The sequence below is a fragment of the Neorhizobium sp. R1-B genome, assembly GCF_004368875.1.
In the GTDB taxonomy this organism is placed as follows: domain Bacteria; phylum Pseudomonadota; class Alphaproteobacteria; order Rhizobiales; family Rhizobiaceae; genus Neorhizobium; species Neorhizobium huautlense.
The window spans coordinates 57672-283885 of record NZ_SOEM01000001.1 but is presented as its reverse complement, the minus strand read 5'-3'; the positions used below and the strand labels follow the sequence as shown (position 1 = coordinate 283885).

The 226214-nt window shown below is 59.7% G+C and carries 211 protein-coding genes, 2 tRNA genes, 2 pseudogenes and 1 riboswitch (2 of these 216 cut by a window edge); of the genes and pseudogenes, 138 read left to right on the top strand and 77 right to left on the bottom strand.

Annotated features, from left to right (window positions below; all coding sequences use genetic code 11):
* Both EDE05_RS01300 and EDE05_RS01295 read left to right on the top strand, forming a co-directional pair.
* Positions 1-583, top strand: the 3' portion of a protein-coding gene (locus EDE05_RS01300; protein WP_245519850.1) for a helix-turn-helix transcriptional regulator. The gene continues 137 nt to the left of window position 1, outside the view; only the last 583 of its 720 coding nucleotides appear in the window; its start codon lies off the left edge, out of view; the stop codon is at positions 581-583.
* Positions 584-596: 13 nt separating this feature from the next.
* Positions 597-1343: a LuxR C-terminal-related transcriptional regulator gene (locus tag EDE05_RS01295; protein WP_105370633.1), complete on the top strand. Its 747-nt coding sequence runs from the start codon at positions 597-599 to the stop codon at positions 1341-1343.
* Between the two features lie 34 nt (positions 1344-1377).
* Here the strand turns inward: EDE05_RS01295 and EDE05_RS01290 are convergent, their stop codons facing one another.
* From EDE05_RS01290 to motA, 6 genes are all read right to left on the bottom strand, one after another.
* Positions 1378-1809 carry a hypothetical protein gene (locus EDE05_RS01290; protein ID WP_105370634.1) on the bottom strand — a complete coding sequence of 144 codons (432 nt, stop codon included), beginning with the start codon at positions 1807-1809 and terminating at the stop codon, positions 1378-1380.
* A gap of 5 nt (positions 1810-1814) precedes the next feature.
* On the bottom strand, positions 1815-2894 hold the full coding sequence (flhB, locus tag EDE05_RS01285; RefSeq protein ID WP_105370635.1) for a flagellar biosynthesis protein FlhB: 1080 nt from the start codon (positions 2892-2894) through the stop codon (positions 1815-1817).
* A 198-nt stretch (positions 2895-3092) separates the two neighbouring features.
* Complete coding sequence (gene fliG / locus EDE05_RS01280; RefSeq protein WP_105370636.1) at positions 3093-4145, bottom strand: flagellar motor switch protein FliG; 1053 nt, start codon at positions 4143-4145, stop codon at positions 3093-3095.
* Between the two features lie 28 nt (positions 4146-4173).
* On the bottom strand, positions 4174-4770 hold the full coding sequence (gene fliN, locus EDE05_RS01275) for a flagellar motor switch protein FliN (RefSeq protein WP_134099554.1): 597 nt from the start codon (positions 4768-4770) through the stop codon (positions 4174-4176).
* Between the two features lie 66 nt (positions 4771-4836).
* The gene (locus EDE05_RS01270) at positions 4837-5790 is read right to left on the bottom strand and encodes a FliM/FliN family flagellar motor switch protein (protein WP_166675412.1); all 954 of its coding nucleotides are present in this window, start codon (positions 5788-5790) and stop codon (positions 4837-4839) included.
* Positions 5790-6659, bottom strand: coding sequence for a flagellar motor stator protein MotA (gene motA, locus EDE05_RS01265; RefSeq protein WP_105370638.1), 870 nt, complete (start codon positions 6657-6659; stop codon positions 5790-5792). The genes EDE05_RS01270 and motA overlap by 1 nt, the downstream gene beginning before the upstream one ends.
* Before the next feature lie 176 nt (positions 6660-6835).
* Here motA and EDE05_RS01260 point away from each other — a divergent pair, with 176 nt between their 5' ends.
* Genes EDE05_RS01260 through EDE05_RS01200 form a run of 13 tightly spaced genes read left to right on the top strand, consistent with a single transcriptional unit; the run spans position 6836 to position 15792 of the window.
* Positions 6836-7612 carry a DUF1217 domain-containing protein gene (locus EDE05_RS01260; protein WP_166675411.1) on the top strand — a complete coding sequence of 259 codons (777 nt, stop codon included), beginning with the start codon at positions 6836-6838 and terminating at the stop codon, positions 7610-7612.
* Position 7613: 1 nt separating this feature from the next.
* Complete coding sequence (gene flgF / locus EDE05_RS01255) at positions 7614-8351, top strand: flagellar basal-body rod protein FlgF (RefSeq protein ID WP_132408557.1); 738 nt, start codon at positions 7614-7616, stop codon at positions 8349-8351.
* A gap of 18 nt (positions 8352-8369) precedes the next feature.
* Positions 8370-9767 carry a flagellar protein export ATPase FliI gene (gene fliI / locus EDE05_RS01250; protein WP_105370640.1) on the top strand — a complete coding sequence of 466 codons (1398 nt, stop codon included), beginning with the start codon at positions 8370-8372 and terminating at the stop codon, positions 9765-9767.
* A 7-nt stretch (positions 9768-9774) separates the two neighbouring features.
* Positions 9775-10347, top strand: coding sequence for a flagellar protein (locus tag EDE05_RS01245; RefSeq protein ID WP_105370641.1), 573 nt, complete (start codon positions 9775-9777; stop codon positions 10345-10347).
* Between the two features lie 53 nt (positions 10348-10400).
* Positions 10401-10787, top strand: coding sequence for a flagellar basal body rod protein FlgB (gene flgB, locus EDE05_RS01240; RefSeq protein ID WP_112797268.1), 387 nt, complete (start codon positions 10401-10403; stop codon positions 10785-10787).
* Between the two features lie 4 nt (positions 10788-10791).
* Entirely contained in the window at positions 10792-11211 is a 420-nt protein-coding gene (flgC, locus tag EDE05_RS01235; protein WP_105370643.1) for a flagellar basal body rod protein FlgC, read from the top strand.
* A complete protein-coding gene (locus tag EDE05_RS01230) occupies positions 11208-11543 on the top strand; it encodes a flagellar hook-basal body complex protein FliE (RefSeq protein ID WP_105370644.1) in 336 nt (111 codons plus the stop codon). The genes flgC and EDE05_RS01230 overlap by 4 nt, the downstream gene beginning before the upstream one ends.
* Positions 11544-11561: 18 nt before the next feature.
* On the top strand, positions 11562-12350 hold the full coding sequence (gene flgG, locus EDE05_RS01225; protein WP_105370645.1) for a flagellar basal-body rod protein FlgG: 789 nt from the start codon (positions 11562-11564) through the stop codon (positions 12348-12350).
* Positions 12351-12410: 60 nt separating this feature from the next.
* Positions 12411-12851 carry a flagellar basal body P-ring formation chaperone FlgA gene (gene flgA / locus EDE05_RS01220; RefSeq protein WP_245505065.1) on the top strand — a complete coding sequence of 147 codons (441 nt, stop codon included), beginning with the start codon at positions 12411-12413 and terminating at the stop codon, positions 12849-12851.
* A 32-nt stretch (positions 12852-12883) separates the two neighbouring features.
* Positions 12884-13963 carry a flagellar basal body P-ring protein FlgI gene (locus EDE05_RS01215; RefSeq protein ID WP_245422753.1) on the top strand — a complete coding sequence of 360 codons (1080 nt, stop codon included), beginning with the start codon at positions 12884-12886 and terminating at the stop codon, positions 13961-13963.
* A complete protein-coding gene (locus EDE05_RS01210) occupies positions 13960-14517 on the top strand; it encodes a MotE family protein (protein ID WP_105370648.1) in 558 nt (185 codons plus the stop codon). Before EDE05_RS01215 ends, EDE05_RS01210 begins: the two co-directional genes overlap by 4 nt.
* The gene (flgH, locus tag EDE05_RS01205; protein WP_105370649.1) at positions 14514-15233 is read left to right on the top strand and encodes a flagellar basal body L-ring protein FlgH; all 720 of its coding nucleotides are present in this window, start codon (positions 14514-14516) and stop codon (positions 15231-15233) included. The genes EDE05_RS01210 and flgH overlap by 4 nt, the downstream gene beginning before the upstream one ends.
* A gap of 40 nt (positions 15234-15273) precedes the next feature.
* Positions 15274-15792 (top strand): flagellar basal body-associated FliL family protein, encoded by a 519-nt coding sequence (locus EDE05_RS01200; RefSeq protein WP_105370650.1) that lies wholly within the window; start codon positions 15274-15276, stop codon positions 15790-15792.
* Between the two features lie 105 nt (positions 15793-15897).
* Here EDE05_RS01200 and EDE05_RS01195 read toward each other — a convergent pair whose 3' ends face one another.
* The 8 genes from EDE05_RS01195 to EDE05_RS01160 all read right to left on the bottom strand — a co-directional run bounded on the left by EDE05_RS01195 (position 15898) and on the right by EDE05_RS01160 (position 23005).
* Positions 15898-16677 carry a cephalosporin hydroxylase family protein gene (locus EDE05_RS01195; RefSeq protein ID WP_105370651.1) on the bottom strand — a complete coding sequence of 260 codons (780 nt, stop codon included), beginning with the start codon at positions 16675-16677 and terminating at the stop codon, positions 15898-15900.
* Positions 16678-16716: 39 nt separating this feature from the next.
* Positions 16717-17520, bottom strand: a complete 804-nt coding sequence (locus EDE05_RS01190; protein ID WP_134099548.1) for an SDR family oxidoreductase — start codon at positions 17518-17520, stop codon at positions 16717-16719.
* A complete protein-coding gene (locus EDE05_RS01185; RefSeq protein ID WP_105370653.1) occupies positions 17517-18005 on the bottom strand; it encodes an acyltransferase in 489 nt (162 codons plus the stop codon). The genes EDE05_RS01190 and EDE05_RS01185 overlap by 4 nt, the downstream gene beginning before the upstream one ends.
* Before the next feature lie 55 nt (positions 18006-18060).
* On the bottom strand, positions 18061-19284 hold the full coding sequence (locus EDE05_RS01180; protein WP_208325198.1) for a class I SAM-dependent methyltransferase: 1224 nt from the start codon (positions 19282-19284) through the stop codon (positions 18061-18063).
* Positions 19281-19841 (bottom strand): dTDP-4-dehydrorhamnose 3,5-epimerase family protein, encoded by a 561-nt coding sequence (locus EDE05_RS01175; protein WP_132408569.1) that lies wholly within the window; start codon positions 19839-19841, stop codon positions 19281-19283. Before EDE05_RS01175 ends, EDE05_RS01180 begins: the two co-directional genes overlap by 4 nt.
* Positions 19838-20920: a CDP-glucose 4,6-dehydratase gene (gene rfbG / locus EDE05_RS01170; protein ID WP_134099543.1), complete on the bottom strand. Its 1083-nt coding sequence runs from the start codon at positions 20918-20920 to the stop codon at positions 19838-19840. Before rfbG ends, EDE05_RS01175 begins: the two co-directional genes overlap by 4 nt.
* Positions 20902-21675 carry a glucose-1-phosphate cytidylyltransferase gene (gene rfbF / locus EDE05_RS01165; protein ID WP_105370657.1) on the bottom strand — a complete coding sequence of 258 codons (774 nt, stop codon included), beginning with the start codon at positions 21673-21675 and terminating at the stop codon, positions 20902-20904. Before rfbF ends, rfbG begins: the two co-directional genes overlap by 19 nt.
* An 88-nt stretch (positions 21676-21763) precedes the next feature.
* Entirely contained in the window at positions 21764-23005 is a 1242-nt protein-coding gene (locus EDE05_RS01160) for a glycosyltransferase family 2 protein (RefSeq protein ID WP_134099540.1), read from the bottom strand.
* 363 nt (positions 23006-23368) lie between these two features.
* Here EDE05_RS01160 and fliP point away from each other — a divergent pair, with 363 nt between their 5' ends.
* On the top strand, positions 23369-24106 hold the full coding sequence (gene fliP, locus EDE05_RS01155) for a flagellar type III secretion system pore protein FliP (RefSeq protein ID WP_105370659.1): 738 nt from the start codon (positions 23369-23371) through the stop codon (positions 24104-24106).
* A gap of 34 nt (positions 24107-24140) precedes the next feature.
* Here fliP and EDE05_RS01150 read toward each other — a convergent pair whose 3' ends face one another.
* Positions 24141-26078, bottom strand: a complete 1938-nt coding sequence (locus EDE05_RS01150; protein WP_162712257.1) for a glycosyl transferase — start codon at positions 26076-26078, stop codon at positions 24141-24143.
* 330 nt (positions 26079-26408) lie between these two features.
* Between EDE05_RS01150 and EDE05_RS27380 the strand changes: the two genes are divergently transcribed.
* The 32 genes from EDE05_RS27380 (at position 26409) to EDE05_RS00990 (ending at position 60278) form a co-directional block, all read left to right on the top strand.
* Positions 26409-27680 (top strand): flagellin, encoded by a 1272-nt coding sequence (locus tag EDE05_RS27380; protein WP_134099537.1) that lies wholly within the window; start codon positions 26409-26411, stop codon positions 27678-27680.
* Between the two features lie 256 nt (positions 27681-27936).
* Entirely contained in the window at positions 27937-29208 is a 1272-nt protein-coding gene (locus EDE05_RS01140; RefSeq protein WP_105370662.1) for a flagellin, read from the top strand.
* Between the two features lie 253 nt (positions 29209-29461).
* A complete protein-coding gene (locus EDE05_RS01135) occupies positions 29462-30730 on the top strand; it encodes a flagellin (RefSeq protein ID WP_105370663.1) in 1269 nt (422 codons plus the stop codon).
* A 329-nt stretch (positions 30731-31059) separates the two neighbouring features.
* On the top strand, positions 31060-32343 hold the full coding sequence (locus EDE05_RS01130) for a flagellin (RefSeq protein WP_105370664.1): 1284 nt from the start codon (positions 31060-31062) through the stop codon (positions 32341-32343).
* A 258-nt stretch (positions 32344-32601) separates the two neighbouring features.
* A complete protein-coding gene (locus EDE05_RS01125) occupies positions 32602-33243 on the top strand; it encodes a hypothetical protein (protein WP_112797249.1) in 642 nt (213 codons plus the stop codon).
* The gene (locus tag EDE05_RS01120) at positions 33240-34508 is read left to right on the top strand and encodes a MotB family protein (protein WP_112797247.1); all 1269 of its coding nucleotides are present in this window, start codon (positions 33240-33242) and stop codon (positions 34506-34508) included. The genes EDE05_RS01125 and EDE05_RS01120 overlap by 4 nt, the downstream gene beginning before the upstream one ends.
* A 1-nt stretch (position 34509) precedes the next feature.
* On the top strand, positions 34510-35784 hold the full coding sequence (gene motC, locus EDE05_RS01115; RefSeq protein ID WP_134099534.1) for a chemotaxis protein MotC: 1275 nt from the start codon (positions 34510-34512) through the stop codon (positions 35782-35784).
* Positions 35781-37241, top strand: coding sequence for a flagellar hook-length control protein FliK (locus EDE05_RS01110; RefSeq protein WP_134099531.1), 1461 nt, complete (start codon positions 35781-35783; stop codon positions 37239-37241). Before motC ends, EDE05_RS01110 begins: the two co-directional genes overlap by 4 nt.
* Entirely contained in the window at positions 37171-37839 is a 669-nt protein-coding gene (locus tag EDE05_RS01105) for a transglycosylase SLT domain-containing protein (protein WP_245519838.1), read from the top strand. The genes EDE05_RS01110 and EDE05_RS01105 overlap by 71 nt, the downstream gene beginning before the upstream one ends.
* A gap of 270 nt (positions 37840-38109) precedes the next feature.
* The gene (locus EDE05_RS01100) at positions 38110-38781 is read left to right on the top strand and encodes a winged helix-turn-helix domain-containing protein (protein WP_105370669.1); all 672 of its coding nucleotides are present in this window, start codon (positions 38110-38112) and stop codon (positions 38779-38781) included.
* A 106-nt stretch (positions 38782-38887) separates the two neighbouring features.
* Positions 38888-40204 carry a flagellar hook protein FlgE gene (locus EDE05_RS01095; RefSeq protein WP_134099528.1) on the top strand — a complete coding sequence of 439 codons (1317 nt, stop codon included), beginning with the start codon at positions 38888-38890 and terminating at the stop codon, positions 40202-40204.
* A 46-nt stretch (positions 40205-40250) separates the two neighbouring features.
* Positions 40251-41720 (top strand): flagellar hook-associated protein FlgK, encoded by a 1470-nt coding sequence (flgK, locus tag EDE05_RS01090; protein ID WP_134099524.1) that lies wholly within the window; start codon positions 40251-40253, stop codon positions 41718-41720.
* A gap of 2 nt (positions 41721-41722) precedes the next feature.
* Entirely contained in the window at positions 41723-42826 is a 1104-nt protein-coding gene (locus EDE05_RS01085) for a flagellar hook-associated family protein (protein ID WP_134099521.1), read from the top strand.
* Positions 42827-42861: 35 nt separating this feature from the next.
* On the top strand, positions 42862-43209 hold the full coding sequence (gene flaF, locus EDE05_RS01080) for a flagellar biosynthesis regulator FlaF (protein WP_105370673.1): 348 nt from the start codon (positions 42862-42864) through the stop codon (positions 43207-43209).
* A complete protein-coding gene (gene flbT / locus EDE05_RS01075; protein ID WP_105370674.1) occupies positions 43206-43655 on the top strand; it encodes a flagellar biosynthesis repressor FlbT in 450 nt (149 codons plus the stop codon). The genes flaF and flbT overlap by 4 nt, the downstream gene beginning before the upstream one ends.
* The gene (gene flgD / locus EDE05_RS01070) at positions 43646-44131 is read left to right on the top strand and encodes a flagellar hook assembly protein FlgD (protein WP_112797239.1); all 486 of its coding nucleotides are present in this window, start codon (positions 43646-43648) and stop codon (positions 44129-44131) included. Before flbT ends, flgD begins: the two co-directional genes overlap by 10 nt.
* A 29-nt stretch (positions 44132-44160) precedes the next feature.
* Entirely contained in the window at positions 44161-44427 is a 267-nt protein-coding gene (gene fliQ, locus EDE05_RS01065; protein ID WP_105370676.1) for a flagellar biosynthesis protein FliQ, read from the top strand.
* A 118-nt stretch (positions 44428-44545) separates the two neighbouring features.
* Positions 44546-46633: a flagellar biosynthesis protein FlhA gene (flhA, locus tag EDE05_RS01060; protein ID WP_105370677.1), complete on the top strand. Its 2088-nt coding sequence runs from the start codon at positions 44546-44548 to the stop codon at positions 46631-46633.
* A gap of 73 nt (positions 46634-46706) precedes the next feature.
* Entirely contained in the window at positions 46707-47459 is a 753-nt protein-coding gene (gene fliR, locus EDE05_RS01055; protein ID WP_112797237.1) for a flagellar biosynthetic protein FliR, read from the top strand.
* 9 nt (positions 47460-47468) lie between these two features.
* The gene (locus tag EDE05_RS01050; protein ID WP_134099518.1) at positions 47469-47870 is read left to right on the top strand and encodes a hypothetical protein; all 402 of its coding nucleotides are present in this window, start codon (positions 47469-47471) and stop codon (positions 47868-47870) included.
* 158 nt (positions 47871-48028) lie between these two features.
* Positions 48029-48580, top strand: coding sequence for a rod-binding protein (locus EDE05_RS01045; RefSeq protein ID WP_105370680.1), 552 nt, complete (start codon positions 48029-48031; stop codon positions 48578-48580).
* Positions 48581-48606: 26 nt separating this feature from the next.
* Positions 48607-48972: a hypothetical protein gene (locus EDE05_RS01040; protein WP_105370736.1), complete on the top strand. Its 366-nt coding sequence runs from the start codon at positions 48607-48609 to the stop codon at positions 48970-48972.
* Positions 48972-49511: a hypothetical protein gene (locus tag EDE05_RS01035; RefSeq protein ID WP_105370681.1), complete on the top strand. Its 540-nt coding sequence runs from the start codon at positions 48972-48974 to the stop codon at positions 49509-49511. Before EDE05_RS01040 ends, EDE05_RS01035 begins: the two co-directional genes overlap by 1 nt.
* 172 nt (positions 49512-49683) lie before the next feature.
* On the top strand, positions 49684-50337 hold the full coding sequence (locus EDE05_RS01030) for a hypothetical protein (RefSeq protein WP_134099515.1): 654 nt from the start codon (positions 49684-49686) through the stop codon (positions 50335-50337).
* An 84-nt stretch (positions 50338-50421) separates the two neighbouring features.
* On the top strand, positions 50422-52161 hold the full coding sequence (locus EDE05_RS01025; RefSeq protein WP_134099512.1) for a hypothetical protein: 1740 nt from the start codon (positions 50422-50424) through the stop codon (positions 52159-52161).
* A gap of 127 nt (positions 52162-52288) precedes the next feature.
* Entirely contained in the window at positions 52289-53188 is a 900-nt protein-coding gene (folD, locus tag EDE05_RS01020; protein WP_134099509.1) for a bifunctional methylenetetrahydrofolate dehydrogenase/methenyltetrahydrofolate cyclohydrolase FolD, read from the top strand.
* A 127-nt stretch (positions 53189-53315) separates the two neighbouring features.
* Entirely contained in the window at positions 53316-54677 is a 1362-nt protein-coding gene (locus tag EDE05_RS01015) for an ABC transporter substrate-binding protein (RefSeq protein WP_134099507.1), read from the top strand.
* A 92-nt stretch (positions 54678-54769) separates the two neighbouring features.
* A complete protein-coding gene (locus EDE05_RS01010; protein WP_134099504.1) occupies positions 54770-55783 on the top strand; it encodes a sugar ABC transporter permease in 1014 nt (337 codons plus the stop codon).
* A 1-nt stretch (position 55784) separates the two neighbouring features.
* Positions 55785-56945 (top strand): carbohydrate ABC transporter permease, encoded by a 1161-nt coding sequence (locus EDE05_RS01005; RefSeq protein ID WP_132408589.1) that lies wholly within the window; start codon positions 55785-55787, stop codon positions 56943-56945.
* 35 nt (positions 56946-56980) lie between these two features.
* A complete protein-coding gene (locus tag EDE05_RS01000; protein WP_134099501.1) occupies positions 56981-58636 on the top strand; it encodes an alpha-glucosidase family protein in 1656 nt (551 codons plus the stop codon).
* Positions 58637-58654: 18 nt separating this feature from the next.
* Complete coding sequence (gene ugpC, locus EDE05_RS00995) at positions 58655-59743, top strand: sn-glycerol-3-phosphate ABC transporter ATP-binding protein UgpC (RefSeq protein WP_112797220.1); 1089 nt, start codon at positions 58655-58657, stop codon at positions 59741-59743.
* A 178-nt stretch (positions 59744-59921) separates the two neighbouring features.
* Positions 59922-60278 carry a hypothetical protein gene (locus EDE05_RS00990; RefSeq protein ID WP_105370690.1) on the top strand — a complete coding sequence of 119 codons (357 nt, stop codon included), beginning with the start codon at positions 59922-59924 and terminating at the stop codon, positions 60276-60278.
* A 41-nt stretch (positions 60279-60319) separates the two neighbouring features.
* Here the strand turns inward: EDE05_RS00990 and edd are convergent, their stop codons facing one another.
* From edd to EDE05_RS00965, 5 genes are all read right to left on the bottom strand, one after another.
* Positions 60320-62137, bottom strand: a complete 1818-nt coding sequence (gene edd / locus EDE05_RS00985) for a phosphogluconate dehydratase (protein ID WP_132408593.1) — start codon at positions 62135-62137, stop codon at positions 60320-60322.
* Positions 62138-62218: 81 nt separating this feature from the next.
* Complete coding sequence (gene pgl / locus EDE05_RS00980) at positions 62219-62917, bottom strand: 6-phosphogluconolactonase (RefSeq protein WP_134099498.1); 699 nt, start codon at positions 62915-62917, stop codon at positions 62219-62221.
* Positions 62918-62941: 24 nt separating this feature from the next.
* Positions 62942-64414 carry a glucose-6-phosphate dehydrogenase gene (gene zwf / locus EDE05_RS00975; RefSeq protein WP_134099495.1) on the bottom strand — a complete coding sequence of 491 codons (1473 nt, stop codon included), beginning with the start codon at positions 64412-64414 and terminating at the stop codon, positions 62942-62944.
* A 102-nt stretch (positions 64415-64516) separates the two neighbouring features.
* Positions 64517-65806: an FAD-binding oxidoreductase gene (locus tag EDE05_RS00970; protein ID WP_134099491.1), complete on the bottom strand. Its 1290-nt coding sequence runs from the start codon at positions 65804-65806 to the stop codon at positions 64517-64519.
* Between the two features lie 11 nt (positions 65807-65817).
* Entirely contained in the window at positions 65818-67257 is a 1440-nt protein-coding gene (locus EDE05_RS00965; RefSeq protein ID WP_105370695.1) for a glutamine synthetase family protein, read from the bottom strand.
* A gap of 125 nt (positions 67258-67382) precedes the next feature.
* Between EDE05_RS00965 and EDE05_RS00960 the strand changes: the two genes are divergently transcribed.
* The 4 genes from EDE05_RS00960 to EDE05_RS00950 all read left to right on the top strand — a co-directional run bounded on the left by EDE05_RS00960 (position 67383) and on the right by EDE05_RS00950 (position 72004).
* Positions 67383-68567 carry an NAD(P)/FAD-dependent oxidoreductase gene (locus EDE05_RS00960; protein ID WP_245505053.1) on the top strand — a complete coding sequence of 395 codons (1185 nt, stop codon included), beginning with the start codon at positions 67383-67385 and terminating at the stop codon, positions 68565-68567.
* Positions 68568-68706: 139 nt separating this feature from the next.
* Complete coding sequence (locus EDE05_RS26665) at positions 68707-68844, top strand: hypothetical protein (protein ID WP_165924093.1); 138 nt, start codon at positions 68707-68709, stop codon at positions 68842-68844.
* 158 nt (positions 68845-69002) lie between these two features.
* Complete coding sequence (locus tag EDE05_RS00955) at positions 69003-70844, top strand: methyl-accepting chemotaxis protein (RefSeq protein WP_134099488.1); 1842 nt, start codon at positions 69003-69005, stop codon at positions 70842-70844.
* 296 nt (positions 70845-71140) lie between these two features.
* Entirely contained in the window at positions 71141-72004 is an 864-nt protein-coding gene (locus EDE05_RS00950; RefSeq protein WP_134099485.1) for a LysR family transcriptional regulator, read from the top strand.
* Here the strand turns inward: EDE05_RS00950 and EDE05_RS00945 are convergent, their stop codons facing one another.
* A complete protein-coding gene (locus tag EDE05_RS00945; protein ID WP_105374639.1) occupies positions 72005-72256 on the bottom strand; it encodes a hypothetical protein in 252 nt (83 codons plus the stop codon).
* Between the two features lie 72 nt (positions 72257-72328).
* Positions 72329-73618: an isocitrate lyase gene (gene aceA, locus EDE05_RS00940; protein ID WP_105374638.1), complete on the bottom strand. Its 1290-nt coding sequence runs from the start codon at positions 73616-73618 to the stop codon at positions 72329-72331.
* A 205-nt stretch (positions 73619-73823) separates the two neighbouring features.
* On the opposite strand from aceA, the gene EDE05_RS00935 reads away from it, so the two are divergent.
* The 5 genes from EDE05_RS00935 (at position 73824) to EDE05_RS00915 (ending at position 79448) form a co-directional block, all read left to right on the top strand.
* The gene (locus EDE05_RS00935) at positions 73824-75242 is read left to right on the top strand and encodes an XRE family transcriptional regulator (RefSeq protein WP_134099482.1); all 1419 of its coding nucleotides are present in this window, start codon (positions 73824-73826) and stop codon (positions 75240-75242) included.
* Between the two features lie 121 nt (positions 75243-75363).
* Positions 75364-76461 (top strand): polyamine ABC transporter substrate-binding protein, encoded by a 1098-nt coding sequence (locus tag EDE05_RS00930; RefSeq protein ID WP_112797208.1) that lies wholly within the window; start codon positions 75364-75366, stop codon positions 76459-76461.
* A gap of 74 nt (positions 76462-76535) precedes the next feature.
* Positions 76536-77693 carry an ABC transporter ATP-binding protein gene (locus EDE05_RS00925; RefSeq protein ID WP_112797206.1) on the top strand — a complete coding sequence of 386 codons (1158 nt, stop codon included), beginning with the start codon at positions 76536-76538 and terminating at the stop codon, positions 77691-77693.
* Positions 77694-77710: 17 nt separating this feature from the next.
* On the top strand, positions 77711-78628 hold the full coding sequence (locus EDE05_RS00920) for an ABC transporter permease subunit (protein WP_132408601.1): 918 nt from the start codon (positions 77711-77713) through the stop codon (positions 78626-78628).
* Position 78629: 1 nt separating this feature from the next.
* The gene (locus tag EDE05_RS00915) at positions 78630-79448 is read left to right on the top strand and encodes an ABC transporter permease (protein WP_105374633.1); all 819 of its coding nucleotides are present in this window, start codon (positions 78630-78632) and stop codon (positions 79446-79448) included.
* Positions 79449-79476: 28 nt separating this feature from the next.
* Here EDE05_RS00915 and EDE05_RS00910 read toward each other — a convergent pair whose 3' ends face one another.
* Complete coding sequence (locus tag EDE05_RS00910) at positions 79477-81354, bottom strand: AsmA-like C-terminal region-containing protein (RefSeq protein ID WP_134099480.1); 1878 nt, start codon at positions 81352-81354, stop codon at positions 79477-79479.
* Between the two features lie 155 nt (positions 81355-81509).
* Here EDE05_RS00910 and EDE05_RS00905 point away from each other — a divergent pair, with 155 nt between their 5' ends.
* Complete coding sequence (locus EDE05_RS00905) at positions 81510-83462, top strand: acetoacetate--CoA ligase (RefSeq protein ID WP_134099477.1); 1953 nt, start codon at positions 81510-81512, stop codon at positions 83460-83462.
* 266 nt (positions 83463-83728) lie between these two features.
* Here EDE05_RS00905 and EDE05_RS00900 read toward each other — a convergent pair whose 3' ends face one another.
* Positions 83729-85378, bottom strand: a complete 1650-nt coding sequence (locus EDE05_RS00900) for an iron ABC transporter permease (protein ID WP_105374630.1) — start codon at positions 85376-85378, stop codon at positions 83729-83731.
* A 66-nt stretch (positions 85379-85444) separates the two neighbouring features.
* On the bottom strand, positions 85445-89221 hold the full coding sequence (locus EDE05_RS00895; RefSeq protein ID WP_134099474.1) for an ATP-binding protein: 3777 nt from the start codon (positions 89219-89221) through the stop codon (positions 85445-85447).
* Positions 89222-89453: 232 nt separating this feature from the next.
* On the opposite strand from EDE05_RS00895, the gene EDE05_RS00890 reads away from it, so the two are divergent.
* The 3 genes from EDE05_RS00890 to EDE05_RS00880 all read left to right on the top strand — a co-directional run bounded on the left by EDE05_RS00890 (position 89454) and on the right by EDE05_RS00880 (position 90666).
* Positions 89454-89900: a phasin gene (locus EDE05_RS00890; protein ID WP_105374628.1), complete on the top strand. Its 447-nt coding sequence runs from the start codon at positions 89454-89456 to the stop codon at positions 89898-89900.
* A gap of 127 nt (positions 89901-90027) precedes the next feature.
* Positions 90028-90104: transfer RNA gene (locus EDE05_RS00885), tRNA-His, on the top strand.
* Positions 90105-90420: 316 nt separating this feature from the next.
* Positions 90421-90666, top strand: a complete 246-nt coding sequence (locus EDE05_RS00880) for a helix-turn-helix transcriptional regulator (RefSeq protein WP_105374627.1) — start codon at positions 90421-90423, stop codon at positions 90664-90666.
* A gap of 68 nt (positions 90667-90734) precedes the next feature.
* Here the strand turns inward: EDE05_RS00880 and EDE05_RS00875 are convergent, their stop codons facing one another.
* Positions 90735-91616, bottom strand: coding sequence for a LysR family transcriptional regulator (locus tag EDE05_RS00875; RefSeq protein WP_134099471.1), 882 nt, complete (start codon positions 91614-91616; stop codon positions 90735-90737).
* A gap of 123 nt (positions 91617-91739) precedes the next feature.
* Between EDE05_RS00875 and EDE05_RS00870 the strand changes: the two genes are divergently transcribed.
* The 3 genes from EDE05_RS00870 to EDE05_RS00860 all read left to right on the top strand — a co-directional run bounded on the left by EDE05_RS00870 (position 91740) and on the right by EDE05_RS00860 (position 95538).
* On the top strand, positions 91740-93236 hold the full coding sequence (locus EDE05_RS00870; protein WP_134099470.1) for a CoA-acylating methylmalonate-semialdehyde dehydrogenase: 1497 nt from the start codon (positions 91740-91742) through the stop codon (positions 93234-93236).
* A 162-nt stretch (positions 93237-93398) separates the two neighbouring features.
* Positions 93399-94484, top strand: a complete 1086-nt coding sequence (locus EDE05_RS00865) for a YjgN family protein (RefSeq protein ID WP_134099468.1) — start codon at positions 93399-93401, stop codon at positions 94482-94484.
* Positions 94474-95538, top strand: a complete 1065-nt coding sequence (locus tag EDE05_RS00860; RefSeq protein WP_134099465.1) for a M48 family metallopeptidase — start codon at positions 94474-94476, stop codon at positions 95536-95538. Before EDE05_RS00865 ends, EDE05_RS00860 begins: the two co-directional genes overlap by 11 nt.
* Before the next feature lie 213 nt (positions 95539-95751).
* Here the strand turns inward: EDE05_RS00860 and EDE05_RS00855 are convergent, their stop codons facing one another.
* Together EDE05_RS00855 and EDE05_RS00850 are read right to left on the bottom strand one after the other, a co-directional pair.
* Positions 95752-96045 (bottom strand): hypothetical protein, encoded by a 294-nt coding sequence (locus EDE05_RS00855; RefSeq protein WP_105374622.1) that lies wholly within the window; start codon positions 96043-96045, stop codon positions 95752-95754.
* Positions 96046-96161: 116 nt separating this feature from the next.
* The gene (locus tag EDE05_RS00850) at positions 96162-97160 is read right to left on the bottom strand and encodes a Fe(3+) ABC transporter substrate-binding protein (protein ID WP_245423013.1); all 999 of its coding nucleotides are present in this window, start codon (positions 97158-97160) and stop codon (positions 96162-96164) included.
* A 217-nt stretch (positions 97161-97377) separates the two neighbouring features.
* Here EDE05_RS00850 and rirA point away from each other — a divergent pair, with 217 nt between their 5' ends.
* The 4 genes from rirA to EDE05_RS00830 all read left to right on the top strand — a co-directional run bounded on the left by rirA (position 97378) and on the right by EDE05_RS00830 (position 100489).
* Entirely contained in the window at positions 97378-97845 is a 468-nt protein-coding gene (gene rirA, locus EDE05_RS00845; RefSeq protein ID WP_105374620.1) for an iron-responsive transcriptional regulator RirA, read from the top strand.
* 159 nt (positions 97846-98004) lie between these two features.
* Positions 98005-99036 (top strand): AbrB family transcriptional regulator, encoded by a 1032-nt coding sequence (locus EDE05_RS00840; protein ID WP_105374619.1) that lies wholly within the window; start codon positions 98005-98007, stop codon positions 99034-99036.
* 77 nt (positions 99037-99113) lie between these two features.
* A complete protein-coding gene (locus EDE05_RS00835) occupies positions 99114-99638 on the top strand; it encodes a gluconokinase (RefSeq protein WP_134099878.1) in 525 nt (174 codons plus the stop codon).
* 197 nt (positions 99639-99835) lie between these two features.
* On the top strand, positions 99836-100489 hold the full coding sequence (locus EDE05_RS00830) for a TetR/AcrR family transcriptional regulator (protein ID WP_105374617.1): 654 nt from the start codon (positions 99836-99838) through the stop codon (positions 100487-100489).
* Positions 100490-100499: 10 nt separating this feature from the next.
* Here EDE05_RS00830 and EDE05_RS00825 read toward each other — a convergent pair whose 3' ends face one another.
* The 3 genes from EDE05_RS00825 to EDE05_RS00815 are packed head-to-tail and all read right to left on the bottom strand — an operon-like array spanning position 100500 to position 104439.
* The gene (locus tag EDE05_RS00825; RefSeq protein WP_166675410.1) at positions 100500-101798 is read right to left on the bottom strand and encodes an FAD-binding oxidoreductase; all 1299 of its coding nucleotides are present in this window, start codon (positions 101796-101798) and stop codon (positions 100500-100502) included.
* Between the two features lies 1 nt (position 101799).
* On the bottom strand, positions 101800-103158 hold the full coding sequence (locus tag EDE05_RS00820) for a glutamine synthetase family protein (protein WP_132408615.1): 1359 nt from the start codon (positions 103156-103158) through the stop codon (positions 101800-101802).
* A gap of 33 nt (positions 103159-103191) precedes the next feature.
* A complete protein-coding gene (locus EDE05_RS00815; protein WP_134099459.1) occupies positions 103192-104439 on the bottom strand; it encodes an FAD-binding oxidoreductase in 1248 nt (415 codons plus the stop codon).
* A gap of 213 nt (positions 104440-104652) precedes the next feature.
* Between EDE05_RS00815 and EDE05_RS00810 the strand changes: the two genes are divergently transcribed.
* Positions 104653-105120, top strand: a complete 468-nt coding sequence (locus tag EDE05_RS00810) for a carboxymuconolactone decarboxylase family protein (protein ID WP_132408619.1) — start codon at positions 104653-104655, stop codon at positions 105118-105120.
* Positions 105120-105977, top strand: coding sequence for a sigma-70 family RNA polymerase sigma factor (locus tag EDE05_RS00805; RefSeq protein WP_134099876.1), 858 nt, complete (start codon positions 105120-105122; stop codon positions 105975-105977). The genes EDE05_RS00810 and EDE05_RS00805 overlap by 1 nt, the downstream gene beginning before the upstream one ends.
* Before the next feature lie 47 nt (positions 105978-106024).
* On the opposite strand, the gene EDE05_RS00800 is transcribed toward EDE05_RS00805, so the two are convergent.
* The 4 genes from EDE05_RS00800 to EDE05_RS00785 form a co-directional block, all read right to left on the bottom strand.
* Positions 106025-106978 (bottom strand): sugar-binding transcriptional regulator, encoded by a 954-nt coding sequence (locus tag EDE05_RS00800; RefSeq protein WP_134099456.1) that lies wholly within the window; start codon positions 106976-106978, stop codon positions 106025-106027.
* A 21-nt stretch (positions 106979-106999) separates the two neighbouring features.
* A complete protein-coding gene (locus EDE05_RS00795) occupies positions 107000-108466 on the bottom strand; it encodes an FGGY-family carbohydrate kinase (protein ID WP_134099453.1) in 1467 nt (488 codons plus the stop codon).
* Positions 108467-108529: 63 nt separating this feature from the next.
* Positions 108530-109486 (bottom strand): transketolase family protein, encoded by a 957-nt coding sequence (locus tag EDE05_RS00790; RefSeq protein WP_134099450.1) that lies wholly within the window; start codon positions 109484-109486, stop codon positions 108530-108532.
* Positions 109486-110295 (bottom strand): transketolase, encoded by an 810-nt coding sequence (locus tag EDE05_RS00785; RefSeq protein WP_134099447.1) that lies wholly within the window; start codon positions 110293-110295, stop codon positions 109486-109488. The genes EDE05_RS00790 and EDE05_RS00785 overlap by 1 nt, the downstream gene beginning before the upstream one ends.
* Positions 110296-110497: 202 nt before the next feature.
* Here EDE05_RS00785 and EDE05_RS00780 point away from each other — a divergent pair, with 202 nt between their 5' ends.
* From EDE05_RS00780 to EDE05_RS00750, 7 genes are all read left to right on the top strand, one after another.
* Positions 110498-111478: an ABC transporter permease gene (locus tag EDE05_RS00780; RefSeq protein ID WP_105374608.1), complete on the top strand. Its 981-nt coding sequence runs from the start codon at positions 110498-110500 to the stop codon at positions 111476-111478.
* A gap of 119 nt (positions 111479-111597) precedes the next feature.
* A complete protein-coding gene (locus EDE05_RS00775; protein ID WP_105374607.1) occupies positions 111598-112527 on the top strand; it encodes a sugar ABC transporter substrate-binding protein in 930 nt (309 codons plus the stop codon).
* A gap of 29 nt (positions 112528-112556) precedes the next feature.
* The gene (locus tag EDE05_RS00770) at positions 112557-114035 is read left to right on the top strand and encodes a sugar ABC transporter ATP-binding protein (protein WP_105374641.1); all 1479 of its coding nucleotides are present in this window, start codon (positions 112557-112559) and stop codon (positions 114033-114035) included.
* Between the two features lie 22 nt (positions 114036-114057).
* A complete protein-coding gene (locus EDE05_RS00765) occupies positions 114058-114846 on the top strand; it encodes an SDR family oxidoreductase (RefSeq protein WP_105374606.1) in 789 nt (262 codons plus the stop codon).
* 213 nt (positions 114847-115059) lie between these two features.
* The gene (locus EDE05_RS00760) at positions 115060-115842 is read left to right on the top strand and encodes a glucose 1-dehydrogenase (protein WP_105374605.1); all 783 of its coding nucleotides are present in this window, start codon (positions 115060-115062) and stop codon (positions 115840-115842) included.
* An 85-nt stretch (positions 115843-115927) separates the two neighbouring features.
* Positions 115928-116074: riboswitch (FMN riboswitch) on the top strand.
* Positions 116075-116186: 112 nt separating this feature from the next.
* Positions 116187-116822 (top strand): 3,4-dihydroxy-2-butanone-4-phosphate synthase, encoded by a 636-nt coding sequence (ribB, locus tag EDE05_RS00755; RefSeq protein WP_132408627.1) that lies wholly within the window; start codon positions 116187-116189, stop codon positions 116820-116822.
* 1126 nt (positions 116823-117948) lie between these two features.
* Positions 117949-118215 (top strand): DUF982 domain-containing protein, encoded by a 267-nt coding sequence (locus EDE05_RS00750; protein WP_132408629.1) that lies wholly within the window; start codon positions 117949-117951, stop codon positions 118213-118215.
* A 230-nt stretch (positions 118216-118445) separates the two neighbouring features.
* Here EDE05_RS00750 and EDE05_RS00745 read toward each other — a convergent pair whose 3' ends face one another.
* Together EDE05_RS00745 and EDE05_RS00740 are read right to left on the bottom strand one after the other, a co-directional pair.
* Positions 118446-120632, bottom strand: coding sequence for an amylo-alpha-1,6-glucosidase (locus EDE05_RS00745; RefSeq protein WP_134099444.1), 2187 nt, complete (start codon positions 120630-120632; stop codon positions 118446-118448).
* Positions 120629-121780: a glycosyltransferase family 4 protein gene (locus EDE05_RS00740; protein ID WP_134099441.1), complete on the bottom strand. Its 1152-nt coding sequence runs from the start codon at positions 121778-121780 to the stop codon at positions 120629-120631. The genes EDE05_RS00745 and EDE05_RS00740 overlap by 4 nt, the downstream gene beginning before the upstream one ends.
* 320 nt (positions 121781-122100) lie before the next feature.
* Here EDE05_RS00740 and EDE05_RS00735 point away from each other — a divergent pair, with 320 nt between their 5' ends.
* From EDE05_RS00735 to EDE05_RS27090, 4 genes and pseudogenes are all read left to right on the top strand, one after another.
* Positions 122101-122388: a hypothetical protein gene (locus EDE05_RS00735; RefSeq protein ID WP_112797138.1), complete on the top strand. Its 288-nt coding sequence runs from the start codon at positions 122101-122103 to the stop codon at positions 122386-122388.
* Positions 122388-122489, top strand: a pseudogene (locus tag EDE05_RS27095) (DUF1488 family protein); the annotation flags it as partial. The gene EDE05_RS00735 and the pseudogene EDE05_RS27095, both read left to right, overlap by 1 nt.
* A 318-nt stretch (positions 122490-122807) precedes the next feature.
* Positions 122808-123865, top strand: a pseudogene (locus EDE05_RS00725) (ISNCY family transposase); the annotation flags it as partial.
* A gap of 79 nt (positions 123866-123944) precedes the next feature.
* Positions 123945-124799: a hypothetical protein gene (locus EDE05_RS27090; protein ID WP_245505054.1), complete on the top strand. Its 855-nt coding sequence runs from the start codon at positions 123945-123947 to the stop codon at positions 124797-124799.
* Between the two features lie 473 nt (positions 124800-125272).
* Here EDE05_RS27090 and EDE05_RS00715 read toward each other — a convergent pair whose 3' ends face one another.
* The 7 genes from EDE05_RS00715 to EDE05_RS27085 form a co-directional block, all read right to left on the bottom strand.
* A complete protein-coding gene (locus EDE05_RS00715; protein WP_132408638.1) occupies positions 125273-125491 on the bottom strand; it encodes a hypothetical protein in 219 nt (72 codons plus the stop codon).
* A gap of 416 nt (positions 125492-125907) precedes the next feature.
* On the bottom strand, positions 125908-126111 hold the full coding sequence (locus EDE05_RS00710; protein ID WP_132408640.1) for a hypothetical protein: 204 nt from the start codon (positions 126109-126111) through the stop codon (positions 125908-125910).
* A 667-nt stretch (positions 126112-126778) separates the two neighbouring features.
* On the bottom strand, positions 126779-127087 hold the full coding sequence (locus EDE05_RS00705) for a hypothetical protein (protein WP_132408642.1): 309 nt from the start codon (positions 127085-127087) through the stop codon (positions 126779-126781).
* A 30-nt stretch (positions 127088-127117) separates the two neighbouring features.
* Complete coding sequence (locus EDE05_RS00700; RefSeq protein ID WP_132408644.1) at positions 127118-127375, bottom strand: hypothetical protein; 258 nt, start codon at positions 127373-127375, stop codon at positions 127118-127120.
* 49 nt (positions 127376-127424) lie between these two features.
* A complete protein-coding gene (locus EDE05_RS00695; protein WP_112801352.1) occupies positions 127425-127691 on the bottom strand; it encodes a hypothetical protein in 267 nt (88 codons plus the stop codon).
* A gap of 29 nt (positions 127692-127720) precedes the next feature.
* Positions 127721-127975, bottom strand: a complete 255-nt coding sequence (locus EDE05_RS00690; protein WP_112801354.1) for a DUF1488 domain-containing protein — start codon at positions 127973-127975, stop codon at positions 127721-127723.
* Between the two features lie 373 nt (positions 127976-128348).
* Complete coding sequence (locus EDE05_RS27085) at positions 128349-128915, bottom strand: hypothetical protein (protein WP_245505055.1); 567 nt, start codon at positions 128913-128915, stop codon at positions 128349-128351.
* A 118-nt stretch (positions 128916-129033) separates the two neighbouring features.
* Here EDE05_RS27085 and EDE05_RS00675 point away from each other — a divergent pair, with 118 nt between their 5' ends.
* Complete coding sequence (locus EDE05_RS00675) at positions 129034-129543, top strand: hypothetical protein (protein ID WP_132408646.1); 510 nt, start codon at positions 129034-129036, stop codon at positions 129541-129543.
* Between the two features lie 474 nt (positions 129544-130017).
* Here EDE05_RS00675 and EDE05_RS00670 read toward each other — a convergent pair whose 3' ends face one another.
* The 3 genes from EDE05_RS00670 to EDE05_RS00660 form a co-directional block, all read right to left on the bottom strand.
* Positions 130018-131280 (bottom strand): type II toxin-antitoxin system HipA family toxin, encoded by a 1263-nt coding sequence (locus EDE05_RS00670; protein ID WP_134099438.1) that lies wholly within the window; start codon positions 131278-131280, stop codon positions 130018-130020.
* The gene (locus tag EDE05_RS00665; protein ID WP_165924096.1) at positions 131277-131501 is read right to left on the bottom strand and encodes a helix-turn-helix domain-containing protein; all 225 of its coding nucleotides are present in this window, start codon (positions 131499-131501) and stop codon (positions 131277-131279) included. The genes EDE05_RS00670 and EDE05_RS00665 overlap by 4 nt, the downstream gene beginning before the upstream one ends.
* Before the next feature lie 276 nt (positions 131502-131777).
* A tRNA-Gln gene (locus EDE05_RS00660) sits at positions 131778-131851 on the bottom strand.
* A gap of 238 nt (positions 131852-132089) precedes the next feature.
* Here EDE05_RS00660 and EDE05_RS00655 point away from each other — a divergent pair.
* Positions 132090-133625, top strand: a complete 1536-nt coding sequence (locus EDE05_RS00655; protein WP_112801364.1) for a Ppx/GppA phosphatase family protein — start codon at positions 132090-132092, stop codon at positions 133623-133625.
* 17 nt (positions 133626-133642) lie between these two features.
* On the top strand, positions 133643-134380 hold the full coding sequence (locus EDE05_RS00650; protein WP_105374074.1) for an RlmE family RNA methyltransferase: 738 nt from the start codon (positions 133643-133645) through the stop codon (positions 134378-134380).
* Here EDE05_RS00650 and EDE05_RS00645 read toward each other — a convergent pair whose 3' ends face one another.
* Positions 134381-135784, bottom strand: a complete 1404-nt coding sequence (locus tag EDE05_RS00645; protein WP_112801676.1) for an MFS transporter — start codon at positions 135782-135784, stop codon at positions 134381-134383. It abuts the gene before it with no gap.
* Positions 135785-135975: 191 nt separating this feature from the next.
* Here EDE05_RS00645 and EDE05_RS00640 point away from each other — a divergent pair, with 191 nt between their 5' ends.
* From EDE05_RS00640 to EDE05_RS00625, 4 genes are all read left to right on the top strand, one after another.
* On the top strand, positions 135976-136965 hold the full coding sequence (locus tag EDE05_RS00640; protein ID WP_132408650.1) for an MBL fold metallo-hydrolase: 990 nt from the start codon (positions 135976-135978) through the stop codon (positions 136963-136965).
* Positions 136966-137141: 176 nt separating this feature from the next.
* Positions 137142-138647 carry an IMP dehydrogenase gene (gene guaB / locus EDE05_RS00635; protein WP_105374145.1) on the top strand — a complete coding sequence of 502 codons (1506 nt, stop codon included), beginning with the start codon at positions 137142-137144 and terminating at the stop codon, positions 138645-138647.
* Between the two features lie 120 nt (positions 138648-138767).
* Complete coding sequence (locus tag EDE05_RS00630) at positions 138768-139184, top strand: MAPEG family protein (RefSeq protein WP_112801368.1); 417 nt, start codon at positions 138768-138770, stop codon at positions 139182-139184.
* Positions 139185-139314: 130 nt separating this feature from the next.
* Positions 139315-140199, top strand: coding sequence for a dienelactone hydrolase family protein (locus tag EDE05_RS00625; RefSeq protein ID WP_134099435.1), 885 nt, complete (start codon positions 139315-139317; stop codon positions 140197-140199).
* On the opposite strand, the gene EDE05_RS00620 is transcribed toward EDE05_RS00625, so the two are convergent.
* Complete coding sequence (locus tag EDE05_RS00620) at positions 140196-141095, bottom strand: hydrogen peroxide-inducible genes activator (RefSeq protein ID WP_112801372.1); 900 nt, start codon at positions 141093-141095, stop codon at positions 140196-140198. The two genes, EDE05_RS00625 and EDE05_RS00620, sit on opposite strands and share 4 nt — an antisense overlap.
* Positions 141096-141212: 117 nt before the next feature.
* Here EDE05_RS00620 and katA point away from each other — a divergent pair, with 117 nt between their 5' ends.
* A complete protein-coding gene (gene katA / locus EDE05_RS00615) occupies positions 141213-142706 on the top strand; it encodes a catalase KatA (protein ID WP_112801374.1) in 1494 nt (497 codons plus the stop codon).
* 61 nt (positions 142707-142767) lie between these two features.
* On the opposite strand, the gene EDE05_RS00610 is transcribed toward katA, so the two are convergent.
* On the bottom strand, positions 142768-143718 hold the full coding sequence (locus EDE05_RS00610) for a LysR substrate-binding domain-containing protein (RefSeq protein ID WP_105374079.1): 951 nt from the start codon (positions 143716-143718) through the stop codon (positions 142768-142770).
* A gap of 194 nt (positions 143719-143912) precedes the next feature.
* Here EDE05_RS00610 and EDE05_RS00605 point away from each other — a divergent pair, with 194 nt between their 5' ends.
* Positions 143913-144212 carry a DUF1127 domain-containing protein gene (locus EDE05_RS00605; protein WP_134099432.1) on the top strand — a complete coding sequence of 100 codons (300 nt, stop codon included), beginning with the start codon at positions 143913-143915 and terminating at the stop codon, positions 144210-144212.
* A 76-nt stretch (positions 144213-144288) separates the two neighbouring features.
* On the opposite strand, the gene EDE05_RS00600 is transcribed toward EDE05_RS00605, so the two are convergent.
* From EDE05_RS00600 to EDE05_RS00580, 5 genes are all read right to left on the bottom strand, one after another.
* Positions 144289-145185 (bottom strand): DUF937 domain-containing protein, encoded by an 897-nt coding sequence (locus tag EDE05_RS00600; RefSeq protein ID WP_132408656.1) that lies wholly within the window; start codon positions 145183-145185, stop codon positions 144289-144291.
* 86 nt (positions 145186-145271) lie between these two features.
* Positions 145272-146645: a glutamate--cysteine ligase gene (locus EDE05_RS00595; protein WP_112801378.1), complete on the bottom strand. Its 1374-nt coding sequence runs from the start codon at positions 146643-146645 to the stop codon at positions 145272-145274.
* Positions 146646-146781: 136 nt separating this feature from the next.
* Positions 146782-147519 carry a 16S rRNA (uracil(1498)-N(3))-methyltransferase gene (locus tag EDE05_RS00590; protein WP_134099429.1) on the bottom strand — a complete coding sequence of 246 codons (738 nt, stop codon included), beginning with the start codon at positions 147517-147519 and terminating at the stop codon, positions 146782-146784.
* Between the two features lie 12 nt (positions 147520-147531).
* Positions 147532-149037 (bottom strand): inorganic phosphate transporter, encoded by a 1506-nt coding sequence (locus EDE05_RS00585; protein ID WP_112801382.1) that lies wholly within the window; start codon positions 149035-149037, stop codon positions 147532-147534.
* Between the two features lie 128 nt (positions 149038-149165).
* On the bottom strand, positions 149166-149672 hold the full coding sequence (locus EDE05_RS00580; RefSeq protein WP_112801384.1) for an NUDIX hydrolase: 507 nt from the start codon (positions 149670-149672) through the stop codon (positions 149166-149168).
* 290 nt (positions 149673-149962) lie between these two features.
* Here EDE05_RS00580 and EDE05_RS00575 point away from each other — a divergent pair, with 290 nt between their 5' ends.
* The 3 genes from EDE05_RS00575 to glcF are packed head-to-tail and all read left to right on the top strand — an operon-like array spanning position 149963 to position 153908.
* Positions 149963-151402, top strand: coding sequence for an FAD-linked oxidase C-terminal domain-containing protein (locus EDE05_RS00575; RefSeq protein ID WP_132408662.1), 1440 nt, complete (start codon positions 149963-149965; stop codon positions 151400-151402).
* Complete coding sequence (gene glcE / locus EDE05_RS00570; protein WP_134099427.1) at positions 151399-152604, top strand: glycolate oxidase subunit GlcE; 1206 nt, start codon at positions 151399-151401, stop codon at positions 152602-152604. Before EDE05_RS00575 ends, glcE begins: the two co-directional genes overlap by 4 nt.
* The gene (glcF, locus tag EDE05_RS00565; RefSeq protein WP_134099424.1) at positions 152604-153908 is read left to right on the top strand and encodes a glycolate oxidase subunit GlcF; all 1305 of its coding nucleotides are present in this window, start codon (positions 152604-152606) and stop codon (positions 153906-153908) included. Before glcE ends, glcF begins: the two co-directional genes overlap by 1 nt.
* Positions 153909-153963: 55 nt before the next feature.
* Here glcF and EDE05_RS00560 read toward each other — a convergent pair whose 3' ends face one another.
* From EDE05_RS00560 to EDE05_RS00550, 3 genes are all read right to left on the bottom strand, one after another.
* Positions 153964-154677 (bottom strand): outer membrane beta-barrel protein, encoded by a 714-nt coding sequence (locus EDE05_RS00560; RefSeq protein WP_112801678.1) that lies wholly within the window; start codon positions 154675-154677, stop codon positions 153964-153966.
* 181 nt (positions 154678-154858) lie between these two features.
* Positions 154859-155551: a L,D-transpeptidase gene (locus tag EDE05_RS00555; protein WP_105374089.1), complete on the bottom strand. Its 693-nt coding sequence runs from the start codon at positions 155549-155551 to the stop codon at positions 154859-154861.
* 145 nt (positions 155552-155696) lie between these two features.
* Positions 155697-156461, bottom strand: coding sequence for a L,D-transpeptidase (locus EDE05_RS00550; protein ID WP_134099421.1), 765 nt, complete (start codon positions 156459-156461; stop codon positions 155697-155699).
* A gap of 223 nt (positions 156462-156684) precedes the next feature.
* Between EDE05_RS00550 and EDE05_RS00545 the strand changes: the two genes are divergently transcribed.
* Positions 156685-157314, top strand: a complete 630-nt coding sequence (locus tag EDE05_RS00545; protein ID WP_134099419.1) for a DNA-3-methyladenine glycosylase I — start codon at positions 156685-156687, stop codon at positions 157312-157314.
* Here the strand turns inward: EDE05_RS00545 and EDE05_RS00540 are convergent.
* On the bottom strand, positions 157301-158005 hold the full coding sequence (locus tag EDE05_RS00540) for an HAD family hydrolase (protein WP_105374091.1): 705 nt from the start codon (positions 158003-158005) through the stop codon (positions 157301-157303). The genes EDE05_RS00545 and EDE05_RS00540 overlap by 14 nt on opposite strands.
* A 192-nt stretch (positions 158006-158197) precedes the next feature.
* On the opposite strand from EDE05_RS00540, the gene hisS reads away from it, so the two are divergent.
* From hisS to EDE05_RS00520, 4 genes are all read left to right on the top strand, one after another.
* Positions 158198-159724, top strand: a complete 1527-nt coding sequence (gene hisS / locus EDE05_RS00535) for a histidine--tRNA ligase (protein ID WP_134099416.1) — start codon at positions 158198-158200, stop codon at positions 159722-159724.
* Positions 159725-159928: 204 nt separating this feature from the next.
* Positions 159929-161047 (top strand): ATP phosphoribosyltransferase regulatory subunit, encoded by a 1119-nt coding sequence (locus tag EDE05_RS00530; RefSeq protein WP_134099413.1) that lies wholly within the window; start codon positions 159929-159931, stop codon positions 161045-161047.
* Positions 161047-161745 (top strand): ATP phosphoribosyltransferase, encoded by a 699-nt coding sequence (gene hisG / locus EDE05_RS00525; protein ID WP_134099410.1) that lies wholly within the window; start codon positions 161047-161049, stop codon positions 161743-161745. The genes EDE05_RS00530 and hisG overlap by 1 nt, the downstream gene beginning before the upstream one ends.
* Before the next feature lie 19 nt (positions 161746-161764).
* Positions 161765-162169 carry a GFA family protein gene (locus EDE05_RS00520; protein ID WP_112801401.1) on the top strand — a complete coding sequence of 135 codons (405 nt, stop codon included), beginning with the start codon at positions 161765-161767 and terminating at the stop codon, positions 162167-162169.
* A gap of 64 nt (positions 162170-162233) precedes the next feature.
* On the opposite strand, the gene EDE05_RS00515 is transcribed toward EDE05_RS00520, so the two are convergent.
* Together EDE05_RS00515 and EDE05_RS00510 are read right to left on the bottom strand one after the other, a co-directional pair.
* Positions 162234-162683, bottom strand: a complete 450-nt coding sequence (locus EDE05_RS00515; RefSeq protein WP_105374095.1) for a DoxX family protein — start codon at positions 162681-162683, stop codon at positions 162234-162236.
* 156 nt (positions 162684-162839) lie between these two features.
* Positions 162840-163934 (bottom strand): methyltransferase domain-containing protein, encoded by a 1095-nt coding sequence (locus EDE05_RS00510; RefSeq protein ID WP_134099409.1) that lies wholly within the window; start codon positions 163932-163934, stop codon positions 162840-162842.
* A gap of 128 nt (positions 163935-164062) precedes the next feature.
* On the opposite strand from EDE05_RS00510, the gene EDE05_RS00505 reads away from it, so the two are divergent.
* Complete coding sequence (locus EDE05_RS00505; protein WP_207914803.1) at positions 164063-165109, top strand: helix-turn-helix domain-containing protein; 1047 nt, start codon at positions 164063-164065, stop codon at positions 165107-165109.
* A 131-nt stretch (positions 165110-165240) separates the two neighbouring features.
* A complete protein-coding gene (locus tag EDE05_RS00500; RefSeq protein ID WP_105374098.1) occupies positions 165241-165555 on the top strand; it encodes a hypothetical protein in 315 nt (104 codons plus the stop codon).
* A gap of 43 nt (positions 165556-165598) precedes the next feature.
* Here the strand turns inward: EDE05_RS00500 and EDE05_RS00495 are convergent, their stop codons facing one another.
* From EDE05_RS00495 to groES, 3 genes are all read right to left on the bottom strand, one after another.
* A complete protein-coding gene (locus tag EDE05_RS00495) occupies positions 165599-167140 on the bottom strand; it encodes a cation:proton antiporter (RefSeq protein ID WP_132408682.1) in 1542 nt (513 codons plus the stop codon).
* A 137-nt stretch (positions 167141-167277) separates the two neighbouring features.
* Entirely contained in the window at positions 167278-168918 is a 1641-nt protein-coding gene (groL, locus tag EDE05_RS00490; protein WP_105374100.1) for a chaperonin GroEL, read from the bottom strand.
* 55 nt (positions 168919-168973) lie between these two features.
* A complete protein-coding gene (groES, locus tag EDE05_RS00485; RefSeq protein ID WP_113364390.1) occupies positions 168974-169270 on the bottom strand; it encodes a co-chaperone GroES in 297 nt (98 codons plus the stop codon).
* A gap of 296 nt (positions 169271-169566) precedes the next feature.
* Between groES and EDE05_RS00480 the strand changes: the two genes are divergently transcribed.
* The 6 genes from EDE05_RS00480 (at position 169567) to EDE05_RS00455 (ending at position 177607) form a co-directional block, all read left to right on the top strand.
* A complete protein-coding gene (locus EDE05_RS00480; protein ID WP_134099405.1) occupies positions 169567-170385 on the top strand; it encodes a sulfurtransferase/chromate resistance protein in 819 nt (272 codons plus the stop codon).
* A 7-nt stretch (positions 170386-170392) separates the two neighbouring features.
* Positions 170393-171730, top strand: a complete 1338-nt coding sequence (gene chrA / locus EDE05_RS00475) for a chromate efflux transporter (RefSeq protein ID WP_134099873.1) — start codon at positions 170393-170395, stop codon at positions 171728-171730.
* 100 nt (positions 171731-171830) lie between these two features.
* On the top strand, positions 171831-172679 hold the full coding sequence (locus tag EDE05_RS00470; protein WP_105374103.1) for a TIGR01459 family HAD-type hydrolase: 849 nt from the start codon (positions 171831-171833) through the stop codon (positions 172677-172679).
* A gap of 15 nt (positions 172680-172694) precedes the next feature.
* A complete protein-coding gene (locus EDE05_RS00465; RefSeq protein ID WP_134099402.1) occupies positions 172695-173675 on the top strand; it encodes a bifunctional riboflavin kinase/FAD synthetase in 981 nt (326 codons plus the stop codon).
* A 238-nt stretch (positions 173676-173913) separates the two neighbouring features.
* On the top strand, positions 173914-176847 hold the full coding sequence (gene ileS / locus EDE05_RS00460; RefSeq protein WP_134099399.1) for an isoleucine--tRNA ligase: 2934 nt from the start codon (positions 173914-173916) through the stop codon (positions 176845-176847).
* Between the two features lie 160 nt (positions 176848-177007).
* Positions 177008-177607 carry a hypothetical protein gene (locus tag EDE05_RS00455; RefSeq protein WP_245422994.1) on the top strand — a complete coding sequence of 200 codons (600 nt, stop codon included), beginning with the start codon at positions 177008-177010 and terminating at the stop codon, positions 177605-177607.
* Here EDE05_RS00455 and EDE05_RS00450 read toward each other — a convergent pair whose 3' ends face one another.
* Complete coding sequence (locus EDE05_RS00450) at positions 177608-178090, bottom strand: nucleoside deaminase (protein ID WP_134099396.1); 483 nt, start codon at positions 178088-178090, stop codon at positions 177608-177610. It abuts the gene before it with no gap.
* 148 nt (positions 178091-178238) lie between these two features.
* Here EDE05_RS00450 and EDE05_RS00445 point away from each other — a divergent pair, with 148 nt between their 5' ends.
* From EDE05_RS00445 to EDE05_RS00435, 3 genes are read left to right on the top strand one after another with little or no spacing between them, the layout of a single operon-like run.
* The gene (locus tag EDE05_RS00445) at positions 178239-180188 is read left to right on the top strand and encodes a pseudouridine synthase (RefSeq protein WP_134099394.1); all 1950 of its coding nucleotides are present in this window, start codon (positions 178239-178241) and stop codon (positions 180186-180188) included.
* 6 nt (positions 180189-180194) lie between these two features.
* A complete protein-coding gene (gene rsmD / locus EDE05_RS00440; RefSeq protein WP_105374109.1) occupies positions 180195-180755 on the top strand; it encodes a 16S rRNA (guanine(966)-N(2))-methyltransferase RsmD in 561 nt (186 codons plus the stop codon).
* 11 nt (positions 180756-180766) lie between these two features.
* Positions 180767-181648 (top strand): patatin-like phospholipase family protein, encoded by an 882-nt coding sequence (locus EDE05_RS00435; RefSeq protein WP_132408696.1) that lies wholly within the window; start codon positions 180767-180769, stop codon positions 181646-181648.
* Here the strand turns inward: EDE05_RS00435 and EDE05_RS00430 are convergent, their stop codons facing one another.
* The gene (locus EDE05_RS00430) at positions 181649-183454 is read right to left on the bottom strand and encodes a monovalent cation:proton antiporter-2 (CPA2) family protein (RefSeq protein WP_132408698.1); all 1806 of its coding nucleotides are present in this window, start codon (positions 183452-183454) and stop codon (positions 181649-181651) included. It lies immediately after the preceding gene.
* A 110-nt stretch (positions 183455-183564) separates the two neighbouring features.
* On the opposite strand from EDE05_RS00430, the gene EDE05_RS00425 reads away from it, so the two are divergent.
* The 6 genes from EDE05_RS00425 to lpxK all read left to right on the top strand — a co-directional run bounded on the left by EDE05_RS00425 (position 183565) and on the right by lpxK (position 189349).
* Positions 183565-184911 (top strand): TldD/PmbA family protein, encoded by a 1347-nt coding sequence (locus EDE05_RS00425; RefSeq protein ID WP_132408700.1) that lies wholly within the window; start codon positions 183565-183567, stop codon positions 184909-184911.
* Positions 184912-184917: 6 nt separating this feature from the next.
* Positions 184918-185718, top strand: a complete 801-nt coding sequence (locus tag EDE05_RS00420; RefSeq protein WP_112801429.1) for a 3'(2'),5'-bisphosphate nucleotidase CysQ — start codon at positions 184918-184920, stop codon at positions 185716-185718.
* Between the two features lie 51 nt (positions 185719-185769).
* Complete coding sequence (locus EDE05_RS00415; RefSeq protein WP_105374115.1) at positions 185770-186012, top strand: DUF4170 domain-containing protein; 243 nt, start codon at positions 185770-185772, stop codon at positions 186010-186012.
* Between the two features lie 171 nt (positions 186013-186183).
* Positions 186184-187503 carry a lipid IV(A) 3-deoxy-D-manno-octulosonic acid transferase gene (gene waaA, locus EDE05_RS00410; RefSeq protein ID WP_105374116.1) on the top strand — a complete coding sequence of 440 codons (1320 nt, stop codon included), beginning with the start codon at positions 186184-186186 and terminating at the stop codon, positions 187501-187503.
* Positions 187500-188231 carry an HAD family hydrolase gene (locus EDE05_RS00405; RefSeq protein ID WP_134099391.1) on the top strand — a complete coding sequence of 244 codons (732 nt, stop codon included), beginning with the start codon at positions 187500-187502 and terminating at the stop codon, positions 188229-188231. The genes waaA and EDE05_RS00405 overlap by 4 nt, the downstream gene beginning before the upstream one ends.
* A 71-nt stretch (positions 188232-188302) precedes the next feature.
* Positions 188303-189349: a tetraacyldisaccharide 4'-kinase gene (gene lpxK, locus EDE05_RS00400; protein WP_134099389.1), complete on the top strand. Its 1047-nt coding sequence runs from the start codon at positions 188303-188305 to the stop codon at positions 189347-189349.
* On the opposite strand, the gene EDE05_RS00395 is transcribed toward lpxK, so the two are convergent.
* Both EDE05_RS00395 and mutL read right to left on the bottom strand, forming a co-directional pair.
* A complete protein-coding gene (locus EDE05_RS00395; protein ID WP_105374119.1) occupies positions 189346-189579 on the bottom strand; it encodes a DUF2093 domain-containing protein in 234 nt (77 codons plus the stop codon). The two genes, lpxK and EDE05_RS00395, sit on opposite strands and share 4 nt — an antisense overlap.
* Before the next feature lie 65 nt (positions 189580-189644).
* Positions 189645-191459, bottom strand: a complete 1815-nt coding sequence (gene mutL / locus EDE05_RS00390) for a DNA mismatch repair endonuclease MutL (RefSeq protein WP_134099386.1) — start codon at positions 191457-191459, stop codon at positions 189645-189647.
* A 360-nt stretch (positions 191460-191819) separates the two neighbouring features.
* Between mutL and EDE05_RS00385 the strand changes: the two genes are divergently transcribed.
* Together EDE05_RS00385 and EDE05_RS00380 are read left to right on the top strand one after the other, a co-directional pair.
* Positions 191820-193487: a response regulator gene (locus EDE05_RS00385; protein ID WP_134099383.1), complete on the top strand. Its 1668-nt coding sequence runs from the start codon at positions 191820-191822 to the stop codon at positions 193485-193487.
* Between the two features lie 100 nt (positions 193488-193587).
* A complete protein-coding gene (locus EDE05_RS00380) occupies positions 193588-194943 on the top strand; it encodes an EAL domain-containing protein (protein WP_134099380.1) in 1356 nt (451 codons plus the stop codon).
* Between the two features lie 82 nt (positions 194944-195025).
* On the opposite strand, the gene EDE05_RS00375 is transcribed toward EDE05_RS00380, so the two are convergent.
* Both EDE05_RS00375 and EDE05_RS00370 read right to left on the bottom strand, forming a co-directional pair.
* The gene (locus tag EDE05_RS00375) at positions 195026-195634 is read right to left on the bottom strand and encodes a PRC-barrel domain-containing protein (protein WP_134099377.1); all 609 of its coding nucleotides are present in this window, start codon (positions 195632-195634) and stop codon (positions 195026-195028) included.
* A 198-nt stretch (positions 195635-195832) separates the two neighbouring features.
* Positions 195833-196714, bottom strand: coding sequence for an SMP-30/gluconolactonase/LRE family protein (locus tag EDE05_RS00370; protein WP_134099374.1), 882 nt, complete (start codon positions 196712-196714; stop codon positions 195833-195835).
* A 379-nt stretch (positions 196715-197093) separates the two neighbouring features.
* On the opposite strand from EDE05_RS00370, the gene EDE05_RS00365 reads away from it, so the two are divergent.
* The 11 genes from EDE05_RS00365 to EDE05_RS00315 all read left to right on the top strand — a co-directional run bounded on the left by EDE05_RS00365 (position 197094) and on the right by EDE05_RS00315 (position 207543).
* A complete protein-coding gene (locus EDE05_RS00365; protein WP_134099372.1) occupies positions 197094-197822 on the top strand; it encodes a LuxR family transcriptional regulator in 729 nt (242 codons plus the stop codon).
* Between the two features lie 378 nt (positions 197823-198200).
* Complete coding sequence (apbC, locus tag EDE05_RS00360; protein WP_134099369.1) at positions 198201-199361, top strand: iron-sulfur cluster carrier protein ApbC; 1161 nt, start codon at positions 198201-198203, stop codon at positions 199359-199361.
* A 319-nt stretch (positions 199362-199680) separates the two neighbouring features.
* Entirely contained in the window at positions 199681-200622 is a 942-nt protein-coding gene (locus tag EDE05_RS00355; RefSeq protein WP_134099870.1) for a magnesium transporter CorA family protein, read from the top strand.
* Positions 200623-200637: 15 nt separating this feature from the next.
* Positions 200638-202539 carry a potassium transporter Kup gene (locus tag EDE05_RS00350; protein WP_105374126.1) on the top strand — a complete coding sequence of 634 codons (1902 nt, stop codon included), beginning with the start codon at positions 200638-200640 and terminating at the stop codon, positions 202537-202539.
* Positions 202540-202675: 136 nt separating this feature from the next.
* Positions 202676-203848, top strand: coding sequence for a cell wall hydrolase (locus EDE05_RS00345; protein WP_105374127.1), 1173 nt, complete (start codon positions 202676-202678; stop codon positions 203846-203848).
* A gap of 267 nt (positions 203849-204115) precedes the next feature.
* Entirely contained in the window at positions 204116-204478 is a 363-nt protein-coding gene (locus tag EDE05_RS00340; protein WP_105374128.1) for an AtpZ/AtpI family protein, read from the top strand.
* 52 nt (positions 204479-204530) lie between these two features.
* Entirely contained in the window at positions 204531-205283 is a 753-nt protein-coding gene (locus EDE05_RS00335; protein WP_105374129.1) for a F0F1 ATP synthase subunit A, read from the top strand.
* A gap of 66 nt (positions 205284-205349) precedes the next feature.
* The gene (locus EDE05_RS00330) at positions 205350-205577 is read left to right on the top strand and encodes a F0F1 ATP synthase subunit C (RefSeq protein ID WP_037158317.1); all 228 of its coding nucleotides are present in this window, start codon (positions 205350-205352) and stop codon (positions 205575-205577) included.
* 81 nt (positions 205578-205658) lie between these two features.
* On the top strand, positions 205659-206309 hold the full coding sequence (locus tag EDE05_RS00325) for a F0F1 ATP synthase subunit B (RefSeq protein WP_166675409.1): 651 nt from the start codon (positions 205659-205661) through the stop codon (positions 206307-206309).
* Between the two features lie 4 nt (positions 206310-206313).
* Positions 206314-206799: a F0F1 ATP synthase subunit B gene (locus EDE05_RS00320; RefSeq protein WP_134099366.1), complete on the top strand. Its 486-nt coding sequence runs from the start codon at positions 206314-206316 to the stop codon at positions 206797-206799.
* Between the two features lie 105 nt (positions 206800-206904).
* The gene (locus EDE05_RS00315; protein ID WP_132408720.1) at positions 206905-207543 is read left to right on the top strand and encodes a glutathione S-transferase family protein; all 639 of its coding nucleotides are present in this window, start codon (positions 206905-206907) and stop codon (positions 207541-207543) included.
* A gap of 30 nt (positions 207544-207573) precedes the next feature.
* Here the strand turns inward: EDE05_RS00315 and EDE05_RS00310 are convergent, their stop codons facing one another.
* A complete protein-coding gene (locus tag EDE05_RS00310) occupies positions 207574-208242 on the bottom strand; it encodes a ribonuclease HII (RefSeq protein ID WP_105374133.1) in 669 nt (222 codons plus the stop codon).
* Positions 208243-208471: 229 nt separating this feature from the next.
* On the bottom strand, positions 208472-209629 hold the full coding sequence (locus EDE05_RS00305; protein ID WP_105374134.1) for a PA0069 family radical SAM protein: 1158 nt from the start codon (positions 209627-209629) through the stop codon (positions 208472-208474).
* Between the two features lie 131 nt (positions 209630-209760).
* Between EDE05_RS00305 and EDE05_RS00300 the strand changes: the two genes are divergently transcribed.
* Positions 209761-210279, top strand: coding sequence for a glycosyl transferase (locus EDE05_RS00300; RefSeq protein WP_105374135.1), 519 nt, complete (start codon positions 209761-209763; stop codon positions 210277-210279).
* A gap of 20 nt (positions 210280-210299) precedes the next feature.
* Here EDE05_RS00300 and moaB read toward each other — a convergent pair whose 3' ends face one another.
* The 4 genes from moaB to EDE05_RS00280 all read right to left on the bottom strand — a co-directional run bounded on the left by moaB (position 210300) and on the right by EDE05_RS00280 (position 214802).
* On the bottom strand, positions 210300-210857 hold the full coding sequence (gene moaB, locus EDE05_RS00295; RefSeq protein ID WP_134099363.1) for a molybdenum cofactor biosynthesis protein B: 558 nt from the start codon (positions 210855-210857) through the stop codon (positions 210300-210302).
* Entirely contained in the window at positions 210854-211768 is a 915-nt protein-coding gene (locus tag EDE05_RS00290) for a 4-(cytidine 5'-diphospho)-2-C-methyl-D-erythritol kinase (RefSeq protein WP_134099867.1), read from the bottom strand. Before EDE05_RS00290 ends, moaB begins: the two co-directional genes overlap by 4 nt.
* A 21-nt stretch (positions 211769-211789) precedes the next feature.
* Positions 211790-213625 carry a tetratricopeptide repeat protein gene (locus tag EDE05_RS00285; protein ID WP_134099864.1) on the bottom strand — a complete coding sequence of 612 codons (1836 nt, stop codon included), beginning with the start codon at positions 213623-213625 and terminating at the stop codon, positions 211790-211792.
* A gap of 160 nt (positions 213626-213785) precedes the next feature.
* Complete coding sequence (locus tag EDE05_RS00280) at positions 213786-214802, bottom strand: polyprenyl synthetase family protein (RefSeq protein WP_132408724.1); 1017 nt, start codon at positions 214800-214802, stop codon at positions 213786-213788.
* A 107-nt stretch (positions 214803-214909) separates the two neighbouring features.
* Here EDE05_RS00280 and EDE05_RS00275 point away from each other — a divergent pair, with 107 nt between their 5' ends.
* From EDE05_RS00275 to glyS, 9 genes are all read left to right on the top strand, one after another.
* On the top strand, positions 214910-215131 hold the full coding sequence (locus EDE05_RS00275; protein ID WP_105374138.1) for a DUF2007 domain-containing protein: 222 nt from the start codon (positions 214910-214912) through the stop codon (positions 215129-215131).
* A complete protein-coding gene (locus EDE05_RS00270; RefSeq protein ID WP_134099360.1) occupies positions 215131-215931 on the top strand; it encodes a methyltransferase in 801 nt (266 codons plus the stop codon). Before EDE05_RS00275 ends, EDE05_RS00270 begins: the two co-directional genes overlap by 1 nt.
* A 119-nt stretch (positions 215932-216050) precedes the next feature.
* On the top strand, positions 216051-216917 hold the full coding sequence (locus EDE05_RS00265) for a S49 family peptidase (protein ID WP_105374140.1): 867 nt from the start codon (positions 216051-216053) through the stop codon (positions 216915-216917).
* Between the two features lie 22 nt (positions 216918-216939).
* Positions 216940-217131 carry a hypothetical protein gene (locus EDE05_RS00260; RefSeq protein WP_105374141.1) on the top strand — a complete coding sequence of 64 codons (192 nt, stop codon included), beginning with the start codon at positions 216940-216942 and terminating at the stop codon, positions 217129-217131.
* A gap of 96 nt (positions 217132-217227) precedes the next feature.
* A complete protein-coding gene (locus EDE05_RS00255) occupies positions 217228-218184 on the top strand; it encodes a glycine--tRNA ligase subunit alpha (protein ID WP_105374142.1) in 957 nt (318 codons plus the stop codon).
* A 99-nt stretch (positions 218185-218283) separates the two neighbouring features.
* Complete coding sequence (locus tag EDE05_RS00250) at positions 218284-218835, top strand: LemA family protein (RefSeq protein WP_105374156.1); 552 nt, start codon at positions 218284-218286, stop codon at positions 218833-218835.
* Between the two features lie 140 nt (positions 218836-218975).
* The gene (aroA, locus tag EDE05_RS00245) at positions 218976-220235 is read left to right on the top strand and encodes a 3-phosphoshikimate 1-carboxyvinyltransferase (RefSeq protein ID WP_134099357.1); all 1260 of its coding nucleotides are present in this window, start codon (positions 218976-218978) and stop codon (positions 220233-220235) included.
* Between the two features lie 39 nt (positions 220236-220274).
* Positions 220275-222197, top strand: coding sequence for a DUF2207 domain-containing protein (locus tag EDE05_RS00240; RefSeq protein ID WP_134099861.1), 1923 nt, complete (start codon positions 220275-220277; stop codon positions 222195-222197).
* 89 nt (positions 222198-222286) lie between these two features.
* On the top strand, positions 222287-224590 hold the full coding sequence (gene glyS, locus EDE05_RS00235; RefSeq protein WP_134099354.1) for a glycine--tRNA ligase subunit beta: 2304 nt from the start codon (positions 222287-222289) through the stop codon (positions 224588-224590).
* 55 nt (positions 224591-224645) lie between these two features.
* On the opposite strand, the gene EDE05_RS00230 is transcribed toward glyS, so the two are convergent.
* Positions 224646-226214: the 3' portion of a methyl-accepting chemotaxis protein gene (locus tag EDE05_RS00230; protein ID WP_134099351.1), read on the bottom strand. It continues 267 nt past the right edge of the window; only the last 1569 of its 1836 coding nucleotides appear in the window; the start codon falls outside the window, past its right edge — the gene reads right to left on this strand; the stop codon is at positions 224646-224648.

Genomic DNA, 226214 nt, shown 5'->3' with positions numbered 1-226214 from the left:
CGTTGGCGCTTCCCACTTTCTTCTTGCCCGATATGACCTGATCCAGGAGCAGGGCCTCGATTTCATCGTGACTTCCAACTGGCCTTTCGATCTTGTCCGTCGCCTGGGGTCGGAACTTGCCAGCGGCTACGCTCGCTCCACCGAGCTGGAGAAGTGTCTTTCGCTCCTGACGCCCAGTTTCTCGCTCCTGCCGGATGACGTGATGCCGCCCGATGATATCAGCCGGCAATATTGCTCGCTGACCTTCTGCGTGGGCAGAACGCGTTTTTCACTGATGCTTCTCTTTCTGGAGGGGATCATCCTTTCGCAAGAACGGCTGAAGGAGGTGGGACTGCTGGCAGCCTATGGCGCCAGTTTCGCCGAAAACGCCGACGCCCGGACAGAGCGCGACTTCGAGCTGACCGAACGCGAGCTTGAATGTCTTTTCTGGATTGCCGAGGGCAAGACCAGCGATGAAATTGCGGTGATCCTCGGCATATCGCGCAACACCATCAACAACTACATCACAAGCGTGATGCGCAAGACGGCAACGAAAACCCGCTCCGAAGCGATTGCCTATGCGGTGCGGAACAACCTGGTATAGGGATCGAATTTCGATGAGTTATACGCGCAGCGGCATGGCGGACGGACCTGGAAGCATCCAGTATCTGCGCCTTCAGCGCGCCTCAAGCCGATCGGATATCTTTCCAAAGCTCGTTGCCATGCAGAAGAACCTGAAGGCGCGCAACTTCGCGGTTTTTCGCATTGCCGGCGCGGGTCTGCCAAACAAGCGGAAGCTCGTCTCCGAACTCGACAACTGGGGCGTCGGTACGACCGAAGGCAGCAGCCAGTTCATCGACGGCTATGGCGATGTCCTGCTCGAACACATAGAAGTATCGCTCCTTCCTCTGATTTGGGACGGCTCCGAGAATGCCAGTTTTTCCGACGCGGGGGATTTTTCGCCCCTGACCCGCCGATTGGAACCCTCTGTCGTTCCTTTTTCAGGGATCGCATTTCCGGTGCGGCTGGGGGCGCTCGGAAACGGCTACGTCGCCTTTGTCTCCACGTCCATCGACGTCTCGAGCGACATGGTCATCGACCAGCACGTCAGAAGCTGCCAAGTGATGATGGATCTGCTGGCGCTGGATGAGCGGCGAAGCGTACCGGCCGAATCGCTGAGCGAGCGGGAAATTGCCTGCCTGCAATTGGCCGGAGATGGGCGGATCAGCGAAGAGATTGCTGAAAACCTAGGCCTCTCCGTCCACACGGTAAATGCCTATCTGGGTTCTGCCACGATCAAGCTCGATTCGGTCAATCGCATCCAGGCGATCGCCAAAGCGATCCGGCTCGGTTACATTCACTGATGGCGGGACGAACATGGGATCGCTCGCTCGGCGATCACTGTGACGTGCTCATTCTCACGAACTTCGCTTCCTGCAGGCTCCTTGCCAGGAACGCGGTATTATCGTCCGGGTCGTCCGAGGGCTCCTGGAAGGAAATGTGATCGATTTCCAGGCCGGCCTTCTGGTCGGCAATCGTCAGACGCGCGTAGACGGACACGCCCCGCGGCTTGATTTCGAGGTCGAGGACAACCTCGGGCTGACCGCTCCATTCCAGTTTATAGTCGCCTCCCGCGCCGAAACTCACCGTTCCCGGATGGAAATACAGCTCGGCTGCGGACGAGACGAGATCGGCGAGGCTGCTGTAGCACTCCAACCGGAGAAGCGAGATAAGGTCACCAGCGTCGAGAAGACGCAGCTCGGTGGCCACCGGGCTGATTGCTTGAGCGACGATTTCTTCCCGTTCGGTGGAATAGGTGCATTTTTTCATGGCGCTCAGCGTGTCCGTTTCTTGAGCGACCGGGACGCGTAGACCCGGTGCACGAGTTCTGCCACCGCCTTGTAGAAGGCAGGTGGGATAACACTATCCACCGAGACTTGCGCAAACATGGAGCGAGCCAGAGGCGGATCTTCGAAAACGGGGATGCCGTTCGACTCCGCGATTTCGCGAATCTTGAGAGCAATCAGGTCCTGACCCTTGGCCACCACCACCGGAGCATCGTTTTCCTCGCGCACATAACGCAGCGCAACGGCATAATGGGTCGGGTTGGCGATCACCAATGTGGCGCGCGGCACATTGTTGATCATGCGCCGGCGGGCCCGGTCGCGCGCAACCGATCTCTGACGCGACTTGACGATCGGGTCACCCTGAGCCTGCTTGTATTCGTCCTTGACCTCCTGCTTGGTCATCTTGAGCTGCTGGTACCAGTGATAGCGTGTCCAGATCACGTCGACCGCAGCCAGCACGCCCGTGGAAAGCATGACGACGATCACCATCTTGCTAACGATCGAGCTCAGCTTGACGAAAATCACCTGGGGATCGGAGAACATCGCGTCGAGCGAGGCGAAATATTCTCCCCGGAGGGTGAAATACATGATGAGCGAGACGATCAGGATCTTGAAGATCGATTTGCCGAACTCCACAAATCCCGGAACGCTGTAGATACGGGTGAAACCCTTCACCGGCGAGATACGAGACATCTGCGGCCGTACCCTCTCGAGCACCATCGACGGCATATTCTGGGCGAAGGAAGAGGCCAGTCCGAAGATGATGAAGAGCAGCATGGCCGGCACCAGGAAGGCCGCCACAGCCCAGCCGAGATGGGCGCTCAGCGAGACGACGTCGGGAGAGTTTTCAAGCCGCCACTGATCCGGTTGCTCGAAGAGGTCCTTCAGCGTTTCGCCGATCCTCGCGACACTCGAAGGAAGAAAAAAGACAAGAAAGACATAGAAGGCGAGGATCGACGCAAACAGCGGCACCTCGCGCGAGACGGGCAGATTGCCTTTCTCGGCCGCCTCCGTCATTCGCTTGGCGGTCGGGTTTTCTGTTTTACTGTCTTTATCTTCGTCCGACACGGTTCAGGACCAATCGACCAATTGCGGGGACGCGGCTCAAACGAATCGTCCGCCGCCACCGACTATCTTAATCGATCGCCAGCTAGCCGCGAATCGAGTCAACAAAAAGACTGTGGGCGAGCGGGGTCGGATTGCATACGTGCAAACGAAAACGGAGCGGTCGCCCGCTCCGGTCTCTTCCTCGTGCACTGCTCGTGATCAGGCCGCTTCCGCAGGCTTCTCGTCGTCCTTCTTCTCTTCCTTGAGAAGGATTTGTCCGGAATTGGCGAGCCGGATCGCTTCCTGCGCCACCGCGCGGCGGGCGATTGCCACTTCCCGAGGGTTGAGGCTGGCGGGCTGAACCTGAAGATCGCTTTCGATCATGCGGCGTTGGCGGGGGCTGATGGCAGAGAGCACGCATTCCTTGATCTCGTTGCTCGCACCGCGAAGCGCCATGGTCAGGATGTCCGATGCGACGTCGTTCAAAAGCAGGACACGGCTGCGCTGCGGCATGTACAGCAGGTCTTCGAAGAGGAAGATCTTCGGGCGGACCTTGTTGACCGATTCCTTGCTGATCGTTTCGAGCGAGTTGAGCAGCGTGTCGACCTGGCTCTTCTCGAGTTCGTTCATAAGTTCGGCAACCTTGTTGGAGCCGTTGGAGTTGCGCTCTGCGTCGACGGCGGCAATCAGTTCGACCACGCGGTTTTCGATGATCTGCGCTGCCTTCGGGCTGACTTCCTTCATGTTGACCGCGCGATTCATGACATCGGCGCGGCGGCTGTCGGGAAGCTGCAGCAGTACTTTCGCACCGAAACTCGACGGCATCTGAGAGAGAATGTAAGCGATTGTCTGCGGATGTTCGCGTGACAGGAACTTGCCGATGAATGCCGGCTCGGCATCCTGCAACCGGTCCCAGATGTTGGCTTCGTAACCCTGGAATGCGGCGCGGCGCCCAAGCAGCCCGTCCACTTCTTCCGGGGTCAAGCCGGCTTCGAGAATGCCCTCGATTGCCGCGGCATTGTCCATGAGGCCGGTGCCTTCGGTGAACAGGTCCTCGAATTCGTTCACGAGCTGAAGAAGTTCATCCGGGGGAATCGTCCGCAATGTCTGCGCCGATGCGATGATGTTCTGCAGCTCACTCTGGGTAAAATACTTGAGAAGTTTGCCGGCGATGCCCTTGCCCATGGCAAGCAGAACCGCCGCAGCCTTTTCGGCCTGGGACAACGGTTTTGTAGAGAGCGCGCTACCGCCGAAATCCTCAAAGTCCATCATGGTCTTCCCTCTCTGTCCCGAACAGGGATCAGGTTCTTCTCGTGCTCAGTACTTCCGTCAGTTTGACACCGAAGCGCGTGTCGTCATTTTCAAGGACGGTGATCTCGCCCTTGCCGATGCGGCGGCCGTTGACCATGATTTCCACCGGTTCGCCAATTCTTTTGTCGAGCGCGATCGTGGCGCCCTCTTCAAGGCTCATCAGGCCGGAAACCTGCATACGGCTGGTGCCCAGCACGATCTCGACGTCGATCGGGATATCCATGATCAGATCGAGATTTGCGTTCAGGGCGCTGCCCGGCTCTTGATAACCCGTACTTGCAGAAGAGCTGCCGAAATCGCTGCCGCCGAAACTGCTGTCGCCGCCGAAGGTAGTACCGCCGGCAAAATCAGCACCGCCGCCGAAGCTATCGGTCTGTGCTTCGAAGCCGCCGCCAAAGGCAGGAGCGTCTGCTGAAAAATCGCTGGTCCCCGACGCGCCAAAATCGGCGTCGAAGCCCGGCACACCGCCGTCGGCGTCAGCCTTCAAGACGCCGCGCAGATCGTCGATGGCCTGGTCCAGTTCGACTCCATTGTCGAGAGGCATCAGCGCGTCGTCTTCGGTGAGAGGTGTCTTCTTCGTAGCCATGCGGTCATTATTCCTGTTGAAACTTGCGTCAGCCTGCCCTGCCGAAGTGTACAGGCCGGTGCGGGTCTAACCTATCAGATGCCTGAGAATCTCGTCGTCCGTGCTGATATTATCCTTTACGCGGACTGTATAACGTTCGCCCGATCGCCCAAATTCGCACGAGTACATGTCTTTGCCATTGGCACTGACCTGGACGCGGACATCCCGCTTGTCCTGGAAGGCGATCACGTCGCCGGCCGCCAGCCGGGAGATCGTGCCCAGAGTAAGTTTCTGCAGGCGAATACGGGCTTCCAGCGTTACATTCGAGCGGCGCACCTGGTCATTCATGCGGTCGGTCCATTCTGGTTTCGCCTTCGGAGCCTGGTTTTTCGCCTTGGGAGTCGTCACCTTGGTTTTGAGAAAGGCGCGCTGCGGAATGACGAGAGCGAATTCCGAGGTGGTCGAACCGAGTTCGAACGCCATTCGGATTGCTACGCCAAATTCAGGGCGGGTAACGTCTTCCGGCTTCGGTCGGTCCTCAGCGTTGTGAGGACGCTCGAGGCTTGCCTCAAAACCGCCCGGCGCGTTGACGCCGGAGCGGAGTACGTTGGCAATCCGTTCGAAGACCATCACGGCGAGATCCAGTTCGATCTCGGACAGCGGACGATCGATCGGCTGGGTAATCGTTTCGGGTGCAGCTCCCAGCATCAACTCCATGAGAGCGATGACGAAGCTGTTGCCGCAGGCAAGCACGAAGTTCGGACACCAGTTGCGAAGGCTGCCATCGGTCAGCGCGAATCCGTCGCCGAGATCGGCGACAAGGTCGTTCATCAGGCCGGAGGTGCAGCTGACATAGGACACGCCGATGCGGATGCCGGTTTCGCTGTGAAAGACATCCGGCAGGAACTCCATGTAGAGTTGGGCAAATTCGCTGCTGATCTTTTCGACGGTCCTCTTGTCGCCAAGTCCGCCGGTCAGTTTCGCGAGAAGCGCCAGATCCATTCCCGGCGCGAGGGTTGGGGTCGTTTCACTAGTCGTCATCATGCCGCCTTTTCACCGCCAGGATTCATCATTTCCTGCTCGACCGAATCGATCGAAGGGCGTTCTTTGTTGGAGATTGTCTTGCGTCCGTATTCCAGCGCGACCTGCGGCACGGAACCGTTCATGTAGGCAAGCAGGGTCTGCTTGACGATGATGTAGAGGCGCTGCTGCTTGCCGCGCACGATCTTGATCTGCGAGCAGATGGGATTGCAGACGCAGTACGACAGGAAGATGCCGAGCATGGTGCCGACGAGTGCCGCGCCGATCAGGCCGCCGAGAACCTCGGGGGACTCGTTGATCTTGCTCATCGCCTTGATGACCCCGAGAACGGCCGCGATGATACCGATGGCAGGAAAGGAATCCCCGACCGCGGTAATCGCGTGATAGGGCTTCATCTTGTCCTGGAACATCGTGTCCAGCTCTTCGTCCATCAGCGCCTCGATCTCATGTGAACGGGCATTGCCGATGATGATCAGGCGGACATAGTCGCAGATGAACGCGGTCAGTTCCTTGTTCTTCAGCACCGTCGGGGCGGTCTGGAAGATCGACGATTCGTCTGGATTGTCGATATGCGCTTCGATTTCGTTGCGCGACTTGGTTCGCAGGTCCCGCATCAGAGAATAAAGCACGCCGAGGACGTCGAGATAATTGCGTTCTTTCGGCACTGCATTCTTCAAGGCTTCACCAAGCGCCTTGCCCGAATCCTTCACGACCTTCATCGGGTTGCCCATAATGAACGCGCCGACGCCTGCACCGCCGATGATCATGAGCTCGAAGGGCTGAACGAGAACGTCAACGTGGCCGCCCATGGCCATGAAGCCACCGAGGATACAGCCAACCGAGATGATAAAGCCGATAATAATATTCATCGTGAACCTGTGCCGATCGTTTTCGTTCGGTTTTGGGATACGGTCTCTGGCTTGCGTGAGGCTGGCTCTCGGCGCTTTGAACGAAGGGGAGCCGGACAGCTTCGCGCAAGTCTTTGCGCATAGTTCTCGCCAGGATCGGACCGGATTGCCCGCTCCACAGACTTTGGTGAGCCATCGTGATCACGACCTATACCAGCTATGCCATGATCAGCCGCGACCTGCCGAAATCGCTGGCGCGGGTCGCAGAAAAGCCGGATGTTGCGCGCGAGACGGAATATTACCTTTCCAAGATCGGCAGCATCAAAACCCTCGACGATTTCATGGCCGATACGCGCGTCTATAACTACGCGCTGAAAGCCCACGGCCTGGAGGATATGGCTTATGCCAAGGCCTTCATCCGCAAGGTCCTGGCTGAAGGTACCGATGCAGATACCGATTTTGCCAACAAGCTCTCCGATAGCCGCTACGCTTCGCTGGTGGAATCTCTGAACTTCGCAGCCCATGGCGCGGCTGCGACATCCTTCGAAAAGGCCCAGAAGGGCGTCGTCGACAAATTTCAGCGTCAGACGCTGGAAGAAGAGGCAGGCGCGGAAAACATGGGCGTGCGTCTTGCGCTCTATTTCGAGCGTATGGCGCCGACCATCAAATCCGGCATGGAAATCCTGGCGGACGATGCTCTCTCGGAAGTAATGCGGACCACTCTGCAGTTGCCCGATGAGATCGTTGGCACGGACCTCGACCGACAGGCAAAATATATCGAAGAGGTCGTCGATATCGAGGATTTCCAAGATCCGGCCAAGGTCGGCAAATTTCTCGAACGGTTCACCGCCATGTGGGAGCTGGAAAACCCTTCCGAAAGCTACGACCCGGCAAGCCTGTTCACCTCTTCCTCGAGCGGGATTTCCACCGATCTCCTGATCTCGATCAATAATTTGAAACTCGGAGGCAAATGATATGCAGTCCGGACTTTACGTCGGCATTTCTTCGCAAATCGCGCTCGAGCGCCGCTTGAACACGATCGCCGACAACATGGCCAACATGAACACCGTCGGGTTTCGCTCGACGGAGGTCAAATTTGACGAAGTTCTGAGCAAGACCCAGAACGACCTTAACGCAAAGGTGGCCTTCGTTACGCAGGGTAACGACTATCTGTCGACGCGCACAGGAGAGCTGCAGCGCACCGGCAATCCTCTGGACTTTGCGATCAAGGGCGATGCCTGGTTTGCCATCGACACGCCGGCGGGTCAAGTTCTCACCCGGGACGGCCGTCTCACCATGGATGAAGCCGGCCAACTTCGATCCAGCCGGGGTTATCCGGTCCTGGATGCAGGCGGGGCACCGATCCAGCTCAACCGTGACGGTGGACCGCCGACAGTCGGGGCTGACGGCATCATCATGCAGAACAACCAGCCAGTCGCCACTCTCGGTCTTTTCACCGCCGACATTTCCAAGGGCTTCGTTCGCTATGAGAACGAAGGGGTTATTCCGACCGACAATCCGCAGCCCGTTCTGGAAGGCATGCAGAATTCCGTGGTGCAGGGTTACGTCGAACAGTCCAACGTCAACGGCATCAGTGAGATGACCCAGCTTATCCAGGTCAATCGTGCCTTCGAAAGCATTTCGGCTCTGATGCGCGACAGCGAAAACTCGATGAGCTCCGCCATCAAGACGCTCGGCGGATCCAACAGCTAATAGGAAAGACAGCCCACCATGATGGAAGCGGCTATCCTCGATGCAGTCAACGGCGGCAAGCTTGCGCAACTTGCAGGGCTTGTAGGGCGCTATGCCAACCCTGCCTTTTCTGTCGCGCATGGTGGTCATGTCAGGACCATCGCCGCAGGACACTATACCGTTGCCGGCCTTTCGAAGCATGTGCGGCTTGGCGAATTCGTCGCTCACCGCAGTGCGACCGGTATTCATCTGGGCGAGGTCGTTCGTGTCGAGCCGGATATCGTCTATGTCAGCCCGATCGAGCCGGGCGAACCGATCGGCATCGGAGACACCGTCATCCGCAAAGGCGCTTTTCGGGTCGCTCCGGACGATAGCTGGTGCGGCCGGACGATCAGCTCGCTTTGTGAGCCGATCGACGGCAAGGGGCCGATCTCCAAAGGTCACAATCCCCGTTCTATCGCCAACACCGCGCCACCCTCGATGACGCGCAGCCGCGTCGAGACCGGTTTCAAGACCGGCGTCAGGGCAATCGATATCTTCTCGCCGCTCTGCCTCGGTCAGCGTCTCGGCATCTTTGCCGGTTCCGGTGTCGGTAAATCGACTTTGCTGTCCATGCTTGCTCGGGCCGATGCCTTCGACAAGGTGGTGATCGCGCTGGTCGGCGAACGTGGCCGCGAAGTGCGTGAATTCATTGAGGATACGCTTGGCGACAACATGGCGAAATCGATCGCTGTCGTCGCGACCAGCGATGAAAGCCCGATGCTGAGGAAAATGGCGCCGCTGGTTGCCATTACGATTGCGGAGCACTTCCGGGATCAGGGCGACAACGTGCTGTTCATCGCCGACAGCGTGACGCGTTTTGCCCATGCCATTCGGGAAGTCGCCGTCGCGTCGGGCGAACCGCCGATCGCCCGTGGCTATCCGGCGTCGGTGTTTACGGAATTGCCGCGCCTGCTGGAGCGCGCGGGTCCGGGCGTCGAGGGAACGGGCACGATCACCGCAATCATCTCGATCCTCGTCGACGGCGATAACCACAATGACCCGATTGCGGACTCTACCCGCGGTATTCTGGACGGGCATATCGTGCTCGACCGTTCGCTTGCAGAGGAAGGGCGCTATCCGCCGATCAATCCGCTTGCCTCAATCTCACGTCTGGCCCGAAAGGCGTGGACGGATGACCAGGAAAAGCTGGTCGCACGTCTGAAATCGCTCGTGCATCGCTACGAGGAAACGCGCGACCTGCGCCTGATCGGGGGTTATCGCGCCGGCAGCGATCCGGACCTCGACATGGCGATCAAGCAGGTGCCGGTCATCTATGAGGTCCTGAAACAGACGCCGGGGGAAAAGCCGGCTCTCGACGCCTATGCGGACCTGGCGAACGCACTGCGGGCTGCTGCGGGGCAGGGCACTCCGCCATCCGCCATAGCAAGAAGGTGATTGTGGGATGAGCGACTTACACCACGAAGACGAGGCCGCACCTCCGCACAGAACGCCAAAGGCCGCCTCGCGGCTTGGCGACAAGATCCTGATTGCCGTTGGTGTGGCGCTTGCAGCGGCCTCCGCTTCTTTCCCCTGGTATGTCTTCTTCAACGAGGAGAAGTTCGGCATCCGCACCACGGAGCTCGGACGCACTCGTGACCTGCCTCCTGGCGCGGGACGTCCGGTCGTCAATGTCTCGCCGCTCGCCATGACGGACAGCTCCAAGGAGGACTGGCCGGCTCCACCCGAACCTACCGATGCTCTGACGACCGCCACCACCTCATCGGTGGGCGAAGCGCGTGACAGGGGTGCTTTTCGCGAAGAGCAGCCGTTTCCGGGAAAGAGCGGCTTCAAGCTGCTGCATGTCGCCAACGGCCGTGCTTTGATCGAGGACGGCGCGGGCATGTACATGGTCCGCGTCGGTTCGATCCTGCCCGATAACAGCAAGCTCGCCACGCTCGAGCAGCGTGACGGCAAATGGGTGATCATCACATCCACGGGACAAGTCTATCAGGACACGCAAACGTCGCGACCGTAAGTCCGACGCAAGGTTACCAGCCTAGGCTTCAGGCAAATAATGGAGAGAAGCCTATGCAACCGATTCAGCTCTTTGAAATGGCATCACGTCAGGCCGAGTGGCTTTCCGTGCGCCAGGAGGTGGTTGCAGGCAATATCGCGAACGCCAATACGCCGAAATATAAGGCGAAGGACGTATCGCCCTTCGATGCCGTCCTCGAGCAGACATATGTTCCGATGGCTCGCACCCATGCCTCCCACTTCGCTGCAAACAACATCAGCGACGAGGTCGAAATCAAGGAATCGGAACTGAACGAAGAGATCGGCGTCCAGGAATCCGGCAATACCGTCTCGCTGTCCGAAGAGCTGTCGAAGACGGGTGAAATCAAGCGCCAATACGAACTGAGCACAGGTCTGGTGAAGTCGTTTCACAGCATGATGCTGATGATAGTTAAGAGGTAAGCAAATGGATCCGCTTTCAGCCTCGCTGAAGATCGCTGGATCGGGAATGGAAGCACAGGCGACCCGCCTGCGCATCGTTTCCGAAAACATCGCCAACGCCCGCTCGACCGGAGATACGCCCGGTGCGGACCCCTACCGTCGCAAGACGATCACCTTCGGTGCCGAACTCGACAAGGCAAGTGGCGTCGACGTGGTGGAGGTCGAGAAGCTCGGCGTCGACAATTCGAAATTCGCTCTGGAATACGACCCGGGCAACCCGGCTGCAGACGAGAAGGGCATGGTCAAGATGCCCAACGTCAACATGCTGATCGAGATGGCGGACATGCGCGAAGCCAATCGCTCCTACGAAGCCAACATCCAGACCATCAAGCAGACGCGCGAATTGATCGCTGCGACGATTGACCTTCTGAAGGCCGGACAATGATCGAAAAAATTCAAAACGTTAGCTCTCTTTCGCTCGGCAACGGCATCGATGAGATCGGCTCCACGACGGGATCGGCGCTCGGCACGACATCGCTGACGCCCGGCGAGAATACCGGCATGAACTTCGCCCAGGTTCTGGGCGACATGGCGACCGACACCATGAATAGTCTGAAGGGCGCCGAAGCAATGTCCTTCAAGGGGATACAGGGCAAGGCTAACACCCGTGAAGTCGTCGATGCGGTGCTGGAAGCACAGCAATCGCTTCAGACGGCCATGTCGCTCCGCGACAAGATCGTCTCGGCCTATCTCGAAATCACGAAAATGCAGATCTAAAGTTTTGAGGACGAAGACATGAGAGCGCTTTCCGTCGCAGCAACGGGCATGGATGCCCAGCAGACCAATCTCGAAGTCATCGCGAACAACATCGCCAACATCAACACCACGGGCTATAAACGCGCGCGTGCCGAGTTTTCCGATCTGCTTTATCAAAGCGAGCGGGCTCAGGGCGTTCCGAACCGTGCCAACCAGGCGATCGTGCCGGAAGGCGCCAATATCGGTCTTGGCGTGCAAACCTCCGCCGTTCGTAACATCCACACCCAGGGTGAACTGTCGCATACGGAAAACGACCTCGACGTCGCGATAGTCGGCCGCGGCTGGTATCAGGTCCAGTCTCCGGACGGCACGACGCTCTACAGCCGCGCCGGCGCCTTCAACAAGAATGCGCAAGGGCAGCTCGTCACGATCGACGGTTATGCGATCGTGCCGAACATCACCTTTCCGGCGGATGTGAGTGAAACCCAGATCACCCGTACCGGCCAGGTCATGGTCCGCGTCGGTAGTTCCAGCGATTTCACCGAAATCGGTCAGTTGACGGTTGCCAACTTCGTGAACGAGGCCGGCCTCCAGCCGCTCGGCGACAACCTGTTTGCACAGACCGCGGCATCCGGCGAGCCGATCGTTGCCGCGCCGGAAGATCCAGGCTTCGGTTATCTGAAGCAAGGTTATCTGGAATCGTCGAACGTCGATGCCGTCAAGGAAATCACCGACCTGATTTCAGCCCAGCGTGCTTACGAGATGAATTCCAAGGTCATTACCACCGCGGATGAGATGGCGCAGATCGTCAGTAAGAACCTGAAATAATAACAGGAGACGGGAGACATGAGGTTTCGCCGGAAGAATGCGATCGGGGCCAGGCTGGCTATGCCTTTGCTGGCTGCTCTCCTTGCCGGAGCGGGTTCGCCCGCTCTTGCCGGAATGGGAACGGCGGTCGTGCCGACCTCGACCATCTATCCGGGCGAGGAAATTTCCGCCGGCAAGGTCGAAGAGGTCGAGGTCACCAATCCGAATCTCTCGGGCGATTACGCCCGCTCCTCCCAGGAAGTTGTCGGCATGGTAGCCAAGCGTACCCTGCTGCCGGGGCGAACCATTTCGGTCTCTGCGTTGCGCGAGGCATTTGCCGTGACGCGGGGTTCCTCTGTCCGCCTGACCTTCTCAATCGGCAACATGACCATCTCGGCCTCGGGTTCGCCGCTTGAGAATGCCGCGGTCGGCGATGTCATCCGCGTGCGCAACACCGATTCGGGCGTCACGGTCAGCGGCACCGTCATGGCTGACGGCACGGTACAGGTGATGGCGAAATGAAAAAGAACTGGCTATTCCCCGCTCTTGTCCTGATGGGATCGCTTCTATGGGCGGTGCCGGCATCCGCCGATAACGCGCGCATCAAGGATATCGCCTCACTGCAGTCCGGCCGCGACAACCAGCTTATCGGTTACGGCCTCGTCGTCGGTCTTCAAGGGTCCGGCGACAGTCTGCGCTCCTCTCCATTTACCGATCAGTCGATGCGCGCGATGCTGCAGAACCTCGGCATCTCAATGCAGGGCAGCCAGGCGAACGCCAAAAACGTCGCCGCTGTAATGGTGACGGCGAACCTGCCCCCCTTCGCAAGCCCGGGCAGCCGCATCGACGTCAATGTCAGCTCCCTCGGCGACGCCACCTCTCTGCGCGGCGGCACCCTGGTCATGACTTCGCTTTCCGGCGCTGACGGCCAGATTTACGCGGTCGCCCAGGGCGCCTTGATCGTTTCCGGCTTTTCCGCCCAGGGTCAGGCCGCGACGCTGACCGAAGGCGTTACGACTGCCGGCCGCGTTCCAAACGGTGCCATCATCGAGCGTGAACTGCCGTCCAAGTTCAAGGACTCGGTCAATCTTGTCCTGCAGCTGCGCAATCCCGATTTTTCGACAGCGGTACGAATTGCCGATAGCGTCAACGCCTTTGCGTCCCGCCGCTACGGCGGTCCGGTTGCGGAACCGCGCGACAGCCAGGAAGTCATTGTCCAGAAGCCGAAATCTGCGGACCTGACCCGTCTGATGGCCGAGATCGAAAATCTGGTGGTCGAGACCGATACCCCGGCAAAAGTTGTCGTCAACGAGCGCACCGGCACGATCGTCATCGGGGCGGATGTCAAAGTATCCCGCGTGGCGGTGAGCTACGGCACCCTGACCGTGCAGGTCACAGAAACACCGCAGATCGTTCAACCTGAGCCTTTCTCCCGCGGCGAGACCGCAGTTCAGGAGCAGACGGACATCATGGCTATGAAGGATGGCGGGCAGGTCGCGATCTTGAACGGCCCTGATCTGCGGACCCTTGTGGCCGGCCTCAACAGCATCGGCGTCAAGCCGGATGGTATTATCGCCATCCTGCAGGGCATCAAGTCTGCCGGTGCCCTTCAAGCGGAGCTCGTCCTGCAATGACCGAGACCCTGTTCACCATATCCGTATCCAAGACGCTTGCACGACGTGTCCTGACGGCAGCGGCGGTCCTTACGTTGGTCTCCCAGGTGGGTGCGCAACAGCCGGCGACGATTTCTGAAGCGTCCACCAACGACGAGATCCAGAAGTTCTGCACCAACATCGCCGATGCGGCGCGGGACCAGCGTTATCTGCTGCAGAAGCAGGAGCTCGAAAAGCTGCAGGCGGACGTGGACGCCCGGATAGAGGCGCTCGAGCAGCGCACCGCCGAATACCAGGACTGGCTGAAGCGCCGCAACGACTTCCTTGCGCGCGCCCAGGCCGGCCTCGTTGATATGTTCAAGACCATGAAACCCGACGCCGCGGCTCCGCAGCTCCAGGAGATGCGAATGGAGATTGCCGCGGCGATCATCATGCAGCTCCCGGCGCGTCAGTCCGCTCTTTTCCTGAGTGAAATGGATCCGGAAAAAGCCGGCATGATCTCCACGATCATTTCCAGCGCAACCGATCCGAATACCTCGAAAGCACGTCCCAATACTCCGAAAGCGCCCTCATGACGAAACGCATTCAAGCCATCATGGCCGTTCTCCTTCTGGCCGGCTGCCAAAGCCAGACGATCAGGGAGATCGGCAATGCGCCGTCGATGAGTCCGATCGGCAGCGGCCTGCAATATGCGCAGACGCCGCAGATGTCCTCCTATCCGAAGCAGCCGCGGCAGCTTGCAAGCGGCTATTCGCTCTGGAGCGATAGCCAGGCGGCGCTGTTCAAGGATGCACGTGCGCTGAACGTCGGTGACATCCTTACGGTCGACATCAAGATCAACGACAAGGCGACCTTCGACAACGAGACCGAACGCAGCCGCACCAACTCGACCGGGCTGAAATGGGAGCTCGGCGTGAGCAACCTCTTCGGCTGGACGCCGGAAGCGGAAGCGACCGGCGACCTTGGGTCGAATTCGAGCACGGATTCGGAAGGAAAGGGCAAGACGAAGCGGTCCGAATCCCTCAAGCTGCTGGTCGCGGCAGTGGTCACCGGCATTCTCGAGAACGGCAATCTCCTGATCAGCGGTTCTCAGGAAGTCCGCGTCAACCACGAGATCCGCATCCTGAACGTCGCAGGCATCGTGCGGCCCCAAGATGTCGATTCGCAGAACACGATCTCCTACGACAAAATCGCCGAAGCCCGCATCTCCTACGGCGGCCGCGGCCGTCTGATGGAAGTTCAGCAGCCTCCGGTCGGCCAGCAGGTGGTCGACCTGTTCTCGCCCTTCTGACGGTATCGTATAGAGATCTCTTTTTGAGGGTTTGAAGACCATGGCGGAAGAAGCACAGGCAGGCGAAGCCGGTGGCAAGAAGAAGGGTGGCTCCGTAATGCTGATCGCGGGCCTTTCCGTCCTCACGCTTGTCGGCGCCGGCGGCGGCTGGTTCGTCGGCAAAATGATCGCGCCCAAGGATCCGGCGGCCGAAGCGCAGCATGAAGAAGCCGCCGCTGGCGGCGAACATGGCGAAGGCAAGAAGGAGGAGGGGCTGCCTCATATCTCCACGGAAGCTGCGGGCGTCGTTCTCCTTGAGCCGATCACCACCAATCTCGCCTATCCGTCCGAGAACTGGATCCGCCTCGAGGTGGCGCTCGCCTTCAAGGGCGCGCCGGAACTGCCCCTCGCTGAAGATATCCATCAGGATATTCTCGCCTACATGCGGACCGTCTCATTGCAGCAGATCGAGGGGCCGCGCGGCTTCCAATACCTGAAGGACGACCTCCAGGAACGCGTCGATCTTCGCTCGCAAGGCAAGGTCAGCAAGATCATGCTCAGATCTTTCGTGGTGGAATAACGCCATTCCACTATCGACGACAAAACCGGCCTGACATCGTCAGGCCGGTTTTGTTTTGTCCAAGGATACCCTTCCGGATGTTCCGGAAGGGCTGTGAAGAGCGGACTATCGCACCCGCTTCAGGAAACCGTCGGGAGCGACGGTGACGAGCAGCTTGTTTTCGACGGATTTGTCGATCTCGAATTCCGGATGGCTTTTCAGATACTCGAAAACGGCGGTCTTCGGATTGTCGCCGGGGTTCCAGGGGCGATCCTTGAAGAAATCGCGCGGCAGGTCTTCGACAAAGGTATCGAACACCGCGCAATAGCAGCCGGGCGTCACGAGTGGTGCATAGGCTTCGAGCTCGGCAAGCACGTGTTCGTGAGTATGCATCGAATCAAGGCAGACCATCACCCGCTTGTAGGGAGCCGCGGCTTCGCGCACCGCATCGACGATCTCCTTTGCGACCGACGATCCTTCGAACATCTGGATGCGGCTTGCCATCGGATGGGTCTCGATCGCCTCGCGATTATGGGTGCGGATGTCGATATCGATGCCGATCACCTTGCGATCTGATTTCTTGGGATCGATCGTCGTGCCCGCTTCAATGGCATCGCACATATCGAGCAGCGCAAGCATCGACGCGCTAAGGATCAGCGAGCCGCCATGGGCAATGCCCGTTTCGATCACAAGGTCGGGGCGGGTCGCCCAGATGAGCTCCTGGATCGCCTGCATGTCCTGCGGATACTGAATGATCGGGCGCCCGAGCCAATCGAAGTTATAGACATACCGCTTGGCCATGGACATCTCGCGCCAGGCAGAGCTTAGCCCAAGAAATTCCTGATCATTGGCATAGCCTTCCGCGGTCGCCCTGCGCTCCTGCTGAAATTGTTCGATCGGGTTCATGTGTGTCTACCTTCTCTATCGTGCGCCTTGCAGCAACTATTACGCTGCTTCGCGGTTGAGGACCAATGGCAAGAAATCGAGGACGGGCGAGGGCGTAAAACCGAATTCGTCTTTGATCCTGGCCGTGGAGATCGGTGGGAAACTGGTGGTCGGGGCATTCTCGTCGACGGCGAAGGAACAACCCGTCGCATTGGCGATGGCAGAAACCCACGCCCGATGGCTGAGATCGGTGCCGCTCGCCACATTATATATTGCCTGCCTGCCTGCGATGGCGATCTCGGCCAGCAGGCGGGACACGTCATCGATCCAGATATAGTCTTTCGCAGAATCGAGCGCGGTGCGGAGCTGAATATGGCCTTGCTGTGCTTCCCGGCAAAGCTCGCCGACAAATGTGTCAGAACCCGCTTCGTTCGGGCCTACGACATTGGAAAGCCGCGCGATGCGTACGCCCGGCCGCCCTGACGACAGGCAGATCGATTCCCCGGTCATCTTGGAAAGATTGTAGAGGTCGGAAGGGTTGGAAGGGTGTGCGGAAAGCAGGCCGTCTTCTAGCGTATCGCTGCTGTTTGCGTAGATCCGGGTCGAGGAGAGATAGAGGAACGATTGGAAATCGACATCGCGCAGGAGGTTTGCTGCAAGCGTCACATGCGCTTCGATCGTATCGAAAGGACGGGTACGGAAATCTGCCGTTAGCCCGATTGCGTAGATGCAGTGCCCCAGATCTCCACGCGCTTCGCCAAAATTGTCCCGCGAAACGGGCATTACCTCGTAACCGGCCGCGCGCAGAAACCGTACGACGTGCCGTCCGACAAATCCCGATGCGCCGAGAACGGTGAATCTCATTCGCGATGCCCCAGAACCTTGAGCGGATTGCCGCCGACGATCGTATAGGGTGCGACTTCCCCCCGAACGATCGAGCCTGCCGCGATCACGCAGCCCTTGCGCAGGTGTGCACCATCCAGAATCACCACATTGGCACCGATCCAGACATCGTCCTCGATGCGGATGCCGCCCCGGGTCGGTTGAAAGCCTTGTTCGCGAATCAGGCGATCCTTGTCCTTGAAGGCATGGTTTACGGGCGCGAAGGTGCAGTTGGCCGCAACGAGCACATGATCGCCGAATTCGATGCCATTGCCGGTATAGAAGACGCAGCCGCTATTGATATAGCAGAACCGGCCGAACGTGAGATCGCCATTGCCGCCGGCGGGCTTGATCTTGACGAAACTGTCGATCACGCTGTTCTCGCCGACAACGATCTTCGTGCCGCGCGTCGAATCCTCGATATCCGCAAGTGAGCTTACTCGTGCTGACGGGTGGATTTCGATCACGGTTCTTACCTTCGTGATTTTCCGTTATCCCTGCTGAGGGAGACGGAAAGCGGCGTTACTGAATTTTCAGATCCGGCACGGCGGTGACGAATTTGGTGCCCTGCTCGGCAAGAGTAGCCAGCTGCTGACGAACCTCCGTCGCGATGTTCCAGGGCATGATCAAGACATAGTCGGGCCGCCGCTCGGAGATTACGTCCGGATGGAGGATCGGGATATGGCTGCCCGGCATGAACTTGTTCTGCTTGGCCGCCGCTGCATCGCAGACGAAGGGCACCAGGTCCGGCTTGACGCCCGCGAAGTTGAGGAGCGTGTTTCCCTTGGCGGCAGCGCCATAGGCCGCCACCGTCTTCCCGGCGCGTTTGGCTTCGATGAGGAAGGCGAGGGCGTCGTTCTTGACCTTCTCGGCCTTCACCTGGAAGTCCGCGTAGACTGCGGAACTGCGTAGGCCTCGTGTTTCTTCCTCGGCAAGCAGTGTCGTGACGGCGTCGGTCGTCTGACGCGGATCGTCCGCATGGCATCCATAGACGCGCAGACTTCCGCCATGGGTCGGCAACTCCTCGACATCGAACACCCGCAGACCGGCGCTTTCGAAGATCTTTCCGACGGTGAACAGGGAAAGGTAGGAGAAATGTTCGTGATAGACGGTGTCGAACTGGTTCTGCTCGATCAGCCGCATGACATGCGGAAATTCGAGCGTGACCGTGCCGCCGGCCTTGAGCGCCGCCTTGATCCCCTTGGTGAAATCGTTGATGTCGGGCACATGCGCGTAGACGTTGTTTCCAAGGATAAGGTCCGCGCCTTTGCTTTCATCGGCGAGCCGCTTGCCGAGTGCTTCCCCGAAGAATTCCCGGAGCACCGGTATCCCGAGCTTTTCGGCAGCATCCGCCGTGCTGTCGGTCGGCTCGACGCCGAGGCAGGGAATGCCGGCCGCCACGAAGTTCTTGAGCAGGTATCCATCGTTCGAAGCGACCTCGATGACCATGCTCTGCTGTCCAAGGCCGAGACGCCTGGTGATCATCTCGACATAGCGCGCCGCGTGGACGAGCCAGCTCGAGGAGGCACTCGAGAAATAGGCGTATTCGGGGCTGAACAGCGATTCGGCAGAGGCGTAATCCTCCGTCTGCACAAGCCAGCACTCCTCACAGACCTTGAGCCGCAACGGGAAATAGACTTCCGGCTTGGAAAGGTCCTCTGCCGCCAAATAGGCATTGGACGGCGGCGCGAAGCCAAGATCGAGGAAGTCGCAGCGAAGCGCGCTACCGCAGTGGCGGCATTTCATGAGATCAGTCCTGTAAATTGCTCTGTCAGATATGGATGGTTTCGGTCCCGCTCCGACATCTCGGTAACAGCGAGCGGCCAATTGATATGGAGCGTTGGGTCTTGTGAATTCAGTGCGCCTTCCGAGCCGGGAGCATAGGGCACCGAATGAAGATAGAGAAGCTCGCAATCATCGGTCAGCGCCTGGAAGCCGTGCGCGAAACCCTCGGGGATCAGAAGAGAGCGACGGTTGCCCTCCGACAGTTCTTCGGCGTGCCATTTCAGGAAGGTAGGTGATCCCGCCCGCAGGTCGACGGCCACGTCAAACACCGCGCCGCGGATGCAGTTGACCAGCTTCATTTCCGAATGCGGCGGTTGCTGGAAATGCATGCCGCGCAAGGTGCCTTTGCGTGCCGTCATAGTGAGATTGATCTGGGCAATCGGTTTGATCCAACCGGCAGTCGCCAGCTCCTCCGCGCAGAACATGCGCGACAGGAAGCCTCGCGAATCACCGAGGTTCTGCCGCTGGACGAGCTTCAAGCCGGCGAATGGCAGATCGGTGACTGTAAAGCGGCTCAAGGGCGTGCCTCGTATTCGGCGATTTCGGTTTCGCAGAGCACGCGCGCATCGGCGCCATCCCGCTGCGCGCGATACCACTTCATGGTCCGGTCGACGGCCTCTGTCAGCGACCAGCGCGGCTCGATATCCAAGATATGCCGCGCCTTGGCTGTTTCCAGTGCAAGCCAACCGGCCTCGTGCGGGCCTTCCGTGCCGTCGCCATAATGCACATCGCCGCGGCCGTAGGAGGCGCGGGCAATCTCGATGATTTCACGGACTGCCGCAGCTTCGTGGCTGACCGGGCCGAAGTTGAATGCGTCACCCAACGAAGGATCGCGCCAGAGCCGTTCGGCCAATATGAGGTAGGCTGACAGCGGTTCAAGGACGTGCTGCCAGGGGCGTTTTGCCTCCGGCCGCCGCACTTGCAATACACTGCCCGACTGCCAGGCACGGACTGCATCCGGTAATAGCCTATCCGCCGACCAGTCGCCGCCGCCGATGACATTGCCGGCCCGAGCACTGGCGACTGCTACGCCTTTTTCCCGCAAAAACGAATCCCGATAGCTCGAAATCACGATCTCGCAGGCGGCCTTGCTGGCGCTATAGGGGTCGTGTCCGCCGAGATGGTCGGTTTCCCGATAGGGGAAGGCGTGCTCAAGATTGCGATAGACCTTGTCGGTGGTGATCGCCACGACGACGCGTGCCGTTTCCACGAAGCGAATTGCCTCGAGCACGTTTGCTGTCCCCAGCACGTTGGTTGCGAATGTGCCGATCGGATCCTGATAGCTCGGACGAACCAGGGCTTGGGCTCCGAGATGCAGAATGATCTCAGGTGAAGCCGCTCTAACCAGTTCGGCGAGCTTCCCGGCGTCCCGGATATCCTGGAAATGACTTGCAGCAAGATCGGGACGGGCAAGGGTGAACAGGTTCGGCTGGGTTTCCGGAGGCAAGGAAATGCCGGTCACCTCCGCACCGAGCCGCTTCAGCCAGATGGAAAGCCAGGCGCCTTTGAAGCCCGTATGTCCTGTGAGAAGGACCCGCTTGCCTGCCCAGAAGCCGGGGTTCGGGAGTGCGCCTCCGGTCACGGCCAGATCTTCCACGGTGCATCTCCAGATGCCCAGAGCTCTTCGAGAAGATTCTTTTCGCGCAACGTATCCATCGGCTGCCAAAAACCTTCATGCTCATAGGCCATCATTTCGCCCATCGCTGCCAATGTGGACATAGGCGCCGATTCCCACGGCACGTTGTCCCCTTCGATGAGTTCGATGCATTTCGGCGAAAGTACGAAGAAGCCGCCATTGATCAGGCCGCCATCGCCCCGCGGCTTTTCCACAAAGCCCGTCACCTGATTGCCGGAACGCTCCAGGGCGCCGTAGCGGCCCGGAGGATGAACCGCGGTGACCGTTGCCATCTTCCCGTGGGTGCGATGGAACTTCACCACCTCCGTGATATTCACGTCGCTTAAACCGTCACCGTATGTGAAGCAGAAGCTCTCTTCGTTGCGGAGATATTCCTCGACGCGTTTCAGGCGGCCGCCGGTCATAGTGGCTTCGCCGGTGTCGATCAGCGTCACTTTCCATGGATCGGCACTGCGGCGGTGAACCTGCATTTCGTTGTAGGCCATGTCGAATGTCACGTCCGACATGTGCAGGAAGTAGTTCGCGAAATACTCCTTGATGACATATCCCTTGTATCCGCAGCAGATGATGAACTCGTTCACACCATGGGCGGAATAGAGTTTCATGATGTGCCACAGGATTGGGCGGCCGCCGATTTCGATCATCGGCTTGGGCCGGAGATGTGTCTCTTCCGAAATGCGGGTCCCTAACCCACCGGCCAAAATAACAGCTTTCATTCTTTCTCTCCCTGCCTGCAGGGGGCGGGATCCGCTCCCTCGATCGAGATCCCGCGATATCCTGTCAGCCTTTTTCGGGCCGGCTATCTTACAAGAGGATGGTCTGTATCAAGTCTTCCTGGGCAAATACAAGGTTGGGCTCGTATCCCTGCTCCAGATAACGGTCGCGCTGTTCGGGCAAAAACACCAGGACGGCCGTCTTGCTGATGAAATCCTTGGTCGGTTCCACGGGATCATCGATGATCTCTATCCGCGCTGGGAAGTTCACCTTGCGGATTCTTTCCTTGAGGATGATCGTGTCGAGGAAGCCGTGCAATATCAGGTTTTCGATGCCGCCGGCAGCGTTGACCTGCCAGGCAAGCGTTTCGAGGGCGGCCGCGAGCATGAGCCCGTCGCGCGCCGCAACCACTTCGGGATGCTTGTCCAGTCCACCGAAGACGATGCGGGTGTAGATTTCATAGGCCTTGACGAATTGCCGCGACGCGACCAGCAGCCGGAGCGCCACGGTCATGCGGATCAGCGTGAACATCCGGCACATATATTCCTGGGTGAACTTGTCGTTGTCGTCCCGGGAGATCTGCCCGCGCTTGATGCCGAAGTAGAGGAAATACTCCAGGCCGCCGCGATACTGGTCCCAGCCGGACATTGCGATTTCGTGGCCGCCCTGGGGGCGGTCGCGGCCGATCTCGGAACGAATCACCTGCCGGTAGAATGGCTGCTTCAGGAATGCGATGTCGCCCTGATCCAGGAAATGCGCCAGAAGCGGGAAGGCATAGAAGCAGATGTCGCGTGGCACCCAGGTCGTCCTGAGCGCGCTGGTGCGGAATACGGCGATTTCCGGGAATATGTGCTTGTTGTAGATGAAGTTGAATACCTCACCGAAACTGCGCTGGCGGAAAATGGTATCTTCCTCGAGCTGATAGAAGATATCCATGTCCTTTTCGAGGATACCGTCATAGGTCCACCACGGGGCGTGGCACACGTTGACGGTGGGATTCTCGTCCATGAACTTCAGCGCGTTGAGGAGACCTTCGAAGATCAGGCGGTCGTCATCTGCCACGTACACGGAATATTCGCCGTGGGCGCGTCTATACGTCCCGTTCACGTTGACGAACGGGCCGTTGTTTTCCGCCCGCAGATAATAGCGGATCGGCAATTCGGCCGAGAGCTCCTGCACCACCTCGCCGGTGTTGTCGGTGGATGCATTGTCCGAAATGATGATCTCATAGGGAAAGTCGAACTGAAATTCCTTGATGCGCCCCAGGCATGCGCGCAGATGAGCAGCGCGATTGTAGGTTGGGATGCAGATGCTGAGCTTGATGGAATTCACTTAGATTTCCTCGATCGGGGGTTTCAAGCCGCCTGGTCTGTCGCTGACCGGAAGCGGCTTGGCGATGTTGATATGATGCAGGACTGCGGCAAGTTCTCGCTGCGTCGCGATTTACAGCGGCAGTATTTCCACAACTGATTCGTGTTCAGGCTCCCGCCATCATGAGATTTCTGAGCAGACGCTAACGGTCGAGACTTGTGCAAAACTGAAGCCTCACGGGATCTCGAAACAGAGACGAACCGGGGTCGATCGGCCAAATACGGCCATCTTCCTGTTCACGACCGCAGGTACGGGCCGGTAATCTGTTGACCGCGGTTGGCGAGGGTGACTATCGAAGGGAGTGTAAAGGACCCTCATGATCGCATGATTCGGCTGATCTATCTGCTCGTCGCGCTGATCGCGACACCCGGGCTTGCGCTCGCCCAACAATCACCTGCGGATCTTCTCAATCTGCCGGTGGATGGTTCCGCTGCTGCTTGGATCATCCGTACCTTCGGGCTTTTGACGGTCCTGTCGGTCGCGCCCGGCATCCTGATCATGGTCACAAGCTTTCCGCGCTTCGTGATCGCGTTTTCGATTCTCCGATCAGGTATGGGGCTTGCTACGGCACCCTCCAACATGGTGCTGATCTCGATGGCGCTGTTCATGACCTTCTATGTCATGTCGCCCACATTTGATCGCGCCTGGAACGAAGGTGTCCAGCCGCTTCTTCAGAACCAGGTAACGGAAGCGGAGGCGGTGCAGCGAATTGCCGAGCCTTTTCGGGTTTTCATGTCCGCCAATACCAGAGACAAGGACCTGGAGCTTTTTGTCGAGATCGCTCGCGAGCGGGGCCAGTCGGTCGGCACTCCTGAGGCGATCGACTATCGCGTCCTGATCCCCGCTTTCATGCTGTCGGAAATCCGACGCGGCTTCGAAATCGGTTTTTTGATCATCCTGCCCTTCCTGGTGATCGACATGATCGTTGCTGCCATCACCATGGCGATGGGCATGATGATGTTGCCGCCGACATCGATCTCACTCCCTTTCAAGATTCTCTTTTTCGTCTTGATCGACGGCTGGAACCTGCTCGTGGGAAGCCTTATCCGGTCCTTCGGGTGATAGAGAAATGGCGGGGACGGCCCCGCCATTTTGTTTACGCGGTGCGTGTGCTGAAAGGCGCCTCACGCGGAGGTAGGGCCGGAACCGCAAAATGGTCCGGCTTCAGCTTGGCCTTTGCCCGGTCGACCATCATTTCATAGCCCGTTTCCAGATGACGGCAGAAGCGCTCCGCATCGAAGAGCGGTTTGATGAAGCGGTTCTCCTCAAGCCGTGTGCGGATTTCTTGAAGCTCTTCCCGGTTCTTGAAATAGTGCACGGCGCGGTTCACGTAGTCGTCGGTCGTGTCGCAGACCATTTCCGGAAGGCCGACGGCGTTGAGCAGGCTCTCGCTAACGCGCGAGGCGAAGTTCACGCCCTTGAAGGTCAGCATCGGCAGACCGCACCAGAGTTTTTCGGACGTGGTGGTATGTCCGTTGTAGGGATAGGTATCCAATCCGAGATCTGTAAGCGCGATGCGGTCGAGATATGCGGAATAATCCAGCACACGGTCACCGAAAAGGATGCGCTCGCTGGCGATGCCGGCGTCAGTGAAGCCCTTGAGCAGGTTCTTGCGCGATCCGAAGGTTTCCTTGCAGATCAGGAAGAGGTAGCTGCCGGGGGTCGCCTTGAGAATGCGGATCCAGAGATCGAGCGTTGTCCGGCTGATCTTCCAGTGGGTATGGAAGCACGAGAAGATGAAGGCGTTCTGCGGCATCCGGCACATGCTGCGATCGATCTTCCTGGGCAGCGACCGGTGGATCGCATCATTCGGGAAGAACGTCTCCGGCATCCAGCAGATCTTTTCATAGTAATTCGGGAAAGATGTCTCAGGCACGACGGTGCGGTCGGCAATCAGGTAGTCGATGTCGACGTTGACCACGGTGCCGGGATATCCAAGCCAGGTCACATGAACGGGCGCTGTCAGCTGGTTCATGATCGGGACGCGGGTTTCGGCGGTATGGCCCTGGAGATCGACCAGGATGTCAATGTTCGCGGCCTTGACGGCCTCCACCGCTTCGTCGTCCGTCATGTTGCGGATGGAAACGATGCGCCCCCAGTTTTCGCGCACGGCGGCATTGCTGTCCTTAAGGGTCTTCTCGCTGGCATTGCAGAAGAGCGTGATGTCGAACTTGCTGCGGTCATGTGCTTCGAGAACGCCGCGGAAGGCCTTCATCACCGCATGGTCGGTCCATAGGTCGGCCGAAAGGTAGCCGACGCGGATCTTGTCGCCCCAGTTATGCGGCATCGCATGGCGTCTGGCGGTGATGCCCGCAGGCTTCCTGACCCGCGCAGCGCCTGCGATTGCGTTGACCTTTTCATTGGTGCACCAGCGGATATTGTAAAGCGAGATTTCGTCGAGGAAGGGCTCGATCCGGCCTGCCGCGATTTCCTCTTCGAGGATCGGGTCGTATTTGTCGATGACCTCGTAGTTGTTCACATCGCGCATGATCGTGAGGTAGTAGTTGCGCAGGATTTTGTCTTCCGGCTCGCGCTCGAAGGTATCGACGATGAGCTTGTGTTCGGCTTCCGTCCTGGTCGCAAGACGGATCGAACGGATCGAGAAGCGGCGGTGCTCGGCATTGTCGCTTTCGGCGAGCGTTTTCTGGAACGCCTCGATGCCGTCCATCTCCTGGCGCATCAGTGCGCCGGACATCAACATCGCCATGTCCGGGTCGGCAAGGGCCTCGTTGAGGATCTTAGCGCCGATGCGCAAGAGGCTGATGTCGTCGTTATTGGCGAAGTGAAGCCGCATCGCCTCGCGAAGATATTTCAGCCGATGACGGGATTCCTGTTCGCCTGCGAGCTGGAACGCCTGTGCGGCCTCCGTCTTCATGCGCAGCTTGACCAGCGTCGCGCCCAGCAATGCGTAGTGCCTCGGATCCTTGTCGACGTCCAGCAATCGGTTCAGGATGCCCAGCACGTGATAATATTCGGCCTTGTCGAAGCTCTTTTGGGCGGCCACATATTCCCGTTGTGTCTTCAGGCTTTTCAAGTCTTCGCACTCCAAATCATAGCCGCACAGCCGCAAGGGCGGAGCGGCCTCCTTGCTCATGATGACCGGCGAAGCTTGCTTGAAGCCGTCCTGTTGACGGAGGGGAAGGGCGATAACCGCCCGTTAACCATGGGAACAGAGGGCCTGACGCTGGAACCCGAATTAAAGAACTTGGCAAGGATTGGCTGCCAGATTTCTCCTCACACGACGGGTTTGGTATCTCTTCGCTGAAGGAACCGAGTTGGCATGATGCCGGACCGAAGTGACCGGTATATTTTTTAGCCCGGTATGTCCCCCCACAGTATTTCGTTCAAAGGGACAACTTGAATCATGGCAAGCATTCTTACCAACGTTAACGCAATGGCCGCTCTCCAGACGCTGCGGTCCATCAGCTCCGACATGGAATCCACGCAGAGCCGTATCTCCACCGGCCAGCGCGTCGGTTCGGCTTCGGACAACGCAGCCTACTGGTCGATCGCAACCACCATGCGTTCGGACAATGCCGCTCTTTCGTCCGTCCAGGACGCTCTCGGCCTCGGCGCCGCCAAGGTCGACACCGCATATTCCGGTATGGAAGCTGCGATCGAGGTTGTTCAGGAAATCAAGAACAAGCTCGTAACCGCCGGCGAATCCAGCGCCGACAAGTCGAAGATCCAGGAAGAAATCACCCAGCTGCAGCAGCAGCTGAAGAGCATCACCTCTTCGGCTTCCTTCTCCGGTGAAAACTGGCTGCAGGCCGACATCAGCGGCAAGACCAACGCTGTAACCGGCGTCGTCTACGCTTCTGACGACATCGCCAAGCAGATCGTCGGCTCCTTTACCCGCGACGCTGAAGGCAACGTTTCGGTCAAGACCGTCAACGTCACGCTCAACGAATCGAACGTTCTGTTCGACCTTTCGGGTGGCGATGCCGGCATCCTCGACGCAAACTTCCTGAAGGGCATGCGCACGGTTACCGACTCTCTCGGTGCCGATCGTTACGCCAAGGTCAACACCGCGGCCATGAACGACACCTCTGCTGTCTGGAGAGATATCGGCGGCGACGTATGGCAGAAGGGCAATACGCTCGGCGCTTACACCGACGGTTCGAACGGCACCTACCTGATGAAGGTCGGCGGCGGCTTCGTCGATGCGGTCTTCAGCGCAACGGCCAACGAATATCAGGTCAACACCAACGCCTTGATCGCCACCAACGCTTCGATCACGCTCACCTCGGGCCTCTCGGTCGCCGAACTCGATATCACCAAGCTTGACGACTACCGCAAGGCTGGTGATTCCAAGAACCTCGGCATGGGCGACGGCACCAACGTCTCCGACGATGACTTGATCGCTGCTCTGACCTCGTTCGTCGACAACCAGCTCGAAAAGATGACGAGCGCCGCTGCAAAGCTCGGTGCAGTCTCCAAGCGCATCGAGATGCAGGGAGACTTCGTCTCCAAGCTCTCCGACTCGCTCGATAGCGGTGTAGGTCGCCTGGTCGACGCCGACATGAACGAAGAGTCCACCAAGCTCAAGGCCCTGCAGACCCAGCAGCAGCTGGCGATCCAGTCGCTTTCGATTGCCAACTCGGACTCGCAGAACATCCTGTCGCTCTTCCGTTAATCGAAACAGGCGAAATGGCGCGGAGGCTGACCGCGCCATGGACCCGGAAAAGGGCCGCGTCCGAATTCGGACGCGGCTTTTTTATTTTTCTAAATCGGCTTCAATCTTCATTAACTATATTGAGGTTACCTAGAGCCATCGAAACGGTGAGTTAACCAAACAAATTAACTGGTTAGCAAGCATGATGCTGCCCTCCGTTCCCCGGTGTTTCCGGAATGTCCCTTTTCGTAATCAGCCACTCAAGGGGCACTCATAAATGACTAGCATTCTCACCAACATTGCAGCCATGTCTGCACTCCAGACCCTGCGCTCGCTCAGCTCCGACATGGAGAAGACGCAGGCTCACGTTTCCTCCGGTCTGCGCGTCGGTTCTGCTTCCGACAACGCTGCTTACTGGTCGATCGCAACCACCATGCGTTCGGACAACGGCGCTCTCTCTGCCGTCCAGGACGCTCTCGGCCTCGGCGCCGCTAAGGTCGACACCGCTTATGCCGCCATGGAATCGGCGATCGACGTCGTCCAGGAAATCAAGAACAAGCTCGTTGCCGCTTCCGAACCGGGCGTCGACAAGTCCAAGGTCCAGGAAGAAATCACGCAGCTGCAGCAGCAGCTGAAGAGCATCACCTCTTCGGCTTCCTTCTCCGGTGAAAACTGGCTGCAGGCCGACATCAGCGGCAAGACCAACGCTGTTACCGGCATTGTCTACGCTTCCGACGACATCAACAAGCAGATCGTCGGTTCCTTCACCCGCGATGCCGAAGGCAACGTTTCGGTCAAGACCGTCAATGTTGTGCTCAACGAAACGAACATTCTGTTCGACCTTTCCGGTGGTGACGCCGGCATCCTCGACGCCAACGCTCTGAAGGGCATGCGTCAGGTTCAGGACTCCCTCGGTGCCGATCGTTACGCCAAGGTCAACACTGCGGCCTTGAACGACACCTCTGCTGTCTGGAGAGACATCGGCGGCGACGTATGGCAGAAGGGCAATACGCTCGGCGTCTACAGCGACGGTTCGAACGGCACCTACCTGATGAAGGTCGGCGGCGGCTTCGTCGATGCAGTCTTCAGCGCAACGGCCAACGAATATCAGGTCAACACCAACGCCCTGATCGCCACCAACGCTTCGATCACGCTCACCTCGGGTCTATCGGTTTCCGAACTCGACATCACCAAGCTTGACGACTACCGCAAGGCCGGTGACACCAAGAACCTCGGCATGGGCGACGGCACCAACGTCTCCGACGAGCAGCTCATGGACTACCTGATCTCCTTCACGGACGGTCAGCTCGAGAAGATGACGAGCGCTGCTGCAAAGCTCGGCTCCATCTCCATGCGTATCGGCATGCAGGAAGACTTCGTCTCCAAGCTCTCCGACTCGATCGACAGCGGTGTCGGCCGCCTCGTCGACGCCGAAATGAACGAAGAGTCCACCAAGCTCAAGGCCCTGCAGACCCAGCAGCAGCTGGCGATCCAGTCGCTTTCGATTGCCAACTCGGACTCGCAGAACATCCTGTCGCTCTTCCGTTAATCGGAAAAGCAACAGAAGCTTATCGCTTGAAAGGCCGCGCCCTCCGGGGCGCGGTTTTTTTTATATGTTCTCCATTTTTTATTAACTTCGGTAAAGACGGTTTAACCTTTGTTAACCATTTGCCCCTTAACTGGGCTCATCGAAACGAAGGGTTAACCAAGACGAAAAAGAGGTTAACAGGCATCAGGCCGAGCCTTCGTTCACCGGTGAAATCCGGAATGTCCCTTTCTTCTAGCCAATCAAGGGGCACAAGATGACCAGCATTCTTACGAATACCGCAGCTATGGCTGCACTCCAGACCCTCCGCTCGCTCGGCGTCGACATGGAAGATACGCAGAAGCGCGTTTCCACCGGCCTGCGCGTCGGAACCGCTTCCGACAACGCCGCCTACTGGTCGATTGCGACCACCATGCGTTCGGACAACGGTGCACTTTCTGCCGTCCAGGACGCTCTCGGTCTCGGCGCTGCCAAGGTCGACACCGCTTACGCCGCCATGGAAACCGTCGTCGACGTCGTCACCGAGATCAAGAGCAAGCTCGTTGCCGCCTCCGAAGCCGGTGTCGACAAGTCGAAGATCCAGTCGGAAATTTCTCAGCTGCAGGACCAGCTCCGGAGCATTGCTTCTTCCGCTTCCTTCTCCGGTGAGAACTGGCTGCAGGCGGATATCGGTGGCCGCACCAATGCCACGACCGGCGAGATCTATGCGAGCGATCCGGTTCTCAAGCAGGTGATCGGTTCGTTCACTCGCGACGCCAACGGTAATGTTGCCGTGCAGCCTATCCCGATCAAGCTCGACGAAACCACGGTTCTCTTCGACCTTTCCGGCGGTGACGCAGGCCTACTCGACGCCAACATGCTCAAGGGTTTCCGCGATGTTCAGGATACTCTCGGCAACGATCGCTACGCCAGGATCAACACAAATGCGATGAGCGACACCACTGCCAAGTGGGTGGAAATCGGCGGCAATGTCTGGGCGAAGGCCGATACCAGCGGAAACCTGCTGAGCGGCACCAATGCAGACTACCTGATCAAGATTGGCGGCGGCTTCGTCGACGCTGTCTACAACGGCACGGCCGGCGGCTACGACATCGACACGAACGCCCTCGTCGCCACCAATGCGTCGATCACCTACACCAAGGGGGTTTCGGTCTCCGAACTGGACATCACCACGCTCGACGACTATCGCAACAGCGCGTCTGCGACCTACCTCGGCATGGGCACGGACGTCGATGACGCCTTCATCATGGATGCCCTGATTTCCTTCGTCGACGCCCAGCTTGAAGCGCTCACCAGCACGACGGCAAAGCTCGGCTCGATCTCGATGCGCATCGAAATGCAGGAGGACTTCGTCTCCAAGCTCACCGACTCCATCGATAGCGGCATCGGCCGTCTCGTGGATGCGGACATGAACGAGGAATCGACCAGGCTCAAGGCCCTGCAGACCCAGCAGCAGCTTGCGATCCAGTCGCTCTCGATCGCCAACACCAATTCCGAGAATATTCTGTCGCTCTTCCGTCAGTAAGCGGCGCTCTTGGCTAGGAGCGGTTCGTCCCGCTCTGACACGGCAGCAGCAATATTCAGGAAAGAAAACCGCGTCTCGAAGGAGGCGCGGTTTTTCCCATTTCGCCGTGTGGCTTGCGCGAAACCTGCACGACCGTCGGGCGAAGGCCTCGACGGCGCTTTAACAGCTTGCCAATTCAGGATTGCCTTTGATAACTGTCGCGTTAACGATTTGTTAAGAACGACAGGCCGCCCCCATCACTGATGTGGAGAGGCGGTAAGCATGATGCCTCTCGTCGTTTCCGGTGAACTACTCCGGATCCCTCAGAATATCTGACCGAGGCACGGCCAATGACGAGTATCCTGACCAATACTGCCGCGATGGCGGCACTGCAGACCCTGCGCGGAATCGACCGCAACATGGAAATCACCCAGGCAAGGGTGTCTTCCGGCATGCGGGTTCAGACGGCTGCAGACAATGCCGCCTATTGGTCTATTGCCACGACGATGCGTTCCGACAACCACGCACTGTCGACGATTCAAGACGCGCTTGGACTCGGTGCGGCAAAGGTGGATACCGCCTACGCCGCAATGGAAAGCGCCATCGATACGGTCATGGAAATCAAATCCAAGATCGTCGCTGCCTATGGCGTCGGCGCCAACCGCAACAAGATCCAGGAAGAAATCACCCAGCTTCAGGAGCAGTTGAAGAGTATTGCCGATTCCGCCACCTTCTCCGGCGAGAACTGGCTCCAGGACTATGTCAGCGATGGCGGCACCAACGCCCAGGAAAAGCCAGTCGTAAAACAGGTGGTTGCGTCGTTTACCCGAACCGCATCGGGTGAAGTCGCCGTCAAGACCGTCGATTATACGTTGGATTCGAGCACCGTTCTATTCGATCTGAACGGCGGAAAGATTGGTATTCTTGATTCCTCCGTCCGCTTTGTGGCCGAAACCGAGACGGCCGTCACCGTCGTCACCACGAATGCCGGTGTCTCGACCGAAGCAGACTACGCCGTTCCATTCTTCACCGAAAGCCAGTTGACCGCATTGGGTGCCGACACCAACGTTGCCGACGCGCGCATCTATACGGTGGGTGGCAACTCCTACATGAAAGTTGCCGAGGGCCAGTGGGCCCGGGTCACGACGACAGACCCTGCCACGGCACCGGCAGTCACAACTCCTGTTCACCAGAATGGGGGTACGAGTTACTACTTCGTTGTTTTACCCGCCAATAACCTCGACAATCGTAAGCTCGATATTTCGGTCGTATCCGTAAATCTGGACAAGTTGGCCGATGTTGCGTCACAGATGAACACGATGGTGCCGGGTTCTGCTCCCGATAATGAAGCTGTGCTCGACATGCTGGAACGGTTCCTGGACAAGCAGCTCCTGGCGATGACCAGCGCGGCGTCCAGTCTCGGTTCGATCCAGAAGCGTATCGACCTGCAGGAAGGTTTCGTCGCCTCCCTGACGGACGTGATCGACAAGGGTGTCGGCCGTCTGGTGGATGCGGACATGAACGAGGAATCGACCCGCCTCAAGGCGCTCCAGACCCAGCAGCAACTCGGCATACAGTCGCTCCAGATCGCCAATACCAACGCCGAAAACATTCTCCAGCTGTTCCGGCAGTAATACGTCGCGATCGATCCGTTTGATGTCTCGCCGAGCCGGTCGTTTGAGGTTGACGCGATGCGCCATCTTCATCCTCGCGCAAGTTTGATTGCCTACGGTTTCGCTACGATCCGGAGGATTTTGCGAGATCCTGCTGCGGATGAATGAACAGCAACTTTATCGGGATGATACGATGATTGCAGCGGCGACATTTGGCTTCTTCCGCCCGCTCATGACGAGCGGCGCGCGAAGGAGCGTGGCAGTGGGGGGAGTGTCCCGATGAGCGCTTCTCTCGCACGCTACCTGAAGGACTTCAGTGAACCGCAGTCCCTTCCCTTGCCGTTGATGGCGGATGGTTTTGCTGGCAGCCTCGACGAAGATCTGGCGCTTCCCGCTGTGGTTGAAGCCCCCGTAGATATCGAGGCCGAACGCGCGGAAGCCTATTCAAGGGGTCACGAGGCGGCGTCTGAGGAATTGCAGCAGCGTTTCGAGGAGGAGCGTCAGGCGCTTATCGCAGCGCATGCCGAAGAGATTGCGGCACTTCGCGAAAGATATGAGGCTGAAGCCGCGGCCTCGATCGCTGCCGGACTTCAGGAAATCGCCGCGGCTACAGCCCAGGCGGTCAGCGACCAGACGGCGGGAATTCTGGCGCCGCTTCTCGACGAAGCGTTGGTCGCCAAAGCGGTTTCGGATATGGCCGACCTCATCAGAGATGCCGTGCTCGAAGGTGATGTCGGAACGGTCAACGTTCGTGGACCGCTGCATCTGTTCGAAAAGCTCAAGGCCGCACTGGGCGCATCCGCGCCTCTTCTGCGCCATGTTGAAGCGCCCGATCTGGATATCTCGGTTGATATCGGTGAGTCGGCGCTTGTGACCCGCATGTCGGCGTGGTCCGCAAGTCTGAAGAAAGTACTGGCATGAGCGAAGCCGAGAACCACCATCACGGCAAGAACGAAGTCGTCATCGTCAAGAGACATGGCGGCGGGCACGACGACGGCCATCATGGCGGTGCCTGGAAGATCGCCTATGCCGACTTCATGACCGCGATGATGGCATTTTTCCTCGTGATGTGGCTGGTCAATGCCGCCAACGAGGAAACGAAGGCCTCGATGGCGAGCTATTTCAACCCCATAAAGCTCTCGGACGAGACGCCGGCCGAGAAAGGGCTCGAGAAGCCCGTCGATGCGGCAGAGGGACAGGAGAGCGGCGAGCGTTCGCGGGTCAAGGCGGATGCGGACGTGCAGGGGTCGGCGGCCGCGACCGGCGAAGATATGACGTCGACTTCCGGCGACGAACCAAACTATTCCGAAGCAGACTTCTTTGAAAATCCCTATTCGGTTCTCGCCGAGATCGCCCAGGAAGTAGGCCAGCAGGCCAATGTCAGCGCGAAAGGTGAGGGTGGCGCAAGCGAGTCCGGCCCTGCGACCGGAGCCGACGGCGGTGAAGCCTATCGCGACCCGTTCGATCCGGATTTCTGGACGCGGCAAATCGAGGTTGCGCGTGCTGACAGTTCCGACAAGTCTGTGAAGGGAAGCCCGGTCGAAGGTCCGACCGCGGAAGCTGTTCAAACTGCAACTCAACAGGATGCGGGCGTGCCGCCGACAGAAATGGCTGTTGCACTACCCACGCCACGGCCAGATCCGACGCAACTCGACAAGACCCAGGCCGATAAATCCGAGAAAGCCGAGCCCGGAGAACCCCTCAAGAGCTCCAAGGCGGAAGAACAGGCCGCCGAGAAGCTTCGCGAGGAAATCCAAAAACAGATTTCCGGCGTCGCAGGTAAGCTTGCCGAGGGGCTGGTCGTGACCCCGGCAGAGGGTGGCCTGCTCGTCACCATTTCTGATCAGGCCGATGATCCGATGTTCAACGTCGGCTCTGCCGTGCCTCGTCGGGAAATGGTTCTGGCGATGGAAAAGCTCGGGCAGATCCTCAAGGATCGCAAAGGCAGCGTCATCGTTCGCGGCCATACCGACGGCCGCCAGTTCAAAGGTGGCCAGAACGACAACTGGCGCCTTTCGATGGCCCGCGCCCATAGCGCTTATTACATGCTGGTGCACGGCGGGCTGACTGAAGACCGCGTCAAGCAGGTCTCGGGTTTTGCCGACAGGCGGCTTCAGGTGGCCGATGATCCCCTTGCCGCCGCGAACCGCCGCATTGAAATCCTGCTCCAGGCGGACGAGGGATAATATGGCGCTTGCGGGCATACGGTCCCTGTTGACGGCTGCTCTGGTCCTGGGCTCAGCTCTTACGCATCCGGCGTTTGCGCAGGACCGTACCGAGCTGCCGCCCTACGCCATGCTTCGTTCGCTCCAGTTCGTGCAGGATTCCGTTGTCCTCGGCGATCACTCCGCTGCGGAGATGCAGCGATTCATGCTTGCCACGATCGACCAGCGCTTGAGAACCGCCGACCCCTCGGTCTTCGAGGATCCGCGCAATGTCGATGCCGCCTTGATCTATGCCATGAGCGGCGGCAATCCCGAAACGCTCGAATATCTCGCCTCGCGCGACATCGCCGGCAATTTCGACAATCGCGTGGCGGAGGCTCTCCGAAAATATCTCAGCGGCAAGGGCACTCTGGTCGCGAAGAGCCTGGGAGAGATGACCAAGGAATACCGCGACGAGAAGCTCGGCCCCTACCTCGCTTTGGTCAGCGGCAATGTGGCGGTTGTGAATGATCCGAAGGCAGCACTCGGATTTTACGACTGGGCACGGTTGACGGCGCCCGGTACCATCATAGAGGAAGCTGCTCTTCGCCGTTCGGTGGCCATTACGGTCGACGCCAACATGGTCAAGGAAGCGCTTTCCTATTCGCGCCGATACGCCCGTCGTTTCGTTCATTCCCCCTATGCCAGTCAGTTCGCCGATTTCTTCGTGCAGCTTGTCGTTTCCCATTTCGGTGCGATCACGGAAAATGACGTAGACGGGGCGATCGAGTTCATGGATGCAGACCGTCGCCGGGAGGTCTTCCTCAGGATTGCCCGCGCAGCCGCCATCGCCGGCAATAACGATCTTGCTCGCCTCGCCTCCACAAAAGTCGAAGCACTGGCGGGAAATCCCGTGCCCGAGGCACTCGCGCGGCTTTACGGCGGGCTTGCCGGCATTCCGACGAATGACATTCATGCAGCCATGAAGGCCATAAGCGAGGTTCCCGAAGAGACGCTTTCGGTCCGTGACAAGGCCCTGCGCCGGGCGGCAAAAACGATTGCCGAACAGGTCGTTAGCAAGCCGGAAGAGGAAAGCTTCGCACAAGACGAAGCAATCAAAGTGACCACCACAGAAGACGCGAAATCCCCAGTCGCGTTGCCCAGAAATGAGATCGCTGGGCCTGCCTCCGCCTCGGAAGATCCGACGGCCGGCACCGCTGTCAAATTCGATCCGGCCTTCCAGACATACGTCGATAGTGGTCGTTCGAAATTGAATGCTATCGATGAAATGCTGATGGAGGAGAGTCCGTCCAAATGATTACCGACATTCTGGGTGGCAAGACCGGCGCAGCCGATGCGGCTTCGTCGGCAAAACAAGCTGTCGCCGGCCGAAAGGGCGCCGATGCATCACCGAACGGCTTCTCCGACGCCCTTTCGGGTTTGGATCAGGACGTGCCTTCTCAGCGCCATGGCGACATGTCGGATGACGGGGAGCCCGCTGAGGGCGATCGCGTGACCGTTGGTGAAAAGCCCGCAACGCGCAAACCCATCATCGACCTCCGCCCCGAAAGCCTTCGGCGCACGCTGGAGAGAAGCGAAAGCGTGCTCGATGCGGTGAGCAAGGTTGCTACGGCAAATGATGAAAAGCAGCTGACGCCGGCGGAGAAGAAGCTTCGCGATGCGCTCGTCACCGCCAAGGCCATTGTCCGAAAATCGGATGAACTGGCCGCCGCCCGCAAACCCGACGGCAAGAGCGAACAGGCTGAGCCTGAAGAGGCAGACCCAGGTCTCGATCTCTCCATTCTGGATGCCGACGACAGCAAGATTGCCGACGTCTTGTCGTTGTTGGGCGGCGAGGTAGCCGCGAGTGAACTTCAGGCCGCGATGCCGAAGAACACGGCGGGGTCTCAGGGCAAGCGGCAGAAGGGTGCGGAAGATCGTGCCGAGGCTGCCGGGATTAGCGGCGTTGACGAAACCAGACGCTTCAGTTTGGCGGCCAGCGCGTCCTCGGATCCGCTTTCGATGCCGACCGATGGCGAGACGAGCGTTCCCGGGACCGGCCAGTTCCGCTTCACCAATGCCCGCGGTGAGGGCCAGAGCCTCAATATGACCGTTGACGAGCGTAGCGGCGAGCGTCCGACCGTGGAATTCAAGGCTTCATCGAATGGAGCTGCCGAGAACGTCACCGTACTCGAGTCGCGACGGTTCCTGGGCCTCGCACAAAATTCGAACAGTGCCAATCTCACGGCGATGCTTTCAGGCAATTCCGAATGGGCGGCGGCGATGCATCCGAGCTCCGAGCTCTCCAACATCGCGGCGCAGACCAGCACCGGTACGGTGGTCAATACGCTCAAGCTGCAGATGAACCCGCATGATCTGGGATCGGTGACGGCCATGCTGAGGCTTCATGGGGAAGCGCTGAACGTGCACCTCACCGTCGAGACGCGAGCCGCCTACATGCAGCTCAGCGAAGACAGCAGCGGTATCCTCGACGCACTTCGCGCCCAGGGCTTTGCCGTCGAACAGGTAACCATCAGCATTGCTCCAACGGCGGATTCGGAAGCCGCCGGCGGCCAACAGGGGCAGCAAGGTCAGGCAGGTCCGCAGGCTCAGGCTGACGGCGGTCGGCAGGGCTCTGCCGCCGGACGCGGCCAGGAACAGACGGGAAACCGCCAATCGGTTGAGCCAGGAGCGAGGAATACGAATGATGCGGCTTTGGACAGCACGGCAGGTGCGCCTTCTGGCAGCGCTCGCCCTGGCGATCTCTACCTCTGAGGCGCCCGCCGGATCTCTTTTCAGCGCATCCACGCAGGTTGCTCCTCGCGCTCCGACAGCAGCCAGCGCGCCGGTCTTTCCGCGGGCTCCGGTTAACCCCGGAGCTTGCGAGCGCGAGATTCAAGCTGCGGCGGCCAAGTATGGGATCCCGGAAGGCATTCTCTACTCGGTCGGACTGACCGAGACGGGACGCAAAGGGAGCCTCAGCCCGTTCGCTATGAACGTGGAAGGCAAAGCCTATTTTTCTGCCTCCCAGCAGGAGGCTATCACCGCCTTTTATGCGGCAAAGCGACAGGGGATGAGGTTGATCGACATCGGTTGCATGCAGATCAATCATCATTTCCACGGCGAAAACTTCTCGTCTCCAGAAGAGATGTTCGATCCGAGGCGCAATGTGGAGTATGCGGCAAAGTTCCTGCGCAACCTGCACGACCGTCATGAGACATGGACAATGGCGGTAGCAAGATACCACGCCGGACCTAACAATGATCCTGCTCAGAAGAGATATGTCTGCCGTGTGATCAGCAATCTGGTCGCCACAGGGTACGGAAACTGGACGACCAACGCCTCTCGCTTCTGCAATAACCCCGCAACCTGAGGGCGAGCGCCTCGCCAAAAGAATCGCAAAATTGTGCGGTTGACGAAATATGGCGAAAATGGCAGCGCAAGCACTTCTTGAAGAGGTGTTAATTTTTCCACTAAAAATTTGTGCCGCAAAAGTGCCTACCCACTATATCTAGTGCAAATCGCACGCCAATGGTTAATCAACTATTAATTTGTTTGGTTAATTTCACACAGCTTGTCTCCGATTCCCGCGATTCGTACCCATAGGTCAATCGAGGTACCACAACTGATTCGGAGGCGGCGAATGATCGTAGTGGTTGATGAGCGTGAGCTCGTGAAAGACGGATACACTTCTCTTTTTGGACGCGAAGGAATTCCGTCCACGGGGTTCGATCCAAAAGAATTCGGCGAATGGGTCAATACGGCAGCTGATGCGGACATCGCGGCGGTCGAGGCCTTTCTGATCGGTCAGGGCGAGCGGACGCTTGAACTGCCGCGGGCAATCCGGGACCGGTCCATGGCGCCGGTGATCGCAGTCAGCGACGCTCCGTCCCTGGAAGCAACCCTTGCCTTCTTCGATAGCGGCGTCGATGACGTGGTGCGTAAGCCGGTCCATCCCCGCGAAATCCTGGCACGTGCGGCAGCAATCCGCCGTCGTCTGAAGGCAATCGCGAACTTCACCGATATCGGTCCCATCCGTGTATTCTCCGATGGTCGTGACCCGGAAATCGAAGGCGAAGTTTTCGCACTTCCGCGCCGCGAGCGGCGCATTCTGGAATACCTGGTCTCCAACCGTGGCCGGCGTGTTTCCAAGACGCAGATTTTCAATGCCATCTACGGCATCTTCGACGAGGAAGTCGAAGAGAACGTCGTCGAAAGCCATATCAGCAAGCTGCGCAAGAAACTGCGTAAGAAGCTCGGCTTCGATCCGGTCGATTCCAAGCGTTTCCTTGGCTATTGCATCGACTGGAACTGATATTTCAGAAGGGCCTTGCCGCTTATTTTCGGCGGACACGGAAAGCAGACAGCTTCACGCAAGGCCCGCATCCTACTCTCTCCATCAGATAAAGCGGAGATTTCCTATGAGCATTTTCGGCACGATGAAAACGGCCGTCTCTGGTATGAATGCCCAGGCCAATCGCCTCGGCACAGTGGGCGATAACATCGCCAATTCGAGCACAGCCGGTTACAAGCGTGCATCAACGGCATTTTCTTCGTTGGTTCTGCCCTCCACCCAGGGTTCCTATTCGTCGGGCGGTGTGGAAACCAATGTCCGCTACAGCATCGCCGAACAGGGCGGTATCCAGTACACCACGTCGAACACCGATCTTGCCATCCAGGGCGAAGGCTTCTTCATCGTCAGCGACCAGAATGGCTCTCCCTATCTGACCCGCGCCGGCGCCTTCCAGAAGGATGCCAATGGCTACCTCGTCAACACTGCCGGTTACCAGCTGATGGGATATCCCTACGGCTCGAACCCGCCGGCTGCGGTCGTCAACGGCTTCAACGGGCTTGAAGCGATCAACATCAACGACTTCGGCCTCGTATCCTCTCCGTCCACGCAAGGCAGCTTCCCGGCCAACCTGGACAAGGAAGCGGCTATCGTGCCCCCCGGCACACGTCCGAGCGACAACGTCGCCACCAGCGTGATCACCAACAAGAGCTCGCTGACGGCTTACGATCATGCCGGCGCCAAGGTTCTTTATGACTTCTACTACACCAAGACTGCCAATAACGAGTGGGAAGTTATGGTCTATCGCCAGGATCAATCGACTAACGGCGGCTTCCCATATACGGTGACTGCGCCAGAGGTGCTCGTACAACAGAAGGCCATTCTACGGTTCGATCCCAATACCAACAAGTTGCTGGCCGCTCCTTATGTTGTCGGCCCTCCGTCGACTGGATCGATGAAGGAAATAGTCATCACAGATCCTAACGATGGCGCGACTCCAGCTCAGACGATTACTATTGACCTTTCGGACATGACGCAGTTTGCCAGCGACTTCACGCCGGGCAAGGGCATCATCGACGGCAATGCGCCGAGCCCGATTACGGACGTCGAAATCGGCGGCGACGGTCTCGTCACGGCAGTCTATCAGGATGGCGGTCGCCGTCCGATCTACCAGGTAGCGCTTGCCACGGTTCCGGCGATCGACAAGATGCTGCCGCAGAACGGCAACGTTTATCTGCCGACCAATGACTCCGGTGTTGTCACCATCGGCTTCCCGCAAAGTGGCTCTTTCGGCCAGGTTTATTCGGGCGCGCTGGAAAGCTCCAACGTCGATATCGCCAGCGAGCTCACCGAGATGATCGAATCGCAGCGCGTCTACACGGCGAACTCCAAAGTATTTCAGACCGGCTCAGACTTGATGGACGTCCTCATCAACCTGAAGAGATAACCGGACGGGACGATCGAGAGAATAAGTCTCAAGAGGTTAGTAAAAAATGTCGCTTGCATCAGCATTGTCCACGGCGCAGTCCATCTTCACCAACTCCGGCACGCAGTCCGGTGTGGTGTCGAAGAACATTGCCAATGCACAGAACCCGGATTATGTCCGCCGCTCGGCGGTGGTCGTTACCGGCGGCAACGGGGCGGTGATCGACGACATCGTTCGCGCCCAGAACTCTCCGCTCCTGCGCCAGACGATCGAAAGCTCCTCTGTTGCAAGCGGTCAGGCGACACTCCTCGCCGGCCTTACCGAGATCAAGAATCTGATGGGGGGGAACGACAGCGAAATCTCCCCCGCCAAGCTCATTACCGCCTTCCGTAACAACCTGGACGCTTTTACTTCCAAGGCTAACGATACGGGCCTTGGCGGCGCGGTTATCTCAACCGCGCAGGATCTGGCATCCGGCCTGAATACGGCTGCAGACAAGCTTCAGAAGATCCGCAAGGACGCTGACGACCAGATCAAGCAGGACGTCGACACGCTGAATGCGTTGCTTGCCAAGTTCGAAGCGGTCAACAACCAGGTCAAGAACGCCACCGCGAGCGGCGCTGACGCAAACGACGCACTCGATGAGCGTGATGGCCTCCTCAAGAAAATCTCCGAGATCGTCGGCGTAACGTCCTACGTCCGGGGCGACAACGATATGGTGCTCTACACTTCGGATGGCGTGACGCTGTTCGAGGCCGTGCCCCGTAAGGTTACGTTCCAGGCGACCGCAGCTTTCGATGCTTCCACGGTTGGAAACGGCGTCTATATCGACGGAGTGGCGTTGAAGCCGGGCGTATCCGGCAATACCACCGCCAAGGGATCGCTTCAGGCGCTGATGCAGGTCCGCGATACGGTCGCCCCCATCTTCCAAAGCCAGCTCGACGAAATCGCAAGGGGACTGATCACGGTTTTTGCAGAGACCGGGCCAACCGGCCTGCTCGTTCCCCAGACCGGCCTTTTCACCTACAAGGACGCCGCTGGCGTGCAGCAGACTGCTATCCCGGCCGCCGGCGCCGTCGTTCCGGGGATCGCATCGCGGATTTTCGTCAATCCGGTTGTTGTTCCTCCCACAGGCACGCCCGACAAACTGCGCGACGGCGGTATCAACGGCGCTGCTTACGTCGTTAACACCGGCGGCAGCAGCTATCGTGACCTGCTGGACAAGTACAATGAAAGCCTCGAAGGCCCGATGACCTTTGATACCAACACCCAAATTGCGGACGCTCCGGACCTTCTTTCCTTCGCTGCAGATTCCATGGGTTGGTTGGAGCAGCTTCGCAGTACGGCAACGGCCTCCGATGAGACCAAGACGGCGCTTTTGACCCGCACGTTGGAAGCCTATTCCAGCAGCACGGGCGTCAGTCTCGACGAGGAACTGTCGCTGCTGCTGGATATCGAACAGTCTTACAAGGCCGGCACCAAATTGATGGCGACGGTTGATGAGATGATGCAGGCCCTGCTGGATATTGCGAGCTGATCATGAAGACCTCTTTCATTTCCACTTTGTCCATTCAGACGACCATGCGAAACGCCATTTCAGGCGTTCAGCGCGAGATGGTGAAAGCGAACCAGGAGGCCGTTACGCAGAAGCACGCGGACCTTGGCGTCGCACTCGGAGCCAATACGTCACGCGCCATCGACCTGTCTCGCGATATCACTCGCATCGAATCGCTCTACAATACGGCGGCGCTCGCCACGCAGCGGCTGGAAAGCGCCGAACTGGCCCTGTCGAAGATGAACGAGCTGGGGCTCGATATCCAGGGCGCAATTCTGACCCTTGGCAACTCCACGGACGCGACGAGCCTTGCCACGGCCCGCACGACCATGCAGTCCGCCCTCGACGCCTTCACCAATTTTGCGAATACCTCGGTCCAGGGTGAGTATATCTTTGCCGGCATCAACACCGACGTGAAGCCGATGGAGGATTATTTCGCAGCAGGATCGCCCGCCAAGGCGGCATTCGATACCGAGCTGAACCACTACATGACGACAAACGGCATCGCGAGCCTATCGGTCATGACAGAGACCGAGATGAATACCTTCCTCGACGACCTCGGGAAGAAGTTCGATGGCACCGCTCCACTCACCAGCCCGCCTCATCCGCTGGCTCTTGCCGGCCAGGATTTCTGGACGACCTTCTTCTCGGACGCCAGCGACGAAAACATGAAGAGCCGCATCAGCCAGAGCGAAGTGGTGGAAAGCTCCACCAACGCCAATAAGGCAGGCATGCGCAAGTTCGCCTTCGCCTCCATCGTGTCGCTGGAGTTGCTGCAGCCGAACATGGACGACAAGGCCCGCCAGGCGGTTGGCGCGCGGACACGGTCTGTCATCAGCGAAGCGATGAACGGTGTAGATAGTATTAACCAGCAGCGGACTACAATCGGTATTTATACCGAACGCGTCTCCAAGGCTGAGGAAAGGTTGCAGGCGCAGAAAGATATTCTGACGAAAGGCCTGATCGGCCTCGAGAATGTCGATCCGGAGGAAGCTGCAACTCGTCTCAACGCACTGAAGACGCTTCTGGAAACCGCATATACGGTAACGGCAAAGATACAGCAGTTGAGCCTTGCCAACTTCCTTTGATGACTAAAGGAAGGCTCATGAAGAAGGATACATGAATGTACCAGTTTTCATATGCCGAGATCATGGAGGATGGCGTTGCAAACGCCAAGGATCGTGAACGGCAGGCCCTCGATCGTTCGATCGAATTGTTGGCGGCGGCCCGCGACGACGGGCATTATACGCGCACGACGGTCGAGGCTCTCTTTTATACCCGGCGTGTGTGGATCAGGTTCATTGAGGACCTGAAACAACCGGACAACGAATTGGCGACGGAACTGCGCGCCGACCTGATCTCTATCGCTATCTGGATATTGAAGGAATGCGAAAAGATCCGGAAACGCGAGTCGACGAATTTCCAGGGCATTATAGACGTGACCACCATCATCAGGGATGGACTTAAATGAAAAGTACGCTTCGCATCTCTCTGAAGTCCGGCGAAAGGATCTTCATCAACGGCGCCGTGCTGCGCGTTGATCGAAAGGTCGCGCTGGAATTCCTCAACGACGTCACGTTCCTGCTGGAAAACCACGTTCTTCAGCCGGAGGATGCGACCACGCCGCTCAGGCAGCTCTACTTCATCGCTCAGATGATGCTGATCAACCCCGAAGGCAAGGAGCAGTCGATGACGCTGTTCCGCAAATCGGTGGCCATGCTGCTGACCTGCTTCCATGACGATGAGGTGTTGGCGGAGCTGAAGCGGATTGACGGCATGGTCGCGTCAGGCCGCGCCTTCGATGCACTCAAAGCGATCCGCGCCCTCTATCCGGTGGAAGACCGCATTCTGAACAATCAGGAAATCGCGCCGGCAACCGTCGAACGCATCCGCAAGGAGATTGCCCCATGGCGGTGACCCCGATCACCTCGGCAACCGCCAATCCCTGGGCGAATGCGGGTTCATCGACAAATGCCTCCGATAAGGCCAGCCTCAACTACAACAACTTCCTGCAGCTCCTAATTGCGCAGATGAAGTATCAGGATCCGACCGACCCCATGGATGCGAGCGAACAGATCGCCCAGCTCGCAACGTTCTCGCAGGTCGAACAGTCGATCCAGACGAATACCCACCTGAAGAGCATGCTTCAGGCGGAAGCCCTGACCCGCGCCACCGACCTCATCGGCAAATATGTCAAGAGCGCCGACGACACGATGACTGGCAAGGTCAAAGAAGTCGAAGTCTACGCAGATGGCGTCGTTGCCATCACCGACAAGAACGAAAAGATCCTGCTCCAGGCCGGCGTCGTGTTTTCCGACACGCCATTGACAACCGGCACCAAGGATACGACCGACGGCTCGACGGATAACGACGATACCGATAAAAGTAGCTGATCGAGTCACACGCGAATCGGACGAGCGCGATGAATGAGGCGGATGCCCTTGATATCATGCAGGCGGCTATCTGGACGGTCCTGATCGCCTCCGGTCCGGCCGTGCTGGTAGCCATGGTCGTGGGTGTGGCGATCGCCTTTCTCCAGGCACTGACGCAGATCCAGGAAATGACGCTGACATTCGTACCGAAGATCGTTGCCATCCTGGTAACGATCGGCATCACCGCGCCATTCATCGGCAGCCAGATCAATCTTTTTGCCAATCTGGTTTTTTCGAGGGTCCAGTCCGGTTTCTGACCGGCTGCATCCGCTTTCGGTTTGCCGCCCCACCTTCGCGCAAGCTTCGCCGTTTAGTCATGACGTGAAACTGGCAGGAGCATGTCCTGCCGCCATCTCATGAAGAGACGGGACCTCCATGGCGCAACCACCTGCTTTATCCATTCCGAAGGTAACCCCGAGCGGCCGCGATGTCGGCTTTGCTCTCGGCATCGTCGCCATCCTCTGTATCCTGTTCCTGCCGATACCGCCGTTCCTGATCGACGTGGGGCTGGCATTTTCGATCGCCTTCTCGGTGCTGATCCTGATGGTCTCGCTGTGGATCCAGCGACCGTTGGATTTCTCCTCCTTCCCGACCATCTTGCTGATCGCCACCATGGTGCGTTTGTCGCTGAATATCGCGACGACGCGCGTGATCCTGTCACATGGGCATGAAGGCCACGGGGCGGCAGGCAATGTCATCCAGGGGTTCTCCAGCCTCGTCATGTCGGGCGATTTCGTCATCGGCGTGATCGTCTTCATGATCCTGGTGACGGTGAACTTCATCGTCATCACCAAGGGTGCGACCCGTATCGCGGAAGTCGGCGCGCGCTTCACCCTCGACGCCATTCCCGGCAAGCAGATGTCGATCGACGCTGACCTGTCGGCGGGCATCATCGATGAAAAAGAGGCACAGCGCCGCCGCTCGGAGCTCGAGGAAGAAAGCTCCTTCTTCGGGGCCATGGACGGTGCGTCCAAATTTGTGCGCGGCGATGCGATCGCCGGTCTCATCATCACCGCGATCAATATTTTCGGCGGCGTCATCATCGGCTACTTCCGCCACGGGATGGAAATCGGCGAGGCGGCGGACGTTTTCGTCAAGCTGTCGGTTGGCGACGGTATCGTATCCCAGATCCCGGCACTCATCGTTTCGCTTGCAGCAGGCCTTCTGGTCACCCGCGGCGGTACGGCAGGATCGACCGACAAGGCCGTCGTCGATCAGCTGGCTGGTTATCCGCGCGCTCTTTCAGTGTCTGCCGGCCTTATGGCGCTTCTCGCCATTGTTCCCGGCCTGCCGCTTTTGCCTTTCATGACGCTCGGTGCTCTTATGGGCTTCGGCGCCTGGCTCGTGCCGCGGCGCATCGAGGCGGAAAACAAGGCTCGTCGGGAAGACGAGGAGAAGAAGGTTGTCCAGACCAAGGAAGCGGAGAAGGATTCCGTCAAGTCGGTCCTCAAGACTGCGGAAATCGAGCTCGCCCTCGGCAAGCAGGTTTCCACGCGTCTCCTCGGTGCCCATCAGGAACTCGCCTTCCGCGTCGGCAAGATGCGCAAGAAGTTCGCCACCCAGTATGGTTTCGTGGTCCCGGAGATCAAGGTTACCGACGATATCGCCATACCGGAAAAGTCCTATGGCATCCGCATTCACGGCACGACGATCGCGTCGAACACCCTGCGTGTGGGTGATGTCCTGGTCGTTACCGGATCGGGCCGCAAGCCGAGCATTCCCGGGGACGAAATTCGCGAGCCGGCCTTCGGCATGCCGGCGGTTTCGATCCTGGAAACTTTTGCAGAAGACCTGAAACGCGAAGGCTTCCACCCGATCGACAATGTCTCGGTCGTGCTGACGCATCTGTCGGAGGTCATCCGCAACAATCTGCCGCAGCTTCTGTCCTATAAGGACGTCAAGATCCTGATCGAGCGTCTCGATCCGGAATACAAGAAGCTCGCCGACGAGATCTGTTCGTCGCATATGTCCTATTCGGGCCTCCAGGCGGTGCTCAAACTGTTGCTGGCCGAACGCGTGTCGATCCGCAACCTTCATCTCATTCTCGAAGCCGTGGCGGAACTTGCACCGCACGTCCGAAAGACCGAGCAGATCGTGGAGCACGTACGCGTGCGCATGGCGCAGCAACTGTGCGGCGATCTTGCAGACAATGGCGTGTTGCGCGTGCTCCGGCTCGGCAACAAGTGGGACATGCTCTTCCATCAGGCGCTCAAGCGCGACAACAAGGGCGAGGTTATCGAATTCGATATCGATCCGCGAACGCTCGAAGAGTTCAGCGAGCAGGCCACGAAGGTCATCCGCGAATTCATGGACCGCGGCCTGCCGTTTGTCCTCGTCACCTCGCCGGAGACCCGTTCCTATGTGCGCATGATCATCGAGCGGCTGTTCGCCACCTTGCCGGTCCTCTCCCATGTGGAGCTCGCCAAGGGGCTCGAGATCAAGATCCTGGGCGCCATTTCGTGAGGAAGCGTTTCGAGGCGGAACGTTTTATTCCGTCTTGAAAACCCTTAGACTGTCCGCAAAGGACGATTCTCAGATGATAACCGACCCGCAAGGGACCATACTCGCACTTTTCCTGGCATTCTGCCGAATGGGTGGGTGCGTCATGGTACTTCCGGGCTTTGGAAGCGCACGCGTGCCGCCTCAGGTGCGACTGTTTGCAGCCGTCGCCCTGTCCATGGCGATGTTGCCGGTCCTGTGGGATACGATCTATCCGAAAGCCTCATCCCCCAGTGCAACTTTCATCGGGCTGATCTTCACGGAGGCGATGGTCGGCATCGTTTACGGGTTGATTGCCCGGCTCTATACGCTCGGCATGCAGTTCACGGGCTCGATCCTGACCATGGCGATCGGCTTTACGGCACCAGGGGGGCATGATGTCCTGGAAGACACGAACGAAAACCAGCTCACGAACCTGCTGACGCTGAGCGGTCTCCTCTTGCTGTTCATGATGGACTTCCACCACGTGGTGTTCCGCGCGCTGATCGATTCCTATACGGCTACGCCCGTCGGCGCGGTCATTGATTCGCAAAAGATGCTGATCACGCTGACCGACACCCTGCGCGCCTCGACCATGATCATGCTGAGGCTGGCAAGCCCATTTCTGATCTATGGCCTGATGTTCAACGTGGCGGTCGGTCTCGTCAACAAGCTTGCGCCGCAGATCCCGGTGTATTTCATCTCGACGCCCTTCCTTCTCATGGGCGGGCTTTTCCTTCTCTATCTGTCGATCGCGGCTCTCATCCGGCAATATGCGGATGGGTTTGCGCCGATCTTCCTGTCTTTCTAGGAGAGCGGCATGGCCGGTCCAGTGAAGCGTTCCGAAAAGCTCAAGCGCCTTGTAGCGGTCCAGCGGCATATCGAGAAGATGGCGGAACATGAACTCGCTGCGACCACTCGGCATCGCGCGGAGATCAATCAGTCCATGGAAGAAGTGATTGACGCGATCGGTTCCATGCATCCGATCCATCGTCAGTTCTCGCAGCAATATGCCGAGCGCTTTGGGCGCCTGACAACCAAGGAGCGCCAGCTTGCTGGCGTCCAGCAACTCCAGGAAATGAAGGTGCTGAAGGAGCGGACCAAGGCGGACCGCCTGCAGGACAATATGAAGGATGCGCGCGATCACGAGGATCGCGAAGCCGCTGACAATTCCATTTATGAACTCATAGAGATCACCCTCGGCTCGCAGATGATCAAATAGGCGCCAGCCTCCAGCAAGCTTCGAGAGCCATAGTCTCCTCATGACGCAGATGGCCCGGCGCGAATTTGGTTCGGACGGGATACTGCACCGTTTCAAATTGCAGCCGTCGATGAGCGCATTCCTGAAATGCGTCTCGTGGCGTTACGAAAGGAGCTCGCGTGGCGATTTCACCTCCGACCGACCTGGTCCTGGACGTCGTACGTGCCGCGGACCCGACTGCCGTGCAAGAAGCCCAGGCCAAACTGAAGGCGAACAAGGCGGCTTTCGCCGCGACCAGCCTGGCGGAAGTTGGCAAGGGTTTCGGCGCGGCCATGAAGATGATCGATACGCCGGCCACTGAAGCCGGTCTCGGGAATGCCGAAGCGCCGAAGCGTGCGGCCGAGATGCCCGACGAATATCGCAAGTTCGAAGCCTCCATTCTGCAGAACTTCGTAAATTCCATGCTGCCGAAGGAAACCGAAGAGGTTTACGGCAAGGGCTCTGCCGGTGAATTCTGGAAGAGCATGATGGCGGAAAAGATCGCCGACGAGATGTCCCAGAAGGGCGGCATCGGCATTGCCGAACAGATGTATTCGCAGGCGCTCGACCGGGCTGAGCGGCAGGGCGCGGTAAACGCGACCACCGACGAAAATGACCGGAGCCGCGCAATGAGCATGATTACGGATTTCGAACGTGAGGTTCTCGGCGTCGGCAAGACGAACGAGGCCTGACAATGAATCAGACTGGGGCAGAAGATATGGAAGTCGTTTCGAATGATTATCGCATCAAGACCGTGCTTGGCCGGTTGGAAATGATAATCGACAACGAGAATCAGCGGATCGGTCGTGATCCCGAATTCGACCTCAAGGTGTCGAATGCTCACAAGAGCCGCTGCCTTTACGAGCTGACGATGCTGTTCCGCGGCACGGATCCGAGAGAACTTGCGATCGGCTACATCGACCAGATGCATGGATTGAAAGCCAAGCTGGCGCTGAACGCGCGGCGGGTCGAGGCGCATCTGCATGCGGTGCGGACGGTTGCTGATCTCCTGAAGAATGCGGCGCGCGATGCGGATGGCGACGGCACCTACACTCAGGAACAGTTCACCTACGGCGAAGTCTGATGGTCAAACTCCTTCTTACCGGTCTATGGGTCTGCATCGTCACGCTCGGGGCGGTGTATTTCTCTGTGCAGATGTCGGCTGCGCCTGCGCCGGTCGACGAGGAAGCCAGGAAGAAGGAACTTCTCGAACTGGTCCGGGGCGAATCGATCACCATTCCGGTCATTTCGGAGGGAGCGATAAGCGGCTACTTCCTCAGCCGTGTCTCGTTCATGATGGACAAGGAGAAGATCAAGGGCGTTAAGCTTCCAATGACGGAGCTGACCACCGACGAGCTTTTTACGCTGCTGATCGGCAACAAGATGGTCGATCTCAGCAAACCGGGCGCCTTCGAACTCGAAAAATTTCGTTCGACGATCAAGGACGACCTGAACAAGAGACTGGGTGATGGCCTTGTGGCGGAAGTGCTGGTCGAGCAACTCGACTACCTTTCTAAAGAAGACATCCGCAACAACGCCTCCCGTGGCAACAAGAACCCAAATCCCGGCAAGAAGATTGTCGAAGGGGTGAAGGTCGAGGAGCCGAAATCTGCGGGCCATTAGCCAATTCGGTTAAAATTATTGAAGAAGAAGCCGGCCGACATGCCGGCTTTTTTGTTCCACGATTCCCGAAAACGCACGGATCTCTCGCATTTTAGCGATCAATTTAAAGGTGGGTTCAGAGCGCTCTGTTTAACGTTGGAAGAGATTGGCCTTCCCATTGTTGAGCGCAGTAATGAACGCATCCGGAGAATTCCAGATATCGCCTCGGCCCGGGAACCTGCTCGGGCTGCAGGTGTGTGACCTTGGCTGGGACGCAGCGCTCAGCCTTGTCGAAGGGATAGTCTCGTTGCGAGGCAACCGGACTGCACTTGCCTTTCTCGATGGTCGCAGCTTCTTGCGCCAGCTCATCGATCCGGCCTACCGAAGCGAGCTCGGCCATCGTCTGATGTTACCGAGTGGCGGCCGTGTTTTCGGGATGTTGGTGAGCGGAATATGCGAGAGGTCTGCGCCTGAACGGTTTTCGGCAACCACCTTCCTTCCGGCGCTCCTGACTTTCCTCGAAAAGAGTTACCGAATCGGTATTGCCGGCGAGGACATTGCCCGCCTGAGGGTATTGCGAGAGCACTTTGCCCGCCATGCGCCATGGCATGAGATCATTGTGGTTGGTCCGGGACAGGAAGTACTTCCGGCTCTGGACTTCATTATCGTGGATGCAGCGACCGCGGCGCAGGAAATTCGGATCGCGCGCTGGCTTGCAGCGGGCCATGCTGGACTGACGATATTCGCAGGAGCCGGTCTCACCGATTTTCTCAAGAACAAACCAGTTCGGCACAGGCGAAGGAGCAGCGGGCTGCTGCCTCAGTCCCTCATCGGCATCAGAAGTTAACTCTTTATTTGCCATAAAAATTTAGACTGCCTTAATCAACGGCAACCTCGGGGATGCCGAGAGCACGGTTATTGCGGTCGCCCCATGTACCAGTCGGCGAAAATCGTTGAAGAGCAGGATTCCAGGCCGGGCGCTTTGCGGTCCGGTCTTGGCTCTGTCTTTTCCCGCATGCGGTGGACGCTGTGGAAAACGGGTGCCGCGATGCTGGTTGGCGGAGCTCTGCCATTGCTGCTCGGCGATGGCCTCCCGCAAACTTATGAAGCAACCACCCGGCTGAAAGTCGAAGCAGCCAGCGAAGACGCGGTTGAGGGAGCCTTGCAAGCGCTCCGCTCCAAACAGGTTCTCGACAATCTTATCGGCGCACTCAACCTTCGGGATGACAGCGAATTCGGGATGGATCGCCCAAGTGTCGTTCGGGTCGTGTCGGATATCGTTTCCGGTAGCGAAATGACGGTCTCGCAGGCCGAAAACCGGCTGCGTGAACGGCTCTCGCAGGCGCTTACGGTTGGTTATAACCAAGGGACGAATGAGGTTGTGATCTCGGCCTCCGCTGCGGATGCTGGCGAGGCGGCAAAAATCGCCAACATGCTGGGAGACACATTCCGCGGCGAACTTGCAGTCGCAGGCGCCGCCACGTCGGAGCCCGTGGTCGAAAAGCTCCGTCAGACACTCGAACGCGCGGAGGCGGCGCTTGCCGGCTTCGCAGAGGAGACCGGCGGACAGAAGCTGGCCGAATTGCGTCGCAGCCAAAATGAACAAAAGCAGCTGGTCGCAGAAGTCGCCGAGGTGCAGGCGGAACTCGCGCACCTCAAGATCAGAGCTGCACGAGCGTCCGCCATGACGCTGGAAGATGTGCTCAACAAGCCGCTGCCGGATAATCTGGATTATACCGGCCTTGAATACCAGCGCCAAAGGCATGTCGAGGCAAAGCTCGCCGTCGATCAGCTCTCGGGCAATCTCGGTCCGCGCCACCCGCGCCTTCTCGCCGCGCAGGCTGCGCTGCAAGAGGTTCGGCTGGATATCCAGAAGGCCCTGAAACAACTCTCCTCGACGCTTCGCCAACAGGAGACGGCCGTTGCCCGGCGCCTGGCCGAACTGAAGAACAAGCAATCCCGAAAACCGGATGACAAGGAAATAGCCGAGTCTGCAACGAGGCTCGCAGCGCTTGAAGACGCGGCGAAAGAGGCGCGTCAGAACTATCTCGACGCCCTTCACCGGTCGGAAGGCCAGGCGGCGCCGCCGGCCGCCAAGGTCGAAATCCTAAGCCCGGCGACGGCAGAGACCGCGCAGCCGGCGGGCCTGTCGATGATGCAGGCATCAGCCGCCGGTGCCGTAGCTGGCCTTTGCTTTGGCCTTGCTCTCTCTGGCCTCACGCGTCGCAGCTCCGGGTCGGACGGGATGGACGAGGAGCCCGCTTTCGATTTTGCCGTAGAGCCCGAGCCAGCCCACAGGGAGCTCGAGGCTGTCGACCCGGTCGAGACGCTCGAGGATGAGGACGATGCCGACTATTACGAACCTCAGCGGGATCTTCCGGCATTTCGCCGAAAAACGCGCTACGCGGCGCCTGCCAATGACGTGCCGCTTGCCGAGCAGATCCGCGAGATGCTGATCGCCAACCGCAGACCGTCGCGCGAGATTGACCTGCCGCCGCTGGTCGCGGCCGTTATGTCGGGCGGGAGTGCCTATCCGCCGTCTTATAGCGCGGCGCGATCCTCCCCTGAGGATATTCGAAAAGCTGAAGAGGTTCGCGAATTGCGCCGTAACATGACGGAGCTTCGGGAGAGGGTTCAGTCCTATTCCGCCCGCCGCGGGTCGACGCGGTAATAACGGACATCCGCGACATCGAATCAGCTTGCATTTGCCGCCTGCGACCAGCATAGGGCGTTGGCGGGCAAATCCGACCGATACCCGCTTTGTAGATTGGCGGCGGTTTCAAGCGGGAGGGTGACGCGTGGCTGTAGTGATCGATGGCAAAGAGGCGGCAGCATCCGTGATTGCAGCCGTAACCGCGGCGACCGCTTCTCTTGAAAGAGAAACGGGCGTCAAGCCGGGGCTCGCGGTCGTCATCGTCGGCAACGATCCGGCGAGCCACGCCTATGTGAGCTCCAAGAGCAAGATGGCCAAGCAGTGCGGATTCAATTCGATCCAGCATAGCTTTGCTGAAGAGACGACGCAGGAAGAGCTTGAAGAGCTCGTCGCCGGATTGAATGCCGATCCGGCAATCCACGGTATTCTCGTGCAGCTTCCCCTGCCGAAACATCTGAAGGCGGAACCGGTGATTCTCTCGATTTCGCCAGAAAAGGACGTTGACGGCCTGCATGTCGTCAATGCGGGCAAGATCGCCACCGGAGACCTGGAAACTGGCCTTATTTCCTGCACGCCGGCCGGCGCAATGCTGCTCGTCAACCGCATCCACGGCCGAGATCTTTCCGGCCTCAACGCCGTCGTCATCGGCCGCTCCAACCTGTTCGGCAAGCCGATGGGCCTGTTGCTGCTGGCCGCCAATGCGACCGTGACCATGGCGCATTCCAGGACAAAGGATCTCGCCTCGGTCTGCCGCAATGCCGATATCCTGGTTGCTGCTGTGGGACGGCCGCAGATGGTCAAGGCGGATTGGGTGAAGCCGGGAGCTACAGTGATAGATGTCGGCATCAACCGCGTGCCGGCCCCGGACAAGGGTGAGGGAAAGAGCCGTCTTGTTGGTGACGTCTCTTATGTGGATGCGGCAGAAATCGCTGGAGCCATCACGCCCGTACCAGGCGGTGTCGGCCCAATGACCATCGCCATGCTGATGGCCAATACGGTAATCGCCGCCTATCGCGCCGCCGGAAAAACCGCTCCCAGATTTTAATCGATTTAAAATATTCTGAATGCCGCTGCCGGAGGGGGTTGACTCCTCCGCAAGAGCGTTAAATCTCTTTCCATGTTTTGGAACTCCCGGTTGGGTAGAAAAGCCGGGACAATGGGAGGGTAGTTTCATGAAGACACTATTTTGGATCGGTACGGCGCTCGCGGTCGTTCTCGCAGGAAGCGCAGCCGCCCAGGAGCTCAAGTTTGCGCCGGGTCAGGACGCGCGCTTCAACTGGAAGAGCTACGAGGATTTCAAAGCCGCCAATGCCAACCTCAAGGGGCAAAATCTGACGCTTTTCGGCCCCTGGCGTGGCGAGGACGAGGTGCTGTTCAACAGCGTTCTGGCCTACTTCAATGCGGCGACCGGTATCAACGGCAAATATTCCTCCTCGGAAAACTACGAGCAGCAGATCGTCATCGATACGCAAGCGGGCTCGCCCCCGAATATCGCGATCATTCCGCAGCCGGGCCTTTTGGCCGATCTGGCTACCAAGGGCTTCCTGACGCCGCTCGGCCAGGAGAACGCCGATTGGGTGAAGCAGAATTACGGTGCAGGCGAGGGCTGGATCCGGTACGGCACCTATAAGGGCAAGGATGGACAAGAGGCCTATTTCGGCTTCCCGTTCAAGGCCGATTTCAAGTCCATGGTCTGGTATGTACCTGAAAATTTCGAAGAGGCGGGCTACGAGGTTCCCAAGACCATGGAGGAACTGATCAAGCTCAGCGACCAGATCGTTGAGGATGGCGGCGTTCCCTGGTGCATCGGCCTCGGTTCCGGGGGCGCCACAGGCTGGCCCGCAACGGACTGGGTCGAAGACATGATGCTGCGCACCCAGACCCCCGAAACCTACGACAAGTGGGTAAGTAACGAAATCAAGTTTGACGATCCGGCCGTAGTGGGCGCGATCGAGGAGTTCGGCAAGTTCGCCAAGAACGAGAAATATGTGAGCGGTGGCGTGGCTGCGGTTGCCTCGACCGACTTCCGCGACAGCCCGAAAGGCCTCTTCGGCATTCCGCCGAAATGCTACCTGCATCACCAGGCATCCTTCGTACCGTCCTTCTTCCCGCCGGGTACGAAGCTCGGCGCCGATGCTGACTTCTTCTATCTGCCGACCTACGCCTCCAAGCCCGAGCTCGGCACACCCGTTCTAGGCGCCGGTACGATGTTTGCCATCACCAAGGATTCACCCGCAGCCAAGGCCTTTATCGAATTCCTGAAGACGCCGATTGCCCACGAGGTGTGGATGGCGCAGTCATCGTTCCTGACGCCGTTCAAGGGCGCCAACCCGGATGCGTATGCCAATGACGTCATGAAGAAGCAGGGCGAACTTCTGACCACCGCAACGACCTTCCGTTTCGATGCATCCGACCTGATGCCGGGCAAGATCGGCGCCGGCGCCTTCTGGACCGGCATGGTCAATTATGTCGGCGGCAAGGATGCCAAGACGGTTGCGACCGACATACAGAAGGCTTGGGACGGCCTGAAATAAAACGCCGAACATAAACCTACATTTCGCCGCGCCGGCTTTCCGGCGCGGTGCCTTCAGAATAATCCGGAAAAATCGGTGAAAAGGGGAGAGGCATGATATCGCAGGTCGTTTCAGCCGTCGGCGTTGTGATCGCCGGCGTTTTCATCTGTGCCTTGTATTACTGGCTCTCCGACAAGATTCTGCAACTCGTGTTTCCGGTCCCGGTGGACAATGTCCACGCGGCGTCGGTAAACCTCAACCGGCGGGCTATGGTTCGCCCTTGGCTGTTTCTGGGGCCGGCCCTTATCCTGCTGGTCGTCTATTTGGTCTATCCGGTGGTGGCGACGTTCATCCTGTCCTTTTACGATCGGTCGGGCGGAAATTTCGTGGGTCTTTCGAACTACCGCTGGGCCATACAGGACGACCAGTTTCGCCAATCGATCTTCAACAATATCCTCTGGCTTGCGGTGGTACCGGCGGCCTGCACCTTCTTCGGCCTCGTTATCGCCGTGCTGACTGATCGGATCTGGTGGGGCAATCTTGCCAAGAGCCTGATCTTCATGCCGATGGCGATCTCTTTCGTCGGCGCCTCCGTCATATGGAAATTCATCTACGAATATCGCGGCGGCAGCGAGACTCAGATCGGCCTCCTGAATGCTGTCGTGCAGTTCTTCGGCGGCAATCCGCAGGTGTGGATATCGCTTCCCTTCTGGAACAACTTCTTCCTGATGGCGATCCTGATCTGGATACAGACCGGTTTTGCTATGGTCATCCTGTCGGCAGCGCTTCGCGGCATCCCGGAGGAGACGATTGAGGCCGCCGTCATCGACGGCGCCAGCGGCTGGCAGATTTTCTGGAAAATCATGGTGCCGCAGATCTGGGGCACGATTGCCGTCGTCTGGACGACCATCACGATTCTCGTTCTGAAAGTCTTCGACATCGTGCTGACCATGACGAACGGCCAGTGGAACACCATGGTCCTGGCGAACCTGATGTTCGACTGGATGTTCCGTGGCGGGGGGGACAGCGGACGAAGCGCGGTCATCGCGCTCATCATCATGGCCGCCGTAACGCCGATCATGATCTGGAATATCCGCCAGGCGAACAAGGAAATGGGAGGCCATTGAGATGAACCCTGCCGTCAGCCTCCGCCGTATCGGGCTCCCGCGCCTCATCGTCCATTTGTCGGTCCTGGTGATCTGCATTATCTGGCTTATCCCGACCATCGGCATCCTCGTCACCTCATTCCGCGATGCAGGCCAGATCGCCGCGTCGGGCTGGTGGACGGCATTCACCGGCGCTGCCGAGACAAGTGCTGCCCGCCTTGGCGAGCCGTCCACCGCCAGACAGGAGGGGGCGAACTACGTCATTTCCGGCTCGGTCTTCGAGCAAGGCCAGAGCGGGGCGGTTCGCGCCTTCGGCACGCGCGTCGCGGCGCCGACGGAATTCGAAGCCGGGCAGGCGGCCGACCTCGGCGACGGCGAGATGCTGACGATCAACGAGGACGGCAGCTACGTCTATACGAAGAATGCTCCCTTCGACGGCGAGCGTGGAAAGCGCGTCTATCTCTCCATCGCGGCGCCGCCCTCATTTACCCTCGACAACTACCGGACCGTGCTCACCTCTCAAGGTATCGGACAATCCTTCGTCAATTCCCTGACGGTCGCGATTCCTGCGACCATCATCCCGATCCTGATCTCCGCTTTTGCCGCCTACGCGCTGTCCTGGATGGAGTTTCCCGGGCGTGCGCTGATCATTGCCATGGTGGTCGGGCTGATCGTCGTGCCCTTGCAGATGTCCCTCATTCCACTTCTCAGGATGTATAACGAGATCGGCAACTTGTTCGGAGTGCCGTCACGCAGCTATGCGGGCATCTGGCTTGCCCACTCGGCCTTCGGAATGCCGCTCGCGATCTACCTTCTGCGCAACTACATCGCAGGCCTGCCGAGGGAGATTATCGAATCCGCCCGGGTTGACGGCGCGAGCGATTTCGAGATCTTCGTGAAGATCATCCTGCCGCTGTCGTTTCCGGCTTTGGCATCCTTCTCCATCTTTCAGTTCCTGTGGACATGGAACGACCTTCTGGTCGCCATGGTCTTTCTCGGTACAGGCAAGGATCAGCTTGTCCTGACCGGCGCGCTCAATGCGCTTTTGGGCTCCATGGGCGGAAAGTGGGAAATTCTCACCGCCTCCGCCTTCATCACGATTGTGGTGCCGATTATCGTCTTTTTTGCACTTCAGCGGTATCTCGTCCGCGGATTGCTTGCCGGCTCGGTCAAGGGCGGCTGAGCCGCAGGCTTATTGTGTCAACTACAGGATATTGAATGATCATTTCGCACGAAAAACCCGCGGAGCTGGACAAGGATTGGTGGCGTGGGGCGGTCATCTATCAGATTTATCCGCGGTCCTTCCAGGATTCGAACGGCGACGGCATCGGTGACCTGAAGGGTATCACTGCGCGCCTACCGCATGTCGCCGCGCTCGGGGCCGATGCGATCTGGATATCGCCGTTCTTCCCCTCACCCATGAGGGACTTTGGCTACGATGTCTCGAACTACACCGATGTCGATCCGATGTTCGGGTCGCTCTCCGACTTTGACGGTCTGATCTCGGAAGCCCATCGGCTTGGCATCAAGGTGATGATCGATATTGTGATGTCCCACAGCTCCGACCAGCATCCATGGTTCATCGAGAGCCGGTCCAGCCGCTTCAATCCCAAGGCCGACTGGTATGTCTGGGCCGATGCAAGACCGGATGGAACGCCGCCGAACAACTGGTTGTCGATATTCGGTGGATCCGCCTGGGCCTGGGATCCGACGCGCATGCAGTATTACATGCACAACTTCCTGACATCGCAGCCGGACCTCAATCTTCACAATCCGGAAGTGCAGGATGCGCTCCTGGACATGACCCGTTTCTGGCTGTTGCGCGGCGTCGATGGTTTCCGTTTGGATACGATCAACTTCTATTTCCACGACAAGGAACTGCGCGACAACCCGGCGCTTGATCCCTCGCGGCGCAATGCATCCACCGCACCGGCAGTAAACCCCTATAACTTCCAGGAACATGTCTACGACAAGAACCGGCCTGAAAACCTGGAATTCCTGAGACGCTTCCGGGCCGTGCTTGACGAGTTTCCGGCGATCGCCGCTGTCGGTGAGGTCGGCGACAGCCAGCGGGGCCTTGAGATCGTTGGCGAATATACCTCCGGCACCGACAAGATGCAGATGTGCTACGCGTTCGAGTTCCTGGCGCCCGATCCGCTGACGCCTGCGCGTGTCGCAGAAGTGCAGAACGCCTTCTCGGTCGCCGCGCCGGACGGCTGGGCCTGCTGGGCCTTCTCGAACCACGACGTCGTGCGCCACGTCAGTCGCTGGGGCCACGACCTTCTCGACCGCGATGGCTATGCAAAAATGTCGGCTGCGATCCTCATGACCCAACGCGGTTCGGTCTGCATCTATCAGGGCGAGGAATTGGGCCTCACCGAGGCAGATATCGCCTATGCCGATCTGCAGGATCCATACGGCATTCAGTTCTGGCCGGAATTCAAGGGGCGGGATGGTTGCCGCACCCCCATGGTGTGGGACGCACAGGCGTTGCAGGCCGGTTTTTCGACAGCCGAGCGAACCTGGTTGCCCATCCCCGTCGAACATCAGCTCCGCGCCGTCGGCGCCCAATATGGCGACCCCGCTTCCGTGCTGGAGCAGTACCGTCGCTTTCTGGCGTTCCGCAAGCAGCACCCGGCCTTTGCAAAGGGCGATATCGCCTTCCTGCCGGAAGATGGGCCGGTGCTCGGCTACAAGCGGCAGTACGGTAACGAGACCGTGCTTTGCCTGTTCAATATGAGCCCAAGCGAGACCTCGACGGAATTGCCTATCGGCGATTGGGAGATTTTAACGGGGCATGGATTTGAAAGCGGCCTCGAAGGCCGACGCATCGAACTACCGGCCTGGGGGGCGTTCTTCGCCCGCCACGCCTAACGAAAACGGGAGGGAAACATGGCTGGTGTCGTGCTTAAGGATATCCGCAAGGCCTATGGTCAGGTGAAGGTGCTGCATGGCATCGACCTGGACATCAAGCAGGGCGAGTTCGTGGTCTTCGTCGGTCCTTCGGGCTGCGGAAAATCCACGCTGTTGCGGATGATCTCCGGTCTCGAGAGCATCACAGGCGGGGAAATGTTTATCGACAATCAGTTGGTGAACGAGGTTCCGCCTTCGCGCCGCGGCATCGCCATGGTTTTCCAATCCTACGCGCTTTATCCGCACATGACGGTTTACGACAACATGGCCTTCGGCATGCGGATCGCCAAGGAAAGCAAGCAGGAGATCGACCGTCGCGTCCGCTCGGCTGCCGACATCCTGCAGCTCACGCCCTATCTCGACCGGTTGCCGAAGGCGCTCTCGGGCGGGCAGCGGCAGCGCGTGGCGATCGGCCGGGCCATCTGCCGCAATCCGAAGGTCTTCCTGTTCGACGAGCCGCTCTCCAACCTCGACGCCGCGCTTCGGGTGGCGACCCGCATCGAGATCGCCAAACTCAACGAGGCGATGCCCGATACCACGATGATCTACGTCACCCACGACCAGGTGGAGGCGATGACGCTTGCGGACCGTATCGTTGTACTCTCGGCCGGGCGTATCGAACAGGTGGGGGCACCGCTCGAGCTTTACGAGCGTCCCCACAACCTCTTCGTCGCACGCTTCATCGGTTCGCCGGCGATGAACATCATTCCTGCAACGATAACCGAGACTGGCGAGACCACCACCGTATCACTGAGGGGCGGCAAGTCGGTGCGTCTCCCGATCGCGACTGCCGCTACTGAAAAAGGCAAGGCTGCAAGCTTCGGCGTGCGCCCGGAGGATCTTTCGATCGCGACTGGCGAGGAATATCTTTTCGAAGGGCAGGTCTCGATCGTCGAAGCCCTCGGAGAAGTAACGTTGCTTTACATTGAGGGGCTTGCCGACCAGGAACCGATTATCGCCAAGATTCCCGGAATTCTGAACGCGAAGAAGGGGAACGCTATGCGCTTTGCCGCCGACCCTGCGAAGCTGCACCTTTTTGATGCAGAAGGTAAGAGCTATCGGAAATAAGGGATAAGCCGCCGTTTACTATAAACCACCGAGCGTTGTTGGGAATTGTTCTGGATTGAGACTTCAAAACGCTCTGTTAAATTTCACCGGCTAGCCTTCTTCTCATAAACGAAGGAGGGACGTCGTGAGTGCGGCTCCAAAAAACAAAAATCACTTTTTGAGTAAGGAAGAGTCTTTCATGTACGACCGGGAAGCCCGGTTCAAGATGGAAGACACGATGAATGCGGCGCGCATCGAATATACGGAAAAAGGCGTGATGAACATGGCGCAGCGCCGCTGCGACGTGCTGCGCATTTCCCAGAGCAGCGCCGTTATCGGTATCCTGACCCAGTACAATCTGCCTCAGCAGTTTTACCTCGATATTCCGGATGCGCGGATCACCAAGGTCGGCTGCCTGTTGATGCGCACCAATGCCAACAACACGATCGAAGTCCGTTTCCTGCGCCTTCTCACGCAGAAGGAGATGGACCGGATTTTCGTGTTTTCGACCCATCCCAACCATCGCGACCGGACGCTCGACATCCGATCCTGGTGAAGTCGGAAATTTTCGATGGGCGACTCTGGCCGCCCATTCATTTATGCAAACACGCTTGCACCCTGGTCCGCGTGACCGACATTGCGGCGGAATGCGGCGAAGAGCTCTCGGCCCATGCCGAACTCGTTGCCCGAAAGGTCGGCGACAACAGGCGTCCGCGCTTCAAACTCGCCCGCATCCACCAGTACCTCCAGCGTACCTGCGACGGCGTCAAGCCGGACCATGTCTCCGTCCTTGATCTTGGCGATGGGTCCGCCGTCGGAAGCTTCCGGGGTAATATGGATCGCCGCCGGCACCTTGCCCGAGGCACCTGACATGCGCCCGTCAGTCACCAGCGCGACCTTGAAGCCGCGGTCCTGCAGCACGCCCAGCGGAGGCGTAAGACGATGGAGTTCGGGCATGCCGTTTGCTTTCGGCCCCTGAAAGCGGACGACTGCGACAAAATCCTTGTTGAGTTCGCCGCGCTTGAAAGCGTCCTGCAGCCCCTGTTGATCATGGAAAACAATGGCCGGCGCTTCGACGATGTGGCGCTCCGGCTTTACCGCGGAAATCTTGATGACGGCCTTGCCGAGATTGCCGGTCAGCATCTTCAGCCCGCCGGTGGACTGGAAAGGTGTCTCTATGGTCGACAGAACTTTCTTGTCTCCACTTTCGGCCGGTGCCGGCTCCCGCACCACCTGGCCTTGAGCATCGAGTTTCGCTTCGACGGTATAGGCATCGAGGCCGTGGCCGAAGACGGTGCGAACGTCGTCATGCAAGAAGCCTTGCTTCAGGAGCTGCTTGATGAGGAAGCCCATGCCTCCGGCGGCGTGGAAATGGTTCACGTCCGCCAGACCGTTCGGATAGACGCGGGCGAGCAGGGGGACGACATCCGAAAGGTCGGAGATGTCCTGCCATGTCAGGTGAATGCCGGCCGCGCGCGCCATGGCGACGAGGTGGAGCGTGTGGTTTGTCGAGCCGCCGGTGGCGTGCAGGCCAACGACGCCATTGACCACCGAACGTTCGTCGATCATCTCGCCGGCTGGTGTGAATTCATTGCCGAGGGCGGTGATGGCGAGCGCCCGCTTGGCGGCTTCTCGAGTCAATGCTTCGCGCAGCGGCGTACCCGGATTGACAAAGGAAGCGCCGGGCATGTGGAAGCCCATGATTTCCATCAGCATCTGGTTGGAGTTTGCGGTGCCGTAGAAGGTACAGGTGCCGGGGCCGTGATAGGACTTCGACTCGGCGTCGAGAAGTTCTGCGCGGCCGACCTTGCCTTCCGCATAGAGCTGCCGGATGCGCGACTTCTCGTCGTTCGGTAGACCCGAAGTCATCGGGCCTGCCGGGATGAAGACGGAGGGCAGGTGGCCGAAGCTCAGCGCGGCGATCACCAGGCCGGGTACGATCTTGTCGCAGATGCCGAGGAAGACTGCTGCGTCGAACATGTTGTGGGAAAGGCCGATGCCGGCCGCCATGGCGATCGCATCCCGCGAGAACAGCGATAGTTCCATGCCCGGCTGCCCTTGGGTGACACCGTCGCACATAGCCGGCACGCCGCCCGCAACCTGCGCGATCCCGCCTGCCTCCCGGGCGGCTTCCCGGATGATCGGCGGGAAGATCTCGTAGGGCTGGTGGGCGGAGAGCATGTCGTTATAGGCTGTGATGATGCCGAGGTTCGGAACGACGTCGCCCGCGAGCGCATCCTTTTCGGCGGGGGAACAGACCGCAAAACCGTGTGCGAGATTGCCGCAGGAGAGTGTCGACCGGTGCGGGCCTCGCGATGCCGCTCGCCGGACGCGGTCGAGATAGGCCTCACGGTGCGGCTTTGATCGTTCTACGATGCGGGCGGTGATAGCCTCGATGCTGGAATGGGCGGCCATGGGTCTTGTCCTCATCCGTCAAGCCCGGCTTGGGAATGGCGAAAGCCGACCGGGATTGCTCCTGTTGAAAATCCTGCGCCTTTACGGCGCCCAGTAGATCTCTAGCGGCGACGCAGCGTGATTGAGCACGGCGCGGATCGGCATCTCCGCTTCGTCGGAACCAGCCTTCGCCTTTTCCAGCACGTCCCGCTTGCCCTGACCTTCGATATGAAGGACCAGGAAACGCGCGTCCGAAAGGCTTGCAAAGGAGAAGGTCAACCGCTCCTCGCCAGCACCTTCCGCCTCCATGGTCAGAACGCCGCGAGGGCCAGAAAGATCGAGCGCTTTCGTGAGATTATTGCCGCGCGGGAAGAACGAGGCCGTATGGCCATCGGTTCCCATGCCGAGGATGGCGACATCGAAAGGATTTCCAATGCCCGCCGTCTTATCTGTTGCCGCGACCGCAGCTTCGTCGATTGAGGGTCGATCATAATAAAGCGGGATGAACTTCGCCGTCGCAGCCTTGTCCTTCAGGAGATGCGTCGCGACCAGAAGATGGTTGGAGCGCGGATTGTCGGCCGGTACGAAACGCTCGTCGACCAGAGTGACCGTGACCTTGCTCCAATCGATATCGCGTGCCGACAGGGTCTCGAAGAACTTTTTCGGTGTGGAACCGCCAGAGACTGCGATGGACGCGATCCCCCGTTCGCGGATCGCGGCGGCCAGGCGTGCCGCAACCTCGTCCGCCAGGGCGGCAGCAAGTGTTGCGGCATCGGGAAAGTCATGCAGGTTCGCGGTCATTGCCCGGTCTCGCCCTTCCTATCGTCAGCCTTCGTGCCAGGTGCGGTGATCCCGTTCTATCAACGCGATCGCTTGGCTGGGTCCCCAGGTTCCGGCGGTATAGCCCTGCACCTGCTGGCCGGTTGCTTCCCAACCCTTGAGGATCGGGTCGACCCAGCGCCACGCGGCTTCCACCTCGTCACGGCGCATGAAAAGGGTCTGGTTGGAGCGGATCGTGTCCATCAGGAGCCGCTCATAGGCGTCGGGATTGCGAACCGCGAACGCTTCCGCAAAGCTCATGTCGAGCGAAACCTCGCGAAGCCGCATTCCGCCGGGACCTGGGTCCTTAATCATCAATGATTGCTTCACACCCTCGTCCGGCTGCAAGCGGATGATCAGCTGGTTCGCGGCAATTCGGCCCGCGGCATTGTCGAAGATATTGTGCGGGATCGGCTTGAAGGTGATGACGATCTCGGAAACCCGATTGGCGAGGCGCTTGCCTGTGCGGATATAGAAGGGCACGCCGGCCCAGCGCCAGTTGCCGATCTCGGCCTTTATGGCCACGAATGTCTCGGTATTGGAGACGCCGCCTTCCAGCTCGTCGAGATAGCCCTTAACGGGGCCGCCGGCTGAAGCGCCCGCGCGGTACTGGCCTCGCACCGTGAATTGTTCGACATTGGCTTCGGTGATCGGCTTCAGCGCCCGTAGCACCTTGAGCTTTTCGTCGCGCACCGATTCCGAATTCATCGAGGAAGGGACTTCCATGGCGACAAGGCAGAGAAGCTGCAGGATATGGTTCTGAACCATGTCGCGCAGCGCGCCGGCCGTATCGTAATAACCGGCGCGGCCTTCGAGCCCGACAGCCTCCGCAACCGTGATCTGCACGTGATCGATATGCTCGGCATTCCACAACGGCTCGTAGAGCGCGTTGGCGAATCGCAGCGCCATCAGGTTCTGCACCGTCTCCTTGCCGAGATAGTGGTCGATGCGGAAGATCTGCTCTTCGCGGAAAACCTTGCCGATCGTATCGTTGAGTTCGAGCGCTGAGGCGAGATCGCGGCCAATCGGCTTTTCCACGACGATCCGGGTTGCTTTCGTGATCAGCTTGTGGTCGCGGATTTTCTCGGAAATTGCTCCGAAGATGCCGGGCGCAACGGCGAGATAGAAAACGCGCACCCGTTCTTTTCCATCATCGATGAGCTTCTTGAGCGCATCCCAGCCCTGATCGGACTTGGCATCGATCGAGACGTAGTAGAGCCGCTGGCAGAACTCTTGAACTTCAGCCTCGTCGTATTCGCCCTTCTTCAGGTGCTCCTTCAATGCGTCCTGGGCAAATTTTCGATAATCTTCATGTGAGAGATTGCTGCGGGAAGCGCCGATGATACGGGTTGGTTCCGTAAACTGACCCTCCACCTGACGGTGGTAAAGGGCCGGCAGGAGCTTGCGCTCTGCGAGGTCGCCGGTTCCGCCGAACACGACGCAATCAAAGGCTTCGACTGGGATGATCTGGCTGCTCATCTCTGTTCTTTCGTCCTGGATGGTTGGGGGCATACTTAATCTAATCGATTTAAAAAGGCTAGCCCGAATTGATGTTGAGGACCTCGTAGGGTCGCTTGCTTGTCAGAGCCTGTCGCGCAGCGCAAACCACGTGAGGGCCAGAAAAAGCAACGGCGTTCTCATATGACGCCCGCCTGGAAAGGCGGGAACATCCAGTGCGGCAAGGTGATCCAGTTCGGTCGCATTGCCGGAAATCATGTCAGCATAGAGCTTGCCACAATAGTTTGACAGCATGACGCCGTGACCGGAATAACCGCCGATCGAGGTCACACCCGGCATGACTTCGCGCACGAAAGGCTGGCGCGGCATCGTGATTCCCACATTGCCGCCCCATGCATGCGTGATCGCAATGTTTTTCAGGCTCGGATAGGTGGCGATGATTTGCTGGCGGATGGCCTGCGCAGTATCTTTCGGGTCGCGAGAGGAATAGACCTCGCGCCCTCCGAACAGGAGACGGTTGTCGCGCGACTTGCGGAAATATCTCACGACGAATCGCGAATCGGCCACCGCCTCGCCGCCCGGAATGACCGTTGGAAAATCATCGAGCGGTTCCGTGGCTGCGATGAAGGAGCCGATCGGCATGATATGTGCGGACGTGACAGGTTCCAGTTCGCCGACATAGGCGTTTGTGGCGATCAGCACCCGGCCGGCCGTCAACGTCCCGGACGGTGTATCTACCTTGATCTTTCCGCCGCTCTGCCGGATGGCCGTTGCCTTCGTCATTTCGTGGATCTGAGCGCCGGCCGACCTGGCAACGCTCGCAAGACCGATCAGCAGCTTCAGGGGATGAATGTGGCCTGTGCCCGTATCCCGGACGCCGCAGTGATAATCCCCGGTGCCGAGCCGTTCTGCGGTTTCCCTGGCGTCCATGAACGAGATATGGGGATAGGCGTAACGTTCCGCGGCAATCTCGGCATTCGCACGATATTCCCTCTCGTGTCCCGGCTTGTGGGCGACATTCATCTGCCCCGGCATGTAATCCATGTCGATGCCGTGAACATCGGCAAAATCGAGAAGATGGCGCTTGGCATGCTCCGCCATATCGAAGAGCGCCTTCGAGCGTTCATAGCCCAACTCCTTCTCGAATTCTTCCGGCCACCAGCGCTGGCCGGTGCCCATCTGCCCCCCATTGCGTCCCGAAGCGCCGTCGCCGAGGCGATATGCCTCGATCAGGGTGGTGGAAATACCGCTCCTGGCGAGGTTGTAGGCGGCCTGAAGCCCGGTATAGCCGCCGCCGACGATCGCGACATCGACCGTCTTCGATTCGTCGAGGGCGGGATAGGTCGGTCGTTCGCCAACGGTTGCCTGATACCAGGAAACCCCCGGCGCTATCGGGCTCTGCCACTTGTCCAAAACACCAGCCCTCACACGTTGAGAAGCAGGAATTCCCGCTCCCACGGGCTGATGACCTGCATGAAGGTCTCAAATTCCCCACGCTTGACGCCCGCATAGAGGCCTATGAACTCGGGGCTGAAGACCTGCGCCAGGGCTGGTTCTGATTCCAGCAACGATACGGCTTCGAGCAGGCCACGAGGCAGATCGATCGAGCCTTCGTTGGCCGTATCTTCCGTGGGCGGCGCCGGCTCAATCCCGTTCATGATGCCGAGCAGGCCGCAGCCGAGCGACGCCGCGAGCGCCAGATAAGGATTGGCGTCCGAGCTCGGCAGTCGGTTTTCGACGCGGCGGGCGTTCGCGTCCGAAACTGGCACACGGAAGGCGGTGGTACGATTATCGTAGCCCCAGGCATTGTTGACCGGTGCCGACATGTCGGGCGTCAGGCGGCGGTAGGAGTTCACATAGGGAGCCATCATGGCGAGCGTCTTGGGCACATAAGTCTGCATGCCGCCGATGAAGTGGAAAAATTCCTTCGAGGCGGAGCCGTCCGGGTTCGAGAAGACGTTCTTGCCGGTTTTGATGTCGACCACCGACTGGTGGATGTGCATCGCCGAACCCGCCTGGCCCTGCATCGGTTTGGCCATGAAGGTGGCGTAAATCCCGTGCTTCAGGGCTGCTTCGCGGATCGTCCGCTTGAACATGAAAACCTGGTCGGCGAGTTCGATCGGATCGCCATGGCGCAGGTTGATCTCGAGTTGCGCCGGACCTTCCTCATGAATGAGGGTGTCGATCTCCAACCCCTGCTTTTCGGAAAAGTGATAGATGTCGTCGATCAGCTCGTCGAATTCATTGATGCCGGCAATCGAATAACCCTGGCCACCGAGGATCGAACGGCCCGACCGGCCTTTCGGCGGGTGCAGGGGATAGTCAGGGTCGTCGTTTTTGGCGACAAGGTAAAATTCGATTTCCGGGGCTACGACAGGTTTCCATCCGCGTTCTTCGTAAAGCCTAACAATGTTCTTCAACACATTGCGCGGCGTGTAGGCCACAGCCTTGCCATCCGTATCGACGATATCGCAGATCACCTGCGCCGTCGGGTCCGTCTCCCACGGAACGACCGCGAGAGTGGACAGATCAGGCATCAGCTTCAGGTCGCTGTCCCGCGGCTCGTAACGGAAAGTGCCGGTTTCTTCGGGATATTCACCTGAGATTGTGTGGCGGTAAAGGGCGGAGGGCAGCGCAAGCGAAGTATTCGACGTGAATTTCGAAGATGGCATCATCTTGCCGCGCGGAACGCCGGCCAGATCGGGTGTGATGCATTCGACATCCTCGATCCCCCGCGCTCTCAGCCACGCGGTGGCCTCCCGCCAGTCCGCCACGCCTCGAAGGGAGGTGAGCGTCGGTTGGGCAGCGGCTGCTTTGAGCACGGTGCCGGTTGCGGGGGCGGGATTGGCTTTTTTGCGCGGCATGACACACCGGAGTGAGGTTGATCGAAGTTCCCATCATAGCCACGGATTGGCGCTTGGCGAGGGGGCGTCATTGACTTTGGCGCCGGGGATGGCGAAGAGCCAACGGGGAAACGATGGAGCGCCGGGTGACGCGAAAATTCGACGTGGTGATTTTGGGCGCAGGCGCCGCAGGGATGATGTGCGCGATCCGTGCCGGAGCCCGCGGACGTTCGGTCCTGTTGCTCGACCATGCGAAGGCGCCGGGGGAGAAGATCCGCATCTCCGGCGGCGGGCGATGCAACTTCACCAACATCCATGCCAGCGCCAGGAATTATCTGTCCTCCAATCCGCATTTCGCCAAGTCGGCGTTTGCCCGCTACACGCCGCGCGATTTCCTCGACATGGTCGAGGCGCACAAGATCGGCTGGCATGAGAAGACGCTCGGGCAGCTCTTCTGCGACGAAAGCGCCAAAGATATCATTCGCATGCTGCTCATCGAAATGCAGGCGGCAGGAGTGGTCCTCGAACTGCAGAAGCAGGTCACTTCGATCGAAAAGACTCCGGATGGCTTTCGCATCGCAACGTCTGAAGGTGCCGTGGAAGCAGCAGCACTCGTCGTTGCGACGGGCGGCAAATCGATTCCGAAGATGGGGGCAACCGGCTTTGCCTACGAGATTGCGAAACAGTTCCGCCTGAAGGTCATCGAAACACGTCCGGCGCTCGTGCCGCTGACGCTCGACCCGAACCTGTTGGAGAGACTGTCGCCGCTATCCGGCGTCTCGGTGGCGGCGGAGGTACGACACGGCAAGACGGCTTTCCGGGAAGCGCTGCTGTTTACTCATCGCGGCCTGAGTGGCCCTTCCATCCTGCAGATATCCTCCTTCTGGCGGGAAGGAGACGACATCACCCTGGTGATCGAACCGGACCTGGATGTTGCGTCCATGCTTAAAGCAGCGCGCAAGGTCAACGGCAGGCAGGCTGCGCAGACGGTGCTTGCAGAAGCTTTGCCCAAACGGCTGGCGCAATTTTTTGTCGAGACGAGAGGCGTGACGGGACATCTGGCGGATCTTTCGGACAAGGCGATCGCAGGGCTTGCCGCTGCAATACAGAATTGGACGATCCGGCCTGCCGGTTCGGAAGGTTACAGGACGGCGGAGGTGACCCTTGGCGGCGTCGATACATCCGAACTGGATTCCAGGACCATGCAGGCGAAGGCGGTGCCCGGTCTCTATTTTATCGGCGAATGCGTTGATGTGACCGGCTGGCTCGGCGGTTATAATTTCCAGTGGGCCTGGGCATCAGGCCATGTTTGCGGGGAAGCATTGTCGTAGTGCGTGATTCAGCACTTCTTAATATACCTCCCTCATCCTGCCTTAATGCCAGCAAAATCCTGTGGTTAAGAGCTGGTATACGCAGCCTGTCGGGTCGCGGCAGGACGTCGAGAGCAACCGTTTTTGGGGTTCAGGATTCATGCAGAAAACCCGCCGTGCCCGCGCAATTGCAATCGCACTCGTCAAGGACGACGCCAGGCAGAAGCGGTTGCGGCTTCTGGTGATCTCGATCGGGGCTATGGCAGCTCTTCTCTCCCTTCCGGCGTTTTTTCACTAATCGCTTGAAAGCAATTTAAAGAAGCTGGCTCTCCGCAGCCATTGCTCTGCATGACTCACTGAAGCGGTGTCGCATCTTGAATTCCACTGGTTCAGTAAAATTTTAAAGATTGCTCATAATAATCCGACTGTCTTTATCCCACAGGGAAGGCTTGGGGCATGTCGAGATTTTTTCCATCGTCCGTCGTATCGCGGATCGCCTTCTTCTGTCTGTTCATGATCTTCGTCGCGATTGCCGCGGTTGGCGGTCTCGCCTACGTGCATCTGCGCGGCGATATCATGGAAACGGCGAAAGCAGATGCCCATAAGGCGGTTCGCACCATGAGCCTGCTCTACGAGCTTGAGCTGCCCGGCGCCAAGAGCGAAATCCGCGACGGTTTCGTTTCCCGCGTGCTTCAGGGGGATGGAGTTCTGAGTGACCATGACCTGGTGGACCGTACGGCCGGAGCTATCGGTGGCGTTGCTACCCTCTTCGAAAAGCGCGGCAGCGATTATGTTCGCGTCTCCACCAACGTGAAAACGGAGAAGGGCGAACGTGCTATCGGCACCAAGCTTGCCGCGGAACACCCGGCGCAGCCGTTCCTTGCCCGCGGTGAAGCCTATTTCGGCCCGGCCGTCTTGTTCGGCCGCGATTTCATGACCGGCTATTTTCCGATTACCAACGCCTCCAATGCCGTTACAGGCCTCCTGTTCATTGGCATCCCCATGGAGGTCTACTTCGATCACATCGCCTCCTCGGCTTATGTCATTGTCGGCAGTTCGGTTGCTGCACTCGTCCTGATCGGCTTTGTGAGCTTCTTCACGCTGAGGAGCCTGCTCCGCCCGCTCGGTGTACTGACCAGCACGGTCCGCACGCTCTCCGGCGGAAATGATGCGGTCGAGATCCCTTATACCGCGCGCCGCAACGAGTTCGGCAACATCGCCCGTGCGCTGGAAGTGTTCCGCGACGCAGCCCGCGAAAAACGGCTCATCGAAAGTCGAAGCGTGGAGGAGCGCAGCGAAGCAGAGGCGGAACGTCGCCGGAGCGATGAGGAAAAGCAACGTGTCGATCAGCAGATCGATATTGCGGTCAGCGAGCTGGCGGCGGCTCTATCCCGCTTGGCGCAGGGCGATCTCTCGACCACGATCGAGACTGTTTTCTCAGGCAGGCTTGAACAACTGCGCAACGACTTCAACGGCTCTATCGTCCGGCTACGCGATACTCTTTCCGATATCCGCGAAAGCACGCTCTCCATCCAAAAGAGCAGTGCCGGTCTGAGCCATTCATCGACCGAACTCTCGCGCCGAACCGAAACCCAGGCAGCCTCGCTGGAAGAGACCGCTGCCGCAGTGGACCAAATCACGGTAACGGTGCGGTCTTCGGCCGAGCGTGCCCGCGAAGCCAATCACGCCGTTTCGGAGACCAAGAAGAGCGCCGACAATTCCGGCACCGTGGTCAACAACGCAGTCGCCGCCATGGGGCGTATCGAGGAGGCCTCGCGGAAAATCGAACAGATCATCGAGGTGATCGACGATATCGCCTTCCAGACCAACCTCCTTGCGCTGAATGCCGGGATCGAGGCAGCGCGCGCAGGCGAGGCCGGCAAGGGCTTTGCCGTCGTGGCTCAGGAGGTCCGCGAGCTTGCCCAACGATCCGCCGGAGCGGCGAGCGAGATCAAGGATCTGATCACGCAGTCAAGCCAGGAAGTAAGCTCCGGGGCCGGTCTGGTACAACAGGCGGGTGCGGTGTTGGCGGCCATCAGTCAGCAGATCACCGGCGTCAGCCAGCATGTCGACATGATCGCAACCGCAAGCCAGGATCAGTCGGCAGCCCTGCAAGACATCAACAACTCGGTCAACCGCATGGACCAGATGACCCAGCAGAACGGCGCAATGGTCGGCGAAACCACCGAGGCGAGCCGCCGTCTTGCCGAAGAGGCCGACGCTCTGCTTCAACTTGTTCAGCAGTTCCGCATCGACGGCGTGAAGCATTCGCACCCGCAGGCTTCCCGGGCGGCTTGAGGTTTCTTGTCGGAAATCCGTGGGGCGGCAGCGATGCCGCCCTTTCTTGTTTTCAGTCTAGCGACCAGGTCGGCCACCCCGGAGATCCAGCTGGGGGCGAGTGAACCGAACTGCTCGTAATAAGCGTCCTCAGCCTGCCGGCTGTCACCTTTCGCAGCGGGATAGATTGGGCGGGAAAGAATGAGGGCGACGACATTCTCATACATCGGGAATTTCTCCTCTAGAAAAGCCGTCTCCTCCTCTAAACATAAAAAAGTGCTTCTTATAGAGAAAAAACCGCATTATGTTTTTCACTGATGAAAAACATAACTTGGGACGCTTACGAGCTTTTTATGCAGGTGGCCCGCCACGGAGGACTGTCGGGAGCTTCCGCCGTCAGCGGCCTCAGCCCCGCAACCCTTGGCCGTCGCATGCTCGATCTGGAGGAAGCGGTGGGGCGATCTCTCTTCGTCCGCAGTCGCACGGGTTACCGTCTGACATCCGATGGTTCGACCCTGTTTTCGCAAATCATGGAAATGGAGGGCACGATCCGGCGGATCGAGAGCTGGAAGCACAAAGGCGTGACTGCTCCTCTCGTCCGTGTGGCATGCGGCACCTGGCTTGCCTGGATCTTTACCCGCAACCTGTCTCTCATCCGTACGGATGAGGACAATTTTCGCCTCGACTTTTATGTGGCGGAGCGGCGGGCGAGCCTCGCGCACCGGGAAAGCGATATCGGCATTCGCGCCTTTGAACCGCAGGAGCCGAACCTGGCAGCAACGAAGCTCGGCGATGTTGCCTATGCCGCCTATCGTGCCCGAAGCGCGCACCCCTCCATGGCGGACCGATGGCTTGCAGTTTCGGAGGAGGACGCCATTTCCGCTTATCTGCGCTGGCCGCATGAAGAGCGGGCCGATCAGATCGTGGTTACCGTGAACCGGCCGCGCTCCCTGCGCGACCTCGCGCTTGCCGGTGCCGGCACTGCGGTTCTTCCCTGTTTCGTGGGCGATCAGGATATGCGCCTGGAGCGGGTGGGAGACGAGATCGCCAGCCTTCGCCATACCCAGTGGGTGGTTATGAACAACGACGATCGCCACCGCCGGGAAATCCGGACGGTGGTCGATCGCATGGTGAGGTTCGTCAAAGGCAATTCAGACCTCTTTGCCGGTAAACGTCCTTAGTTACTGGATGCGGTTCGTCACGATGACGGGGATCATCAGGTCTCCCCAATGGCCGTCTCCGCCGTGGTGCCGGGCAGACCGGACGAGCTCGACAGAAACGCCCGCCTCGACCGCCTTCATGATGGAATGGTTCAGGCGATGCAGATCGTTGGCGAGTGTACGGATCGCCGCCTGCTGTTCTGGTGTCATGGCGGAGGACTGTTCCTCGGCGCGTTCCTTGACATGGGTCTTGACTGGGGCTTGGATCGTCATGGCATTTCTCCTCTTTTTTGATCGGGGTTTTTGAAAGGCCCTGCCCTCCGAGAAGGGCAGGGAGTTTGGCCACTATTCAGCCGCGGGGCGGAACTGGTCGTGCTCGGTGGATTCCTTCATTGCGGTGGTGGACGAAAGCCCGCCGGTGATCGCCACGGAGACGGCATCGAAATAGCCGGTGCCCACTTCGCGCTGGTGTTTGGTCGCGGTGTAGCCGTTGACCTCCGCCGCGAATTCCGCCTCCTGCAGCTCCGAATAGGCCGCCATCTGCCGGTCCTTGTAGCCGCGGGCGAGTTCGAACATGCCGTAGTTCAGCTGGTGGAAGCCGGCGAGCGTGATGAACTGGAACTTGTAGCCCATCGCGCCGAGCTCACGCTGGAACTTGGCGATCGTCGCGTCGTCCAGGTTCTTTTTCCAGTTGAACGAAGGCGAGCAATTGTAGGCGAGCATCTTGCCGGGATGCGCCTTGTGGACGCCTTCAGCAAATTTGCGGGCCTGCTCGAGATCCGGCTTCGAGGTTTCGCACCAGATGAGGTCGCAATAGGGTGCATAGGCCACCGCGCGAGCGATGCAGGGCTCAAGCCCGTTGCGGACCTGATAGAAGCCTTCGACGGTGCGGCCGGCGTCGTAGTCCACGAAGGGCTGGTCGCGCTCGTCGATGTCAGAGGTCAAAAGCTTTGCTGCTTCGGCATCCGTGCGGGCAATGACCAGTGTCGGCGTGCCCATGACGTCGGCTGCAAGACGTGCTGCAGTCAGGTTGCGGATATGGGCGGCGGTCGGGATCAGAACCTTGCCGCCGAGATGGCCGCATTTCTTTTCCGAAGCCAGCTGGTCTTCATAATGTACGCCGGCAGCGCCAGCCTCGATGAAGGCCTTCATGATCTCGAAGGCATTGAGCGGGCCGCCGAAGCCGGCCTCCGCATCCGCAACGATCGGAGCAAACCACGTCTCGACCGAAAGGCCCTTGCCTTCGGCAGTTTCGATCTGGTCGGCACGCTGCAGCGTGCGATTGATACGACGAGCCAGCTCCGGTGCAGCATTGGCCGGATAAAGCGATTGGTCCGGATACATGGCGGATGCCGTATTGGCGTCGGCCGCGACCTGCCAGCCGGAGAGATAGATTGCCTTCAGGCCAGCACGAACCTGCTGCATGGCCTGGTTGCCGGTCATGGCGCCGAGCGCGTTGACGAAGTCCTCGTTGTGGAGCAACGACCAGAGACGGTTGGCGCCCAATTCCGCCAGCGAATAACGGATATCGGCCGAGCCGCGCAGCCGTTTTACGTCGTCAGCCGAATAGGGGCGCTGAATACCCTCGAAGCGGTCCTTCGGTGCTCCTGGAACGAGTGTGTAAAAATCTGTCATTGTCATTCTCCTCAACAAAGTAACCACTGCGCTCAACCGCGTTCTGGTGTGACTAGATTTACAGAAAGGAATGCTGCACCGCCAGAAAAGAAGCAAAATTGGCGCCTGAAAAAGGGTTAGGATGTGTTGCTTTTCACAAACGGCTCTGTGAAGATGTCAAAACAGTAAAAGCGGCAGTTGTCTGGATTTTGTAAAAGAGGCCAAATTGGCAGAACGGAAGATATTCGCAGGTCCCCGGGTCCGGCGGGTGCGGCTGGGGCTCGGACTGACCCAGACGGCGATGGCGGACGCTCTGGGCATTTCGCCCTCCTATCTCAATCTGATCGAGCGAAACCAACGGCCGTTGACGGTCCAGCTCCTCTTGAAGCTTGCTTCCGTCTACAAAGTCGATCTTGACGCCTTGCAGGGGGAGGCAGGCGGATTGGCGAGCCAACTCCGCGAAGTTTTCGCCGATCCGCTGTTGGTTGGTGAAATTCCCGGCGATCAGGAAATCATCGAGGTTGTCGAAGCAGCCCCCAATGCAGCGTTGGGCCTGATGAAACTCTACCGGGCCTATCGCGAGCAGGCGGCGCGGCTTTCCGATCTCGCCGACCTTCTTGCCCGCGAGGGGCATGAAACCTCGATCGCGGGTGCACGTCTTCCGATCGATGAGGTACGCGAGGTTCTGGAGCGACGGCCCAACTTCTTCATGCGGATCGAGAACGCGGCTGAGGCCTTTGCAGCAAAGCTGGGCATCGGCGACGAACTGCCGGGCGCGTTGAAGGCCTGGCTGAAGAGTGAGCATGGCATCGTGGTGCGCGCGCTTCCCGTTCATGCCATGCCGAACCTGAGCCGCCGTTATGACCGCCACTCGATGCGTCTGTTCCTGTCCGAGCGCCTCTCGCCTTTCGAACGCACCCGTGAGCTCGCAATGGAAGTGGCCTTGCTGGCGCTCGGGCAGGAAATTGCAGCCGAACTCGATGAACTGGCCTTCTCGACCAACGAAGCGCGCCGGATTGGAAGATTCGAACTCGCCCGTTATGCCGCCCATGCGCTGATGATGCCCTATGGCGCATTCCTGTCGGCGGCACAACGCGCCCGCTACGACCTCGATGTGCTGCGGTCCCGTTTTGAAGTTTCCTTCGAGCAGGCGGCCAGCCGCTTGACATCGCTTGCGCGTGCGGGTGCTGCCGGCATCCCGTTCTTCCTGATGGAGGTTGATCATGCGGGGAATGTGATCCGCCGCGCCGGGGCGCAGGGTTTTCCCTTGGCACGTTTCGGCGGGCACTGTCCGAAGCTCGGCATTCACGCCGCGTTTGCCCAGCCTGGACAGATCCTGGTCGACCGGGTCGAAATGCCTGATAGCGCTGCGTTTGTCACGATTTCGCGAACGCTTGAAGGCCCCCAGGCCGGCTTCGGCGAGCGTGTCCGGCGCACGGCCGTTCTGCTGGGTTGCGACTTGTCCAATGCAGGTGATGTTGTCTACGACGGCGCATTGCCAGGGCCGATGGGAACGGTGCTCGCCGGCACGGCCTGCCGCCTTTGCGAGCGGCAGGGTTGCCTCTCCCGTGCCGAGCCACCGATCACCCGCCCGCTCGGTCTGGACGAAATGGTCACCGGCTTGAGCGCCTTCGATTTCCAGTGACCTTTGTGGCGGTGCACATTTCCCCTTGTGGTGGGAAAAATTCCTTTCTACTCTCCCGAAAAAGATAAGGGAATTAAGCGCCTTTCGCACTCGCGCAGAAAAAACTGGAACAGGAGAGATCATGAAAAGCCATTTGCTCAGCTTAGCCGCCGCCGTTGCTGCGACGGCATTTGCCGCGACCGCAGCCATGGCGCAGGAGCGCGTGGTTCATGTCTATAACTGGTCCGACTATATCGACGAGTCGATCCTGGAAGACTTTACCAAGGAAACCGGCATCAAGGTCGTCTATGACGTCTTCGACAGCAACGAGATGGTCGAGACCAAACTTCTCGCCGGCGGCTCGGGTTATGATGTAGTTGTTCCGACCGGCCCATTCCTGGCTCGCCAGATTCAGGCCGGAGTATTCCAGAAGCTCGACAAATCGAAGCTGCCGAACCTCCCCAATATGTGGCCGCAGGTGATGGAGCGCCTCGCCAAATACGACCCCGGCAACCAATATGCCGTCAACTATATGTGGGGCACCACCGGCATCGGCTATAACGTCGAGAAGGTAAAGGCTGCGCTGGGAGACGTGCCGGTCGACAGCTGGGACGTACTTTTCAAGCCTGAAAACGCAGCAAAATTGAAGTCTTGCGGGATCAACATCCTCGACGCGTCCGACGAGACCTTTGCGATTGCGATGAACTACATCGGCAAGGATCCGGACAGCAAGGAGACGGCCGACCTGGAAGCGGGTGGCGACGTCTATATGAAGGTCCGCCCCTATGTGAAGACCTTCAATTCGTCGGCCTATATCGATGAACTCGCGAACGGAGACACCTGCATTTCGATCGGTTGGTCGGGCGATGTGCTGCAGGCCAAGGATCGGGCCGAGGAAGCGAACAACGGCGTGAAGGTCGAGTTCGTGATTCCGAAGGAAGGGACCTATATGTGGTTTGACAACCTGGCCATTCCCGCAGACGCCAAGAATGTCGAAGAAGCCCATGCGTTCATCAACTACCTGATGAAGCCCGAAATCATCGCCAAGGCATCGAACTACGTTCAGTATGCAAACGGTAATCTTGCGTCTCAGAAGTTCCTCGACAAGGAGGTTCTCGAAAACCCTTCCGTCTATCCGCCTGAGGATGTCGTCAAAAAGCTCTTCACGATTTCGCCCTATGGCGCCAAAGAACAGCGCGTGCTGAACCGGGTCTGGACGCAGATCAAGACCGGCAGCTGAGACAAGAGAGCGGGGCAGGCGGAAGCGTCTGCCTCGAATGCTATCGGGCTGTGGTGGGCGAAACGGGGTAAGGCATGGCGAAGTCTCTTGGGCCGGTAAAACGCAAATTCTCTCCCTGGACCGATCCTTCGGCCGTTCCTTTCATCCGCTTCGAAAACATCACCAAGCGCTTTGGTGATTTTACCGCCGTAGACAATCTGACGCTGGATATCTACGAGCGCGAATTCTTTTCCCTCCTAGGTCCTTCGGGCTGCGGCAAAACCACGCTGATGCGTATGCTGGCCGGTTTCGAGGAGCCGACGGAGGGTCGCATCCTGCTTCAGGGCAAGGATATTTCCGGTGTGCCGCCCTATCGCCGGCCCACCAACATGATGTTCCAGAGCTACGCGCTCTTCCCGCACATGACGGTTGAAAAGAACATCGCCTTCGGGCTGGAGCAGGACAATCTGCCGAAAGGTGAGATTGCGGCTCGGGTCGAGGAAATGCTGAAGCTCGTAAAACTCGAGCCCTTCGCCAGACGCAAGCCGAACCAGCTTTCCGGCGGCCAACGCCAGCGCGTTGCTTTGGCCCGCTCGCTCGCCAAGCGTCCTAAAGTGCTGCTTCTCGACGAGCCGCTCGGCGCCCTGGACAAGAAGCTGCGCGAGGAAACGCAGTTCGAGTTGATGGACATCCAGACCAATCTCGGGCTCACCTTCCTGATCGTCACCCACGACCAGGAGGAGGCGATGACCGTATCGGATCGGATCGCCGTCATGGACAAGGGCGTGATCATGCAGGTGGCGACGCCGGCAGAGATTTACGAAGCCCCGAACAGCCGCTATGTCGCGGACTTCATCGGCGACATCAATATTCTCGAAGGCACCGTTTCCACCACCGAAAGCGCGCTCGGAGCGCCGGGAACAGTGCGGATCGATTGCGATGGCGTTTCCGTTGCCGTCGAGCAGGAATGCCAGGCCGTGAAAGGCGACAGAGTTGCCTTCGCGATCCGCCCCGAAAAGGTACGGATATCCCCGGATCAACCGACGGATACGTCCTTCAATGCCGTCTATGGCGAAGTCTGGGATATCGGCTATCTCGGCGACTTTTCGGTCTTCCTCGTCAAGATGGCTGACGGCCGCATCGTTCGTGCAGCGCAGGCAAACGTATCGCGCCTGGTCGATCGGCCGATTACGTTTGGCGACATGGTCTGGCTCACTTGGCCGCTCGATGCCGGCCTTGTGTTGACGCGCTGACCAAGGAGGAGGGGGAGATGGCGAGCGTTTCGGAGACACAAGCCGCCAATACGCCCAACCCGGCGCGCTGGTTCGTTGTCGTCGTGCCCTATCTTTGGCTGCTGCTGTTTTTCACGGCGCCGTTCCTCATCATCTTCAAGATCTCGCTGTCGGACACGGCTATTGCCATGCCGCCCTATACACCGGTCTTTCCCGGCTTTGGCGCGATCAGCGGCTACATTTCGAAGCTGGATTTTGAAAATTATCTCTTCCTTACGGAGGATCCCCTCTACATCAAATCCTATCTGTCCTCGCTGAGGATCGCGGTGATCTCCACCTTCCTGCTGCTCCTGATCGGCTATCCCATGGCGCTCGCCATGGCGCGGGCGCCGATCACGCTCAGGCCGACCCTCGTCATGCTGGTCATCCTGCCGTTCTGGACCTCGTTCCTGATCCGTGTTTATGCCTGGATCGGCATCCTGAAGCCTGACGGCCTCATGACACTACTTCTTCAGACGATCGGCCTCCTGGAGCCGAACGAGCAGGTCCAGATTTTCAGGACCGACATCGCCGTCTTTATCGGTATCGTCTATTCCTATCTGCCGTTCATGGTCCTGCCGCTTTATTCGGCGCTGGAGAAGATGGACAATACGCTACTGGAAGCCGCGAGCGATCTTGGTTGCCCGCCGTGGAAGGCATTCTGGAAGATCACCTTTCCGCTGTCGCTGCCGGGCGTCATTGCCGGGTCGATGATCTGCTTTATTCCAATTACGGGTGAATTCGTGATCCCCGATCTCTTGGGAGGTGCCGACACGCTGATGATCGGCAAGACGCTCTGGACGGAATTCTTCGGCAATCGCGACTGGCCGCTCGCCTCGGCCGTGGCCGTGGTCCTGCTGATCATGCTGGTCGTGCCGATCATGATTTTCCAGAACCAGCAGAAGAAGGTCGTGTGAGATGAAATCGTCCCGTTTCGACGCCACCGTCCTGACGCTCTGCTTCGCCTTTCTCTATATCCCGATTATCATTCTGGTCGTTTATTCGTTCAACGCATCCAAGCTGGTGACGGTCTGGGGCGGGTTTTCGCTGCAGTGGTATCGCACCATGTGGTCCAACGAGGGGCTGATGGATGCAGCCTGGGTAACAGCGCGTGTCGGCGTCCTTAGTGCGACCCTGGGCACTGTGCTTGGAACGCTCGCTGCCCTGTCCCTTGTCCGTTTCCAGAAGTTCCCCGGCAGGATGCTATTTTCCGGCATGATCTACGCGCCGCTCGTCATGCCGGAAGTGATCACCGGTCTGTCCATGTTGCTCCTCTTCGTGGCGCTGAATATCGACCGCGGCTTCTGGACGGTCACCATCGCTCATACGACCTTCACGATGTGTTATGTCGCGATTGTCGTTCAGTCGCGCCTTATGACCTTTGATCGCAGTTTGGAAGAGGCAGCACTCGATCTCGGCTGCCCGCCCGTCAGGACCTTTTTCAAGATCACCCTGCCGCTGATCCTGCCCGCTGTAATCGCCGGCTGGATGCTCGCCTTCACGCTGTCGCTCGACGATCTGGTGATCGCGAGCTTCAACACCGGCCCGGGCGCGACGACGCTGCCGATCAAGATCTATTCGCAGGTGCGTCTGGGTGTAACACCGGAGATCAATGCGATCTGCACCATCCTGATCGGTTTTGTGACCATCGGCGTGATTCTCGCCTCGATCAGCACCAAGCGAACCGAACTGCGGCGTATCCGCGATGAGCATGTCGCCCTGCGGGGTACGACCTGATCGGGAGCAGGGAGCTCTGTTCGCGGGCTTACTCCGCCGGTTTTGGCGCGGTCTCCGAAACTGGCCAGATCACCGGATTGGGCCAGGATCCTCCAATGAAAACGGTCAGCTGTGCTGGTTCATCGGCTGCCGGCCGAATGGTCGCGGAAAGAGCAAGGCCATTGCTGGCATACGGTATCACCCCGGAAATCGCCAACGTACCGTCGCTGCCGGTGATCTTTCCATCGTGGATCTCGGCCGAGCCATGCGCGATGCGCGCAGCCAGGTCGATGCTGTCGAACTGCAGATTGCCGCTGCCGACCTCACTCAGAGAGAAATACTGCTTGTGAGTTGCGAGCTGCCTGACACTTGCGATGTTGACGCCGGGAAGAAAACCCTCTCCTCCGCGCAAGCGGAAATTCCCCTCTGCCTCGCGCCACGCCTGCGGGTTTATCGGCCGGCGGATGTTGAGCGACAAATCCAGGGAGCCGTGGGTCATGGGCAACGGGCCGCCAAGGCCCAGATTCTTGATGATATTGCCGAAATCGGCGCCCTGCACGGCAATATGGAGGGCCATCTCGTCCTGCCGGTCGATGCCTGCGGTAGCAAGGCGCCCGGTCAGCCTGCCGGTTTCGAAATCGCTGTCGACGATGTCCACCCGTGACTGGTGCGGCGTGTCCAGCACGCTTATGGCCGCCTGGGAAAGATGGAGAGGCCCCAGCACTGCCTGCTCCGCCGAAAGCCGCAGGTCGAATTCTATTCCTGTTTGCAGGTTGTTGTTTTTACTTGCTTCATCGGCTGCCGGTGTCAGTGCATCTAGGATTCCGGACAAATCCAGGCGATCAAACGCGAGCGTCCCGGTAAGCCGCGGTAACCGATCGTCGGGAACCATCAGATCCAGGATGCCTGTTGCCTTATCGTCGTTGAGGCCGAGCGACAGGTTCTCGAAGCGCAGCGTGTTGTCGTTAGTGACGAGACGCGCATTCAACGAGAGGCGTTTAATGCGCTCGGCGCCTGCAAAATTTACCCCCGACCATGCCATGACGGTTGGCAGGTCCGGAATAGTCAATTCGGCATCGCCGGATAGGAAAGCATGTGTCGCAAGGTTGGCGACGCCTTGGAAACGCCCCTGAAACAGCTCGGATACGATAGCCCCGGATGCGTTTCCGCTTCTGCCAGCGAGGAGAAGGAGAGGTTGCGTCGAATTGAAGTCCACTGAAATCTTGCGGCCGTTGATCTCGCCCCTGGCTTTGATCTCCATGCCGCGGGAAAGCCAGGGCCAATTGAGATCGCCATCGATGGCTGTAAATCGTAGGGTGCGACCGCTCGAAACCTCGGATATTTCTAGAATTCCATTGGTGATGCGGACCTCTCCCATCGGAGCGTCGGCGTCTGCGGCAAGCTGCTGGCCGCTGGCATCGGGCTTTGCTTCCCTTACCGCCCGGCTCAACAGCCCATCATTCGCCCAATCAAGGCGGCCGTCCGGCTCTCGCAGAACGTAGATTTGCGGATCGGTCAGGCGGAAATCCTTGAATTCCGGCTGCCCGATCAGGGTTTGAAGGAGGTCGAACGAGGCGGAAAGGCGCGAGACGCGGCCGAGCACCCGTTCGCCGCCGTCCACCGGCTTGCGGATGGTGATGTCGCGGAGCGTAATCCTCGGCTCAGGCCAGAACCGGATGTCCGGAGATCCTTCGATCGTAACGTCGTGGCCCGTCCATTCGGCAACGGCCTCCTCCATGCCTGCCCGCACCAGGCTCGAGGAGATCAGGAAGGGGGCGATGATTTGGAAAAGGGCAAAGAGCCCCAAACCTGTAAGGACCCCGATCAGCAGACCGCGGATCCGCCGGCTGAGCGGGCGCTTCAGGTGTCTTGGCAGATTTTTGATCCCCACGGTCAGCATGTCCAACGCGAATATAGGAAATGCCAAGATCGCGCAAATCCGCACTTTCTTGGCCGGCAATCCTCTTTATCATGCAGTGCAGCATGCTATACAGGCCAGGGCAATTCAGCTTGAATTCAAGCCTGAGCGGTCAAGGAAAGAGTTCGTTTGGTCAGACGGCTCTCTGGGATGGAGGAATGGGAATGGCCAACCAACAGCCGCTGTGGAGTCCTTCGCAGGAAGCCCGGCAGAAGACACCGCTTTTTCACTTTATCGGCTGGTGCGCTGAGCGCCACGGGAAGAGCTTCGCGGATTATGACGCCTTTTACGCCTGGTCGATTGCCGAGCGGGAGGCGTTCTGGTCCGCGATATGGGACTATTGCGGCGTTAAGGGCAAGCGTGGGGAGCGCTCGCTTGAGGATGGCGACGATATGCTCGCAGCCCGGTTTTTCCCCGACGCGACGCTGAATTTTGCAGAAAACCTCCTGACCGCCACCGGCGCGGCCGATGCTCTTGTCTTTCGCGGAGAGGACAAGGCGAGCGACCGCTGGTCCTGGGATAGGCTGCGTGCTGAAGTTTCCCGCCTGCAGCAGGCGTTCAGGGCTCTCGGTATCGAAAAAGGCGACCGGATTGCGGCCATGATGCCCAACATGCCGGAGACCGTGGCTTGCATGCTGGCGGCAGCCTCTATCGGCGCGATCTGGTCGTCCTGTTCTCCCGATTTCGGGGACCAGGGCGTCCTCGACCGCTTCGGCCAGATCGAACCCAAGCTCTTCATTACCTGCGACGGTTATTGGTATAACGGCAAACGTCAGGATGTCGCTGCCAAGGTGAAGGCGGTTTCCCAAGCGTTGAAGACACCGGTCTTGGTCGTTCCCTATGCGGGAGATGCTCCGGCGCTGGCCGCCTCGCTTTCCGACGGACGCATGCTCGCGGACTTTATTGCGCCTTTTCAGGCAAAGCCGGTTGAGTTCGAGCAGCTGCCCTTCGCGCATCCGCTCTATATCCTTTTCTCCTCCGGAACGACTGGTGTGCCGAAATGCATCGTTCATTCGGCAGGCGGCACGCTTCTGCAGCACTTGAAGGAGCACCGCCTTCACTGCAGCTTGGAGCCCGGTGAGAAGTTATTTTATTTCACCACCTGCGGCTGGATGATGTGGAACTGGCTGGTCTCCGGCCTTGCCGTCGGCGCAACGCTCTGCCTCTTCGACGGCTCGCCCTTCGCGCCGGACGGAAACGTTCTCTTCGACTATGCTCAGGAGGAGAAATTTGCCGTCTTCGGGACCTCGGCAAAATACATCGATGCAGTCCGCAAAGGCGGCATCCTCCCTAAGCAGACCCACGATCTCCAGAGCTTGCGATTGATCACCTCGACCGGCTCACCGCTTTCGCCGGAAGGCTTTTCATTCGTTTACGAGGGCATCAAGAGTGAGGTGCATCTTGCATCCATTTCCGGCGGCACGGATATCGTGTCCTGTTTTGTACTTGGCAATCCGCTAAAGCCCGTTTGGCGGGGGGAAATCCAGGGACCCGGACTGGGTCTTGCGGTGGATGTATGGAATGACGACGGGAAACCGGTACGTGGGAAAAAGGGGGAGCTCGTCTGCACCAAGGCCTTCCCATCCATGCCGATCATGTTCTGGAACGATCCCGACGGCAGGAAATACCGGGCAGCGTATTTCGAGCGGTTCGAGAACATCTGGTGCCATGGCGATTTCGCCGAATGGACGGAACACGGCGGCATCATCATTCATGGCCGTTCCGATGCCACTCTCAATCCGGGCGGCGTGCGTATTGGCACGGCGGAAATCTACAATCAGGTCGAGCAGATGGAGGAGGTCGCGGAAGCGATCTGCATCGGCCAGGATTGGGAAGACGATGTGCGCGTCGTCCTCTTCGTGCGCCTGTCGGAAGGCCGACAGCTCGATGAAGATCTCGTCAAGGCGATCAAGAGCCGAATTCGCACCGGTGCCTCGCCGCGTCACGTGCCGGCAAAGGTCGTCCAGGTTGCCGATATTCCGCGCACAAAATCTGGCAAGATTGTTGAACTGGCGGTACGCGACGTGGTCCATGGCCGGCCGGTCAAGAACAAGGAAGCCCTCGCCAATCCGGAAGCGCTCGATCTTTTTGCCGGGTTGACCGAACTTGAGAACTGAAGACATACCATCGGAAGGTCCTGATGTGTATCATGACAACCCATCAGAAATGACGCTTCCCAAAACGAGGCGCAGTTTACCGGCTGTTAAGTGGAAATGCTCAAGAGTGGAGCAATAGGGATTCATACGGTGTATGAAGACGGGTAGCCGCGAGCTTTCATAGACATGATGTCTCCGCCAACTTTCGTTGGACAGCATTTAAATTTAAAGGCAGCTTTGGCTGCCTTTCTTTTAGCCTTCAATGCATCTCAGAATTGCAATCATCCTCAGTGCAATCTGTTGAGCGAGCGCGACACCAGCGCGACAGGCACCAGCCCGGCAAGAATGATGATGATTGCGGCGACGGAGGAATCCTCTATCCGGGCTCGCGAGGCGTCCTCGTAGACGAGCGTTGCCAAGGTGTTGAAATTGAATGGCCGAAGCAGGATTGTGGCCGATAGTTCCTTCATTGTCTCAATGAAGACAAAGAGGGCGGCTGTCAGAAGCGCGGGATGCATGTTGGGGAGCAGCACGGACCAGAGGGTCTGCCGGCGATTTCGGCCAAGAGCACGCGCGGCCATGTCGAGATGCGGCGAGAGTTTTTGAAAGCCGGCATCCAGATTGCCTTCAGCCATGGCCATGAAACGAACAGTGCAGGCATAAACGATAGCAAAGCCGGTACCGGAAAGCAGCAGGCCCGTCGAAATCCCAGCGCTCTCCCGCAGGATGCCGTCCAACGCGTTGTCGAAGGCGGCAAGCGGAACAAGCACGCCCATCGCAAGGACCGTGCCAGGGACCGCGTAACCGAGCGACGCGAGCCGGTTGGAGAATGCGACGAGCCCCGAGCGTTCGCTGCGTGCCGCGTAGGAAAGGACAAAGCCGAGAGCAACAGAGCAGAGAGCGGTCGCCGTGGAGACGGTAATGCTGTTCCACAGCGCGTCAAGGAGGCGAGGATCGGCAAAATCCTCGATCCGTGCCAGCGCAAAGCGGCCCTGCACCAGGAATGGGAGGCCGAAGCCAAAAGCAACAGGCAGGACGCAGAAGGCAGCCGCAAGCAAGCCTTTTACTCCGCTCAGTCGCGGCCGCATTGCCGCATCGGCGAGCGTCGTCGTCCTGTTGCCGGAAAACCGCTGCTGCCGGCGGGCTGCCCGTTCGACAAGAATCAGGATCGAGACGACCAGCAGCATCACGGCGGCGATCTGCGCGGCGCCGGAAAGACTGCCGCGGTTCAGCCAGGTGTCGTAGATCGAGAAGGTGAGAGTATTGACGCCGAGAAATTCCACCGCTCCGATATCGTTCAGCGTCTCCATCATGACGAGGGTCAGCCCGATCATGATTGCTGGCCGCGCCATGGGAATCTGCACCTGAAAGAACACTCGAAGAGGGCCGGCGCCGAGTGTGCGGGCAACATCGGCAGCCGCGCGGCCCTGCATCATGAACATCGAACGGCAGGCCAGATAAACATACGGATAGAGGACGGCAGAGAGCACCAGCACCGCCCCGCCGAGCGAACGAATGTCTGGAAACCAGTATTCACGGGCAGTTTGGTAGCCGAAGATCTGCCGGTACCAGGTCTGCAGCGGACCGGTAAAATCGAGGAACTCTCCGAAGGCGTACGCGGCAAGATAGGAGGGAATAGCAAGCGGCAGCACCAGCGCGGCCGAGAGAAGCCGGCGGAAAGGGAAGTCGAAACTTGCGACGAGCCAGGCGGTGAGCACGCCAAAAAACGCGGTCACCAGTCCGGTTAGAAAGAGAAGCCGCAGCGTGCGCCCGGTGGCGCGCGGTACGACATTGACGATGATATGTTGCCAGGTGCCATCGTCGCCGGATATCGCAATCCATAATATAGCGAGGATCGGCCAGGCGATCACGGTGGCGACGCCCACCGCGGTCCAGGAAAGCGGTCGGCGCGGCTGCCGTGCTTTCTGCGTCGGCATGGCGGGTGTCGTCGAAACCTGCAAATTCTACTCCTCTTTCAAAGAGGAGTGCTAATCATTGAAAAGTCAGTTCGCAAGCACTCGCGGCGAAGGGAAGGTAATTTCCACCAATGTACCTTCGTTCGGAGCCGATGTGATCGAGAAGGCTGCGCGGTTTGCGTCTACCATCGCTTTGGTAAGCGGCAGGCCAAGACCGGTGCCGTCGCCTCGTTTACGTGTGCCGCCTGCTACCTGACGGAACGGCTTCATGGCGAGTTCGAGTTCCGGGCGCGTCATGCCGATGCCCGTATCGCGAATGCGAAGCACCACGTTGCCATTGGCTTCATAGGCCGTCGACACGACGATCTGCCCGCCCGACGGCGTGAAGCGGATGGCATTCGACAGAATGTTGAGGACGATCTGCTTCACGGAGCGAAGATCGGCGACGACCTGCGGCACGGCATGCGAAAGCGCCGTGCGAATGATGACGCGTTGGCTGTTTGCCTGCGGCTGCACCAGGGACACAGCCTCGGATACTGTTTCGTTAAGGCCTACAGCGACGAAATCGAGTTCCATCTCGCCCGCCTCGATCTTCGAAATATCGAGCAGATCGTTGACGATATCGAGCACATGTCGTCCGGAGCGACCGATATCGTTGGCATATTCGATATAGCGCGGATGTCCGATCGGCCCGAAACGCTCTGTCGCCATCATGTCCGCAAATCCGATGATGGCGTTCAGCGGTGTGCGGATCTCATGGCTCACATGTGCAAGGAACTCGCTCTTGTGGGCGTTCGCCGTCTCGGCGGCGCGTTTGGCCGTGCGCAGCTCTTCCTCTGTGCGTTTCCATTGGGTGATGTCGCGTATGACTGCGCAATAGCCATTGGACGAGGTGAGCTTGCCGATCGTCATGAAGAGCGGCAGGAACCCTCCGGAGGCTTCCCGCCCGATCACTTCGCGACCATCGTTCAGGACGCTGGCGACGCCGTGGCCGGAGAGACCGCCGAGGTAGTCGAGAATAGCGCGCTGGCTTTCATGGGCGAAGAGCGTCACGAAGGGTTTGCCGTTGATCTCTTCGTTGTCGTAGTTGAAAAGCCCGCTCGCGGCCCGGTTCAGGGAACGGATATCGCCTTCGGCGCCAATGATCACCACGCCGTCGGTTGCCGTCTCCAGAATGGCGCGCAGCTCCTCCACCTCGACCTGCAGCTTTGCGAGCTGATCGGCCGGACGACGGGGATGTAAGGGAATGACCTCGGCCGCCTCGGTGCCGTCGGATGCCGAGCTTTCGGTGACGACCGGCATGAGCGCCAGCATCAGGGCGGTCGAATCGCCCCAGCGGACCGATTGCAGCCGCGCTGTCACCGGAACCACAACGTCGTCCGAGCGCACGACGACCATACCGCCAGCTTCCGTCGTCTTGCCTTCGAGATCCTGGCGCTGCAGAAGCGCATCCAGGCCGCCGACTTCAACCAGTTCATCGAGCGCGGCATAGCCGGTCAGCCTCAGGAATTCCGGGTTGCCGTGGATCAAGTGGTCGCCGTTGTGAATAAGCAGCGCAACGGGCATCTGATCGACGATTTCCGCCGAAAGTCCGATCCGCTCTCGCACCGGCATCATCCGATTGAGAAGCTCACGGTCGGAAAGCTCCAGTCCGGGACCAATCGCCTCTTCCGTTCCGTCGGCGTCGACCGGTACTTCTTCCTCGGCAACAATGTTGCCCGTTTCACCGGTGATCGTGGCCACCTTGTCGGAAGCGTCCTCAGCCGCTTCAGCAGGTTGCTCTTCAACTCTGTCCGGAGTCTCGGTCAGACTTTCCGCCGAGGCACGGATGCCGCCTTCCTGGACAAGATCCCGTTGTTCCTTCTCTGAAAACGCCCCATCCTGAACGGGATCGATGGCGATGGGCGCAGTTTCGTTTGCCTCGGAAACAGGCGAGGGGGCGTCTGGTTCCGCGTTCTTTTGCTCGGCGTGTCGGTCGATGAAGCTGTCGAGCTGCCGTGCGATCTCCCGAAAGGCGGCCTGCTCCACGGGGGTCAGACGTTCGCGCCCGCTCGACCGGTGTTCCTCAAGCTGGATCACCTTGTCGGAATAGCGGCGGCCTGCATTTTCAACGATACGCAGCGCCGGCTTTTCGCCTTCGGGCCAGTCGAGCAGTGAGGGGACCTGTCTGCCGGTCAGCGATAACGGCTTTGGTTCACCGGCCGGCTGATCGTCCTCGGCGGCGATGGCTTCGGTCTCGGCAGGTTCCTCAGTCGCCTTCGTCTGCGTCATTTCATCGACGGTATCTTCCTCATCCGCGCCTGAAGCGTTCGCTACGCTCCCTTCCGGATGGGCTGACGGCTCATCGTCTTCCAACTCGAATGCGATGAACGGCGAGTCGGCTGGTAGGGATGTCGTATTTGTCGCGCCGGCCACATCCTCCGCTAGGGTAGGCGTGAGCGTCAGGCCGATGGCATTGGGATCTTCCGCCGCGTCGCCGATGCGGACGATGCCGAACCCTCGAAAGCCGTCGAATTCCCGGGTTCGGGTATAGGTGGGCAGAGCCGCGAGATCGACAGGCACAACGAGCGACGTGCCCTCGACCGGCCACCAGATCGTTTTGCCCGACCAGGTGTCGCGCTTATTGAGGAGCTCGGCAATCTTTCCATCCGGATCGAGACCGAAGAGAGCGGCCAAATCGCCAAAGCCCATGCCGTTGATGTTAGCGGCATTCGGGCCAACCGCATCGGCGAATTCACTGGAAACTTCGCTGAACCGGCCGGTGGCGTCGATCTTCCATACGAAGCGGATCGCGCGCCCGTCGCGGCGGAACACGAAGCCGGTGGGGTCTTGGGTTGAAGCTTCGCCGGCCGTTGCAACAGGCTCGGACCCGCCGCCCGCTATCGACTGAGCATCCGACCCAGCCGCCTCGTCCGTGGAAACGTCGTTTGTCTCTTCGGCAGGCACGTCCTCGTCTTGGCCAAAACCATCAGGGACTTGCGCCTCAAGCGAGATTTCTTCCTCCAGTTCCTCGGCATCCTCGATTTCGGAGACGGCGGTGATCACATCTTCGAAACCGGCGCCAGGCACGGCCTCGACGGTGAAATCCTCATCCTCTTCGCGGACGTCGGAACCAAATGCCCCGTCCGCATCTGCTTCCGTCGCATGGACCGTTGCCATCTGGCTGGCGGACTTTAGACCATCGTCAGCGGCAGTCCGGTCTTGCACGGTTTCGACGGTAAACAGAAGATTGAGTGCAGGCTCCTCGGAAAGCCGGCCGATGGCCGCCGGCAGATAGCCCTTGGCCGTCGGGATCGGCCGCTTGACCAGCCGACTGGGGTCATTGCCGGCCGTGACAGACAGCATTTTTGCTGTCTGATTGGAAATTCCGAGGTCCGCAAATTTGGCGGAAGCGGCAAGCACCTCGCCGTTCTCGTCAAGCACCGCCATGTGCGTATCCGGATCGTCGAAACCTTCGATCATTCGCGCGGCACGGGCTGAAAGGGAAAGGCGAGATTTTTCAACGGGTGCGCTGAACAATACTGCCGCTTTCCCTTGGATCCGAATGAGCTCGCACGCAGCCTGGATAGGCACACGCTGGAATCCGGAGGCTATGCGGATCATGAGATGGCGAACGTCGCCCGCCGCACCGAGCTGGCGCGCCGCCGCTTCTATTTGGCGGAAGACGATGTCATTGCGGTTCGGCCCCTGGTCGAGAAAGTCATAGATGGACTCAAAACCAAAAAGATCGGCGCCGCGGCCATTGCACCACAACGGATCCATTGTGTCCTGAGAAAACAGGATGATCGCTTCACCCGCCGCAAAACGGTCGCGCACATGCTCGTGTACGGCAATGTCGATGAACGGATATTGGACTGCGGACATAGGCGAAACCTGCAGAGTCGTTTAACCGCATTTCTACGGGATTTAACGGATTATTAATATCTCCCCCCCGCCTGCGGGTCGAGAGCGGTTGCCCTCAAACCGCTAACAGGGTTAATTCCGAAATTTTTATTGTGCGGTGCACAATATATTGCAATGCACAATAAGATGGGTTATATAAGAGGCATCACATCTTCGGTTCTGCCGAAGAAAACGCCAACGAGGACCAGAAACGATGGCATACAAGACCGACGACATCTTTTCCTTCACCGCTTTCGACCCGGCCAAGCTGACCGAGAGCTTCCGCGAATTTGCCGAAAAGGGCGCCACTCAGTCGCGTGACGCTTATGCTAAGATGAAAACCGCCGCTGAGGAAGCCACCAAGACGGTGGAGACCACTTTGCAGTCGGCTCAGGCAGGGTCTGTAGAGCTCGGCCTGAAGGCTATCGACGCGCTGCGTACGAATGCCGACATGTCCCTTTCCCACATGGAAGCGCTGCTCGGCGTGAAGTCCGTATCGGAGCTTTTCGAGCTGCAGACCGCCTTCATCCGCAAGCAGGCCGAAATCACGGTTGAACAGGCGAAGTCCATGCAGGACGCAGCCCGCAAGCTTGCCGAAAATGTCTCGCAGCCGGGCAAGGTTGCAGCTGAAAAGGTCATGGCGACCTTTAAGGCCGCCTGATTTCTACGCGCCGATTTCAAGAAGAGGGCCGGAGCAGGTTTCGGCCCTCTTCTATTTGAAGAAGGGACTTGCAAAACAAGTCTGATCGCCGTATGTGACCCGAAATGCCGCTTTGAGCGGTTTTTGTGCGGTTGTAGCTCAGTTGGTTAGAGCGCAGGTTTGTGGCACCTGAGGTCGTAGGTTCGATTCCCACCAACCGTACCACTTTCATTCAAGGCAAACTGATCGACGGGGCTTGTCTCCGCCTGGAACAGTCTCTCTAAGTCTTATTTCTGCTGGCCTGTAAACGCCAAACCGACACGTTCTTCGGACATTCGACGGTTTCCGGATACCTCGGCCCTTGTCTGGCCCGGAAACGAACACAATCTTGTGCACTGCACTATCAGGCCTTGTCACAATCGCTGACATGCCTATGTTTGCGGCAGCGAGTGCCCAAAATTTTGGACACTTGCGTCTTGGGCTTTGGCCCCCTTCACCTGTTCGCCCTGCGCGGCAGGCCTTTTTAGAAGGAGTCATGAGGATGACAATTTCCATCAATAATTTCGCATCTGCGAACGGAACTACGCTTTCTCCGCAGCACATCGCCTCTGCAGTTGCCGAAGCCCGACGGGCGATGGGCTATAGTATTGACGAACTTGCCGTCACGACCGGCCTCGTCAGTGACGAGATTCTCCGTGTTGAAAGTGGCATGGACGCAGATCCGGCAAAGTTGAAACGCATTGCCGCAGCCCTGCAGGTTCCGATTTCGACCTTCTTGCTTACCTGATGTTCAGGCGTCCGGCCGCTTCGGCGGCCGGTCCTCATTCTTCCATCCGTATAGGGTCGATTTCCTGCCTACACGAAGATGTGTCGCTCCTCATCGACCAGTTCCCTCAGAAAGTCGACGACGGTGCGCAGACGTATCAGGTCGCGCGTGGTTTCATGATAGGTGGTCCAATAGGAGCGCCGGATGACGATTTCCGGTAGCACGCGCTTCAGTTCGCAGGATTGGCGCGCTACGTAATCATGCAGGATGCCGATGCCGGCGCCCGAACGAACCGCTTCCGTCTGCCCGATCGCGCTCGATATCTCGAAACTTGCATCCCAATCGCGCATCACTTCGCCCGTGAAATTGAGCGAGGGGGAAAAGATCAGGTCTTCGACATAACCGATGCGGGGATGTGCTCTCAATGCCTCGACGGTTTCTGGAGTTCCGGCCTGGTCGAGATAACTTTTAGAGGCATAAAGCCCCAACGTGTAGTCGGTAAGTTTTGACGAGACGAGCCGGCCCTGTTCCGGTCGCTCGATCGTAATGGCGATATCGGCCTCCCGCTGGGATAATGAAAAGGAGCGCGGCACCGGTACGAGTTGCAGTTTCAGGTCCGGATGTCGGCGGGTCAACCGCCCGAGCCGGGATGCCAGGAACGAGACCCCGAAACCGTCGGGCGCACCGATCCGCACCGTTCCCGCAACCGCGGTGTCTATCCGTCCCGTACTCGCCTGCGCTGCAAGCATTTCCGTTTCCATGCGTTCGGCGGCGTGGAAAAAGATCTCGCCTTCTACGGTCAACTCGCAACCATTGGTGCGGCGGATCAGCAGCCGGGTCCGCAGGTCCTCTTCGAGCGCGGTCACCCGCCGCCCCAGTGTGGCATGGTTGATGCCGAGCCGCCGGGAGGCAGCAAGGATTTGCCCAGTCCGCGCCACGGCTAGGAAAAGGCGCACATCATCCCAATTCATCCAGCGCTCCGATGTCGAATTTTGCACAACAGATGCGTAAACTACGGCGTTGCCTTGTGCAATTCTGCGCGTATCCTTCGCCTATACAGATAAGTCGTTCAGAAACAGTAGGAGGAGCATCCCATGCGTGAGATCGGGCATTTCATAGGCGGAGAGCACGTCGCTGGCACCAGTGGCCGGACTGCGGACGTTTTCAACCCGGCGACCGGCGAGGTCCAGGCGAAGGTTTCTCTCGCCAGCGTTTCGGAAATTCGCGCAGCCGTCGAGAATGCCAAGGCAGCGCAGCCGAAATGGGCGGCGACCAATCCACAGCGTCGCGCCCGCGTCTTCTTCAAATTCGTGGAGCTGCTGAACAAGCACATGGACGAGCTTGCCGAACTGCTCTCCCAGGAACATGGCAAGACGGTTGAAGACTCCAAGGGCGATATCGTGCGCGGTCTTGAAGTCTGCGAATTCGTCTGCGGCATTCCGCATCTGCAGAAGGGGGAATTCACCGAAGGCGCCGGCCCCGCGATCGACATGTACTCGATGCGCCAGCCCGTCGGTATCGGCGCCGGCATCACGCCGTTCAACTTTCCGGCCATGATCCCGATGTGGATGTTCGCCCCGGCGATTGCCTGCGGCAATGCTTTCATTCTGAAACCGTCCGAACGCGACCCCTCGGTGCCGCTGCGGCTTGCCGAACTGATGATCGAGGCAGGCCTGCCTGCCGGCATCCTCAACGTCGTCAACGGTGACAAGGCGGCCGTCGACGCAATCCTGACTGACCCGGATATCGGCGCCGTTACCTTTGTGGGCTCTACGCCAATCGCGCGTTACGTCTATGGAACGGCGGCGATGAACGGCAAGCGCGCCCAGTGCTTCGGCGGCGCCAAGAATCACATGATCATCATGCCGGACGCCGACATGGACCAGGCGGTCAATGCGCTGATGGGTGCGGGTTATGGTTCGGCCGGCGAGCGCTGCATGGCGATTTCCGTTGCCGTGCCAGTTGGCGAGGAAACGGCCAACCTTCTGGTCGAGAAACTGGCGCCCAAGATCGAGTCGCTGCGTATCGGCCCTTATACCGACGACAAGGCGGACATGGGTCCGGTCGTCACCAAGGAGGCGCATGCCCGCATCAATGGTCTGATTGACCGCGGAGTCGAAGAAGGTGCCAAGCTCGTCGTGGATGGCCGCGGCTTCAAGCTGCAGGGCTATGAGAACGGCTATTTCGTGGGCGGCACGTTGTTCGACCATGTGACGCCGGAGATGGATATCTACAAGACGGAGATATTCGGGCCGGTTCTGTCGGTCGTTCGCGCCAAGAACTACGAGGACGCGCTTTCCCTTCCGATGAAGCACGAATATGGCAACGGCGTCGCCATCTACACCCGCGATGGCGATGCTGCCCGCGATTTTGCCAGCCGCGTGAATATCGGCATGATCGGCATCAATGTTCCCATTCCGGTTCCGCTCGCCTACCACTCTTTCGGCGGCTGGAAGGCGTCGAGCTTCGGAGACCTCAATCAGCACGGGACGGACTCGATCAAATTCTGGACCAAGACCAAGACGATCACCGCGCGCTGGCCCTCCGGCATCAAGGACGGCGCCGAATTTGTCATGCCGACGATGAAATAGGCGAAAAGTCAGCTTCAAACATAGAACGGGCCTCTTCGGAGGCCCGTTTCCGTTGATGGGAATTGGTGCCCTTACCTGTAGTTGAAATGACAACCTTTGACCTTAAGATGCTCCCGGATTCGGTCAACCGAATCTGAAGGGTTCAATGGGGGACATTGTTTCATGGAATTTCAGGCAAAACCTCCGGTCGAGGCGGGAAAATTTGAGCGCGCTTCCTTCACCGGCAATGCCAGCGAATATTTCGGCATCTGGATCGTCAACATCCTGCTGACAATCATTACCTTGGGCATCTATTCCGCCTGGGCCAAAGTCCGACGTAAGCGCTATTTCAATGGCAATACAGTTATTCTTGGCCGGGCCTTCGAATATCACGCGACCGGCAAGCAGATTTTTATCGGACGCCTGATCGTCTTTGCCTTCCTGATCGTGGTCAACCTGCTTTCCGCCATCAACCCGCTTTTCTCTATTGTCACGACCGTTCTGATCCTCCTCGCCTTGCCTTGGCTGATCATGCGCGGCTTGCGCTTCAATGCCCGCGTGACGAGCTATCGCAACGTGCGTTTTGATTTCGCGGGTTCGGCAGGTGGTGCCTTCGTGGCGGTTATCCTCGGCAGCATCGTGGCCTTCGTTTCCCTTGGCATTCTGGCTCCGTTGGCAAGCCGCTGGGTCTGGCGCTATGTTTTCAACAATTTCCGCTATGGCGATCGGCCGTTTTCGACGGATCCCTCCCTGGGGTCGCTCTATCGCGTCTGGATCCTGCCGGCGCTGATGTTCCTCTTTGGAGCGTTTGTGTCTACGGCCATAATCATATCCATCGCGGTCGCTTCGGGGACGCTCACCGGTGGGGACGGCGTATCGAGCGAGGAGACTGTCGGGATGTTTGCCTTCGCGGCGTTCCCGGTCGTTGTCCTTGCCTTTCTTCTTTACGGCCTTGCCGGCCTCTTTTATCGCGCAGGCGTGCGCAATGTGGCCTGGTCGGCAGCGAAACTGGATGACCGTCACGAACTGCTGAGCGATCTTTCCCGGTGGCGTTTTGCCTGGATTGCAATTTCCAACGTTGTCGTCACGATCTTTACGCTCGGGCTGATGAGGCCCTGGGCCGCGGTGCGTATGGCGAGGTATGTCAACGAGCACACAGCCATCCGCATCCACGGAGATCCAGGCCAGGTCATGTCTTCGATCGAGGCGACAGGTGCGGCGATTAGCGCCGAGTACATGGACATGGAAGGGTTTGATTTTGGCTTCTGATCCCGCCGTCATAGCCAAAGGCGAATGGCATCCCGCCAATTCGAGCCACGCGACGCCCTCCGTCCTGCGGGTGGAGAATGGTCGACTGGTTGCCGAAGGGGAGGGGGCGGTTCTTGCAGTGGCGGTTCCGGAGCGAGTGGAGATCAGCCCGAGAGTGGGAACGATTCCGCGGCGCTTGACCTTTCCGGACGGCTCGGTGCTGGAAACGCGTGAAAACGATGCCATTGACGCCTATCTTCGTTCTCAACGGGGTGCACGCAGCGGCTTTGTTCATCGGCTGGAAGAGTTTCACCCGCGCCTGATCGTTATCACGATCGCCGTCATTGTGCTGGCTGCCTCCATCTATCGGTTCGCTTTGCCGGCACTTGTGGAAGTCGCGATCCTCGTAACCCCGCCTTTCGTGCCGGAGATGATCGGTTCGGGTACGCTCGCCTCGCTCGACCGAACTGTCCTCAAGCCCTCGCAATTGCCGGAAGCGGAGCGGCAGGCGATCTCCGAAGGGTTCGGAAAACTTGCCGCGCATTCGGAAGGCGGCAAAAAGGCCTATACGCTGAATTTCCGCGATGGCGGGGTGATCGGTCCCAACGCCTTCGCCCTTCCCGACGGCAATCTCATTCTCACCGACGATCTGGTGAAACTGGCCGGGGACGATCGCGAGATGATCCTTGGCGTCCTTGGTCACGAGATTGCCCATGTGGAAGGAGAGCATAGTCTTCGCCAGCTTTATCGCGTTGCCGGTGTTGCGGCGCTTGTCATGCTGATCGCCGGGGACGTCGGATCCGGCGTCGAGGACATCCTCACCCAGGGAGGCGCCCTGGTTGCGCTGTCCTATTCACGCTCGGCCGAAGCCGAAGCCGACCGCCGATCGGTAGAACTCATGAATGTTGCCGGTTACGATCCGGCGGCGCTCGCCCGCTTCTTTGCGCTTCTGGAGGAAAAACTCGGCGATCACGGCGACACGAGCATGTTGTCGAGCCATCCTGGCACACCGCAGCGCCAGCAGGACATCCGCAAATATTCGCAAGAGCTAAAAAGTCGGTCTGGCGCAAGGTAGCCGTGTTTCATGGCTGACTGTTGACGTCTGTGAAGACTGATCTAATTTAGCTCGCGGAGTAGGAGTGGGAGTTCATGGTATACGAGTGGGATGCAAGGCGCGCGCGCCGCGCATATTTGGCCAAGATGGGCATCAGTTTGCTTGTGATCCTGGCGGCACTGGCAGTACCTGCTTGGTTCGCCGTTTCGATGGCAAGCTAAATTCCAGGATCGCTCATTCCGTCGAACCGCCGCCGATGCGGAAAAACGCCCTCATCGTGCGGGAGATCGACATGTAGGCCGGAGGCTGCCGCCCGATCGCGATATAGCCGGATTCCGTCAGCGAAAAGAGCCGTTCGGATCTGCCCTCGCGATGGACGATATACTGCATGTTCAGCGCCCGATTTAAAGCGGGTGCCATGTCGCTCGTCCAGGCAACCTGCGAGGCCGGCACGCGCGAAGCGCCCGCTTCATAGAGAATCATCAGGACAATGTGCAGGTCGCGCGACAGCATGGAATATTCTGTCACGGAACGCGAAGCCTGACCAGCGGGTCTCCGGGCGCATTATCTCCATAATGCCAAAAGCCGGCGTCGCAGCCGGCTTTTGTTTTGTTGTGGGCCACCAGGGCGAGATCCGGTTTAACTCAGCTCTCGGGACCTTCGTTGAAGGCGACCTTGTCGACCAGTTCGGAAGCCTTCTTGCGGTTGGCGGCGATGTCGGCAAGCGAGAGCGTGTCCGGCTTGATCGGCCCGAATGCTTTGACGATGTCGGAAGGTTCGGCGCCCGGCATGACCGGATATTCGAACACCTGCTCGGCATAGATCTTCTGGGCGTCACTGGAAGCCAGGAATTCCATCAGCTTCACGGCGTTGGCCTTGTTCGGGGCGTTCTTGGCAAGCGCCATGCCGGAAATGTTGACATGCGTGCCGCGATCGGCAGCGTTCGGGAAGATGATCTTGATCGCCTCCGCCCACTTCTTCTGCTCCGGCTCCTTCTCGTTCGTCTGCATGAGGCCGACATAGTAGGTATTGCCAAGCGCGATATCGCATTCACCGGCGAGAATTGCCTTTGCCTGGTCGCGGTCGCCGCCGCTGGGCTTGTGAGCGAGGTTGTTCTTCAACGCTTTTAGCCATGTTTCCGTATAGGCTTCGCCATGAACTGCGACCATCGAGGCGAACAGGCCGATATTGTAGGAGTGCTGGCCGTCTCGAATGCAGATCTTGCCTTTCCATTTCGGATCGGCCAGTCCCTCATAGGTGATTGCCGTATCGGTGACGCGCTCCTTCGAAGCATAGACCACGCGGCCGCGCGTCGTTAGCCCGAACCATTCTCCGGCGGGATCGCGAAGATTGGCGGGAATATCCTTGCTGATGGTTGGGTTGTCCCCAACGGGCTGGGTCACGCCGCCTTCCTTGGCCTCCATCAAGCGGGCGATATCGACCGTCATGATCACGTCCGCCGGCGAGTTGGCGCCTTCGGCACGGATGCGCTCGACAAGCCCTTTGTCGAGGAAGAGTACATTGGTCTTGATGCCGGTTTCCTTGGTGAACTCGTCGAGCAGCGGCTTGATCAATTCCGGCTGACGATATGAGTATATGTTCACCTCACCATCGGCCCATGCCGTCGAGGCCGTCGTAAGCATAGAGGCACCTAGAAGTGCAATGAGCCGAAGCGGGCTGCGGATAGGCATGAAAAGTCCTCCTGGGTTGTTTGTTGACGCCAACATTCATGTTCTCAATCCCGCGTCAATGGCGGAGTTTAAGGTCGGACAGAAAACTTGATCACAATTTTCTTATTTTGGAATTGTTCAAAACTAGCGAAGCCTCTATATAAGTAAGTACGAGTCTTGGGAGACCAGCATGCGTTTGACCAAACAGACGAACTACGCAGTACGAATGCTGATGTATTGCGCTGCCAATGAGGGCCGTTTGAGCCGCATCCCCGAAATCGCTCGGGCTTACGGAGTTTCCGAACTTTTCCTGTTCAAGATCCTGCAGCCGCTCAACAAGGCTGGTTTGGTCGAAACAGTGCGCGGCCGTAACGGCGGTGTGAGGCTTGGCCGCAGCGCTGACCGCATCACGCTCTTTGATGTCGTCAAGGTAACGGAAGACAGTTTCGCGATGGCTGAGTGTTTTGAAGACGGCGTCGCCGAATGCCCGCTCGTCGATAGCTGCGGCCTGAATTCGGCGCTTCGCAAGGCACTCAATGCTTTCTTCGATGTGCTTGCCGATTACACGATCGACGATCTGGTGAAGGCTCGCCCGCAGATCAACTTCCTGCTCGGTATCGACACGCATATGCCGAAAATCGTAGCGCCGGCTGCCTGAATCCGATTGCCTACGCTTTCAGGGGCGCCGTCCGCAGCGACGGCGCCTTTTGATTTTTGTCATGTCTGATGGTTGACCTTCCCTGCATTTGCAATAGAAGGACGATAGGCGTTTTCGGCTTTGGAGCCATTCTTCCTGTGGCGCCTTCAGGACCAAGCCATGCCTTTTCTGGAACTGCGCGCTTACGCGCTGACTGCGCTGCTCGGAACCGCCGGCGCCGCAGCAGCCATCGTTGTCGGACTTCCCGCCCCTTACCTGATCGGCCCCGCCGTTGTTATCACCGTTGCCGGACTGTTTGGATTGACGCTCCGCGTACCGATCCAGCTTCGCAATATTTGCTTCGTCGTCGTGGGCGTTTCGATGGGAACAAGCGTGACGCCGGATGTGGTCGTGGCGGCGCGCACCTGGCCGCTTAGCTTCGGCATGGTTCCAATTTCAGTTGTCCTTTTGCTTTATGCCAGCTGCTGGATGCTGCAGCGGATATTTCGCTATGACCGGACCACCGCGCTTTTGGCCTCGTCCCCCGGCCATCTGAGTTACGTTCTCAGCCTTGCCGCGGAAACGCGAGGCGATCTGCGCACCGTCAGTATTGCCCAAAGCGTGCGGGTATTGGCGCTTACCATCACCACTCCGCTTATCGTCGAGGTTTTCGGCTTGGCAGCGACGGAGCCGGCAGTGCCGGTAGTGGCGATGAGCATGCCGGTCCTCCTCGCGACGCTCGGGGTGTCGATCGTCGTTGGCCTGCTTTTCCTGCGCTGGCAGTTTCCCGCCGCGCTCCTTCTCGGCGGTGTTGCGGTCTCGATTGGCACGCATGTAACCGGCTTGGTTGCAGGCGGCGTCCCCAATTGGTTACTCATTCCGACCTATGTCATTCTCGGATCGATGATTGGCACCCGTTTTAGTGGCGTGTCGCTCGGTGCGATCCGCACGGCGTTTATCGCAGGGGCCGTGGTGACGGTCTTGGTGATGGCATTGGCCGCGGCGATTGCTTTTGGTGTCTCCCATGTGACCGGAATCCCGCTTGCGGCGGCGTTGATAGCTTTTGCGCCCGGCGGCCTCGAGACCATGGCGGCAATGGCTGTCATGCTGCACGCCGATCCAACCTATGTCGGTGCTCATCATGTGTTGCGGCTGATGGTTCTTTCCGTACTGATGCCATTGGTCCTCGGCAAAGATGCACGCCGGCGCTGAGCAAGCTTGTGAAACCCATGTTTGAACAGATATTGCGATAGACAATCGGGAAAGGAAACATCGACGTGAGCATTGACATGCATCAACAGTCTCCTCGAGCAATCATCGTCATGGGGGTCAGCGGGGCGGGCAAGACCTCGGTCGCACAACTGCTTGCCCAACGGCTCGGCTGCGCCTTTGTCGAGGGGGACCGCCTGCATCCTGACGCGAATGTAGAGAAGATGGCGAAAGGCATTCCGCTGACCGACGAGGACCGTTGGCCATGGCTGGATCTCGTCGGAGGCGAACTGGCTGCGGCTCGGGCGCGCGGCGAAAGCGTCGTGGTGACCTGCTCGGCACTGAAAAAGGTCTATCGCGAACGTTTGCGTGAGGCGAGCGGCGGATCGCTCAATTTCGTTTTCCTTGCCGGCGCGGTGGACGTGCTGGAAAAGCGAATGGGCGAGAGAAAGGGACACTTCATGCCGGTTTCCTTGTTGCACAGCCAGCTTGCGACCTTGGAGAGTCCGGTGAACGAGGAAGGTGTCGTCACCGTGGATATCGATGCCAGCCTGGAAACGATCGTGGACGGAGCTATGACGGCGCTCGTTGAGCAGTGGCGGTAAGCAAATGCCCAAGAGCTCGTTATCTGATGGCCATCTTGCGTTTTTCGGCGAAGTTTCGGTAAGTATTGTAAAAAAATCTAATTAGCTTGATCCGGATATCTCCACCCATCGTATAAAACGACAAGATTTATGTAGGTGCATTCGGGCGCGTCGAAACCAGCGCCGCCAGATGCACCGCGAGGGGAGACGGTTCGCGAATGCCAGATTCGACGCAAGGGCCAGGGCGGGGCACCCTTCGCCGGATACCGAAACAGGAAAGAAGCCGCGAGCGTATCGACGAAATCTTGAAGGTATCCATGGAACTGATCGGCCGGAAAGGCATCGATGCGGTAACCATGAAAGAGATTGCGGCGCTCTCCGGTGGTCCGATCGCCTCGGTTTATCAGTACTTCCCGAATAAGTCCGCAATCATCGCGATGCTTTATGAGAAGTATGCGGAAGAGGTTCTCGGTTTCGTCAACGAATGCGTTGCGGACCTGCAGACCGAACAGGATGCATTCGGCGCTATCGACAAGCTGATCGACCTCTATTACGCGAACGTCAGAAACAACCCGCCGGTCCAGGATCTGATCAACGCGATCCAGGCCGACAAGGCGCTTGCGGATATGGATATCGCAGAGTCGCGCGTGCATAGTCGGATTTTTGCGGATGCGACAGGAGCGTTCGTCCCGGACAACCTGCGGGAGCGGTATGTCCGCCTGGTGTTTATGATGTTTCACCTTGCTGCCAGCGCCGTGCGCCTGGCACTGCTGGTTCCAGAGCAGGAGGCGGAAGGCATAATCGAGAATTTCAAGGCTTCGGCAAAAATCCAGCTCGGGCAGTTCATGAAAGGAAACTATCCGAGTTTCTGAGATCGCGGCCTTACAATCCGAGCCTGTCCCTCAACCCGTACCACCATGCACCAAAAACGGTCAGCGGCACCCGAAAAGTCTTGCCACCGGGGAATGGCAGGTTCGGCAACGAAGCCCAGACATCGAAGCGTTCGGCATGCCCCGCGACGGCCTCACCGAGAATCTTTCCGAGCAGATGCGTGGTCGTCACGCCATGGCCGCTGTCACCATGGGAAAAGTAGACCTTGTCGGAAAGCCGGCCCATATGCGGAATGCGCGTTAACGTCAGCGCGAAATTGCCGCTCCATGCATAATCGATGTGGACGTCTTTCAACTGTGGGAATGTCTTCAGCATGTTCGGGCGGATTATTCCCGTCAGATCCTTCGGATCGTGTCCGCCATAGCCGATCCCGCCGCCATAGAGCAACCGGTTGTCGGAGGTACGGCGATAATAGTCGAGGATATAATTGGCATCCTCGACGCAATAATTGGACGGCAGCAGGCTCTCGATGAGCGCCTGATCGAGGGGCTCCGTCGTCATGACCTGGCTGGAGACCGGCATCATCCGGCCGTGAATTTCAGGCAGCAGTGGCGCAAGATAAGCATTACCGCAGACGAGGACGTAGGACGCCTTTACGGAGCCTTTGGCCGTACGGACCGCGGGCCTTTCGCCAAGCTCCAGGCCGACGACACGCGAACCTTCGAAGATGCGCCCTCCGAGGTTTTCCACGGCGGCAGCCTCTCCGAGTACGAGATTGAGCGGATGTATATGGCCTCCAAGCATGTCGATCATGCCGCCGGCATAGCGGTCCGTCTTCACGTATTTCCCTATATCCCGTTTGGCGACCATCTCCAGCCCGGTGTGCCCGTGCCTTTCCCAATGGTTCTTCTGAGCCTCCATCTCGCGGATCTGTTTATCCGTAAAGGCGGCAAAAAAACCGCCATGGACGAGATCGCAATCGATCGCATATCTGGCGACGCGCGCCCGGATGATCTCGCCTCCTTCGAGCGACATCTTTCCAAGTTCTACGGCTTTCTCCCGGCCATATCGCCCGGCAATCGTTTCAAGATCGCGGCTGTAGCCATTGACGATCTGGCCGCCATTTCGTCCGGATGCTCCGAAGCCGATGCGCTCGGCTTCCAGCACGACGACAGAGTAGCCGCGTTCGGCAAGCTCCAGTGCCGCAGAAATACCCGTGAAGCCCGCGCCGATCACGCAAACATCCGCCGAGGTTTCGCCATCGAGGGCAGGGCGGACCTTTTTATCCTTGGCGGACGCGGCGTACCAGGAATTAACGTGGCGTGGGTTGTCGCTTGCTCTTAAAACCATCTCACACCGTCCGGATGTAGGCATCGTATTCGACGTCGGTCACCCGCGTGGCAAACTCCGCAAGTTCCTGCTGTTTGCAGGCCGTGTAGAGCGCGCGGTATTTCGGCCCGAGCGTCGCATAGGCAAATGTAGACCGGGCGAATTGTTGCAGCGCATAGTCCCAGTTGGTTGGAAGCGGCTCATGGCTGACGGCGTGGTCGTCACCGGTGATTGCTCCGCCCGGGTTACGCTTCTCCTTGATGCCCGAGAGCGCTGCGTTAAGGATCATCGCCAGGACCAGATATGGATTGCTGTCGGCGCCTGCGACGCGGTGTTCGATGCGGGTGGCGGGCTTCGAGGCGGTGATGACACGCACCGCCGCCGAGCGGTTGTCGAAACCCCATGAGGCATAGGTAGGAGCATGTTCGCTCGGCCGAAGGCGGCGATAGGAATTGGCATGCGGCGCAAAGACCCCCATGCTCTCGCCCATATTCTCAAGAAGCCCGCCGACGGAGTGGAAAAGCATTTCCGAGGGCCCGTCTTCGCCGGCATACACATTGCGTCCGGCTTCGTCGACCAGCGAAAAGTGCACATGCATGCCGCTGCCGGCCTGGCTGCCATAGGGTTTGGCCATGAAGGTCGCGTCAAGGTCGTTGGCGCGTGCGACACCCTTCACGATACGCTTCAGGAGTACGGCATAGTCGGCGGCCTTCAGGGCGTCCGGCACGTGGTTGAGATTGATCTCGTACTGACCCGGCCCGTTTTCGCGCAGCGTGGTGTCGGCGGGAATACCCTGTGCGCGCGCCGCGCTGGCGATCCCGTGAAAGACATCTTCGAAATCCTGCAGTTCGGAGATCGACAGCACCTGTGTCTGGCCCGTGTGCCATCGCCCCTCGCGCGAATTCGGTGGGCGGACGGGGTCGAGCGCCGAGCGCACCGGGTCGATCAGGTAGAATTCAAGCTCCGTCGCCACGACCGGCGTCAGGCCAAGCTTTGAAAATCCTGCGACGACATTGGCAAGCACCTGGCGCGGATCGGCATAAAATCCGGCGCCATCGGTGTCTCGCATACCAAGCAATACCTGCGCAGTCGGACGATTAAGCCAGGTGACCCGGGACAGCGTTCCGGGAATGGGGAGGCAGATGCCATCCGGATCGCCGGTGCCTTCCGCAAGGCCTGCGGCGTTGACGTCGCGGCCCCAGACGTCGAGGGCATAGACAGAGCGTGGCATGGCCATGCCCTTGGCAAGCACGTCCAATGCGCGCTCCCTCGGGATCCACTTTCCCCGCGGCACGCCGTTTACATCGATGACGAAGGCTTCAAGAACCTCGATATCGGGATTGCCCTCGAAGAAGATCTGCGCGGAACTGATATCATCCATGGAACACCAGATAGCCCAGTCTCTCCATTTGAGCTAGGCGTTGAAGCGTTCGGGGCCGTAGGCGGAGATATCGATGAGCGTCTTCTGCCCGGTAATGGCTTCGGCGATCACTTGGCCCGTTACCGGTCCAAGCGTCAGGCCATGATGCGCGTGCCCGAAGGCGAACCAAAGGCCATCATGGCGCGGCGCCTTGCCGATCACCGGCATCATGTCCGGCGTGCACGGACGTGCGCCCATCCACGGCTCCTTGTCGAGCCGCTCGCTGAGGGGGAAGATCGTCCGGGCGACGGCTTCCGCCCGCTCCAATTGCACCGGAGTCTTCGGTGCGTCCCGGCGGGCAAATTCCGCGCCGGTGGTCAGCCGGATGCCCTGGTTCATAGGGGCGAGGAAATAACCGCGCTCAGCGTCCATGGTCCAGCCGTTGAGCTTCGCGTTCCCCGTCGTCCCATAATGCATATGGTAGCCGCGCTTGACGCCGACCAGGAAATTGTAGCCGAGCGGTTTTGTTACCGTATCCGACCAGGGCCCCAGGGCAACAACCACGTCCTTGGCCTCTACGATCCCGTCACCGGCGACCACCTGCCAGCCCGTCCTGGTCTGCGACAGGCTCTTTGCATCGCCTTTCAAAACACGGCCGCCCAGCTTTTCGAAGAGAGCGATATAGGCGCGTGTAAGGGCCAATGGATCCCTGACCGACCACGGATCCTCCCATTTCAGGCCGCCGACGAAATCATTGGAGAGATGTGGTTCCTGAGCGGCGAGGTCGGCAGGCGTCAATCTCTTGAAAGAGACGCCGTATTCGCCGGCCAGGCGTTCGGCTTCCCTGAACTCTGCGTCCTGTTTGGCATTGCTGCGGAAAACCTCGGTCCAGCCGTCTTTGGCAATCAGGGCCTCGGCGCCGGCTTCCTCGATCAGTTCGTTGTGGGTCGAGATCGAATGTTCGATCAGCGGCGCATAGGCGCGCGCAATGAGCTGATGACGGGTCAAGTTGGAATGCCACCAGTATTTCGCCAGGAATGAGGTGACCGAAGGAATTGCCCGCCAGTGATAATGAGCGTCGATGCGATTATTTAGTGCATAGCGCAGGATCAGGCCGAATTGCTGCGGAAAGCCGTAAGGCACCACGCCTTCGCGCTGGATCAGACCGGCATTGCCATAGGAGGTTTCCATGCCCGGTTCTTTCCGGTCGACGAGTACTACCGATTTGCCCCGCCGGGCCAGTTGCAGCGCTGTCGAAACGCCGATGATGCCGGCTCCGAGCACGATCGCATCCGCTGTCATGGTCTGATTTCCATTCCCATTTCTTTATAGTTCGAAGTTTCGAACATGCCGCCCAGGATGCTGCGGCGCAAATGAAAAATGAAGCTGTGCGCAGGGATTTTTGTCGCGGCATGCAGTGAAGTGAGAGGAGCCTGGTCAAATAAATTTCAAGCAATGTCACATCGGCAAATCCTGTCTCGTCATGGTGCTGTAACCAACAGAAGGAAACGAACCATGAGTGCCAAACTTGATCCTTTCACTGCCGCTCCCTCGCTGATGAAGAAGTGGATGGGCCTTTCTGTCGACGTTGACTCGAGCCTTGAGTGGAACGTCATCGAACTCGTGAAGATCCGCGCATCGCAGATCAACGGCTGCGCCAACTGCATAAACATGCACACGGCGGAAGCGCGGGCTAAGGGCGAAACCGAGCAGCGCATCTATCTGTTGTCCGCCTGGCGCGAAGCTCCTTGCTATTCCGATCGCGAACGCGCCGCGCTAGGTTGGACCGAAGCCTTGACCCGATTGTCGGAAGGCCACACGCATGAAAGCGCGCGAGAAGCCCTCAAGGCCCAGTTCACGGAGGAGGAACAGGTGAAGCTTACACTGATGATCAATGTCATCAACGGCTGGAATCGTCTCGCCGTCGGCTTCGGCCTCTGGGCCGGTCCGGCAGCCGCGAAGACTGCCCAGGCGGCGGCATGATGACCGGCTTCCACCAGGAAGACGCAGCGGCGAGTTTCGATCCGCTGCGTCCGAAGCTCCTGCGCGTCGCCTATCGCATGCTCGGATCGGTAACCGACGCAGAAGATATGGTGCAGGAGGCCTTTATCCGCTGGATGAAGGCCGACCGCAAAACGGTGCTGGAGCCGGAAGCGTTCCTCCGCCGCACGGTGACGCGGCTCTGCCTCGATCAATTGAAGTCGGCGCGGCGCCAGCGCGAAACCTATGTCGGTCCCTGGCTTCCCGACCCCGTGGTGGAAGAGGAAGAACAGGAGGACGTCACCTTGCCGCTGATGCTTGCACTGGAACGCTTGTCGCCCCTCGAGCGGGCGGCTTTCCTGCTGCACGACGTCTTTGGACTGGGATTTGAGGAAGTCGCCACGACCATCGAACGCGACTCAGCCGCCTGCCGTCAGCTCGCTGCCCGGGCGCGCACCCACGTTCGCGAGGCGAGAACCCGCTTTCAGGTGGACAAGCAGCGCGGCGTAGAGCTCGCTGAAGCCTTCTACGCGGCATCGCGCAGCGGCGATATGAAGGCGCTTGGTGCGATGCTGGCGGCCGATGTCAGTATCCATGCGGATGGCGGCGGAAAACGTCCTGCGGCCATGGAGCCGATCTTCGGCTTCGAAGCCGTCATGAAAGTGCACGTCTATCTTGCAGGCGAATTTCAGAAAAACGGCTCGCAGTTCGTCCGTGCCGGTTTCGTCAACGGATTGCCTGGTTTCGTCACACTCGAAGCGGATGGCGAACTTCAGACGACTGCACTCGACATCGAAGACGGAAAAATCACGGCCATCTATGTGGTGCGGAACCCCGACAAGCTGAGGCATCTGCATTAGCGATCCCAGGCGGCGGGCGGCTTCGGCTGCCTTGGTATGGCGCGACGCTAAAGTTCGATCAGCCGCTGAGCGGTGAACTTGTCCGTCACAAGCATGTCGATGACGCCGGTTCGGAGCGCTCCGGCGATGGCTACCGTTTTCTTCATGCCGCCCGCGAGCGCGATCACTCGTTCAACTTTCGCAAGCTCCTCAAGCGGAAGCCCGATCACCCGCTCGTCGAGCGGCGTTTTGACCGCCTTTCCTTCCTTGTCGAAGAACCGGAGCGATATGTCCCCCACCGCTCCTGCATCAGCCAAGTCGGCAAGCTCCCGGGACGAGAAGATGTTGCCGGAGCGAGCCAGCAATTCGGAGGGTTCGACCGCTCCGATGCCGACGATTGCGAGTGAAATGCTGCTGAAAAGGTCGATTGTTTCCCGGACGAATGGATCTGCCATCATCAGAAGTTTCGCTTCCCTCGATGACGTCACCCCTTGTACCGGAAGCAGTTTCGGTTCCGCGCCGGTGAGGCGTGCCAGGCGCGTCGTGAGCTGAGTGGCATGCGTCTGCACGGAGGGATCGCCCATGCCGCCCAGTGTCTGAACGACATATTTGGCCTGTGCACTTTTCTGGGGATGGATGTTCTCGACCATCTTGAAAATGGTCTGGCTCCAGCTCGAGACGCCGATAATCTCGCCGGGCGCAAGCGTCACTTCGAGAAGATGGGCGGCCGCTTCGCCGATCCGTGCCATGATCGCTCCGTCGCGATCTTCCGAGCATTCCACGACGACCGCTTCAGGGACACCGAACCGCTTCCGAAGCGCCTTCTCAAGGTCCGCATAGGTTCCGACGGGGGGGATGACGCTCGTGCGCACGATATCCTCCGCCTCGGCCCGCTTCAGCATGCGGGAAACGGTTGCCTGCGACAGGCGAAGATGCTGCGCGATATCCGCCTGCCGACGTCCCTCGATGTGATACATCTGAGCAACTCGTGAGATCAGGCGAAGTTCGTTTAAGCGACTCATGGCCGTTCCCGGTGTGAATTATTATTCACCTTTAACGATTGCGGGGTTCCACGTCGAGCGGGCCACGGCATCACCCCATGTCTTTCTCCGCTCTGCACTATCGTTGGCTTCGGGACTGACGAGTTGCGATTGCCTCGGAAGGCGGCTGATAGTTTCGAGGGCGGGCCACATTCCCATCGACAGTCCCGCAAGATAAGCTGCTCCAAGAGCAGAGGCTTCGGGCGCTTTGCACTGCATCACGGGCCGCATGAGCACGTCGGCGACGCATTGCATCAGGAACCTGTTCTGGCTGGGGCCGCCGTCCGCATAAAGCGCGCCGATGCCGCCCCCGCTCTGGTTCTGCATGGCGGAAAAAACGTCATAGACCTGGAATGCGATCGAGTCGGTGACAGCCCTCGCCATCTGCGCACGCGTCGTGTTGAAGTTGATCTGCGAGAAGAGCGCGCGCGCCTCGGAGTTCCAGTATGGCGCGCCGAGCCCGACGAAGGCGGGTACGAAACCAGGCCCGTCCGGTTCAGCTGTCGCGGCAAGATCGATCAGGGCCGCGACATCGGGCAGTCCGAGGATCTCGGTCATCCAGGGCAGGCTTGCCGCCGACACGAGAATGTTTCCCTCGAAGGCGAATGTGGGTTTTCCAGAAATACGCCAGGCAATCGTGGTTGTGATGCCGCTCTTCGGCGCAATGAAGCCGGGCAGTGTCGTCATCACAGACGAACCTGTCCCGAACGTCACCTTGCCGTCGCCCGGGTTGAAGGCCCCATGTCCGAAAAGGGCGGCATGACTATCGCCGATCGCCGATCTGATAGGCGTGCCATCGGGGACACCCGGCAGGCCAAGCGTTGTTCCAAAATCGGCTGCGCTGTCGAGCACCTCCGGCAAAACCGATATGTCGACGTCGAAGATCGCGCATAATTCTTCGCTCCACGCCTGCTTTTGGAGGTCGAACAGCTGACTTCTTGCCGCGTTCGATGCGTCGCAGGCATGTCGTTGCCCGCCGGTCAGGCAGTGGACGAGCCAACTGTCCATGGTGCCGACCCGGAGGTGGCGGCCCGCCGGAGCCCGATCGAGGAGCCAACGAAATTTCGGTCCGGGAAACATCGGATCGAGAGGCAGTCCCGTTATCGACTGGACGCGATCCAGGTGTCCTTCATGAATAAGACGTTCGCAATCCTCGGCCGTGCGGCGGCATTGCCAACTGACGACCGGGCCGAGTGGTTCACCCGTTTCGGCATCCCAGATCGTGACGGACTCGCGCTGATTGGAAATTGCGACGGCTTCAACGCCAATATCGGGCGCAGCTTGAAGGCAGGCGGTAACCGCTTCGCAGACCGACTTCCAGACTCTTTGCGGGTCCTGCTCTACCCAGCCGGGTTTCGGATAGGCGATGCCAACTGGTGCCGAACCACGGGAGACAAGTTCTCCCTTGTCCGAAACCAGGACGGCTTTGGAATTGGTCGTGCCCTGGTCGATGGCCAGAATAGCCCGCATTCATGTCCTCCCTTGAAACGGCCGGGCAAATACTTGGCTCCGGCCAACGCCTGCGTCGAGCGCTTATTTCCTCTTGATAACCGCTAGGGCAGCTTCGGCGATGGAGGCGGGTCTCATACCGAATTCATCCAGGAGGAATTCGGCCGAGCCGGTCGGCGCGAAGATCCCCGGAACGCCAAGGCGCTTCATCGGCACAGGCGCGTGTTCCACGATCACTTCGGCCACGGCCGACCCGAGTCCTCCGAAGATGGTATGCTCTTCCGCAGTTATAATCGCCCCGGTCTCGCGAGCAGCGGCAACGATGGCTTCCTCGTCGATCGGCCTGACCGTCGCCATGTTGAGCACCCGCGCGCTGATGCCCTGACTTCCCAGGATTTCTGCGGCCTTCATCATGCGGTGCGTGAGAGTGCCATTGGCGATAAGCGTGACATCCGAACCCTCACGCAGCAGGTTCGCCTTGCCGAGTTCGAACTTGTGATCTGCAGGAAGCAGATCGGGAACGCCGACGCGGGAAAGGCGGAGGAAGCATGGCCCGTCGTAGCCCGCAGCCCATTCGACGGCAGCCGCCGTTTCGATACGGTCGCAGGGGGCGATGACCGGAAGATTCGGCAGCGCGCGCGTCCACGCAAAGTCCTCGATCGAATGGTGGGTCGGGCCAAGTTCGCCATATGCCATCCCGGACGAGATGCCGACCAGCTTCACATTGGCATTCGAGTAGGCGATGTCGGCCTTGATCTGCTCCAGCGCACGCCCTGTCAGAAATGGTGAAGCTCCACAGACGAACGGAAGCCGCCCGCCATTCGCGAGACCCGCGCCGACGCCCACCATGTTCTGTTCGGCGATGCCGACATTGACGAGGCGGTCCGGAAATCTAGATTTGAATCCGCCGAGCTTCGAAGACCCCACCGAGTCGTTGCAGACTGCAACAATGGTCTCGTCATTTGCCGCAAGCTTTTCGAGCGTCGCCGCAAATGCATCTCGGCAATCATGGAGCTTTGTGGCTGTTACTGGCGCGTTCATCAAATTGCCTCCGATAGTTCTGCCACCGCGAGATCGTATTGTTCCTTGCTGGGCACCTTGTGATGCCAGTCGACGCGATCCCGCATGAAGGAAATGCCGTGGCCCTTGTTGGTATGAGCGACGATGCAATGGGGACGGGAGCCGCGATGCTCCAGAGCCGGCACGATTTCGCTCATGGCGTTGCCGTTGATTTCGGTCACGTCCCAGCCAAAAGCTTCAAGCTTGGGGCGGAGCGGGGCCAGGTCATTGGTATCGGCAAGTGCCGCCCCCTGCTGGAACCTGTTGTGGTCGATGACCAGAGTAAGATTGTCCAGACCGAACTGGGCGGCCGCCATGATGGCTTCCCAATTCGAGCCTTCCTGCATCTCGCCATCCCCGGTGACGACATAGGTGTGGTATTTCGCGCCGGACAGCTTGGCGGCCTTGGCCATCCCCACCGCGACGGGGAGCCCGTGACCGAGAGGTCCGGTATTGGTTTCGACGCCCGGCACCTTGTTGTTGTTGGGATGGCCGTTCAGCCGGGAGTGAGGCTGAAGGAACGTGGAGATTTCCTCCTCCGGAATGAAGCCGCGTTTGGCAAGCGCCACGTATAGTGCGCAGGCCGTATGGCCCTTCGAAAGAACAAACCGATCACGTTCCGGATGCCTCGGTTGATCCGGCCATACGCGCAGTACCCGGAAATACAATGCCGTGAGAATGTCGATCACCGACATCTCGCCGCCGATATGGCCCGCGCCGGCTTCGTACACCGCCTGAAGATCGCGCAGCCGTATCTGGCGTGCGACACGTTCGAGTTCTGTGGGCTCCATTGTTTCCTCGATCTGAATATTTATTCATATTAACATATTTTTGCACATGGCGAATTCATGTCAAGTGCAAACTGACTTTTGTGGCATAAGGGTCTCGCTACAAATTTGATTGACACATCTGTAGCAGCTTGCTAATGAATTTTCCAACATAGATGAATAAATATTCTTATGGTGAAATACCCTTCGTATCTAGGGAGGAACGATGGTGGCGATCGACATCACTGAACAAAGCCGCCCCTCTGGCGTCTGGCTTAGGCGCTTGGCTGGAGCTACTGGCCCGCTTCTCGGTCTGCTCGCGCTTTGCGTCTTCCTGAGCTTCTCCACGGACGCGTTTCTTTCGCTTCGCAATGGCTTGAACATCCTGGATCAGATCACCGTGCTTGGCATCATGGCCGTCGGCATGACCTTCGTCATACTGATCGGCGGCATCGACCTTTCGGTCGGTTCGGTGCTCGCGCTGTCGATGATGGTGATGGGTTGGACGGCCAATGTCGCGGGAATGCCTCTTGGGGTGGGTATCGGCTTCGCGTTGATCGCGTCCGCCGTAAGCGGATTGATCGTCGGTCTGCTGGTGACGATCTTCCGGGTCCCCGCGTTCATTGCCACGCTCGCGATGATGTCGGCTGCCCGGGGCGTCGCGAACATGATCACGGATGGTCAGCAGATCGTCGGCTTTCCCGACTGGTTCATGATGCTGGCGATCGACCGGCATTTCGGCATTCTCACAGCGACAGTTTTCCTGATGTTGATCGTGGTGCTGATCGCCTGGTTGTTCCTCAAGTTTCGGGCCGAAGGCCGGATGCTCTATGCCGTAGGCGGAAATCCCGAGGTGGCGCGGCTGGCGGGCATCAATGTTCAGCTCGTGACGATCAGCGTTTATGTCGTCAGCGCGGTGCTGGCGGGTCTTGCGGGCATCGTTCTGGCAGCCCGCCTTGACTCGGTTCAGCCGTCGAGCGGTTTCGGCTACGAACTCGATACGATCGCGGCGGTGGTTATTGGCGGAACATCCCTGTCCGGTGGGGCAGGCGGTATCGGCGGCACCCTCATTGGGGTCCTGATCATCGGCGTCCTGCGCAACGGGCTCAATCTGCTCAACGTCTCGCCATTTCTGCAGCAGGTCATCATCGGCATCGTCATCGTGCTTGCGGTCGGCGCCGAAACCATTCGCCGTCGGCGAACCTGACATCGGCTTCGCGGTAGCGCGGACGTCTCATGAATTCCTCTCCGAACGGTTGGAGCGGATCAGCGGCCCAAGGGTGGAGGAATACTCGAGGGTTCAGTTTAACAACGGAGGAAAATGAAATGAAACTCGCGCGCATTCTCCTGACTTCGGCTGCCATGCTGGGTCTGACGATCGGCTCCGCCCATGCCGCCGAAGTCAAAAAACTCGGCCTTGCCGTGGCCAATTTGCAGGCCAATTTCTTCAATCAGATCAAGCAGGCTGTCGAAGCCGAAGCCAAGAAACGCGGCATCGAGGTCGTGACCGTCGACGCCAAGGGTGACGGCCCCACTCAGGTCAACCAGGTTCAGGATTTGCTGACGCAGAACGTTGATGCGCTGATCTACATTCCAGCAGGCGCTGCGGCGGCAACGGTGCCGGTAAAGCTCGCAAAGAGCGCAGGTATCCCTGTCGTCAACGTCGACCGCAATGCGGAAGGCGCGCCGGGGGATACCTTTCTCGCAACGGATTCTGTGACCTCCGCCAAGGCCGTCTGCGACTATATCCTCAAGGAGGCGGGCGGAAAGGGCAAGATGGTGATCATTCACGGCCAGAAGGGCACGACGCCCGAGGTGGACCGCTCGAAAGGTTGCGCGGAAGCTCTGAAGGCCTATCCGAATGTGAAAGTGGTAGCCGAACAGTATTCCAACATCTGGAGCCAGGACGAAGGATTCCAGATCATGCAGAACATGCTGCAGGCCAATCCGGATGTTTCGATCGTGTTCGCCCAGGCGGATGCACTCGCGCTTGGTGCTGCGCAAGCCATCAAGGTCGCCAATCCTTCCCAGAAGATCGTGGTCGGCGGCTTTGACGGCGATACCGCAGCGCTTGAGGCTCTCAGCAAGGGCGTGTTCAACGTGACGGCGACCCAGCAGACCCAGAAGATGGGTCGTGACGCAGTCGCCAACGCGGTGAAGCTTGTCGCCGGCGAGAAGGTGCCTCCGGTGCAGCTGATGGACGCGACGCTGACGACCAAGGAGAATGTGGCTGGTTTTATCACCAACCATCCGTAACAGGTTTTAAGGCTTGAGGAGGGCGCGTGGTGACCGAGCCAGTTCTTTCACTGAGAGGCATATCGAAGCGTTACGGGCCGCTCCAGGTCCTCAACAACGTGAGCCTGGATGTTTATGCCGGGGAGGTCGTGGCACTTCTTGGCGAAAACGGCGCAGGCAAGTCCACGCTGTCCGGCATCATCGCCGGATCCCGCGCACCGTCTGAAGGAACGATGACCTGGCTGGGGCAACCCTATGCCCCGGCCACTCCGAGAGAGGCAATCGACAAGGGTGTGGTGCTGATCCATCAGGAGCTGCAGCTTCTCCCGGAACTCTCCATTGCGGAAAACGTCTTCATCGGCCGATGGCCGATGAAGAACGGCGTTATCGATCGCGGTGAAATGGTTCGCCGCGCACAGGAACAATTGTCGCGTCTGAACCTACATATCCCCGCCACCCGCAAAGTGGCTGGCCTCTCCACGGCCAATCAGCAGCTCATTGAAATTGCAAAAGCACTGGCGCTCGATGCCAAGCTGCTCATTCTCGACGAGCCGACTGCCGCATTGGGCGGCGCCGAGACGGAAGCTCTTTTCAACCAGGTCAGGAAGCTGCGGTCGGAAGGCGTCGGCATCATCTACATCTCCCATCGTATGGAAGAGATCAAGCAGATCACCGATCGCGTCGTGGTGCTGCGTGATGGCGTGCGTGTTCAGGAATTCGCCGACAGCGCGACCCCGGTGCGCACCATCGTTGAAAGCATGGTGGGGCGTCCCCTTGAACGCATGTTCCCGCCGCTTCCGGAGCCGAGCGGGCGACCGGTCCTGCAGGTCTCGGGGCTAACCTCGCCAGCCCGCTCCTTCCGCGACGTATCCTTCGAGGTGCAGTCGGGAGAAATCCTCGGCATTGCCGGGCTTGTGGGGGCTGGTCGAACCGAACTGGTTCGGGCGATTTCAGGCGCGGACCCGATCAGCGCGGGAACGATCAAGCTCAACGGCGAAGAGCTCAAGCTTCGCAGCCCAGCGGATGCGATCGCCAAAGGCATTGTGATGGTGCCGGAGGACCGGAAGGACCAAGGGATCGTCGTCACCCATCGGATAAGCGAAAACGTCGTCTACCCCAACCTCGACATGTTTGGGCGCCGCTGGATTACATCCGGAATGAAGCGGACATTCGCCGAGCAGGCGATATCCAAATTCGGCGTGAAGGGGCGGGCCGAACAATATGCATCGGATCTCTCCGGCGGCAATCAGCAGAAGGTGGTGATCGCCAAATGGCTGATGCGTGATCCCAAGGTCGTGATCCTCGATGAGCCGACGCGGGGGATCGATGTGGGCGCCCGCGCCGGGATCTACGACATCATCGTGAACCTTGCGAGGAAAGGCGTCGCCGTCATCGTCGTGAGTTCTGATCTCGAAGAGGTGCTCGGCGTATCGAACCGCATTCTCGTGCTCGCGCAAGGCAAACAGGCGGGCATTCTTACCCGTGAAGAGGCGAACGACGTTTCCGTCATGGAACTGGCAACGATCTAGCAGAACATAGAAAGGAAGAGCGGTGGCGGACATCACTCTCAACGCTCCGAAGCTTTTCGATCTCTCCGGTCAAACCGCTATCGTAACAGGAGCGGGCAGCGGCATAGGTCAGCGGATTGCAGTCGGGCTCGCCCAGTGCGGCGCAGACGTCGCGCTTCTCGATCGCCGTACGGACGACGGACTTGCACGCACGGTTGAATATGTCAGGGCGGCCGGTCGAAAATCGATCGAGATTGCGGCGGACGTCACCAGCAAGGCATCACTTGCCGACGCCGTGGCTCGGACCGAAGCCGAGCTCGGTGCTTTGTCCCTTGCAGTCAATGCAGCGGGGATCGCCAATGCCAATCCGGCGGAAGAGATGGAGGAAGAGCAATATCAGACGCTGATGGACATCAATCTGAAGGGCGTCTTCCTCTCCTGCCAGGCCGAGGCGCGCGCCATGCTGAAGCATGGCAGGGGATCGATCGTCAACATTGCCTCGATGTCCGGCGTCATCGTCAATCGCGGCCTCAGCCAATGCCATTACAATGCCTCGAAGGCCGGCGTGATCCATATGTCCAAATCATTGGCTATGGAGTGGGTCGGTCGCGGCATCCGGGTGAACACGATTTCTCCGGGATATACCGCGACCCCGATGAACACGCGCCCCGAAATGGTCCACCAGACAAAGTTGTTTGAGGAGCAGACCCCGATGCAGCGCATGGCGAGTGTCGACGAGATGGTTGGACCTGCCGTTTTTCTGCTCTCGGGCGCGGCAAGTTTTGTGACGGGTGTCGATCTGCTCGTAGACGGTGGTTTCTGCTGCTGGTGATCCCATGAGAAGGTTCCGCAGGCAATTGGAAGGTGATCGGTCCGGCTGCCTCCCTGGCTGAGACCGTGGCGTTGAAGGCGCCAGCGGGCGGTACGGCGTCGATATCGTCGTCCGCCCGTCCTTCACGCTGATCGAACGAGCCGTAAAGGCGTCGCGATTTGATCTTCGCAGACGCTCTGCGACGGTTCCATATTTGCTGTTTGGAGGACATCAATGAAGCGTTTCGAAAAGAAGACTGTCGTCGTCACCGGGGCAAGCCGGGGCATCGGAGCGGTGATCGCAAGGCGTTTCGCTCGAGAGGGCGCGAAAGTAGTTGTTTCGGCCAATGAGGAGTCCGTGGAAGCGGTTGCCCGCGACATCAATGATGGGGGCGGTAAGGCCATCTCTTTCGTGGGAGATGTCACGGATAAAGGCAGTGTCCTGGAGCTTTTCGATACAGCCGAAAAAGCTTTCGGCTCGGTCGATGTCTCCGTCCAGAATGCGGGGGTGATCACCATTGCCCGGATCGAGGATATGACGGAGTCCGAGTGGGATCGGGTGATGGCGGTGAATACCAAGGGCGTTTTCCTCTGCGCCCAGGAGGCGATCGCCCGTATGCGCAAGCACAAGCGCGGCGGCCGGATCATCAACACCGCGTCGGGCCAGGCCCGGCAGGGGTTCATCTACACGCCCCACTATGCCGCTTCGAAGATGGGGGTTGTCGGCATCACGCAGAGTCTAGCCAAGGAAGTCGCCACCGAGAACATCACCGTCAACGCCTTCTGCCCCGGTATCATCGAGACCGACATGTGGGCCTATAACGACGAGGTGTGGGGCAAACTGCTCGGCAATTACGGACCGGGCGAACTGATGAAGGAATGGGTCCAGGGCATTCCCATGAAGCGGGCAGGGTCGGGAGAGGACGTAGCAGGTCTCGTAACCTTCCTCGCCAGCGACGACGCTGCCTACATCACCGGGCAGACGATCAACGTCGACGGCGGCCTGATCATGTCCTGAGATCTGCGGAGGCCGGATGAAAAAGTTTGAACAGCGTGTTCATCGCGAGCCTCTTGCATTTCCTGTAGCAGTTTTACTATCTTGTCGTCGTTCTCAGGGCGGGGTGTAATTCCCCACCGGCGGTATCGGGAGTGATCCCGGAGCCCGCGAGCGCTTCTGCGAAAGTGGAAGGTCAGCAGATCCGGTGAGATGCCGGAGCCGACGGTCATAGTCCGGATGGAAGAGGACACGCTGGAACGTCCCCGGTTCGGGGACGTGCTTGGCTTGTTCGCCCAAGGGATAAATAGCGGCTCGCAAGGCCGCGGTTTGGCCGCTAACGCGGATAACCCTTGAAAGGCAGTGGAATGAAAATCTCGAAAATTGAAGATGCGCTTGAGGCGCTTGCTCTCGGTCGGATGATCGTTGTCGTCGATGACGAGGATCGCGAGAATGAGGGGGACATCATCGCGGCGTCGCAATCCGTGACTGCGGAAACGATCGCCTTCATGATGAATCACGCCCGCGGTCTCATCTGCGTGGCGATGGAAGGTGACCGGCTGGACGCACTCGACATCCCGTTGATGGTTCCCCGCAACACCGAATCCCACAAGACGGCCTTCACGGTTTCCGTCGACTATATCCCTGGCACGACGACCGGCATCTCGGCATCGGATCGCGCCGCCACGGTAAGAGCCCTGGTCGATCCGCAGGCGCAGCCCGACGACTTCGCGCGCCCGGGCCACATCTTTCCGCTTCGTGCGCATCCGAACGGAGTGGTTGCCCGACCGGGGCACACGGAAGCCGCTGTCGATCTCTGCCGCCTTGCAGGCCTGGAGCCTTCCGGTGTCATTTGTGAAGTGGCCAAGGAAGACGGCACCATGGCGAGGCTGCCGGATCTCCTGGAATTTGCCGCACGGCACGAGATGCCTTTGATCACCATCGCGGATCTGATTTCTCATGTGAAAGGCCTGGCAAGTGTAAGCGACGCTTACGCCGCCTGACGATCTCACCGATGCTCGACCATTTTCTCCTCGCACTCTTCTCTGGAAGGCGGGGAGTTAGCCTCATGAGTGATGGCGGCTCTGCTGGACTGGCGATGATTCCCGCACTCGAAACGGTGGCCATCAGGCAGTCGATGACGCCATACCGGATTCGGCGGGTCTGAGGGGATAAGACATCAGGGAGAATTGGCTGGGAGACCAGGATTTTCGCATGATTTCAATGCCTTAGAGGATCAACCCTTATTTTCCTTATCTTTTCCTCTCGCGAGCGACCTTGCATGCCACCATTGAGCCCCGCCTTTGGGCATCAGTCAACAGCACGGGCGAGCGGCAATAATTTCCGTTTACTGCGCCGAAATTATCGCGGACGAATTGGTTCGTGCAGCACCTGTTGAAGAGCTTAACCTCGTTTGGCTTCTGCCCTAGAGGCTACTGACAGCCTGAGCGTTGGGCTGTGTCAAAGATTTCCTTGCAATGTCGCCGAATGAGCGCATGGTGTTCTATCGGTAGGCTTCCTTCAGGGCACTACCGTTGCGAGCGACACAGCCCGTGCCCCAAGCAAAGGAAGGACAGACATGTCTTCCGAAGCACCAGAAGCAGGGTCATCGAAAGCGGCTGCCCTCGCGCAGCTACTTCGGCGTGTCGCCGACGAGACCGCTCTCAACGAAACTGCACTTATCCGGCGAAGCCATGCGAGCTACTTGATCTGCAGGCTCCAGAACCATTTATGGGGCACTGGTCCCACTCCAGGAGGGGTCGCGCACGCCAGCGTTTCTCTCAGCGAGCGCCGTGACACCCAGATCGGTTCGGTCGCGAATGGTGTCAGGGATGAGTAATCCATCGTGCACGACGACCGAAGATGACAACGCCTCACACCTATGCCGGTACGAAATGAGGCAGGAAGCAAATAGCTCCTGGACTGTCTACGATACCTACAGCAGCGAACCAGAAATCGCGTTGGGGTGGTCGCTCGGAGGTCTATCAAACCGCGAGGCGCGTATTTGCTGCGCCATCGTGAATGAGAAGCATAATTCTAGGGAGAAGCCTCCACTGAATGCATGGCCGCCGTTCAACCGTACGTTTTTGAAGACTGACGCGGTGCCTCTTGTCTCAGAAGGGGTAGTCGATGCTAACGGTGATCAACGTTGATTTTCGCGCCGAATGGGAGTTCCCGGTCAGCGTAAGAGATGGTCCCATCAACGACAAGCTTATCCTTGGGCCGCGAGTAGCGTTGAAGTACCTGCAAGAGGAACTGGAAATGCGGTCGGGCCAAGCCTACTGGACGGCAGCCGGAGCATGTATCTCGGCACTGCTTGGCCGCGGCGATATAGAGGATGCCCGTACCCGTTTCATCGTTGCTTACGCCGAATATATGGTGCGGGTGCATCCTTAGGGATGCATAACGGTCAGTGCCTGTGATGCACGAAGCCGACGCTTCGTGGATAGCACGGCGAGGCTAGGTAGAGCGCGCAGAGGTCAATGTGACGTTAGAAGTGTCCCCCTTAGTCTAGGCGGTTCTGCACTGGGACGCAGCCCTCAGCTAAGGGGTTGCCACTTCCGAACGGCCGAGGGTGGGCAGTCAGAGAGGTTCCGGCCGCATTCACTCCCTCGACGACCAATGCTTCACTTCACAACAAGGATCTTCGCGTTCCCTTTCCGATCCAGAACATTCGTGGACACATCATCTCCATAGCGATGCATACGAAAGTCCGCTTGCGATGAACCGAGCCGCACATTGCGCAAGACGATCTCATCCAGGAATGCAGGCATGATCGGGTTGCGGACTCGGAATTCATTCTCGGAATGAGCCTGCTCAAGGCCAAGGCAGGCTCCCAGAACGCCAAACACGGCAGAAGCCGCCCAAGCCTGGGGTGAGCACGCCACTGGATAAGGCGTCGGCCCGCGACCGGGGCGCCGAATGAAGCCGCAGAAGAGTTCCGGCAGGCGCCGCATCTCCTGCTGTTTTGCAGCATCAAGCAGACCTTCGAACACGCGCGCCGCCTCATGCTTGAGATTATAGCGGGCGAAGCCGATTGCGATTGCGGCGTTGTCGTGGGGCCAAACGGAACCGTTATGATAGGACATGGGGTTAAACCGGGCCTCGCCCTGCGCAAGTGTCCGGATGCCCCAGCCGCTGAACCCTTCCTTGCTGAGAAGTGTTGCCGCGACACGCTTAGCCCTTTCCGGCGCAGCAATGCCGGTGAATAAGGCATGCCCCGCATTGGAGCTCCGCACGCGGCACGGTCGCTTCTTCCCATCTAGGGCCAGGGCGTAGGTGCCGAGTTCTTCATCCCAGAAATCTGCTTCGAAACGGTGGCGCAGGTCTTCAGCGGCCCTTGTCAGATCAGTTGCAAGTTGGCGATGCCCAAGGCGCTCAGCCATACGTGCCGCAGAACGCTTTGCCGCGAATACATATCCCTGAACCTCGCACAAGGCGATCGGCCCTACCGCGTCCGTACCGTCTTGGTGGAAGACGGAGTCGTGGGAGTCCTTCCAGCCTTGGTTCTTCAGGCTGCCGCTGCTTTCTGCCTGATACTCCACATACCCATCGCCGTCCCTGTCGCCATGGTCATCGATCCAGCGCAGCGCAGCAAGGATGTTTGGCCAGACCTCAGAAACGGTGTCCAGGTCGCCTGTGGCGTCGAGATACATGCCCGCCAGCATGACGAACAGCGGCGTCGAATCGACACTTCCGTAGTAGCGACCGAATGGAACTTCGCCAAGATTGGCCATTTCACCGTGACGTATCTCGTGGAGAATCTTGCCCGGCTGCGCATCGGCATTAGGATCAGTCTGCTGGGCTTGCATTGCCGCCAGCGTTCGCAATACACCCCGCGCAATCGACGGGTCCATCCACAGCATGAACATCGCAGTGAAGATCCCATCGCGCCCGAAGATCGTACTGAACCAAGGAATTCCCGCGTATGGATAAGCACCGAAGCGGGTCGAGGTGGTCAGCATGTAGACGTCGGAGGTGGCTCGACACGCTACTTCGTTGAACAGATCGCTTGAGCTCCGCACGGTAGCAATGTGCCGCGTCTGTTTGCGTCTGGCGCGGCGGCTCTCGCGGTAGGCGCGGAAGAAATCCAGCACGACAGCGGGTCCGCCTTCCTCGCAGGCAACCGTCACGAAGATCGATGTCTTTTCCCCCGGCGCGATCGTCACCTCCAGGGTCGCTCGGTGTGACTCGAGATTTTTCGGAACAGGTGTGAAGGCGATCGAGGTGCAACGTTCCACGTCATCAAGGCCGCCATAGTGAAATTCCACCTTGTCTGGAGCGACGAGCTTGGAGCTCTCCCGACCCCGCATCTCCCGCTTCATCCCGCGAACTTCGAAAAGGTCGCGGAAATCGGCGTGGAAGGTGTAGTCGATGGTCAACCGGCGTTCAGTCGTCGAGAAGTTTCGGACACTGAGTCGTTCGTAACAGACCCCGTGATGGAGAAACTTCGTACGCTCGAAGAAGATGGTCTCGCGGGGCAAGGTCTCAGCATCATGATCGACCTCGGGATTGGTAAGATCGACAGAAAGCGCTGCTTTGTCGTCATGATTGGACGAATTAAGCAGTAGGAGCTTTCGCCCCTGAACACGCAGTTCCAGCTTAGACAGGTACCGTGTGTCACGGTAAAACAGGCCTTCCACCGAATTGCTCCCGGCAATGTCGCCATGGCTGTTTAAGACAGCGAACGCATCTCCATCCTTGAGGTTTTGAAGTGGGCGACCCACAAGAGAAGTGTCTACTTCCAGATCATACCGAACGGTGTCGAAGCTCCCGGCATCATCGATGGTCGGATCAATATCAAGCATCATCATACGGACCTTTGATTGGGCAAGGCTGCCCCAGCGGCGCCGCCGGAAACCTTTGCCGCAGCAGCGACAGGATCCAAGGGCAATAGGGAATTATTTGCGATGCGACGGTGGTGCGGCACCATCATCGCCGACGTTTTTGCCAGACGGCCGTATTCGGCAACGTAGTCGCGAGCCATGCGTGCAGCGGTGAACCGTTCTTCGAACCGCTGCCGGACCGCCCGCCGGTCAAGATCCGCAGCCTTACCGACTGCCTCAACTGCCTCCTCGATGGATTCGACAGTGAATCCAGTTACGCCCTCGTCGATAACCTCCGGGACCGAGCCGCGACGCCAAGCGATCGTCGGTGTTCCTTCCTTCATGGCCTCGATCATGACCAAGCCGAATGGTTCGGGCCAATCAATGGGAAACAGGAGCGCGATCGCATTCCCGAGGAAGTCTCGTTTCTCGTGGTCACCAATCTCGCCGACGAACTCAATCAAGGGATGATCGAGTTGTGGTCGAATGACATGATCGAAGTAGTCTTGGTCGGCGGGGTCAATCTTCGCGGCCATCTTCAGCGGAATACCGGTTCGCTTTGCAATCTCGATTGCCCGATCCGGCCGTTTCTCCGGGGCAATGCGTCCCAGAAATGCAAGATAATCCCGCTTCGCCACTTCAAAAGGCGCGGGACCTGGGGGAAGGCCATGCTGGATGTTGGCCTGCCAATTGGCATTGGGAAGCGGCAGGCGCTGGTTCCTGGAGATCGAGACGAGCGGCATCTCCGTGAATGCACGATACACGGGGTGAAAATCCAGTAGATCCAGTCTCCCGTGCAACGTGGTCAGGCACTGTGCCGGAGAATTTCGGAACGCTGGAAACTGAAGCAAATCGACGTGGAAATGGATGACGTCGAACGAGGAGGCCTGCCGCCGAACCTCTTCCAGCATGACGAGGAGGCTCGCAGTGTGATCGCGTATGCCCCCTAACCTCAGTCCCTCGGGGACTGCTCGCACGAGTTCAGCGGAAGTTTCGGAATCCCCGCTGGCAAAGAGCGTGACATCGTGACCCTGTTGGACGAGTTCTTCTGTGAGCCAGGAGACGACGCGTTCGGTGCCGCCATAGAGTTTCGGCGGAACGGATTCCGCCAGGGGTGCGACTTGCGCGATACGCATTTGATTGATCTCTGTTGCGCCAAGCGTCAGTCCAGCACGAATTGTCGTAGGGACCGCCGGCATCCGCTCACGAGGGCGTTGCTAGTGCACAAGAACAGCGAAGAACGGTATATGGAGCAGCCAACGGGTTTGGCTAGGTCCGTTCATTCATTAACGAGGCGTGGCCCGCTCAGCTCTTAACGCGCAACGATTTTGCCACGTGGCAGCCGCGCCACTTGTAAAGAAGATCAGGTAGCACGATTTGTATAGAGATAGCAGCTCGTCTTACGGGCGCTGCTGTTGCGGGCTACCAAGCTTGTGCCCCAACGAAGGAGGGCGTCATGTCTTCCATTGCCAACCGAGAAGAACTTGATCCTGCTGATCTTGCAATGATCAGGGATGTGCTGAGAACCGAAGGCTTCAGAGGTCTCGACGCACAGAAGAGTTCAGACGCTAAACGCGCCGCGTCGGACTTTCTCCAAACGGAATTCCACAACGGGAACAGGACGCGGGAAAGTCTGCTCCTCGCTATTCGAAGAAAACAAGGCTCCCGTCCAGAGCGGTCAGCGGATGATGGTTTACCCCTGACCGAAGGGTTGAAAAGGTGGCAGGACGAAGGAGGCCAGTGATGGCTCTCTCCTTCCCGAACTGCGCCAGAAGCTGCGACGAAGCCCATGCACGCATTCGGTTCCTCGGCCATGACGGTATGTTCGAGGTGAGGTTTTACGTGCTTGATACTGGTGGAACCTTTACCAGCACAACGTTTAATACAGCCGGCCATGGATATGGTCGCGGACCAGGTGGCGAGCATTATCAGCGCCAACGGGCCGTAATCCACCAATCGATCTAGCTAGTGCGGGTCCATAAGCGGTAAACTGCTGAATTTATTGGACGAATCGCGTCATCTGCGCGGGCAAAGCCCGGCGGTTTCAGTATACTTTACATCAAGCTACTGATTCTAAAGACAAACCCGTAACCGCCGGAACCGACAATGCGCCAAGAACGCACCGTCCAAGCCAGCATATTTGATCTTTTCGCCGAACACTAGATCGGTCGTGAACTGAAGGCGATGTCGGAATGGCTGGATGAGCATGGCGATTTGCTCGGGCTTGTGGCGCGGGACCCGCGCCGGCATGGTCTCAGACAGACCGGCCGCGAGGGGCTACCAGCCGAGGCTGTGCTGCGCGGCGGGCTGCTCAAGCAGCATCGCCAATTGAGTTACCAGGAACTGGCCTTCCACCTCGAAGATTCCGCCTCGTTCCGGGAATTGCCTGGCTTCCATGGGGCTGGAACCCGAAGAAGTCGGTTTTGCACAAGACGATCAGCGCGATCCGGGCGCAAACCTTTGAAGAGATCAACGGCGTGCTGCTGGCGAGCACCCGGTAGGAGAAGCTGGAAAGTGGCAAGGTCATGCGCGTGGACAGCACCGTTACCGCCGCATTGATCCATGAACCGAGCGATAGCAGCCTGTTATGGGACGCTGTCCGGGTGACGGTGCGGCTGTTGCAGCAAACCGAGGCACTGGGTAGCACCATTCCATGGCACGACCATCGCCGCGCGGCAAAGAAGCGGGCTCGGGCGATCGAATATATCCGCTGCCGCCCCAAACGGATCAAGCACTACCGCGAACTGCTCAAGATCACGCGCACGACCTTGAGTTCTCTGCAGCAGGCCAGTGAACAGTTGCCGCTGACGGCAGGCTCGGCCGGCGAACTGTGGCAGGCCCAACTCCGCCACTACCGCCGCTCATCGAGCGGATCATCGCCCAGACCGAACGGCGGGTCCTGGCCGGGGGATCCGGTTCCGGCCGGCGAGAAGCTGGTAAGCCTGTTCGAGCCGCATGCCGACATCATCGTCAAGGGCAGCCGCGACGTCGACTACGGCCACAAACTCAATCTCACCACCGGCAGAAGCGGACTGATCCTCGACCTCGTCATCGAAGCCGGCAACCCGACCGACAGCGAGCGCTTGCTGCCGATGCTGGAACGCCACATTGCCTTTTACGGCGAGCCGCCGCGTCAGGCGGCGGCCGACGGCGGCTATGCCAGCCGCGAAAATCTGAGCGGAGCCAAAGCCCGCGGCATCCGCGACATGGCCTTCACAAGAAGCGCGGCCTCACCACCTTGGCTGAGTATCTGACTGACTATGAAAGCCACGTCCACATGCGGCAAGAGGAGAGATTCTAATGGTGGAGGTGATGGCGGGCATCTTCCTCAGCACAGGCTGCAACGAAATGGGGGCGGGCTTGTTCGATACGCACCTCGCCGCGGATCGCGCTATGACAGAGATTAAATGCGCTCCAGTAAAGCGGCCCCGATTTGTGATGGAAGTGCTCATGCATGTATCGAAGAGCATCGCTGGGGCCTATGATGGCTCTGTCAAGCAAGTCGGCGCCCCCAACGTGCACTGGACTTCTCCAGCGGGCGGTAAATGCGATCCGGATTACGGTATTCAAGGGATATTCACTCCTCGAAAGATCACCAAAAATCTCGCGACCGGCTTCACTTCGACGGGCGGAGGTCCGAGTCCGACGTATTCGGGAATACGAGCGGATGAGGCGCCTTGTGATGGAACAACTATCCTTTATGGACATGATGATCCTGCCACTTCCCCGTTTCTGGTAAACGATCGGCTGGGGCACCGCCCGGCCGAGACGGTGCTACCGATGAGCCGGTTGCACTTCCTGGGGCTCAGTAGACGCTCGAACTGCGGCGTCGTCGCCGGGGTGGATTTTATCCTTCCCGGGATTTTGATAGGGTTGCTTAGAGGCCTGCTCTTTAAGAGCCTTAGTAGCCTTGGCCTTCTGACCTTTGAGCCCGAGAAGCGAATACCGAGCGCTCAGCAAGTCGCGGACCTGGGTTTTCCATTGGGTGAACATTGCATTCTCCTTAGGAGACTTGGCGCCTCCCATTCCATAACGCGCTCATTGCCTGGACATAGCAACAACAAAGATGAAAGTAACCGATCCAAATCCTATAGCGCGCGGACCGAGGCGGACCGCCCCATTCCGTCCACTGCCACCCATTGTGGTCGGGCGTAGGTCAAGTGTCTGGCAAGGCTTGCGCGGATTTGTCTTCATGACAACCAGGTGGTGTCGAAGGCGGACCACCGCCCTAACCACCGAGCGGGTGTCAAGATTCCAAAATAGTTTGGGCCGATAACGGAGGTGATGCGTTGTTCTATGCAACGCGAGAACAAGCCTATGATTTTCCTATTGTCGCTGACCACCGACTTGAGTGCAGAGTCCGCCCACGTCAAACGGCAACTCGGGGAGCACTTTGATATAACCTCAGCGGGTCCTCTTGTGTTTGTGGATTTCGAGGGCACCGCCAAGGAATTGACGACAAACATTTCCCTCGTCGCCCCAAACAACGCCTCTTTTTTCGTAGCGGCTTTGAGTGACTGGGATAGCAAGAACACACGACACGCAGATCAATGGCTTGGGGAAAAAATGAGCCGCACTATCTTGAACCGTTTCCCCTCGAACACTGAAACAGACTAGCGTGGGACACTTCACTGAAGCGAGGCCAACTCTGGACGTTTCGGTCGGTCGATCGAGAAGTTCAGGTTGAAGAGAACGGTGCCCTCTTCATCAACCACTGTCATGACCCAGTTGTTTCCCAACCAGAGGCTCATGTCGTTATCAATCAACATCTCACTTGCGCCCTGCATGGCTTCGATACGCGCCTCGTCCTCGCTGCCGAGCACGAGGCCCTCATGATCAACGGCCATTCTGCCGTCTTTTGTGTGAAAGAAGTATCTTGGCATGGGCCACCTCCGACCTGGTATGGGCGGAAGCTGTGTGCTCACGCGACGGCGCCCGGGGCAACTGTCATCGCTAAAAACAGGCTGCGCCTTGCTGACCGCCATGTCCAGAGAAATCGGAGGCCAGCGACGTCACTTCGGCCATGTCACTGAACCCGCAGTCAATGTCTCAGAGGATAATCAATTATTTGCAGCAAATCTGCTTCGCGCCTGCGCGCCCCAGTCACAAATGGTGAGCAAAGAGAAGGCCCAGGCGTTTTTCCCGCCTAGGCCTTCAAACAGTCTGTCGGATATTCATAGGGTCACCTGTGGGGTTGGGCGTCAATAGCTCCAACGGGTAAAAGCACGATAGCGCCCTTACCCCTTCCTGCTTTGCAACACCATCACGGAAACGGGAACCCCACGCGCTGTCGACGGGCGATATCTCTCGCGTTGATCACCGTGCAGTACATGTCGGCCTGACTCTCGGAGAGATTTGTAAGGCAATAGGTGGAAGGCATTGCCGGCCCACCGGTAAAGACGTCGTAAACCGTCCAGCCGAGATCGAGTTCCTGACGAACCGCATACCTCATTGTTTCGTCGGCCATGCTAACCTCATGAAGGATGGCAATGGCCAAGATGGTCGTTGTGTCCACCGATCTTAAGTACATTAGCATGTATCGGCGCCGACTCCTCGCTAATTCGGCGAACCCGTCTCCCGAGGCCGAAAGAACGGAAATGCTCCTGGAAACCCATCTCTTTAGAGGGTTTCCGACATAGGGCGTATCCGGTAGCATCCGGAGATGCCCAACCGCACCTTTGAGTTGGATTTCACGCCTACACCATTGTAGTGGAGGAAAATATGGCTCTCGACCATGTCTTGGCTCTTGTGGCCAGCACGTCCCAGGTCCCGAGGAAATGGCCGACGCCGTAACGTTCCTCGACATGCGCACCGAGTAAGTGAGGTTCACGGCGATGATTCCCGCCCATGTTTCGTTCGACGACCTCTCCTGGATTCCTCATGCCGTCCCAATTGACGGAGACCGAATTCGGTGCCTCGGCAGCGTTTGCGTGCGCGCGTAAAGGGGGTTCACCTCCTGAAATGTCGGGTGGTTGGGCGCAGAAGCGCCCAAGCGACGGGCCTTAGTTTGGCGACCAGACCCGTCCGACAGCAGATTTGCACAACCGTCGCACCCGTACCCTGCAGAGCGGAGTAGGTGTGACCGAGTCGTAAGTTGTTTGAAATCGTGACTTTTTCTGCTGTTATGGGTATCGCTAATTAGGTACCGAGTAGTCGTCCGTTTTCCTGCGAAGTTCTTCTCTGTATTGCCCAATCGCATGACGGACGCCGTCTTCCGGATGGCCGGTGATAACGGCTAGCTCTAAGACAGCGGCGTCAGTGCCGAGGACGTCGAAAGCAACAAAGGCTTCAACTTCGTCTGCGTGGTAGGAGCTTTGAGGGGGTGTGCTGTAGGCTCCAAGAAGCGTCGCTTCTGGCAGCCCTTCAAAGAAGACGCCGACGTGGCCGATGCCGTCATAGAGTATGGTTTTGGTTATGCGCATATTGTCCTCCAGCGACGCCATGGCATTTACCAAGGCAGCCTGTTTGAAAGGTTATAGGGACGAAGAGGTGTAGCTGGCCTGAGTTGCGTCTGCGGTGTCGTCACCCACACCAAGGATGTTGATGAGCGCCTCTCTTTCCGGGCCGAACGGTTTCTGGTTGAGAAAGTCCGCAACGGGCATTTGTGTCTGGTGGCCACCCGAAGGCTCGTTTGCTTTATGAAGAACGAAAGCTTGTTGAGTAGCGTCGTCAGTAAGCAGGAACCACCGATCCCCATTCGAGCTGGAAGAAAACTGTTGTACGTTGTTCATGTCGTTTGTTCCCATTCGTTGTGGAAGCTGGCCGGATCGCGTGCCCTCGTCATGTTGAGGAGGCAGGGCGCTGGGCAGCTTGACTATCGTTAGCCAGAGCCTCATCAAGGGCGGTTTCGGTAACCGCAATGGCTTCCGTGAAGGCACCTGAGGTTATCATGATCGTCAATGTTCGGTGGTAGCCTTCCCACATCACATTGAGCGGCTCCTCGACCACCTGAACATCGAATTCGCCAGGAGCATGTGCCTTATCCATTCCTGGCAACATGAAGGTGTTCTGGAAGGCGACCCGCCTGACGCTTGTCTTTATGTTCATGATTAGCTCCTTGAACTGTGCCGCTCAGGCTAGCGTAAATCGGCAGCTCTGAGCGTGTAGGTCATGCCGTGTTTCGGATTGTAGAGCTTCAGTGCAATCTGCTGGATTTTGGACCGCGCAGCATCAAAGGCACGCAGATAATCTTGTTCTGACAGTCTGGTTGCTGAAAGAGCGGCAGCGTCCACGAAAAACTTGACTTCGAACATGCCGTCATAGCCGGTGAAGCGTATCAGGTTCCTGACGTCATCGAAGCTTCTGCTCGCGTTTGGAAATGTTAGTGACATTGGATGTTCCAGTTCTGAGTCTGACGGCAATCCAGAATGATCGCGTGTGCGAGGCTGCCATCCTCTTGGACGACTTAGGTGCGCCGCTTCAGTGGGTAGGCATCACCGTCATAGAGTGCCTGCATCTGGGCGCCATCGTACCGGGCTTCATCCACTTCCAGGACCGAACCGCGAAGCAAGGAGCTCGGGAATTCCTCGATGGCAAAACGCAGAGCTTCGGCAGCCGTCTCAAAGCGCCTGTAACGGTGGCCGCTTGCTCGTTGCCTGCTCCGGCACGGATAGAAGCCCGCCCCCTCGTTATAATTGAACCGGGACTTGCTGCTGAACGGGACGGCCACTTGTTTGGCCGACGATACCAACTGGGAGGGGCCGGTCACTGCGTGAAGACGGCGAGAGAAAGGTTCTTTTGGCGTTTCCTTAGCCGAACTTGCCGCTCATCTAACCGTGCCTCTCGTTGGCGCAGCGCAAGCCTTCCTCTTACGTCTTGAAGCTTGGCCGCATCAGAACCCTCTTCAGCAATGGGTCGGTTGAACAGTTGCTCAATGGAGTGATAGTTACTTCTGATCATTTTGACATCCTCAGGTTCCGGCAAGAGACACACGTGCCTTGCCGCACTCCTGCCGACGGCGGAGTTCTTAACGTCCACAAAGATCGAGGTTTGCCAAGCAACCGGCTGTGCCGGGAGGATCAGGTAGCCAAAAAGGCTGCAACGTCTCCTAGATATGGCGATGAATCTCCGAGTTACAAGGCGGCGGGTTAGGCTTATTGAATTCGCCGCATTGAGCGCTACGCTGGTCTTCTTGGCGCGCAGTCCACGGCCGACGCGCTGACGAAGGGCGACTTCCGCCTTCATTTCTTCGGCCAGCTGCATAAGACTGATCACCGGGCAGTCAATACTGACAGCCAACATGTTGGTGCCGATGACGATATCGATCTCCACCTCGCCGGCCGTGCCCTTCGATACGGCAGGAACATGCCAACACTGCGTCCGAGGCTCATGCAGAAGACTTAGTTCTCCACCGCCCGATCGAGGTCCTCGATGAACGGCTTCAGAAGGGGTGTCATCGATCTTCGCCCTCGGGCTGCGATATCTGACCATTGGTGACGGCGACGTCCAACTGGTCTTGGGCTCCGTCAAGCGAAAGGTGCGCATCTGCTTCGGGATGATTGAAGCGCCATCGTTGGATAATTTCACGAAAAAGGACCGAGGACGATTGATGGTTGAAACGTTGGGCAAGGGCGCAAATCGCCCTGATCGGGATGAACGCTTCGAGATGAAGGAGGGCGGCGGTGATCAGCTTGGTGGATGGGAGGAACCGATTCAAGGAAACATGCATGGCGAAGTGGAATTGATCTCCAGCGGTAAAGCAGACAGCGAAGTGGCTTACGCCAAGACCGTCCTTTCCGCCGGCGAGCGTTGGCGGCATGTGCTGACAATCAATGCCGAGACCTATCTCTGGCGGCTCATGCCGACATGGGGTGATGGCGCAATGTTCATGTTCGTGGATGAAAGTGAACTCGAGGCTCGCCGCTTTGGTCAAGCGGTGGGAACCTCTCAGTTCACCTAATAAGGGCAAGGCGCACTCAGACTTGAGCCTTAACCACGTTGGATTGCAGCGGTTCGGCTGTGTGCATCCGGCACATGCTCATGGTCAGGAGGCCTTAGGTGTCTTCGCGTTGATATTCCCAACGCATCGTCGGTCGATCCCAAGGAACGCTGCCGTTCCCCGTTTCGGGCTGCTCACTACGTCGAGGAATATGGTAGGGTGGAAACGGCGAACAGGCAGAGCTACACTGCCTCTGACCCGTCAACTGCGAGGTGAAGACGATGAACGACAATAGGGAGAAGCTCATTCGGCGGGCCAGGCTGGCTACAAACCGCGGGACGCCGGTGACCTTGTGGCGAGGGAGAATGAGAGGCATGGGGCTCTCATGGAAGCGCTGAGGCAATCCGAGGCGGCTGAGGACGCTGCTCAGGATTCGGCAAACAAGACCGCCGTAGAACGGTTAGGCGGCTCTTCCTGAGAGGCCACCTCTGGCGCCTACAGGCTAGGCTTCTCCAGCGCCCTTCTGACCAGGGCGCATCTGGTGTCGATGATTTTCCGGACAGTCTTCAGGATTGGATCGTGGGTGCCTTTCTTGGACATCTCTTCCATCAGCGCGTCGGCTTCCGCCCCGATCGCGTCTGCCATTCGCATCAACTCGCCGGCGAGCATGCGCGTCGCGGCCTTGTTGGACGGCACGAGCGATGCCCAGTGCTCCATCTGGATCGTGTCTGGCAGTGACCTGCCGCCAAGAGCCATCGCCATGTTCTTTGACAGTCGTGGATAGGCAGCCGTGCAAATAGCGTCATACATCGGCGCCAGGTCCGGCGCCTTCCCACGATAGAGCAGGGCATAGTTCTTGGCATGAGCGTCGGCATTGCCGATCAGGTAGTGAAACATGAGCATTCGCTGGAAACGCAATGTCTCGGCTGCGGGCTTGGCCGTCGTCTGCCGGATCAGCTGGAGGCACTGACTGATGCCGGGGCCTCCTTCTTCCTCATATTTGAGCTCCGGCGGCACGCTCAGCGCCTGGCAGAAGTCTTCCTGGTGCAGCCGCTCGATCCGCCCGTCTTCAAGCGTCAGCCGATCGTAGCGCTCGACCAGGAAGTAATCGACCTTGCCGGCTGCGCCCTTCGACACAGCGGGGACATCGAGGCCGAGACGACGTCCCAGGCTCATGCAGAACACTTCGTTCTCCACGGTGCCGTCGAGGCCCTCGATGAACGGTTTCAGGATATGCGTCGTCGGGCGCCCGCCTCGGGGCAGCAATATCTGACCGTTGAGAACGGTGACAGCCAGCTTGTCCTGAGCGCCGGCAAGCGAAAGGCGCACGTCCGCTTCCCCGCCGAGCAAGGGCCTCTGTCTGAGCAGGGAGAGGATCTCTTCAAGGTTCTGCTCATCGAGTGCTTCGGCATCGTCTGTCGTCGCGGCCGGTGGGAGCTGTCCTGGCGGAACAAGTGACAAGGCGCCCGCACATTCCCCACCGATAACCTCAAGCAGCCCGAAGGCATTACCCGAGGATATGCCTAGTGCCGCAGCCAATCGACGTCTGGCACCTTCATCAGGCAGGAGGCCGGAGAAGAAAGGACGGGCGACGCGATCGACGAAAGGTTCTTCCCTAACCGGTAGGGAGACTGACAAGGCGACTGGATCACTGGCAAGGTAGTCGCTGTCATAAGTGAAGGTGAGCGAGGCGTCGCTGTCCTGCTTGAGCTCGCCGGCCTTGCGATCCTTGAGATAGACGTCCAGCACGCGGCTCATGAGGAGGCACCGCGAGAGGTAATACTCACGGTCAAACCGAGCGTCCGCAGTATGGTCAGAGCGAGTCCGACCCGACAGCTCTCTTTGCCGCTTTCCAATTCGCGCACGAAGCGAACGCCCACGCCCGCGACGCCGGCAAGCTGTTCCTGGGTCAATTGCTGACGTTTTCGCTCCGCGCGGATCAGCTGGCCGAGTGCTACGCTATCGGAAACTATTTCCATGTGAATCATCCCTTTCGGGATCATTGAAGCACAATAGCCGAATGATTGCACGAAAAAGAACCGATCGGGACGATCGAAGCTTGAGCTGCTTGCCGTGGACTCGAATCGACCCGATCGGGACTGATGAAAAGCTACGGGCAGGGAGGTGCCGATACAGAGGTCGACCAGCCGTTAACCTCGGCTCGGTGTGATCCGGAAAAGCGGTGCGGAAAACTGTTCCGGTTGCCTTTGGCGCCGATTGTCTAAGTGACTGAAAAATATGGAAAAAGAGATGATTGGCTGGGGAACCTGGATTCGAACCAAGATTAACGGAGTCAGAGTCCGTCGTTCTACCGTTGAACTATTCCCCAGCAGGCTCAACCGGTAAACCGGCTCGGCTGATGTGCGGCGCTTATAAACAAAAGCGGACGAATTGCAAATACCGATTTGGAAAAAAATAGAGAGACGAAAGCCTCTTTCCGATACTGGTATTCGCAACGGCAGCAGGCGGCAAAAAGCCGTTGGCGAAAAGGCATTGGGCTGTTATCTTCACGCCAACGAAACAAACAAACGCCAGCGGCATGCCTCACGAAGGCGTTGCGCGGCGAGATGGACATAGAAGTGATGGACCCCGATAGCGGCGCGAAGACGCCGGAAGGCGGGGCGTCGGCAGCGCGCGGAGAGGAAAGATCCTCTCGGCGCCGAAAGGCGAAACGACGCGGCAAAAGCCGCGACGTGGCGTCGTTCGCACCCTTGGGTTCGGCTGATTCTGCCGGCCCTGCCGCACGTTCCCATATCCAGGAGCCCGGTCAACCGGCCCGCAAGCGCAAGCGTCGACGTGGGAAATCCGGTGGCGCCCAGCAGGCGGCACCGGCGGTAAGCGACGTTGCAGCGGTGGAATCCGTTCGCCCGAGTGAGACCTTGGCGCCTTCCGGAAAGTCGCGCCATCGGCGGAAGAAGAATCGCGGCGGCCGCGGTCTGCAGGGCCGGCCGCTGGCGCCGGCCAAGACGCAGCCGAACGTCGCAAAAGTCGTGCCGCCCGCGCCGGCGCCCGGCAAGGAGGGCCGCAACAGGAGTGGCGGTGATGCGTCGGCTTTCGATCCGCGGGGAGACAGGTTTCCCTTCGTCAACGATCTTTATGCAGCACTGGATCTCGGCACCAACAATTGCCGTCTGCTGATCGCGCAGCCCACCCGCCCCGGACAGTTTCGGGTCGTCGACGCCTTTTCGCGTATCGTACGCCTGGGCGAGGGGCTTGCAGCGAGCCGAAGGCTCTCGGCGGAGGCGATGGATCGTGCGGTCGAAGCGTTGCGCATCTGCGCTGCCAAGCTTGCCAACAAACCGATCCGCCGCATGCGGCTGATTGCGACGGAAGCCTGCCGCGCCGCCGAGAACGGTGAAGAATTTCTTGACCGCGTTATCTCGGAAACGGGCTTGGAACTGGAGATCATCGACCGCGAAACGGAGGCGCGGCTCGCAGTGTCGGGCTGTGCGTCGCTGGTTGGCCGCGAAGCCCGTTCCGTGGTGTTGTTCGATATCGGCGGCGGTTCTTCGGAAATCGCGGTCATCCGCATCGGCGAAAATCGGTCCAGCCGGCTTGCCAACCACATTACCCATTGGACATCACTGCCGGTTGGCGTGGTGACGCTGTCGGAGCGCCACGGCGGGCGTAATGTCACGCCGGAGGTTTTCTCCGCCATGGTGGCGGAAGTCGAGGGCATGCTGGCGGATTTTTACTGCCCGCCGCTCGAAGCCGTCCGGCGTCACGGCGCAGAGGACTTCCATCTGATAGGCACGTCCGGAACGGTGACCACGCTCGCTGGCGTCCATCTCGATCTGCCGCGCTACGATCGCCGCAAGGTCGACGGCCTTTGGCTGACCGATGCCGAAGTAAGCGCCATGCAGGCGAAGCTGCTCTCGTGGGATTTTGCCGGCCGCGCGGCCAATCCGTGCATCGGGCCGGACCGAGCGGATCTGGTGCTTGCCGGTTGCGCCATCCTGGAAGCGATCCGCCGCCGTTGGCCGAGCCCGCGGATGCGGGTGGCGGACCGGGGGCTCCGCGAAGGGCTGTTGACGGATATGATGGCGGACGACGGCGTGTGGCGCCGTGCGCGCCAGCGCCGGCCGGCAACCGGCGGACAGTAACAACCAGGAGCAGGGCGATGGCGAAACCACCGGTGGGCGGCAATCGTACGGGCCGCAAGCTCGGCCAGAAAGTCAAGAAGGGCAAGCTGAAGGCGTCTTCGCGCCGCTGGCTGGAGCGCCATATCAACGATCCCTACGTACAGCGCGCCAAGCTGGAAGGGTATCGTGCCCGCGCCGCCTTCAAGCTTCTTGAGATCGACGAGAAACATCACATCCTGAAAGGCGCCCGCCGCATCATCGACCTCGGCGCTGCCCCAGGAAGCTGGTCGCAGATTGCCGCGAAGGTGACCGATTCCACCGACGAGGATATTCGCGTCGCAGCGATCGATTTTCTGGAGATGGCGCCGCTGCCGGGCGTGAAATTCCTGCAGCTCGACTTCCTGGATCCTGAGGCGCCGCAGCTGCTCATCGAAGCGGTCGGGGGGACGCCCGATCTGGTGATTTCGGACATGGCAGCGCCGACAACCGGCCACCAGAGGACGGATCACCTGCGCACCATGCATCTCTGCGAAGTCGCGGCCCATTTTGCGGTCGAGGTCTTGGGCGAAGGCGGTCACTTCCTTGCCAAGACCTTCCAAGGGGGGACCGAACGGGACCTGCTCAACATGCTGAAGCAGAATTTCCGGCAGGTCATCCATGTCAAGCCGGGTGCGTCGCGCTCGGAATCGGTGGAAATGTTCCTGCTGGCCAAACACTTCAAGGGTCGCAGAGCCGAACCCGCGGCGATCGAAGCCGAAGCCGGAACCGAAGCCTGATCATTCCCCCGCTTCCGGCTGGATTCTGCCGCCACGATGGCCGGAAACCGCTGCTCCCGCCATCGGGTCGAGCGTCAGCAACGGACCAATGGCGAAGAGCGAAAGAGCGGCCACCACGAAGAAAGCAAGGTGGAAATCGGCAAGCCCGAGAGACGTCCCTGAAAAGGCCGCCGAGACTTCGAGGATGAAGGCGGCGAAAGCGACGCCGAGAGCCATGCTGACCTGTTGTAGCACCGAGGCGATCGACGTTGCCTGGCTGGCCTGCTCGTCGCTGATTTCCGAATAGCTGAGTGCGTTCGAGCCGGTGAAGAAGAAGGAGCGGCAAAGGCCGGACGCCACCAGGAAGGCGACGATCAGCGCATGGGATGTTTCCGGCGTGAAGAACCCGTTCGCCGCCGTGGTGGCGGCCCCAAGGACGCCGGCGATGAGAAGGGTGACCTTGAAGCCTGTTGCCGCAAAGACACGCCGCGCCACGAACTTGACGGTGAGCGCTCCGAGAGCGCCCGCAAAGGTGATCAGGCCGGATTGGAACGGGTTGAGCCCGAAGCCAAGCTGCAGCATCAGCGGCATCAGAAAGGGAATGGCGCCGGTTGATATGCGGAAGAGCGTGCCGCTCGAGGTGGCGGCTCGGAAAGCGTCGTTCCTGAAGATCGAGAGATTGAGGATCGGCGAGGGGTGTCGCCGCGCGTGGCGAAGGTAGATGAGGCCGGCAGCAACGCCGATCGCGGTTGAGGAGATGCCGACCGCGGGCGGCAGCGCAGGCAGGCCGACCACCGAAAGCCCGAAGACCGTTCCCGCCGCCGCGACGGAAGTCAGTAGGAAGCCGATCCAGTCGATCGAGGGCGGATTGGTCGTCTCTATCTCCGGCAGGAAAATGCTTGAAAGGTAGATGCCGAGCAGGCCCACCGGTACATTGATGATGAAAATCCAGTGCCAGGAGAAATAGGTGGTGATGAAGCCGCCAATCGGAGGACCGGTCAACGGCCCGATAAGGGCGGGGATGGTCAACAGCGCCATGGCCGACACGAGTTCGCTGCGTTTCGTAGTGCGCAGGAGAACGAGGCGACCGACCGGGGTCATCATCGCGCCGCCCATGCCTTGCAGGAATCGCGACAGTACAAATTCGATCAGCGAGGACGAGATTGCACAGAAGATCGAACCGATAACGAAGACCAGGATTGCCAGTCGAAAGATCTTCTTGGCGCCGAACCGGTCTGCCATCCAGCCGCTGATGGGAATGAAAACCGCGAGCGCAACCATATAGGAGGTCAGTGCGAGCTTCAGCGTGATCGGCCCGACATTAAGGTCGGCGGCGATCGCCGGAAGCGCCGTGGCGATAACGGTCGAATCCATCTGCTCCATGAAAAGAGCAACGGCGAGAATAAGCGGAATGACGCGATTCATGTCGGCCTGCGGTGCGCGGAACGGCTTTCCTGTAAACCTCAAAACCGTTTCTGCCAATTATCGAATCTCACCTTTTTCCTCTTTGGGTCACGTCTGCGTGAGATGCGATTTTCTTGTCCCTGAGCTTGGTTATGTTCCAAGTCGCCGCGGGCTCGATGCCGGGTTTTGGGCAAGTCATAGGGAGCTGAAGAATGACGTCGATTAAAATTGACAGGCGGACACTGCTTGGAACGGCAGGCCTCGGGATTATTGCCTCGCCCGCTATCATCAGTGGCAGGGCTTTGGCGCAGGAGAGCAAACCGCAGGCTATCGACCGCGTGACGCCGCCCGATATCCATAAATTCAAGGTCGGTGGTTTTCAGGTCCTCGTCGTCAAAGACGGCGCCCGCCCTTCCGCAAACCCGCAGGAAATCTTCGGCACGAACCAATCCGCAGAAGCAGTCGGAACTTTGCTGAACGACAATTTTCTGCCCGCCGACAAGTTCGTGAACAGCTTTTCGCCGACACTTGTCGATACGGGCAGCGAGGTCATCCTCTTCGATACCGGCCTCGGCAAGGCGGCCCGCGCTCAGGGTGGCGGGCGACTGATCGAAGGATTGGCCGCCGCCGGATATATGCCCGAGGATATCTCCATTGTTGTCATCACCCACATGCATGGCGACCACATCGGCGGCATCATGGAGGACGGAAAACCCGCCTTCCCGAAGGCGCGTTATGTGGCCGGCGAGACCGAATACAACTTCTGGAGCGATGCCGCGCGCGCGGGAACGCCCACCGAAGGAAATCACAAGGCCGTGCTCGCGAACGTAAAGCCGCATGCGGAGAAGATGACGTTCCTGAAGGACGGCGGCGACGTCGTATCCGGGATAACCGCGATGATGGCTCCTGGCCACACGCCCGGCCATCTGGTCTTCAATATCGAGTCGGAGGGCAAGCGGCTCGTTTTGACGGCCGACACCGCCAATCACTACATTCTTTCACTAGAGCGCCCGGAGTGGGAAGTCCGTTTCGACATGGACAAGGCCCAAGCTGCCGCGACCAGAAAGAAAGTCTACGACATGATCGCGACCGACAAGGTCGCTTTCCTAGGCTATCACATGCCGTTCCCCGCCGTGGGTTTCGTGGAGAGGCAGGAAACCGGTTATCGCTTCGTGCCGAAGAGCTATCAGTTCGATATCTGACGTCATCGAAAGCTTTGGAAAAACCCGGCATAATGGCTTGTCGGGTTTTTGCTATTCCCTTCCTGTCATGAACGTGTTACCAGCCCTCGCCAACTTCCAAGCAACTCTTGCAAGACCGCCCGGGCGGAGATCACGTTCCGGAGCATGATCTGCATTTTCTGATCGAGGAATTGGCCATGGCACGCATCATTGAAACGGCAACCGGCGCTGATGCGCTTACCTTTGACGACGTGCTGCTGCAGCCCGGCCATTCCGAAGTCCTGCCAGGCCAGACCAACATCTCGACGACCATCGCGCAGGATATCGACCTCAACCTGCCGATCCTGTCGTCAGCCATGGATACGGTGACCGAAAGCCGTCTGGCCATCGCAATGGCTCAGGCGGGCGGCATCGGTGTCATCCATCGCAACTTGACCCCCGTCGAGCAGGCGGAGGAAGTCCGTCAGGTCAAGAAATTCGAAAGCGGCATGGTCGTCAATCCCGTGACGATCGGTCCGGATGCGACGCTCGCGGAAGCGCTGTCGCTTATGAAATCACACGGCATTTCCGGCATCCCCGTTGTCGAGAATGGTGGTTCCGGTGGACATACGACCGGCCGGCTTGTCGGCATCCTGACCAATCGCGATGTTCGTTTTGCCTCCGATCCGAGCCAGCGCATCTATGAGCTGATGACGCGGGAAAACCTCATCACGGTCAAGGAAAGCGTCGACCAGGCTGAAGCCAAGCGTCTACTTCACACACACCGCATCGAGAAGCTTGTGGTTATCGATGGCGATGGCCGTTGCGTCGGCCTCATCACCGTCAAGGACATCGAAAAGTCGCAGCTCAATCCGAACGCGTCCAAGGACGCGCAGGGTCGGCTTCGCGCCGCCGCCGCGATCAGCGTCGGCGACGACGGATACGAGCGCGCCGAACGCCTCATCGATGCCGGTATCGACCTGTTGGTCGTCGACACCGCGCACGGTCATTCGCAGCGCGTTCTTGATGCGGTCACGCGGGTTAAGAAGCTCTCCAATTCGGTCCGCATCATGGCCGGCAATGTCGCGACTGCCGACGGTACCCTCGCGCTGATCGATGCCGGTGCGGACGCAGTCAAGGTAGGCATCGGTCCCGGCTCGATCTGCACGACCCGCATCGTGGCCGGTGTCGGCGTACCGCAGCTCGCGGCGATCATGGCGGCGGTTGATGCTGCCCGTACGCGAAACATCCCGGTCATTGCCGACGGCGGCATCAAGTTTTCCGGTGATCTTGCCAAGGCAATTGCCGCCGGTGCATCGGCGGTGATGGTCGGCTCCCTGCTTGCGGGTACCGACGAAAGCCCGGGTGAGGTCTATCTCTACCAAGGCCGCTCGTTCAAGGCCTATCGCGGCATGGGCTCGGTGGGCGCCATGGCTCGTGGTTCTGCCGACCGCTATTTTCAGGCGGAGGTGCGCGATACCTTGAAGCTTGTGCCGGAAGGCATCGAAGGCCAGGTGCCGTACAAGGGGCCGGTTTCGGGTGTGCTGCATCAGCTTGGCGGCGGCCTCAAGGCCGCCATGGGCTATGTCGGCGGCGCGACGCTCAAGGAATTCCAGGAGCGCGCCACCTTCGTACGCATCTCCGGTGCCGGCCTCCGCGAGAGCCATGCTCACGACGTGACCATTACCCGAGAAAGCCCCAATTATCCGGGTGCCGGGGCTTGATAGCCAACAGCCAGGACATTTTGTTCACCTGAATGACTTCAACGGCGCCGCTGCTGGCGCCGTTGACACTTGCAGGACGGGCCTTACAAGTTCGCTGGATCGTTTCGGATTGGGGGGAATATGCTGTCGAACGCCACGCTCTGGCCGATGATCGCGCACGCGGCGCTTGTCTTCCTTCTCTATTGGCTGCTGTCAAAAAGACGGTTTGCTGCTGTCCGTTCCGGCAGCGCGCAAGCCGCACAGTTTCGGGAAAATCGCGAGGAACCACCTGCAAGCCTGCTGGTCCACAACAATCTCAGGAACCAGTTCGAGCTCCCGGTCCTGTTCCACACTGTCTCCTTCGCGCTCTATATCTCGACCGCGGATAACTGGGCGACGGTCGCCTTGGCCTGGATCTTCGTTCTGTCGCGGTATGCCCACTCCTACATACACATCACCAGCAATCGTCTTCGGCATCGCCGTCCCTTGTTCATTACCGGGTTCCTGTCTTTAGTTGGGATGTGGACGTGGCTCGCCATATGGCTGGCGTTAGCCTAAAGGGCTCCGCCCGTCGTCATTCTCACGAACAAGTGTAGTCGTCGGCCCGCTTTTCACGGACTGTTTCATCTTCAAGGAGCGCTTGCGGCGTTAGATTTCCGCCCTGCCAAAAAGCCAGGAGGAGAGAGATATGGACAACGAAACGCCGAAGATCACGCAGGCGATGATCAATGCCTATGACGAATATACCCACCTCACCCTCGACCGCCGCCGCTTCATGGAGAAGCTGACGCAGCTTGCAGGGTCGGGTGCCGCGGCGGCGGCGATCGCACCGATGCTTGCGGCCAACGGCGCCAAAGCCGAAATCGTTCCCGCCGATGACGACCGCCTAACGGCGGAGGACGTGACTTATCCAGGCGCAAACGGCGTCACGATGAAGGGATATCTTGTCCGGCCCAAAAGCGCTTCGGGGGCTCCGGGCGGTGTCATCGTCATCCATGAAAATCGTGGGCTCAACAATCACATCAGGGACGTAGCTCGCCGCATGGCGCTCGAAGGCTTCAACGCCCTGGCGGCCGATTTTCTGTCCCCGAGTGGCGGCACGCCTGAAGACGAGGAAAAGGCCCGTCAAATGTTCTCGTCGCTCAATCCCGGCGAGGTTGCGGCGAACGCCGAGGCGAGCAGGGTCTATCTCGCCGGCATCAGCGGCGCGAATGGCAAGGTTGGTGCGGTCGGCTTCTGCTGGGGTGGTGGCGCGGTGAACAATTTCGCGGTGAAGTCACCGGATCTCAATGCCGGTGTTGCCTATTATGGTTCGCAGCCGAAGCCGGAAGACGTTCCGGCGATCAAGGCACCTCTGATGCTGCACTATGGCGGGCTGGATGAGCGCATCAACGCAGGCATTCCCGCCTTTAAGGAAGCTCTCGAAAAGAACGGCAAGACCTTCGAGATCTTTGTGTATGAGGGTGCGAACCACGCCTTCAACAACGATACGTCCTCGGCCCGATATGACAAGGCTGCCGCTGATCTCGCCTGGAGCCGAACTGTCGCTTTCTTCAAGAAGAACCTGGCTTAAGCGGCGTTTGCGGGGACGCAGGCGGTAATGGCTTGCGCAAGAGCGGCCATGTCTTCGGCACGGCCGCTCGATTTCCGCCAGATGAGGCCAATCTCGCGCGATGGCGCAGGATCGGCGAACGGTATGATTCTAAGATCGTTGCGTGCGGTCTCGGTGGGTATCGCCATTTCGGGAATGAGCGTCATGCCCATGTCGTGCGACACCATCTGCAAGAGCGTTGTCATGGATGTCGCGCCGAAATTGACGAGGCTCCGTTTGCCCGCCGTGCCGCAGACGGCAAGCGCCTGATCGCGCAGGCAGTGTCCTTCTTCAAGGAGCAGGAGCCGGTCGACGTCCACCTGGTTTTCCGTCAGCGGCGACATCAGCACGTCCCGGTCATTGTTTGCCATTGCCATGAAGAAGCGGTCGGAAAACAACGGTTGGACCTCGACATTGTCCGCCTCGATCGGAAGGGCCGCGATGACCGTGTCCAGCCGTCCATCGAGAAGATCCGTCACCAAGCGGTCGGTAACGGCTTCCCTCAACTCGATTTCGATGTCGGGATGATCCCGCCGCAGATGCGGCACCAGCCGGGGGACGAGATAGGGAGCGACCGTCGGGATGATGCCGATCCGCACGAGACCATGCAGTATGCCGCCGTCTTCACGGACCGCATCCTCCAGACGTTCCACCTCCGCCAGGATTGTCTGGACGCGCCGCAGCGCCTCCATTCCCTTGCGGGTCAGGAGAACGCCGGAACGGTTGCGTTCGACGAGCTTGCAGCCAAGTTGCTCTTCCATTTCGATAATCTGTGCAGACAGCGCGGGCTGGCTGACATGCACCTGGGCGGCAGCCTTTCCGAAATGGCGCGTGGAGGCGAGCGCGTCGAAGTATCGCATCTGTCGAAGGGTAAGCACGATAAGATTTTCCAATCGCATTGAGCATCAAATACGATTGGAAATTATCAATGGCAGGTGGGATGTTCAACCGGGGAATCTTCGAAAGGTTCCATAGTTTTCAGTAGGGAGATAACGATGACCGATCGTCCGATTTTGACGACGACTGCCGGTTCGCCGGTGCCGGACAACCAGAACTCGATGACCGCCGGCCCGCGCGGCGGGTTGATGCTGCAAGATTACCAATTGATCGAAAAGCTGGCTCATCAGAACCGCGAGCGCATCCCGGAACGCGTCGTACACGCCAAGGGTTGGGGCGCCTACGGTACCCTCTCCATCACCGGCGATATCTCCAGATACACCAAAGCGAAGTGTCTGCAGCCCGGCGCGGTTACTCCGATGCTCGCCCGCTTCTCGACCGTAGCCGGTGAAATGGGAGCGGCCGACCACGAGCGCGATGTTCGCGGCTTTGCATTGAAATTCTACACTCAGGACGGCAACTGGGATCTGGTCGGCAACAATACGCCGGTCTTCTTCATCCGTGACCCCTACAAGTTCCCCGACTTCATCCACACGCAGAAGCGTCATCCGAAGACCAACCTGCGCTCCGCGACCGCCATGTGGGATTTCTGGTCGCTGTCGCCAGAAGCCCTCCATCAGGTCACCATCCTGATGTCCGACCGCGGCCTGCCGCAGACGCCGATGAATATGAACGGCTACGGCTCGCACACCTATTCCTTCTGGAACGATGCGGGTGAGCGCTTCTGGGTCAAGTTCCACTTCAAGACCCAGCAGGGCCACAAGCACTTTACGAACGAGGAAGGCGAGACGGTTATCGGCAAGACCCGCGAGGGTTATCAGGAAGCCCTCTTCGGGACGATCGAAAAGGGCGAGTTCCCGAAGTGGAAGGTCCAGGTCCAGATCATGACCGAAGCCCAGGCGGAGGCGACGTCTTACAATCCGTTCGATCTGACCAAGGTCTGGCCGCATGCGGAATTTCCGCCGGTAGACATCGGCGTCATGGAGCTGAATCGCAACCCCGAAAACTATTTCGCCGAGATCGAGCAGGCCGCCTTCTCGCCGTCGAATATCGTACCTGGCATCGGCCATTCGCCGGACAAAGTGCTTCAGGCGCGCGTCTTCTCCTATGCGGACGCTCACCGCTACCGCCTAGGCACTCACTACGAGCATATTCCGGTCAACCAGCCGAAATGCCCGGTCCATCACTATCATCGCGATGGCCAGATGAATACCTATGGCGGTCTGCTGTCCGGCAATCCGGATGCCTATTACGAGCCGAATTCGGTCAATGGGCCGATCGAGCAGCCGTCGGCCAAGGAGCCGCCGCTGAAGATCGAAGGCGACATGGGCCGCTATAATCATCGTGACGGCAACGATGATTATTCGCAGCCGCGCGCGCTCTTTAACCTGTTCGACGCGGATCAGAAGGCTCGCCTGTTTTCCAATATCGGAGCTGCGATGGGCGGAGTACCAAGCGAGATCATCGAGCGCCAGCTCGCCCACTTCAAGCTGATCCATCCGGACTACGAGGCAGGCGTCCGCGCAGCGCTCGAAAAGCAGCATGGCTACAAGGTCGATACGATCAGCGCGACGCCGACCGCTGCCGAGTAATACGGTGAAGCTTTGAAATAATAAGCCGGGGTCTTGCCCCGGCTTTCAAGCCCGATGATTTTTACCAACCGGGCATGACTTGAGCGGCTCGGCTTCGTCCAATGCGCTGAAAGGCTTTTACCTCGCCATCCAGATCGTCGGGAATGACGGTGGGCGAAATGTTGTCGAGGCAGGCGGTGATGTGATCGGTGATGGCGTTCATCAGCGAGGGCGACAGGCCCGGGCGCTTCATGAGCCCGATCTGCACCGGTGGCAGCGGCGGGAAGCCGTCGGATGCCGTAAGCACCTTCATTCCCGTCCGTAACGCCGATTCCGGCAGTACCGAAACCGCCATGCCCGCCAGCACCGCAGCCGCGACCACGGTCGAAGACCAGCTTGTGAACAGAACCTGATATTCCCGCCCATCGGCGTCAAGCGCGGAGCAGGCAAGCTGCCGCCACAGGCAGTCGCGCCGGCCGACTGCAAGCGGTACCGGCGCATCGTCCTTCAATGGATGGTTGGCCGAACCGACCCAGCAGAGTGGCTCAGTCCGCACCACGTCGGAAATCCGCTGGCGGGGATTGTGGGTGACAAGCGCAATGTCGAGTTCGCCACGCGCCATCTTTTCCGCGAGGCTCGCGGAGTTCTCGCACACGATATAGAGCTCGACGTTTGGATGGGTCTTTGCAAAGCGGCCGATGATCTCCGGCATGTACCGGTCCGCATAATCGTCCGGTGTACCGATGCGAAGCGTTCCTTCAAGCCGGTTGTCGTCGAAGGCTGCGATCGCCTCGTTGTTCAGCCGGATGATACGCCGCGCATAATTCAACAGCTTTTCGCCTTCGGCGGTTAGCCGGTTGCCACGGCCATCCTTGGCAAAAAGCTGCTTGCCGATCCTTTCCTCGAGCCGGCGCATCTGCATGGAGACCGCCGACTGAGTCTTGAAGACCCGGTCTGCAGCCTTGGTGAAGCTGCCGGTATCCACGATTGCGAGGAAGGTATGCAATTGGTCGATGTCGAGTGGAGCAGACATGGCGATGATCCATCAGAAGGTTTGATGCTAATCATTAGGAACATTCGTTGGACTGATCAATAGATTTTCAGCATAACGAGATCGCAAATCAAGTTCGACGGGCCGCCTTCTCCCTGAGGCGCCCAACCAGGCAGCCCTTCCGCGGACCTCCACGGAAGGGACGGCCTTTCTCGTGCCTGCGAAAGGATAAACCGATGAGCACGACCGACTGCGGAACTGAACTCGACCTCCTTCATAGAACGAGCGCCACGAAAGGCCGCTCGACCGGTCTGGTGCAGCGAACGAAATCCGTATGGCGTGCTTTTCGCAATCGTCTGGCAGCCAACGGCCTCCATGATCTCGACGACAGGCAGCTCAATGACATCGGGATTACCCGACATGATCTGGTGAAGGCCCTGGACCGTTCCAGCGTTCTGGACGATCCGTCGCTTCTTCTGTCGCGCGCGGCTCGCGAGCGGGCTCGTACACGCTTTGCAAGGCCGGCCAATCGCTGACTTTACCGTTTTCCCCGCAGGGTGATAGCCAATAGCCCTGCCTCTTGCCCGGCCGGTCGATCCGCGCCGGGCTTTTTTATTTGGCAGGTTTCGTCTCGGGCGGAACAGGAGCCGGCTCGCCTTTGTCACTTGAAGCGCTGCGCAGATAGTTGTCGAAGATCGCTTCCATGCTCTTCTGATAGTTCTTCTGCACCTCAAGACCGCTGTCGAACATATTGTTCAGAACGTCGCGATACGGGTTTGCTTCCGACGCCGGTTTTTCGCCGGGCTTTTCCGGTGAAGGTGCCGCTTGCCCGCTGAAGTTGCCGGCCATCATATCCTGAAAGGCCTTGGCGAACGGATTGTCCGTAAACGGATTGCCGCTCGCCGGCTGCGGCTGTTCCGCCTTGTCCAGTCCCCACATCGAACGCATCGCCTGCGTGAAGGGGTTGTCGAACGGATTTGCGGCCTGCTGTGGCGCAGCCTTCGGCTGCAACCCCATGCCTTCCAGCCATTGCTGCGTCATCTGGCCCATTGGCGAGGCGGAAAAGGCGTCGCTTGCGCCGGAGATCTGCCCGGTCATCTGCTTGAAGAGCCCGCCCATCAGCGTGTCGGCCATAACCGGCATCATTTTCTTGAATATTTCCTGGCCGATGCCGGTGAACTGTTCCGCCTGCTGGGCAATGGCGCGAGAGACTTCTTTGGAGCCGAACAGCTTTTCGAGCACTGCATTGCCGTCCGTCAGGCCTTGCGGCGTAAAAGCCTTCGTCATGTCCTCGAAATATTTTGCATAGGCGCCGGAGAACATGCTGCTCATGAGAGCGCTGAAGTCGTAGGGATTGCTGGTGGTGCGCTTGAGGCCGGAGGAAAAGGCCGGCATCAGAGCCGCCATGGCCTGGGTCGCCTGTTCCTGCGCCAGGTTGAACTGCTTGGCGATGGCCTCTATGCCTGCGCCGTTCTGAGCTCTCAGCATCATATCGAACAGTGGCACCATGGACCAATCCTTTCCGGCTTGCGTGTGACGACACTATATCCAGAAAGTGATTGACGGAAACCGATTTTTAGAACCGGTTCGATTTCCTAATACTGATATTCCTCGAACACCGGTTCCACGGAGCCGTTCCACCGGCCATGATAGAGTGCGAGCATGTCTTCCGCCATGGTTGTCTTCTTGGCGAGCACCTCATCGAGCGGCTGCAGGAAAATGCTTTCGTCCTGACCTTCGCCATTCAGGCGGTTTCGCGCTTTCAGGCCGGCCTTGGAAATCGCCACCGCGTCGCGGGCGACATCCAGCACGCCCTTGCCGCGGATCTCGGCCTTCAAGCCTTTCGCCGGCACCGCATTCCGCATGGCGACGACATCCTCCAACGTCCAATCCTTGGTCAGCGCTTCGGCGTCGGCGAGCGCCGTATCGTCGTAAAGCAATCCGACCCAGAACGCGGGCAGGGCACAGATGCGCCGCCACGGTCCGCCGTCGGCGCCTCGCATTTCGAGAAAACGCTTCAGCCGGACATCCGGAAACAGGGTGGAGAGATGATTTGTCCAGTCGCCGATCGTTGGCTCCCAGTCCTTGATCTCGCCCTTCAGCGCGCCGTTCATGAATTGGCGGAAGGTGACATGGGTGCAGTCGTGATATTTGCCGTCACGGACGACGAAATACATCGGCACGTCGAGCGCCCACTTCGCATAATCCTCGAATCCGAAATCCGAATTGAACACGAAGGGCAACACGCCGGAGCGCTGGTTGTCGGTGTCGCGCCAGATGTCGCCGCGCCAGGAGAGCAGGCCGTTCGGCTTGCCTTCGGTAAAGGGCGACGAGGCAAAAAGCGCGGTTGCGATAGACTGCAGCTTCATGGAGACCCGCATCTTGGCCGCCATGTCCTCTTCCGAGGAGAAGTCGAGGTTCACCTGGATCGTACAGGTGCGATACATCATGTCGAGACCCTGCGCGCCGACCTTCGGCATATAGCGCGTCATGATCTCGTAACGCGATTTCGGCATACGCGGAGTTTCGGCAAATGTCCATTTCGGGCTGCCGCCCATGCCGAGGAAGCGGATGCCCATCGGCTCCGCGATCTCCTTAAGGACAGCCAAGTGCCGGTTGGACTCCCTGCAGGTCTCGTGGATGGTCTCCAGCGGCGCACCGGAAAGTTCGAACTGTCCGCCGGGCTCGATGGAAATAGCGCCCATGCCGGACTGCTCGCCGAGCCCGATGATGTTCTCGCCATCCATGATCGGTTCCCAGCCGAGCTTTTCCTGCATGCCCTTGAGCAGCGCGGAGATGCTGGCATCGCCGAAATACGGGACCGGGCTGTTGTCCGCCCGGAAAAAGGCAAATTTCTCGTGCTCGGTTCCGATGCGGAATTGGTCCTTCGGCCGCGGCCCTTTCGCCAGGTAGGCGGAAAGCTCGGACACCGAAGAAAGCGGTGTCTGGTCGATGGTGTCACGCGCCATTGAAACTACCCTGTGCGGAATGCCTGATCTGGACGAATGTCCGGCTGATTGAACCGGATTGATGTGCGGTGCAAGTGAATTTCTTTCAAGATAGCTTCAGAATTTCACAGCCAGTGTGTCAACCGTGCAATCCTCGTTACCGCCAGTCGCCGATCGTCGCCTGGATGACCGCAAGGGCGGCGACTGCTGCCGTGTCCGCCCTGAGAATCCGCGGGCCGAGCGGGATGGCCGTGACGAAGGGGCGTTTGCGCAAGCTGCGCCTTTCTTCTTCGGAAAACCCGCCCTCCGGACCGATCAAAAGCGCCAGTTTCTTCTCTTGGACAGCCGAAAGCACCGGCAAGGGATTTTGGCCCTCATCTCCTTCATCACAGAAGATGATGCGGCGATCCTCGGGCCATCGATCCAAGAGGTCGCCGAGCTTCTTCGGCGGCACGACCTCCGGCACCGACAATATGCCGCACTGCTCGGCCGCCTCGATGACGTTCGCCTGAAGCCGTTCCAGGCTGGTGATCTTGCCCTGCACATGCTGGGTCATGACCGGCTGCAGGAGCCCTGCGCCCATTTCCACCGCCTTCTGGACCAGGTAATCGAGCCTCCCGACCTTCAATGGTGCGAAGAGGTAATGGAGATCGGATGCCGCCGGTTGTGGTCGGGTCTGTTCAGCCGCTTCAAGCGCGATCTTCTTGCGGCTGGGGAAGGTGACTTTCACCCTCCATTCGCCGTCTCGACCATTGAAGGCCAGGATTTCCGCTCCTTCCGTCAGCCGCAATACATTGGCGAGGTAGTTGAACTGTTCTGCGGACACCTCATGCCGCTGTCCGAGGGCAAGCGGCGCGTCGATGAACAGTCTCTGCATCCGGAAATTGGCGCGCATGGATATCCCGTGTCAGACGAACAGGGCGAACATAGCCGTTGCGATCAGTGCTGCAAGAGCGGCAGCGGCCGGCAGCGTGATCAACCAGGCGGCGATGATGCTGAGAAAATGCGAACGGCGTACCAGATAGCGTCGTTTCAACTCGTCGTCGTTGCGTTCGAAGGGCTCGTCCACGTCGAGCTCCTTGCCGGCCCGAATGCGCATGTATTCGTAGCGGCGCTTTGAGTGGCTGGTGTACCATTCGCGGAAGAAGCCGACTCCGAACACCGCTCCGACCGCGATATGCGTCGAAGAAACGGGCAGGCCCAGCCAGGAAGCAACAATTACCGTCAGCGCGGTGGAGAGCGACACGCAATAGGCCCGCATCGGGTTCAGCTTGGTAATTTCGGCGCCCACGACCCTTACGAGTTTCGGGCCGTAGAGCAGCAGCCCGAGCGAAATCCCGAGGCCCCCGATAACCAGCTCCCAGAACGGCACATGGATATTCGCGGCAGCACCTTGCTGTGCCACCGAAACGATAGCCGCGAGCGGTCCGATGGCGTTCGAGACGTCATTGGCGCCGTGCGCAAACGAGAGCAGGGCAGCTGAGAAAACGAGCGGAATGCGGAACAGCTTGCGGAGCGACTGGTTGCGATTTTCAAGCCCTTCCGCCTGCCTTGCGATGATCGGGATAAGAAGCCGCCAGGCGACGAAGCCGGTCGCAAGCGTGATCGACGTCGCGACTGGCACCGACACATCCACGAGCTGCCCCAGCCCGACCAGGGAGAGGAAGCCCGCGAAAGCCCCGGTCATGACGCCGATGAGTACCGGCACCCACTTCTTCGCCGAGGCGATCTTGTCCGCCTGATAAATAATGGTTTCTTTGATGAGGGCGAGGAAGGCTGCCGCGATGACCGCACCAAGGATCGGCGAAAAGACCCAGCTTACGGTGATGCCGGCGATCGTCCCCCACTTGATGGTGGAAAGGCCTGCGGCCGCTATTCCGGCACCCATCACCCCGCCGACGATCGAATGGGTGGTGGAGATTGGTGCGCCGGACCAGGTCGCGACATTGATGAGGATGGCTGCGGCAAGCAGTGCCGCCATCATCGCCCAGACAAATATGTCCGCGCTGACCATCATGCCGCCCTGCATGATGCCGTTGGCAATGGTGTTGGCGACGCCTCTGCCGGCGATGACCGCGCCCGCAACCTCGAAAACCGCGGCAAGCCCGAGGCCGAAAGTCATCGTCATGGCTCGCGCGCCGACAGCCGCGCCGATATTGTTGGTTACGTCATTGGCGCCGATATTCATCGCCATATAGGCGGCGAGCCCGGAAGCGGCGATGACGAGGAAGGTGCCGGGCTGTCCGGTCACATAGGACGCTGCGAAGATGCCGACCAGGACAATGAAGAGAACCGCCGTTCCCGGCGCCGCAAACCGGCGCGACATCTGCCGTGCGGCTTCCTCCACGGAAGAGAATTTCTCCAAATCCTTGTCCAGCGTCGGCTTCGCCAGGCGCGGCCGTTTTTGGCCCATGTCTCCGTCCCTGAATGAAAAGCAAGCGGAGGATGGCGTCCGGCCATTTCCCGTCCTGCGGCGAAAATCGTGGCTTGTCGCTTAGTCGCAGAAAGTTGCGATGGCAATGTTGTCGAATTGCAAAGTGATCAGCTCGCAGCCTTGGTCGGTTGTGGGGGAATGTGCGGCTGCATTTTCTCCGCGAATTGGAGGAACAGGATTTTCAACTCCGGTTCGTTGACCCGCAGGGCCGCTTCCTCGCAGGATACCCATTCCAGTGTCCGGGAGCCCTTTTCAGGGAAGCTCTTTAGGCAGTCGGTGACTTCCAGCGCATGCACTTGCACCCGAACCGGGATCTTCAGGCCGTTATCGAGCATCTTGCGGTAGTGGTAAAAGCCCAAGGGCTCCTTCTCGACCTGACCTTTGACGCCGACTTCTTCGAAGGCCTCGCGTTCAGCAACCTGATGGGCCTTCTTGCCGGTCATCGGCCAGCCTTTGGGAATGACCCACCGGCCGGTGTCGCGGCTGGTGGCGACCAGAACTTCGAGCAGGCCCTGCTTCTTCTTGAACCGATAACACAACGCTGCGTATTGCTGCCGCGGTGGCCGCTGCAACATCAACCGAAGATTGCTGCTTACCCGATCCATGAAGCCCAATTTCTGCCGTACCTCCGAGTGATTCGTATTTTACTAATATGGGAATTGCGTGAAGCTTAACGAGCCATCCACAACCATTTTTTAGAGAATCAGGCTGGACGAGCTCGCAGGAGCTATAACAATTGTGACCCGGCTTGGTTTCAGGTCAATACGTAGTTTGCACACCTGTTCAACAATTGTGGTATCGCGAATCGGTATCGCCTAAATGCGACAAGGACGTTGAAGCGGTAACGGGATCGTGGAATACGGATGACGAGGAACTGCCGGCTTTGGCATATAGGGAGGTTGCGGTGTCCGAAGCGATAGAGTTTTTGCCGCCCCGGCCTGCGGTCCTTTCGCGGCGGACGGCAATCATTGCCGACCTGACGGATCTTCTGCCGGCGGAATGTGTCATTCATGAAGCGCGCGAACTTGTCCCTTTCGAGACGGACGCCTTTATCTCCTATCGGCGTCTGCCGCTGGCTGTGGTGCTGCCGAAAACGACGGCCCAGGTGGCAGCGGTCATGAAATATTGTCATCGCTACGGCGTTCCTGTCGTGCCGCGTGGCGCGGGCACTTCGCTTTCCGGCGGCGCGATCCCGCAAGAAGACGCGATCGTGCTCGGTCTTTCCAAGATGTCGCGCATCCTGGAGGTAGACTATGCCAACCGCACGGCGACGGTTCAGGCCGGCGTCACGAACCTCAATATCTCCGAGGCGGTCGGCGTCGACGGCTTCTTCTACGCACCGGACCCGAGTTCGCAGCTCGCCTGCACGATCGGCGGCAATATCGGCATGAACTCCGGCGGTGCACACTGTCTGAAATACGGTGTCACGACCAACAACCTGCTCGGCGTCAAGATGGTGCTGGTCGACGGCACGGTCGTCGATCTCGGTGGCAAGCACCTGGACAGTGCGGGTTACGATCTGCTTGGCCTTGTCTGCGGCTCGGAAGGCCAGTTGGGGATTGTCACCGAGGCCACGGTCAGGCTAATCGCCAAGCCGGAAGGCGCGCGCCCGGTGCTCTTCGGCTTTGAAACCTCGGAAGAGGCCGGCGCGTGCGTGACCGATATCATCGGCTCAGGCGTCATTCCGGTCGCGATCGAATTCATGGACAAGCCGGCGATCGAAATCTGCGAGGCCTTTGCCCATGCGGGTTATCCGCTCGATGTCGGCGCTCTCCTGATCGTCGAGGTCGAAGGTTCCGAGGCGGAAATGGAAGCGACATTGGCAAGCGTCGTCGAGATCGCCCGCCGCCACGGAGTGAAAACCGTCCGCGAAAGCCAGTCTGCGACCGAGGCAGCGCTGATCTGGAAGGGCCGTAAATCCGCCTTCGGGGCGACCGGCCGGATTGCCGACTATATTTGCATGGATGGTACGGTGCCGCTCGGCAAGCTTTCCTACGTGCTGAAGAAGACTTCCGAGATTACCGACAGCTTCGGCCTGCGGGTTGCCAATGTCTTCCACGCGGGCGACGGCAACATGCATCCGCTGATCCTGTTCAACGCGAACGATCCGGAAGACGCGGCCAAGGCCGAAGCGGCGGGCAATGAGATTCTCAAGCTTTGCGTCGATGCGGGCGGCTGCCTTACCGGTGAGCACGGCGTCGGAATTGAGAAGCGCGACCTGATGCGGCATCAGTATTCGGATGCCGATCTCGCCCAGCAGATGGCGGTGCGTTCGGCGTTCGATGAGGGTTGGATCCTCAATCCCTCCAAGGTTTTCCCGCTCGACGGACGGCCAGCTGCATGACGTTGATACCGCATACCGAGACGGACGCAGCTTACGTGATCCGCAACGCAGCCGCCCAAGGGACGAGGCTCTCACTCTGCGGCGGCAATAGTCGCGTGGGTTTCGGCGATCCCGTCGAGGGGGCGGAAGCAATGAGCTCCCGCGGGCTCTCCGGTATCGTCGACTACGAGCCCGCCGAAATGGTGATGACCGCAAGAGCCGGCACGCCGGTCGCCGAAATTGAAGCGGCACTTGCCGCGAACAGGCAGATGATGGCCTTCGAGCCAATGGATCACCGCGGCATCATGGGCACGTCCGGCGAGCCAACGATCGGCGGCGTCTTTGCCGCGAACGTCTCCGGTCCCCGGCGGTTCGTAGCAGGGGCTGCGCGCGACAGCCTGCTCGGCATCCGCTTCGTCAATGGCCAAGGGCAGGTGATACGCGCCGGCGGCCGGGTCATGAAGAACGTGACAGGTCTGGATCTGGTCAAGCTGCTGGCAGGCTCGCACGGGACACTAGGCTTCTTGACGGAGGTGACATTCCGGGTGCTGCCGGTGCCGCAATCGATTGAGACGATCGTCATCTCCGGATTGGACGACGCGGCGGCGGCCCGGGCCATGGCATCGGCGCTGGCGCTGCCGGTTGAGGTATCGGGCGCGGCGCATCTGCCTCAAACGGTCAAGGGCCGCTTTGTCGGCGGCGCTCTCCCGGAAGGGGAAGCGACCGTGCTGCGTCTCGAAGGGCTTGCCGCTTCGGTGGCGGTACGGGCGGAAAAGCTTGCAGCCGTCATGAAAGCCTTTGGCCCGGTCTCCCGGTTAGGCCAGGATACGAGCGTCACTCTCTGGCGGGAGATCCGCGACGTCCATCCCTATGCCGACGGCACTCAGAAACCCTTGTGGCGCGTTTCCGTCGCGCCGTCGATCGGCCATCAGCTGGTCGCCGCTCTTCGCCTCGAAGCAGGCGTCGATGCCTTCTATGACTGGCAGGGCGGCCTGATCTGGATGCGCATGGAGGCCGATCCGGAGGCCGAGCTGCTGCGCCGTTACATCAAGGCGCTTGGTGGTGGCTATGCGACGCTCATGCGGGCATCGGAACAGGTGCGAGCAGTGACGCCGGCCTTTGAACCTCAACCCGACGCGGTTGCGGCGCTCTCGGCGCGCGTGAAGCAGAAACTCGATCCCGCCGGCATCTTCAGCCCGGGCAAGATGGCGGGAGCCCTCTGATGCAGACCAACTTCACACCTGAACAGCTTGCCGATCCGCATGTGGCCGAATCGGAGAAGATCCTGCGTCGCTGCGTGCATTGCGGCTTCTGCACCGCGACCTGTCCGACCTACGTCACGCTCGGCAACGAGCTCGACAGCCCGCGCGGCCGCATCTATCTCATCAAGGACATGCTGGAGAATGGTCGCCCCGCGGACGAGGAAGTCGTCACCCATATCGACCGCTGTCTTTCCTGTCTGGCCTGCGTAACCACCTGTCCTTCTGGCGTGGACTATATGCATCTGGTCGACCACGCCCGCATTCATATCGAGAAGACCTATCGGCGCCCGTTGATGGATCGGCTGATCCGCGGCCTGCTTGCGGCCGTGCTACCCTATCCGGCGCGCTTCCGCGCCGCCGTCCTGTTCGCAAAGCTCGGTCGCCCCTTCGCGCCGATCCTGAAGCGGGTCCCGGCGTTGAAGCCGCTCGGGGCCATGCTGGATCTTGCCCCGGCATCCATCGCTAGGCCTTCAGACGCGGCAACGCCCGGTACGCGCGCGCCGCAAGCCGAAAGGCGGGGCCGGGTGGCGATCCTGTCCGGCTGCGCCCAGCCGGTGCTGGATCCCGGCATCAACGAAGCAGCGTTGCGACTCCTGTCTCGGCTGGGCATTGAGGTGGTAGTGCCTGAGGGCGAGGGCTGTTGCGGCGCGCTGGTGCATCACATGGGCCGCGAGGAGCCGGCGCTGGATTTTGCCCGCCGCAATGTCGATGTCTGGATCCGTGAGATCGAAAACGGCGGCCTCGATGCCATCATCATCACCGCATCGGGCTGCGGCACCACCATCAAGGACTATGGGCACATGTTGCGCCTCGATCCGGCCTATGCGGAAAAGGCGGCAAAGGTCTCCGCGCTCGCCAAGGATATCACCGAATATCTATCGGTTCTCGATCTGCCGAAGCTGGAGCCGAAACGCCTCAACGTTGCCTATCACTCGGCCTGTTCGATGCAGCACGGCCAGAAGATCACGCTTACGCCGAAGAACCTGTTGAAGGTGGCCGGCTTCACCGTCCGCGATCCGGCTGAAGGGCATCTCTGCTGTGGCTCCGCAGGGACCTACAACATCCTGCAGCCGGAGATTTCCGGCCAACTCAAGGCTCGCAAGGTCAAGAATATCGAGGCGACCAAGCCGGATGTGATCGCGACAGGGAATATCGGCTGCATCACCCAGATCGCCACGGGCACCGCCATCCCCATCCTCCACACCGTGGAGTTGCTTGATTGGGCCTATGGCGGTCCTGAGCCGCAAAAGCTTTCTGCCAGGTAAGAGGCACAAAAAAGCCGGCGGTGACGCCGGCTTTTTTGCGAGAGGGTTCAACGCCTCAGAACTTGTAGGACACACCGAAGTTGACGGCATGGGTGAGGATGTTGGTCTTCAGCGAAGCGCCGCTGTCGATGTCCACGTCGACCCAGGAATAATTACCCTTGTATTCGGCAAAGACCGACCAGTTGTCGGTGAATTGGTACTTCACGCCGGCTTGCGCCTGCAGGGTCGCGCCGCCGAACTGATAGTCGAATGTGCGGCCTGAGGCGCGGGTGACTTCCACATGTGGAACGTTGATACCGACACCGGCACCGACGTAAGGCGTGAACTTGCTGCCTTCGATCGGGAACTTGTAGAGCGCGTTCAACGTCAGCAGGTTGATGCCGTCGGTGAACTCGAAATGCGACCAGCCGGCATCAGCCAGGGTGTCGTCGTCCGCGTAGACCTTTGCATGGGTGTAGTCGAGCGAGATACCCCAGTTGGAGAGGGCACCGCCGTCAAACCAATAGGTGCCGCGGATGCCCCAGTAAGGCGGCATCTGGAACGGCTTGGTATCCCAGCCGGCCGTGAAATCGGGCTGGTCGGAAACCTCGATGTCCGAGTGGGGCGAAAACTGGTAGCCGCCGTAAGCGGAGATTTCCCATCCGCCCGTCTCGACCGGAGCGACATAAGGCGCTTCTGCCTGGGTGGGATCGGCGGCATGGGCGGAGGTGAATGCAATACCGGCGGCAAGCGCCGTGGAAATTAAGGAAAGAGAAAGAAGCTTGCGCATGGAATCAGCCTGCAGAAAAAGGATATTGGCTTTTGCGGTGCACATTAGCGGCGGATGCTGCGTCGGTCTGTGCCTTTTTTGCACCAGTCGCCTACGAAGCTAGATCGATTATGGTTAATGAACTGTAAACCGGCAAAAAGGGCAGCTCCCGCCGCCCTTTTTGTCATTCGGAATGGTCTTCTCATCCGCCGAAGATCGTGCCGAAAATATCGATGCCGCGGTCCTTGTAATCGACCTTGCCATGACGGTTGCCGGGGCCGATGACAACCACTTTGGAGCCGATGCCGGCACGGGCGTAAAGGTGCTCGACGTCCTTGTTCATCATGCGGATGCAGCCGGACGACATGTTGAGACCGATTGTCCAGGGCTGGTTGGTGCCGTGGATGCGGAAGATGGTGTCGCGCCCGCCCTTATAGAGATAGAGCGCCCGGGCACCGAGCGGATTGTCGATGCCGCCTTCCTGTACGACCGGCAGGATACGGCCGTTGCGGGCTTCGCGCGCTCGCATTTCCGCCGGCGGCCTCCAGGACGGCCATTCCTCCTTGCGGCCGACATTGACGATGCCGGACCAGCCGAAGCCCTCGCGACCGACGCCGATACCGTAGCGCGTCGCACGGTTCGGGCCTTCGATGTAGTAGAGGAACTTGTTGTCGGTATCGACGATGATCGTGCCGGGTTTTTCGCTCGTCGAGAAACGCACCATGCGGCGCTTGTATTTCTCGGGTACTTCCCGGGGCTGGGCCACAAGTGTGACGTCGCTTGCCGGACGTTCGATTTGCGATGCGGCCGTGGTGAACGCGCCTGCGTTTCCGGCCGTCAGAAATATCGCGCCAGCCATCCCCATGGCCATCGCGACGGTCATGCCTCTCCTCATTCCCGCAGTCCTTCTCAATTTCAGAATGGCGGGAAGCTAACTGACTCCGGCGGCAAAGCAAGACTGTACATGGCTAATAAAGAAGATGTGAAGGTCAAAAGACGGCGGGACTGTGTCGCCGCCGCCTCACATTGAAGTAAACGGATCACATGACCACGACTTTTGTGCCGATATTTACCCGCTCGTAGAGATCCACCACGTCTTCGTTGCGCATGCGGATGCAGCCGGAAGACACCGCGCTGCCGATCGTCCAGGGAGCGTTGGTGCCGTGAATGCGGTAAAGCGTCGAGCCGAGATACATGGCGCGGGCGCCGAGTGGATTTTCCGGCCCGCCGTCCATGCGCGCCGGCAGGTAGTGGCCCTTGGCGGCTTCGCGGGCGATCATTTCCTTCGGAGGCGTCCAGTTCGGCCATTCCGCCTTTCGGGTGATCCGATGTTCGCCGGCCCATTCGAAGCCCGGTTTGCCGACGCCCACTCCGTAGCGGCGGGCTTGGCCATCGCCCATTACCAGATAGAGGAAGCGGTTATTGGTGTCGATGATGATGGTGCCCGGCCGTTCCGAAGTATCGTAGGCCACCGTCTGAGGCAGGAACTGCGGTTCGATCTGGCTACGGACCGGCCCGGTCGGCCGGACTGCAGCGGGTTCCACCCGGCTCTCTCCGAAGATGCCGCGTCGCTGGACCGCGCGTGGCTGCTGGTATTCGCGCTGACGGTAGATGACACGAGGCTGAGCGACCTGCCGGGGATAAACGACCGGTCGGGCATTCGGCCCGGCAAGCTGCATCACCCAAGGAGCGGCAAGGTCTGGGCTGACGATGACCGGCGGGCGTTCGCGGTAGCGGTCGTTTGCGAGGGCGGCGCTGGAAAAGGCGGCCGCAAGGCCAAGCGCCAGAAACAGGGTTTTCGTCATGGTCGGATCCACTCGTTACAATCACCGACGGGCGCCATCCCAAGACGAGGGCGGCACGCGTGTTGACGGCATGGTGAGCGCGAGGTGAAAGCGAATGGTAAACGGGTGGAACACGAAAACGCATCTTGCCTATAAACCTTTTGGCAGGGTTACCGCTCGGTTTTGAAACATGGTTGACCAGTGCTAAAGGGGCGGCAAACGCTGTTAAGAATCGGGGTTTGGGATGGAAAAGGCAGGAATCATCATCGGTGATGATGGCAAGGGGCGCTGCTTCTGGCACGGCGGCCTGGAGGACTATCGTCGTTATCATGACGAGGAATGGGGCCGGCCTGTGACGGATGACTTTAGGCTTTTCGAGAAGATCTGTCTCGAAGGGTTCCAGTCGGGACTGTCCTGGCTGACGATCCTGCGCAAGCGCGAGAATTTTCGCGCCGCCTTTGCCGGTTTCGACTTCGACAAGGTGGCCGAGTTCGGAGAAGAGGATGTCGCCCGCCTGCTGGGCGACATCGGCATCATCCGCCATCGCGGCAAGATCGTCTCCACCATCAACAATGCCGGCCGGGCACGGGAATTGCGGGACGAATTCGGATCTTTGGCAAAATTCTTCTGGAGCTTCGAGCCGGGAACACATGAGCGTCCGGAAATGATGGATCTGGCGACGCTGCGCGCCAATCCGACCACGCCGGTCTCGGTGCTGCTCTCCAAGACTTTGAAGAAAAGGGGCTGGACCTTCGTCGGCCCGACCACTGTCTACGCCTTCATGCAGGCGATGGGTCTCGTCAACGATCATCTCGACGGTTGTTTTTGCCGACAGGAGGTCGATGAATTGCGGTTGAGGTTCAAACGCCCGTGATCTCGAGCAGAACCTGGTGCAGGTCGCCGAGATTCTCGATCTGACGAAAGCGCGGCGCGTCGGTCGGCGCGTCCACATGCTCCAGGACCCAGGTGAGCGCATGCGGCACAAAGACGCCGTAGCTTCCAGCGGCTATTGCAGGGACGATATCGGACTTCAGGGAATTGCCGACCATCATGGCCCGTTCGGGGCCGTCGGCCAATTTCGAGAAGATGCGCCGATAGACCGTGGCGCTCTTGTCGCTGACGATCTCGATCGCGTCGAAATAGTCGCCCAACCCTGATTGCGCCAGCTTCCGCTCCTGGTCGAAGAGATCGCCCTTGGTAATCAGCACCAGAAGATATTCGCCGTTGAGGGCCTCCAATGTCTCTTCGACATGCGGCAGGGTTTCCACAGGGTGGCGAAGAAGGTCGCGGCCGATATCGAGAATCTGGCCGATCGTCTTGCTCGGCACCTTACCGTCGGTGATCTCGATTGCCGTCTCGATCATCGACAGGGTGAAGCCTTTGATGCCGAAACCATAGTGGGCAAGATTGCGCTTTTCGGCTTCCAGCAGACGCTCTGCAATATGCGTACCCTCGGCATAATCCCCGAGCAGTGTCTGGAAATGCTCTTCCGTCAGACGGTAATATTGCTCGTTCTGCCAGAGCGTATCGTCGGCATCGAAACCGATCGCAGTAATCGGGCGCATGTCAAACTTCCTCCAACCGTTCATATGGAGGATCGCGGAACGGCGGACAAGCGGGGACGCCGCCAGAGATGGATTGTCATGCCGCCCGCAACGATTCTTCGCCCGCCGCTGCCCTTGCCGCTCCGGCCTCTATCCTCTAAGAAACCGCACACAAATCCGGCCTCTTCAGGCCGCAGGCAATGGAATCCGATCATGAGCGACAAGCAAAAGAAACCGCAGAAATTGAGGGCCCGCCTGCCGCGCGGCTTCGTCGATCGTTCCGCTGCCGATATCCATGCCACCAACGAGATGATCGCAAAAATCCGCGAGGTCTACGAGCGCTACGGCTTCGACCCGGTCGAGACGCCGCTATTCGAATATACCGACGCGCTCGGAAAGTTCCTGCCGGACAGCGACCGCCCGAACGAGGGCGTCTTTTCGCTGCAGGATGACGACGACCAGTGGATGAGCCTGCGCTACGACCTGACCGCGCCGCTCGCCCGCCACGTCGCGGAAAATTTCAACGAGATCCAGCTGCCGTTCCGCACCTATCGCGCCGGTTACGTCTTCCGCAACGAGAAGCCGGGTCCCGGCCGTTTCCGCCAGTTCATGCAGTTCGACGCCGATACCGTCGGCGCCCCAGGCGTCCAGGCCGATGCCGAGATGTGCATGATGATGGCCGACACGATGGAAGCGCTCGGCATCAAACGCGGTGATTATGTGATCCGGGTGAACAACCGTAAGGTTCTGGATGGTGTGATGGAGGCCATCGGGCTTGGTGGCGATGAGAATGCGGGTCGGCGGCTCAGCGTGTTGCGGGCCATCGACAAGCTCGACAAGTTTGGCGTCGATGGCGTGAAATTGCTGCTTGGACCGGGCCGCAAGGATGAGAGCGGTGACTTCACCAAGGGTGCCGGACTCGATGCTGAGCAGATCGCCTTCGTCACTAAGTTCATCGAAGGTGCGTCTGCGGTTGACTGGAGCGCAACACTTAAGAATCTCTTCCAATCCGGCGGAGCTGATTTGGCGTGGGTTGGTATGGATGAATTGAATGTCATCCAAGGCTTATGCCTGGGGGCTGGCTATACCGACGACCGCATCAAGATCGATCCTTCCGTCGTCCGCGGCCTCGAATATTACACCGGCCCCGTCTTCGAAGCCGAGCTCCTCTTCGACGTCACCAATGAAAAAGGGGAAAAGGTCGTCTTCGGTTCGGTCGGCGGCGGTGGGCGGTATGATGGCCTGGTATCGCGTTTCATGGGCCAGCCGGTGCCGGCGACGGGTTTTTCGATCGGTGTCTCGCGCCTGATGACGGCGCTCAAAAACCTTGGCAAGCTCGGCCAGGACGAAGTTCTCGCGCCGGTTCTCGTCACCGTCATGGACGGCGATGTCGAGAGCATGGGCCGCTACCAGCGCTTCACGCAGATGTTGCGCAACGAAGGCATTCGTGCCGAAATGTATCAGGGCAACTGGAAGAAATTCGGCAACCAGCTGAAATATGCCGATCGCCGCGGTTGCCCGATCGCCATCATCCAGGGCGGCGACGAACGGGCGCAGGGCGTTGTGCAGTTGAAGGACCTGATCGAAGGCAAGCGGCTTTCCGGCGAGATCGAGGACAATGCCACCTGGCGGGAGGCGCGGGTGGCGCAGGATACCGTTGCCGAGGCCGATCTCGTCGCCAAGGTGAAGGAAATCCTGGCAGCCCAGGCGGAGGATCGGAAAAGGGCGGGCAATGCGTAAGGCTTACCCCCCTCTGTCCTACCGGACATCTCCCCCTCAAGGGGGGGGATTGGCTAGAGGCCAGCTTCTCATTTCCTCTCTGACGTCCCGATCTCCGCAGCGTCGCTTTGGAAGCGGCGGTCGTGCGGCTTGTGATCTTCCCACCCAAGGGGGAGATGCCCGGCAGGGCAGAGGGGTGCTTCGTGGCACAGCGGGAGCAACCCCATGCCCCTGATCGACATGCCCGATTTCTCGACGGACCTCCTCAATGAATTCGCCGCCCGCCGTACCGAGCGGGTCAATACGCCGGTTATCCAGCCGGCCGAACCGTTCCTCGACATGGCGGGCGAGGATCTGCGCCGGCGCATTTTTCTGACCGAAAGTGAAACCGGCGCCAATCTCTGCCTGCGTCCGGAATTCACCATTCCGGTCTGCCTGCGCCACATCGAGACCGCAACCGGCACGCCGAAGCGTTATTCCTATCTCGGCGAGGTGTTCCGCCAGCGCCGCGAGGGCGCGCATGAATTCTACCAGGCCGGCATTGAAGACCTCGGCGACAAGGACATCGCCCGTGCCGACGCGCGTGCCATCATCGACGCGACAGGCATTCTGGGGGCGCTCCTGCCCGGCGGGAAGCTGGAGCTGACGCTCGGTGACCAGGCCGTGTTCGAGGCGGTCGTCCGGGCGCTCGGCCTGCCGCTCGGCTGGCAGAAGCGGCTGATCCACGCCTTCGGGGACATGGTGCATTTGGAGGCTCTGCTGGATCGGCTTGCCCGACCGCAGCCGGTAACGGGGCTCGATCAGGAGGTGGCGAAACTCGTCGCGTCCGGCGACGAGGCCGAGCTCATCGCACGGATCGACCGCACGATGCAGGAGACCGGCTATTCGACCAATGCGAGCCGGTCGCCGGCCGAGATCGCAAGACGGCTGAAGGAGAAACTGGAGCTTGCCGAAACACGGCTCGATGGTGGCGCGCTGTTGCTGCTGCGGGAATTCCTGACACTGCGGCTTCCGCTGGCGGAGGCGCCGGCGGCTCTGGCCGGGTTTGCCGACGCCGCGGATCTGAAGCTCGGGCCAGCGATCGCGCTCTTCGACGCGCGGCTGGCAGCGCTTGCCAATGCCGGAGCCGATCTTTCCGCCATGACCTATCGCGCTGCCTTTGGCCGGCCGCTCGACTACTACACCGGCCTCGTCTTCGAGGTAACGGTAAGTGGTTCATCTGCGGTGCTCGCCGGGGGCGGCCGTTTCGACCGGCTGCTGACCCTTCTCGGAGCGAAGGAACGAATCCCGGCCGTCGGCTTTTCGCTCTGGCTCGATAGAATTGAAGCGGCGAGGGCAAAATAATGAGCGTCCTTACGATTGCCCTGCCGTCTAAGGGCCGCATCAAGGAAGACACCGCGGCGATCTTCGAACGGGCCGGCCTCGGCATTTCTGCAGTCGGCAACGACCGGTCTTACCGGGGACGGATCGACGGCATGGAGAGTGTCGAAATCACCTATCTGTCGGCCTCGGAGATCGCCCGCGAGCTTGCCAACGGTGCAGTCGACTTCGGCGTCACGGGAGAAGACCTCGTTCGCGAGGGCATGGTCGGCGCCGACCAGAAGGTAGAATTCTGCGCCCGCCTCGGCTTCGGCCAGGCGGATGTCGTCGTCGCGGTGCCTGAAATCTGGCTCGATGTGGAAACCATGGCCGATCTTGGCGATGTGGCGGCCGATTTCCGCGCCCGCCACGGCAGACGGCTGCAGATCGCCACGAAATACTGGCGGCTGACGCAGCAATTCTTCTCGTCGCAGCATGGCATCCAGCTTTACCGCATCGTCGAAAGCCTGGGCGCCACGGAGGGCGCGCCGGCTGCGGGGCAGGCGGATATCATCGTTGATATCACCTCGACCGGCTCGACGCTCAAGGCAAACCACTTGAAGATCCTGTCGGACGGGGTGATCCTGAAGTCCGAAGCCTGCCTGGTGCGGGCGCGCAAGTCGGCGCACGATGATGACCCGAGGGTTTCAAGGATCATGGAGGCAGTCCGCGCGGCCCTCTGATTGATGAGGAGAAAGATCGATGCATATCACCGGCAGATGCCATTGCGGGCATGTGACCTACGAAGCCGAACTTGACCCGCAAAGGGTCTCCATCTGCCACTGCACCGACTGCCAAAAGCTCACGGGCTCGCCCTTCCGGGTCACCGCCGTCGTGCCGGAAGGCGACTTCAAACTCACCGGCAATCCCCCGAAGCAATATCGCAAGACGGCCGAAAGCGGCCGGGGCCGCCTCCAGTATTTCTGTCCGGAATGCGGCTCGCAACTTTTCGTCAACGGTGAGGGGGAGGCCGCAAAAATCTGGGGTATCCGCTGGGGAAGCATCGATCAACGGATGGAACTGAAGCCCCAGCGCCAGGTCTGGTGCCGTTCGGCTGCACCGTGGCTCTCCGAGCTGGCAGAATTGCCGGCGCGCGAGACGGATTGAACCTAAAAAAATCCGCCGGACGGATGTCCGGCGGATCAAGTCAAAGGCAGGGAACTCGCAAAGCTTAGGCAGCGATTGCGACAGAACCGCGGCGGGCGTCGATCGAGTAGGCGCCGGCGCCGAAAGCGGCGAGTGCCAGGAAGCCGCCTGCAATCGTGATGTTCTTCATCATCATCAGGCTGTTGAAGAGGCTGAGCAGGCCGTTTGCGGCATCCGGAAAGCCGGGGATGGCGATGGCGCCAGAATGGAAGACCAGTCCGGTAAAGAGTGAAAAGCCGGCCAGTAGCAGCGCCGCGATGCGGGTCTGGAAGCCGGTCAGCACTGCAAGACCTGCAACAAGTTCGAAGACGCCCGCGGCATAGGCGAGCAAAGTGGCGGCGGGAAGGCCGGCGCCGGTGATCATGCCGGCCGTGCCGGACGGATCGACGAGCTTCTGGAAGCCGGACATGACGAACATGCCGGACAGGAGGAGGCGGCTGACGAGAAGCAGGGAATTGGTAGAAGTGGCGGACATTTCGATCTCCGATCAGTGGTCTGTGGTCGACAGACGGTTTGAATTTGCTGATCGGTTATTTGCCCTTTTTTGATCGTGTCCGGAAGATGAACAATCATAGACGCTTTGTCTACGGAGAGTGAACGACAAGAGCGACCGCGCGCTCTTGTCTCCCTTTCATGGCCGGGCGATGAAATAGGCATTGACGATATCATGGGGCAGCCGGTTCAGATCGATTGTTGAAAAACCGGCCTTCTTCAACATCCCTTCCGCCATTTCCACGCCCCACATCGTACCGAGCCCGGCTCCGCCTTGGCCGAGCGAAACCGGAGTGCAGTGCATGGTCGACATCATATAGAGGAAGGGAGCAAGCGGCACGTCCGTGTTTTTTTCAAGATAGCTGGACCCGCCTATGTCCTGCATCAGGAACACTCCGTCCTCGGCAAGCGAGTTCCGCACCGTATCGAGCAGGCCTTGAGGGTCTTTCTGGTCGTGCACGGCGTCGAAGGCAAGTATCAGGTCGTAGGTGCCGAGAGATGTTGCCGTCGAAAGATCTTTTTCTACGAAGGTGAGATTGGTCAGCTTCTTCTCGATCGCCGTCTTCTGAGCCTGCTGGAAGGCGTCCGTGCATAAGTCGTAGCCAATGAAACGACTGGCCGGAAACGCCTCGGCGAGCTTTAGAAGCGCCAGGCCCTGGCCGCAGCCGACGTCCGCCACCAGGATACCACTCCTCAATCTGGCAAGAATACCAGGGATGAGCGGCAGGATGTGTTCGTTGAGCGAGCAGACGACGGATTGGTGGCTCGATTCCGCCATCACCTCGTGAAAACGCCCATAGTGATGGTAGTGCAGGCCCTTGCCGTCGCGGAAGCGCTGAATGATTTCCTCTTCCACTTCGAAGGCAACGCCAAGAAATTGTGCCTCGACGGCAATGTTGTTCGGTGTTGCTGCCCGGGTCAGAAAGGCGGAATGTTCAGCCGGAAGTGTGAAGGTTTTCGTGGCCGGTTCATAGTCTACAACGCCTGTGGTGGCCAGCACAGAGAGCCATTCGCGCACATAGCGCTCGGCCAGGTTTGCCTTCTGGGCAAGATTGGCGACTGTGGTGGACGGCGTGCCGGCAAGAACGTCGAAGAGGCCGGTACGGTGGCCGATCGAGGTCATGAGCACGAGCGAGGCGCTGTTGAGCGCGCCGATCATCTGCCCGGCAAAGGCTTCCGCCTTGGCTTCATTGAATGTGTTTTGCGTTCCCGCGAGTGCGGTGTTGGTGGTCATTGTCTCTCTCCCGAGTTGATTAGACGGGCCTGCTTTCGACGTCCGCCTGATTGCGATCTCTATGCGGAGAGAAGGGTGTCTGATAGGTTCGTTTCAGGCGGAAGCGATCCAGAACGGACATGCGGGACATGGATTCGGGACAAAAACCGATCGAGACGGTGATCGTGAGCCTTCCGGAGATGACGGCCACCGGCATGATCATGATGGTGGATGTTCTCTCATCGGTCGGTCGGGACTGGGAATTGCTGCACGGCCGTACACCGCTGCCGCCCGCATTCTCGCCGATGATGCTGTCGCTCGATGGCGAGCCCTTTCTTGGACCGAACGGCGTGATCGTCACTCCGCACGGTGCTTTGAGCGATCGACCCGCACCCGATATCGTCATCGTACCGGATATCATTGTCGATCTCACTCAGCCCTATCCCAATTCCTACAATGCGGTGGTGGACTGGATCCGCGCCGCTTATCAGACGGGAGCTATCATCTGTTCGGTCTGTTCCGGCTCGCTGCTCCTCGCGGAAGCCGGCCTGCTGGACGGGAAGGACGCTGCCACCCATTGGGGTTACGCGAGCCAGATGTCCGCCCGCTATCCAAAGGTCCGCGTGCGGCGTGAGCGTATCCTCATTCCCGCAGGCGAGGGCCACCGTATCATCAGTGCCGGTGGCGCGTCGTCCTGGCACGACCTCCTCCTTTATCTGATCGGCCGTTTCGTCAGCTCTGAGGAGGCGCGGCGCATTGCGAAGATCTTTTTGTTGCAATGGCATAGCGAAGGGCAATTGCCTTTCGCCTCCCTCACCGTGGGGCGCCAGCACGAAGACCGATTGATCGCCGCCGCGCAGATTTGGGCGGCCGAAAATTACCCGCGTCCGAACCCGGTCGCAGAAATGGCGGCACGGAGCGGTCTGACGGAGCGCAGTTTCCTGAGACGTTTCCGCGCCGCGACCGGCCAGTCTCCGCTTGAATATATCCAGACGCTTCGTATGGAGGAGGCAAAGCAGATACTCGAAACCTCCGATATGTCGCTCGACAACGTTGCGGCCGAGGTGGGCTATGTGGAGCCGGCAAGCTTCCGCAGACTGTTCCGTAAATTGGTTGGCCTCACTCCGTCGGACTATCGCAGGCGGAGCATGCCGCCGCCGGAGCTTCGGGCATCGAGGCGCGAACGGTTGGCCTGATCCCGAACCGGCAAGCTTCCGGCGTCACATCTTCCCAGCCTTCCTGAACGCAACCTTCAGCCTTGGTTCATCGTTGGATCATCAGGATGCAGCTGTTTTCGAAGCAAATTTTCCCCGAAAGGAGGTATGTGATGAAGAAGATCATCGTCAGTGCTCTTGCCATTCTGGTCGCCTCGAGCGTCCCGGGCCTGGCCCAGACCTACCGCAGCGAGGGACGGGAATACCGTCAGGAGTATCGCATCTATCGCGGCATGGCGCGCGGCGAACTGACACCGCAGGAGCTGCGCAATCTCTCCCGCCAGCAGCAGCGGATCGACCGGGCGCAGTGGCGGGCTTCCCGTGACGGCTACGTCTCCTATCGGGAGCGGCAGCGGATCGAGCGTATGCAGGATAGGGCCTCTCGCAATATCTACCGCAAGTCCAACAATGGACGGGATCTCTACTAGGGTGCTGGTCAAGCCCGCTGACTGCCCGGCCTGGGTCGGGCGGTCAAATTTCTTCGATGCGGCGGGCCTCTTCCGGCAGGACCGAAAGCTCGCGCCAGTCGATCTCTTCAAGCAAAAGATTGTATTCATCGACATTGACCTGATGCGCCACCCGCAGCCGGTCGAGTTCATCGCGCTGGGCCGCGATCGCCATTAACGCCAGCCGGCGATAGGTTTCCAAAGAAGCGGCGCCGGCCGCGTTGGCGATTGCCCGCTGTTCGAGCTGGAACTTGGCGCGCAGCAATTCGGCTTCCGGTTCCTGTAGTCCTTCAAGTGGGGCAAGACCGGCGGCCGCAATTTCGCTTCGCCGCGTCGCGAGTTCGCCTCTGCCTTCAGCTCGGCGATCGAGGCCGAGTAAGCGGATGACGGGCGCCAATGTCAGTCCCTGAACTACGAGGGTGGCGAGAACGACGGCAAAAGCCGTCAGGACCACCATATCGCGTTGCGGAAAGTCTGCGGGCAGGGCGAAGGCAGTTGCAAGCGTGACGAGCCCTCGCATGCCGCACCACCCCGCAAGCAGCGCCTGGTTCAGCGTTGCGGGTTCCGGCCTGCCGTGGCTGCGTGCATACCAGGCGCGTAGGCGGTTAAAGCCGATACAGATGACGAAGCGGACCAGCACGACGACAATCACGGTCAGCAGCGCGAAGCGGAGGGCTTCTCCGAGGCGATCGGCCGACATGCTGTCGAGGATACCACGCACCTGCATGCCCATCAAAAGAAAGGCCATGACGTTGAGCACGAAGACCGCCGCGCTCCAGACGGCATAGGATTGGACACGCATGCGCGCCGAAGATCGTGTCCCGTCGCTACGGGCCAGCATCATTGCGAAAGCGACGATGGCAAGCACCGCCGAAAACGCCAGTCGCGCGGCGATGATCCAGAGCAGGAAAGTCTGGACGAATTGCAGGAGATTGCCGCCGAGCGTGCCGCTAACCAGCCGGTAAAGATGACGGGACAGCCATGCGGCGACAATGCCGAGCAGGATGCCGCCCGGCACCGCGAGGGTGAGATGCAGGGCGACGGGCGCATCGAGGCTGCCTGCGGATTGAACCGCCAAGGCCGCATCGAATATCAGCAGTGCCGCGGCATCATTGAAGAGGCTCTCGCCCCGAAGCACGGTGTCGGTGCTGCGCGGAATGGCCATAGATGACAGAACCGCCGTTGCAGCCGCCGCATCGGGCGGTGCGACGATCGCACCGAGAACAAGCGCTGCAGCCAGGGGCAGGCCGGCGACGGCCCAGCCGACAAAGGCAACGGCAGCGGCGGTGACGGCTACGCCCCCGATCGCGAAGACGAGGAGCGGCAACCAGAAGCGGCGCGCGATCCCGACCGGAAAATCGAAAGCGGCGTCGAGCAGCGCCGGCGCAATGAAGAGAGCAAGAGCCGTCGCAGGCTCCAGCGAAATGTAAGGCATGCCCGGCAAAAGCGCGACCGCCGCACCCGCCAGCGCGAGCATGGACGGATAGGGCACCGAAAGTCGTCGCGAGACCTGCAACAGCACGACCGCGACAAGCAAGAGGACAAGCAGGCTCTCAAAGAAACTCATGCGGCGACTGTAGTTCCCGTCGCGGCTTTTGTCAGCGTTGGTTTAGCGTCGTTTTTGATGGATCAGAGCAACAAAAGGGCGGTCCGAAAACCGCCCTTCCTAACTGAACCAGATGGCTCAGATGCGAGGCATCAGCCTCACATCATGTCCATTCCGCCCATTCCGCCCATGCCGCCAGGCATGCCGGCCGGAGCGTCCTTCTTCGGCAGCTCGGCGATCATGGCTTCCGTGGTGATCAGCAGCGAAGCAACCGAAGCAGCATTCTGCAGAGCCGTGCGGACGACCTTCAGCGGATCGACGATACCCATGGCGATCATGTCGCCATATTCGCCGGTCTGTGCGTTGTAGCCGTAGTTGTCTTCGTTCTTGTCGAGAACCTTGCCGACGACGATCGAAGCTTCGTCACCAGCGTTGTCAGCGATCTGGCGGACCAGCGACTGCAATGCTTTGCGGACGATGTTGATGCCGGCTTCCTGGTCGTCATTAGCGCCCTTGGACGTGATCTTGACGGAGGAGCGCAGCAGGGCGATACCGCCGCCCGGAACGATGCCTTCCTGAACGGCAGCGCGGGTCGCGTTGAGAGCGTCGTCGATGCGGTCCTTCTTTTCCTTCACTTCGACTTCGGTCGAACCGCCGACGCGGATGACGGCAACGCCGCCAGCGAGCTTGGCGAGGCGCTCCTGGAGCTTCTCACGATCGTAATCCGAGGTGGTTTCCTCGATCTGCGCCTTGATCTGATTGACGCGGCCTTCGATGTCGGACTTGGCGCCGGCACCGTCGACGATCGTGGTGTTTTCCTTGGAGATCGAGACCTTCTTGGAGCGGCCGAGCATGTCGAGGGTGACATTCTCGAGCTTGATGCCGAGGTCTTCGGAGATCACAGTGCCGCCCGTGAGGATGGCGATGTCTTCCAGCATGGCCTTGCGGCGGTCGCCGAAGCCCGGAGCCTTGACGGCAGCAATCTTCAGGCCACCGCGCAGCTTGTTGACGACGAGGGTAGCAAGTGCCTCGCCTTCGACGTCTTCAGCGATGATCAGGAGCGGCTTGCCGGTCTGAACGACGGCTTCGAGAACCGGGAGCATGGCCTGCAGGTTCGAGAGCTTCTTCTCGTGAAGGAGAATGTAAGCGTCATCGAGATCGGCAACCATCTTTTCCGGGTTGGTCACGAAGTAGGGCGACAGGTAGCCGCGGTCGAACTGCATGCCTTCGACCACTTCGAGTTCGGTTTCGGCGGTCTTGGCTTCTTCAACCGTGATGACGCCTTCGTTGCCGACCTTCTGCATGGCTTCAGCAATGTCGAGGCCGATCTGGCGCTCGCCGTTTGCGGAGATCGTGCCGACCTGGGCAACTTCTTCCGAAGTGTTGATCTTCTTGGCCTTGGCCTGGAGATCCTTGACGACTTCGGCTACGGCGAGATCGATGCCGCGCTTCAGGTCCATCGGGTTCATGCCGGCTGCGACGGCCTTGTTGCCTTCGCGAACGATAGCCTGAGCGAGAACCGTAGCGGTGGTGGTGCCGTCGCCGGCGATGTCGTTGGTCTTCGAAGCGACTTCGCGGACCATCTGGGCGCCCATGTTTTCGAACTTGTCTTCCAGTTCGATTTCCTTGGCGACGGAGACGCCGTCCTTGGTGATGCGCGGCGCACCGAAGGACTTGTCGATAACGACGTTACGACCCTTCGGGCCGAGCGTTACCTTGACTGCGTCAGCGAGAATGTCGACGCCACGCAGCATCTTTTCACGTGCGGTGCGGCCGAATTTGACTTCTTTAGCTGCCATTTTGAGAACTCCTGAAAAGGGGTGTCAGCGAATTTCGGTAAGGACAGGCGGCTTATCAGCCGATGATGCCCATGATGTCGGCTTCCTTCATGATCAGAAGGTCTTCGCCGTTGATCTTGACTTCGGTGCCGGACCACTTGCCGAAGAGAACGCGGTCGCCAGCCTTGACGTCGAGAGCGACGACCTTGCCGGATTCATCGCGGGCGCCAGAACCGACGGCGACGATTTCGCCTTCCTGCGGCTTTTCCTTGGCGGTATCAGGAATGATGATGCCGCCCTTGGTCTTTTCTTCAGACTCGACGCGACGAACGACGACGCGATCGTGCAGGGGGCGGAAATTGGTGTTTGCCATTGTCTAATCCCTCGATCAAATGACATTGACGGATCACGTGATGATCCGCTGGAATGTTAGCACTCACCTCCAGGGAGTGCTAAGCGCCGCGGATGTAGGCTCGGCGAGCGGAAGAGTCAAGGATAGGGACAGAAAAAACAGCGCTTCGCGAGGAGCCGGGCGATTGCTGAAACTTGACTTTGGAGTAGCAATTTCGTCTAAATGATATATGGGGTTTGCGAGTGCCCCACGAGGCGCCATGCCGAAGTTCGCGTCCTTCATATGACTATCACATATGAACCTTAGAGGGCACGACCATGGCGACTTATAATGCTATCTCATCTGAGAAATTGGCACGATTAATCGGTACTCCCAAGGCGCCGCTGATTATCGACGTGCGCGACCGGGACGACTTTGCCGAAAACCCTTTCCTGCTGCCGGCTTCGCTCAAGAAGGCTCACCACGATGTCGCCGATTGGGCTCCGTCGTTGAACCGGCGATGGGTTGTGGTCGTCTGCCAGAAGGGCCGCAAGCTGAGCGAAGGCGTTGCGGCCTTCCTGCGTATTGCGGGCGCCGAGGCAGAGGTTCTGGAGGGAGGTTTCGAAAGCTGGCGGGAACTCGGGCTGCCGCTCCTGCCTGTGGAAAGGATCCCCGACAGGAAGGCCGACGGCGCGACACTCTGGGTAACGCGCGCCCGGCCGAAAATCGACCGCATCGCCTGTCCCTGGCTGATCCGCCGCTTTGTTGATCCCGGCGCCACTTTTCTATTCGTCTCGGCTGTAGAGGTCGAGGCCGTCGCCGACCGCTTCGGCGCGACGTCTTTCGATATCGAAGGCGTCTTCTGGAGCCATCGCGGCGAACTCTGCAGCTTCGATGTCATGATCGAGGAGTTCGGATTGTCATTTCCCGCACTCGGCCACCTCGCTCGGATCGTCCGAGGCGCCGACACGGACCGACCCGACCTTGAGCCTCAGGCTGCGGGGCTCCTGGCGATATCGCTTGGCCTGTCGCGGATGTATTCCAGCGATCTGGAACAGATGGAGCAGGGTATGCTCATCTATGACGCACTTTATCGTTGGGCTCGCGACGCGGCGGACGAGAAACATGATTGGGTATCCCATGGCGGACGGAAGTGACACGGCAATGGACGCGATGGTGAAGGAAGAGGTTTCCGGCCCTGTCGGACTTAGGGAGATGACGGCGGTTTTCGCCAAGATTGGAGTATTGAGCTTTGGTGGCCCCGCGGGTCAGATAGGTCTGATGCACCGGATCCTGGTGGATGAGAAGCGCTGGATTTCCGAGGAGCGGTTTCTTCACGCGCTGAATTACTGCATGCTGCTGCCGGGGCCTGAAGCGCAGCAACTGGCGACTTATATCGGCTGGTTGATGCATGGTACCCGCGGAGGCATAATCGCCGGGCTTCTGTTCGTCATTCCCGGCCTGGCAGTCATCATCGGCCTTTCGACCGCCTATTCGCTCTACCAGGACACGACCTGGCTGACCGGCCTCTTCTATGGCCTGAAAGCGGCGGTGCTGGCGATCGTCGTCGAAGCGGTGATCCGGCTCGGCCGCAAGACGTTGAAGAGCCGGTTCCTCGTCGCCATTGCGGCTCTGGCCTTCATATCGCTGTTCTTTTTCAGCCTTCCGTTTCCGCTGGTCGTGCTGCTGGCGGGCATCGCTGGCTTCGTCTCCGTCCGTCCCGGCGGAAGCCGGCCGACAGGAGCCGCCGCGCCCATCGATCTTCCAAAACGCCCGCCGGCTTTGAAGGCGGTTGCGACGCTCGTCTTCTGGGTCGCTGTCTGGCAGCTTCCGCTTCTGGCCCTCTGGCTGGTCTCCGGTACAGAGGCCCTGTCGGCGATGTTCACTTTCTTCTCCAAGATGGCCCTGGTCACTTTCGGCGGGGCTTATGCGGTGCTTGCCTACGTGGCGCAGGTCGCAGTCCAGGATTACGGCTGGCTGAGGCCGGGCGAAATGCTGGACGGGCTGGCGCTGGCGGAAACAACGCCGGGGCCGCTGGTATTGGTGCTTTCTTTCGTCGGCTTCCTTGTCGGCTTCCGCGAAGCTGCCGGGCTGGGAGCCGTCACGGGCGGCGTCATCGGCGCCCTACTGGTCGCCTGGGCCACCTTCGTGCCGAGCTTCATCTGGATTTTTGCCGGGGCACCCTTCATCGAGCGGCTCCGCGGCAACGCGACATTTTCAGCGGCCCTCTCGGCGATCACGGCCGCTGTGGTGGGGGTCATCCTTAATCTCGCCATCTGGTTCGGGATGCATGTCCTCTTCCGCGAGGTCGGCGAAATCCCGCTGTGGCCGGCGGCCGGCCTCCATGTTTCCTGGCCGGTCTGGACGAGCCTTGACCTGGCCGCCTTCCTGCTTTTCCTGCTTTCGGCGGTTCTTTTGTTCCGGATAAGGGTTGGCATGGTGCCTGTGTTGGCCATATGCGCTCTCGCCGGTCTGGCGCTCAAGCTTCCGGCTCTCCTGTGACGCCGCGGTGAAATCGAACGGCGCGGAACGCAAATCGCCCTTGCCTTCGCGGGCAAGCTTTGCGACATCAGCGCCAATCGAAAATCACGAGGCAGCAGGCATGGCAAAGCGCATCCAGAATCTGAGCGAAGTCATCGGCGACTACGATGTGGTTCTTTCCGACGTCTGGGGCGTCGTTCACAATGGTGTCGACCCGTTCATGCATTCCTGTAAGGCGCTCGCCGCAGCTCGTGAAGCAGGGGCGACCGTTGTCCTCATTACCAATTCGCCACGCCCGGCGCCCGGCGTCATCCAGCAGATGCGCGCACTCGGCGTGCCGGATGAAACCTACGACCGCATCGTGACATCCGGAGACGTGACCCAGCACCTGATCGTCGATGGCCCGAAGAAAGTCTTCCTGATCGGGCCGGACCGCGATCTCAACCTGTTCGACGGCCTCGGCGTGGAAGTCGTTTCCGCAGACCAGGCGGATTGCATCGTCTGCACAGGATTCTTCGACGACGAAGAGGAAGTACCGGAAGATTATACCGAGATGCTGACCGACTTCGCCAAGCGCGAGGTGCCTCTGATCTGTGCCAATCCCGATCTGGTGGTCGAGCGCGGCCATCGCATCATTCCCTGCGCAGGAGCGGTTGCCGCCTATTACGAAGAGCTGGGCGGCAAGACCCGGGTTGCCGGTAAGCCGCACCGGCCGATCTACGAAGCGACGCTTGCTGCCGCCCGGGAAGTGCGCGGCGATTTCCCGATGAGCCGGGTTCTGGCGATCGGTGACGGCATGCCGACTGACGTGCGCGGCGCTCTCGCCTATGGCCTCGACCTTCTTTATATCAGCAGCGGCATCCACGTGGCGGAATATACGATCAACGGTCAGACGGACGAGGCGATTTTGAACGCTTGGCTGAAGCGCGAGAATGCAACGCCGAAATACTGGATGCCGCGCCTGGCCTGAAGCGGAACTGCATCGATGACCGTATTTCACCGCAACGAGAAGAAGGAGCCGCTGCCCGAAGCGCTGAAGGGCGGCGTTGTGGCGATCGGCAATTTCGACGGCGTGCATCGCGGTCACCGCAGCGTGCTGGAGCGTGCATTGACGCTTGCCGCAGAGCGGGGCGTTCCGGCGCTGGTGCTGACGTTCGAACCGCATCCGCGGACGGTGTTTCGGCCCGAGGAGCCGGTGTTCCGCCTGACACCCGCTCCCATGAAGGCACGGCTTCTGGAGGCGATGGGCTTCCGATCCGTAATCGAATATCCTTTCGATCGTGATTTTTCGATGCGTTCGGCAGAAGAATTCATCCAGACGATCCTGGTCGACTGGCTTCATGCCAGTGCGGTTGTCACCGGCTTCGACTTCCATTTCGGCAAGGGCAGGGAAGGCGGCCCGGCCTTCCTGATGGCCTCCGGAGAGCGACACGGCTTCACGGTCTACTTGATGGACGCCTTCCGGGACGAGAATGCCGAGGTCATTTCCTCCAGCCGCATCCGGGCGCTGCTGGGTGAAGGCGATGTGAGCGCCGCAGCCGGCTTGCTCGGGTACCGGTATACGGTGGAGGCGGAGGTGATCGGCGGCGAAAAACTCGGACGTCAGCTCGGCTTCCCCACCGCCAACATGCAGCTTCCGCCGGAAGCAGAGCTGAAACCCGGCATTTATGCCGTGCACTTTCGCCGTGCGGACGGGACGCTCCATGACGGCGTGGCGAGCTATGGACGCCGCCCTACGGTGACGGAAAACGGTGTTCCGCTGCTGGAGACCTACGTCTTCGATTTCTCCGACAGCCTTTATGGAGAAACCTGCTGCGTCTCCTTCTTCGGCCATCTGCGCGACGAACTGAAATTCGATGGCCTCGATCCGCTGGTCGCCCAGATCAGGCGGGATGAGGAAGAAGCACGGGCGCTACTCTCCGGAGTGAGGCCATTGAGCGAGCTGGACGCTAGGATTGCGTTTTGACTTTTTGGAATTCCCCTTCCTTTCCCGCGCAAAAACCCGTAATAACCGCCACCATGAAAAAATCCAGGTCGGCCCAGATCACAGGTAAGATGATCATTCGAATTATAGGCCCGGCCTTCCGCGCGCTTTAGGAGCGGCCGGAGGGTCCGGGTTTTCGGCGCTTGCGTAAAGCGCCTTCCGCCACCGAATTTTCATTCACGATGCGCCCCTTGAGCGCTGCCAGAGACGATTACCCGCCATGACCGATACCGCCGAAAAGCTCGACTACTCGAAGACCCTCTATCTGCCTGAAACCGATTTCCCGATGCGCGCCGGCCTGCCGCAGAAGGAGCCGGAGCTGGTCTCCCGCTGGCAGCAGATGGATCTCTACAAGCAACTGCGCGCTTCCGCCGCCGGCCGGGAAAAGTTCGTCCTGCACGATGGCCCGCCCTATGCCAACGGCAACATCCATATCGGCCATGCGCTGAACAAGATCCTGAAGGACGTCATCACCCGCTCGTTCCAGATGCGTGGGTTTGACTCCAACTACGTTCCCGGCTGGGACTGCCACGGCCTGCCGATCGAGTGGAAGATCGAGGAGGAGAATTACCGCTCCAAGGGCAAGCAGAAGCCGGACCTGAAGCAGCCGGACGCGATGATCGAGTTCCGCCGCGAGTGCCGCGCCTATGCGGAAAAATGGATCAAGGTTCAGGCGGAAGAGTTCAAGCGCCTCGGCATCGTCGGCGATTTCGACAATCCGTACCTGACGATGAATTTTCACGCGGAAAGCCGCATCGCCGGCGAGCTGCTGAAGATCGCCAAGAGCGGCCAGCTCTATCGCGGCTCCAAGCCGATCATGTGGTCGGTCGTCGAGCGCACCGCGCTCGCGGAAGCGGAAGTCGAGTATCAGGACTACGAGAGCGATACGATCTGGGTGAAGTTTCCCGTTCTGATGGTCCAAGTTGAGCCGGGTGCGGGCAAATCCGATCTTTTGGATGCTCATGTCGTCATCTGGACGACTACGCCATGGACCATCCCCGGCAACCGCGCGATCTCCTATTCGCCAAAGATCGCTTACGGCCTCTATGAGGTCACGGAAGCCGCCAATGACTTCGGCCCGCGTCCGAGTGAAAGGCTGATCTTCGCCGACAAGCTGGCTGAAGAGAGTTTCGCCAAGGCAAAGCTCCAGTACAAACGTCTGCGCGATATCTCCGCCGATGAGCTTGGTGCGATCACCTGCGCCCATCCCCTCAAGGGCCTTGGCGGCGGCTACACCTTCGACGTCCCGCTGCTCGCCGGCGATCACGTCACCGACGATGCCGGCACCGGCTTCGTCCACACCGCCCCCTCGCACGGCCGCGAGGACTTCGAGGCCTGGACGCATCATGTCCGGGAGCTGGAAGCGCGCGGCATCGACACGAAGATCCCGTTCCCGGTCGACGATAGCGGTACCTACACGGCAGATGCGCCGGGCTTCGACGGCGTGAGGGTCATGGACGACAACGGCAAGAAGGGCGATGCCAACGATCGCGTCATCAAGGCGCTGATCGAGAGGAACGCGCTGTTTGCGCGCGGTCGCCTGAAGCATCAGTATCCGCATTCCTGGCGGTCGAAGAAGCCGATCATCTTCCGCAACACGCCGCAATGGTTCGTCTATATGGACAAGGACCTCAAGGACGGCACGACGTTGCGCACCCGTGCGCTTAAGGCGATCGACGACACCCGTTTTGTTCCTGCGGGCGGCCAGAACCGTCTGCGCGCCATGATCGAGCAGCGTCCGGATTGGGTGCTGTCGCGCCAGCGCGCCTGGGGCGTGCCGATCTGCGTCTTCGTGGATGACGAGGGCGAAATCCTGCAGGACGAGGCGGTCAACCAGCGCATCCTCGACGCCTTCGAAAAGGAAGGCGCCGACGCCTGGTTCGCCGCCGGTGCCCGCGAGCGTTTCCTCGGCTCTCGCGCCAACGAAGGCTGGACGCAGGTCATGGACATCCTCGACGTCTGGTTCGATTCTGGCTCGACGCACACCTTCACGCTCGAAGACCGTCCGGACCTGAAATGGCCGGCTGACGTTTATCTCGAAGGTTCCGACCAGCATCGCGGCTGGTTCCATTCCTCGCTCTTGGAATCCGCCGCCACCCGCGGACGGGCGCCCTATGACACGGTCGTCACCCATGGTTTCACCATGGATGAGAAGGGCCAGAAGATGTCGAAGTCACTGGGTAATGTCGTGGCGCCGCAGGACGTGATGAAGGATGCAGGCGCCGATATCCTGCGCCTCTGGGTGATGACGACGGACTACTGGGAAGACCAGCGTCTCGGCAAGACGATCATCCAGACGAATGTGGACGCCTACCGCAAGCTGCGTAACACCATCCGCTGGATGCTCGGCACGCTCGCTCATGACGAGGGCGAGGAGATCGCCTATGGCGACCTGCCCGAACTTGAAAAGCTGATGCTGCACCGCCTGGCGGAACTCGATAAAGTCGTCCGCGAGGGGTATGACGCCTTCGAATTCAAGAAGATCGCTCGCGCGCTCATCGACTTCGCCAATATCGAGCTGTCGGCCTTTTATTTCGACATCCGCAAGGACGCGCTCTACTGCGACGCGCCGTCTTCGCTGCGCCGCCGTGCGGCACTTGCCGTCATCCGCAAGATCTTTGACTGCACGGTCACCTGGCTTGCTCCCATGCTGCCGTTCACGACGGAAGAGGCCTGGCTTTCGCGCAACCCGCAGGCGGTCTCCGTGCATCTCGAACAGTTCGCGAACGTTCCGGCCGAGTGGAAGAACGACGTTGTTGCGGAGAAATGGGCGAAGATCCGCAAGGTCCGCTCGGTCGTCACCGGCGCTCTCGAGATCGAGCGCAAGGACAAGCGTATCGGCTCCTCGCTTGAGGCGGCGCCGGTAGTCTATGTCACCGATCCGGAGCTTCTCAAGGCGCTTGATGGGCACGATTTCGAGGAAACTTGCATCACGTCAGGCATCGCCATCGTTGCAGGCGAGGGACCGCAGGACGCCTTCCTGCTGCCGGAAGTGCCGGGTGTGGTTGTCGATCCGACGCTGGCGGAGGGCGTGAAATGCGCTCGTTCCTGGCGGGTGACGAAGGATGTGGGCTCCGATCCGGAATATCCGGATGTCTCGGCCCGTGACGCTTCCGCGCTTCGCGAGCTTGCGAGCCTTGGCCGCCTCGGTTGATCCAAAATGGCCGGATGATTGCGCTTTGGCGCGTCATCCGGTATTTCTGCCTGAAATTGGCCGGATTTTCCGGCCACTTGGGGTGCAAGTAGACTGAGGCGTCGGGACGGACGCCGCTGGAAGGGTTTTGATGACAACCACATCTGCGTTTCGTGTCGGCATGGGCGTGGCCGGCGTCCTTGCCGTGGCATCGGCCCTTTCGGGCTGCGCGGGCGGTCCGACCTACGGGACCGACAAGACGGCTTTCGAGCAGCTGACCGACGATCTCGGCCAGTCCGTTTCGCTCGGCGGCAAGAATGACGAAGCGAAGCGCAATCTGAAATACAATCCCCGTCCCGCTTTGGTCGTGGCAAAGGGAGATGCGGCGAACCTGCCGCCGCCGCAGCAATCGCTGGCCAATCGTGAGACCAACCCGAACTGGGTCGAATCTCCGGAAGAGACCCGTCAGCGCCTGCGTGACGAGGCCGCAGCGAACGAAAAGGATCCCGGCTATCGTTCTCCGCTGCTGGCTGGCAAGGGCCAGGCAGGGCAGATGACCGAGTCCGAAAAATGGGAAGCCTTTCGCAAGGCCAAGCAGGACGCCGAAACCGTCGATGTCTCGGCCCGCCGTCGCTCGCTCGTCGAACCGCCGGCAGAGTTCCGCTCCACCGATGCGGCCAATCTTAGCGATGTCGGCGAACCGGAGCTTCAGAAGGAAAAGCGCCGCAGGAAGGAAGCCGCGGACGCGAAGAAGTCCAGCGACTGGTGGAAGCTGTTCTGATCAGATTTCTTCGTGCCCGGCGGTCCCATCGGTATCTCTTCTCGATTTGAAGAAGCCGGTGAGCAGTGCGGCCGCCTCGGTCTCGCCCAGGCCGGAATAGACTTCGGGGACGTGATGGCAGGTCGGCTGGCGGAAGAAGCGCACGCCGTTGTCGACCGCTCCACCTTTAGGATCGTCCGCGCCGTAATAGAGGCGGCGGATACGCGCGAATGAAATGGCTGCCGCGCACATCGTGCAGGGCTCCAGAGTCACGTAGAGATCGGCGCCTGCAAGCCGCTCCTGGCCGAGCGCTGCAGATGCTTCGCGGATGACGGCTATCTCCGCATGGGCGGTAACGTCGTTGTCGGCGCGGGTGCGGTTTCCTGACCGGGCGATGATCGTGCCGTCGAGCACCAGCACGGCTCCGACGGGAACCTCGCCGCGAGCCGCTGCGGCCCTTGCCTCGGCGAGTGCCGCATCCATGAACCCGTCGCTATTAGGCATTTCGGCGATTCCCTCTTAACCCGGATCGCGTGAACTGGTAGGAAGCATCCAACCAGAGCCCGATTTGCGGGCGTGAACCCGTCTCAGTCAACACGAACAAGAATGTCCGGATCGCTCCGTTAGACATCACGCTTCAGGCAAACAACAAATGAATTCAAAAGACAAGCCGAAGCGCGGCGAAGGCAGGACCTTCGTTCGCGAAACCAAGCCAAGATCGGCTCCAAAGGCTGCGCCCGCCGACAAGGCGGGAGCCAAGAAAAAGTTTGCGCAGAACGCGGTTCAGGAAAAGCCTGCGAAGGCAGCGCGCAGGCCCGCGCCGATCGCAACCGTATCCGCTGGAGCCGAGGGCAAGGCGGAACGTATATCGAAGATCCTTGCGCGTGCCGGCGTCGCGTCCCGGCGCGATGTCGAACGCATGATCATGGAAGGCCGCGTCAGCCTGAATGGCAAGGTGCTGGAGACGCCGGTCGTCAACGTGACCCTCGACGACAAGATCGAAGTCGACGGTGTGCCGATCCGCGGCATCGAGCGCACTCGCCTGTGGCTCTACCACAAGCCGGCTGGCCTTGTGACGACCAATTCCGATCCGGAAGGTCGTCCGACCGTTTTCGACAATCTGCCGGAAGGTCTGCCGCGCGTCATGTCGATCGGCCGCCTCGACATCAACACTGAAGGGCTGCTGCTGCTCACCAACGACGGCGGTCTTTCGCGCGTCCTCGAATTGCCGACGACCGGTTGGCTGCGCCGCTATCGTGTGCGCGCTCACGGCGAGATTGACCAGGAGGCGCTCGACAAGCTGAAGGAAGGCATCGCCGTGGACGGCGTGCTCTACGGCTCGATCGACGCGACGCTGGATCGCAGCCAGGGGCGTAACGTCTGGATCACCATGGGACTTCGCGAAGGCAAGAACCGGGAAATCAAGAACGTCCTCGGGGCGCTGGGCCTCGAAGTAAACCGTCTGATCCGTATTTCCTACGGCCCTTTCCAACTCGGGGATCTTCCGGAGAGCGAGGTCATCGAGGTGCGCGGTCGCATGCTGCGCGACCAGCTCGGTCCGAGGCTGATCGATGAATCCAAGGCGAATTTCGACGCGCCGATCTATAACGATCGAGAAGCCGAAGACGAAAAGCCGGCGCGTACGGAACGGTCGGATTGGGCCGAGAAGCCGGAAAAGACGGAGCGCCCGCGCTTCGGCAAAACCGAGGACCGTCGTGAAAAGGCGCTTGGCCGTCTCGACACCAAGCCTGGAGACCGCAAGTTCGGCGACAAGCCACGCGGCAAGGGCGGCGCCAAGAGCAATGATCGCGACTTCGGCGAGGAACGTCCCAAGAAGCGGCCGCCGATGGGCACGAGCCGCACGGCAAATGTCTGGATGGCGCCTGGCGCGCGGCCGACCGCCGATGGCAAGGGAACGAGAACGTCCGCGCGTGCCGAGGCCGAACAATTGTTCAAGAAGCCTGCTCCGGAAAATGATCGTCGCGTCGTGGTCAAGCGGGCCGAAGAGGACAGCGACTGGATCCGTGCCGATGCCCCGGCCAAACCGGAGAAGGACGATTTCGGCCGCAAGCGGTCTTCCGGCGATCGTTCCTTCGGAGATCGGCCGCCCAGGGGCGATCGCCCGTTCGGCGACAAACCCCGCGGAGACCGCAAGCCGCGCGCGGAAGGAGAAGGCCGTTCCGAGCGTCCACGCGGCGAGCGCACTTTTGGTGATCGTCCCCCACGCGGCGATCGTTCTTTCGACAAACCAAAGGGAGATCGTTTCTTCGGCGACAGGCCTCGTGGCGACCGCAAGCCCCGTGAGGATGGCGATCGTCCGGCACGGCCTTTCGCGAGCGAGGGTCGCTCCGAAAGACCCCGTGGAGAGCGGTCATTCGGTGATAGGCCCGCCCGCAGCGAACGCCCTGCCGGTGACCGGCCCTTTGGCGACAAGCCGCGCAGCGGAAAGCCCGGTGGAAAGTCCTTCGGCGGAAAGCCGGGCGGCGGAAAAGGCTTTGGCGGGAAACCGGCCGGCGGACGGGCCAAGCCAGGTGGCAGCAAGCCCGGCGGTCGTCCAGGTGGCGCAAGGCCCGGCGGTAAGCCGCGTACGCCAAGGGGGTAGCGCGCGGTGCGGATCGTTGGTGGTGAATTTCGCGGCCGGTCGCTGGCCACGCCAAAAAGCAGCGACATCCGGCCGACGATCGACCGGACGCGCGAAAGCCTGTTCAACATCATCGGGCACGTCTATCCGGAGGCAATCGACGGCTCCCGGGTGATCGATCTTTTCGCCGGCACTGGCGCCGTGGGGCTGGAGGCCTTGTCGCGCGGCTGCCGAAGCGCGCTTTTCGTCGAAAACGGCGTTGAGGGACGAGGTCTCCTTTGGGAGAACATCGACAACTTCGGTCTGCATGGCCGGGCGCGCATCCTTCGTCGCGACGCTACGAAACTCGGCACCATCGGCACCATAGAGCCATTCCATTTCCTTTTTGCCGATCCGCCCTATGGTCAGGGACTGGGTGAAGCGGCGCTGCTTTCGGCGCATGCCGGCGGCTGGCTGCTTCCCGGAGCGCTTGCGGTGCTGGAGGAGCGGGCCGACGTGACGCCGACGCTCGATCCGGTGTTCAAGCCGCTCGAAAGCCGCGTCTTCGGCGATACCCGCATTGGTTTCTTCCGCTACCAGCCGATCTGAGAGGGAATGGGATGAATACCCGGCTTGCCTTTCCGGACCTTGAGACCGCAGAGCAAAAAGGTGAACCGACTTTTGCCGTGGCCTTCGGAGGCGGTGGTGCGCGGGGTGTCTCCCACATCCAGATCATCGAGGCGCTCGACGAGCTGGGCATTCGCCCGGTGGCAATTTCCGGTTCCTCGATCGGCGCGATCATGGGCGCCGGCATGGCATCGGGCATGACCGGACGCGAAATCCGGGACTATACGCTGGAAACCGTCGGTCATCGCGGCACGCTGCTCAATAAGCTCTGGAGCCTTGGCCCGGCAACCATGCGGGACAAGCTCGGCGGCTTCCGCTTCGGGCACTTCAATCTGGAGCTTATTCTCGATGCCTTCCTGCCGCCTCAGGTCCCGAAGGATTTCGAGGATCTCGAAATCCCGATGAAAATCTCGGCTACCGATTATTATGGTCAGGCAGAGGTGATCCTGGAGAAGGGAGATTTGCGCCAGGCGATCGCTGCGTCCGCCGCCATCCCCGGCCTCTTCATGCCGATCTGGGTGAATGGCCGGGTCATGATCGACGGCGGTGTCTTTAATCCGGTGCCGTACGAACAACTGATGGAACTTGCCGATGTGGTGATCGGCGTCGATGTGGTCGGCGCGCCGGAAGGCGATGGCACGCATCCGCCCAACCGCATCGACAGCCTATTCGGAGCGAGCCAGCTCACCATGCAGGCGAGTATTTCCCTGAAGCTGAAACTCAATCCGCCGCAGATCTTCCTGCGGCCCTCGGTTAACCGGTTCCGGGTTCTGGATTTTCTGAGGGCACGGGAAATTCTGAACGAATCCGAAAGCGTGAAAGACGAGCTTAAACGCGCGATCGACGCGCTTCACTCTGCGGCTGCCGAAGGCTGATCAGCTCTCGGTAATCGCTGCGTCGGCGCTCACCTCCTCCACGAGAGCTGCTCGCTTCGGTTTGATCAAAGGCTCTGGCCGGACCGGCCGATTGAGCAGCATTTCGCGGCCGGCACCGAGCCCCTGGACCGCCTGAACCTGCAACCGCTCCTCGTCGCGCCGGCGGATATCATCGCTGATTTCCTCCGCTTCGTTCTCGCTCATGCCAAGCGCCTCCAGCGAACGGCGACCGAAAACCAAGCCGGATTCGAGTGTTTCGCGCAGCTCGTAGTCGACATTGCGAGCCCGAAGCGACAGGGAATGGATGCGGTCATACGAACGCACGAAAAGGCGAACGTCCGGAAATTCGGAACGGATCATGTCAACGATGCGGTCGGTCGTTTCACGCTTCTGAGTGGTGACCGCGACGATTTTTGCCCGCTCGATGCCGGAGGCGATCAGCACATCCCGGCGGGTGCCGTCCCCAAAATAGATGCGGAAGCCGAAACTGGCCGCTTGTCGGATGCGATCTGCGGAATCATCGATGACGGTCACTTCGCGTCCGCCGGCCAGCAGGATTTGCGCGGCGATCTGGCCGAAGCGCGAAAAGCCGATCATCAGCACGTCCGCCCCGGCGCCGCTGAAATCCTCCGCCAGTTCTTCGCGCGTCTCGGCGCTGCGGAGGCGTCTTGAAAGTGCCGCCCCGAGCGGCGTAAGCGCCATGGAGAGCGTCACCGCGGCGATCAGCAGCGATGCGGTGGCGGAGGAAAGAAGGCCTGCCGCAGTCGCCGTGGTGAACAGCACGAAACCGAATTCGCCGCCTTGCGGCAGCAGGACGGCGATCCGCACCGCATCCTGGTGCGGAGAGCCCCAAAGCCGGCAGAGCCCGTAGATGACCAATGCCTTCACCGCCATGAAAAGCGGCACGGCCGGCAGGATGAAGAGCAGGTTGTCGAAAATCACGCCGACTTCGAGCGACAGGCCGACCGCCATGAAGAACAGCGCCAGCAACAGTCCGCGGAAGGGTTCGATATCCGCTTCGAGTTCATGACGGTAGGAGGATTCTGCAAGCATCACGCCGGAGAGAAAGGCCCCCATCGCCATGGAAAGGCCGACTGCCTGCATGGCCGCAGCCGATCCCAGCACGACCAGCAGGGCAGCCGCGATCATCACTTCCCGGGCGCCGGTGCGGGCAATCACCTGGAACATCGGGGTCAGAAGGTACCGCCCGGCAAGCACCATGGCGCCGACAGCGCCGACGGCAATCGCAAAATCGAGAAGCGGCGTAGCTTCGGCCTCCACCGTCCCGGGGGAAAGGATAGTGATCATGGCGAGAAGCGGAACGATCGCCAGATCCTGGAACAGGAGGACCGAGAAGGATCGTTGCCCGTAACGGCTGTTCATGTCGCCGTCGTCGTTCAGGATCTGCAGCGCGAAGGCCGTCGACGATAGCGCCAGACCAAAACCGATAATCAGGCTGCCGCGCCAGTCCGCCATGTTTGCGAGATAGGCGAGCCCCGTGAGCGCCAGCCCGGAGATCACCACCTGCGCCGGACCAAGCCCGAAGACATCGCCGCGCATCTGCCAAAGGCGGGAAGGCTTCAACTCGAGGCCGATGATAAAGAGCAGGAAAACGATGCCGAATTCGGAAAAATGCAACACCTCTTCCGTCTCGACGATCTGCTGCAGGATCGGGCCGATGACCACGCCTGCAGCGAGATATCCGAGGACGGTACCGAGCCCGAGCTTCCTGAACAAGGGTGCTGCGATCACGGCTCCGCCGAGGAGAAGCAGCATTTGGGAAAACATGGAATCCGGCGCGGCCATAGGGATACTTTCGAATAGATAGGCGATTGGTCGTCTCAAGAATCGGCGAGCCGGCCTTGATGCTTCTGACAGTGCACAATAAATGGAGCGAGAATGAAAGGCTTGCAATCATGACCTCCCAAATCGATTCCGCCGACCTGCTTTCCCGCGCCAGCGAACTCATCGATCTAGCCAAGGCCGCGGGGGCGGATCAGGCGGATGCGGTGGTTGTGCGTTCCCGCTCCCGCTCCGTAAGTGTTCGTCTCGGCAAAGTCGAGGGAACCGAAGCCTCCGAAAGCGACGATTTTTCGCTGCGCGTCTTCATCGGTAAACGGGTGGCGAGCGTTTCGGCCAATCCCGGCTTCGACATGAAGACACTGGCGGAACGCGCCGTTGCCATGGCGAAGGTCTCTCCGGAAGACCCGTTCGCTTGCCTGGCGGACGAGGCCGATCTTGCCAAGTCCTATCCGGACCTCGAGCTTTTCGATGCAACCGACCTGCCGACCGACGATCTGCGCGAAGCGGCGCTCGCAATGGAGCAGGCCGCGCTCGATGTTTCCGGCGTCACCAACTCTTCCGGCGCCGGCGCATCCGCCGGCATGGGCGGGCTGGTTCTGGTGACCTCGCATGGTTTCTCGGGGAGCTATATGGCGACCCGCTTCGGGCGCTCCGTCAGCGTCATCGCCGGCGAAGGCACGAAGATGGAGCGCGACTACGATTTCGACAGCCGTATCTATGCCGCCGATCTGGACGATCCCGATGTGATCGGTCGCCGCGCCGGCGAACGCGTGGTGAAACGCATCAATCCTCGCCAGGTCGATACGGGCAGCAATGTCACTGTCGTCTTCGATCCACGCATCGCCCGCGGTTTCGTCGGCCATATTGCCGGCGCGATCAACGGGGCCTCGGTTGCTCGAAAGACGAGCTTCCTGCGCGACAAGATGGGCCAGCAGGTTCTGAAGGCGGGACTGAATATTACCGATGACCCGCTCGTGGTACGTGGCTCCTCCTCCCGTCCTTTCGACGGCGAAGGCGTTTGCGGGCAGCGCATGGTGATGATCGAGGACGGGGTGTTGAAGCACTGGTTCCTGTCGACGTCCACAGCCCGCGAGCTTGGGCTTTCCACCAATGGCCGCGGCGTACGCGGCGGCACGGCAGTGACACCGGCATCTACCAATCTGGCTCTGGAGCCCGGTGATATTTCTCCGGAAGAACTGATCCGTTCCATCGGCACGGGGTTCTACGTCACCGAGCTGATCGGTCAGGGCGTCAACATGATCACCGGCGAATATAGTCGTGGCGCGACCGGCTTCTGGATCGAAAACGGCGAACTTGCGTTTCCTGTTTCTGAAGTGACGATAGCCTCCAATCTCAAGGACATGTTCATGCGGATCACTCCGGCAAACGACATCGATCGAAAGTTCGGCGTCGCATCGCCGACGATTGCCATCGAGGGCATGACGCTGGCGGGACGCTGATTCCCGATGGAAACAGAAAATTGGCAAGAAGACCTCGAACTTATTCGCCATGCGGCACACCAGGCGGGCGAGATCGCTCATGGCTTTTTCGGCCGCTCGCCGGAGGTTTGGTGGAAGAACGAGGGAAAGTCGCCGGTCAGTGCCGCCGATTTCGCCGCAAATGACAGGCTCCAGAGCCTGCTTCTGAAGGCGCGGCCGAATTATGGCTGGCTTTCGGAGGAGACTGACGACGATGCCGCGCGGCTCTCTTTGGAAACGCTGTTCGTGATCGATCCGATCGATGGCACGCGTGCCTTCATCAATGGTGAAAAGACCTGGTGCGTTTCGGTGGCGGTGGTCCATCGCGGTCAGCCGGTCGCAGGTGTCCTCTTCGCTCCGGCGTTGGAGGAGGAGTTCGCGGCAGCGAAGGATGGCCCTGCGCTCAAAAACGGGCGATCGATCACCGTCAGCGCCGGCCGCACCGATGGCGAGCTGGTCATTGCCGCGGACGAAAATCTCGTCAAGAAGTTTGCTCCGGACTTCCGCGCCGAAGTGCGCCGCGTCCGCCACGTTCCTTCGCTTGCCTATCGGCTGGCCATGGTGGCGGATGGCCGGATCGACGGCACCGTCGTCAAGCGCAATTCCCATGACTGGGACCTTGCTGCCGCAGACCTGATCTTGGAGCGCGCCGGCGGGCGCCTGCATGACCTCGACGGCAACCGGCTCGTCTACAATCGCGAAAGCGTCAGCCACGAGATGCTGATCGCCGGCGCTGCTCACGCTTTGCAAAGCCTTTTACCGCACGTTACGGAGGGTGCTGCGGGTTGACCTTTGCGGCAGAATGCAGCAGAGGAGAGCAAAATAGACGGATAACGGAAAATGACGGAAACAGGCGAAAAGAAACAACTCCTGCACCTGGTCTTCGGTGGCGAGCTCAAGAACCTGGAGAGCCTTCAATTCCAAGACCTCTCCGCCCTGGATATCGTCGGCATCTATCCAGATTATGCTAGCGCCCTGGTTGCCTGGCGGGCAAAGGCGCAGCAAACGGTCGACAATGCGCAGATGCGCTATTTTATCGTCCATATGCACCGGCTGCTCGACCCGGACAGCAAGTCGGTCTGAGATAAGCCACGCGCGATAGATTATGCCATGGAATGCCGGTTCTCCCGCCTTGGCGTGAGCACGAGAACCCTATTTTGACGCATTTGTAAAACACATAAAACTCGGCTACGGATATTTAATCGGAGGGGCTATCACATTGACGGCAGCCATGATTGATCGGGGACAGATGCGATGACCAGCGGCTTGGCGCGCACAGCTCTTCTCGGTTATCGCTTGGCGGGCGTGGCCCTCTATCCGCTGGCAAGTCCCTACCTCGGCTACCGCGCCATGAAGGGCAAGGAAGATCGGGCGCGGCGTCTGGAACGGCTCGGTTATGCCAGCTTGGCGCGTCCGCGTGGTCCGCTGGTGTGGGTGCATGCGGCGAGCGTAGGCGAAACCATTGCCATCATGCCGATGATCCGCGAGCTGCGCCGTCGTGAGATCCATATCCTTCTCACCACCGGTACCGTCACCTCGGCAAATCTTGTGCAGTCGCGCCTCGCCGATGAGGTAATCCATCAATATGTGCCGCTCGACGTCAAATTTCCGATCAAGCGCTTTATTGCCTATTGGAAGCCGGACGCCTGCATTACTGCCGAATCCGAAATCTGGCCGACGACGGTCGCCGAGTTGGCTCGGCGCGGCATCCCGCAGATCCGGGTCAACGCCCGCATATCCGATCGCTCTTTTGCCCGCTGGAGCAATTACGGCTCCGTTGCCGAGGCATTGTTCGAAAAAATGGCGCTGGTTATCGCGCAATCGGACCTTGATGCGGAACGGTTCCGAGACCTCGGTGCTTGGCCTGTGATCGTTTCCGGCAACCTCAAGAGCGATACCGACCCGCCGCCCTGCGACGAGGACGTCCTGGCTCGCTACCGCAAGGAAATCGGCGGCCGCAAGACGTGGGCAGCGATCTCCACCTTCGACGGCGAGGAACAGATCGTCTCAGCCGTGCACCGGACGTTGAGACCGAAGAACGGCCAGCTCACCATTTTGGTGCCACGCCATCCGGATCGCGCCGATGCGATCGAGGCGATGCTGAAGGAAGCCGGGCTCACTGTGGCCCGCCGCTCCCGCAACGACGTGCTGACGCCGGAGACGGACATTTTCCTCGGGGATTCGATTGGGGAAATGGGCCTCTATCTCCGGCTCACCGAGATCGCGTTTGTCGGAAAGTCCTTGTCGCAGCAAGGCGGGCAAAATCCCCTGGAACCCGCGATGCTTGGTTGTGCGGTGCTTTCGGGGCCGCAGGTGCAGAATTTTCGCGACGCCTATCAGCATCTCGTGCGCAAGGGTGGTGCTCGCATCATCAAGGATGTCGAAATGCTCGCCAAGGCGGTTCACTATCTGATGATCAACGACCTTGCCCGCCGCAAGATGGTGGATTCCGGGCATGACGCGATGGAAGAGATGCGTGGCGCTCTGTCGAAGACCATCAAGGCGCTGGAGCCTTACATCAATCCGCTGACCGTCAGCGCTCGGCTGCAGCCGAAGGCCGCTGCCGTCCGATGACCTCTGCAGGTTTTGAAAAGATCGCCGGCATCCTCTTCGACAAGGACGGAACGCTGTTGCGTTACGACGAGAGCTGGGGACCGGTCAACCGTGAGGCGGCGCGTATCGCAGCAGCGGGTGATGCCGACCTTGAGCCTCAGCTTCTGTTTTCGGGCGGCATGGATCCTGTCTCGGGTCATACGCGGCCGGACAGCCTGCTCGCCGCCGGCAATGCCGCCGAGATCGCTGCCGGTTTCGTGTCTGCCGGTTCACCGATCGAAGTTGACGAACTCACTCGGCTGCTCGACGATCTCTTCGTGCGCTCTGCCGAATTCTCCGTGCCTGTCACCGATCTTTCGGCGCTTTTTTCGCGACTGAAGGCGAGGGGCCTGAAGCTGGGGGTGGCTTCCAGCGACAATGAGGAGGCCATCCGGCAGACGGCGATAAGGTTCGGCTTTATCGACCACCTGGATTTCATCGCTGGTTATGACAGCGGCCATGGCGTAAAGCCGGAGCCCGGGATGGTTCTAGGCTTCTGCCGTACTGTCGGGATCGAACCCGCTGCGGTTGCCATGGTCGGCGACAATAACCATGACATGCATATGGGTAGGAACGCCGGGGTTGGATTGAAAGTGGCGGTGTTGACCGGCACCGGTTCCCGCGAGACCCTGTCGGCCGCCTCCGACATTTGCCTGGACGACATCACCCTGCTCGAAAGTCTGCTCCCGGAAGCCGCCGAAGCACACTAAGTACCCCGAAGACTTGCCTTTTTGGAAAAACTCCCATTTTCTGCGCGGGCAGTCTCACTATGGATTAGCGTATGGTATCGGAAGCACCGCCATTCTGGTGGACGAAAGCGGATTGGCGCGCTTGGGGTCTCTCGCCCTTTTCCTTCATTTACGGCCGGATAGCCGGACGCCGCATGGCGCGAGCACGGCGGGCGAGCGTTCCCGTACCGGTTATCTGCGTCGGCAATTTTACGGTCGGCGGAGCGGGCAAGACACCCACCGCGATCGCGCTGGCGCGTGCCGCCAAGCAAAAGGGGCTCAAGCCGGGCTTCCTGAGCCGAGGCTATGGCGGGTCGATTGATGTCACGACTGTTGTCGACCCTGATCACCATCGTGCCGAAGCCGTCGGCGACGAAGCCTTGCTGCTCTGCCGCGAGACGCTGACGGTGATCTCGCGCACTCGCGCCGATGGGGCTCGCAAGCTTGTCCAGGAGGGCGCGGACCTGATCATCATGGACGACGGCTTCCAGAGCGCACGGCTGGCACTGGATTTCGCGCTCGTCGTCATCGATACCGTGCGGGGCATCGGCAATGGCCATCTGGTTCCCGGCGGCCCCGTGCGAGCACCGATTGCCGAACAGATGCGTCAGCTCTCAGCTATTCTGAAGGTTGGCGACGGAGTGGCGGCCGACCGCCTCGTTCGGCAAGCCGCGCGTGCCGGCAAGCAGGTCTATGTCGCATCGTTGAAGCCCCGGGAAACCAATGAGATTGCGGGAAGCGCGCTGCTCGCTTTCGCCGGCATCGCGGATCCGGAGAAGTTCTACCGCACCGTCCAGCAGCTTGGCGGGCTGATCATGGTGAGGCGGGCCTTCCCAGATCATCATCATTTCAGCGAAGACGAAATTTCGGATCTGCTGGACGATGCCGCAAAGGACGACCTTATGCTCGTCACCACAGCAAAGGACGCAGTGCGGCTGACGGGCCATCACGGTCGCACGGAAGAGCTTGCGTCAAAGGTGAGGGTGGTCGAGGTCGACATGGTCTTCGACGATCCGCAGGCGCCCGGCAAGATCATTCAGACTGCCATCGCCAATTACCGGCAGCGGCGCCTGAGGGATAATGGCCGGGAGAAGGGCTAGCCGCGGCTCTGGTTCGGCAGGATGCCGGCGCGTTTGTCTGCCTCGAGTGAGCTGGCGCAGTCCACATAGGGTTCCTGCCTTGCTACGCTCCAGTAGCGAAGCTCATCGACCGGAATCTGCTTTCCTGTGATGGCGCAGACGACATAGGAGCCTGAGGTCAGGATCTGGTAGTCGCCGTCGAGATACCGGATTTTCGCTTCGCGGAAACCGCTTCCCTCGAACCGGTTCATCTTTCGTCTCCTGCGCAAAAACATGGGACTGCTCTACACCCCGCGGTTTCCAAATGCCAGAGCTTTCAGCTCCGGCCGAAGAGCCGCTCGATGTCGGAAAGCTTGAGTTCGATATAGGTCGGCCGGCCGTGATTGCAGGTTCCGGAGCCGGGCGTCGCCTCCATCTCCCTCAGGAGCGCGTTCATCTCCTCCGGCTTCAACCGCCGGCCGGAACGCACCGAACCATGGCAGGCCATGGTGGCGGCGACATATTCGAGTTTCCCGCGAAGGCCGCCTGCCGTATTCCATTCGGCGATCTCGTCCGCGAGATCGCGAACAAGCGAGCCCGCATCCATCTCGCCGAGCATTGCAGGCGTCTCGCGCACCGCAACGGCTCCGGGACCGAAACGTTCGATCGAAAGCCCCAACCGGTCGAGGTCCGATGCATGCGCCATCAGCCGGTCGCAATCCTCTTCCGGCAGATCGACGATCTCGGGAATAAGAAGAACCTGGCTGGCAAGTCGTTTGTCGTTGAGTGCCTTGCGCATGGCCTCGAAGACCAGGCGCTCATGGGCCGCATGCTGATCGACGATGACGAGGCCGTCTTCAGTCTGCGCGACGATATAGTTTTCGTGGATCTGCGCCCGTGCTGCGCCCAGGCGGTAGCGCGGCGCGGCATCGTCGGCGATCCGGGAAACCGGCTCGGAGATGACCGCATCCGCCCGCGCCGCCGGCATCGTCAGGACGTCGAAATCCGATTGCACACGTTCGGAAAAATCACGAGAGGGCTGCAGATCAAGAGGCCGGAAGGGTGAGGCGGCGGCGCCCCAGGGGGTGCGCGACGCAGTCGGGGGAGGAGAAAAACCGGGCCGGAAGGATCTCATCATGCCCGAGGTCCCCGTCGTTGCCGCGCGGTCGCCTTCCCTATGCAGCGCCTCACGGATCGCTCCGACGATGAGACCACGCACCAGGCCTGGATCTCGGAACCTCACATCCGCCTTGGCCGGATGCACGTTGACGTCGACGAATGCGGGATCGAGCGTGATGGACAGGACTGCGACCGGGTAGCGCCCGGAGGGGATGCTTTCTGCGTAGGCGCCGCGAATTGCCGAGAGGATCAGCTTGTCCTGCACAGGCCGGCCGTTGACGAAGGCATATTGATGGGCGGAATTGCCGCGGTGGAATGTCGGCACGCCGACAAAGCCGGAAAGGCCTACATCCTCGCGCATCGCATCGATCTCTATCGCATTGTCGCGAAATTCGGCGCCTAGAACCTGGGCCATCCGGGCGAGGTGGTCATCGCCGGTAGCCGGGAATTCCAGGGTCGAGCGATCGCTTCCCGAAAGCACGAAGCGTATCTTCGGAAAGGCGATCGCCATCCGCTTGACGACTTCGGTAATGGCGCCCGCTTCGGCTTTTTCCGTTTTCAGGAATTTCAGACGCGCAGGGGTGGCGAAGAAGATATCGCGCACCTCCACGACTGTGCCGGGATTGGCGGGGGCCGGTTTGACCCCGGTCCCCTTGCCACCGATGACGGCGACTTGCGAACCGGCCGCATTGCCCGCCCTGCGACTGGTGATGGTGAGCTTGGCGACCGAACCGATCGAAGGCAGCGCCTCTCCGCGGAAGCCTAAGGTGCGGATATCGTCCAGCGTCTCGGATATCTTCGAGGTGCAGTGGCGCCGTACCGCAAGGTCGAGGTCCTGTGCATCCATGCCGCTGCCATTGTCGGTGATGCGGATGAGGCTCTTGCCGCCGCCTGCGGTGGCGATCTCGATCCGGCTGGCCCCGGCGTCGATGGCATTTTCGATCAGTTCCTTCGCGGCGCTGGCAGGCCTTTCGATGACCTCGCCGGCTGCGATCTGGTTGATCAGCGTTTCGGGCAGTTGTTTGACGGACATTCTTTTATTGTCTGGGATTCGCGGCGTGAAGGAAAGCTTTTCCGGTGGGCTTCAACCCCTTTTGAAGGCATCTTCCGCGGGCGCAGGGTCGTTCATTAATTGCGCCTTAAGACAAAGTCGATAATTTGACCGGTATTAAAACTGGATGAAACCGGAGGAGCGCCCGCTCCCCGCAGGTGATCAGGATGGCGGTTCGCTGGGCGCCGCCATAAAAGGCCGGATCACCCGTTGAAGACTTGGAACCAGCATGTCCCCGACCCTACACGACTGAAACTAGAAGGAATTTGGCCGAGAGGGAAACAATCGGCATAACGGCCGGCTTTGACCCGTGTCCGAAAAGCATACAGGGAGTTTCATCCTATGAATGATTTGTGGTCCGCGGACGCGAACATTCAAACTGCCATGCTCGAAGTGATATCCGAAGGCATTTCGGGCGGCGTTTTCATTTATGACAAAAATGACGTAATCGTTTTTGCAAGTCAGCACTTATTTAGTCTTCTCTCGGTCCCCAAGAGTTTTCTTGCGCCCGGCACCCGCCTCCGGGACCTGCTTGGCGCCGTTTACGACAGCGGTGGGCGCTTTTCCACCGACGGAACCGGCTCGCGCCGGACGTTGAATCGCGACGACTGGATCGCCGAACAGATTGCCACTCTATGGAAGGAGCGCACCGACGCATTGGAGCGCCGGGGCATGGACCGATGGCTGAGCCTTTCAAGACGCCGCCTTCCCTCCGGTTACGGCGTGTGCGTCATCAAGGACGTGTCCGACCACAAGAAGCGGGAGGAGCAATGGCGCGGTGATATGGAACGGGTCCAGATTACCGAAGAAGTGCTCGACAATCTCCCGTTCCCCATCACGGTCAAGGACAGGAACCTCACCTTCGTTGCCGTCAACAAGGCGGCCTGCCGGTTCTTCGACCTGCCGCCAGAGGCGATGCTAGGCCGCAAGGGATCAGACATTCATCCGCCCGAACTGGAAAAGCGGCTCGCGGAGGTCAACCGGCAACTTTTCGAGACCGGGGATCCCGTACAGATTGCGGAACGGGTAAAGCGGCGGGATGGCGCCGAAATCGTCATCAGTGCCAGCAAATACCGGATCGGCAAACCAGGCCGCTATTACCTTGTCACAGCGATGGAAGATGTCACGGCCCGGGTTGAAACGCATAGCGAGAGCGGACCGGCGCCCTCGCATGTCGATCCTGTCGACCTGATCTCTTCCACGCTCAATCTCTCCAAGGGTCAATCGAATCCGGAGCCGGAGGTCGCCGAGAAGGGTGTATCTGGCCATAAGGTGCTGGTCGTCTCCGCCCATCCGGGGACGGAACAGCAAGCGCTGTCGATCCTTGCAACTCTCCGGCTCGACATCTCGTCCGTGTCGAGCGCAGAGGAACTTGACCTTTTCCTGCGCCTTGCCGGAGAGGCCGGGGTCGGTGTTGATCTCATCGTTCTGGACGCCGACATGCCTGTCCAATGCCTGGAGATCGCTGGCGACTATGGCATAGCCACCATCACGATGGATGCCGATGGTATGGTGCAGGAGCTCGCTGCAGCCGTTGATGACGCGCTTGAAGACAAAGAAGATCGCGGTGTCGACACCGAAAATCCGCAGATAACTTTCGATTCCCGTGCGGAAGGTACGGACATCGATATCCTCGTCGCAGAAGACAACGATGTAAATCAGATCGTCTTCTCGCAGATACTGGAAGGCCTCGGCTATCGTTATGCGATCGCGGCTGACGGAGAAGAGGCGGTTCGGCTGTGGCAGCAACATGCCCCGCGGCTCATCCTGATGGACGTCACGCTTCCGAAGCTCAACGGCTTCGAGGCAAGCGCGCGCATCCGCGCTTTGGAAACGATCGACAATTCCGTTCCGATTATCGGCGTACTTGCCTTTGCCTTCGACCGGGACCGGGATCATTGTTTCGCGTCCGGCATGAATGACGTGATCCTGAAACCAATCAGTCCGGAGGCGCTCGAGGCCGTTTTTGAAGGCTACCTGGGTGCGACGATGAAAAGGTCCTTCGCCTAGACGATTAATAGGCTCTTTGACATATGTTAAGATCGACGCATGATTTTTTAATCTTTTTCGCCCATCCTGCTTGCGTTTGTGAAGCGTAATGGGATTGTTCATGAAGCCGGCGGGAAACCCGTTGCCGCAGGTCAGCCAGAATGAGCTGCAGGCAATGGCCTATAGCGACCCACTCACGGGTCTGGGAAACCGATACCGCCTGCGCGACAAGGTGCGTCTGCTGGCAGCCGAACGTGCGCAAGATCCCGCGCCCTTTACGGTCTGCATTGCCAATCTCGATGGCTTCAAGCCGATCAACGACCTGTTCGGCGCCGAGGCAGGCGACGAAATTCTCTGTCAGGTCGCTCACCGCTTGAAAGCGTGCATCCCTGACGGCGCGACCGTAACGCGGCATGACGGAGACGAATTTGCCTTCGTCTTGCCGCTTGTGTTCGAACGGAACAGTGCCGAACGCGTCGGACAAATGATCAAGGATGTGCTTTCCGCTCCCTACGATCTGGGCGACCGCAACGTGCGCCTCTCTGCATCCTTCGGTTTCGCCATCTATCCTTTTGCCGGAGAAGACTTCGAAGAATTGCTGAAAAGCGCGGAGACGGCCCTTTACCGCTCCAAACGGCGCGGGCGGGGCCAGATTACCGTCTATTCACGCGAAATTGCCCAGGAAATGAAGCGGGCGACACAGCTCGAACAGGCGCTACGCAATGCCATTATCGCCGACGCGGTGGATGTGCACTTCCAGCCGATCGTGCGTATCAAGGACGGCGGCGTCGTTGGTTTCGAGGCGCTTGCGCGCTGGATCGATGCGGATCTGGGCCCGGTCTCACCCGCTGTCTTCGTACCTTTGGCCGAGGAGCGCGGTTTTATTGACGCGCTTTCTGAAACGTTGCTGCGCAAGGCTGCCGAGGCTGCGCTCTCATGGCCGCGAGAATTATTCCTGTCCTTCAACCTGTCTTCCGCGCAGCTGATGGACCCCGGCACCACCGACACGATTCTGTCGGCGCTTGCCCGCGTCGGCCTCGATCCTTACCGTTTGGAGCTGGAAATTACCGAAACGGCCGTGATGACCTCGGCCGATACGGCGCAACGGATCATTACAGACCTCAGGCACCAAGGGGTTCGCATTTCCCTTGATGATTTCGGCACTGGTCAATCGAGCCTGGGCCGGCTGCGCGACTTCACCTTCGACAAGGTGAAGATCGACCGCGCTTTCGTCTCCCGCATCACCACCGACCGCGCTTCGGAACATATCGTCAAGGCGATCATCGCCATGTGCGAAGGTCTCGATCTGCAGGTGGTGGCCGAGGGTATCGAAACGAGCGCCGACGCCGACAAGCTGAGGGAGCTCGGCTGCGGCATGGGCCAGGGATACTACTACGGCAGGCCGGCGGACGGCGCGGCGACGTTGCGTTATCTGAACGACCACTTCCGCGAATTCGTCACCATTGAACGGATTTGAGGCGCTACGCGTTGTTGCTGTAACAAAAGGCGGCACATGCGTGCCGCCCGTTTCAGTGATGACCTATGTGGCCTGAACCGTGTTATTTGCTCGGAGCGGCCGGCGGGTTGGTGCCGCCGGTTGCGGGCATCTGAGTACCGGTGGACGACGTGGTCGTTGCATCGGTTTCAGCCTGTTTGTCCTTCAGAGTCTTAAACTCGGGAGCCGCCTGCAGTGCTTCGGCGGTTTCCGTGGTTGTGAGGCGCACCTCGTTGTTGTTTTCCGCATCGCGCGTCATCGTGAGCTTTTCCATTGGTACGGCAACATCTTTTTCGCCAATGCCGAGGAAGCCGCCGACGCCGATCACGGCAGCAACGATGCCGCCATCTTCTTCCATGATCAGATCGTTCACGTCGCCGATGCTCTTGTCTTCGGCATTGTAAACCGGCTTGCCGATGTAGTCATTGGCGCTGATCTGGGTTTCGGCTTGTTCCGTCAGATAGCTTCCTGAAGCGGCAGCCGAGTCGCTTCCGGTCTTCGGAGCTGGTGTTGCAGCACTATCTGCCGGCTTTGCGGCTGGGTCAGCCGGAGCGGCAGGCGCTGCCGGAGCCGGGGGTGCTGGTGTAGCGGGCTGCGTCTGGGCGTATGCGGGAGCAATGGCGGTTGAGGCCAAAAGAACTGCCGCGGCCATCATGTTCCTGGTCTTTTTCATAACGTTCCTACCTTCTCCTGCTAAGGTTATCTGTTCGAACGCGCGGTTCTCCGGGCCGGAGTCATCCTTGTCCGCGTCGGTTCGAGAGGGAAATGTTATGACAAGCGAATAGTTCCGGATTATCCCCCTGAAATATTAGGCGATTTTTCCGGAACATTTTTCGAGCTGCGTAGTTTGAAATGCTTGCGTTTTTGCCGATCAAAGGCGATAGGCGGGCTCAGCACCGCAGTGGATGGGCGCTGCGATCTCAAACAGCGATCCGGCCAGCGGGTCTGCCGCACGGGCCGCTTCGTCAAGTCCTTCCCATGCCGAGGTGACCGCAAGGCGTCCGTCGCCGATATACACCGGACACGTCGTCCGGCGAGCCGGCAAGAGGTGCCGGGAAAGATGCGTTCCCTTGGCGTCATAGTGGTCGACCGCCCCTTCACCCCACCGGGCGTTCCAGATCGTTCCGTCGCTCGCGCAGATCGAGCCGTCAATCCCGCCCGGCCGACCATTCTGGTCCACCAGTATGGACGGCTCGCCATTGGGCCGGCCAGTCTGCCGATCGAGTGGAACCCGCATCAGCCTGTTTACCCGTGTGTCGACATAGTAGCCGATTGCCCCGTCCGGCGAGAAGCAGATCGAATTCGGGATGCTGATACTGTCGAAGATCTTGGTGATCACGCCTTGGGCCACATGATAGATTGCGCCGGCGCCGTCCTCGGACTTTTTCCCCATCGTACCGATCCACAGGCTTCCTGAAGGATGCACTCGGCCGTCGTTCGAACGGTTTCCGGGTTTTTCCGGCTCCAGCTCCCGGTAAAGGGAGAGCTCGCCCGTGGCTCGGTCCCGAATGAAGAGCCCTTTGTCGCTTGCCAGGAGTTGTCGGTCCGCATCGATGGGCGCGAGAACGCTTCCCATGAACGGCAGGGGATGCACGCTTTCACGTGCCGTCGGCAGATGCAGCTGATGAAGTGCCTTGCCGAGGATGTCGAACCACCAGAGCGTCTCAGTTGCTGCTTCGAAGGCCGGCCCTTCTCCAAGTGAGCAGAGAGAGGGGGAGAGGATCCGTCCTTCAAAATTGTAAGTGGTGGTCATACAAAATCTCCAATTGCAGTCAGAGGTAATTACTCTGTATCATTGCGACATGAGTCCGCAAACTCTGAGCATAGCTAATTTGATCCCCAATAATTATCTCCTGACAAGGGGTTGGAACCGTGCAAGAAGACATTAAACCCGAGCAGATGTCATCATTTTTGGAAATGTTTATTAGTAAAGACTTGAAAGCATCGGCCGATCGAAGGTAAAGCCCTGTCATGAGTGGAATGGCTCTTGGGATGTCGCGACGACGACCAGGCAGCTTCCACGCGGACTTCGGCCGGTTGCGCAATACTCTCCATACGAACGGTCCGTCGGTGTGAATCCAGTTGGGATGCCAGCATTTGCTCAGATGAGCGGCCGAGCAAAGAAGTAAGTGATGTCCAAGACCGAGAAAGTTGCCGAGGCCTGGGTTTTCGATGGAAACGTCGAGGAGATCGCGGCTCTCAAGACCCAGTTCGATGTATTTCGCTTCATGAAGCGGGTGACGGAATATTACGGTTGCCGCACCTTCATGGTCGTCAATCTTCCTCATGCGACGTCACTCGAGCTGTCCAGCAACACAATCATCACGAACTGGCCGGCCGAACTGATATCTCATTTCGACAGGGAAGGTTTGCTGCAGTCCAGCCCCGTTCTTCGCAGGCTCCGCAGTTCGACCCTGCCTTTCACCTTCGATTTGGAGAGTGTAAGTTCCGACAGGGGGCCGTTGATCCGAAATATTTTCGGGAGGTTCGGCCTGGTGCGCGGCGCCTATTTCCCCGTCCACGACGCCTCGGGCATTCGGGCTGCGGTTTCGTTCGCCGGTGAAGGTCCGCTCTTCAACCGGCAGCAGATGATGGAGTTGATGTATATCTCCATCCATGTGTTCGAGCGGCTGGCGGAGATCCGCAATCTGGACGTACGCGCCACGGATGTCCTGACCGAACGAGAGATCGATTGCCTCAACTGGACGGCTGCCGGCAAGACCAGCGCGGAGATCGCGGAAATTTTGGGGTTGTCGGAGCACACCGTGAACCACTATCTCAACCGCGCCGCGAAGAAATTGGATACGGTTAACCGCACTCAGGCCGTTGCCAAGGCGTTGCGGATCGGCTTGATCAAATAAAGCGCGTGCTGCATTGCACACTATTTCATCGTTGCTTAAGCATTTGGCGCCGTTAAAGGCAGGCAAATCCTGGAATTGCTGCGTCGCGGCGGCGCCAATAGCCGATAGTTGTTGGAAAAGCTCAATAAAAGTAAGCATCTTCCCGAGTGGCACGTTTCGTGCTTCTTTAGTGGCAGGTCCAGAGGGGACTGTAAAAGCGCCCCAAGAGGCGTGACAAGAAAAGCCACCGTTCGGTCTGTGCGCCATATGGCCGCCGGTCGAACGGTGGTCGCTTCTTTCCTTGCCCTCAACAATATTGAACTCCTATATATCGCCGGATGCGGCTGACCTGTTAACCGGGTGAATGCTGCTCTAACGAAAGCAGGAGTCTTGAGGGCTATGTCCGAGGTGACGAAGGAAGAAGTGCTGGCGGTGCTGGCCAAAGTTCGCGGGCCGGATTTGGAAGGCGATATCGTCTCGCGCGGCATGGTCTCCGACGTCTTTATTTCCGACAACAAGGTCTATTTCTCCATTACGGTGCCGGCGGAACGGGCGCACGAACTTGAACCGCTGCGCGTCGCGGCCGAACGCAGCGTCAAAGCCATGCCTGGGATCAAGGGTGCGCTGGTGACGCTCACGGCTGATCGAAAGGCGGGCTCGCCCGCGCCGCCTCCCCAACCGGTTCCGCCTCGGACTGCCGCTGGCGGACCGGCACATGACCATAGCCATGGCCACGCCCACCCTCCGCAGCGCGAGAAGGCTGGCGTGCCCGGTGTCGGTGCCATCATCGCGGTCGCATCCGGCAAGGGTGGAGTCGGCAAATCCACAACGGCTGTCAATCTTGCTCTCGGACTTCAGGCGAACGGGCTCAAGGTCGGTATCTTGGACGCGGACATCTACGGTCCTTCCGTGCCGAGGCTCCTCAAGATATCGGGGCGTCCCCAACAGATCGAGAACCGCATCATCAGGCCGATGGAGAACTATGGCCTGAAAGCCATGTCCATGGGTTTTCTCGTCGATGAAGAGACAGCGATGATCTGGCGCGGACCGATGGTTCAGTCGGCGCTGATGCAGATGCTGCGGGAGGTGGCTTGGGGCGATCTGGATGTTCTCGTCGTGGATATGCCCCCCGGCACCGGCGATGCTCAACTCACCATGGCCCAGCAGGTGCCGTTGGCAGGTGCGGTCGTCGTTTCGACGCCGCAGGATCTGGCCCTTATCGACGCCCGCAAGGCCATTACCATGTTCCGGAAGGTTGAGGTGCCGCTGCTCGGCATCGTCGAGAACATGAGCTTCTTCCTGGCCCCCGACACCGGCAAGCGTTATGACATTTTCGGCCATGGCGGCGCGCGCGCAGAGGCAGAGCGTATCGGCGTCCCCTTCCTTGGTGAGGTGCCGCTGACGATCGACATCCGCGAGCGCTCAGACGCTGGTACGCCGGTGGTCGTCTCGGATCCGGACGGCGCGTCGGCCAGGATCTATCGGGATATCGCCGCCAAGGTGTGGGCGGAACTGGGCGGACGCACGCCGCGGGAGGCTCCTGCCATCGTCTTTGAATAGTTTGACGCAAAGGTTTTCCTAGAGCGCTATGACTTTGAGCGGGCTTGCGGTCGTTGCGCGCCCGCAAGGCTTTGATGCGGGCCATGAAAAGGCTCGTCTTGCCGCCTCCTCTTGAATATCCGATGCGCCGGAGTCATGTTGCGGCGCCACATCGGGAGTTCGGTACCTCTTGATTTTGACTATGGCTGTCTTTATAGGCGCGTCCCGCCGGGGTCGTTGATGGCCACGGATCTGGGAACCGGCAAATCCGCTTCTCTTTAAGGCCGAGGGTTTCGGTCGGAGACCACGTTTGATCAATGCCTATAGTGCCAATGGGTCGATGAAGACGCTTGCGCCAGTTGAGGCGCAGCGCCAGCTCTCCGACGATATTGTCTGGATCGATTTGATCGAACCGACACCGGAGGAAGATGCCTATGTCGAGAGCCTGGTCGGCGTTCAAATACCTACCCGCGACGATCTGAAGGACATCGAGCCCTCGAGCAGGCTCTATATCGAGGGCAGCTCCGCTTTTATGACTGCTTCGCTCGTCTGGCATGCAGACCGAACGAATCCGGAGCTCACCGACGTAGCCTTCATATTGTCCGGCAACCGGCTTATTACGGTCCGCTACGCTGATCCAAAGAGCTTTCAGCTCTTTATCGCCGCCCTCGGCCGTATTCCCGACAAGGCGCGCGACGGCACAACCCTGCTTGCGAGGCTTCTCGAAACCATTGCGGACCGCACTGCGGAAATCCTGGAGAATGCCGTGGATCGGGTCGATACCTTGTCCACGGACATCTTCCGGGATCGCGGTAAGCGGCGCCCGCCGCAATTCCTCGAGCGAAAACTGGCAGAGATTGCCGAATGTCATCGGCTGGTCGGAAAGGTAAGGGACAGCCTGGGCTCCCTTTCGCGACTCTTGACCTTCCTGAGGAACGTGCCGTTCATGCATGAAGACAAGAGCGACGGCAGCCTCTGCGCCACCGTAGCTCATGATGTTGAAACCCTGTCCGAGCATGCGGCCTTCGTTGCAGGCAATATCGCCTTCCTGCTTGACGCTTCGCTTGGCCTGATCAACGTCGAGCAGAATTCGATTATCAAGATCTTCTCGATCGCTTCGGTGGTATTCCTGCCGCCGACGCTGGTCGCTTCCATCTACGGCATGAATTTTCATTTCATGCCGGAACTCGATTGGCACCTCGGATATCCGCTGGCGATCTTAACGATGATCCTCTCTGCCATCGTCCCTTTTTTCATTTTCCGCTGGAAAGGCTGGCTGTAGCAAGCCAGACGTCCCATGGGCCATCCTGCTGAACATTCCGCTGCCGAAACCACCAAGGTTCAAGGCCTGTTTGCACTCGCACTCGGCTCCGTCGGCGTCGTTTATGGCGACATCGGCACCAGTCCTCTCTACGCTTTCCGTGAGGCTTTGAAGCCCATTTCCCATGACGGCGTCACCGAAGTGGAGATCATCGGTCTGATCTCTCTGATGATCTGGACGCTGACCATCATCGTCACGCTCAAATACGTGCTCTTCCTGCTGCGGGCGGACAACGACGGCGAAGGCGGCACTCTGTCGCTGTTGGCGCTCCTCACGAAATCAGCCAACGGCCACAGGGCGTTCCTGATGCTGCTCGGGCTGATCGGCGCGGCACTCTTTCTAGGTGACGCGATCATCACGCCGGCGCTGTCGGTTCTGTCGGCGGTCGAAGGATTGAAACTCGTGACCCCGGCTTTGGACAGCGCTGTGCTGCCGATCTCTGTCGGCATTCTGATCGGGCTCTTCGCGATCCAGTCGAAGGGCACGGGACTGGTTTCCCGCTTCTTCGGTCCGATCACCGCCGTCTGGTTCCTGGTCATGGGAGCGGGCGGTATCGCCCATATTTCCGACGACTACGGCATCCTGGCCGCCTTCAATCCCTGGTATGCCGTCCAATTCATGCTGCACGAAGGTTTTGTCGGCATTGTCGTGCTGGGCGCGGTTTTCCTGACCGTTACCGGTGCCGAGGCGCTTTATGCCGACCTTGGTCACTTTGGCCGCAGGCCGATCCAGTGGGCTTGGTTTACGCTCGTATTCCCGGCTCTCACGCTCAATTATTTGGGGCAGGGGGCTTTGGTGCTCAAGCGGCCCGAGGCCATGTCCGATCCCTTCTATCTGATGTTCCCGCAATGGGCGCTGCTGCCGGTGGTCATTCTTGCAACCGCCGCGACCATCATCGCCAGCCAGGCGGTCATCACCGGCGCCTTCTCGCTCGTGCGCCAGGGAATCCATCTCGGCTACCTGCCGCGCATGCAGATACTTTTCACCTCCGAGACCAATACCGGTCAGATCTTTTTGCCATCGGTCAACACACTGCTTTTGGTGGGCGTGATCGCGCTGGTTCTGGGGTTTGAAAGCTCCGAAGCCCTGGCGACGGCCTATGGCATATCGGTGACCGGCGCCATGGTCGTCACGACGCTGATGGCCTACGAATTCGTGCGGCTGAAGTGGAGATGGCCGCAGAGCCTTGCGATTGGCGTCCTGGCACCATTGCTGGCGCTGGAATTGGTCTTCCTCGGGGCAAACCTACTGAAAGTGCATGATGGCGGCTGGGTGCCGGTGATGATGGCGATCATCTTCACCATTATCATGTGGACCTGGAAACGCGGCACCGCGATCCTGTTCGAGAAGACCCGCCGCATCGACGTGCCGCTCGCGACCTTCATTCCGATGGTCGAGAAGAAAAGCGATCATGCCCCGGTCCTGGTGCCGGGCGTGGCAATTTTCCTGACGAGCGATCCGGAAACCGCTCCGGCGGCTCTGCTGCACAACATCAAACACAACCATGTCCTGCACGATAAGAACGTCATCCTGACGATCGTGACTGGCAACAAGCCCCGCGTTTCGCTGGAAGAGCGCTACAAGATCGAAAAGGTGTCCGAACGCTTCACGCTGATCGAACTCCGTTTCGGCTTCATGCAATCGCACAACGTCTCGCAAGCGCTTGCTTATCTGCGCAAGACCGGTTTCAAGTTCGACATCATGTCCACCTCTTTCTATCTCGGACGCCGCAAGCTCGTGCCGGATGCGGAGTCGGGCATGCCGATGTGGCAGGACCGGCTGTTCATCGCCATGGCCAACACCGCGACCGACCCGTCCGATTATTTCCACCTGCCTGCCAATCGGGTGGTGGAACTCGGCTCCCACGTCATCATCTGACGTTCCGCAGGCTGACATTTATGTGAATGTCCTAATTCAGTCCGGTTTGCAGGTGTTTCGACTGCCGGCGTTAACCGCTCATCAAGGTTAATGATTGATCTTCACGGGGTCGTCTTTGCCTTGTGGAGTTACGGTTTTGCGTTCGAAGAGCGTTTTGCGTCGCAAGTCTGCATCCCGTCGGGATGCATGGACTTCCCCGGCTGTCTTCGGCCTTGCCTGTTGGCTAATCTTTCCGTCCGCCCCCGCCCATGGCGATCTGGCCGATCTTCTGACGGGGCTGGATCGGGCCGATCAATGGCGCATGGTCCTGACAGATTCCCCCGCAGGGTCGATTCACCAGGCGTCGCTGGCATTCCCGGGATTGAAGGACGCCGTTTCCGGCAATGCGGGCGTTACGCTCGCGGATGGTCGCAAGATTGCCCTGGTCGATGAAAAGCAATCCGCAGATCCGCGGCCCGACGAAGACCGCGTCAACCGGGCAGGGAAGAAGGGCCGCATCGTCGCGGTCGAACCGATGCAGCCGCCGAAGGCATTCTCCGCCGGCTCCGTCCTTCAGCGCTCGAGCGCGCTCACTCTGCCGATCGAGGGGCGTGATGAACTGGCCGCCTTTGCCAGAGCCGGCAAGGCGCAGAAGCCAATCGAGCTTGCATCCTTCTATTTCCGGAAGAAGGAAGAGCCGAAGCCGCAAGATGATTTGATGCCGATGATCGCCGGCCTTATCAACAACCAGCAGGCTGATGTGCTCGCAACCGCCTATGCGCCGCCGGAGCCCGACTTCGCCGAAGAATCGCCTTTCGATGCAATCTTGACGGAAAAACCGAAAGGGGGACGGTTCATTCCGCCGATCGGGCCCGATGATCATGCTTGGGCCGCAACGCCGCTACCGCCGTCGGCGTTTTCCGCCCGCGAACAGCAATGCCTCGCATCGGGCATCTACTTCGAAGCGCGCGGCGAAGCAGCCCGCGGCCAAGCCGCGGTGGCGCAGGTGATCCTCAATCGTGTTCGCAATCCCGCCTATCCCGGCACCATATGCGATGTCGTCTACCAGAACGAGGATTGGCGCAACCGCTGCCAGTTCTCCTTCGCCTGCGACAATATCAAGGATCGTATCCGCTCCGAATACCATTGGAAAATGGCCCGCGAGGTGGCGATGGCCGTTACCGCCGGAAAGATCTGGCTTCCGGAAGTCGGTTCCTCCACCCACTATCACGCAGTTTATGTGCGTCCTGCCTGGGCTCGCACCATGAAGAAGGTTGGCCGCATCGGCCTGCACGTCTTCTACCGCACCTATGGCGGCGGCTGGAGCTGACCGCCTTCTGCCTCGCAAATGCGAAGCGATTCCCGCGACAGTTTTGCCCGCTCCCGGTTGCAATGCTACTAACAATTTGAATTTCCAAGGTTAATTAACCTTGCATGAAGCGCCGCCGACGCCTTGACTATGGGGGCGCTCAAAACTATGTTGCGCGCGACTTGAAAACGGGCCTGAAGGCGCGAAATCCCTCGCTGGCTGCACTTTTTGGCGGTCGGCCGGTTCTAAGGACCGGTTGCCCGGAAGCTGGGAATAGGGACGACGTGAATGACGGATGACCGGGACGATGGTCTGGAAGAGCGCCGGAAGCGCCTGTCTGCAAAACTCGCGGACAGGAAGGCTGAAGACGCGGCAGAGGCGAAGAGGGACGCGCAATCTGAAGAGAGCCGCAGGGGCATGGCCCTCGGTTTCAAGCTCTCCTCCGAGTTCATCTCCGCTGTCGCCGTTGGCGCCATTCTGGGTTTTCTGCTCGACCGTTTTGCCGGTACGTCGCCCTGGGGGATGATCGTCCTTCTTCTTCTGGGTTTTTGTGCCGGCGTTCTGAATGTGCTTCGCGCAGTAGGTATGGTGGCTCCGCCGCCGACCATGCACAAGCGGGGCGACGAGAATGGAAAGGGAAGCGGTCTCTGACGCCTCCCGCAGGAAGATTGGGCCGCTGGCCCGGCAATGAAAGAGGTAGACGGTGGCAAACGATCCGATCCATCAGTTCCAGATCAGCAAGATCGTTCCGATTGAGATCGGCGGCATCGATTTCTCCTTTACCAATGCCTCCCTCTTTATGGTCGCCACTGTGGCTTGCGCAGCCGGCTTCCTTTATTTCTCCACCTCGCAGCGCGGGCTGATCCCCGGCCGGGCGCAGTCGGTAGCGGAAATGTCCTACGAATTCATCGCCGGCATGCTGCGCGAAGGCGCGGGCAGCCACGGGATGAAGTTCTTTCCGCTGGTCTTTTCGCTGTTCATGTTCGTGCTGACGGCGAACCTGCTCGGCATGTTCCCGTATTTCTTCACCGTCACCAGCCAGATCATCGTCACCTTCGCGCTGGCGCTGCTGGTCATCGGTACGGTTCTCGTCTACGGCTTCTACAAGCACGGCCTGCACTTCCTGCAGCTCTTCGTGCCAAGCGGCGTTCCCGGCGCGCTTCTGCCGCTGGTCGTTTCGATCGAAATCATCTCGTTCCTGTCCCGCCCGGTTTCGCTGTCGGTTCGTCTCTTCGCGAACATGCTGGCCGGCCATATCACGCTCAAAGTGTTCGCGGGCTTCGTTGCCTCGCTTGGAACCATGGGCGCGCTGGGCATCGGCGGAGCCGTCCTTCCTCTCATCATGACCGTCGCCCTGACCGGTCTCGAATTCCTTGTCGCCTTCCTCCAGGCTTACGTCTTCGCGGTGCTGACTTGCATGTACCTCAACGACGCGATCCATCCCGGCGGGCACTAAGGATAACGACATTGGCGTCCTAGGCGTCAGTCTACAGCCGCAACAACCATTTCGAAGGAGTTTCTCATGGAAGCGGAAGCAGCAAAGTTCATCGGTGCAGGTCTGGCTTGCTTTGGCATGGCCGGTACGGCTCTTGGCCTCGGCAACATCTTCGGCAACTACCTCTCGGGCGCTCTGCGCAATCCGTCTGCCGCTGACAGCCAGTTCGGCCGTCTGGTATTCGGCTTCGCCGTTACGGAAGCTCTGGGCATCTTCTCGCTGCTCATCGCTCTCCTGCTGCTCTACGCAGTCTAAGACCTGACCAGGCATCCGGATCGCGGCCGCTTGCAAGATAGCGCGCCGTGATCCTTCGCATTTGGAATACACCTGGAGGTGATGATGTTCGTGACCTCGGCATATGCGCAGACCGCGCCGGCCGCTCCTGAAACGCCTGCAGCACCGGGCGCCGCTCCCGCGGGCGATCCGCATGCCGCACCGGCTGGCGAAGTGCATACCGAAACCGGCGTCGCCCATGGCGGCGAGCACGGTGGCGGCACCTTCCCGCCATTTGATGCGACCTATTTCCCGTCGCAGATCCTCTGGCTCGTCATCACTTTCGGCCTCTTTTATCTGTTGATGAAGAAGGTCATCGTTCCGCGCGTCGGCGGTATTCTCGAACACCGCCACGACCGGATCGCTCAGGACCTCGATGAAGCCGCGCGCCTAAAATCTGAAGCCGACGCCGCTGTCGAGACCTACGAAAGGGAACTGGCGGCCGCCCGTTCCAAGGCACACACCATTGCAGAGACCGCTCGCGAAGCGGCCAAGGGCAAGGCTGCCGCCGATCGCGCCGCGATCGAGACGGAACTGGCTCAGAAGCTTTCGGTGGCTGAAACCCGCATTGGCGAAATCAAGGCTCAGGCCTTCGCTCAGGTCGGCCAGATTGCCGAAGAAACCGCCTCTGCCATCGTCGATCAGCTGATCGGCGCCAAGGCATCCGGCGACGATATCAAGGCTGCCGTCGCAGCCGCGAAGACGGAGGCCTGATACAATGGCATTCGATGCAACATTTTTCGCCTTCGTCGGTCTCGTTCTCTTTCTTGCCCTGATTGCCTATCTCAAGGTTCCGGGCATGATGGCGAAATCGCTCGATGAGCGTGCCGACAACATCCGCAAGGAACTTGAGGAAGCCAAACGTCTGCGTGAAGAGGCTCAGGCGCTGCTTGCTGAATATCAGCGCAAGCGCAAGGAAGCCGAAGCGGAAGCCGCTCACATCGTGGCATCTGCCGAACGCGAAGCCGCTGCCTTGAGTGAAGAAGCCCGTCAGAAGACGGAGGAGTTTGTGGCTCGCCGGAACGCGCTTTCGGAGCAGAAGATCCGGCAGGCTGAGGCCGATGCGATCGGTGCCGTTCGGGCCGCCGCTGTCGATCTTGCGATCGCCGCCGCCGAACGAGTCATTGCCAACAAGGCCGATACTTCCACGCAGGACGCCCTTTTCAAGGACGCCCTCGGCCAGGTGCAGTCGCGATTGAACTGATTGCGATACCTTGCGAAAAATAAGAAGCCCCCGGAAGCTCTGTGCCTCCGGGGGTTTTTCATTTGTGGCTTGTTTTTCAGGCGAATGGGACTGCCGGGAGGATCGATGCAAAAGCCCAGACTGTTTGGCGCCGACTACAGCGTTTATGTACGTAGCGCCCGGCTAGCTTTCACCGAAAAGCGCGTCGCTTATGAACTGGATGCGATCGACGTCTTTGCTGCGGATGGCCCGCCCGCTTCCTATTTGAAAAAGCACCCATTCGGCCGTATTCCGGCGCTCGAGCATGGCGACTTTACGCTGTATGAGACCGGCGCCATCACCAGATATGTGGACGAGGCCTTCGAGGGGCCGGCACTGCAGCCGGTAAATATCCGCAGCCGAGCACGGATGAACCAGATCATCAGCATCGCCGACGGCTATATCTATCCAACCCTCGTCTGGGGTATCTACGTGGAGCAGGTCTCGAAACCCCGTAGTGGCAAACAGAGGGATTTTTCCCGGCTGCAGACCGCGCTCGACAAGGCGCCAATCTGCTTACAGGCGCTGGAGGATCTGATGACGGATGGGCCGTGGGCAGGCGGATCCGACCTCAGCCTTGCCGATCTTCATTTGGCGCCGATGATGGATTATTTCATGAAGGCGCCAGTCGCTCCCGGCCTGATGAGGGGAGTTCCGGCGCTCGCTTCCTGGTGGAACCGGATTTCTTCTAGGGCTTCAATGCGAGCGACGATCCCGACGAGCTGACCGCAGGATGCTAGTCCCGAAGGTGTATCCTTACGTGCCTGGCAACTCGTCCTTCCTGAGCGGACGGAAACTCATGCGGTGCAGTGAGCAGGGGCCATGCGCCTCGATGCCCGCACGATGCTGCGGGGTGGCGTAGCCGGCATGGTTGGCGAAACCGTAGACGGGATAGACATGGTGGGCGCGCGTCATCATCCGGTCGCGGGTCACCTTGGCGACAATAGATGCCGCCGCGATCGAAACGGAACGCGCATCGCCCTGGATGACCGCCTTGCCGGAACAGCAGAGGCCGCGCGGCACGTCGCGCCCATCGGCAAGAACATAGGCGGGCGTGACCGCGAGACCCGCGACAGCCCGGCGCATGGCGTCTAGGCTCGCTCGAAGGATGTTGCGTTCGTCAATGTGGCGCGGTCCGGAGGCCGCGATCGACACCTCTGCGGTTGCCATGATCGCCTCGAACAGGGTTTCCCTCTGCAGAGCCGTCAGCTGCTTGGAATCGTTGAGGCCGTCTGGAATATTCTCCGGGTCCAATATCACCGCCGCGGCAACGACTGGTCCCGCCAATGGTCCCCGCCCGGCCTCGTCCGTGCCGGCAACCGGCCAGTGGCCGGCTTTCCGCGCCAGAAGTTCCAGGCTGAAGTCCGGGACGACCGGCACTTCTTCGAAGAGCATCGGAGAATCGGGTGACGTGCGAGGCAACATGGCGGCAACCTCGCACGTCGACCCGATCTCCTGCAACCCCCGGCAGGCGATGCGGCGTCGCTATCCACCGAGGGGCGGCGGTGGAACCGGGGAGAATCCGGCGCTTGACAGGACGGGCAAGCGCCGGAAACAGAATTACAACAGTGAAGGCCTCACGCCTGCTCCATAAGATTCCGCTATCCACCTTTGATGCCTTCGAGAGATGGCCAGTGAAGACGAAACACCAGGCTCAAAGCAGCGAAAGCTGAATACCTCCGCCATCCGGCCGAATGAACAAATCGTCCCGGAGCGGCAGACCGCGGCGGACCATTTCAAGCCGTTTCGTCGCCATTTCGAATCGCCGGCCGATCTGCCAGGCATAAGGCCCGGCTCCCTTCATCCGCTTTCCGAACTCCGCGTCGTAATCCTTGCCGCCGCGCATTGAGCGGACGAGCGACATCACATGCCGATAGCGGTTGGGATAATTCTGCAGCAGCCAGTCGCGAAACAATGGGCTCACTTCCAGAGGAAGGCGCAGCAGCACATAACTTGCCTCCGTCGCGCCTGCCGCATGGCCTGCCTCGAGTATCCGCTCGATTTCGTGATCGTTAAGCGCCGGAATCACGGGGGCCACCATGACCGCTGTCGGAATTCCGGCATCGGTCAGCGCCTTGATGGCTGAGAGGCGCTTGGGAGGGGTCGAGGCGCGCGGCTCCATGGTGCGGGCAAGCTTGCGGTCCAGCGTGGTGACGGAGATGCCGACCTTGGCGAGCCCTTTCGAAGCCATTTCGGAAAGGATGTCGATATCGCGTGTAATGAGTGCCGACTTGGTGACGATCGCGACCGGGTGATTGGCCTTGTTCAGGACCTCGAGGATCTGCCGCATGATGCGCCATTCTCGCTCGATCGGCTGGTACGGATCGGTATTGGTCCCGATGGCGATTGCGCGCACCTTGTAATCCGGTTTGCTAAGCTCGCGCTCAAGCAGCTTCGGAATGTCGGGTTTGGCAAACAGTTTCGATTCGAAATCGAGCCCCGGCGAAAGACCCATATAGCTGTGGGTCGGCCGCGCGAAGCAATAGATGCAGCCGTGTTCGCAGCCACGATAGGGATTTATCGAGCGGTCGAAAGACAGGTCGGGGGATTCATTCCGGGTGATTGCAGTACGCGGCTTTTCGACTTGCACCTCTGTCTTGAACGGTTCGAGTTCTTCGATGGTCTGCCACCCGTCGTCGAACACCTCCCGGCGTTCTGCCTCGAAGCGGCCGCTCGGATTGAGCCCGGCCCCACGTCCGCGCCTGCGGTCCACTTCGACCCTGAGACCGGAGGACTTTACCAGTGCATCGGCAATATCGGCCGTATGAGCAGGCGCCAAAGCGCTCTGCCGCAAATGGGACAGCTCGTTCATGGGGTGCTCCTGACGGGTGTTCGTCCCGTTTCTGATGATTAAATTCCTAGCCGCAAAATAAGAACATTGCAAGAACAAAATTTGGCGACAGGTTTCTGGTTTTCTGTGGCGCGATGCGGTAAACGTCAGGAATGCTGACTGTCATCTTGGAATGCCGCGATCAGGAATCAGAGCTGGCGCAGACGCTCTCGCTGCTTGTTTCCGCGGCGGTGGAAGGGCTCGTGAGCGACGTGGTGGTGCTTGATCACGGCTCGCGGGATGGTACCTCCCGGGTGGCCGATGCCGCCGGTTGCCGTTTCCACACCCATTGGGACATTAAGGATATTTTGCGGTCCGCGCGGGGCGAGTGGCTGCTGTTGCTGGAGCCCGGCGCCCGATTGCAGACAGGCTGGATCGATGAGGTCATGGAATATCTCGCACTCGGGAGGCAACCGGCCCGATTCGCCCCATCTCGGACTTACCGGCGGCCGTTCTTCAAGCGCATCGGGCGGGCCGTTCCTCCGCTGGAACATGGCCTGCTTTTTCCCAAACGCCAGGCAATCGCGCTCGCGAAGTCAGGCATGGATCTTGAAACGCTGGCGAAGGGGCAAAAAGCCATCAAGCTCGTCAGCGAAATTATTCCCGCCTGGGTCGCCAAGGCGGTGCATTAGCTGGGCGGGAGCCGCTCCGGCTATTTCTGCGATGAGGCGCCGCGCTTCAGGTGCTCGTCGAGCCGCGGCATGATCTCGATGAAGTTGCACGGCATGTGCCGATAATCGAGTTGCGCCTTCAGGATGCCGTCCCAGGCGTCCTTGCAGGCGCCCGGTGAGCCCGGCAGCACAAAGATGAAGGTGGCATTCGCCACTCCGCCGGTCGCGCGTGATTGGATTGTTGAAGTTCCTATCTTGTCGTAGGAAATGCGGTGGAAGACCTCGGAAAAGCCGTCCATGCGTTTTTCAAAAAGCGGCTCAAGCGCTTCCGGGGTGACGTCACGACCGGTGAAGCCCGTACCGCCGGTGGTAATCACCACGTCGATCTCGGGATCGAGCGTCCATTCCCGCACCTGAGCGGCGATCTTGTCCTTGTCGTCAGTCACGATGGCGCGGGCCTTCATTTCATGGCCTGCTTCCGCAATGCGTGCCGCAAGGGTGTCGCCCGATTTATCGTTTTCCAATGTGCGGGTGTCGGAAACGGTAAGCACGGCAATGCCGACCGGAATGAAGGAACGGGTTTCGTCGATCCGGCTCATGATGTCTTTCCAGCGTTCTGGCCAACGGTCTGCACCGCCTGGAAATACCAGTCCGGCCTTTGGCCGGTCAGATTTTCCGCGGCTCTCTCTGCGATCTCGGCGGAAGGAAATATGCCGAAGCAGGTGGCGCCTGAACCGGACATCCGCGTCAGTATGGCGCCTTCTGCGCCGATCATATTGGAGATCTGGTCGATTTCGCGCACCAGCGAGCGTGCCGGCGGCTCGAGATCGTTGCGTAGGCTTTTGAGGAAAGGGATCCAATCCATTTCCAAGGCACCGATCGGTGGATTCTCCTTGCGGCTGAGCCGCTCGAAGATGTCGGGCGTCGAAACGCCCACCAACGGATTGCCGAGCACGAGGGCGAGCGACGGCAAGGTGGGCAAGGCTGCAATGTCTTCGCCTATGCCTTTGGCGACCAGGGCCTCGCTCTTGAGGCACATGGGCACATCGGCGCCAAGTGCCAGGGCAAGAGCTTGGATTTCCGGTTCCGGCAGTGGGCTCTTCCAGAAGCGCAGGAGACCCCGCAAGGCGGCTGCAGCATCTGCAGACCCGCCTCCGATTCCGGCAGCGACGGGCAGGTTTTTTTCAAGATGGATTGTGACGGGCGGAGCGGTGAAGCCGGTTGTTCTAAGCTTCTCCCGCAGCAGATCGCGAGCCTTTAGCACCAGATTCCCATAGGTGCCTTCCGCTTGATTGGGTAGAAGGTGCGCAAATCGTCCGGAAGCGGTGAATTCGTCGCCCTCCGCTGCCGCAAACTTCAGCCGATCGCCGGCGTCGGCAAAGGTGACGACAGTTTCGAGCAGATGATAGCCGTCAGACCGCTGTCCCGTGACGTGCAAGGCGAGATTGATCTTCGCCGGGGCCAGCTCGAAAAGGCCCGCCTCCTCGGTGGACCCGGTTTCAAAAGGCATGCCATCGGCAAACATGATGCGTCAGGACTTCTTGTCGGGATTGGCAGGTGCCGGTGGGGTCGGGGGAACGGGTGCGATCTGGCTGCGGTCGGCCGTTGTGGCATTTGGGTCCAGCGGTGGCAAACCCTTCTCGATCTTAGCCTTGATCTGCTCGCGGTTGATATCCTCGCCTTCCGAGATCAGTGCCCGGTTCCACTGGTAGACCGCTTCCAGTTTGCGGCCGACACGCCAGTAGGCATCGCCCAAATGGTCGTTGATCGTCGCGTCGCCCGCACGAAGCTGCACTGCGCGCTCGAGCTCGGTGACCGATTCCTCGAATTTGCCCATGCGGTAATAGGCCCACCCGAGTGAATCGACGATATAGCCGTCGTCAGGCCGGGCCTCCACCGCCCTGCGGATCATATCGAGGCCTTCCTCGAGATTCTTGCTCATGTCGACTAGGGAATAACCGAGATAGTTCAGCACCTGCGGTTGTTCGGGGTTGAGCTCCAGGGCCTTGCGGAAATTCGGCTCGGCCTTGTCCCACTGCTTGAGCCGCTCGTAGGCGATGCCGCGCTGGAAGAAGATGGTCCAGTCGCCGGCCTTCGGTACGGGGCCGACAACGCCGATCGCCTTGTCGTAGGTTTCCGCCATGGCTTTGTAGTCCTTGGCTTCAGAAAGCACGCTGCCATAGGCGATATAGCTGCGGATATCGCTTGGATCCGATTCGATCAGCGATTTCAGATGCTGCTTGGCCTCATCGACCTTTCCTGTTTCCGACAGCGTTATACCCAGCTGCAGTTCCGAAATCCGCCGCATCGGCGAATCGGTCGGCACGCTTGCATAGAACTGGATGGCGCGCTCGGGCTGCTTCAGTTTTTCGGCAATGCCGCCAAGCAGGATCAGCGTATCGGCGCTCTTCGGATCGAGTGCGTGAGATATCTGCAGATAGAGCGAAACCATGTCCTCGGCGCCCTGGCGGTTCAATGCACCGCCAATGGAGAACAGAACGCCTGCAGCGCCTTCCGCCGCGTTGGTCACCTGCTGTTCTGGCTTCTCGCCCTTCTCGATGCTCTGCCGCAATGCCTTGAGCGGCGCATAGTTGGAAACCATGCCGTCCCCGACGGCGATCGCGTCGAGTGCCTTCTGCCTGTTGCCAGCGGCTGCTTCCAGGCGCGCGAGCGCCATGACGGCACGCATGAAGGTATCGGGCGCGGTTGCCACGGCTTCCTTGTTGGTGACGGCCGTATTGAGATGCTGCCGGGCGGTTCCGATGTCGCCGGCTACCAGCGCCATGGCGCCGAGATGGTAGTCGGTGAAGACCTTGAACCACGGTGGGCCCTTCAGGTTGCTGACGCTCGATATGGCTTGCTTGCCCTTGCCGGCGCCAACCTGTGCCCAAGCCAGGAGTAGCTGATGGGTCAACCGGTCGAGATCGTTCGGGCCCTCATAGGCGAGGACTTTTTTGGCCGTGTCGAACTTCTTGTCGCGCAACGCGTCAAGGCCCCGCACGATCTTCGTGATCCGCTCGACGGCCGAATCGCTCTTGAGGGCTTCCGCTTCCTGGAGCCCGTCGTCGAAGTCGCCGTTGAGCAGCAGCGAGATCATCAGCCGCTCGCGGATTTCCAGGTTGGCCGGGTCGAAGGTGAGCGCCTTGCGGTAAAGGGTGATGGCAGTCGAATAGTCATGATCCACATCCGCAGTGCGGGCGGCGAGGAAGGCGCCCGAAAAGGATTTGACGTCGCCGGGGCTGAAGGTCACGACCTCTGCTGCGGTCGGCCTTGGTTCCTCGGTTGCGGCATTCGCGGCCACACCAAACAGGAGGAGGGTCGCGACTGCCGCACTGGAAAGCAGAAGAAGGCTGGATGTCCGCCGCATGAAGATGCCTTTCTTGTAGAGCATGGCGCAGCAGTAAATGCCGCTGCCGTTCGCGCCCATTTGATTCACGACAGAATGGCTTTTTTGAAGCAGGTCCGCAAGGAAATCTCCAGCGCCGCAGTAGGCGGCGCCGGTCAAACCTTTGTTGGCCAGTACTGTTTTAGTTAACGCGCTGGATCGAAAAGTCGATGACCTCGAGAAGCGCTGCCTTGATCGGCGAGTGCGGCAGGGGCGCCAGCGCGTCGCGAGCGATGGTACCATAGTGCAGGGCGCGGGCGATGGTATCGTTCAGCGCGCCGTATTTGTTCATCAGGCCAAGGGCTTTTTCCAGGTTCTCGTCGCTGCTTTCACCCTTTTCGATCGCCTGGCGCCAGAAGGCTCGCTCGGCCTCGGTGCCGCGGCGATAGGAGAGGATGACCGGCAGCGTGATCTTGCCTTCCCGGAAATCGTCGCCGACATTCTTGCCGAGATCGGCGGCTTTTCCGCCGTAGTCCAGTGCGTCGTCGACAAGCTGAAATGCCAGGCCGAGATTCATGCCGTAGGATTTGAGCGCGCCGCGTCCCGCCTTGTCGGCATTGGCGATGATCGGACCGACTTCGGCTGCCGCGGCGAAGAGAGCGGCGGTCTTGGCGCGGATGACGGAGAGATAATCGTCTTCTGTCGTTTCCATGCTCTTGGCGACGGAAAGCTGCAGCACTTCGCCCTCGGCGATCACGGAGGCGGCGGTCGACAGCACGTCGAGCGCTTCGAGCGAACCGACCTCCACCATCATCTTGAAGGCTTGGCCCAGCAGGAAGTCGCCGACCAGAACGCTTGCCTGATTGCCCCAGATCATCCGGGCGGTGGATCTGCCCCGGCGCAGATCGCTTTCATCCACCACATCGTCATGCAGCAGGGTCGCCGTATGCATGAACTCGACGCTGGTCGCGAGCTTCACATGAGCGTCGCCCTGATAGCCGAACAGCGAAGCGGATGCCAGCGTCAGCATCGGCCGCAGCCGTTTGCCTCCGGACGAGATGAGATGGTTGGCCACCTCGGGAATCATCTGCACGTCGGAACCGGCCTTGGACAGGATCAATTGATTGACCCGTTCCATATCCGCTTTGGTGAGGTCCACCAGAGGCTTGACGGATGCGTGTTTGTTTTTGCCTTCTTCAAGCGGTATGACGACGCCCAACGATGAGGCCTCCCTAGCGAAATCTTTCGGGCGACAATAGAAAGAGGCGGATAGTGCGGCAAGCGCAAATCGTATGCTGCATGGTCTAATGGAGTTCAAAAAGAGTCATGCTGGAGATTATTCGCACCAACGACGTCGTAATCCTGTCGCTGGCGCAAAGCCTGATGAAAGACGCCGGCATTCACTGCATGATCGCGGATCAGTCGATGAGTGTACTGGAGGGGTCGCTTGGACTGCTGCCACGCCGCCTCCTGGTGGATGAGGAGCGGGCCGAAGAGGCGCGGCGGATTTTGACGGATGCGGGGTTGGAGGCGGAGCTGCGGTCCTGATGACGGCATCGGCCTATACCATCGACGCATTTCATCGCGGCAGATTCCACATCATGCAGCCGAAGGGCGGCGGACATCGCTCCGGCGTAGATGCAATGCTGCTGGCCTCGCTAGTGGCGTCAGACAGGCCGGTCACGGTCGCCGATCTCGGTTCGGGTGCCGGCGCGGCCGGGCTTGCCGTTGCCGCGCGCCTCGCGGAAGCGAGAGTAATGCTGGTCGAAAAATCGCCGTTGATGGCCGATTATGCCCGCCGGACCCTTGCGCTGCTCGAAAACGCTTCCCTGGCGGGGCGTGTTGAGGTTCTCGAAGCAGATGTCACTTTGACGGGCAAGCCACGGATAACTGCGGGGCTCCCGGACGAGATCTTTGACCACGTCATCATGAACCCTCCCTTCAACGATGCCGCCGACCGCCGGACGCCGGATGCATTGAAGGCCGAGGCTCATGCCATGACCGAAGGTCTGTTCGACGGCTGGGTTCGCACTGCAGGGGCAATCATGAAACCTGGCGGGCAATTGTCGCTGATTGCCCGGCCGCAATCGATCGCCGAGATTATCGATGCCTGCGGCAAACGCTTCGGTGGGTTGGAGATAACCGCGCTCCATCCGCGTCCGGATGAAAGCGCCACACGCATTTTGGTTACGGCCATCAAGGGCTCGCGGGCGAGGCTGACATTGAGGGCGCCGCTCTTCGTGCACGGCGCGGACGGACACGCTTTCACGCCGTTCGTGGACGACCTCAACAACGGCCGCGCCGCGTATCGGCGAATCGGCCCGAAAAGAAATCTGCCGCCGGTGTAAAGTCTGAACCGGCGGTGCGCTCTTCGGCCGTTTTCGCCTGTTTTCAGGGCGCGGCCATTGTGTTTGCGAATCCGTCACATACATGCTGGGGCAGGCCCAATGCGACAGAAGGAAGAAAAATGAGCGGGTTTTGGAATAGGCTGATGCCGAAGCGGTTCCGTAAGACTGGCGTGACGATCCCCGTCGTCCGGTTGCATGGGGCGATCATGGCCGGTGGCAGCCAATTCAAGCAGCCGCTCAATCTGGCCGGCGTTGCACCGATGCTGGACAAGGCCTTCTCGAAGAAGGAGGCGCCGGTTGTTGCCATTTCCATCAATTCACCGGGCGGTTCGCCAGTGCAGTCGCGCCTGATCTTCCAGCGCATCCGGGCGCTCGCTGAGGAAAAGAACAAGAAGGTGCTGATGTTCGTCGAGGACGTCGCAGCATCCGGCGGGTACATGATAGCGCTTGCCGGCGACGAGATTTTTGCCGATCCCACCTCCATCGTCGGCTCGATCGGCGTTGTCTCCGGCGGCTTCGGTTTTCCCGAACTGCTCCGCAAGATTGGCGTTGAGCGCCGGGTCTATACCGCTGGCGAAAACAAGGTGATCCTCGATCCGTTCCAGCCGGAGAAGGAAGGCGATATCGAGTATCTGAAGGCGCTGCAACTCGAAATCCACAAGGTTTTCATTGACATGGTGAAGATGCGGCGTGGCGAGAGGCTGGCCGATGATGCGACCATCTTCTCCGGTCTCTTCTGGAGCGGCATGCGCGGCGTTGACCTCGGTCTGGTCGACGGATTGGGCGACATGCGAGACGTTCTGAAACGTCGCTATGGCAAGGATGCCAAGCTGGAACTGATCGGCAGCGCCCGCACGCTCTTCGGACGTCGCGTGCCGGGAGTGGTATTTGGCGAGGGCAAGGCCGGCGAAATCGCCGCAGAGCTGACCACGGGACTTGCCGCCGGGCTTGAGGAAAAGGCATTGTGGAGCCGCTACGGTCTTTGAACGGCCAAAACGTGAGGGGGAAATGGCGCAGCTCATATTTTTGATCATCCTGATCGGCGGCGGCTGGATGTTGTACAAGAAGTTCACCAAGGATGCCGAACGGCTTTCTCAGCGCTCCCGCCAGCACGAGAAGGAGCGCCAGACGGGTGCGGTCGGCACGCTGGAAAAAGATCCGTTGACCGGTGAATACCGGGTGAAGCGGGACGAGGAGTAAGCGCCGCGGCCCGGCGTTTCTAAACCTTTAATCCTTGACCCGTGCCCCTCATGCGTGGCACTCGTCCGCATCCCTCCAACCGAACCTGATATCGCCATGACCGAGCTGCCCGACCATATGTCCCCGACCCGCTCCTTCCAGGGGCTGATCCTCGCGCTCCATAACTATTGGGCAGACAAGGGCTGCGCGGTGCTGCAGCCATACGACATGGAAGTCGGCGCCGGGACCTTTCATCCGGCGACGACGCTGCGCGCGCTCGGGCCGAAGCCTTGGAAGGCGGCGTATGTGCAGCCGTCCAGGCGACCGTCCGACGGCCGTTACGGCGAAAACCCGAACCGCCTGCAGCACTACTACCAGTATCAGGTCATCCTGAAGCCGAACCCTTCCAACCTTCAGGAGCTCTACCTCGGCTCGCTGAAGGCGATCGGTCTCGATCCGCTGCTTCATGACGTGCGGTTCGTCGAGGACGACTGGGAAAGCCCGACGCTTGGCGCCTGGGGTCTCGGCTGGGAATGCTGGTGCGACGGCATGGAGGTTTCCCAGTTTACCTATTTCCAGCAGGTCTGTGGCATCGAATGCTCCCCGGTGGCGGGCGAGCTCACCTATGGCCTCGAACGCCTCGCCATGTATGTCCAGGGCGTCGACAATGTCTACGACCTGAACTTCAACGGCCGCGAAGGCGAGGAAAAGATCTCCTATGGGGACGTCTTCCTGCAGGCGGAGCAGGAATATTCGCGCCACAACTTCGAATTCGCCGACACCGCCATGCTGCATCGCCACTTCATCGATGCCGAAAAGGAATGCCAGGCTCTGCTCGCGGCAGGCGCTCCCGGCGCGAACGCCAATCAGATGCTGCACAAATGCGTCTTCCCGGCCTATGACCAGTGCATCAAGGCTTCTCACGTCTTTAATCTGCTCGACGCGCGCGGGGTGATTTCCGTGACCGAACGCCAGAGCTACATTCTGCGCGTGCGCACGCTTGCCAAAGCCTGCGGCGAAGCGTTCCTGTTGACGGAAGCGGGCGGCGCGAATTTCGGCAAAGAGGCTGCGTGATCGACGGCAGGCTCTAAGGCCTTCGACGGTCCGTTTGACGCCCTTGAGGAAGTATGCCTAGTGTCCGCCCGGAATTATACGGTTCTGGGGGATTCGCGCATGTATATTCTTCTCGGTATAGTCGTTCTCGTCGGCCTATACGTTGTCATGCTCTACAATGGGCTGGTCAAATCTCGGCAGATGGCTGAAGAGGCATGGTCGGGCATCGACGTGCAGCTGAAGCGCCGCGCCGACCTGATTCCGAACCTCATCGAAACCGTAAAGGGCTACGCCGCCCATGAAAAGGGTACGTTCGAAGAGGTTGTCAAGCTGCGCAATCAGGCGCAGGCCGTACCTGCAGGAGATGTTGCGGGTCGAGCGCAAGTAGAAGGTCTTCTCGGCCAGGCTCTTGGCAAGATCATCGCATTGGCGGAAGCCTATCCGGACCTCAAGGCGAACCAGAACTTTTCTGAACTCCAGGCCTCGCTGGAGACGATTGAAAGCGAAATTCAGATGTCGCGGCGTTACTATAATGGTGCGGCTCGCGATCTGAACGTCAAGGTCGAAAGCGTCCCCTCCAATCTGATCGCCAGCCAGTTCGGTTTTTCCAAGCGCGAATATTTCGAGATCGAGAACGCGGCGGACCGCGCCGTGCCGGCCGTCAAGTTCTGAACTCCGCTATTGGACCTTTCGGACGCAACGGTTTATGAGCGCGGTCGGCCGCGCTTTTGCGGCGTAAAATCAATGTTGCGGCGTCCCTGACGTGCCGGAACGGCATGACAGCGCTGCAGATGGCATAAGAGACGATCACCATGGGCAGAGCCAAACTCACCATCCTGCCGCCCGGCAAGCCGCTTTCCGGCCGCGCCATGCCGCCCGGATCGAAGTCGATCACCAACAGGGCGCTGCTGCTTGCAGGACTTGCAAAGGGTACGAGCCGTCTCACTGGTGCGCTGAAGAGCGACGACACGCGCTATATGGCAGAGGCGCTGAGGGCCATGGGCGTTGAGGTCGATGAGCCGGATGCGACGACCTTCGTCGTTACCGGCACGGGCAAGCTCATGCCGCCATCTGAACCATTGTTTCTCGGCAATGCCGGGACCGCGACCCGCTTTCTGACCGCGGCTCTGGCGCTCGGGGAAGGCCGGTATGTCGTCGACGGCGACGAACACATGCGCAAGCGACCGATCAAGCCGCTTGTCGAAGCACTGAAGTCGCTGGGCGTAGCGATCGATGCACCGAGCGGCTGCCCTCCCGTCACGATCGATGCCAATGGAGCCTTCACCAGAAATGCGGTCGTTATCGACGCCGGTCTTTCCAGCCAGTATGTCTCGGCGCTGCAGATGGCCGCCGCCTGCGGTTCCGAACCTTTTCTCATCGAACTCGCGGGCGCGGATATAGGCGCGCGAGGGTATATCGATCTGACGCTCGCGGTCATGCGCGCTTTCGGAGCAAAAGTCACCCAGCCGACGCCGTCTTCTTGGAGGATCGAACCGACCGGCTATCAGGCCGCTGATTTCGCCATCGAGCCTGACGCTTCGGCCGCCACTTATCTCTGGGCGGCGGAAGTGCTGACCGGCGGCGCCATCGATCTCGGCGTGCCGGCGGATGCTTTTACGCAGCCGGACGCCAAGGCCTACGAGATCATCTCGCAATTCCCGCATTTGCCGGCGGAAATCGACGGTTCTCAGATGCAGGATGCCGTTCCGACTATCGCCGTGCTTGCCGCCTTTAATGAGACGCCGGTGCGGTTTACCGGTATTGCCAATTTGCGGGTCAAGGAATGCGATCGCGTCCGCGCGCTGTCGCTCGGCCTCAACAATATTCGCGAAGGTCTCGCGACGGAGGAGGGGGATGATCTCGTCGTCGCCTCCGATCCATCGCTGGCGGGCCAGACCCTGCCGGCGGAGATCAACACGTTCGCCGACCATCGCATCGCCATGAGTTTTGCCCTGGCGGGGCTGAAGATCGGCGGCATTACCATTCTTGATCCCGATTGCGTTGCCAAGACCTTCCCGGCCTATTGGGACGTGCTGGTCTCGCTGGGTGTCGCTTATACAAACATCGAATAATTGCAAAAGATCGGCGGGGGCCGAGGGAGATATGTCGTGATGCGGTGGTTCTCCGGTTTGTGGGTCTCGCTTCTCCTCTGTTTGTTTGCGGCACTGCCGGCACGGGCGGAGGAATACGTCCGCTCCTACCATTCCGATATCCAGGTTGCCGCCGATGGCCACCTGACGGTCTCCGAAACGATAGTTGTCAATGCGGAAGGCAACCGGATCAGGCGCGGCATCTTCCGCGATTTCCCGCTGACCATGCAGGACGCTGCGGGACGCACGGTGCGTGTCGGTTTCGACCTCATATCGGTCACCCGCGACGGGCGCGACGAGCCTTATCATACGGAAACGGTGGCCGGCGGCATCCGCATCTATGCCGGATCCGAGGATGTTTTCCTTGGCGATGGAGAACATACCTACGTCGTCACCTACCGGACCGACCGGCAGATCCGTTACTTCGACGACCATGACGAACTCTACTGGAACGTCACCGGCAACGGCTGGCAGTTTCGCATCGCGCAGGTTTCGGCTCGTGTGACGCTTCCGGGAGGAAGGGTCACTCAGACCGCCGCCTATACCGGTCTCCTTGGCTCCACGCAGCGCAACGCGCGCATGCAGGCAAACGGCAGCGAGGCAAATTTCGCCACCACCCGTCCGCTTGGCGAACAGGAAGGACTGACCGTCGTTGTCGGCTTTCCCAAGGGCGTGGTCGCGCCGCCTTCTGCCGATCAGGAGCGCGACTGGTGGCTGCGCGACAACATCAATCTGTTCTTGGGACTTGGTGGACTGATCCTCGTCGTCGCCTATTACGCGGTGTTCTGGAATCGCGTCGGCCGCGATCCGGCCGGCGGGGTCATGGTGCCGCGCTGGGATGCTCCCGACGGCATCTCCCCCGCACTCGTCAACTACATCGACAACAAGGGTTTTTCGGGCGGCGGTTGGACAGCCTTTTCCGCGGGCGTGCTCGATCTTGCCGTCAAGGGATATGTGGTGCTCGATGATTTGAAGGAAAAGATCGTGCTGTGCCGGACGGACAAGACCGCGCCGCGGGATCTGCCGAGCGGTCAAGCCTCTATTCTGGGTTCCATCGGCGGAAAGGGCGAAAGCCTCGTGATAGACGAGGCGCACGGGACGACGGTCCAGTCGGTCGGCGCGAGCTTCCGGCGGGCGATCGAAAAGGAGCATCGCGGCAAGTATTACAAGGCCAATACGGGCTATATCGCGGGCGGCGTCGCTCTCAGCGTATTGTCGATCCTCGCCTTGATCGTCTTCGGGAATCTGGAGCCGGACATGATCGCGATGCTGATCGTGCCCGCCTTTTTCGCGGTCTTTATCGGCGGTTTTGCCGTGAGCTTCGGAAAGGGACTGAGGCGCGGTTCTTCCCTGCTGTCGAAGGTCGTTTCGGTCGTGATCCTCGGTTTCATCGGCCTGGTCGCCTTGTCGATCGGGTCGGCGGTGATGGTGGCACTCCTGTCCGAAATGACGGGCAACGATCATTGGCCCGTCCTGGTGGCCGTCGGCGGTATCGTTCTTGTCAACGTGATGTTCTTTTTCCTGATGGGCGCGCCGACGCCGCTCGGCCGCAAGCTGATGGACGGCATCGAGGGCCTGCGCACCTATCTGACACTTGCGGAACAGGACCGCATGAACATGGCGGGCGCACCGACCATGTCGCCGCAGCATTTCGAAAAGCTTCTGCCCTATGCGGTGGCACTCGGCGTGGAAAAGCCGTGGAGCCGCGCCTTTGAAGCATGGCTCGCAACGGCCGCGGGTGCCGCAGCGGCTTCCTATGCACCTGGCTGGTACAGCGGCAATTCCCATTCGAACTTCGGCGACCGCATCGGTGGCTTTGCCTCCTCGATGTCTTCCACCATCGCTTCGACCATCCCCGCGCCGAAATCCTCCTCGTCCTCGTCCGGCTTTTCGGGCGGCTCCTCCGGTGGCGGCGGAGGCGGTGGCGGCGGGGGAGGGTGGTAGGCCACTTTCCCCAATACCCCTGATGACTTTTTGCGGTGGGCTTGCTAAGGCCACACCCTGTTGAACAATCATCAAAAAGTTGATTATCGATGCCCGATCTGCTTCTCGAACTCCGCTCGGAGGAAATCCCGGCCCGCATGCAGCGCAAGGCGGCGGGGGATCTCAAAAAGCTCGTCACCGACGCGCTGGTGGAAGCGGGGCTGACCTATGAAGGTGCACGCGAATACTGGACCCCGCGTCGGCTCACCCTCGATATCCGGGGCCTGACGGCGCGTTCCGCCGATCAGCGCGAGGAGATCAAAGGACCGTCGACCAAGGCGCCGGAGCAGGCCGTTCAGGGCTTCCTGCGCAAGGCGGGTCTTTCTGCCGTTTCCGAGGCGCAAGTCGTCAACGATCCGAAGAAGGGCGATTTCTACGTCGCGGTCGTCTCCAAGCCGGGCCGTCCGGCGGAACAGATCATCGCCGAGGTGATGCCCGGCATCATCCGCAATTTCCCCTGGCCGAAATCCATGCGCTGGGGCGCGGCTTCCATGCCGAAAGGCGCGCGGTTCTCCGGCGTCGAGGGCAAGGGGTCGGAAAGCCTGCGCTGGGTGCGCCCGCTGCAGTCGATCGTCTGCATGTTCGGCCCGGAACACGAAGAGACGCAGGTCATTCCCTTCGAGATCGATGGATTGGTCGCCGGCAATATCACCTACGGCCACCGTTTCCATGCGCCCGAGCCGATCATGGTGCGCCGCTTCGAGGACTATGTAGCGAGCCTCGAAAAAGCGAAGGTCATGCTGGATGCCGATCGCCGGAAGGATGTGATCCTTCATGATGCGCGCGACCTCGCCTTCGCCAACGGCCTCGATCTGGTCGAGGACGAGGGTCTGCTGGAAGAGGTCTCCGGTCTTGTCGAGTGGCCGCATGTGCTGATGGGTGAGTTCGAGCAGGATTACCTCGAAATCCCCGCCGAAATCATCCGCCTCACCATCAAGACGAACCAGAAATGTTTCGTCACGCGGCCGCAAGGCGGGGAGGGGCTGTCGAACCGCTTCATCCTCGTCTCGAATATCGAGGCGAAGGACGGCGGCAAGGAGATCATCCACGGCAACGGCAAGGTGGTGCGCGCGCGTCTGTCGGACGCCAAGCATTTCTGGACCCGAGACCAGGGCGACCTGCCGGACCTCGAGACGCTGAAGGACTCGGCCGAGAAGTTTGGCCTCAAGCTCGACAAGCCGCTGGACCAGCGCATGGCGAAGCTCGACGCGCTGAACGTTACGTTCCATGCCAAGCTCGGCACCCAGGGTGAGCGCGTGGCCCGCATTCGGGCGTTGGCAGCGGAACTGGCCAAGGTTACCGGCGCCGATCCGGCATTGGTCGATCGCGCCGCCGTACTTGCCAAGGCCGACCTCCGAACCGAAGCGGTCGGCGAGTTCCCCGAACTGCAGGGCCTGATGGGCCGCCGTTATGCGCTGCTCCAAGGCGAAAACGCGTCCGTCGCGGCTGCGATCGAGGATCACTACAAGCCGCAGGGCCCGTCCGACCGCGTGCCGGACGACAAGGTGGCAATCACCGTGGCGCTCGCCGACAAGCTCGACACGCTCGTCGGCTTCTGGGCGATCGACGAAAAGCCGACGGGTTCGAAAGACCCGTTTGCTCTACGGCGTGCGGCGTTGGGCGTGGTGCGCATTCTGTTGGAGCGCAAGGTGCGGTTGCCGCTTCTTCATAACCTCGGCGAAGCGCTGAGCACTGCGGAGGACCACGTCCGCGATCCAGAGGCAGACAAAGATTTCGAAGCCGCTCTTCGTCTTGATGCTGCGGGTGATTCCGAAGCTATAGATCGGGTTGTAGAGCGCACCTATCAAAGAAGGCTGAGTATCACCGCGATCGCTACCGACCTCCTCTCCTTCTTCCACGACCGCCTCAAGGTCTATCTGCGCGACATGGGCGCGCGCCACGACATCATAGATGCGGTGCTGACGCCTGATGCCGACGATCTCCTGATGGTCGCCCGCCGTGCGGAAGCGTTGACGGCCTTCATCACCTCGGAAGACGGCAAGAACCTGCTTGCCGGCACCAGGCGCGCCGTCCAGCTTCTCGCCGCCGAGGAGAAGAAGGGCACGGTGGTTGCCGATGGCGTGGCGGACGGACTGCTGCGGCTCGACGCGGAAAAGGCGCTCTGGTCGGCGATCCAGTCGGCATCGCGGGGAGCATCGGGGGCTATTGTCCAGGAAGATTTCCGCTCGGCCATGGAGGCGCTCTCGAAGCTCCGTGCGCCAGTCGACCGGTTCTTCGAAGAGGTGCTGGTCAACGACGAAGATGCGGCGATCCGCGCCAACCGCCTGGCGCTTCTGAAGGCCATCCGCGAAGCAACGGCGACGGTCGCCGATTTCTCCAAGATCGTCTCGTAACAAAAGCCGCCGGGCTTTCGCCCGGCGGCCTGCGGCCCCCAGTCCTGAGGGTCCGTTAGCTCGCCTTACGCATCTTCTGCGCAGTGTGACGAAGCGCGCTTGTGCCGCCGTCATGCCCGACGCGGAAGCTGCGGATCAAGCTGAGCAGCTCGTCCGTATCGGTTGCCAGCGCCTCGGCGGAAGCGGTTGTCTCTTCCGCCATTGCCGCATTGTGCTGGGTCGCCGCGTCGAGCTGGTTCAGCGAGGACGAGATCGACCGGAGCGTCGTATCCTGTTCGGATGCCGAATGGGCGATCTTGCCGACGATTTCGCTCGCGTCCTTGACCTGACTGGAGATGCGTTTCAGTGCCTCGCCGGCTTCGCCCACGAGCCGGACGCCGTTCTGCACCTGACCGGAAGAGCGGGAGATCTGGTCCTTGATCTCCTTCGCGGCCGCTGCGGAGCGCTGTGCAAGCTCGCGCACTTCCTGGGCGACAACGGCAAAGCCCTTGCCGGATTCACCTGCACGGGCGGCTTCGACGCCGGCGTTGAGCGCCAGGAGGTTGGTCTGGAAGGCAATCTCGTCGATCACGCCGATGATCTTTGAAATCTCGCCCGACGAATGCTCGATGCCGCCCATGGCTTCGATCGCCTGGGCAACGATCTGGTCGGAGCGGGTGGCCTCGGTGCTGACCGAGCCGACACGCTGCGCCGCTTCATGGGCACCTTCCGCCGTATGACGCACGGCAACCGTCAGTTCGTCGAGGGCTGCGGAGGTCTCTTCAAGGTTTGCCGCCTGGCGCTCGGTGCGCTGCGAGAGCTCGTTTGAGGCGCGGCGGATCTCTTCCTTCGAGCCGCTGATGTCGATGCCCTTCGCATTGACTTTCGCCATCGCGGCTTCGAGCTGCCCGAGGGCTTCGTTGAAGTTGTGGCGCAGCGCTTCGTAACGCGGCCCGAGATCGCCGCAGCGGATGGTCAGATCGCCGGCGGCGAGAGCTTCCAGCGCCTCCCCGATCGTTGATACGACGCGTGCCTGTGCCACAGCGTCCTGCTGCTGCATGTCGAGGTTCTGCTGGCGCTCGCGGTCCAGCTCCAGCTTCTGCTTCTCTTCCCGCTCCGCCATGGCGTGGCGCTCGCGGATTTTCTCCTGCAGCGCCTGTGTGGCACGCGCCATCAACCCGACTTCGTTGGCCATTTCCGTGTGCGGAATGGTGATGCTCACATTCTCGTCGGCAACGGCTTCCAGCGCGGAATGCACCGCCGCCAGAGGCTTGGTGATATTGCGGATGACGAGGACTGCGACCCCGAGCGCCGCGAGGAATGCAACGAGACCGAAAGAGACGACCTCCGTGATCGTCTGCTGGATCTTGGCTTCGAGATCGTCCACGTAGACGCCAGTAGCGACCACCACGTCCCAAGGCTGGAACATGTTGGAGTAGACGGCCTTCTTGTAGACCTGATCGCTCGACAGGCCCGGCTTTTCCCAGTGATATTCCGTGATGCCGCCGCCTGCCTGTGCATTCGCGACGATTTCCTCCCGGAAGAGCTTGCCCATCTTGTCGGGTTGACCCTTTTGGGCGGTGCCGACGTTCTTGGAATTGAAGTGGAAGGTCATGACGATGTCTTTCGTCATGCCGAAAATATA

What these genes read in the sequence shown, in the direction of transcription:
- EDE05_RS00745 (WP_134099444.1), bottom strand. Translation starts at nt 120,632, where the DNA reads ATGATGATGCTTGATATTGATCCGACCATCGATGATGCCGGGAGCTTC.
- EDE05_RS00875 (WP_134099471.1), bottom strand. Translation starts at nt 91,616, where the DNA reads ATGAATTGGGATGATGTGCGCCTTTTCCTAGCCGTGGCGCGGACTGGG.
- EDE05_RS00890 (WP_105374628.1), top strand. Translation starts at nt 89,454, where the DNA reads ATGGCATACAAGACCGACGACATCTTTTCCTTCACCGCTTTCGACCCG.
- EDE05_RS00355 (WP_134099870.1), top strand. Translation starts at nt 199,681, where the DNA reads ATGAAGACGCTTGCGCCAGTTGAGGCGCAGCGCCAGCTCTCCGACGAT.
- glyS (WP_134099354.1), top strand. Translation starts at nt 222,287, where the DNA reads ATGCCCGATCTGCTTCTCGAACTCCGCTCGGAGGAAATCCCGGCCCGC.
- EDE05_RS00365 (WP_134099372.1), top strand. Translation starts at nt 197,094, where the DNA reads ATGTCCAAGACCGAGAAAGTTGCCGAGGCCTGGGTTTTCGATGGAAAC.
- EDE05_RS00480 (WP_134099405.1), top strand. Translation starts at nt 169,567, where the DNA reads ATGGCGACTTATAATGCTATCTCATCTGAGAAATTGGCACGATTAATC.
- flgA (WP_245505065.1), top strand. Translation starts at nt 12,411, where the DNA reads ATGCCTTTGCTGGCTGCTCTCCTTGCCGGAGCGGGTTCGCCCGCTCTT.
- flaF (WP_105370673.1), top strand. Translation starts at nt 42,862, where the DNA reads ATGTACCAGTTTTCATATGCCGAGATCATGGAGGATGGCGTTGCAAAC.
- fliR (WP_112797237.1), top strand. Translation starts at nt 46,707, where the DNA reads ATGATAACCGACCCGCAAGGGACCATACTCGCACTTTTCCTGGCATTC.
- EDE05_RS01035 (WP_105370681.1), top strand. Translation starts at nt 48,972, where the DNA reads ATGGTCAAACTCCTTCTTACCGGTCTATGGGTCTGCATCGTCACGCTC.
- flgD (WP_112797239.1), top strand. Translation starts at nt 43,646, where the DNA reads ATGGCGGTGACCCCGATCACCTCGGCAACCGCCAATCCCTGGGCGAAT.
- fliG (WP_105370636.1), bottom strand. Translation starts at nt 4,145, where the DNA reads ATGATGGACTTTGAGGATTTCGGCGGTAGCGCGCTCTCTACAAAACCG.
- EDE05_RS00795 (WP_134099453.1), bottom strand. Translation starts at nt 108,466, where the DNA reads ATGCGGGCTATTCTGGCCATCGACCAGGGCACGACCAATTCCAAAGCC.
- EDE05_RS00420 (WP_112801429.1), top strand. Translation starts at nt 184,918, where the DNA reads ATGGAAACAGAAAATTGGCAAGAAGACCTCGAACTTATTCGCCATGCG.
- EDE05_RS00290 (WP_134099867.1), bottom strand. Translation starts at nt 211,768, where the DNA reads ATGCCTTTTGAAACCGGGTCCACCGAGGAGGCGGGCCTTTTCGAGCTG.
- EDE05_RS00820 (WP_132408615.1), bottom strand. Translation starts at nt 103,158, where the DNA reads ATGGATGATATCAGTTCCGCGCAGATCTTCTTCGAGGGCAATCCCGAT.
- EDE05_RS00445 (WP_134099394.1), top strand. Translation starts at nt 178,239, where the DNA reads ATGAATTCAAAAGACAAGCCGAAGCGCGGCGAAGGCAGGACCTTCGTT.
- EDE05_RS01105 (WP_245519838.1), top strand. Translation starts at nt 37,171, where the DNA reads ATGATGCGGCTTTGGACAGCACGGCAGGTGCGCCTTCTGGCAGCGCTC.
- EDE05_RS00840 (WP_105374619.1), top strand. Translation starts at nt 98,005, where the DNA reads ATGCCTTTTCTGGAACTGCGCGCTTACGCGCTGACTGCGCTGCTCGGA.
- EDE05_RS01245 (WP_105370641.1), top strand. Translation starts at nt 9,775, where the DNA reads ATGAGCGACTTACACCACGAAGACGAGGCCGCACCTCCGCACAGAACG.
- flgK (WP_134099524.1), top strand. Translation starts at nt 40,251, where the DNA reads ATGTCGCTTGCATCAGCATTGTCCACGGCGCAGTCCATCTTCACCAAC.
- EDE05_RS00380 (WP_134099380.1), top strand. Translation starts at nt 193,588, where the DNA reads ATGAAGCCGGCGGGAAACCCGTTGCCGCAGGTCAGCCAGAATGAGCTG.
- EDE05_RS00625 (WP_134099435.1), top strand. Translation starts at nt 139,315, where the DNA reads ATGGACAACGAAACGCCGAAGATCACGCAGGCGATGATCAATGCCTAT.
- flhA (WP_105370677.1), top strand. Translation starts at nt 44,546, where the DNA reads ATGGCGCAACCACCTGCTTTATCCATTCCGAAGGTAACCCCGAGCGGC.
- EDE05_RS01215 (WP_245422753.1), top strand. Translation starts at nt 12,884, where the DNA reads ATGGGATCGCTTCTATGGGCGGTGCCGGCATCCGCCGATAACGCGCGC.
- EDE05_RS00250 (WP_105374156.1), top strand. Translation starts at nt 218,284, where the DNA reads ATGTATATTCTTCTCGGTATAGTCGTTCTCGTCGGCCTATACGTTGTC.
- lpxK (WP_134099389.1), top strand. Translation starts at nt 188,303, where the DNA reads ATGGTATCGGAAGCACCGCCATTCTGGTGGACGAAAGCGGATTGGCGC.
- EDE05_RS00500 (WP_105374098.1), top strand. Translation starts at nt 165,241, where the DNA reads ATGAAGAAGATCATCGTCAGTGCTCTTGCCATTCTGGTCGCCTCGAGC.
- EDE05_RS01015 (WP_134099507.1), top strand. Translation starts at nt 53,316, where the DNA reads ATGAAGACACTATTTTGGATCGGTACGGCGCTCGCGGTCGTTCTCGCA.
- glcF (WP_134099424.1), top strand. Translation starts at nt 152,604, where the DNA reads ATGCAGACCAACTTCACACCTGAACAGCTTGCCGATCCGCATGTGGCC.
- EDE05_RS01085 (WP_134099521.1), top strand. Translation starts at nt 41,723, where the DNA reads ATGAAGACCTCTTTCATTTCCACTTTGTCCATTCAGACGACCATGCGA.
- EDE05_RS00650 (WP_105374074.1), top strand. Translation starts at nt 133,643, where the DNA reads ATGGCGAAACCACCGGTGGGCGGCAATCGTACGGGCCGCAAGCTCGGC.
- EDE05_RS00515 (WP_105374095.1), bottom strand. Translation starts at nt 162,683, where the DNA reads ATGTCCGCCACTTCTACCAATTCCCTGCTTCTCGTCAGCCGCCTCCTC.
- EDE05_RS00520 (WP_112801401.1), top strand. Translation starts at nt 161,765, where the DNA reads ATGCATATCACCGGCAGATGCCATTGCGGGCATGTGACCTACGAAGCC.
- EDE05_RS01125 (WP_112797249.1), top strand. Translation starts at nt 32,602, where the DNA reads ATGAGCGCTTCTCTCGCACGCTACCTGAAGGACTTCAGTGAACCGCAG.
- EDE05_RS00865 (WP_134099468.1), top strand. Translation starts at nt 93,399, where the DNA reads ATGGAATTTCAGGCAAAACCTCCGGTCGAGGCGGGAAAATTTGAGCGC.
- EDE05_RS01230 (WP_105370644.1), top strand. Translation starts at nt 11,208, where the DNA reads ATGATCGAAAAAATTCAAAACGTTAGCTCTCTTTCGCTCGGCAACGGC.
- EDE05_RS00705 (WP_132408642.1), bottom strand. Translation starts at nt 127,087, where the DNA reads ATGGCGTCGCTGGAGGACAATATGCGCATAACCAAAACCATACTCTAT.
- aceA (WP_105374638.1), bottom strand. Translation starts at nt 73,618, where the DNA reads ATGACAGATTTTTACACACTCGTTCCAGGAGCACCGAAGGACCGCTTC.
- EDE05_RS00850 (WP_245423013.1), bottom strand. Translation starts at nt 97,160, where the DNA reads ATGCTTACGACGGCCTCGACGGCATGGGCCGATGGTGAGGTGAACATA.
- EDE05_RS00425 (WP_132408700.1), top strand. Translation starts at nt 183,565, where the DNA reads ATGACCTCCCAAATCGATTCCGCCGACCTGCTTTCCCGCGCCAGCGAA.
- flgG (WP_105370645.1), top strand. Translation starts at nt 11,562, where the DNA reads ATGAGAGCGCTTTCCGTCGCAGCAACGGGCATGGATGCCCAGCAGACC.
- katA (WP_112801374.1), top strand. Translation starts at nt 141,213, where the DNA reads ATGACCGATCGTCCGATTTTGACGACGACTGCCGGTTCGCCGGTGCCG.
- EDE05_RS00815 (WP_134099459.1), bottom strand. Translation starts at nt 104,439, where the DNA reads ATGACAGCGGATGCGATCGTGCTCGGAGCCGGCATCATCGGCGTTTCG.
- EDE05_RS00740 (WP_134099441.1), bottom strand. Translation starts at nt 121,780, where the DNA reads ATGCGTATCGCGCAAGTCGCACCCCTGGCGGAATCCGTTCCGCCGAAA.
- EDE05_RS00605 (WP_134099432.1), top strand. Translation starts at nt 143,913, where the DNA reads ATGAGCACGACCGACTGCGGAACTGAACTCGACCTCCTTCATAGAACG.
- ileS (WP_134099399.1), top strand. Translation starts at nt 173,914, where the DNA reads ATGACCGATACCGCCGAAAAGCTCGACTACTCGAAGACCCTCTATCTG.
- EDE05_RS00240 (WP_134099861.1), top strand. Translation starts at nt 220,275, where the DNA reads ATGCGGTGGTTCTCCGGTTTGTGGGTCTCGCTTCTCCTCTGTTTGTTT.
- motA (WP_105370638.1), bottom strand. Translation starts at nt 6,659, where the DNA reads ATGAATATTATTATCGGCTTTATCATCTCGGTTGGCTGTATCCTCGGT.
- EDE05_RS01040 (WP_105370736.1), top strand. Translation starts at nt 48,607, where the DNA reads ATGGAAGTCGTTTCGAATGATTATCGCATCAAGACCGTGCTTGGCCGG.
- EDE05_RS01295 (WP_105370633.1), top strand. Translation starts at nt 597, where the DNA reads ATGAGTTATACGCGCAGCGGCATGGCGGACGGACCTGGAAGCATCCAG.
- EDE05_RS00945 (WP_105374639.1), bottom strand. Translation starts at nt 72,256, where the DNA reads ATGACGATCCAAGCCCCAGTCAAGACCCATGTCAAGGAACGCGCCGAG.
- EDE05_RS00600 (WP_132408656.1), bottom strand. Translation starts at nt 145,185, where the DNA reads ATGGTGCCACTGTTCGATATGATGCTGAGAGCTCAGAACGGCGCAGGC.
- EDE05_RS01130 (WP_105370664.1), top strand. Translation starts at nt 31,060, where the DNA reads ATGACGAGTATCCTGACCAATACTGCCGCGATGGCGGCACTGCAGACC.
- EDE05_RS00320 (WP_134099366.1), top strand. Translation starts at nt 206,314, where the DNA reads ATGGCATTCGATGCAACATTTTTCGCCTTCGTCGGTCTCGTTCTCTTT.
- EDE05_RS00555 (WP_105374089.1), bottom strand. Translation starts at nt 155,551, where the DNA reads ATGAGGAGAGGCATGACCGTCGCGATGGCCATGGGGATGGCTGGCGCG.
- EDE05_RS00255 (WP_105374142.1), top strand. Translation starts at nt 217,228, where the DNA reads ATGACCGAGCTGCCCGACCATATGTCCCCGACCCGCTCCTTCCAGGGG.
- flgH (WP_105370649.1), top strand. Translation starts at nt 14,514, where the DNA reads ATGACGAAACGCATTCAAGCCATCATGGCCGTTCTCCTTCTGGCCGGC.
- EDE05_RS00305 (WP_105374134.1), bottom strand. Translation starts at nt 209,629, where the DNA reads ATGAACGAGCTGTCCCATTTGCGGCAGAGCGCTTTGGCGCCTGCTCAT.
- rirA (WP_105374620.1), top strand. Translation starts at nt 97,378, where the DNA reads ATGCGTTTGACCAAACAGACGAACTACGCAGTACGAATGCTGATGTAT.
- EDE05_RS00310 (WP_105374133.1), bottom strand. Translation starts at nt 208,242, where the DNA reads ATGTTGCCTCGCACGTCACCCGATTCTCCGATGCTCTTCGAAGAAGTG.
- EDE05_RS00665 (WP_165924096.1), bottom strand. Translation starts at nt 131,501, where the DNA reads ATGGAAATAGTTTCCGATAGCGTAGCACTCGGCCAGCTGATCCGCGCG.
- EDE05_RS00695 (WP_112801352.1), bottom strand. Translation starts at nt 127,691, where the DNA reads ATGAACATAAAGACAAGCGTCAGGCGGGTCGCCTTCCAGAACACCTTC.
- EDE05_RS01005 (WP_132408589.1), top strand. Translation starts at nt 55,785, where the DNA reads ATGAACCCTGCCGTCAGCCTCCGCCGTATCGGGCTCCCGCGCCTCATC.
- EDE05_RS00780 (WP_105374608.1), top strand. Translation starts at nt 110,498, where the DNA reads ATGGTGGCGATCGACATCACTGAACAAAGCCGCCCCTCTGGCGTCTGG.
- EDE05_RS00930 (WP_112797208.1), top strand. Translation starts at nt 75,364, where the DNA reads ATGAAAAGCCATTTGCTCAGCTTAGCCGCCGCCGTTGCTGCGACGGCA.
- EDE05_RS00585 (WP_112801382.1), bottom strand. Translation starts at nt 149,037, where the DNA reads ATGGGCCAAAAACGGCCGCGCCTGGCGAAGCCGACGCTGGACAAGGAT.
- waaA (WP_105374116.1), top strand. Translation starts at nt 186,184, where the DNA reads ATGACCAGCGGCTTGGCGCGCACAGCTCTTCTCGGTTATCGCTTGGCG.
- zwf (WP_134099495.1), bottom strand. Translation starts at nt 64,414, where the DNA reads ATGAGCAGCCAGATCATCCCAGTCGAAGCCTTTGATTGCGTCGTGTTC.
- EDE05_RS00965 (WP_105370695.1), bottom strand. Translation starts at nt 67,257, where the DNA reads ATGCCGCGCAAAAAAGCCAATCCCGCCCCCGCAACCGGCACCGTGCTC.
- EDE05_RS01010 (WP_134099504.1), top strand. Translation starts at nt 54,770, where the DNA reads ATGATATCGCAGGTCGTTTCAGCCGTCGGCGTTGTGATCGCCGGCGTT.
- EDE05_RS00830 (WP_105374617.1), top strand. Translation starts at nt 99,836, where the DNA reads ATGCCAGATTCGACGCAAGGGCCAGGGCGGGGCACCCTTCGCCGGATA.
- EDE05_RS01050 (WP_134099518.1), top strand. Translation starts at nt 47,469, where the DNA reads ATGGCCGGTCCAGTGAAGCGTTCCGAAAAGCTCAAGCGCCTTGTAGCG.
- ribB (WP_132408627.1), top strand. Translation starts at nt 116,187, where the DNA reads ATGAAAATCTCGAAAATTGAAGATGCGCTTGAGGCGCTTGCTCTCGGT.
- EDE05_RS00325 (WP_166675409.1), top strand. Translation starts at nt 205,659, where the DNA reads ATGATGTTCGTGACCTCGGCATATGCGCAGACCGCGCCGGCCGCTCCT.
- EDE05_RS00370 (WP_134099374.1), bottom strand. Translation starts at nt 196,714, where the DNA reads ATGACCACCACTTACAATTTTGAAGGACGGATCCTCTCCCCCTCTCTC.
- EDE05_RS00895 (WP_134099474.1), bottom strand. Translation starts at nt 89,221, where the DNA reads ATGTCCGCAGTCCAATATCCGTTCATCGACATTGCCGTACACGAGCAT.
- EDE05_RS00775 (WP_105374607.1), top strand. Translation starts at nt 111,598, where the DNA reads ATGAAACTCGCGCGCATTCTCCTGACTTCGGCTGCCATGCTGGGTCTG.
- EDE05_RS00395 (WP_105374119.1), bottom strand. Translation starts at nt 189,579, where the DNA reads ATGAACCGGTTCGAGGGAAGCGGTTTCCGCGAAGCGAAAATCCGGTAT.
- EDE05_RS00430 (WP_132408698.1), bottom strand. Translation starts at nt 183,454, where the DNA reads ATGGCCGCGCCGGATTCCATGTTTTCCCAAATGCTGCTTCTCCTCGGC.
- glcE (WP_134099427.1), top strand. Translation starts at nt 151,399, where the DNA reads ATGACGTTGATACCGCATACCGAGACGGACGCAGCTTACGTGATCCGC.
- EDE05_RS00540 (WP_105374091.1), bottom strand. Translation starts at nt 158,005, where the DNA reads ATGCGCCCGATTACTGCGATCGGTTTCGATGCCGACGATACGCTCTGG.
- fliN (WP_134099554.1), bottom strand. Translation starts at nt 4,770, where the DNA reads ATGGCTACGAAGAAGACACCTCTCACCGAAGACGACGCGCTGATGCCT.
- EDE05_RS00270 (WP_134099360.1), top strand. Translation starts at nt 215,131, where the DNA reads ATGACGGCATCGGCCTATACCATCGACGCATTTCATCGCGGCAGATTC.
- flgB (WP_112797268.1), top strand. Translation starts at nt 10,401, where the DNA reads ATGCAACCGATTCAGCTCTTTGAAATGGCATCACGTCAGGCCGAGTGG.
- EDE05_RS01210 (WP_105370648.1), top strand. Translation starts at nt 13,960, where the DNA reads ATGACCGAGACCCTGTTCACCATATCCGTATCCAAGACGCTTGCACGA.
- EDE05_RS00785 (WP_134099447.1), bottom strand. Translation starts at nt 110,295, where the DNA reads ATGGAGCCCACAGAACTCGAACGTGTCGCACGCCAGATACGGCTGCGC.
- ugpC (WP_112797220.1), top strand. Translation starts at nt 58,655, where the DNA reads ATGGCTGGTGTCGTGCTTAAGGATATCCGCAAGGCCTATGGTCAGGTG.
- EDE05_RS00750 (WP_132408629.1), top strand. Translation starts at nt 117,949, where the DNA reads ATGCTAACGGTGATCAACGTTGATTTTCGCGCCGAATGGGAGTTCCCG.
- EDE05_RS01110 (WP_134099531.1), top strand. Translation starts at nt 35,781, where the DNA reads ATGATTACCGACATTCTGGGTGGCAAGACCGGCGCAGCCGATGCGGCT.
- EDE05_RS00900 (WP_105374630.1), bottom strand. Translation starts at nt 85,378, where the DNA reads ATGCCGACGCAGAAAGCACGGCAGCCGCGCCGACCGCTTTCCTGGACC.
- EDE05_RS00790 (WP_134099450.1), bottom strand. Translation starts at nt 109,486, where the DNA reads ATGAACGCGCCAGTAACAGCCACAAAGCTCCATGATTGCCGAGATGCA.
- EDE05_RS00285 (WP_134099864.1), bottom strand. Translation starts at nt 213,625, where the DNA reads ATGCGGCGGACATCCAGCCTTCTTCTGCTTTCCAGTGCGGCAGTCGCG.
- EDE05_RS00510 (WP_134099409.1), bottom strand. Translation starts at nt 163,934, where the DNA reads ATGACCACCAACACCGCACTCGCGGGAACGCAAAACACATTCAATGAA.
- EDE05_RS00300 (WP_105374135.1), top strand. Translation starts at nt 209,761, where the DNA reads ATGCTGACTGTCATCTTGGAATGCCGCGATCAGGAATCAGAGCTGGCG.
- EDE05_RS01140 (WP_105370662.1), top strand. Translation starts at nt 27,937, where the DNA reads ATGACTAGCATTCTCACCAACATTGCAGCCATGTCTGCACTCCAGACC.
- rfbF (WP_105370657.1), bottom strand. Translation starts at nt 21,675, where the DNA reads ATGAAAGCTGTTATTTTGGCCGGTGGGTTAGGGACCCGCATTTCGGAA.
- EDE05_RS00715 (WP_132408638.1), bottom strand. Translation starts at nt 125,491, where the DNA reads ATGGCCGTTGATCATGAGGGCCTCGTGCTCGGCAGCGAGGACGAGGCG.
- fliP (WP_105370659.1), top strand. Translation starts at nt 23,369, where the DNA reads ATGATTCGGCTGATCTATCTGCTCGTCGCGCTGATCGCGACACCCGGG.
- EDE05_RS01095 (WP_134099528.1), top strand. Translation starts at nt 38,888, where the DNA reads ATGAGCATTTTCGGCACGATGAAAACGGCCGTCTCTGGTATGAATGCC.
- EDE05_RS01290 (WP_105370634.1), bottom strand. Translation starts at nt 1,809, where the DNA reads ATGAAAAAATGCACCTATTCCACCGAACGGGAAGAAATCGTCGCTCAA.
- aroA (WP_134099357.1), top strand. Translation starts at nt 218,976, where the DNA reads ATGGGCAGAGCCAAACTCACCATCCTGCCGCCCGGCAAGCCGCTTTCC.
- EDE05_RS01200 (WP_105370650.1), top strand. Translation starts at nt 15,274, where the DNA reads ATGGCGGAAGAAGCACAGGCAGGCGAAGCCGGTGGCAAGAAGAAGGGT.
- EDE05_RS00950 (WP_134099485.1), top strand. Translation starts at nt 71,141, where the DNA reads ATGAAAAACATAACTTGGGACGCTTACGAGCTTTTTATGCAGGTGGCC.
- EDE05_RS01025 (WP_134099512.1), top strand. Translation starts at nt 50,422, where the DNA reads ATGTACCAGTCGGCGAAAATCGTTGAAGAGCAGGATTCCAGGCCGGGC.
- EDE05_RS00735 (WP_112797138.1), top strand. Translation starts at nt 122,101, where the DNA reads ATGTCTTCCATTGCCAACCGAGAAGAACTTGATCCTGCTGATCTTGCA.
- EDE05_RS00905 (WP_134099477.1), top strand. Translation starts at nt 81,510, where the DNA reads ATGGCCAACCAACAGCCGCTGTGGAGTCCTTCGCAGGAAGCCCGGCAG.
- guaB (WP_105374145.1), top strand. Translation starts at nt 137,142, where the DNA reads ATGGCACGCATCATTGAAACGGCAACCGGCGCTGATGCGCTTACCTTT.
- EDE05_RS00590 (WP_134099429.1), bottom strand. Translation starts at nt 147,519, where the DNA reads ATGCGCGCCAATTTCCGGATGCAGAGACTGTTCATCGACGCGCCGCTT.
- EDE05_RS00630 (WP_112801368.1), top strand. Translation starts at nt 138,768, where the DNA reads ATGCTGTCGAACGCCACGCTCTGGCCGATGATCGCGCACGCGGCGCTT.
- EDE05_RS00560 (WP_112801678.1), bottom strand. Translation starts at nt 154,677, where the DNA reads ATGCGCAAGCTTCTTTCTCTTTCCTTAATTTCCACGGCGCTTGCCGCC.
- EDE05_RS01100 (WP_105370669.1), top strand. Translation starts at nt 38,110, where the DNA reads ATGATCGTAGTGGTTGATGAGCGTGAGCTCGTGAAAGACGGATACACT.
- EDE05_RS01030 (WP_134099515.1), top strand. Translation starts at nt 49,684, where the DNA reads ATGAACGCATCCGGAGAATTCCAGATATCGCCTCGGCCCGGGAACCTG.
- EDE05_RS00800 (WP_134099456.1), bottom strand. Translation starts at nt 106,978, where the DNA reads ATGAGTCGCTTAAACGAACTTCGCCTGATCTCACGAGTTGCTCAGATG.
- motC (WP_134099534.1), top strand. Translation starts at nt 34,510, where the DNA reads ATGGCGCTTGCGGGCATACGGTCCCTGTTGACGGCTGCTCTGGTCCTG.
- EDE05_RS00690 (WP_112801354.1), bottom strand. Translation starts at nt 127,975, where the DNA reads ATGTCACTAACATTTCCAAACGCGAGCAGAAGCTTCGATGACGTCAGG.
- hisG (WP_134099410.1), top strand. Translation starts at nt 161,047, where the DNA reads ATGAGCGTCCTTACGATTGCCCTGCCGTCTAAGGGCCGCATCAAGGAA.
- EDE05_RS01120 (WP_112797247.1), top strand. Translation starts at nt 33,240, where the DNA reads ATGAGCGAAGCCGAGAACCACCATCACGGCAAGAACGAAGTCGTCATC.
- chrA (WP_134099873.1), top strand. Translation starts at nt 170,393, where the DNA reads ATGGACGCGATGGTGAAGGAAGAGGTTTCCGGCCCTGTCGGACTTAGG.
- EDE05_RS01195 (WP_105370651.1), bottom strand. Translation starts at nt 16,677, where the DNA reads ATGAACCCGATCGAACAATTTCAGCAGGAGCGCAGGGCGACCGCGGAA.
- EDE05_RS00315 (WP_132408720.1), top strand. Translation starts at nt 206,905, where the DNA reads ATGCAAAAGCCCAGACTGTTTGGCGCCGACTACAGCGTTTATGTACGT.
- EDE05_RS00640 (WP_132408650.1), top strand. Translation starts at nt 135,976, where the DNA reads ATGACGTCGATTAAAATTGACAGGCGGACACTGCTTGGAACGGCAGGC.
- EDE05_RS00405 (WP_134099391.1), top strand. Translation starts at nt 187,500, where the DNA reads ATGACCTCTGCAGGTTTTGAAAAGATCGCCGGCATCCTCTTCGACAAG.
- EDE05_RS01000 (WP_134099501.1), top strand. Translation starts at nt 56,981, where the DNA reads ATGATCATTTCGCACGAAAAACCCGCGGAGCTGGACAAGGATTGGTGG.
- fliI (WP_105370640.1), top strand. Translation starts at nt 8,370, where the DNA reads ATGATGGAAGCGGCTATCCTCGATGCAGTCAACGGCGGCAAGCTTGCG.
- EDE05_RS00835 (WP_134099878.1), top strand. Translation starts at nt 99,114, where the DNA reads ATGCATCAACAGTCTCCTCGAGCAATCATCGTCATGGGGGTCAGCGGG.
- EDE05_RS00505 (WP_207914803.1), top strand. Translation starts at nt 164,063, where the DNA reads ATGGATTCGGGACAAAAACCGATCGAGACGGTGATCGTGAGCCTTCCG.
- EDE05_RS00350 (WP_105374126.1), top strand. Translation starts at nt 200,638, where the DNA reads ATGGGCCATCCTGCTGAACATTCCGCTGCCGAAACCACCAAGGTTCAA.
- EDE05_RS00265 (WP_105374140.1), top strand. Translation starts at nt 216,051, where the DNA reads ATGAGCGGGTTTTGGAATAGGCTGATGCCGAAGCGGTTCCGTAAGACT.
- EDE05_RS00670 (WP_134099438.1), bottom strand. Translation starts at nt 131,280, where the DNA reads ATGAGCCGCGTGCTGGACGTCTATCTCAAGGATCGCAAGGCCGGCGAG.
- EDE05_RS00645 (WP_112801676.1), bottom strand. Translation starts at nt 135,784, where the DNA reads ATGAATCGCGTCATTCCGCTTATTCTCGCCGTTGCTCTTTTCATGGAG.
- EDE05_RS00990 (WP_105370690.1), top strand. Translation starts at nt 59,922, where the DNA reads ATGTACGACCGGGAAGCCCGGTTCAAGATGGAAGACACGATGAATGCG.
- EDE05_RS00915 (WP_105374633.1), top strand. Translation starts at nt 78,630, where the DNA reads ATGAAATCGTCCCGTTTCGACGCCACCGTCCTGACGCTCTGCTTCGCC.
- EDE05_RS00340 (WP_105374128.1), top strand. Translation starts at nt 204,116, where the DNA reads ATGACGGATGACCGGGACGATGGTCTGGAAGAGCGCCGGAAGCGCCTG.
- EDE05_RS00275 (WP_105374138.1), top strand. Translation starts at nt 214,910, where the DNA reads ATGCTGGAGATTATTCGCACCAACGACGTCGTAATCCTGTCGCTGGCG.
- EDE05_RS00760 (WP_105374605.1), top strand. Translation starts at nt 115,060, where the DNA reads ATGAAGCGTTTCGAAAAGAAGACTGTCGTCGTCACCGGGGCAAGCCGG.
- EDE05_RS27090 (WP_245505054.1), top strand. Translation starts at nt 123,945, where the DNA reads ATGGTGGAGGTGATGGCGGGCATCTTCCTCAGCACAGGCTGCAACGAA.
- EDE05_RS00530 (WP_134099413.1), top strand. Translation starts at nt 159,929, where the DNA reads ATGCCCCTGATCGACATGCCCGATTTCTCGACGGACCTCCTCAATGAA.
- hisS (WP_134099416.1), top strand. Translation starts at nt 158,198, where the DNA reads ATGAGCGACAAGCAAAAGAAACCGCAGAAATTGAGGGCCCGCCTGCCG.
- moaB (WP_134099363.1), bottom strand. Translation starts at nt 210,857, where the DNA reads ATGAGCCGGATCGACGAAACCCGTTCCTTCATTCCGGTCGGCATTGCC.
- EDE05_RS00825 (WP_166675410.1), bottom strand. Translation starts at nt 101,798, where the DNA reads ATGGTTTTAAGAGCAAGCGACAACCCACGCCACGTTAATTCCTGGTAC.
- EDE05_RS00595 (WP_112801378.1), bottom strand. Translation starts at nt 146,645, where the DNA reads ATGGCGCGTGACACCATCGACCAGACACCGCTTTCTTCGGTGTCCGAG.
- EDE05_RS00810 (WP_132408619.1), top strand. Translation starts at nt 104,653, where the DNA reads ATGAGTGCCAAACTTGATCCTTTCACTGCCGCTCCCTCGCTGATGAAG.
- EDE05_RS26665 (WP_165924093.1), top strand. Translation starts at nt 68,707, where the DNA reads ATGCAGAAAACCCGCCGTGCCCGCGCAATTGCAATCGCACTCGTCAAG.
- EDE05_RS00700 (WP_132408644.1), bottom strand. Translation starts at nt 127,375, where the DNA reads ATGAACAACGTACAACAGTTTTCTTCCAGCTCGAATGGGGATCGGTGG.
- pgl (WP_134099498.1), bottom strand. Translation starts at nt 62,917, where the DNA reads ATGACCGCGAACCTGCATGACTTTCCCGATGCCGCAACACTTGCTGCC.
- EDE05_RS00925 (WP_112797206.1), top strand. Translation starts at nt 76,536, where the DNA reads ATGGCGAAGTCTCTTGGGCCGGTAAAACGCAAATTCTCTCCCTGGACC.
- flgF (WP_132408557.1), top strand. Translation starts at nt 7,614, where the DNA reads ATGCAGTCCGGACTTTACGTCGGCATTTCTTCGCAAATCGCGCTCGAG.
- EDE05_RS00805 (WP_134099876.1), top strand. Translation starts at nt 105,120, where the DNA reads ATGACCGGCTTCCACCAGGAAGACGCAGCGGCGAGTTTCGATCCGCTG.
- EDE05_RS01180 (WP_208325198.1), bottom strand. Translation starts at nt 19,284, where the DNA reads ATGAAATGCCGCCACTGCGGTAGCGCGCTTCGCTGCGACTTCCTCGAT.
- flbT (WP_105370674.1), top strand. Translation starts at nt 43,206, where the DNA reads ATGAAAAGTACGCTTCGCATCTCTCTGAAGTCCGGCGAAAGGATCTTC.
- EDE05_RS01190 (WP_134099548.1), bottom strand. Translation starts at nt 17,520, where the DNA reads ATGAGATTCACCGTTCTCGGCGCATCGGGATTTGTCGGACGGCACGTC.
- EDE05_RS00495 (WP_132408682.1), bottom strand. Translation starts at nt 167,140, where the DNA reads ATGAGTTTCTTTGAGAGCCTGCTTGTCCTCTTGCTTGTCGCGGTCGTG.
- EDE05_RS00455 (WP_245422994.1), top strand. Translation starts at nt 177,008, where the DNA reads ATGGGCGTGGCCGGCGTCCTTGCCGTGGCATCGGCCCTTTCGGGCTGC.
- groL (WP_105374100.1), bottom strand. Translation starts at nt 168,918, where the DNA reads ATGGCAGCTAAAGAAGTCAAATTCGGCCGCACCGCACGTGAAAAGATG.
- EDE05_RS00545 (WP_134099419.1), top strand. Translation starts at nt 156,685, where the DNA reads ATGGAAAAGGCAGGAATCATCATCGGTGATGATGGCAAGGGGCGCTGC.
- EDE05_RS00385 (WP_134099383.1), top strand. Translation starts at nt 191,820, where the DNA reads ATGAATGATTTGTGGTCCGCGGACGCGAACATTCAAACTGCCATGCTC.
- EDE05_RS00450 (WP_134099396.1), bottom strand. Translation starts at nt 178,090, where the DNA reads ATGCCTAATAGCGACGGGTTCATGGATGCGGCACTCGCCGAGGCAAGG.
- EDE05_RS01270 (WP_166675412.1), bottom strand. Translation starts at nt 5,790, where the DNA reads ATGACGACTAGTGAAACGACCCCAACCCTCGCGCCGGGAATGGATCTG.
- flgC (WP_105370643.1), top strand. Translation starts at nt 10,792, where the DNA reads ATGGATCCGCTTTCAGCCTCGCTGAAGATCGCTGGATCGGGAATGGAA.
- EDE05_RS00415 (WP_105374115.1), top strand. Translation starts at nt 185,770, where the DNA reads ATGACGGAAACAGGCGAAAAGAAACAACTCCTGCACCTGGTCTTCGGT.
- EDE05_RS00470 (WP_105374103.1), top strand. Translation starts at nt 171,831, where the DNA reads ATGGCAAAGCGCATCCAGAATCTGAGCGAAGTCATCGGCGACTACGAT.
- mutL (WP_134099386.1), bottom strand. Translation starts at nt 191,459, where the DNA reads ATGTCCGTCAAACAACTGCCCGAAACGCTGATCAACCAGATCGCAGCC.
- EDE05_RS00330 (WP_037158317.1), top strand. Translation starts at nt 205,350, where the DNA reads ATGGAAGCGGAAGCAGCAAAGTTCATCGGTGCAGGTCTGGCTTGCTTT.
- EDE05_RS00260 (WP_105374141.1), top strand. Translation starts at nt 216,940, where the DNA reads ATGGCGCAGCTCATATTTTTGATCATCCTGATCGGCGGCGGCTGGATG.
- EDE05_RS01135 (WP_105370663.1), top strand. Translation starts at nt 29,462, where the DNA reads ATGACCAGCATTCTTACGAATACCGCAGCTATGGCTGCACTCCAGACC.
- EDE05_RS00465 (WP_134099402.1), top strand. Translation starts at nt 172,695, where the DNA reads ATGACCGTATTTCACCGCAACGAGAAGAAGGAGCCGCTGCCCGAAGCG.
- EDE05_RS00655 (WP_112801364.1), top strand. Translation starts at nt 132,090, where the DNA reads ATGGACATAGAAGTGATGGACCCCGATAGCGGCGCGAAGACGCCGGAA.
- EDE05_RS00880 (WP_105374627.1), top strand. Translation starts at nt 90,421, where the DNA reads ATGACAATTTCCATCAATAATTTCGCATCTGCGAACGGAACTACGCTT.
- EDE05_RS00610 (WP_105374079.1), bottom strand. Translation starts at nt 143,718, where the DNA reads ATGTCTGCTCCACTCGACATCGACCAATTGCATACCTTCCTCGCAATC.
- groES (WP_113364390.1), bottom strand. Translation starts at nt 169,270, where the DNA reads ATGGCAAACACCAATTTCCGCCCCCTGCACGATCGCGTCGTCGTTCGT.
- EDE05_RS00375 (WP_134099377.1), bottom strand. Translation starts at nt 195,634, where the DNA reads ATGAAAAAGACCAGGAACATGATGGCCGCGGCAGTTCTTTTGGCCTCA.
- fliQ (WP_105370676.1), top strand. Translation starts at nt 44,161, where the DNA reads ATGAATGAGGCGGATGCCCTTGATATCATGCAGGCGGCTATCTGGACG.
- EDE05_RS00550 (WP_134099421.1), bottom strand. Translation starts at nt 156,461, where the DNA reads ATGACGAAAACCCTGTTTCTGGCGCTTGGCCTTGCGGCCGCCTTTTCC.
- apbC (WP_134099369.1), top strand. Translation starts at nt 198,201, where the DNA reads ATGTCCGAGGTGACGAAGGAAGAAGTGCTGGCGGTGCTGGCCAAAGTT.
- EDE05_RS00870 (WP_134099470.1), top strand. Translation starts at nt 91,740, where the DNA reads ATGCGTGAGATCGGGCATTTCATAGGCGGAGAGCACGTCGCTGGCACC.
- EDE05_RS27380 (WP_134099537.1), top strand. Translation starts at nt 26,409, where the DNA reads ATGGCAAGCATTCTTACCAACGTTAACGCAATGGCCGCTCTCCAGACG.
- EDE05_RS00710 (WP_132408640.1), bottom strand. Translation starts at nt 126,111, where the DNA reads ATGGCCGACGAAACAATGAGGTATGCGGTTCGTCAGGAACTCGATCTC.
- EDE05_RS00920 (WP_132408601.1), top strand. Translation starts at nt 77,711, where the DNA reads ATGGCGAGCGTTTCGGAGACACAAGCCGCCAATACGCCCAACCCGGCG.
- edd (WP_132408593.1), bottom strand. Translation starts at nt 62,137, where the DNA reads ATGGCCGCCCATTCCAGCATCGAGGCTATCACCGCCCGCATCGTAGAA.
- EDE05_RS00955 (WP_134099488.1), top strand. Translation starts at nt 69,003, where the DNA reads ATGTCGAGATTTTTTCCATCGTCCGTCGTATCGCGGATCGCCTTCTTC.
- EDE05_RS00435 (WP_132408696.1), top strand. Translation starts at nt 180,767, where the DNA reads ATGAATACCCGGCTTGCCTTTCCGGACCTTGAGACCGCAGAGCAAAAA.